This is a genomic window from Streptomyces sp. NPDC012888 (genome assembly GCF_042900645.1).
Taxonomy (GTDB): domain Bacteria; phylum Actinomycetota; class Actinomycetes; order Streptomycetales; family Streptomycetaceae; genus Streptomyces.
Genome location: NZ_JBIBBM010000011.1, coordinates 1 through 230686, shown reverse-complemented (window position 1 = coordinate 230686; position 230686 = coordinate 1). Strand labels below are relative to the sequence as shown.

The window sequence follows — 230686 nt, the reverse complement described above, 5'->3', positions numbered from 1 at the left end:
CCCCGTAGATGAAGAGCGGGTTGTAGGCCTTGGCGGGGGCCTCGGCGACGGCCACCGCGGCCGCGTGCGCGAAGCGGTTGGACGCGCCGATGACGAACGTGTCGAACAGGTACTTGGGGTTCAGGCGCGCGGTCGGCTCCACCGGGCCCGAGGAGGAGCCGCCGGAGGGCGCCGGGGGCGGCGCGGACCGCCCGGGGGCGGGCAGGACGGCCGCCTCGTAGGGGTTCTGGTCGTACGAAGCCTTGTCGTAGGGCGACTGCTCGTACGAGGGCTGCTCGTAGGAGGACTCGTACGGCGCCTCGGGCTGCTGGAGGTAGCCGGGCTGCGGCGAGGCGTACGGGTCGCGCTCGGGGAAACCGCCGAGCCGGGGCTGCTGCCAGCCGGGCCAGGCGCCGGGCTCGGAGCGCGGCTGCTGGTAGTCGGGGTAGGCCGGCCGGGCGGTGGGGGCCTCGTAGGACTCGCGGTCGCGCGGGGTGGGCGGCGCCGGGGGCGCGGGCTCGCCGGCGGAGTCGTCCACGGTGATCGCGATCCGGATCGGCCGGCCGCACTCACGGCTGAGGGTGTCGCTGATCAGGGGGGCGAGCCGGCCCTCCAGGACGCGCTTGCCCCATTCGTTGGGGACGGCGAGCAGGGCCGTGTCCGCGACGAGGGCCAGCGGCTGGCAGCGCTCGATCCACTGCTTGTCCTTGGGCTCGATGCCCTGCTGTCCCTCCGCGAGCAGATGCTCCAGCACGCGTGGCCACACTGCGGCAAGATCGGCAGGTACGTCAGCCACAGGGCACGCTCTCTCACAGGTCCCACGAATGTGTGGTTCTTTGGGACGGTCGGGACAAAAAATCGGGGGTCAGGCAACGGTAGTCAGCCTGACGGTCAGGGTTCAAGTCGTTGTCCACAGGCTGTGCACAGTGGAGCCCGTCGCGGGCTCGGTTTGACCGGATGGCGTAGCCGCGCGTACCGTAACCAGGTCGAGTTGTCGATGGCTGCTGCCGCCTGCCTACCGATGGGCGAAGATCACAGAACGTGATCATTTAGCGGTGTCCACTCGGGCGATCACGCGATAGTTCCTCGTGGGCGCACGGTGACAGCCAGGCGATGTACCGCCACAACGATTCATTCTCTGGAGCCCCCGAGTGAGCAAGCGCACCTTCCAGCCGAACAACCGTCGTCGCGCCAAGACGCACGGCTTCCGCCTGCGTATGCGTACCCGCGCCGGCCGCGCGATTCTCGCCGCCCGCCGTGGCAAGGGTCGCGACCGCCTGTCCGCCTGACCAGTCAGGTCATGACGTCGTGCTGTCTCCCGACCATCGGCTGAGGCGGCGCGAGGACTTCGCGAACGCGGTACGTCGAGGCCGCCGGGCAGGTCGCCCGCTCCTCGTCGTCCACCTACGTACCAGCGGTACAACGGACCCGCACGGGCCGGGGGAGATGCTTCCCCCGACACGTGCGGGTTTCGTCGTCAGCAAGGCCGTGGGCGGCGCCGTGGTCCGTAACCGGGTGAAGCGCAGACTGCGCCATCTGATGCGGGACCGCCTGTCCGGGCTGCCCGCAGGTAGCCTGGTGGTGGTGCGGGCCCTGCCCGGATCCGGTGACGCCGGTGCTGAGGACCTGGCCCGTGACCTGGACGCCGCTCTGGCGCGGCTGCTGGGAGGCGCGGCTCGATGAAGTACCCGCTGCTCGCTTTGATCAAGCTGTACCAGTGGACGATCAGTCCGCTGCTCGGGCCGGTGTGCCGCTACTACCCCTCGTGCTCGCACTACGGGTACACGGCCATCGACCGGCACGGTGCGGTGAAGGGAACGGTTCTTACCGCCTGGCGGATCCTGCGGTGCAATCCGTGGTCTCCGGGCGGTGTGGACCATGTCCCACCTCGTAAACGCCCGCGTTGGCATGAGCAGCTGCGCAGTGCGTTGCGTAGACCTCGCAATGCTCAAGGAGCCTGATTAGTGGACACGATTGCCAGTCTGTTCAGCTTTATCACCACACCCGTCTCGTGGATCATCGTCCAGTTCCACTCGCTGTACGGTGCGCTCTTCGGGCCGGACAGTGGGTGGGCCTGGGGCCTGTCCATCGTGTCCCTGGTGATCCTGATCCGCATCTGCCTGATCCCGCTGTTCGTGAAGCAGATCAAGGCGACGCGCGGCATGCAGGCGCTCCAGCCGAAGATGAAGGCGATCCAGGAGCGCTACAAGAACGACAAGCAGCGTCAGTCCGAAGAGATGATGAAGCTGTACAAGGAGACGGGCACCAACCCGCTCTCCTCGTGCCTTCCCATCCTGGCGCAGTCGCCGTTCTTCTTCGCCCTGTACCACGTGCTGGCGACCGTCGCCAACGGCAAGACCATCGGTGTGCTGGACCAGCAGCTGGTCGACAGCGCCCGGTCGGCCCGCATCTTCGGCGCCCCCATCGCGGCGAAGTTCATGGACAGCCCGGAGAAGGTCGAGGCGCTGGGCGCCTCGCTGACGGACGTCCGGATCGTGACCGCGGTCATGATCATCATGATGTCGCTGTCGCAGTTCTACACCCAGCGCCAGCTGATGCAGAAGAACGTGGACCTCACGGTCAAGACCCCGTTCATGCAGCAGCAGAAGATGCTGATGTACATCTTCCCCGTGATCTTCGCGGTCATGGGCATCAACTTCCCCGTCGGTGTCCTCGTCTACTGGCTGACCACCAACGTCTGGACCATGGGTCAGCAGATGTACGTGATCAACCAGAACCCGACGCCGGGCAGCAAGGCGCAGGACCAGTACCTGACGCGGCTGCTCAAGCACGTGACCTCGCACGGCGAGGTCAAGGGCCGGGGCAAGAAGAAGGTCGTCGCGGCGATCGTGGCCAAGGGCCCGGACCGCAACGACGTGGAGCGCAAGTTCATCACGGCGCTCAGCAAGCAGGGTCTGGCCGCGCAGGCGGACGGCTCTGTGATCAAGAGTGTCGAGGCGACGGCGGATGCGGATGCGGCGAGCGGCGGTGTCGCGAAGCGACAGCAGCCCAAGCGGCAGTCGAAGTCGCAGCGTCAGTCCCCCGGCAAGCCCTCGTCCAAGAAGTAAGAAGGAGTCCATCCCGTGACGGAAGGCACCACCTCCGCCGCTGCCGAGGGTGGCGACACCCTGACCCGCCTGGAGCAGGAGGGCGAGATCGCGGCCGACTACCTCGAGGGGCTGCTGGACATCGCCGATCTGGACGGCGACATCGACATGGACGTCGAGGCCGACCGGGCCTCGGTGTCGATCATCAGCGACTCGTCCAGCCGCGACCTGCAGAAGCTGGTGGGCCGCGACGGCGAGGTCCTGGAAGCCCTCCAGGAGCTGACCCGGCTCGCCGTGCACCGGGAGACCGGCGACCGGAGCCGGCTGATGCTGGACATCGCCGGGTTCCGTGCGAAGAAGCGCGAGGAACTGGCGTCGCTGGGCGCCGAGGCGGCCGCCGAGGTGAAGGCCTCGGGCGAGCCGAAGAAGCTGGCGCCGATGACGCCGTTCGAGCGCAAGGTCGTCCACGACGCGGTCGCGGCCGCGGGTCTGCGCAGCGAGTCCGAGGGCGAGGAGCCGCAGCGCTTCGTCGTTGTGCTCCCGGCCTGACCGGAAGCATGTGTGTTCGGCCCCGCCTGTCTCGCAGGCGGGGCCGAAGTTTGTCAGCCTGGTATTTCAGAGTGCGGTACGGAAGGACGGTTCCCCGTGACGGAGGCAGCGGAGCTTCCCCCGGCGCCGGAAGAGGCGCGTAGGGTCTTCGGCGAGCATTTCCCGCAGGCTGTCCGGTACGCGGAGCTGCTGGCGGACGCGGGTGTGAAGCGGGGGCTGATCGGCCCCCGCGAGGTTCCCCGCCTGTGGGAGCGGCACCTGCTGAACTGCGCGGTACTCGCGGAAGCGGTACCCGAGGGCGTCACCGTGTGCGACGTGGGCTCCGGGGCAGGGCTGCCGGGCATCCCGCTCGCCCTCGTGCGCCCGGACCTGAAGATCACGTTGCTGGAGCCGCTGCTGCGGCGGACCACCTTCCTCCAGGAAGCGGTGGAGCTGCTGGGCCTGGACCACGTGACGGTGGTGCGTGGCCGGGCCGAGGAGATGCTGGGCAAGCTACAGCCCGTCCATGTGGTGACGGCACGTGCGGTGGCCCCCCTGGACCGCCTGGCCGGCTGGGGCGTCCCGCTGCTGCGGCCCTACGGCGAGATGCTGGCGCTGAAGGGGGACACCGCGGAGGAGGAGCTGGTGAGCGCCAAGGCGGCCCTGACCAAGCTCGGTGTGGTGAAGACCTCGGTCCTGCACGTCGGCGAGGGCGTCGTGGAGCCGCTCTCCACGCTGGTTCGGGTCGAGGTCGGGGAGAGCCCGGGCGGGGTGCGGTTCGCGGCCAAGCGGGCGAAGGCCGCGCGCACGGGCCGGACCCGGCGGCGTCGCTGAGCCCGTGGCGGTGCTGGTTGATCCCTATAGGTATGGATTTCGGAGTGTCGTAGAGGGCTGAAGACGCCGTCCGGGCATCGTGTTTCACGTGAAACGTCGCTCTCTGCTGCACGGAATCATCAACCGCGGCCGAGCCGCTGCGTCCCCGCGTCCCCGGACGGAAGCGGGGGCCGCCGAACCGGTCACGGAAGTGTCCACATCGGTGGATTCATCCACAGGAGTACGGGCCCCGCTGGTTCACCACCCCGATGGCATGGCAGGCTCTGTCCATCGCGAGCCTGATGTCGAGGAGAGTGAAGCCGTGCGGTCAGACGCCAACCTCGCGGGGCCGATGGCCGATCCGGTCCCCGGCCCCCGCACCGAATCGGTGGCCGAAGATGTTTCACGTGAAACATCGCCGCCGTCGCTGGTGGACAACCACAGTGACACGCCGATCGGGCGTGCCGCCCAGCTGGCCGTGGAGGCCCTGGGACGGGCCGGCGCGGGTCTGCCCCGGCCGGCCGAAACCCGGATCATCGTGGTGGCGAACCAGAAGGGCGGCGTGGGCAAGACCACCACGACCGTGAACCTGGCGGCGTCGCTGGCCCTGCACGGGGCCCGAGTGCTGGTGGTGGACCTGGACCCGCAGGGCAACGCCTCGACGGCGCTGGGGATCGACCACCACGCCGAGGTGCCGTCGATTTACGACGTCCTCGTGGAGAGCCGGCCGCTGCTGGAGGTCGTCCAGCCGGTGGTGGATGTGGAAGGGCTGTTCTGTGCCCCGGCCACCATCGACCTGGCGGGTGCCGAGATCGAGCTGGTGTCGCTGGTGGCGAGGGAGAGCCGGCTGCAGCGGGCGATCCAGGCCTACGAGCAGCCTCTGGACTACATCCTCATCGACTGTCCCCCCTCGCTCGGGCTGCTGACGGTCAACGCCCTCGTGGCGGGCGCGGAGGTGCTGATCCCGATCCAGTGCGAGTACTACGCGCTGGAGGGCCTGGGGCAGCTGCTGCGCAACGTCGACCTGGTCCGGGCCCACCTGAACCCGGCGCTGCACGTGTCGACCATCCTGTTGACGATGTACGACGGCAGGACGCGACTGGCCTCCCAGGTGGCGGAGGAAGTGCGCAGCCACTTCGGCAGCGAGGTGCTGCGTACGAGCATCCCGAGGTCGGTGCGCATTTCGGAGGCGCCGAGCTACGGACAGACGGTTCTCACTTATGATCCGGGGTCCAGCGGGGCCCTCTCCTATCTGGAGGCGGCGCGCGAGATCGCGCTGCGGGGCGCGAACAGCATGCAGAGTACGGCGGAGGGGATCCAGTGAGCGAGCGACGTAGGGGTCTGGGGCGGGGGCTCGGCGCGCTGATTCCCGCTGCTCCCCAGGAGAAGGTGCCCCCGGTGGTGGGGTCGGGTTCGACCTCCCCGTCGGCGGTGCCGGTGCTGACGGCGGAACGCGGTGTGGCGGCGGCGAAGGTGGCTTCGCTGGCGCAGGCCGACGCGGCGGTCGTGGACCGGGCTGCGGGAACCGGCGGTGACAGTGGGCCGGCGGCCGGGAACACGGTGGCGGGAGCGACGTTCGCGGAGCTTCCGCTGGACGCCATCACGCCGAACCCGCGGCAGCCCCGAGAGGTGTTCGACGAGGACGCCCTGGCGGAGCTGGTGACCTCGATCCAGGAGGTGGGCCTGCTCCAGCCGGTGGTCGTACGGCAGACGGGCGCGGACCGGTACGAGCTCGTCATGGGCGAGCGGCGCTGGCGGGCCTGCCGCGAGGCCGGCCTGGAGCACATTCCGGCGATCATCCGCGCGACCGAGGACGAGAAGCTCCTCCTGGACGCGCTCCTGGAGAACCTCCACCGCGCGCAGCTGAACCCGCTGGAGGAGGCGGCCGCCTACGACCAGCTGCTGAAGGACTTCAACTGCACGCACGACCAGCTCGCGGACCGGATCGGGCGTTCGCGCCCGCAGGTCACGAACACGCTGCGGTTGCTGAACCTGTCGCCGCAGGTGCAGCGCCGCGTGGCGGCGGGTGTCCTGTCGGCGGGACACGCGCGGGCCCTGCTGTCGGTGAAGGACTCCGAGGAGCAGGACCGGCTGGCGCACCGGATCGTGGCCGAGGGGCTCTCGGTGCGGGCGGTCGAGGAGATCGTGACCCTGATGGGTTCGGAGCCGGCCGGCCCGGCGAAGCCGAAGCCGCGGGCGGGTGCCCGGGTGTCCCCCGCGCTGAGCGAGCTGGCTTCGCGCCTGTCGGACCGCTTCGAGACCCGCGTGAAGGTGGATCTCGGGCAGAAGAAGGGCAAGATCACCGTCGAGTTCGCGTCGATGGAGGACCTGGAGCGGATCCTGGGGACGCTGGCGCCGGGCGAGGGCCGGGTGCTGGAACAGGGGCTCGCCGGGGAGTAGCCGGCGGTCCCCGTGCGGGGCGGGTGGCACCGGCCGTCGGTCGGTGCCACCCGCCCCGTCCCCTTATACGATGCGTTCATGGGGCGTCGGCTGGTACCACTCACGCTGGACAACCTGCAGGACCTGCCCAAGCGTTGCCGGTCCTGCGTGTTCTGGGAGCTGGATCCCGTCACCGGTGAGGCGGCGGTCAAGGCCGGTACGTCGGAGACGGAGAAGGAAGCCTGGATCTCCGCGGTGCTCCTGGAATGGGGCTCGTGCGGCCGGGTGGTCTACGTCGACGAGGTCCCGGTGGGTTTCGTGCTCTACGCACCGCCCGCCTATGTGCCCCGGTCCACTGCTTTCCCGACCAGCCCGGTGTCCGGGGACGCGGTGCAGCTGATCACCGGATGGATCATGCCGGGCTATCAGGGGCAGGGGCTGGGCCGGGTCATGGTGCAGACCGTCGCCAAGGACCTGTTGCGCCGTGGCTTCCGGGCCGTCGAGGCGTTCGGCGACGGCCGCTGGGAGGGGCCCGGATGCCTGCTGCCGGCGGAGCACCTGCTGGCCGTGGGCTTCAAGACCGTGCGGCCCCATCCGGCGCACCCGCGGCTGAGGCTGGAGCTCCGTTCGACGCTGTCCTGGAAGGAGGACGTCGAGCTGGCGCTCGACCGGCTGCTCGGGGCGGCACGGAAGGAGCCGGTGCTGCGTCCGCTGTGAACCCGCCCGGATACGAAACGGGGCCGTCTCCATGAGGGGACGGCCCCGTTCGGGCTTCGGGGTGTCAGCCGACCGGCTTGAGCTCGACGAAGCCGTCGAGGTCGCGGAGGATGGCGGCCTTCGGCTTGGCACCGACGATGGTCTTCGCGACCTCGCCGTTCCGGTAGACGTTCAGGGTCGGGATGGACATGACCCCGTACTTGGCGGCGGTCTCCGGGTTCTCGTCGATGTTGAGCTTGACGATCTCGATCTGGTCGCCGTACTCCGCCGCGATGGCCTCCAGCGACGGCGCGATCTGGCGGCAGGGGCCGCACCAGGCCGCCCAGAAGTCCACCAGGACGGGCTTCTCGCTGGCCAGGACCTCGGTGTCGAAGTTGGCGTCGGTGACGTTCTTCAGGGTGCCGGCCACAGCGGCCTCCTCTTTCTTCCTGCGGGGTGGGGTGTGGGGTGGAGCGGTGGGTCAGACGTTCGCGGTCGCGTGCTCGGCGTCCGTGAGGGCGGCCAGGAAACGCTCGGCGTCGAGCGCGGCGGAGCAGCCGGTGCCCGCGGCGGTGATGGCCTGGCGGTAGGTGTGGTCGACCACGTCGCCGGCACCGAACACGCCGGTGACGTTGGTGCGGGTCGAGGGGGCGTCGACCTTGAGGTAGCCCTCGTCGTCCAGCTCCAGCTGGCCCTTGAAGAGCTCGGTCCGCGGGTCGTGGCCGACGGCGATGAAGAGGCCGGTCACGGGCAGCTCGGAGGTCTCACCGGTCTTGGTGTTGCGCAGGGTGAGGCCGGAGAGCTTGGTGTCGCCGTGGATCTCGGCGACCTCGCTGTCCCAGGCGAACTTGATCTTCGGGTCGGCGAAGGCGCGGTCCTGCATGGCCTTGGAGGCGCGCAGGCTGTCGCGGCGGTGGACGATGGTGACCGACTTGGCGAACCGCGAGAGGAAGGTGGCCTCCTCCATCGCGGTGTCGCCGCCGCCGACGACGGCGATGTCCTGGTCCTTGAAGAAGAAGCCGTCGCAGGTGGCGCACCAGGAGACGCCGCGGCCCGAGAGGGCGTCCTCGCGGGGCAGGCCCAGCTTGCGGTGCTGGGAGCCGGTGGTGACGATGACGGCCTTGGCGCGGTGCACGGTGCCGGCGGTGTCGGTGACGGTCTTGATCTCACCCGTCAGGTCCACGGAGACGATGTCGTCCGGGACCAGCTCGGCTCCGAAGCGCTCGGCCTGGGCGCGCATGTTGTCCATGAGGTCCGGGCCCATGATGCCGTCGCGGAAGCCGGGGAAGTTCTCGACCTCGGTGGTGTTCATCAGCGCGCCGCCGGCGGTGACGGCACCCTCGAAGACCAGGGGCTTGAGCGAAGCGCGTGCGGTGTACAGGGCGGCGGTGTAACCGGCCGGCCCGGAGCCGATGATGATCACGTTACGAACGTCGCTCACGGGTTGTTTCCTCGTCTCTGCGGACTGCCTGCTGTCTACCGGGGGCCGGTGCGGACTCTCACCCCACCCAACGGATCCTAAGGGGCCCGCATTCCCCGGAGGTCCGCTGACAGTGCGGAGTCCTCAGGGCCGTGAGTAGGTGGCGGTGAGCAGAGGGGCGCCGGCGGCGGTTCCGGGGATGGTCTCGCAGGTGCTGTCAATGAGGAAGGCGTCGACACGGCCGGCGTCGACGGGGTGCGGCAGGACGACGAGGTAGACGGGAGTGCCCTGGTAGGTGCCCCGTTCGCTGGCCAGGGGCTCCTGGGCGCGCCCCGTGGCGTCCTGCACGCAGGCGGGGATCCCTTCGGCCCGGCGGTCTTCGGACGGGGCCAGGCCGGGGCCGGTGTTCTCCATGCCGTACGGGGTGTTCTCACCCGGCTTGCGCTGGGGCGGGGGCCCGGTCAGGAGGACCCGGACGGAGCCCTCCAGACCCTGGGCGGTGAAGGCGGTCCCTTCGGGGCTCCCGGCGACCCGGGGCTCCGCGGCGGTGGCCGCGCCGGCGTCCTTCCGGGCGCTCTGCGAACCGTTCTCGGTAGTGGGGAGGGCGCCTGCCAGGAAGAGCCCGAGGACGCAGGCGGCCGCGGCGGCCAGCCCGGAGAGGGCGGCGATCCGCCGCCTCGCCCGCCGCCGGGTACGGCCGGGCCCCGTGGCGGCCGGGGCGTGCCCGGCCGGTGCCACGGGGACGGTGCGCGATGTTTCACGTGAAACATGGGCGGAGGCCGGTGCCGGCTCAGCCTCGGAAGGGGCGGCGGGTGGCGCCGTCCGGTCCAGGAGGGCTTCGGCGGCCAGGGCGGCGTCGATGCGGCCCGCGATGTCGACGGGCATCCGGACCGGTCCGGGCAGGGTGCCCAGAAGGCCGCGGATCTCCTCCAGTGAGGTGCGCACGTCCGCGCAGAGGGCGCAGTCGGTGAGGTGGCGGCGGATCTCCGCGGTGCGGGAGGGGGAGAGCAACCCCTCGGTGAGGTCGGAGATCTCCGAGACATCAGGGTGCCCGATCGTGCCGGTCGTGGAAGTCACGCGCGTCCACCTCCGCCCTTCACAGCATTCGGGTCCCTGGGTTCTGCTGCTGGTGGGACGGGAGTCCCCTGCGACCGGTTCCTTCCCCGCGGGGAGGCGGTGTTATCCCCGCCATCGGTGCGCAGATGAGTGAGCATCGGGACGAGTTTGGCGCGGCCACGGGCGCAGCGGCTCTTGACGGTCCCGGCGGGGACGTCGAGGATCCGGGCGGCCTCGGCCACGGGGTACCCCTGCATGTCGACGAGGACCAGGGCGGCCCGCTGGTCGGCCGGGAGGGTGGCCAGGGCGGCGAGGAGCTGGCGGTGCAGGTCATGGCGTTCGGCGGGGGCCTCGGCGGATTCGTGGGGCTCCAGCAGCCGTTCCAGGCGCTCGGTGTCGTCGAGGGGGGAGGTCCGGCGGGTGGCGGCCTTGCGGGCGCGGTCGAGGCAGGCGTTGACGGTGATGCGGTGCAGCCAGGTGGTGACGGCGGAGTCGCCGCGGAAGGTGTGGGCGGCGCGGTAGGCGGAGACGAGGGCGTCCTGCACGGCGTCCGCTGCCTCCTCGCGGTCCCCGCCCAGCGTCCGCAGTGCGACGGCCCACAGCCGGTCGCGGTGGCGCCGTACGAGCTCACCGAAGGCGTCGGGGTCCCCGGCGACATGGTGGGCCAGCAGCTCGTGGTCGTCGGCCTCGCCGGGTTTCGCGTCGGTCATCACACCTCCCCTCCCGGTGGGAGCGTACGGGGCGGGCAGGCCGAAGACGAGCGTCCGCCACGAGCTGGTGCGGCGGACCTCCGACCACGTGCGTTCCGGTCGGTCAGAGGTCGGCGCCGAGCACCTTGACGTCGAGGACGCCGCCCCGGTAGCCGTCCTCCGTCCGCGGCAGCTCGGTGATGTGGATGAGGACGTACCTGGTCTTCACCGGGGTGTCGAGGGTGGACTTGAGCCTCCGCTCGGCGGTGCCAGGCTTGCTGATCTGCTGTGGGAAACCGGACACGGACGTGGGCCGCGCGCCGGCGTCCGGACCCGCGGCGCGGAGTTCCGCCGTGTGGCCGGAGCCGTTGAACTCCACCTCGAGGCCGGTCACGTTCTTCACGCTGCCGAGATCGACCACGATGCCGCTGCCGTCCTCGTAGGCGGGGAGGTTCCCGAAGTTCGCGTGGCCGATGAACTTCAGCGTGATCCAGCCGGATTCGGGGTCTCCGTCGACGGCCTTGCCCGCGGCTTCCGGCTTGATCGGCTCCCTGCCGAACACGGTGGCCCGGCTGATGGGCAGCGGCTTCGCCTCGATCTTCTTCGGGAGCTCGTTGCCGTTGTTGGACGGCGGCTGGTTCTGGGAGGTGCCGGGGTTCTGGTTGCTCTTGTTCAGCAGGGTGTCGGCCAGCTGCCAGCTGCCCAGGCCGAGGGCGGCGATGAGCAGCGCGCCCACGCCCCACTTCAGGACCCGGCCGGTACGGCTCTGCAGCGGGGGCGGCGGCGCGACGATGGGCGCCGCGGGCGTGCCCGGCCGCGGGTTCGGCCGGCCGTAGGGCCCTTGCTGGTAGGTGCCCTGCTGGTAGGTGGTGTGCTGGTATTCCGGCGGGGCGGTGAAGGCGGGCTCCGGCGGCCGGATGCGCGGCATCGCGGCGACCGCCTTGGCCAGTTCCTCCGGGGTGGTGCAGGCGGGCTCCTGCCGGGAGGCCGTGGCGCCGTCGTTGGCGAGGGCCCGCATGGCGAGTTCGCCCAGGCCCCGGTGGACGCCTGCGCGGACCTGGTCCGGCGGCAGCAGGCCGACGCCCTTGGGCAGGCCGCTCAGGCCGTAGGCGTCGTTCTCGTACGGCCACCGCTGGGTGAGGGCGGCGTACAGGAGCGCGCCGATCGCCTCGGTGTCGGTGCGCTGCGGGCTGTCGCTGGTGATGCCGCGCAGGGCGGCGTTCACGGCCAGTCCGCGGATGCGGTACTGCCCGGTGGAGGTGCGCAGTATCGCCCCGGGGGTCAGCCGCAGGTGGGCCAGGCCCTCGCGGTGGGCCGCGGCCATGGCCTGGGAGACCTGGCTGACGAGCTGGTACGCCTCGTGGGGCTCCAGCGGGCCGGCGGCGAGCAGCGCGGTCAGCTCGGTGGCGTCCGGCAGCCACTCGTGGACCACGTAGACGAGGTCGTTCTCCTCGACGGCGTCGAGGACCTGCACGAAGCGGGGGTCGCCGAGGAGGGCGGAGGAGCGGGCCGCGGCCAGTACGGAGCGGGCCCGCGGATGGTCGGCCGGGAGGAGGTGGACGCCGACGGCACGGCGCAGCTTCTCGTCCACCGCACGCCAGCTGCTGAAACCGTCCAGACGGGTGACGCACTCTTCGAGCCGGTAGCGTCTGGCGAGTTTGTGGCCGCTGTGGAGGTCGGGAGTCGCGGTGCCCGCCGCGGTCCTTCGTTCGCCGTCGGGTTCGGTCGCGGGCTCGTCCGTGGAGAGTCGGGCGTTCTGGGTGTCCACCCCGTCGGCCGTGGCCTTGGCCGCTGTTGCGGCCAGCGGCTCGTCGCCGCTGTTGTCGGCCACGTCGACGGCAGCTGTGCTACGTTCCGCCACCGTCGTTCCTGCCTCCCCATCCGTTGCGCGCTGTCGGCCAGTCTGCGAAGCCAAGCCAATTGTGCCCACAGTCCGGTGCTATGCACGACACGCGATCTGTTCCGATGGTTGCGCGCATCAGCGTCCCAGGCGTCCGCGCACCATTCCCACCATGGCGTTGAGCTCCTCGATCCGCATGCGCTTGGCCGCGGCGAGGAATACGGCCGCGAGGGCGATGCCGCCGACCGCGAGCGAGGCGAGGGATCCGAGGACCCCGCTGCCCAGGTAGTGGGTGACGGCCCAGGCCGCGGCGCCGCCGACGAGGGCGGCGGGTACGCAGGCGCCGGTGAGGCGGGCGTAGGTGCGCATGACGTGCGCCCCGTCGAGGTCGCCGCCCAGACGGGTCTTCAGGCGGCGCCAGGCGACGCCCACACCGACGGCGTAGCCGAGACCGTAGGCGCCGGCCATGCCGACGACCGCCCAGCGGGCGGGCAGCACGAAGAACGCGGCGGTGGAGACGACGGCGTTGACCGCGGCGACGATCACCGTGTTGTAGAAGGGCGTCCGGGTGTCCTCGTAGGCGTAGAAGCCGCGCAGGACCACGTACTGCACGGAGTACGGGATCAGGCCCAGGCCGAAGGCCATCAGCACGTAGCCGATGTTCTGGGCGCCGGAGCCGGAGCCGGCGTAGAGCAGGGTGGCCATCGGCACGCCGAGCGCCAGGAACGCGAAGGCGCAGGGCACGATGGCGACGGCCGAGGTGCGCAGGCCGTAGGAGATGTCGTCGCGGACCGCTGCGGCGTCACCGTCGTGGGCCGAACGGGAGATGCGCGGCAGCACGGCCGTCATCACGGATACGGTGATGATCGCCTGCGGCATCTGCCAGAGCAGCAGCGCGTAGTTGTAGGCGGTGATACCGGTGCCGGGGTGGCCCTGCTTCTCGGCGACGGAACCGGCCCAGGTGGCCAGCTGGGTGACGACGACCAGGCCGACCTGGTTGGCCAGGACGAAGAAGAACGTCCACTTCGCGAGGCGGGCGGCCTTGCCGAGGCCGTGGCCCTTCCAGTCGAAGCGCAGCCTCGGCTTGAACCCGGCGTCGCGGAGGTAGGGCAGCATCGCCAGGGCCTGGACGACCAGACCCAGCAGGGTGCCCACGCCCAGCAGGCGCACCCCGTCGGCCGTGACGGTGGCGGCGCTGACACCGGAGGTGGTGAACCCGCCGAAGGCCCAGATGAACGCACCGAAGGTGGTGATGACCACGATGTTGTTGAGGACCGGGGTCCACATCATGGCACCGAACCGGCCGCGGGCGTTGAGGATCTGACCGAGGACCACGTGCACGCCCATGAAGAACATGGTGGGCAGGCAGTAGCGGGCGAACGCGACCGCGACCTCCATCTGCTGGGGGTCGGACGCGATCTTCGGCGACATCATCGTGATGAACAGCGGGGCCGCGAGCACGCAGACGGTGGTGACACCGGCCAGCAGGACCACGACCAGGGTCAGCAGCCGGTTGGCGTAGGCCTCGCCGCCGTCGCTGTCGTTCTTCATGGCCCGCACCAGCTGCGGGATGAACACCGCGTTCAGGGCTCCGCCCCCGACCAGGACGTAGATCATCGTCGGGAGGGTGTTGGCGATCTGGTACGTGTCGTTGAAGGTTCCGACGCCGATCGCCGCGGCGATCACCAGGGTCCGCAGGAAGCCGGTGATCCGGGAGACGATCGTGCCGGCGGCCATCAACGCGCTGGACTTCAGCAGGCCGCCCGCACGGCCGGCGGGCTTGGCGGGCGCCGGAGCGGCGACCGGGGCCTCCTCCGCCACGGGCCGCGGGGCCGCCTGCTGGTCGCGGTACAGGTGGGCGAACGCGTCGGGCTCGGGCTGCTCCTCTGCGGCCTCGGTCACCAGCGACTCCACCCCGACGAACTCGGTGGTGGCGGAGCGGTCGCCGTACGGCATGTGCCGGGAGAGGCCGTCCGGCTCCGGCGGCGGGGTCTGCGCCCACACCCGCGGGTCCGGGGCGTACGGGGGAGCGGCCGGGGAGCCGTACAGCGGTCCGGGCTCCTGGTAGGTGCCGGGTGGTGGCGGGGGGTGCGAGGCCCGGTCGTAGAGCGCCTCGGTGACCGGGTCCTGGGCGGACAGGTCCTGCGCCCGGTACGGGTCGCGGTCGTAGGCGTCCTGGACATACGGGTCGCGGTCCGGCCCGGGGGCGGGCGGAGGTACCTGCCCCGGCATCGGGGTGCCCGGGGCAACGCCCTGGCCGGGCGCGCCGGCGCCCTGCGCTCGGTCACCGTCGTACGGCGCGTTCATCGAAACCCCACCTCATCGTCCCCAGGCCGACCGGCCACGGCATCGCTCAACGGTCCACTGTCTCACCCGGGCCGGACGCGCTCGCGCTTTGCGGTCCGGTGTCCGTGCTCTCGTCACTCGGCTGCGTGCTCTCCTCGGCGGCGGCCCGCTCGGCGACGCGCTTGCGGCTGGCGTACATCTTGACGCCCGCCAGCACCAGGAGCAGCACCCCGCCGGCGATGACGAGCATCACGGTGGCGGTGATCTCGGTGGCCTCGACGGTGAACTTCTGCTCCTTGCCGTAGGGCACGCCGTCCTTGGTGAACAGCTGAGCGGTGACCTCGACGGGGCCGCTCGCGGTGGCGTTGGCGGTGAACTTCACGGTCTGGGTGTGGGCGCCCTGCACGGACACCTCCTGCCGGGCCTCGCCGCCGTCGTCGAACATCAGACGGGTCGGGTTGGCCGACTTCACCCGCAGCACCAGGCCCTGTACGTCCTGGACCAGGCTGTTCTGCACGGTGACCGGGATGGTGGCGCTGTGGCCCGACAGGGTGGCGTCGGTCTTGGGGATCAGCCGGACCTTCTCGGTGAGGCCGATCAGATACGCCTGGACCTCGTCGCGGTACTGCCGGGACTCCTGGGGACGGCCCCGCCAGGACGTGGACATCTCGCGGTTGGTGGTGTTCCCGAACGGGATGGTGACCCGGTCCGGGGCACTGAGGATGACCTTGAAGTGGTCCAGGGTGTTCTGGGTGGTGCGGATCTTCTCGAAGGCCGCCTGCGGGAGCTCCGTCTTCCGCAGCGCCTCCGGGTACTGCCCCGCCCCGGGGACCTGGGTGGTGGCACCCGGGTCGGGCTTGGCCCTGGCAGCCGCCTCCAGGTCCAGCGGCTGGGTCCAGCGGCCGGCCTGGAGGCCCCGCAGGGCCGCCGCCATGGTCTCGGCCTGGCTGACCGTGGGCATCCGCTGCGGCGCGACCACGAAGCTGCGCTGGGCGTCGGTGTCCTGCAGGTTCAGGGCGAGGCTCTGGGCGAGGAACTCCTGGACGGCGAGGGTGGCGTTCCCGGCGGGCAGCATGTCGCCCTCGAAGGCGGTCGACAGCCCCGCGTCGGCCACCACCGCGGTGGCCCCCGCTCCGATCGGGCGGGCCGCGGAGGGCGTGTAACCGAGACCGCCCGTCTCCTGGAGGCTGTCGCTGCGGGTCAGGACGTTGTGGGCGCCCGCCGAGGTGGCGACGTTGACGATCGAGGGGTCGATGGCACCGTCGACGGGCCAGGAGAAGTCGGTGGAGGGCGTGACGTGCAGCACGGTCTCCACCGCCTGGGCGGCCTTGTCGGTGGCCGGGCGCAGCTGGCCCAGGGTGCCGGAGACGTCCTTGCCACGGTGGGCGAGGGAGGCCAGGTCGGGGTCGGCGAAGGGAAGTGCGACCACCTTCTTGCCCTGGACGGCCTGCTCCAGGGAATTCAGCCACCGCTCGGCGACGGCCTTGCTCCGGCCCGGCACGGGCTTGCCGCCCGGGACGCGCACCCGGTAGCCCTTGGTCATCGCGTCGACCGTGTACAGCAGGTCCGGGTCGATGACCCAGGTGATCGGGAGCTCCTTGCCCAGGCTCACCATCTGGTCGAGCCGGCCGCCGGGTGCCAGCTCGGCCGCCAGGTCGTCGTTGAGGAAGACCGGTGTCTGGGTCTCGTCGGACATGGTCTCGGCGGTCAGGTGGGTGCTGGAGATCAGCGGCCAGACGAAGGTGAGCTGGGACTTCTTCGCCGCAGCCTCGGGCTGCCAGGGCAGGAAGGTCCGCTCGATGCCCAGGACCTGCTCGGAGGGACGGCTGCCCGTGCTGCCCGAGAGCGAGACGCCCAGCTGGTAGACCCCGTCCCCGTCGAGGGACAGCTTCTCCACCGGGACCTTCAGGGTGAAGGTCTGACCGGTCTTCGCGGGGAGCGAGGGGATCTTCACGGCGTAGGCGGAGTCGATCTCCGCCGGGTCGACCCCGGGCCGGAAGCGGGTCCGCTGGGAGACCTCCTCCATGGCGTCACGGCCGGGCAGGGCAGGGCCGAGCCGCAGCCCCACGTGCGCGTTGTTGATCGTCTCCTTGCCCGTGTTGGTCACGGTGCCGGAGACGGTGAGGGTGTCGCCCTTCACAGGCGCGCTGGGGGTCATCTCGGTCAGCTGGACGTCCACGCCGCCGGCATCGGCCGCCTGGGCCGTGGGTGCCGGAGAGTAGACCAGGGCCGCCAGTACCGGCGTCCCGGCCAGCAGGACCATCGTGCGCCGCAGCCAGCGGCGGCGGGCAGGAGCGGGGGCCGGCCCGTTGAGTTCTCCCGTGTCTGCCGGCTCGGCCACGCGTTCGCCCGTCCCTCGAAGTGTCAGTGGTCGCCTCAGTGCGTCCACGCATGGTAACGAGGCCCGCCGGGCCCGAGTGCCGCGCACTGCTCCACATGATCGGACCCCGGGAGCGGGGGCGAGCCCCGGGGTACCGGTAAACAGGGCGGTTCCGGCTGGGCGGGGCACGTACCCTTTTCTGTTGTGCCGAACGCCAACGAAGACAACCCCAGCGCCCTGAGCCAGGTGCAGCACCGCGCGGTCAGTGAACTGCTGCGGGTCGCGCCCGTCGCCGACGAGCTCGGCCGCCGCTTCCAGGAGGCGGGCTTCCGCCTCGCCCTGGTCGGTGGCTCCGTCCGCGACGCCCTGCTCGGGCGCCTCGGCAACGACCTGGACTTCACCACCGACGCCAGGCCCGAGGACGTCCTGAGGATCGTCCGGCCCTGGGCGGACACGGTGTGGGACGTGGGCATCGCCTTCGGCACCATCGGCTGCCAGAAGGGCGGCTTCCAGATCGAGGTCACCACCTACCGGTCGGAGGCGTACGACCGGTCCTCCCGCAAGCCCGAGGTCTCCTACGGCGACTCCATCGAGGAGGACCTGGTCCGGCGCGACTTCACGGTCAACGCCATGGCCCTGGCCCTGCCCGAGCAGGAGTTCATCGACCCCCACGGCGGCCTCGCCGACCTCCAGGCCAAGGTCCTGAGGACCCCCGGCACCCCGGAGGAGTCCTTCTCCGACGATCCGCTGCGGATGATGCGGGCCGCGCGGTTCGCCGCCCAGCTGGACTTCGAGGTGGCTCCCGAGGTGGTGGCTGCCATGAAGGAGATGTCCGACCGGATCGAGATCGTCTCCGCCGAGCGGGTCCAGACCGAGCTGAACAAGCTCCTGCTGTCCGGCCACCCCCGGAAGGGGCTGGGGCTGTTCGTGGACAGCGGGCTCGCCGACCGGGTCCTGCCCGAGCTGCCGGCCCTGCGGCTGGAGAGCGACGAGCACCACCGGCACAAGGACGTCTACGAGCACTCCCTGACCGTCCTCGAGCAGGCGATCGACCTGGAGGAGAACGGCCCCGACCTGGTGCTGCGGCTGGCCGCGCTGCTGCACGACATCGGCAAGCCCCGCACCCGCCGCTTCGAGCCCGACGGCCGGGTCTCCTTCCACCACCACGAGGTGGTGGGAGCGAAGATGACCAAGAAGCGCATGACCGCGCTGAAGTACTCCAACGACATGGTCAAGGACGTCTCCCGGCTGGTGGAGCTGCACCTGCGGTTCCACGGTTACGGCGCCGGCGAGTGGACCGACTCCGCGGTCCGGCGCTACGTCCGGGACGCGGGACCGCTGCTGGAGCGGCTGCACAAGCTGACCAGGTCCGACTGCACCACCCGCAACAAGCGCAAGGCCAACGCCCTCTCCAAGACCTACGACGGCCTGGAGGAGCGGATCGCCCAGCTCAAGCAGCAGGAGGAGCTGGACGCCATCCGCCCCGACCTGGACGGCAACGAGATCATGAAGGTGCTGGGCGTGGGACCCGGCCCGGTCATCGGCAAGGCCTACGCCTTCCTGCTCGACCTGCGCCTGGAGAACGGGCCCATGGGGCACGACGCCGCAGTCGCCGCCCTGAAGGACTGGTGGGCGGCCCAGGCCTGAGCCGCACCGCGCACTCCGGTCCGCGGCCGTGTTTCACGTGAAACGTCGGAGCGGACCGGAGCCGGCGGGGCGCGATGTTTCACGTGAAACGCCGGCCGTCGCGCTCCCTTCGTGCCATCCCGATCGCCGTGACGGCGTAGAGGACGGCCACGGAGAGGACCAGCACCACGGACTTCCCGTCGGGCGGCAGCATCAGCGAGGCCGTGCCCGCCGCGGCTACGAAGGCCACGTTGAAGAGGACGTCGTAGACGGAGAACACCCGGCCCCGGAAATCGTCGTCCACCTGTGACTGCACCACCGTGTCGGTGGAGATCTTCGCCCCTTGCGTGGCCAGCCCCAGGACGAAGGCGGCCGCCAGCATCGGGCCGGGGGCGAAGAAAAGGCCGAGCGCGGGAACGAGGACTGCGGATCCCGCCGCGCAGGCGGTGATCCAGCCCCGGGTCCCCAGCCGGTCCACCGCCCCCGGCGTGATCACCGCGGCCGTGAAGAAGCCGGCTCCGGACACCCCGACCGCCAGGCCCAGCCAGGCCAGGCCCTCCGCCTCGGTCCGCGACCAGGCGTACCGGCAGAGCATCAGCAGCATCACGAACAGGGCTCCGTAGCAGAAGCGCATCAGCGTCATGGCGGTCAGTGCACGGGCCGCGTCCCGCCGGCCGGACAGGTGCCGCAGCCCCTCGGCCATGCCCCGCACGGTCAGCGCCATGCCCTCCGGAACGGACGGGTGGCGGACGCCCGGCTCGTGGTCGGGGCCGAGGAGCCCGATGGCGAGCCGCAGCGAGATCAGCGCGGCGCCCAGGTACAGGACGGCCCCGAGCAGCACGACCAGCGCGTCCGAGTCCTCGGCCACCAGACGCAGCAGGAAGGCCAGGCCTCCGCCGGCCGTGGCGGCCAGGGTGCCGGCCGTGGGCGAGAGGGCGTTCGCGGTGACGAGCCGGTCGGGGCCCACCACCCTGGGAAGGGAGGCGGCCAGGCCCGCCAGAACGAACCGGTTGACGGCGGTGACCGACAGCGCGGAGGCGTAGAAGAGCCAGTCCGGCACCTGGGCGACGATGAGCACGCCGGTGCCGCAGGCGAGGGCGGCGCGGAGCAGGTTGCCGTAGAGGAAGACCTGGCGGCGGCGCCAGCGGTCCAGCAGTACTCCGGCGAAGGGACCGACGACGGAGTAGGGCAGCAGCAGGACCGCCATGGCCGAGGCGATGGAGGCGGCCGAGGTCTGCTTCTCCGGGGAGAACACCACGTAGGTGGCCAGGGCCACCTGGTAGACGCCGTCGGCCGCCTGGGAGAGCAGTCGTACGGTCAGCAGGCTCCGGAAGTCCCTCAGGCGCAGCAGCACGCGCAGATCCCGTACGACAGGCATGAGGGCTAGCGTCACATACGCGGAGGGTCCCCGGGCAGATTGCCCGGGGACCCTCCGCGGAAGAAACGAGCGGACCTTAGCGCTCGACCTCGCCCTTGATGAACTTCTCGACGTTCTCGCGGGCCTCGTCGTCGAAGTACTGGACCGGCGGGGACTTCATGAAGTACGAGGACGCCGAGAGGATCGGGCCTCCGATGCCGCGGTCCTTGGCGATCTTCGCGGCCCGCAGGGCGTCGATGATGACACCGGCGGAGTTCGGGGAGTCCCAGACCTCCAGCTTGTACTCCAGGTTCAGCGGGACGTCGCCGAAGGCGCGGCCTTCGAGGCGGACGTACGCCCACTTGCGGTCGTCGAGCCACGCGACGTAGTCGGACGGGCCGATGTGGACGTTCTTCTCGCCGAGGTCCCGGTCGGGGATCTGGGAGGTGACGGCCTGGGTCTTGGAGATCTTCTTGGACTCAAGACGCTCGCGCTCGAGCATGTTCTTGAAGTCCATGTTGCCGCCGACGTTCAGCTGCATGGTGCGGTCCAGGATGACACCGCGGTCCTCGAACAGCTTGGCCATGACGCGGTGCGTGATGGTCGCGCCGACCTGGGACTTGATGTCGTCGCCGACGATCGGGACCCCGGCCTCGGTGAACTTGTCCGCCCACTCCTTGGTGCCGGCGATGAAGACCGGGAGGGCGTTGACGAAGCCGACCTTGGCGTCGATGGCGCACTGGGCGTAGAACTTCGCCGCGTCCTCGGAGCCCACGGGCAGGTAGCAGACCAGGACGTCGACCTGCTTGTCCTTGAGGATCTGGACCACGTCGACCGGGGCCTCGGCGGACTCCTCGATGGTGGCGCGGTAGTACTTGCCCAGGCCGTCGAGGGTGTGGCCGCGCTGGACCGTCACACCGGTCTGCGGGACGTCGCAGATCTTGATGGTGTTGTTCTCGCTGGCGCCGATCGCGTCCGCCAGGTCGAGCCCGACCTTCTTCGCGTCCACGTCGAACGCGGCGACGAACTCCACGTCGCGCACGTGGTACTCGCCGAACTGGACGTGCATCAGTCCCGGGACCTTGCCCGCCGGGTCGGCGTCCTTGTAGTACTCGACGCCCTGCACCAGCGAGGCGGCGCAGTTGCCCACGCCGACGATGGCTACGCGAACCGAACCCATTCCGGTTGCTCCCTGTTTGTTCTCGGACGAGGCCTGCGAAGTGCAGGACCTCATGTTGCGGTTTCGTCGGGCGGCCCGGGACGTCTCTGGTCCCGTCCCGCCCGCTCGCTCTCGATGAGCTCGTTCAGCCAGCGCACTTCACGCTCCACGGATTCCATTCCGTGCCGCTGCAGCTCGAGCGTGTAGTCGTCGAGGCGCTCCCGGGTCCGGGCCAGGGAGGCGCGCATCTTCTCCAGACGCTCCTCCAGCCGGCTCCTGCGGCCCTCCAGCACCCGCATGCGCACCTCGCGTTCGGTCTGGCCGAAGAAGGCGAAGCGGGCGGCGAAGGACTCGTCCTCCCAGGTGTCGGGACCGGTGTGGGAGAGCAGCTCCTCGAAGTGCTCCTTCCCCGCCGCCGTCAACCGGTAGACGATCTTCGCTCGCCGCCCTGAGAGTGAAGCGGCGAGAGCGTCCTCCGGTGCACTGCCCGGTTCCTCGATCAACCAGCCGTTGGCGACCAGCGTCTTGAGGCAGGGGTAGAGCGTTCCGTAGCTGAAGGCCCGGAACACCCCCAGCGAGGTGTTGAGCCGCTTGCGCAGCTCGTAGCCGTGCATGGGGGATTCACGGAGCAGTCCGAGGACAGCGAACTCGAGGATGCCTGAGCGTCTGCTCACCCGCCCGCCTTCCCTCCTCCGCCCCTGAAGTCCTTTATGCCGAGCTGATGTATCGACTCGATACATCCAGAAGATAGAACGGGCGGCCCGACGCGACAAGCCCGGACATGGTGACCGGCGTCACATCACCAATTCGATGGAGTCGAGTTGCCTGATTTGGGGTGAACTTGGGCAGTGAGTGAGTTTTGAGCGTGCGTAGTCTGTGCGCCATGAGCGAGCACCGCCGCAAACCGCCGCAGCCGCAGGGCGGCGGCCGCGCAGCGTCCCGCCGGGCCGCCCAGCAGCGCCCCGGCCGAGGCACCGTGCCCGGACGCAACGTCCCGACCGCCTCGCCCAGCGGCCCCTACGGCGCCCCGTACGGAAGACCGCAGGCCCCCGGAGGCCGCGCCGACGCCCGGCGTGCCGCCCAGCAGCGCTCCGGCCGGGGCGGCGGCTCGGGCAGACGCGGCGGCCCCCAGGACAAGCGGTTCATCAACTACCCCCGCTCCGACAAGGACGGGTGGCAGCGCTTCCTGCCGTCCTGGAAGCTGGTCGGCGGTACGGCACTGGGCTTCTTCGCCATCGTGACGGTCGGTTCCGGCATCGGCATCGCGATGGTCGGCAAGCCCGACCCCCACAAGGCGGCCGAAGCGCAGAACAACGTCTACTACTGGGCCGACGGCACCCAGATGGCGGCGACCGGCGGCAGCACCAACCGCCAGATCGTCAGCATCGACAAGATCCCGAAGTCCATGCGTAACGCCGTGATCGCGGCCGAGAACGAGTCCTTCGAGACCGACAAGGGCGTCGACCCCATGGGCATCGGCCGGGCCGTGTACAACATGGCCACCGGCGGCTCCACCCAGGGCGGCTCGACGATCACCCAGCAGTACGTGAAGAACAGCTTCCTGAGCTCCGAGCAGACCCTCAAGCGCAAGGTCACCGAGCTCTTCATCTCGCTCAAGCTGGGGTTCACGGAGGAGAAGGACACGGTCCTCGCCGGCTACCTCAACACCGCTTACTACGGCCGCGACGCCTACGGGATCCAGGCCGCCTCGCGCGCCTACTTCGGCAAGGACTGCGAGCACCTCAACCCCTCCGAGGCCGCCTTCCTCGCCCAGGTCCTCAAGGGCCCCAACCTCTACAACCCGGACGGCGGCATCGGCGAGGCGGCCACCCCGGAGGCCAACCGGCAGCGCGCCGAGAAGCGCTGGAGCTGGGTCCTGGACCGCGAGGTCGAGGTCGGCCGCATGACCTCCGACGAGCGCGACCAGCTCAAGGTCGCGGGCTTCCCCAAGCTCATCGACTCCGAGCAGGCCCGCTCGCTGTCCGGCCAGACCGGCTACCTGGTCGAGACCGCCAAGCAGTACGTCATGAAGTCCAAGCAGCTGACCGTCGAACAGCTGGCCCTCGGCGGCTACCGGATCTACACCACCTTCAAGAAGGACAAGGTCGACGCCCTGACCAAGGCCGTGGACGACACCCGCAAGGACTTCCTCGACCCGGTCGCGCGACCCGAGTACGACACGCACGTGCAGTTCGGCGCGGCCTCGGTGGACGTGAAGACCGGCGCCATCGTCGCCCTGTACGGCGGCCCCGGCTGGGACCAGAAGTACTTCAACAACAACGCCAACACCACCGGCGTCCCCGTCGGCTCCACCTGGAAGCCGTACGTCCTGGCCGCGGCCATGGAGTACGGCACCAAGAACTCCGACGGCGAGGGCATCTCGGCCGACAGCAAGTACATGGCCAACGACCTCACGGTGATCAACAACCGCGAGGGCAAGCCGCTGCGCGACGCCAAGGGCAAGCCGTTCCGGCAGAAGAACGAGAGCACCACCCCCTACGGCTTCGTCACGCTGAACGAGTCGATGGAGAAGTCCATCAACGTGCCGTTCGCCCAGCTCGTCTTCGACGTCGGCCACGACAAGGTCCGCAAGGTCGCCGCGGCCACGGGCATCCTCGACGAGTCGATGAACCCCAACAACGACGCCTCCTTCGCCCTGGGCACCTCCACCCCGAGCGCCATCCGCATGGCCAACTCGTACGCCACCTTCGCCGCCTCCGGCACCCACCACGAGCCGTACTCGGTGACCAAGGTCATCCACAAGAGCCAGGAGCTCGACGGGTTCCAGGCACCCAAGGCGGAGCGCGCGATGAGCAACGGGATCGCCGACAACATCACCAAGGTGCTCGAGAACGTCGTCGAGAACGGCACCGGCAAGAAGGCCCAGAAGCTCGGCCGGCCCTCCGCCGGCAAGACCGGTACCACCGACGAGAACAAGTCGGCCTGGTACGTCGGCTACACCCCCGAGCTGTCGACCGCGGTGACCCTCTTCCGCACCGACCCCAACGCCAAGGAGAAGAAGCTCGAGTCCATGAAGAACGTCGGCGGGATCCCCTCCATCCACGGTGGTGACATCCCGGCCGAGATCTGGACCGAGTACATGAAGGCCGCACTCAAGGGCACCCCGGTCAAGGACTTCCCCGAGGCCGAGGACATCGGCGTCACCGCCGACGGCGACGGCGCTCCCAGCCCGACGCCGACGCCCACTCCGACGCCGACCACCTCGGCGACCAAGACGCCCGAGGTCACGCCCACGCCGACGCCGACCCCCAGCAAGGGCGGCAAGCCCACCTGCAGGCCCTGGCAGTGGGACTGCAACACCGACGCGGGCACCACCAACGGCGGGCCCACCTACCCGACGCCCACCGGCACCACCCGTCCGGGCCGCCCCGGCGGCACCACCAACGGCGGTACCACCACCGGCGGGACCAGTACGGGCACCACCACCGGCGGCACGAGTACGGGCACCACCACCGGCGGTACCACCGACGGCGGCACAAGTACCGGCACCACCTGGGGCTTCACCAGCGGCGGCGACTGACCCGCCACCGGAGGTACGGCAGGATGAACGCATGACCAAGGTGCACGAGGACCACCCCGTACCACCCACCCGGCAGGACGAGGTGGCGGCCGCCGGCAGCGGGATCATCGGCGGCCCCCTCGGCCGCCACGCGCTGCTCGGCGGCCACTGGCTCAACCCCGTCCGGGTCGTGGTCCTCGTCGCCCTCGGCATGTTCGCCCTGGGCATGGTGCAGAAGCTGCCCTGCTACGACTGGGCCTGGTTCAAGGGCGCCAGCTCCCAGTACACGCACGCCTGCTACTCCGACATCCCGCACCTGTACGTGGTCCGCGGCTTCGCCGACGACCTCACCCCGTACTTCGACCGGCTCCCCGGCGACATGGAGTACCTGGAGTACCCGGTCCTCACCGGCCTCTTCATGGAGGTCGCCTCCTGGCTCACCCCCGGCGGCGGCTCGATGCAGCACCGCGAGCAGATCTACTGGATGGTCAACGCCGGCATGCTGATGGCCTGCGCCGCCGTCATCGCCGTCTGCGTGGCCCGCACCCACCGCCGCCGCCCCTGGGACGCCCTGCTCTTCGCCCTGGCCCCGGCCTTCGCCCTCACCGCCACCATCAACTGGGACCTCCTCGCGATCGCCCTGACCGCCGCCGCGATGCTCATGTGGTCCCGCGGCCGGGCACTGGCCTTCGGCATCCTGATCGGCCTGGCCACCGCCGCGAAGCTCTACCCCGTCCTGCTGCTCGGACCGCTGTTCGTGCTGTGCTGGCGGGCCGGGAAATGGCGGGCCTGGGCCACCGCTTTCCTGGGCGCGGCCGGCTCCTGGCTGCTGGTGAACCTGCCCGTCATGCTCGGCGCCTGGGAGGGCTGGACGAAGTTCTACACCTTCAGCCAGGAACGCCCCGTGGACTTCGGCTCCGTCTGGCTGCTGATCTCCCAGCGCACCGGCAACCCCCTCGAAGGCGCCAACACCTACGCCACCGCGCTCACCCTGCTGCTGTGCGCCGGGATCGGCGTACTCACGCTGACCGCCCCGCGCCGGCCCCGGTTCGCCCAGCTCGCCTTCCTGGTCGTCGCCGTGTTCATCCTGACCAACAAGGTCTACTCACCGCAGTACGTGCTCTGGCTGATCCCGCTCGCCGCCCTCGCCCGCCCCCGCTGGCGCGACTTCCTGATCTGGCAGGCGGGCGAGGTCGTCTACTTCCTCGGGATCTGGACCTACCTCGCCTACACCACCAGCGGCGACAAGCACCAGGGTCTGCCCGTCGAGGGCTACCAGCTGGCCATCGCCGCCCACCTGCTGGCCACCCTCTACCTGTGCGCCGTGGTCGTACGCGACGTCCTGCTGCCCGAGAAGGACCCCGTACGCCGGGACGGATCGGACGACCCCTCCGGCGGGGTCCTCGACCGGGCCCCCGACGTGTTCGTGCTCCCGAACGCCGCGAGGGCGCCGCGGCAGGCGGCGCCCTCGGAGGGTCAGCGGGTCGAGTGGGGCGTCAGCGATCGATGACCCGGTCGAACTGGGTGGTGGTGTGCCGCAGGTGCGCCACCAGCTCGTCGCCCACCTTCGGCTCCGTCGAGTCAGAGGGAACGAACAGGATCGACACCTGCATGTGCGGCGGCTCCGCGAACCAGCGCTGCTTGCCCGCCCAGACGAACGGCGACAGGTTCCGGTTCACCGTCGCCAGACCGGCCCGGGCCACGCCCTTCGCCCGCGGCATCACGCCGTGCAGCGCCTTGGGCGCCTCCAGGCCCACCCCGTGCGAGGTACCGCCGGCCACGACCACCAGCCAGCCGTCCGACGCGGCCTTCTGCTGCCGGTAGCCGAAGCGGTCGCCCTTGGCCACCCGGGTCACGTCCAGCACCGCCCCCCGGTACTCGGTCGCGTCGTGGTCGCCCAGCCACAGCCGGGTGCCGATGCGGGCCCGGAAACGGGTCTGCGGGAACTGCTGCTGGAGCCGGACCAGCTCCTCCGCCCGCAGATGGCTGACGAACATCGTGTGCAGCGGCAGCCGGGCGGCCCGCAGCCGGTCCATCCAGCCGATGACCTCCTCGACGGCGTCCGAGCCGTCCGGGCGGTCCAGCGGCAGGTGCAGGGCGAAGCCCTCCAGGCGGACGTCCTCTATGGCCGACGGCAGCTGCGCCAGATCGGCCTCACTGACCCCGTGCCGCTTCATCGAGCTCATGCACTCGATGACCACCCGCGCGCCGTGCAGCCCGCGCAGCCCCTCCAGCGAGGCCACCGAGCGGATCACCCGGTCCGGCAGCGGCACCGGCTCCTCGCCCCGCCGGAACGGGGTGAGCACCAGCAGGTCGCCGCTGAACATGTCCTTGATCTTCGCGGCCTCGTACGTGGTGCCGACCGCCAGGACGTCCGTGCCCATCCGGGTCGCCTCCTCGGCGAGCCGTTCGTGCCCGAAGCCGTAGCCGTTGCCCTTGCAGACCGGAATCAGACCCGGGAACTGGTCGGACACCTGCTTCTGGTGCGCACGCCAGCGCGCGGTGTCGACGTAGAGCGTGAGCGCCATGTCCGTTCCGACCCTCTCTCTCAGCGGCGCGACATGTAGATGTCGAGCGCCTTGTGCAGCAGCTTGTTCAGCGGGAAGTCCCACTCGCCGACGTACTCGACGGCCTCGCCGCCGGTACCGACCTTGAACTGGATGAGACCGAACAGGTGGTCGTTCTCGTCCAGAGTGTCGCTGATGCCGCGCAGGTCGTACACGCCGGCACCGAGCGCGTAGGCGTCCCGCAGCATCCGCCACTGCATGGCGTTGGAGGGCCGCACCTCACGCTTGTGGTTGGCCGAGGCGCCGTACGAGTACCAGACGTGCTGGCCGACGGTCAGCATGGTGGCCGCGGCCAGCGGCTCCCCCTCGTGCTTGGCGATGTAGAGCCGCATCCGGTTGGGGTCCTCGGAGTTGAGGGCCGTCCACTGGCGCTGGAAGTAGCTGAGGGGACGCGGACGGAACTTGTCCCGCTCCGCGGTGATCTCGTAGAGGTGCTGCCAGGTCCCCAGGTCCTCGTAACCGCCCTGGACCACCTCGACGCCGGCCTTCTCGGCCTTCTTGATGTTGCGGCGCCACAGCTGGTTGAAGCCCTTGAGGACGTCGTCCAGGGAACGGTTCGCCAGCGGCACCTGGAAGACGTAGCGCGGCTGGACGTCACCGAAGCCGGCGCCGCCGTCCTCGCCCTGCTGCCAGCCCATGCGGCGCAGCTTGTCGGACACCTCGAAGGCGCGCGGCTCGATGTGCGAGGGCTCCACGTCCCGCAGGCGCTTGACCTCGGGGTCCTGGATGCCTGCCTTGATGGCGGCCGCGTTCCAGCGGCGGATGACCACCGGCGGGCCCATCTTCACGGTGAAGGCACCCTGCTGCTTCAGGTGCGCCAGCATCGGCTGGAGCCACTCGTCCAGATTGGGGGCGTACCAGTTGATGACCGGGCCCTCGGGCAGGTAGGCCAGGTAGCGCTTCACCTTCGGCAGCTGGCGGTACAACACCAGTGCGGCGCCCACCAGTTCACCGCTCTTGTCGAACCAACCGAGGTTCTCGGAACGCCACTCGTTCTTCACGTCGGCCCACGCCGGGACCTGGCAGTGGCTCGCCGAGGGCAGGCTCTGGAGATAGGCCAGATGCTGCTCTCGGCTGATGGTCCTCAGGGACAGGCTCATGCGGGGCGTCTCCTCCGGCGGCTTCGCTGGGTATGCCGCGAAGCCTACTGCGACAAGGGCGCCACCCATCCGGGGGACGGGCGGCACCCCCGCCGGAGGTGCCCCGGCTAGCCCAGCACGCCGCCGAACAGTCCGCCGTTCGCCATACCCAGGTAGAAGCCGATACCGGCGGCGCCCAGCCCGATGATCATGCCGAAGCGCTCGCGTGTGGTCTCGGAGACGAACTGTCCGTACGCCCCGGTGAGGATGCCGAACAGGCCGGCCCACGAGGTCAGCAGGTGCAGCTCGTGGAAGAACGCCGTGATGAACGCCACGGCGCCCAGCACCAGGGTCGCCGCGAGGAGGGCGTCCTGGAGCGGATGGGCCTTGTGGTCGGTGGACAGGAGGGAGATGGGGGACTGCTGCTGGGGTCGCATTGCCTGTGCCATGGCCGGCACCTCCTGGCTGAAGCGGGCATAGCACCGAGCAAGCCCGATGCCTACAGATTGTGTGCCTCCCCCGCCGGATTTCAACCGCAAGGACCCGACCGGGTACTCTGTACGGTCTGCACTGGTGTCTGCCCTCGTGGGCACCGACACCGTGCGGCACGCATCACGACCCTCCTGCCACGGAACGACCGTGGCCGCTGAGTCCAAAGGAGGTGGGTTCCACATGCGTCACTACGAGGTGATGGTCATCCTCGACCCCGATCTCGAGGAGCGCGCTGTCTCCCCGCTGATCGAGAACTTCCTCTCCGTCGTCCGTGAGGGCAACGGAAAGGTGGAGAAGGTCGACACCTGGGGCCGTCGTCGTCTCGCTTACGAGATCAAGAAGAAGCCCGAGGGCATCTACTCGGTCATCGACCTGCAGGCCGAGCCTGCGGTCGTCAAGGAGCTCGACCGCCAGATGAACCTGAACGAGTCGGTCCTCCGGACCAAGGTCCTCCGTCCCGAGACCCACTGAACCCCTTCGGTTCAGCGGTAATCGGGTCCGAGTAGCACAAGCAGCCAGAAGCAATCCCCGCCGAGAGGTTCATCCATGGCAGGCGAGACCGTCATCACGGTCGTCGGCAATCTCGTCGACGACCCCGAGCTGCGCTTCACCCCCTCGGGTGCGGCGGTCGCGAAGTTCCGCGTCGCGTCCACTCCCCGCACCTTCGACCGCCAGACCAACGAGTGGAAGGACGGCGAGAGCCTGTTCCTGACCTGCTCGGTGTGGCGGCAGGCGGCTGAGAACGTCGCCGAGTCGCTCCAGCGCGGCATGCGCGTCGTCGTACAGGGCCGGCTCCGCCAGCGCTCGTACGAGGACCGCGAGGGCGTCAAGCGCACGGTCTTCGAGCTGGACGTCGAGGAAGTCGGCCCCAGCTTGCGCAACGCCACGGCCAAGGTCACCAAGACCTCCGGTCGCGGTGGCCAGGGTGGATACGGCGGCGGCCAGCAGGGCGGCGGCGGTGGCGGCGGCTGGGGCGGTAGCTCCGGCGGCGGTCAGCAGGGCGGCGGAGCTCCCTCCGACGACCCCTGGGCGTCCAGCGCCCCGGCCGGCGGCCAGCAGGGCGGCGGAGGCGGCGGAGGCGGCTGGGGTGGAAACTCCGGCGGCTCCGGCGGCGGCTACTCGGACGAGCCGCCCTTCTAGGGCGGCCCGTACCCAAACTTCTTGATCACACAGGAGAAACACCATGGCGAAGCCGCCTGTGCGCAAGCCTAAGAAGAAGGTCTGCGCGTTCTGCAAGGACAAGACCGCGTACGTGGACTACAAGGACACGAACATGCTGCGGAAGTTCATTTCCGACCGCGGCAAGATCCGTGCCCGCCGCGTCACCGGCAACTGCACGCAGCACCAGCGTGACGTCGCCACGGCCGTGAAGAACAGCCGTGAGATGGCGCTGCTGCCCTACACGTCCACCGCGCGCTAAGGAAAGGGTGACCGACTGATGAAGATCATCCTGACCCACGAGGTGTCCGGCCTCGGTGCCGCCGGTGACGTCGTCGACGTCAAGGACGGCTACGCTCGCAACTACCTGGTCCCGCGTGGTTTCGCGATCCGCTGGACCAAGGGTGGCGAGAAGGACGTGGCGCAGATCCGCCGCGCCCGCAAGATCCACGAGATCGCGACCATCGAGCAGGCCAACGAGGTCAAGGCCAAGCTCGAGGGCACGAAGGTCCGTCTGGCCACCCGCTCGGGTGACGCCGGCCGTCTCTTCGGCTCCGTGACCCCGGCCGACATCGCCACGGCGATCGAGGCTTCCGGTGGTCCGAAGGTCGACAAGCGCCGCGTCGAGCTGGCGTCCCCGATCAAGACCCTGGGTTCGTACACCGTCTCCGTGCGTCTGCACACCGAGGTGGCCGCGAACGTGGGCATCGAGGTCGTCGCCGCCTAAGTGCTGCGAAGCGAAGGGCCGCACCCCTCGGGGTGCGGCCCTTCGTCGTGTTTCACGTGAAACACGACGCCTATCGCGTAGCGCCGGTGACCAGCCAGCGGCCCGAGCGGGCCCGCAGCTGGAGCGTGACCATCCGGACCAGCATCATCAGCGTCATCGCCCACCACAGGGCGGTCAGCCCTCCGCCGAGGGCCGGCACCAGCAGGGCCGCCGGGGTGAACACCGCCAGGGTCACCAGCATGGCCCCCGCCAGGTACGGGCCGTCCCCCGCGCCCATCAGGACCCCGTCCAGGACGAAGACGATCCCGGAGACCGGCTGGGAGACCGCGACGACCAGCAGGGCCGGCAGCAGGGCGGCCTCCACCGCCGGGTCCGAGGTGAACAGCGGGATGAACAGCGGCCGGGTGACGATCACCAGCAGTCCCAGCACGAGGCCGGAGACGATGCCCCACCGGACCATGCGACGGCCGACGGCCCTGGCTCCCTCGGTGTCCCCGGCGCCCAGGTAGCGGCCGATGATGGCCTGGCCCGCGATGGCGATGGCGTCCAGGGCGAAGGCAAGCAGGCTCCACAGGGAGAGCAGGATCTGGTGGGCGGCGATGTCCGCGTCGCCCAGCCGGGCCGCGACGGCCGTGGCGATCATCAGGACGGCGCGCAGCGAGAGGGTCCGCACCAGCAGCGGTACGCCGGCCTGGGCACAGGCCCGGATGCCGGCCGCGTCGGGCCGCAGGGAGGCGTCGTGCTTCCGGGCCCCGCGGACGACCACGAACAGGTAGGCGGCTGCCATGCCCCACTGGGCGGCCACGGTTCCCCAGGCGGATCCGGCGATGCCGAGTCCGGCGCCGTAGACGAGGGCGACGTTGAGGGCCGCGTTGGCGGCGAAGCCGCCGACCGCCACGTAGAGGGGGGTCCTGGTGTCCTGGAGGCCGCGCAGGACCCCGGTGGCCGCCAGGATCACGAGCATGGCGGGTACGCCGAGTGCGGAGATCCTGAGGTAGGTCAGTGCGTGCGGGGTGGCGGTGTCCGAGGTCCCGAAGGCGGCCACCAGCCAGGGGGCGGTGGCCAGGAGGAAGGCGACGACACCGGCGCCCAACAGCAGGGCCAGCCAGATGCCGTCCATGCCCTGGCGGATGGCGGCCTGGAGGTCGCCGGCCCCCACCCTGCGGGCCACCGCGGCGGTGGTGGCGTACGCGAGGAAGACGAAGACGCTGACGCCGGTGGTGAGGAGGGCGGCGGCGACGCCGAGCCCGGCCAGCTGGGGGGTGCCGAGGTGCCCCACGATGGCGCTGTCCACCATCACGAAGAGGGGCTCGGCGACGAGTGCGCCGAAGGCGGGGACGGCGAGCGCGAGGATCTCGCGGTCGTGCCGCCCCGGGCCGGTCTTCGGGGTGGGGGGAGCCTGTGTCATGCGCTCAATCTAATCTTCCACAGGTAATAAGTGCAATGACCTTTGGTCCCTTACCGTCGAGCTGGTGCGCGGGTTCCGGCGGCCGCTCGTGCGCGTGAGCGGGGCCGCCTCGGATTATTTTCTGCGCCCACAGCCCGTGGATGGAGAAATTGCAGGTCAGATGGGGTAACGGGGTGGCCCAGGTGATTTTGTCCACAGTGTCGTCCCCCGGTCCGTACACAGGACGGAGCGGGTTACCCACAGCTTCCGCCGCGTCATCCACATCTCATCCACACACCCTGTGGATAACAAGATTGGCTGACGCCGTCCGCGGCCCTACCGTTGTGCGTTGCCCGACCCGCCGAGAGCGGTTCCGGGCGCCCCATTTGTCAGAGCCGTGTCGTAGAAAGAGTGGCACGGCGAGGTCCGCGTGGCGGACGGGAGGAGGCGGCCCGGTGAGCATCTCCGAGCCCTTGGACGATCCCTGGGCCGACAGTGGTCCTGGTGACCGTCTGCCCGTCTCCCGTCAGCGCCGGGGCGAGGGCCGGGGTCGCGGCGACGAGCAGCACGAGCGCGGCCGCGAGGGCGGCTCCTGGGACGGCGGCGGCGCCTTCGAGCGGGTACCCCCGCAGGACCTGGACGCCGAGCAGTCGGTGCTCGGCGGCATGCTGCTGTCCAAGGACGCGATCGCGGACGTGGTCGAGGTCCTCAAGGGCCAGGACTTCTACCGGCCGTCCCACGAGACGATCTACCAGGCGATCCTCGACCTGTACGCCAAGGGCGAGCCGGCCGACCCGATCACCGTCGGCGCGGAGCTGACCCGGCGGGGCGAGATCGGCAAGGTCGGCGGCGCCTCGTACCTGCACACCCTGGTGCAGTCGGTGCCCACCGCGGCCAACGCCGAGTACTACGCGGAGATCGTCCACGAGCGGGCGGTGCTGCGGCGGCTGGTGGCAGCCGGTACGAAGATCACACAGATGGGTTACGCGGCCGACGGCGACGTCGACGAGATCGTGAACAAGGCCCAGGCCGAGATCTACGCCGTCACCGAGCAGCGGACCTCCGAGGACTACCTGCCGCTCGGCGACATCATGGAGGGCGCGCTCGACGAGATCGAGGCGATCGGCTCGCGCAGCGGGCAGATGTCCGGCGTGCCGACCGGGTTCACCGACCTGGACTCGCTGACCAACGGGCTGCACCCGGGCCAGATGATCGTCATCGCCGCCCGTCCCGCGATGGGCAAGTCGACGCTGGCCCTGGACTTCGCCCGGGCCTGCTCGATCAAGAGCAACCTGCCCAGCGTCATCTTCTCCCTCGAAATGGGCCGCAACGAGATCGCGATGCGTCTGCTGTCGGCCGAGGCGCGGGTGGCCCTGCACCACATGCGCTCGGGCACGATGACCGACGACGACTGGACGCGGCTGGCCCGGCGGATGCCGGACGTGTCGGCGGCGCCGCTGTTCATCGACGACTCGCCGAACCTGTCGATGATGGAGATCCGGGCCAAGTGCCGCCGGCTCAAGCAGCGCAACGACCTCCAGCTGGTGGTCATCGACTACCTCCAGCTGATGCAGTCCGGCGGCGCCCGCCGTCCCGAGAGCCGTCAGCAGGAGGTCTCGGACATGTCCCGGAACCTGAAGCTCCTGGCGAAGGAGCTGGAGGTGCCGGTGATCGCGCTGTCCCAGCTCAACCGTGGCCCGGAGCAGCGTACGGACAAGAAGCCGATGGTCTCGGACCTGCGTGAGTCGGGATCCATCGAGCAGGACGCCGACATGGTCATCCTGCTGCACCGCGAGGACGCGTACGAGAAGGAGTCGCCCCGCGCGGGCGAGGCGGACCTGATCGTCGCCAAGCACCGTAACGGTCCGACTGCCACCATCACCGTGGCGTTCCAGGGCCACTACTCGCGGTTCGTGGACATGGCCAACACGTAGTCCACGGCCCCACCGGCTGCCGGGTCGCTCAGCGCCTCGTCCCGTACCTGGTCAGGACCACGCCGCCGGGAAACGTCCGCGTCTCCACCAGGTCCAGGTCCACCCAGCCGTCCAGCGCGGTGAAGAACGGCGTGCCGCCGCCCACCAGGACCGGATGGGTGGCGATCACGTACTCGTCGATCAGCCCGGCGCGCACGGCCGCCCCGGCGAGCGTCGCACCGCCGATGTTCATCGGGCCGCCGTCCCCGGCCTTGAGCCGGGCGATCTCGGTGATCGCGTCGCCGGTGACCAGGCGGGTGTTCCAGCCGAGGGTGGTGTTCTCGTCGATCGTCGAGGAGAACACCACCTTCGGTGTGTCCCGCCAGTTCCGCGCGAACTCGATCTCCGCCGGGGTGGCACCCGGCTGCTGGTCGCCGGCCGGCCAGTAGGAGCTCATCGCCTCCCACAGCTTGCGCCCGTACAGCGACAGGCCACTCGCCCGCTCGTGGTCGAGCCACCACCGGAACAGCTCGGGGCTCGGCGGACCGCTCCAGCCGATGTCGTCGCCGGCCGCGGCGATGTAACCGTCCAGGGACTGGTTCATGCCGTAGATCAGTGTGCGCATGGCCAAGCCTGTCACGGATCAAATGGAGCTGCGGGTAGGCGGTGCCATGCTCTATGCAGGAGCCATGAGAACTCACACGGGCGTGACGGATGTGCCCGAAGACGTCGCGCTGTTGCCCACCACACGTCGTTCGCTGCTGCACCGGATCGCGGTGGCCCAGGCCGAGGGGAGGGCGCCCTCGCTGGTGGCCGCCGTGGGCCGCGGTGGGGAGGTCGTCTGGGAGGGGGCCCGGACGATGACGGAGGGGCACGGGCCGGACGGGTCCGTGCAGTACCGGATCGGTTCGATCAGCAAGACCTTCACCGCGGTCCTCGTCATGCGGCTGCGCGACGAGGGGCTGCTGGAGCTCGGGGACCCGCTGGAGAAGCACCTGCCGGGCACCGGCGTGGGTGAGGTGACGATCGCCCAGCTGCTGTCGCACACGGCCGGTCTGGCGGCCGAGACCCCGGGCGAGTGGTGGGAGCGGACCCCCGCCGGGCAGCGGCCCGAACTCGCGGACGTGCTGGGGGAGCAGCCGTTCAAGCACGTTCCCGGGAGCCTCTTCCACTACTCCAACCCCGGCTACACCCTGCTGGGTTCGCTGGTCGAGGCGGTGCGCGGGCGGCCGTGGGAGGAGGTGCTGCGGGCCGAGGTGCTGGAGCCGCTGGGCCTGGACCGGACGAGTGCGGAGCCCCGGCAGCCCCACGCGGGCGGCTGGGCGGTGCATCCCTGGGCGGACGTGATGATGCCCGAGCCGATGGAGGACCTGGGGCTGATGGCCGCGGCCGGTCAGCTGTGGTCGACCAGCCGCGACCTGGCCCGGTTCGCCATGTTCCTGACCCGGGGCGACGACCGGGTCCTGAGCGCGGAGTCGGTGCGCGAGATGCGTACGCCGGCCGCGCCGCCGGAGGCGGGCAACGCGCAGCTCGGCTACGGGCTGGGCCTCCAGCTGCTGCAGGTGGACGGGCGGTCGTGGGCCGGTCACGGGGGTTCGCTGCCGGGGTTCGTCGCGGGCCTGTGGTTCAGCGAGGCGGACGACGTGGCAGCGGTGGTGCTGGCCAACTGCACCTCAGGACTGCCCCCGATGACGGTGGCGGGCGACCTGCTGCGGATCGTGGCGGAGGCGGAGCCGCGCATCCCGGAGCCCTGGCGGCCGTTCCGGGAAGCCGATCCGGTGTCCCTTGAGGTCGTGGGCCCCTGGTACTGGGGGACCACCCCGTTCGGCCTGCGGCTGGGCGCGGACGGACTGCTGGAGCTCGGCCCGCTGGGAGTGACCGGCCGGGCCGCCCGGTTCCGTCCCGCCGGGGACGGCACCTGGGTCGGGCTCTCCGGCTACTACACGGGGGAGACCCTGCGCGTGGTCCGCGGACCGGACGGCTCGCTGAGCCACCTGGACCTCGGCTCGTTCGTGTTCACCCGGCTGCCGTACGACGCGGGGGCGCCGGTGCCCGGCGGGGTGGACCCGGCGGGCTGGCGGGGCATCGGCTGAGGCGGGCGCCGGCCGGCACCCGCCCGGGGGCCGGCCGGTCCGCTCAGAGCTCCAGCTTGAAGCCGACGTGCGAGGCGGTGAAACCGAGCCGCTCGTAGAAGCGGTGGGCGTCGGTGCGGCTGGCGTCGGACGTGAGCTGGACCAGCCGGCAGCCCTCGCGGCGGGACTCCTCGATGGCCCACTCCATGAAGAGGGTGCCGAGGCCGCTGCCCCGTTCGTCGGCGTGGACGCGGACCCCTTCCACGACCGAGCGGGTCGCTCCCCTGCGCGAGATGCCCGGGATCAGGGTGAGCTGGAGGGTGCCGACCACCCGGCCCTCGCGTTCGGCCACGACGACCCGCTGGTTGGGGTCCTCCGCGAGCCTCTTGAACGCCGCCGCGTAAGGCGCGAGGTCGTCCGGCGACTCGCGGGTGGCGCCGAGCGGATCGTCGGCGAGCATCGCGACGATGTCCGGCAGATCGGCTTCGGTGGCGGGCCGGATTCCGAGTCCGGTGGCCGGGGACGGGGTCATGGTGGTTCCTTCGGGTCAGGCGGCGACGGTGAGCGGTGCGAACCGGTGCGTCCAGCGGCCGGGCAGTTCGGGCAGCGAGCGGGTCATCACCGCGTTGCGGGCGACGGGTTCGAGGCCGCGGGCGGCGAGCCACTCGACGAACTCGGCGTGGCGTACGTCGACGTCCGTGCGCAGGGCCCGGTCGGTGCCCCGGGCGAGGGTGCTGACCAGGGCCTTGGCGGTCCGGGTGTCCGGGGCGACCAGGGGGCCGATCACGTCGCTGTCGGTGTTGGGCCAGGCCGCGGCGTAGCCGGTGAGGGCGCCGGCGGCGTCCTGGGCGACCAGCAGCCGGTCCGCGAAGGCCGGCAGACGGGTGATCAGGTGGGTCCGGTCGGTGCCCAGCACCTCGTGGTCCAGGTCCAGGATGCGCGGGAGGTCCGCGGCGGTCGCGGGCCGGACCCCGGAGGTGTCCACGCCCGGGTCGGGCCGGAAGGCGCCGCGCAGCATCTCGGCGTGGCCGACGGTGGTGAAGCCCAGTTCCTCGTAGAGGGGGCGCCCGTACGGGGTCGCGTGCAGGGTGAGCGGGACACCGCCCAGGACCTCGTCGCAGATGGTGGTCATGAACCGGCGTCCCAGGCCCTGGCGGGCGTAGCGCTTGGCGACGAGGACCATGCCGATGGCGGCGAGATCGGGGCCGGTGCCGTAGTGGGTGACGGTGCAGGCCGCGGCCAGGCCGTGTCCGTCCGGTGCGTCGATGCCGTATCCGGTGCCCGCGGTGAGCAGGAGCCCCCACTTGCGCTCCTCGCGGTGCCATTCACGGTCTTCCGAGAGGTCGGCGCAGCGGGTGCGATCGTCCACGGTCAGCGGCCGGATCGGCAGGTCGGTGAGGTGTGATGGTGTCACTGGGCCAGAGTGGATCACCGGGCGGAGGTCGTCCAGAGGATTTGGTGTTTCACGTGAAACAGACCGATTAGCCTCGACGCCTATGACGCGTCTTCACCTGTTCGACCTCGACGGGACCTTGATGTACGGCTCGGCGGCACCGGTGGAGATCTCCCGGCAGCTGGGGCTGTCGGCTGAGATCGCCGCGCTGGAGCGGTCCTTCAGCGCCCGCGAGATCGGCCCGGCCGGCTTCGCGGTGCGCCTGTGGGAGCTCTGGGCCGACCTGCGCCCCGAGCACGTCCGCGCCGCCTTCGACGGGTCGCCGTGGCTGGCGGGCATCCGGGAGGTGTGGCAGGAGATCCAGGAGCGCGGCGAGTACTGCGCGGTGATCTCCCTGTCCCCCTCCTTCTTCGTGGAGCTGCTCCTGGAGTGGGGCGCGCACGCCGCCCACGGGTCGGTCTTCCCCCGGGTTCCGTTCACGCAGCCGGTGGAGGAGGCGGGGATCCTCACCCCCGAGGGCAAGCTGACCGTCGCGGACCGGCTGTGCGAACGGTTCGGAGTGGGCCGGGCCGCCTGCGTGGCGTACGGGGACTCGATGACCGACTCCGTTCTGTTCGGGGCCGTCCCGGTCTCGGTGGCGGTGAACGCGCGGCCGTACCTGGCGGCGCGGGCCACCCACGTGTACGAGGGGCGGGACCTGAGGGAGGCCTACCAGCTCGCGGCCCTCCCACGCCCGGGAGTTGGGGCATCTTAGGAGGAAAGGGGGTTCGAAGCGCTGATTTCGCTCAATCGCCCGCGTACTTCCGGTGCGGCTGGCATGCTGCGAAGCCATGGAGCCCTCCCCCGATGCCGTGCTGATCCGCCGGACCCTCGACGAGATCGCACCCGTCGCCGACAAGGTGACCTCCTACTTCTACGCACTGGTCTTCACCGGCCACCCGGAAGTGCGCGAGATGTTCCCCGCGGCGATGGACGCCCAGCGCGACCGGCTGCTGAAGGCCCTGCTGACGGCCGCCGAGCACATCGACGACCCGGCCGTGCTCACCCCCTACCTGCGCCGGCTGGGCACCGGCCACCGCAAGTACGGGACCCGGTCCGGCCACTACCCGGTGGTCGGCGAAGCGCTGATCGGGGCGCTGGCCCGGTACGCGGAACGGACCTGGGGCCCGGCCGCGGAAGCGGCGTGGGTCCGGGCCTACACGGCGATGTCCCAGATCATGATCGACGCGGCCGCGGAGGACGAGCGGACGAGCCCGGCCTGGTGGGACGCCGAGGTGGTCTCCCACGAGCTGAGGACCCCCGACATCGCGGTGGTGACGGTGCGTCCGGACAAGCCGTACCCGTTCCTCGCCGGCCAGTACGCGGGTGTGGAGACCCGGTGGTGGCCCCGGGTGTGGCGGCACTACTCCTTCGCCTCGGCGCCGCGGGCCGACGGGCTCCTCTCCTTCCACATCAAGGCCGTCCCGGCGGGCTGGGTCTCCAACGCGCTGGTGCGCAACGCCCGCCCCGGGGACGTCCTGCGCCTCGGCCCGCCGGCCGGGTCGATGGTGGTGGACCACACCACCGACAACGGCATGCTGTGCCTGGGCGGTGGCACCGGCATCGCTCCGATCAAGGCGCTGATCGAGGACGTGGCCGAGCACGGCGCACGGCGCCCGGTGGAGGTGTTCTTCGGTGCGCGCAGCGACAGCGGGCTCTACGACAAGGACACGCTGCTGGGGCTCCAGCGCTCGCACCCCTGGCTGTCGGTGCGACCGGTGGTCGGTGACGGGCTGGCCGGCCAGCTGCCGCAGGCCATCGGCGAGTACGGCCCGTGGAACTCCTACGACGCGTTCATATCCGGGCCGCCGGGGCTGATCCGCAGCGGGGTGGACGCGCTGAAGCGGATCGGGATCCCCCGGGAGCGGATCCGGCACGACGCGCTGGACGAACTGGCGGCTGCCGGAGCCGGAGCCGGCGCGGGCGTGGGCGGCTGAGGGCCGCGATCGCCGGTCACCGGTCACCGGTCGCCGGCCGTCGCACCGGCCCCGGCCCCGACCCAGGCGCGGAGCCGGATCCGGACCGGACGGCCTCAGCCCAGGTCGGGGGCGTGCATCGCGCGGACGCCCTCGATGTTCCCGTCGAGGTAGTGCCGCAGGGCCAGCGGCACCAGATTGACCGCGGCGATGCCCACCCGGCTGAACGGCACCCGGACGATCTCGTACTCACCCTCCGGCTGCTCGACCTCCGGGCCGTGCCGCTGGCTCGGGTCCATCGATTCGAGCCGGCAGACGAAGAAGTGCTGCACCTTGCACCCCGTCGCACCGCCGCCGGCGATGTGCTCGACGGTGTCCACGAAGCACGGCACCACATCGGTGATCTTTGCGCCGAGTTCCTCGTGGACCTCGCGGTGCAGGGCGTCGACCACGGTGGGGTCCGTCGGCTCCACTCCCCCGCCGGGAGTGAGCCAGTACGGGGCCATGCCCGGCTTGGTGCGTTTGATCAGGATCAGGTCATCACCGTCGAGCAGGATCGCGCGGGCGGTGCGTTTGACCACGGGACGTTCGGTCATGGGGAAAGAGTGGCCCGCTATTCCGCTTCCGAAACGCCAGGAGCTCCGGCCGCCCCGTCCAGCGCCCGCAGTACGTCGGCCACCAGGTCCGCGGTGTCCTCCACACCGGCGGAGAACCGGATGAAGCCCTCCGGCACCGGGTCCCCGCCCCAGCGGCCGCGCCGCTCGGCGGTGGAACGCACCCCGCCGAAACTCGTGGCGTCCTCGACCAGCGTCAGGGAGGCCAGGAAACGCTCGGCGTGCGCGCGGTCGGGCAGGGTGAAGGAGACCACCGAGCCGAAACCGCGCATCTGCCGGGCAGCCGTCCCGTGCGAGGGGTCCGAGGACAGCCCCGGGTAGCGCAGGCCGGTCACCTCGGCACGCCCGGCGAGCGCCTCGGCCACGGCGAGGGCGTTCTCCCACTGCCGCCGGCCGCGCAGCTGGAGGGTGGCCAGGGAACGGTGGGCGAGCCAGGACTCCATGGGCCCCGGGATGGCCCCGATGATCTTCCGCCACTGCCGGACGCGAGCGGCGAGCTCCGGATCACGGCAGGTGACGTAGCCCAGGAGCAGGTCCGCGTGGCCACTGAGCCCCTTGGTGCCGCTCGCCACGGAGAAGTCAGCGCCGAGCTCCAGGGGCCGCTGGCCGAGCGGGGTGGCCAGGGTGTTGTCCACGGCCACGAGGGCGCCGCCGGAATGGGCGGCCTCCGCGAGCCGCCGGATGTCGCACACGTCCAGGCCGGGATTGGAGGGGCTCTCGATCCAGAGCAGCCGGGCCCCGTCCAGCGCGTTCAGCTGCGCGTCCCCGGCGGTCGGGGCGGTGCGGACCCGCACCCCGAACGCCTGGAGCTGGTCGCGGACCAGCGGCAGCGCCTGGTAGCCGTCGGAAGGCAGGACGACGGTCTCCCCGGCCCGTACCTGCGAGAACAGGACGGCGGAGACGGCGGCCATGCCGGAGCCGAAGACCACCGTCTCGGCGGACGCGTCGCCGGGTGCCTCCAGCTCGCCGATGGCACGCTCCAGCAGGGTCCAGGTCGGGTTGGTGTCGCGGGCGTAGGTGTAGGGGCCCTCGACGTCACCGGGGAGGTGGAAGTGGGACGCGAACACCGGTCCGGGGAGCGCGGGCTCGTTCTTGGCCGGCTCGGGGAGTCCGGCGCGCACCGCGCGCGTGCCGTCGCCGAGCCCGCGCCCCGCCCCGGATCCGGGGCCGCTCGCGTGCTCGTGCCGGTGTCCGTGGTCGTCGTGGTTCATGCCTGCCGCTCCTTCAGTGCCGCGCGTACCTCGTCCAGCAGACCCGTCGTCGCCGCCTCGATCAGTTCCAGGCACTCCTCGAACCCCTCCCGGCCGCCGTAGTAGGGATCGGGTACGTCCGTGTCCCCCGCCGTGGCGGCCGGGTCGTAGGAGCGCAGCAGCCGCACCTTGGCGGCGTCCCCGGGGCCGGGGGCGAGCCTGCGCAGGTCCCGCAGGTGCTCCGCGTCGAGCGCGACCACCAGGTCCAGCCGGGCGAACCAGGACGGCAGGAACCGCCGGGCGCGGTGGTCGTGCTCGTAGCCGTTCGCGTCGAGGACGGCCAGGGTACGGGGGTCGGCGCCGTCCCCTTCGTGCCAGCCACCGGTGCCGGCGCTGTCGACCGCCACCAGGCCGTCGAGGCCGGCCTCTGAGATCCGGGCCCGGAAGACGGACTCGGCCATGGGGGAGCGGCATATGTTGCCGGTGCAGACGAAGCAGACGCGGTACATGGACTCGGCTCAGTTCTTGTCGGGGAGGGCGAGGTTCACGGCCCAGGAGACGACAGCGATGATCAGACCGCCGAGTACCGCGGTCCAGAACCCGTCGACGTGGAAGGAGAGGCCGATCTTCTCGGAAAGCCACGAGGTGAGCAGCAGCATCAGGGCGTTCACCACGAGGGTGAACAGGCCGAGGGTGAGGATGAACAGCGGCAGCGAGAGCAGCTTCACCACCGGCTTGACGATGAGGTTGACCAGCCCGAAGACCAGCGCCACGAGGATCAGGGCGAGGGCCTGGCCGGCCGTCGAGTCGTCGCGGCCGTCCAGCGAGATGCCCTGGAGCACGGCGATGGCCACGGCCAGGGCGGCGGCGTTGGCGAGCGTTTTGACTACGAAGTGCGTCATGGGTCCGATCGTTGCAGACGAGAGATGAAGGGTCACGAGGAGAGATGAAGGCGTTCCGACTGGAAGACCTTGAGGCGGAGCGGATCGCGAACGAGGGCGCGTATCTGCAGTTCCTGCGCGAGCGGAACATGTCGGTGGGGCTGTACGCGCTGGACGCGGGCCAGACCGACCCGCAGTCGCCGCACCGCCAGGACGAGGTGTACTTCGTGGTCAGCGGGCGGGCAGCGATCACCGTGGGGGAGGAGACGACGACGGTGGCCCGGGGCAGCGTGGTGTACGTCCCGGCGGGCGTTCCGCACAAGTTCCACCACATCAGCGAGGACCTGAAGGTGCTGGTGGTGTTCTCCCCGCCGGAGGCCTGACGGCCCGGAGGCCGCCCCTCCCCTAGGGGGCGGATCAGGGGAGTTGGGGGGCCGGGAGGCCCCGAGTCCGGGATCCCGGCTCCTAGCATCGATGTCAGGAACCGGGGGAAGGACCCGGCGAAGAGGAAGAGGTCGAGGCGATGGACGGCATCCGAAAGACGTTCGCGGGCATGCCCTGGTGGGTGAAGTGGGTCGCCGTTCCGCTGCTGTTCCTGCTCGTCTTCGGCGGGGTGATCACCAGCGTTCTGACGGCGTTGATCGGCTTCGCCTTCAAGCTGGTGGTGTTCCTGGCCCTGGTCGGCGGACTGGTCTTCCTGGTCCGGAAGTTCTCCGGGTCCGGCAGCGCCGGGAAGTCACGCGCGGATTGGTAGCGGACCGGTAGCGGACTGCCGGGGGACACGGTGGGGCCCCTCGGGCGTTAACCCACCTGGGGGAACGCACTCTGCCGGACCCGTCCCGGCCCCGGTATCCGCGGATAGAGTCGCGATCTGTGCCGCCCCCTGGGCGCCGGGGCCTGTGACTCCGCTCTGACCTGCGGATACGTGAACCAGCTGTTCGAGCAGACCCCCAGGACGCCCGCCACGGGCGGGGGCGGCCCCCGCAGGACGGGCCCGCACCGGCCCGCCGCCACGCCTGGGGGTGTGCTGTGTCTTCGGTTCACAATGCCGCTGTGCCGACACTGATCGGTTCGGTGCAGCGGGCGCTGAGACTGCTCGAAGCCGTGGGTTCGCATCATGAGGGAGCCCCGGCCAAGCAACTCGCCCGTGAGGCCGGGCTCCCGCTCCCCACCGCGTACCACCTGCTGCGCACGCTCACCCACGAGGGCTACCTGCGCCGGGAGGACGGAGTGTTCGTCCTCGGCGACGCCGCCGGGAGGCTGGCGGGCGGCGGATTGCAGCAGAAACGTCGCAGCATGATCCTGGACTCCCTCGCGCACTTCCGTGAAGTGGTGGGGGCACCCGTGTACTTCGCGGTCTACCGCGAGGGGGAGATCGAGGTCGTCGGCGTCTCCGACACCCCCGCCATGCCGGCCTGCGAGGAGTGGGCCGACTTCCGCCGGACCGGCCACGCGCACGCCATTGGCCAGTGCCTGCTCGGGCAGCTCGACGAGGAGGCCCGTCAGGACCACTTCGACCGCCACCCGGTCGAGTCCGTCACTCCTTACACCGTGCGGGACATGAGGGCGATGGAGCAGCGGTTTTCCGCCATGCGCCGGACGCAGCCCGTCACGGAGAGTCAGGAGTACGTCCTGGGCACGGTATGCGCGGCCATCCCGATCACGGCCGGCGACACCGTCGCAACCATGGCGATTTCTCTACCCCTGCACCAGAAAGGCCGGTTGCCCTATGCAGTCGACCGACTACGGAGTGAAGTAGGCGCGCTGTTGAGCACGCTCTCGTTCTCTATCAGTATCTGAAAACTCACTCCTTGTGATCTGCTAGCGGGTCCACCACTCTTGTCAAGAGGGCTTGGGGGACCATTCCTGGCCACTTCCAACACTGCGGGGTAGGAAATGCGCGAGTCGGTACAGGCAGAGGTCATGATGAGCTTCCTCGTTTCCGAGGAGCTCGCGTTCCGGATCCCGGTGGAGCTCCGGTACGAGGCACGTGATCCCTACGCGGTACGCCTGACCTTCCACCTTCCCGGCGACGCTCCCGTCACCTGGGCGTTCGGCCGCGAGCTCCTCCTCGACGGCATCAACAAGCCGTGCGGTGACGGCGATGTGCACATCGCCCCCACCGACCCGGAGGAACTGTCCGACGTCCACATCAGGCTCCAGGTCGGCAGCGACCGGGCCCTGTTCCGGGCCGGCGCCGCGCCCCTGGTGGCGTTCCTCGACCGGACCGACCGGCTGGTGCCGCTCGGGCAGGAGCGAAGCCTCGGGAACTTCGAGGACAACCTCGACAACGCCCTGGACCGGATCCTCGCCGAGGCCCGGCAGAACGAGCAGAACGCCGGCTGACCGCTTGCCGGCTCAGCGCGCCTTGCGACGGCGCCCCCGCCCGCCGCGGACCGGGCCCGACCCGGCCGGCGCGGCGGCCGGGGATCCCGGGCGGTCGGCCGAGACCACCAGGGCGGCCAGGGCGGTGGTCACCGGCACCGAGGCGACCAGACCGATCGAGCCGATGAGGGTCCGTACGATCTCCACCGCCACCAGCTCGCTGTTGGCCACGGCGCCCATGCTGCTGTTGGCGATCGAGAACAGCAGGAGCAGCGGCAGGGCGGCGCCGGCGTAGGCCAGCACGAGGGTGTTGACCACCGAGGCGATGTGGTCGCGACCGATGCGGATGGCCGCCCGGTACACGGCGCGCGGCCCCATCGTCGGGTCCGCCTGGTGGAGTTCCCACACCGCGGAGGTCTGGGTGACCGTCACGTCGTCCAGAACCCCGAGGGATCCGATGATCACACCGGCCAGCAGCAGGCCGCTCATGTCGATGCCGGGGTAGAGCCCGTGGATCAGCCCGGTGTTGTCGTCGGTGTTGCCGGTCAGGAACGCCCAGTCGATGAACACCGTGCCCAACAGGCCGATCAGCAGCAGCGAGACCAGGGTGCCGAGGACGGCCACCGAGGTCCGCGCGTTCAGGCCGTGGCACATGTACAGCCCCATCAGCATGATGGCGCTCGCCCCGACCACCGCCACCACCAGCGGGTTCGAGCCCTGCAGGATGGCCGGCAGGATGAAGAGGGTCAGCACTCCGAAGCTCAGCACCAGCGCGATCAGCGCGAACAGGCCGCGCATCCGGCCCACCACGATCACCACCAGGGCGAACACGCCGGCGAGCAGCGCGAGCGGGAACTTCCGGTTCACGTCGATGACCGAGTACTGCAGGTCCCGCGGCGCGTCCGGCGCGTACGCGACCACCACCTCCTGCCCGTTCTCCAACTGCCGCGGCGCGCCCGGCTGGACGACCTCGACGAAGGTCCGCCCGCGGTCCGGGCCGGTGCCCACCTCGACGGTCGCCTTCTTGCAGGAGCCGTTCTGCGCGGCCTGGGCCTCGCGGCCCGAAGGGGTGGACGTGTCCCCGGTGGGCGGGACCTGGGCGGCGTTCACCGATTTGCAGTCGACCTCCTGCAAAGCGACCACCTTCGCCTGCTGGGTCTGGCGGTCGAAGCCCACGCCGGTCCGCTCGTGCGCGGGCGCGCCGCCCGGCCAGAGCACCACCAGCCCCACCAGGACGGCGGTGGCGAAGGGGATCAGCACGGCCGCGATGACCTTGCGCAGGTGCTTGGACACCGGGGCGGCGGGGCCGTGACTGTGCCCGTGCCCGTGCCCGTGACCATGTCCGTGCCCCGGCCCGCGGCCGGACGCGTGTCCGTGGCCGGGCGCGTTTCCGTGCTGCTGACCGGAGGCGTACGGGGGCTCGGCGGGGGGCTGCGGTGAGGACGTCACAGCCCGATCATCGCAAGAGATGAGGGGGCCCACTGTTCAGCACGCCATGGATGACGCTAGCGTGGGGGCACCTTTGCACAACGCGGGAGCTCGGAGCACCGGGCTGAGAGGGCGCTGATCACCGTACGCGCGTACGGGAGGAGGCTGCGTCGACCGCCGAACCTGTTACCGGGTAATGCCGGCGTAGGGAGATCAGGTCACATGACCATTCAGGACGCACGCACGCCTGCCGTCAGCCAGAACGAGGACGGGCAGGGAGAGCGCAAGCCGGGCTGGCACAAGGGGTACGTCGAGGGTTCGCGCCCCGACATCCGCGTGCCGGTCCGCCAGGTACACCTCACCAACGGCCAGGACGTCACGCTCTACGATACCTCCGGCCCGTACACCGACCCCAACGTCGACACCGACGTGCGGCGCGGCCTCCTCCCGCTGCGCGAGAACTGGATCATCGGCCGCGGGGACACCGAGGAGTACGCCGGCCGGCCCGTCCGCCCCGAGGACGACGGCATCAAGCACACCTCGCCGCGCGGTGGCCTCAAGAACCTCGACGCGGTCTTCCCCGGCCGACCCCGCCTGCCGCGCCGCGGCCGGGACGGCCAGGCCGTGACCCAGCTCGCGTACGCCCGCCGCGGTGAGATCACCCCGGAGATGGAGTACGTCGCGATCCGCGAGAACGTCTCCCCCGAGGTGGTCCGCGAGGAGATCGCGGCCGGTCGCGCCGTCCTCCCGGCGAACGTCAACCACCCGGAGATCGAGCCGATGATCATCGGCAAGAAGTTCCTGGTGAAGGTCAACGCCAACATCGGCAACTCCGCCGTCACCTCCTCCATCGAGGAGGAGGTGGAGAAGATGACCTGGGCCACCCGCTGGGGCGCCGACACGGTCATGGACCTCTCCACCGGCCGCAACATCCACACCACCCGCGAGTGGGTGCTGCGCAACTCCCCCGTCCCGATCGGCACCGTCCCCCTCTACCAGGCCCTGGAGAAGGTCGACGGCAAGGCCGAGGAGCTGACCTGGGAGATCTACAAGGACACGGTCATCGAGCAGGCCGAGCAGGGCGTGGACTACATGACCGTCCACGCCGGCGTGCTGCTGCCGTACGTGCCGCTGACCGCCCGCCGCAAGACGGGCATCGTCTCCCGCGGCGGATCGATCATGGCCGCGTGGTGCCTGGCGCACCACAAGGAGAACTTCCTCTACACCAACTTCGAGGAGCTCTGCGAGATCCTCGCGACGTACGACGTGACGTACTCGCTCGGTGACGGCCTGCGCCCCGGCTCCATCGCGGACGCCAACGACGCGGCGCAGTTCGCCGAGCTGAAGACGCTCGGCGAGCTGAACACCATCGCCAAGCGCCACAACGTCCAGACCATGATCGAGGGCCCCGGCCACGTCCCGATGCACAAGATCAAGGAGAACATCGACCTCCAGCAGGAGATCTGCGAGGAGGCCCCGTTCTACACGCTCGGCCCGCTGACCACGGACGTCGCCCCGGCGTACGACCACATCACCTCGGGCATCGGCGCCGCCATGATCGCCTGGTGGGGCACGGCCATGCTCTGCTACGTCACGCCCAAGGAGCACCTGGGCCTTCCCAACCGGGACGACGTGAAGACCGGCGTGATCACCTACAAGATCGCGGCGCACGCGGCCGACCTCGCCAAGGGCCACCCGGGCGCCCAGGAGTGGGACGACGCCCTCTCCGACGCCCGCTTCGAGTTCCGCTGGGAGGACCAGTTCAACCTGGCCCTCGACCCGGACACGGCCCGCGAGTTCCACGACGAGACCCTCCCGGCCGAGCCCGCCAAGACCGCGCACTTCTGCTCCATGTGCGGTCCCAAGTTCTGCTCGATGAAGATCTCCCAGGACATCCGCCGGGAGCACGGCGGCGACCTGAAGGCGGACGAGATCCAGGCGGGCATGGCCGAGAAGTCGGCCGAGTTCGCCGCCGCCGGCAACCGGGTGTACCTCCCGCTCGCCGACTGACCATGCCGGCCGGGCCCCGGGCCCGGCACGCCGTGGCGGGGCGGCCCGCGACCTCATGGGGGGAGTCGCGGGCCGCCCCGGTGTTCCCGGCCGCGGGCGCAGGCAAGGGTGTTGACCTGGAGCGCGCTCCAACTCCTAAGCTCCGCCGACATGACCATGCGCTACCGCCATCTGGGTGGGACCGGGATCGAAGTGAGCGTGCAGGCGCTCGGCACGATGATGTTCGGGGCCGTCGGCAACCCCGACCACGACGACTGCGTGCGGATCGTGCACGCGGCGCTCGACGAGGGCATCAACTTCGTGGACACCGCGGACATGTACTCCGCCGGCGAGTCCGAGACGATCGTCGGCAAGGCGCTCCGGGGCCGCCGCCGCGACGAGGTCGTGCTCGCCACCAAAGGGCACTTCCGGATGGGCGAGGGCCGCAACCGCAGCGGCAACTCCCGCCGCTGGCTCGTGCAGGCCGTGGAGGCGAGCCTGACCCGGCTCGGCACCGACTGGATCGACCTCTACCAGGTCCACCGGCCCGACCCGTACACCGACGTGGAGGAGACCCTCGCCGTCCTGGGCGACCTGGTCCGGGAGGGCAAGATCCGCGCCTTCGGCTGCTCCACCTTCCCCGCCGAGGAGATCGCGGAGGCCCACCACGTCGCGGAGCGGCGCGGGCTGCCGCGCATGCGCACCGAGCAGCCGCCGTACTCGCTCCTCGCGCGCGGCGTGGAGCGCGACGTGTTGCCGGTCGCCCGCCGGTACGGGATGGGCGTCCTGACCTGGAGCCCGCTCGCCTCCGGCTTCCTGAGCGGGAGGATCCGGCCGGGCCGGGACGTCGACATGACCCGCGGCCGCGCCGCCCTGACCCCGGCGCGGTTCGACCCGGCGGTGCCCGGCAATCTCGCCAAGCTGGAGGCCGCCGGGCGGCTGATCGAGGTGGCCGACGGGATCGGCCGTACGCTCCCCGAGCTGGCCGTCGCCTTCCCGCTGGCGCACCCCGCCGTCACCTCGGTGATCATCGGGCCGCGCACCATGGAGCAGCTGCGGGACCTGGTGAAGGGCGTCTCGCTGGTGCTGGACGACGAGACCCTCGACCGGATCGACGAGATCGTGCCGCCGGGCACCGACCTCTACCACCCGGACGGGGTCTGGCGGCCGCTCGCCCTGACCGACCTGGCGCAGCGCCGCCGGCCGCTCGCGGACCGGTAGCCCGCCGGGCGGCGCGGGCGGCGCGGGCGGCGCGGACGGCGCGCGGGAGGCGGCCGATCGGGTGTCCGGGATTGCGCCGATCCGCTGAAGGCCGGGCGGGGCTGCGAGCCGCTGGGGGCACCGGTCCCCAGGATGACCACCGGAAGTGCCTGCTCATTTCGTGAGCATCGTCCTATCGGGAGGTCCGGTTGTCCGGTTGTCCGATCATTTCGAGGAGTGGCGCATGAGTGCCGCGATGAAGACCGACAGAGCCACGCTCGGCCCGCTGCCCCGGCGGATGGGCCGGCTGACGGGTGGCGCGCTCGCCGTGTTCGCGCTGGCGTTCTCGGGGCTCGCCACCCAGACCGCGACCGCGGCCGCGCTTCCGGCGCCGGCGGTCGCGTCCGAGGCCGCCCCGGCAGGCGGCGGCAACGACGGCTGCATCACGCCGTCCAGGCCGAACGCCGGCAAGAAGAAGACCGCGAAGCCGGCCGACCGGGGCGGCAAGGACAAGGTGAAGTGCGTGGTCGGGCCGCCCGGGCCTCCCGGACCTCCCGGACCCCCCGGAGCGGCCACGTGCGTGGACGTCGACGCCGTACGGGACAACCAGGACCGCGAGTTCAAGGCGATCATCCCCGGCGACGGCAACACCTACGTCGGTGTCCGCGAGGTGCAGGGCGACACGGAGGGGGACTGGGACTGGACCGACCTGACCACGAACCCCGCGGGCAGGTACCCGGCGGACGCCTGCGCGGTGTCCATCGCCCACCAGGCCAACCGGCTGGTGATCGAGGTGGTCACCGAGGAGGGCGTGCTCTGGGAGACCAGCTGCCGACGGGTCAACGATCCCCCGCAGGATGAGACCCTCGCCTGCACCGGAGTCTGGGAGGAGGCCGAGCCGCAGCCCCAGCCCGGTGACAACGGGCCGCTGCCCACCCCCGACGACATCGCCGCCGGGCAGGCCCCGGCGGCTCCCGCCGCCCCGGCGAACCCGGACCGGACGGTTTCCACCCAGGGGTAGTGGGGAGCGGTACGCGCCGGCCGCTCAGCCGGGGTCGCGTTCGGGCCCCCCGAAGTCGGGGCTGGTGAAGTCCGGCGAGCTGTAGCCGGGCCGCGGGCCCTGCGACGGCGGGCCCGGGCTCGTGAAATCGGGCCGGGTGTATCCCAGATCGGGGATGCGCCCGGCCCCCGGCGTACGTGGCACCGGGTAGCCGTGGCCCGCGGTCGGGTCGGCCAGCGCGTCCCGCAGGAACGGCATGATGCCGCGCTCCAGCAGGGCGTGCCGCCAGGCCTCCCGGGCCCGCTGGACCTCGTCGGGCACGGCCTCGGCCACATCGGCAGCGACCTCGGTGGCCCGGTTGCGCACCGCGGTGACCAGCAGCGCGACCACCGCGAACAGCAGGGCGGCCACGGTCAGCGCGCCGAACAGCCAGCCGGTGGTGAGGATGGTCTCGGCGAAGGCCGGCTCGGGATCCACGAGCTTGAGGGCGTACCCCACCAGCAGGAAGATCACCATGGCCGTCAGGGCCAGTACCGGCGCCAGCACGGCGACGACGGCACTGAGCCCGGCGCCGGTCCCGGAGCCGTCGTCCAGCACGTCGCCGGCGGGGTCCGTCGAGGACGAGGCGGCCGAGGCGGCCGCGGCGGCCGCCTCGCGCAGGTCCCCGCGCACCTTCACGTAGTGGTCGTACTCGGCGGAAGCGGCCGTGGTCAGCAGCACGGTGGCGTTGAGCGCCATGGTGCGCAGCTGCTCGGCGTTGAGCCGTTCGCCGAGGGTGGAGAGTTCCGGACGTTCGTGCGCGGTGCGCAGCGCCTCGTCGAGGAGCCGATCGAACTCCGGGCGGTCTTCGTTCAGCAGGTGCCCAGCGCTGGTCATTGTGCACTCCCCCGCTACGGATGTAAGCGATGGTAGAGCGACTCCGGCACCCTCTGACAGGGGCTTGGGCGAATTGGCAACCGCTAGTCGGTCAACGGAAGTTGAACGACCAGGAGTTTCCCTTCCATGGTGACGCCGCCGTCCATGGCGATGGCGAGGCCGTCCGCGTACACGTGCGGGCCGTCCACCGCCTCCGGGCCGTGGGAGTCGTCGCCGTCCTCGGTGCCCACCTGGCCGAGCAGGTAGGGGATGGGGCTGTGGCCGTGGACCACGCGACCGCCGCCGTAGGTGTCGAGGAGTTCGCGGACCGCGTCCGGGCCGGTCTCCTGGTCACGGAAGGCGAACCGCTTGGTGAACTTGCGGAACAGGTCCCAGGTCTCCTCGGCGTCGTTGAGGTTGAGGAGTTCGTGGATCCGGTCGTTGACGTCCTCGATGGAGTCGCCGTAGTCGAGGTAGGCGGTGGTGTCGGAGTGCAGGAGGAGGTGACCGTCCTCCAGGGCGGCCGCGTCCAGCCGGGACATCCACTGGAGGTGGACGTCCTCCAGGCGCTCCATGTCGGTGCGCTGGCCGCCGTTGAGGAGCCAGGCGGCCTGGAAGGTGGCGGTGCCGGCGCCGGAGGAGACCGGGGTGTCGCCGAACCGCTTGGCGCCGATGAGCAGCAGTTCGTGGTTGCCCATCAGGGCCTTGCAGTAGCCGCCGGCGGCGGCGGCCTCGGCGGAGAGCCGCATGACGAGGTCGATGACGCCGATGCCGTCGGGGCCGCGGTCGGTGAAGTCGCCGAGGAACCAGAGCCGGGCGTTGCCGGCCGACCAGCGGCCGTCGGCGTCGATGAGGCCCTGGACGTGGAGTTCGGTGACCAGCTGGTCGAGGTAACCGTGGACGTCGCCGACGACGTAGAGCGGGCCGGGTCCGGAGCCCGGGCCGGTGGGCTGGGCGTCCTGGGGGACGTAGTGGACCTGGACGGTGTCGCCGGGGCCGCCGGCGGCGCCGCGGCCGATGACGGGGAGGTCGCGCTGGGTGGGGGTGTAGCCCTCGGGGTCCTCGTCGTCGGTGTCGTAGCCGTCGTACGACTTCTCGTACGGCGGCTCGTACGCCGGCTCCTGCCGCTGGTCGTGCCGGTGCTCGTGCGGCGGCTCGTACGGGGCGGGGTCGTGCCGGCCGTCGTGGGCGGGCTCCTGCGCCTGGCGCGCGGCCGGGACGGGGGCGGGTTCGTCGTAGTACGCGGGGTACTCGCCGTAGACGGGTGCCTCGGTGACGGCCGGGACGGCGGGGACCTGGAAGTCCCGCAGCGTGTCCGTCCGCATCACGGGTCCCTGACCGGCCCCCTGAGTCATCGACCCCTCCACCACCGTCGCGCTGCCGTACACCTGCGGACCCTCCTGCCCCTCCGGGGGGAGGGTCCGTGATGTCGTGCGCCCATCATAGGAATGCGGCTCGCGCTCTGTGACGCACCAGGGGTGGTGAATCCTGGGCGGAACCTGATCTTCCGCCTGCTTTGTCCTGAATTGCCTCAGTCGCGGGCGGGTGACCGGGGCGGGCTGACGGTGGTGCGGGGCTGCCTCCGCTGGGAGGAGGTCCTGACGATCAGTTCGGTCGGCACGACCTGTTCCACCGGGCGGCCGGTGTCCACGCCCTCGATGGCGTCGATGAGGAGCTGGACCACGGCGGTGCCGATCCTGCGCGGTTTGAGGGACAGGGTGGTGATGGGCGGCTCGGTGTTGGCGTACACGGTGGACTCGCTGCAGCAGACGAGCAGCAGGTCGTCGGGGACCCGGAGCCCGTACCGGCGGGCGGCGGCGAGCAGGTCCGTGCCGTTGGGGTCGAAGAGCCCGTAGACGGCGTCCGGCCGGTCGGGGCGGGCGAGCAGCCGGTCGGCGGCGACGGCTCCGGCGCACGGGTCGTGCGCGGGGTAGGACTCGTAGACGGGATCCTGCCCGACCCGGGCGCACCAGTTGAGGTAGGCGGTGGTGGACAGGTGGGTGTAGGTGTCGGTGCTGGTGCCGGTCAGGAGGCCGATGCGGCGGGCGCCGGCGGCGGCGAGGTGGTCGAGCAGGTTGAGTACGGCGGCCTCGTGGTCGTTGTCGACCCAGGCGGTGACGGGGAGCGAGCCGGCCGGACGGCCGTCGGAGACGACCGGCAGGCCCTGGCGGACCAGCTCGGTGACGACCGGGTCGTGGTCGGAGGGGTCGATGACCACGGTGCCGTCGAGGGCCACGTTGGACCAGACGTCGTGCCGTGAGGTGGCGGGCAGGATGACGAGGGCGTAGCCGCGGGCGAGCGCGGCGGAGGTCGCGGCCCGCGCCATCTCGGCGAAGTAGGCGAACTCGGTGAAGGTGAAAGGTTCATCCCCGTACGTCGTCACGGTCAGACCGATCAGACCGGACTTGCCGGTACGGAGGGTCCGGGCGGCGGCGGAGGGGCGGTAGCCCAGCCGGTCGGCCACCTCGCGGACGTGGCGGCGGGTGGCGTCGGGGAGCCGGCCCTTGCCATTGAGCGCGTCGGAGACGGTCGTGATCGAGACGCCCGCCGCGGCGGCCACGTCCCTGATGCCGGCCCGGCCCTGTCGGCCGGCGGCCCGCCGGGTGGTCTCGGTCCGGCTCACCTGATGCTTCCCTGCTGCTGTCATGGCGAGCCGATAGTAGGGCTCGGTGGGGTGGGTGGTCCGTATGCATATGCACGCGTTGACAGGAACGTTTCTGCATGGTTCGCCACCCCCAATGACCTTGGAAATGGAGGGAGTTCGTGGGGTTGAGGGGTGTGGTTGCCTGTCGGCGGGTACGAGCATGCCAAATCGGAAACATCTCGGACTGGTCTCAACTCACCTTCACGAGGGATGCGCGCCACGGCGCGGGCCACCGGCGCGTGCATATATGTGCGCGCTCCCCCCTATTCCCGGCGCCGACCATTTCCGGTCGGGCGGAATCCTCATAAGGTGAGCAGTATTGAGTTGTACGGGAAGGTCGAGGAGGACCTGCGGTGAGCGAGAAGAGCCCGAAGCTGCGCGCCGAGCTGGACGGCATCCCCACCTACAAGCCGGGCAAGCCGGCTGCCGCGGGCGGACCCGTGGCCTACAAGCTGTCCTCCAACGAGAACCCGTATCCGCCGCTGCCGGGTGTCCTGGAGAGCGCGGTCGCGGCCGCGTCCGCCTTCAACCGCTACCCGGACATGGCCTGCACGGGGCTGGTGAACGAGCTGGCCGAGCGGTTCGGGGTCCCGGTCGAGCACATCGCCACCGGCACCGGCTCGGTGGGCGTGGCCCAGTCGCTGATCCAGTCGACGGCCGGACCGGGCGACGAGGTGATCTACGCCTGGCGGTCCTTCGAGGCCTACCCGATCATCACGCAGATCTCGGGTGCGAAGTCGGTGCAGGTCCCGCTGACCGCGGGTGACGTGCACGACCTGGACGCCATGGCGGACGCGATCACCGACCGGACCCGCCTGATCTTCGTGTGCAACCCGAACAACCCCACCGGCACCGTGGTGCGCCGGGCGGAGCTGGAGCGGTTCCTGGACCGGGTCCCCTCCGACGTCCTGGTCGTGCTCGACGAGGCGTACAAGGAGTTCATCCGCGACGCCGAGGTGCCGGACGGCATCGAGCTGTACCGGAACCGGCCGAACGTGGCGGTGCTGCGCACCTTCTCCAAGGCGTACGGCCTGGCCGGCCTGCGGGTGGGCTTCGCGGTGGCGCACGAGCCGGTGGCCGCGGCGCTGCGCAAGACGGCGGTGCCGTTCGGCGTGAGCCAGCTGGCGCAGGACGCGGCGGTGGCCTCGCTGCGCGCGGAGGACGAGCTGCTCGGCCGGGTCGGCTCGCTGGTCTGCGAGCGGAACCGGGTCTACGAGGGTCTGCTGGCCCAGGGGTGGACGGTGGTCCCGGAGACCCAGGCCAACTTCGTGTGGATGCGGCTGGGAGAGCGGACCGCGGAGTTCGCGGCGGCCTGCGAGAAGGCCGGTGTGGTGGTCCGGCCCTTCCCGGGCGAGGGCCTTCGGGTCACGATCGGTGAGACCGAGGCGAACGACCTCTTCCTGCACACGGCGGAGGCCTTCTTCAAGGAGCTGTAGCCCCGGGACTGGGTCAGGCCAGTTCCACGCGGATGGGGTCGCCGTCGCGGACGGTGGCAAGCAGGCGGGGGTCGCCGTCGAAGGAGCCGAGCACGTTGCACGGGCTCGCCAGGCGGCTCTCGCCTCCGCGTGAGATGGGAGTGGGGCCGTAGGGGAGGGCCAGTGCGTCGCCCTCGGTCCAGAAGGCGACCGTGCCCGGGTCGACGACCTGCTGGGCGTCGTCCTCCAGGGCGACGGAGACGCCGGTGTCGAAGTAGACCTCCTCGCCCCAGGTGTTGGCGGTGGCCGCCAGGGGCAGCGCCTCGGCCAGGGCCTTGGCGGTGGGTGTCTCGTCGAGGGTCGCGGTGAGCTGGCCCGCGGGCCAGGAGATTCGAATCTGCATGCCCAAATTCAACATTATGTTGAATTCCCTGACTAGGGGTGTACCCCCCGGATGAATGAGCGAGGGGGGCATGCGTCATAATTGCTTGTGAATGTGAACGCGTTCACAAGCGTGTCCTGCTTCCGCCCATATGGGTGGAACCCGCCAGGCAGACAGCCCGCTGTGACCACGACGTAAGGAGAGGCGACGTGGACCTGGCTTTGGCGCCCGAGACATTGGCGCGCTGGCAGTTCGGCATCACCACCGTCTACCACTTCCTCTTCGTCCCCCTGACGATCTCGCTGGCCGCGCTGACCGCGGGCCTGCAGACCGCCTGGGTGCGGACGGAGAAGGAGAAGTACCTCAAGGCCACCAAGTTCTGGGGCAAGCTGTTCCTGATCAACATCGCGATGGGTGTCGTCACCGGCATCGTCCAGGAGTTCCAGTTCGGCATGAACTGGTCCGACTACTCGCGGTTCGTCGGTGACGTCTTCGGCGCCCCGCTGGCTTTCGAGGCGTTGATCGCCTTCTTCTTCGAGTCCACCTTCATCGGACTGTGGATCTTCGGCTGGGACAAGCTGCCGAAGAAGATCCACCTCGGCTGCATCTGGATGGTCTCCCTCGGGACCGTCCTCTCCGCCTACTTCATCCTGGCGGCGAACTCCTGGATGCAGCACCCCGTGGGCTACCGGATCAACGAAGCCACCGGCCGCGCCGAGCTCACCGACTTCTGGCTGGTCCTCACCCAGGACACCGCGCTCACCCAGTTCTTCCACACCATCACGGCCGCCTTCCTGGTCGGCGGCGCGTTCATGGTCGGCATCGCCGCCTTCCACCTGGCCCGCAGGAAGCACGTCACCGTGATGCGGACCTCGCTGCGGCTCGGTCTGATCACGCTGATCATCGCCGGCCTGTCCACCGCCATCAGCGGCGACCTGCTCGGCAAGGTGATGTTCAAGCAGCAGCCGATGAAGATGGCCGCCGCCGAGGCCCTCTGGGACGGCGAGGCGCCCGCGCCGTTCTCCGTCTTCGCGTACGGCGACGTGGACGAGGGCCACAACAAGGTGGTCATCGAGATACCGGGCGTGCTGTCCTTCCTGGCCAACGGCGACTTCGACTCCTTCGTCCCCGGCATCAACGACGTCAACAAGGCCGAGCAGGAGAAGTTCGGCCCCGGCGACTACCGTCCCAACATCCCGGTGGCCTACTGGGGCTTCCGCTGGATGATCGGCTTCGGCATGGCCTCGCTGGCCATCGGCATGCTCGGGCTGTGGCTGACCCGCAAGAAGTTCATGCTCCCGCCGGGTCTGCGGACCGGTGAGGACGAGGTGCCGAACCTGGTCCTCTTCAGGAACAAGGCCCTCAGCCCCCGCCTCGGCCGGTGGTACTGGACCTTCGCGCTCTGGACCATGGGCTTCCCCCTGATCGCCAGCTCCTGGGGCTGGATCTTCACCGAGATGGGCCGCCAGCCCTGGGTGGTCTACGGAGTCCTGCGCACCAGGGACGCGGTCTCCCCCGGCGTCTCGCAGGCCGAGGTGCTCACCTCGATGATCGTCTTCACCACGCTGTACGCCGTGCTGGCCGTGATCGAGGTCAAGCTGCTGGTCAAGTACGTCAAGGCCGGCCCGCCCGAGCTCACCGAGGCCGACCTGAACCCGCCCACCCGGATCGGCGGCGACCCCAAGGACGCCGACCGCCCGATGGCCTTCTCGTACTGAGGCTGGGGAGACCACATCATGCAACTCCACGACGTCTGGTTCGTAATCATCGCGGTCCTGTGGATCGGCTACTTCTTCCTGGAGGGCTTCGACTTCGGAGTCGGCGTCCTCACCAAGCTGCTGGCCCGTGACCGGGCCGAGAAGCGCGTCCTGATCAACACCATCGGGCCGGTCTGGGACGGCAACGAGGTCTGGCTGCTCAGCGCCGGCGGTGCCACCTTCGCCGCCTTCCCCGACTGGTACGCCACCCTCTTCTCCGGCTTCTACCTCCCGCTGCTGCTGATCCTGGTCTGTCTGATCGTCCGCGGCGTGGCCTTCGAGTACCGGGCCAAGCGCCCGGAGGAGAAGTGGCAGCGCAACTGGGAGCAGGCCATCTTCTGGACCTCGCTGATCCCCGCCTTCCTGTGGGGCGTGGCCTTCGCCAACATCGTGCGCGGCGTGAAGATCGACGCCCAGAAGGAGTACGTCGGCACCCTCTTCGACCTGCTCAACCCCTACGCGCTCCTCGGCGGCCTGGTCACGCTGACCCTGTTCACCTTCCACGGCGCGGTGTTCACCTCGCTCAAGACGGTGGGCGAGATCCGCGAGCGCTCGCGGACGACCGCCGTCCGGCTGGGTGCGGTGACCGCCGTCCTGGCCCTGGTCTTCCTGGTCTGGACCCAGGTGTCCAGGGGTGACGCCAAGAGCCTGGTGGCGCTGGTCGTCGCGGTGGCGGCCCTGGTGGGCGCGCTCGGGGCCGTCCGGGCGGGCCGGGAGGGCTGGTCGTTCGGCCTGTCCGGGGTCACCATCGCGGCCGCCGTCGCCATGCTGTTCCTGACGCTCTTCCCGAACGTCATGCCGTCCTCGCTGGACGCCGCCTGGAGCCTCACGGTCACCAACGCCTCGTCCAGCCCCTACACCCTGAAGATCATGACGTGGTGCGCGGCGATCGCGACCCCGCTGGTGCTGGTCTACCAGGGCTGGACGTACTGGGTGTTCCGGAAGCGGATCGGCACCCAGCACATCGCCGAAGCCCACTGACGCCTCGCGGCCAAGGAGGCATGTTTCACGTGAAACCGATCGACCCGCGCCTGCTCCGTTACGCCCGCTCCACCCGCCTGTTCCTCGGCGCGGTGGTGGCCCTCGGCCTGGCCGGGGCAGGGCTGGTCGTCGGTCAGGCGATGCTCCTCGCCGAAATCGTGGTCGGGGCCTTCGAGAAGGGCCTCGACGCCCAGGCGCTCCGGGTGCCGCTGCTGCTGCTCGCGGCGGTGGCGCTCGGGCGCGGCCTGGTGGCCTGGCTGACCGAACTGGCCGCCCACCGCGCCAGTGCGGCCGTGAAGTCGGAGCTGCGCGGCCGGTTGCTGGAGCGGGCCGCGGACCTGGGGCCGGGCTGGCTGAGCGGGCAGCGGACGGGCTCGCTGGTGGCGGTGGCCACCCGGGGCGTGGACGCTCTCGACGACTACTTCTCCCGCTACCTCCCCCAGCTGGGCCTGGCCGTGGTGGTCCCGGTGGCCGTGCTGGCCCGGGTCGTCACCGAGGACTGGGTCTCGGCGGCCATCATCGTGGGCACCCTGCCGCTGATCCCGGTGTTCATGGTGCTGATCGGCTGGGCCACCCAGGCGCGGATGGACCGGCAGTGGCGGATGCTGTCGCGTCTGTCCGGGCACTTCCTGGACGTGGTGGCGGGGCTGCCCACCCTGAAGGTGTTCGGCCGGGCCAAGGCCCAGGCCGAGTCCATCCGGAAGATCACCGCCGAGTACCGCCGGGCCACCCTGCGAACCCTGCGGATCGCCTTCCTCTCCTCGTTCGCCCTGGAGCTGCTCGCGACCCTGTCGGTGGCGCTGGTCGCGGTGACCATCGGCATGCGGCTGGTCCACGGCGAACTCGACCTGTACACCGGCCTGGTCATCCTGATCCTGGCGCCGGAGGCCTACCTGCCGCTGCGCCAGGTGGGCGCGCAGTACCACGCGGCCGCCGAGGGGCTGGCCGCGGCGGAGGAGATCTTCGAGGTCCTCGAAACCCCCGAGCCGCGGGCCGGCGGGTCCGCCGGACTTCCGGCCGGCCCGTCCCCGCTGACCTTCGACTCCGTTTCGGTCCGGTACGAGGGCAGGGCGGGGGCCTCCCCCGGCAACGTCTCGCTGACCGTACGGCCCGGGGAGTGCGTGGCCCTCACCGGACCCAGCGGGGTCGGCAAGTCCACCCTGCTGTCGGTGCTGCTGGGGTTCGTCCGGCCGACCGCGGGCCGGGTGCGGATCGGCGGGGTGGACCTCGCCGAGCTGTCGCCGCGGGCCCTGGAGGAATGGCGGTCGCGGATCGCCTGGGTGCCGCAGCGGCCGCACCTGTTCGCCGGCACCGTGGAGGAGAACGTCCGGCTGGCCCGCCCCGGGGCCACCGACGAAGAGGTCGAGGCCGCTCTCAGGTCGGCGGGGGCCTGGGAGTTCGTCGCGGCGCTGCCGCTCGGCCGGCGGACCGCGCTCGGCGAGGGCGGCCTCGGCCTCTCCGCCGGCCAGCGTCAGCGGCTGGCGCTCGCCCGGGCGTTCCTCGCGGACCGGCCGGTGCTGCTGCTGGACGAGCCGACGGCCGCGCTGGACGGCGCCACCGAGGCCGCTGTGGTCGACGCGGTACGGCGGCTCGCCGCCGGGCGCACCGTGCTGCTGGTGGTGCACCGGCCGGCGCTGCTCGCCGTCGCGGACCGGGTGGTCCGCCTGGAGCCGGCGGCGGATGCAGCGGCGGATGCGGCGGCGGCGGTCGGCGCGGGCGTGGGTGCGGGACCGGGTTCGGGTACCGGCACCGCCGCGATCACGGGTGCCGACGGTGCCGGCGACCCCGGGCAGTGGATCCTCGGTGCGGCGCCGGATCCCGAGCCGGTGTTCCCGGCCGGGCCCGGGACGGGGGACGGCGAGCGGGACGTACGGCCCGGCCCGGGTCCGGCGGAAGCCGGCTCCGGCGCGGAGGCCGGGGGAGGTGCCGGAGCAGACGCGCTGGCCCGGGTACGGGCGGCCGCCCGCGAGGCCCGTGGCCGGTTCGGGCTCGGGCTGCTGCTCGGCGCGCTGGCCGTCGGGTGCGGCGTCGGGCTCATGGCCGTCTCCGGGTGGCTGATCTCCCGGGCCTCCGAACAGCCCCCGGTGCTCTACCTGATGATGGCCGTCACGGCCACCCGCGCCTTCGGAATCGGCCGCGCCGTGTTCCGGTACGCCGAACGACTGGTCTCCCACGACGCCGTCCTGCGCATGCTCGCCGAGCTTCGGGTCTCCGTGTACCGGCGGCTGGAGCGGATCGCCCCGGCCGGGCTGCGCGAGCAGCGCCGCGGGGACCTGCTGGCCCGGCTCGTCGCCGACGCGGACGCCCTGCAGGACTACTGGCTGCGCTGGCTGCTCCCGGTCGGCACGGCCCTGGTCGTGGGCACGGGGTCGGTGGCCTTCACCACCTGGCTGCTGCCCGGCGCCGGAGCGGCCCTGGCGGTCGGGCTGCTCGCCGCGGGTGTCGGGGTCCCGCTGGTCACCGCCACCGTGGCCCGGCGGGCCGAGCGGAGGCTGGCCCCCGCCCGGGGCGAACTCGCCACCAGGGCGGCGGAGCTGCTGTCCGGCACCGCAGAGCTGACGGTCGCGGGTGCGCTGGCCCGGCGCAAGGCCGCCGTCCGGGAGAGCGACCGTACGCTGCGGGAGATCGCCGCGCGCGGGGCGGCGGCCGCGGGGATCGGCTCGGGGCTGGCCACCGTGGTGTGCGGGCTGACCGTGGTGTGCGCCGCCGCCCTGGGGGCCGCCGCCGTGCAGGGCGGGCGGCTCTCGGGCGTGGCCATGGCCGTGGTCGTGCTGACCCCGCTCGCCGCGTTCGAGGCGGTCACCGGGCTGCCGCTGGCGGTCCAGTACCGCCAGCGGGTCAAGCGCAGCGCCGAGCGCGTGTACGAGGTGCTCGACGCGCCCGTGCCGGTCGCCGAGCCGGAGCGGCCCGCCCCGGCACCGCAATCCCCGTTCCCGCTGCGGCTGACCGGACTGACCGCCCGCCACCCCGGGCAGGAGCGGCCGGCCGTCTGCGGCGTCGACCTCACCCTGGAGGCGGGCCGGCGGGTCGCGGTCGTCGGCCCGTCCGGGTCCGGCAAGACCACGCTCGCCCAGGTGATGCTCCGCTTCCTGGAGCCCGTCGAGGGCACGTACACCCTCGCCGGGACGGACGCGCGGACCCTGGACGGCGACGAGGTCCGCCGGCTGGTGGGGCTGTGCGCCCAGGACGCGCACCTGTTCGACAGCTCGGTGCGGGAGAACCTGCGGCTGGCCCGCCCCGGTGCGAGCGAGCCGGAGCTGCGCGGGGCGCTGGCCGCGGCCCGTTTGCTGGACTGGGCCGACGCGCTGCCGGACGGCCTGGACACGCTGGTCGGCGAACACGGCGAGCGGATCTCCGGCGGCCAGCGGCAGCGGCTGGCTCTGGCGCGGGCGCTGCTCGCGGACTTCCCCGTACTGGTCCTGGACGAGCCGGCCGAGCACCTGGACACGGAGACCGCGGACGCCCTGACGGCGGATCTGCTGGCCGCCACGGAGGGCCGGACCACGCTGCTGATCACCCACCGGCTGGCGGGCCTGGAGCGGGTCGACGAGGTGCTGGTGCTGGCCGGCGGCGAGGTCGTCCAGCGCGGCCCGTACCGGGAGCTCGCGGCGGCGCCGGGTCCGCTGCGGGAGCTGGTGGAGCGCGAGCGGGCCGCGGACCTGGCCGCGGACCCGGGGACGGGGCCGGCGACGGAGGCGGCCGACTTTCCTCGATAAAAGGGACTAATTAGTCTCAAGGGCATGTCAGTGCAGGAGTCGCCGCAGCCGCCCGAGCCCCCCGACCCGGCCCAGGCCGCCGCGGAGGCCACGCGCAGTCTGCAGGGGCTCTCCACCGAGCTCACCGCCCGGGTCCCGCAGCTGCTGGAGGCGATGCGCTCGGTCGGCACCGGGCTGGAGCTGCACTCCACCCTCGACCGGATCTGCGAGACCGCGGCCGAACTCGCCGGCGCCCGCTACGCGGCCATCGGCGTGGTCGACACCGAGGGCCGCGGGCTGTCCGATTTCGTGACCCACGGCATCGCGGAGGAGCAGGCCCGGAGGATCGGGCACCGGCCGGACGGCAAGCGCGGTCTGCTGGGCGCGCTGATCAGGCACCCGGACCCGGTCCGGCTCGGCGATCTGACGCAGGATCCGAGGTCTTCGGGGTTCCCCGCGCACCATCCGCCGATGAAGACCTTCCTCGGGGTGCCGATCCGCGTGCAGGGCGAGATCTTCGGCAACCTCTACCTGGCCGAGAAGCGGGGCGGTGAGGAGTTCAACGACTACGACGTCCACATGGTCCGGGTGCTGGCCACCGAAGCGGGGATCGCCATCGGCAACGCCCGCCTGTACGAGGCGGCCACCCAGCGGGAGCGCTGGATCGACGGCTCGGTGGCCGTGACCACGGCCCTGCTGTCCGGCGGGGACGCCGACGACGCACTGTCGGTGGTGGCCGAGCAGGCCCGCCGCCTCGCGGACTCGGCGGCCGGGATCGTGATGCTGCCCGCGGCCGCGGACGGCGGAGGCATGGAGATCGTCGCGGTCTCCTCGGAGAACCAGGCGACCTCGCTCGGCATGCTGATCCCCGCGGAGAGCCCGGTGGTGCGCCGGCTGATGGAGGGCGAGCCGCTGTTCGTGGACGACGCGGCCGCGGATCCGCGCATGGTCAGCCGCCTGACCAGCCCGTACGGGCCCTGCATGCTGCTTCCGCTGCAGAGTGGCGGGCGGGTGCTGGGTGCGCTGGTGACGCCGCGGGCCAGGGGCGACCGGCCCTTCAGCGAGGCGGAGCGGACCCTGGCGACGCAGTTCGCCTCCCAGGCGGCGCTGGCGCTGATGATGGCCGAGGCGCAGCGGGACCGGGAGCGGCTGGCGGTGTTCGAGGACCGCGACCGGATCGCCCGGGACCTGCACGACCTGGTCATCCAGCGGCTGTTCGCCACCGGGATGATGCTGGAGGGGGCGCAGCGCCGGTCCGTGGTGCCCGAGGTCCGGGACGGGGTCGGCAAGGCCGTGGACGAGCTGGACGTGACGATCCAGGAGATCCGTACGGCGATCTTCGCGCTCCAGCAGGGGCCGGCGGAGGCCCCGTCGGGGTTGCGCACGAGGGTGCTGCGGGAGATCAACATGGCAGCCGTGCCGCTGGGCTTCAAACCCTCGCACCGGTTCCTGGGGCCGGTGGACGCGATGGTCGGGGAGCTGGTCGGCAAGAACCTGATCGCCGCGTTGCGGGAGGCCCTGTCCAACGCGTTCCGGCATGCCGGGGCGACCCGGATCGAGGTGGTCCTGGACTGCACGGTCACCCTGCCCGACGGCCGTCCGGGGGTGCGGCTGGAGGTGGCCGACGACGGGGTGGGCATCCCGGAGGGCGGCCGGCGCAGCGGGCTGCGGAACCTGCGCCGGCGGGCCGAGTCGCTGGGCGGCTCCAGTTCGTACGGGCCGGGCATCGGCGAGGACGGCGGCGGCACGACCCTGGTGTGGGAGGCGCCGCTGTGACCCGGCCCCGCCGCGGTCGGCCGGGCCCACCGGGCCGACCCGGCAGACCGGGCCGACCCGGCAGACCGGGCCGACCCGGCAGACCGGGCCGACCCGGCAGACCGGGCCGCCCGGTCTGCCGGGTCGGCCTGGTTCGCTAGACGCCGTGGGCGGCCTGGTCGCGTTCGGCGAGGATGCGCTCGATCACCACGGCGACCCCGTCCTCCTCGTTGGCCACCGTGCGGCCCGACGCGGCGGCGATCACGGCCGGGTGGGCGTTGCCCATGGCGTAGGAGGTGCCGGCCCAGGTGAGCATCTCCACGTCGTTGGGCATGTCGCCGAAGGCGACCACCTCGGCCGCGGAGATGCCCCGCTCGGCGCAGGCGAGGGCGAGGGTGCTGGCCTTGGAGACGCCGGGGCCGCTGATCTCCAGCAGGGCGGTCGGGCTGGACCGGGTGATGGAGGCGAGGTCGCCGACGGCGGCGCGGGCCAGCGTGAGGAACTCGTCCGGGTCCAGCTCGGGGTGGTGGGCCAGCAGCTTCAGCACGGGGGCGGAGAGGCTGCCCTGTTCCTCCCGCTCCTCCCGCAGCAGCTTCTCGGCGGTGGCCACGGTCGCACCCGGGTCCTGGAAGAACGGAGGGTACGCCGGCTCGTAGTGGATGCCGGTGGTCAGCTCGACCGCGAAGGAGGTGCCGGGGGCGGCCTCCCGCAGCAGGTCGACCACGGCCCGCGCGGCCGGCCGGGCCAACGGGCGGACCTCGATGATCCGGCCGTCGGCGTGCAGGTCGACCACGGCCGCGCCGTTGGCGCAGATGGCCAGGCCGTGGCCGTGGACGTGGTCGCTGACCACGTCCATCCAGCGGGCGGGCCGGCCGGTGACGAAGAAGACCAGGATGCCGGCCTCCTCCGCCGCGGCGAGCGCGGCGACGGTCCGCGGGGACACGGACTTGTCATCACGCAGCAGCGTGCCGTCGAGGTCGGTGGCGATGAGCCGGGTCACGGGGCGCGGGGAAGCCGAGGTCACGGGACCATCTTCACCCATGGCGGGTCCGGCCGGACGCGCGCGGGGCAACCCGCGGGCATACCCGTCAGGTAGGTGCCCGGTGGCGGTGCCGGCCCGCCGGTGCGACCCGCGGGGCGGGCGGGACCGGCGGGGGGCGCCGTAGGCTCTGTGGCATGAGTCTGCGTCTGAGCACCGTGATCCTCCCGGTACGCCGCTGGCACGAGGGCGGCCGCGACCAGTGGCTGCGCGCCGAACGGCTCGGCTTCCACACCGCCTACACCTACGACCACCTCGCGTGGCGGAGCTTCCGCGAGGGCCCGTGGTTCGGGGCGGTCCCCACGCTCACCGCGGCCGCCGCCGCGACCGGGCGGATCCGCCTGGGCACCCTCGTCACCTCGCCGAACTTCCGGCACCCGGTGACCCTGGCCAAGGAACTGATCTCGCTGGACGACGTCTCCGGCGGCCGGATCACCCTCGGCATCGGCGCGGGCAGCAACGGCTTCGACGCGAGCACGCTCGGGCAGGAACCGTGGACCCCCCGGGAGCGCGCCGACCGCTTCGGCGAGTTCCTGCCGCTGCTGGACCGGCTCCTGACCGAGGGCGCGGTCAGCCACGACGGCCGGTTCTACTCGGCGGACGGCGCCCGCAACATCCCCGGCTGCGTGCAGCGGCCGCGGCTGCCGTTCGCGGTCGCCGCGACCGGCCCGCGCGGGATGAGGCTGACCGCGGCGCACGGGCAGGCGTGGGTGACCACCGGTGACCCGAAGCTGTACGAGGAGGGCACCCCCGAGCAGTCCCTCGAGGCCGTCCGGGGACAGCTGGAGAAGCTGGGCAAGGCGTGTGCGGAACTGGGCCGGGACGTCGGCGGACTGGACAAGGTCCTGCTGACCGGCTTCACGCCGGAGAAGAACTCCGTCCTGGACTCGCTGGACGCCTTCGTGGACTTCGCGGGGCCCTACCGCGAACTCGGCTTCACCGAGATCGTCGTCCACGCCCCGATCCCCGACTCCGACTTCGCCGCGGACGAGGCGGTCTTCGAGAAGATCGCGACCGAGGCCGCGGCCCAGCTGGGCTGACGGTCCGGCCGGGGCGACCCGGCCGGGGCAGGCCGGCCGGGCCCTCGAAGCCCGGCCGTCCGGCCCCGGCGGCTCAGTCGCGCAGGGCCTCGAGGATCCGCTCGGCGCGCCGCGGCACCCAGTCGGGGACGGCGTCGGCGGGGAGCGAGCGCACCTCCGCGACCAGCGCCTCCACCCGGGCCTCGGCCGCTCCGCGGCGTTCCAGCTCGTGCTCGGTCCACGCCGCGTTGTTCACGCACTGGAGCCGCTCCTGCCAGTGGTCCGCCCCCAGTTCCCGGTAGACCCCGGCCGCCCGGCCCCACAGGCGGACCTCCTCCTCGCGCAGCTGCCGGACCTCGTCCGCGTCCCCGTCGTCCGCCTCTGCGAGGTCGGTGACGCGCCGGTCGAGGACCTGGGCCAGCTGGTGCCAGGTCTGGGCCAGCTCCGCCCGCAGCCGGGGATCGCCCGGAGCCGGTTCCAGCGCTGCCCACAGCACGCGCTCCGCCGCCTCCATCCGGCCCCGGGCCTCCGCGAGCCCCTCCTCGGTGACCCCGTCCCGCAGGCCGAGCCAGACCAGCGAGCGCAGGATCCGCACCTCGGCCACGGGCTGCCCGCCGTGCCGGGAGTGCAGCTCCAGGGCCCGCTCGTACGCCGCGACGGACTCCTCCGGCAGCCCGGCGGAGGACAGTGCCTCGGCCGCCGAGTGCGCCAGGGACGCCTGCGGGCGCGGGTCCGGCCAGTCCTTCGCGATGTCCGCGGCCAGCAGGTACTGCTCCGCCGCCGCCCGGTGGTCGCCCAGCCCGCCCAGCAGGTCTCCGAGGAACTCGCGGGCGCCGACCGCAGCCTCCGGCCCCTGCTCCAGCACGTCCGGCAGGGCCGACTGGAGCACCTCCGCGGCCTCCGCGTTCCGGTCCTCCCGTGCGTAGGCGCGGGCCAGCAGCAGGCGCGCGCGGGCGCCCTCGACCGCCAGCCCCGCCCGGTCGAACCAATGGGCCGCGTCGAGTGCGTGCACCAGGGCCTCCGCGGACGCGCCGGTGTGCAGCAGTACGTTCGCCAGGGTCAGCCGGGCCGAGCCCTGGGTCTCCGGGCCGGTCCGCTCCGCGTGCTCCACGGCGGCGCGGGCCGACTCCTCCGCCTCGGCGACGCGGCCCATGGCGCCCAGCACGTCGGCGCGGAGCGTCAGCGGCTCCACCGCCAGCCAGGGCCTTCCCGCGGCGGGCCCCCGGGAGGCCGCCGAGGCCAGCAGCGCCTCGGCCCGCCCGGTGTCGCCCTGCTCCAGCGCGTACCGGGCGAGCTGTTCCTCCGCTTCGGCCAGCACGTCGGCGGCGCCCTCCCCGGCCGGGCCGGCCAGCGACCGGGCGAACGCGGCAAGCTCCCCCGCGAGTTCGGCGTCCGCCGCGGATCCCTCGTCCCGGCGCAGGTAGGCCTCCATGCGGAGCCGGGTCAGCTCGGTGTGCGCGATCCGGCGGGCCCGGTACGGGTCGTCCTGGGCCAGCGCCCGGGCCGAGCGGGCGGCGTCGTCCAACAGGGCGCGGACCTCCGCCGGCCCGGCGCCGACCTGGGCGGCGGCCATGGCGATGCGGCACTCCGCCAGCACGGCCCGGCCGGCCGCGCCGGCCGCCAGGTAGGCGTCGCGGACCCGGACGAACTGCTCGCGGGCGGTGTCCTCGCCGGCCAGGGCCGCTTCCACGGCCCGGTGTTCGAGCAGGTCGGCGGCGAGCAGCGGGTCCACGGTGTCCCCGGCGGTGTCCGGTCGCGCGGCGGCCCGGGCGGAGACGCGGGCCCACAGCTCCCGTGCGTCCGGCCGGAGCTGGGCCCGGGCCTCCCGCGCGGCGGCCAGCAGATCGGCGAACTCCTCGCGGGCGGCGGCCCCGGCCCGGCCCGTCTCCCCGGCGGTGGCCGCCTCCCGCCCGGGGGCCGGCGGCGCCGGCGCGGCGGCCCCGGTCGCCGGCCGGGGCAGGGCGGGGCTGCGTACGCCGAGCGGCAGCAGGTCGGTGAGCGGGGCCCGCGCGATCCGGGCGGCGAACCGCTCCGAGACCCGGGTGGTGCCGTTGCGGGCGTCGAAGCGCCGGGCGATGGCCAGCGATTCCGCGTGCAGGAACTCGTACAGCTCGGCGACGGTGCGCCGGCCGCCGTCATAGGCGGGGGCGGGCATGGTGCCGTGGCCCAGTTCCGTCAGGCGGCGGAGCAGGACCAGGACGCCGCCGTGGAAGGCGAGCTGGCTGTTGGCGTTGGCGAGCGGGCGGAGCTGGGCGGTGTGCTCGGCGAGGATCTCCAGGCCCCGGGACTCGTTCCCGGTGAGGGCGCAGAACTCCATGTGCCGGCCGATGGCGGGCAGCAGGCTCTCGTTGCCCCGGGACAGCCGGTACCCGTGCAGGTGGTGCGCGCGGGCCTCGTCCAGCCGGCCCAGGCGGAGCAGCGGGAGCAGGGCGCGGGCCATGACCCTGTGCGGCTCCTCGGCGCAGGTCCGCTGCCGCTCCAGGACCGGTGCCCAGACGTCGAGGGCACGGGTGTCGTCGCCGCGGAGCAGGGCGTACTGCCCCTGGCCGTTGATCTCGCAGGCGTGGCAGTCGCTCATCTCGTCGCGTTCGGCCTTCAGCCAGGCGCGGTGGGCGCGTTCGGCGCGGGCGTCGTCGCCGGTGGAGTCGGCGAGCCACATCTCGGCCTCACGGACCGGGCGTTCGCTGTGACCGGCCAGCCGGTAGCGGCGTTCCATCTCGTCGAGCCAGCCGGTGGCCGACTCCAGGGAGATGTCGGGGGAGTTGGTGAGCGCGTTGGCCACCCACTTGAACTGCCAGAAGAGCGTGTGGACCTCCCAGGAGCCGAACGCTCCCGGGTCGTTGTCGTACTCCTGGAGCAGACGGGCGAACGGCACCAGCATCTTCGGGGACTCGGCGCTGAACAGGTAGGCGCCGATCAGGTTGTCCAGGGTGCGGCGGAAGAGCGCGCGGTCGCCGGTGGCCTCGGCGGCGGCGACGAGGGCCTCCGCGTGGGCGTTGCGGGCCGGGCCGCCCGGGGCGGACGCGTTCTCCGCGAGGCCCTTGGCGATCTCTTCGGGGGTCATGGCGCTCACTTCTGCTCCTCCTGGGCCTCGGCGGAGTGGGTCGCCCATTCCAGCAGCCCGAGGAAGGCGCGGTTGAGCAGGGTGGAGTCGGCGGGGCGCAGGGGCCGCTGGGACATCAGGAGCGCCTGGCCGTAGAGGGATTCGACGGCGGTGCCGGCCAGGGCGGTGTCGGGCAGCGAGGCCACCTTCCGTACCAGCGGGTTGTTGTGGTTGAGCACGAGCCGGGCGCGCGGGCCGGAGCCGCGGAGGGCACCGAGGATGCCGGCCCACAGGGAGTCGGCGCCCTCCTCGGCGGCTGCCCGGTCGCGTTCCTGGCGGGCCTGGCGGTCGTCCAGGTAGAGGGCCGGAACGGACACCGGCTGGAAGGAGCGCAGCACCACGTCGCAGCTCTGGGCCTCCAGCCGGGTGCGGGCGGTGGCCAGGAAGGGGGCCAGGGCCAGCTCGGCGGAGGTCGGCACGGGATCGAGCCGGTCGGTGACGGCGCCGGCGTCGAGCTCGGTGACCTTGGTGCCGGGGCGGACGGCGGGCAGGAGGGCCAGCAGGTCCGCGTCGTAGGTGTAACCGGCGTTGATGACGCCGAGGCCGTGGGCCGCGGCGATCGGGGCGATCTGGCGGAACTCCTCGACCGTGCGGGTGAAGTGGATCTCGGGGTGGGCGGCGGCGAACTCCGCCAGGGCGACCGAGCCGTCGCTGGTCTCGAACGGCAGCCAGGGGAGCATCAGGCCGAGCAGCTCCGGGTCGTGCCGGGCGAGGGACTTCACCCCGAGGTGGTGGACGCTCAGGAAGGTGGCGAGGCGCTCAGGTTCGGCGGCGGCGAGTTCGGTGAGCCAGCCGCGGATCCGGCCGCCGAGGGCCTCGCGTACGGCGGCGAGGGTCTCGTCGTCGTAGAGGTTCTCGCGGGAGGCGGTGGGGCGCAGGGTGTCCGTGTCGAGGACGGCGCGGACGAAGAAGGCCCAGTCGGGGAGCAGGTTGTCGGCCCGGTCGGTGAGCAGCATGCCCTTGAGGTGGACGCGGTGTCCGGCGCGGTGGGCGGGGCTGGTCGGCTCGGGGAGGACGTAGGCGACTCCGCGGACGCCGGCGACGGGGAGGTCCAGGTCGATGGTGTCCAGCGGGGTGAAGCCGAAGAGGTCGGTGCAGTGCGCGGCGAGGGCGACGCGGCGGGCGGCGGGGCTGGGGAAGGGGCGGTCCCAGACGGCGGGCCGGTCGGTGACGGGGACGGGGCCGCGGCCGGTGGTGTCGTCGAACGTGATGTCGTACGGCAGCAGGGAGCCGAACTCGCGGGCGAGCTCTTCGACCCGGTCCGGGGCCAGCCATTCCTCGGCGCCGGGGCGGGCCTGGAGGTGGACGGTGGTGCCCGTTTCGGTGCGGGCCTCGTGGGGCAGCTCGCGGACGGTGTAGGAGCCGTCGTCGGTGGCGAGCCACTCGACGGGGGCGGCCTGCGGGTCGCGGGCGGAGCGGGTGACCACCCGGATCTGGCGGGCGACGACGAAGCAGGCGAGCAGGCCGATGCCGAACTGGCCCAGGAACTCCTTGCGGGTGGTCTCCAGGCCGTGGGCGTCCGCGCGTTTGGAGCTGCGGCCGATGGTGGCGAGGAGGGAGTGGGCCTCTTCCGCGGTCAGGCCGATGCCGCTGTCCTCGATGGAGACCAGGCCGTCGGCGGCGGTGAGGCGGATGCGGACCACGGCCTCCGGCTGGTGGGCGCGGCGGGCGGTGACGGCGTCGACCGCGTTCTGCAGGAGTTCGCGGACGTACACCCGCGGGCTGGAGTACAGGTGGTGGGAGAGCAGGTCGACCAGGCCGCGGAGATCGACCTGGAAGTTGTTCGCGGTGTTCGCGGTGGTGGTGTCGGTTCCGTCTGCGGACGTCATGGGTGGTCACCTCGGGTGCGCACGCGTGGGATGGGGCGACCGCGAGGACCCCCCCTCACTGATCGTGCTCACCAGCGTAGGGGGAGGGTATGACAACGCGTTACCCGATTTAGGGGGTGGGCGGCGCGGTGGAGCCCCGCCCGGGCAGGCGCAGGAACTCCGGGGGGACGGCGTCCACCAGCCATACGCCGTTGGCGCTGACGCGGAAGGTGTGGCCGGCCGCGCGCATCGCGGCGGCGTCCACGGAGAGCACCACGGGCCGGCCGCGGCGGGCGCCGACCCGGGTGGCGGTCTCCCGGTCGGGCGAGAGGTGGACGTGGTGCCGGCGCATGGGGCGCAGGCCCTCGGCGCGGATGGCGTCCAGGGCGGCGGGGACGGTGCCGTGGTAGAGGAACGCCGGGGGTTCGGCCTCCGGCAGGTCCAGGTCCACGCCGGTGACGGTGTGGCCCTGGTTGGCGCGGATCCGGGTGCCGTCGACGGCGAAGCGCTGCTTGTCGTTGGTGGCGACGACGTGGTCGAGCTCGGCGCGGCTGAAGGGGAAGCCGTGTGCTGCGGCCGCCCGGAGCAGGTCGTCGATCTCGACCCAGCCCTGCGGGTCGAGTACCAGTCCGATGCGTTCCGGCTGATGCCGGAGGTGTTTCGAGACGTATTTGGACACCTTCACGGTGCGTCTGTCGTCCATGACACCCCAGACTGCCTGGTCGGCGGCGGGCGGCGCAGTGGTTTTCCGCCCGCGGGGCGCGCCGGGGCGGCGTGGGACACCTCTACCGCACTTCCAAGATACGGAATACATTTTCCGTTATGACTTCCACCTCCTCTCTGCGGCGTCGTGCTGCCGCCGAACTGATCGGCACCGCCGGACTGCTGGTCGTGGTGATCGGCTCGGGCATCCAAGCCGCCTCCCTCAGCTCCGACACCGGGGTCGCCCTGGTCGCCAACTCGCTCGCCTCTGCCATCGGCCTCGGCCTGATCATCACCCTCCTGGGCCCGGTCTCCGGGGCCCACCTGAACCCGGTCGTCACCCTCACCGCCTGGTGGGCCCGGCGCACCGGCGACCCGGACGGGCTCACCACCCGGGAGACCCTCTTCTACATCGGCGCCCAGACGGCAGGGGCGGTCAGCGGCGCCCTGGTCGCCGAGGCCATGTTCGACCGCAGCCCCGGAACCCTCGCCACCCAGGTACGCGACGGCGGTCACCTGCTGGTCGGCGAGATCGTCGCCACCGCCGGACTGGTCCTGGTCATCCAGGGGCTGGGCCGGATCGGCCGCCCCCGGCTGATACCCGCGGCCGTCGCCGGCTACATCGCCGCCGCGATCTGGTTCACCTCCTCGGGCTCCTTCGCCAACCCGGCAGGCACCATCGGCCGGACCTTCACCGACTCCTTCACCGGCATCGCCCCCGGATCGCTGCCCGGCTTCGTCGCCGCCCAGCTGGTCGGCGGGGCCCTCGGCCTGTTCCTGGCCGCCGTCCTCTACGGCCGCCGTCCGGCCCGCCGCACCCGGACCACCGCCGTCCGCCTCAACCAGGTCTACGAAGCGGCCAGTTGAGCCGTCCACAGGCAGCAGGTCCTTGTCCACAGCCGATTCGGAGGGAATTGCTCGCAAACGAGTGATCCGCCCTGTGGAAAGAACCGACCGACCTGACTCCCTCCCCGGACCGGCGGGACGGCAGCTACTCCCCGCCCCGCCGCGCCAGGTCGTTCATGGCCCGGGCCTGGAGCTCCCGCTCCGTCGCGGCCCGTACGAACGCCGACACGTGCTCGGCGCCCACCAGCTCCTGTACCGCCCGGACCGTCCCGGCCGGCAGGGCCACCGTGGCCGGGCCGGCCGGATGCGCCGCCCCGCCCGCCCCCAGGTGCCGCTGCAGATGGCGGGTGGCGAAGAGCCGCATCGCCCGCGCAAGCTCCGCGTCCACCGTCTGCTGGGCCAGCGGCCGCAGCCGGCGCACCATGGCGGCCGCCTCCGTGGCCGCCGCGTCCGTCAGCGGCACCTCGGTGCCGCAGCCGTCCTCCGTGCCGTGGCCCAGGTACCGGGCGAAGACGTGCTCGGTGGTGAACTCCAGGAACCTCGACGCGATGTGCTCCACCTGCCCGCGCAACTCCCGCAGGTGCCCGGTGATCGCCGCCAGCGGCACCCCCGCGGCATGCAGCTCCGCCGCCACCGCCAGCTCCTGCGGGGAGGGCACGAGGAACTCGTCCTGGCAGCCCGGGACCCGCTCCAGCACGCCCAGTTCGCAGGCCTCCTCCACCGCCCGGTCGTCCGTGAGGCCGCCGAAGCGCTCGTTCAGGTCCTCACGGGAGATCCGGGCCGCCTCCTCGTCCGTCCACGGCCCGTGCACCTCCGCGACCAGACCCAGGACACCGCCCAGCCCGCGCCCGGCGTCCCAGGCCTCCAGCAGCTCCTTGATGGAGGCCAGGGTGTAGCCCCGGTCCAGGAGGTCGGCGATCTGCCGCAGCCGCGCCAGGTGCGTGTCCCGGTACACGTTGGAGCGTCCCCGCCGCTCGGGCTTGGGCAGCAACCCGCGGTCCTGGTACGCACGGATGGTGCGCACCGTCGCACCGCTGTGGTGCGCCAGGTCCTCGATCCGGTACTCGGCTACCGCCTGATCGGACAATCCCGCTCCCTACGACATGGCCTGCGAGGGATGGTACGACCGCCGGATGGAGCCGGGTATGGCCGTGCCGGGGTCTTCGCGGGCCGCCGGGCGCACACCGGTCCCCCGCCCGCTCACAGCTTGGGCTCCACCCTGGCCAGCCGGCGCAGCAGGCGGGGGGTGTACCGGGACATGAGCAGGGCTCCCTTGGACTCCGGGGTCACCGGCACCACGGCCCGGTTGCGCACCACCGCGTCCAGGATGGCGTCGGCCACCTTCTCCGGCGGGAAGTTGCGCAGCCCGTACAGCCGGGACGAGCGCTGCTGCCGGCGCTTCTCCTCCTCCGGGTCCACGCCGGCGAACCGGGCGGTGGAGGTGATGTTGGTGTTGACGATGCCGGGGCAGATCGCGGAGACCCCGATGGACTTGGACGCCAGCTCCGCCCGCAGGCACTCGGACAGCATCAGCACCGCCGCTTTGGAGGTCGAGTAGGCGGGCAGGGTCCGCGAGGGCAGGTAGGCGGCGGCCGACGCGGTGTTCACGATGTGCCCGCCCTGGCCGCGCTCGGCCATCTGCCGTCCGAAGATCCGGCAGCCGTGGACGACGCCCCACAGGTTGACGTCCAGGACCTTCTTCCAGTCCTCGGAGGTGGTGTCGAGGAACGACCCCGACAGCCCGATCCCGGCGTTGTTGACCAGGACGTCCACGATCCCGTACTCGGCGGCGACCTTCGCGGCGAGCTTCTCCATCGCCGCCTCGTTGCTCACGTCCACGCACTCGCCCCAGGCCGCGGGCGCACCGACGAGCCGCGCCATGTCGGCGGTCCGTGCGGCCCCCTCGGCGTCCCGGTCCACCACCACCACCCGCGCCCCCGCCTCGGCGAAGGCGAAGGCGGTGGCCCGGCCGATACCGCTGGCCGCCCCGGTGACCAGCACCAGTTGCCCGCCGAACCGGTCGGCGTACCTCCCCGGAGCCCGCCGCTCCGGCACCGGCCCGGGCGCCTCCTCCCGCTCGGTGACGAAGTCCGCGATCCACGCGGCCAGCTGGTCGGGCCGGGTGCGGGGCACCCAGTGCTTGGCCGGAAGGGTCCGGCGCACCAGGTCCGGGGCCCACAGCTCCAGGTCGTCGTAGAGGCGCTCGGAGAGGAAGGCGTCCCCGGTCGGAGTGATCAGCTGCACCGGTACGTGCGCGTACGCGTCGGTCCGGGGCCGGCGCAGCCGCGCGCGGACGTTGTCCCGGTACAGCCAGGCCCCGTGCGCCGCGTCCGAGGGCAGCGAGTCCGTCGGGTAGCCGCCGGCCGGCACCCCCTCGACCCGCTGGAGGATCCCGGGCCACCGCTTGCCCAGCGGCCCCCGCCAGGCCAGCTCCGGCAGCACCGGGGTGTGCAGCATGTACACGTACCAGGACTTGGCGCCCTGGCCGAGCAGCTGCGCCGCCCGGCGCGGGGTGGGCCGCAGCATCCGCTTCTTGATCCAGTGCCCGAAGTGGTCCAGCGAAGGGCCGGACATCGAGGTGAACGAGGCGATGCGCCCCTCCGTCCGCCGGACCGTGGCGAACTCCCAGCCCTGCACGGAGCCCCAGTCGTGCCCCACCAGGTGCACCGGCCGGTCCGGGCTGACCGCGTCCGCCACGGCCAGGAAGTCGTCGGTCAGCTTCTCCAGGGTGAACCCGCCCCGCAGCGGCCGCGGCGCCGTGGACCGGCCGTGCCCGCGCACGTCGTACAGCACCACGTGGAAACGCGTGGCGAGCCGCTCGGCGACCTCCGACCACACCTCCTTGCTGTCGGGGTAGCCGTGCACCAGCAGGACGGTCGGCCGTTCCGCGTCGCCGAGCTCGACGACGCACAACTCGACCCCGCCCGTGCTCACCCGGCGTTCGCGCGCCCCGTTGAGTCCCGCCCCGCTCATGCCACCCGCTCCTCGGTCTCGGCCCAGCGCCGCACGTGCGGCAGATCGTCGTCCAACCAGAACGCGCTCTCCTCGGGATCCCTGGAGTCGGTCACCACCAGGAGCTCCTCGAACTTCGCGCCGGTACCCCGGAAGCCCAGGTGCGGCTCCACCGCCCACAGGCCGGGCCGCGGCGGATGGTCGGAGAACCGGTACGGGCTCCACAGCGGGGACCAGCCCTCGCGGTGCCCGTGCAGGGCGTCCGAGAGCAGCCCCTTGAGGGACTGCGTCCCGAACCCGAACGCGGTCGGCGACCAGCGCCGCTCCCTGACCCGGCCCACCTTGTGCGCGATCACCCCGAACGGATAGGCGCGGTGCCGGTTGGCGTACCCCTGCCGCACCATCAGCCGTTCGACGTCCTCGTAGATCTCGCGGAGCGGGCGCCGCTCGCGCACCTCGGCCAGGATCAGCTCGCGGTGCTCCCGCAGGTCGTCCATCAGCCGGTCCTGTACCGGGTTCAGCCCCAGGCTGCCCGAGTAGCCGATGTCCGCCGCGTACCCGTTCAGGATCGGGGCGGCGTCCAGGATGAACGGCATCCCCGGCTCCAGCCGCCGGTTGGTCGGGAAGAACTGCAGCGGTATCCGGAAGTCCACGAACGCCGTCCGGTCCCCGAACCATGCGAACGGCAGGTGGAACCAGTCCCGCACCCCCCGCTCGCGCAGCCACTCGCGCTGCATCCGGGCCGCCTCACGCTCGGTGACACCGGCCTTCAACTGTGCCGCGACCGCCTCCGCGCACGCGTAGGCGAGCCGCTGTACCTCCCTGAACCCGCGAAGATCGTCCCCTGTCATGACCGCCGTCCGTCCCATTGCCGTACGCGCCCGTAAGTTGACACTGATGAATGTGACAATGCCCGAAGGCGACGTCAAGGGTTCTGCACCGAACCGCATCCCCTCGGGGCCCGAGTCGGCTCTCCGGAGCCACGCCGCATCAGCCTCCCGTACGGGCGCGTAGTCCTGAAGGCGGAGACCGGGCCCCTCCGGATCCAGCTCCAGGTCTGACGACCGGAAACGCTCCCCCCACTACCGTCGGAGCCGTGACTGTCATCGCGACCGAAAGCCTGAGCAAGCGGTACCCCCGAGTGACCGCCCTCGACCGGCTCTCCCTGGACATCGGGCCCGGCGTGACCGGCCTCGTGGGCGCCAACGGAGCCGGCAAGTCCACGCTGATCAAGATCCTGCTCGGACTGTCCCCCGCCACCGAGGGCCGCGCCGCCGTGCTCGGACTGGACGTCGCCACCCACGGCAGCGCCATCCGCGAGCGCGTCGGCTACATGCCCGAACACGACTGCCTGCCACCCGACGTCTCGGCCACCGAGTTCGTCGTCCACATGGCCCGCATGTCCGGACTGCCGCCCACGGCCGCCCGCGAACGCACCGCGGACACCCTGCGCCACGTCGGGCTCTACGAGGAGCGCTACCGCCCCATCGGCGGCTACTCCACCGGCATGAAGCAGCGGGTCAAGCTCGCCCAGGCCCTCGTCCACGACCCCCAGCTCGTCCTCCTCGACGAGCCCACCAACGGTCTGGACCCGGTCGGCCGCGACGAGATGCTCGACCTGATCCGCCGCGTGCACACCGAGTTCGGCATCTCCGTCCTCGTCACCTCCCACCTCCTCGGCGAACTGGAACGCACCTGCGACCACGTCGTCGTCGTCGACGGCGGCCGGCTCCTGCGCTCCAGCTCGACCAGCGACTTCACCAAGATCACCACCACCCTGGCGATCGAGGTCACCGACTCCGACGCCCACCCCGACGGCACCCGCGCCCTGCGCGAGGCGCTCGGCGCCGCGGGCATCGCCCCGCACGCCGGCGAGGAGCAGGGCCTGCCCGGCGCCGGCCACATCCTCCTCGTCGAGGCCACCGGTGAGGAGACCTACGACACGGTCCGCGACACCGTCGCCGCCCTCGGCCTCGGCCTGGTCCGCATGGAACAGCGCCGCCACCACATCGCGGAGGTCTTCCGCGACCAGGACCAGCAGCAGCTCGCGCGGAAGGGAGCCGGACCCGATGGCGCCTGACACCTCGACCCAGATCCACAACATCGGATACCGGTCGTACGACGGACCCCGGCTCGGCCGGGGCTACGCCCGCACCTCACTGTTCTCGCAGTCACTGCGGGGCGCCTACGGACTCGGCCGTTCCGCCAAGTCCAAGGTCCTGCCGATGATCCTGTTCGGCGTGATGTGCGTCCCCGCACTGATCATCGTCGCGGTGGCCATCGCAGTCCCCGGCTCCACCGAACTGCCTCTGAAGTACACCTCGTACGCCCTGACCACCCAGGTGGTCATCGGCCTCTACCTGGCCTCCCAGGCACCCCAGTCGGTCTCCCGGGACCTGCGCTTCAAGACCGTGCCCCTGTACTTCTCGCGGCCCATCGAGCGCGTCGACTACGTCCTCGCCAAGTTCGCGGCGATGGCCTCGGCGCTCTTCGTCCTCACCGCCACGCCGCTGCTGATCATGTACATCGGCTCGCTGCTGGCCAAATTCGACTTCGCGGACCAGACCAAGGGGTTCGCACAGGGACTGGTGTCCGTGCTGCTGCTCTCGGTCTTCCTCGCCGGCCTCGGCCTGGTCATGGCCGCCCTCACCCCCCGCCGCGGGTTCGGCGTCGCCGCCGTGATCTCCCTGCTGCTCATCCCCTACGGCGCCGTCTCCGTCGTCCAGGCCGTGGCCGTCGAAACCGGCAACAGCGGCGCCGTCGACATCATGGGCCTCTTCTCGCCCATCACCCTCATCGACGGCGTCCAGACCGCCTTCCTCGGCGCCGACTCCGCCTTCCCCGGCGGGGAGGGCCCCGGCACGGGCATGGGGATCGTCTATCTGCTGGTTGTCCTCGGCCTCATCGCCGGCTCCTACGCCGCCCTGATGGCCCGCTACCGGAAGGCCGGGCTGTGAGCACCATCGACATCGACCACACCTCCCGCTGGTTCGGGAACGTCGTCGCCGTCAACGACGTGACCATGCGCATCGGTCCCGGCGTCACCGGCCTCCTCGGCCCCAACGGAGCGGGCAAGTCCACCCTCATCAACATGATGGGCGGCTTCCTCGCCCCCTCCACCGGCACCGTCACCCTCGACGGCAACCCCATCTGGCGCAACGAGCAGGTCTACAAGCACATCGGCGTCGTGCCCGAGCGCGAGGCCATGTACGACTTCCTCACCGGCCGCGAGTTCGTCGTCGCCAACGCCGAGCTGCACGGGCTCGACGAAGCCGCCGCCCGGCGCGCGCTGGCCACCGTCGAGATGGAGTACGCCCAGGACCGCAAGATCGCCACCTACTCCAAGGGCATGCGCCAGCGCGTCAAGATGGCCTCCGCCCTGGTCCACGACCCGTCCGTGCTCCTCCTCGATGAGCCCTTCAACGGCATGGACCCCCGCCAGCGCATGCAGCTCATGGACCTGCTGCGCCGGATGGGCGCCGAGGGCCGCACCGTCCTGTTCTCCTCCCACATCCTCGAAGAGGTGGAACAGCTCGCCTCCCACATCGAGGTCATCGTCGCCGGCCGGCACGCCGCGTCGGGCGACTTCCGAAAGATCCGCCGACTGATGACGGACCGGCCGCACCGCTACCTGATCCGTTCCTCGGACGACCGGGCGCTGGCCGCGGCCCTGATCGCCGACCCCTCCACGGCCGGCATCGAGGTCGACGTCAAGGAAGGCGCGTTGCGCATCCAGGCCGTCGACTTCGGACGCTTCACCGAGCTGCTGCCCCGCGTGGCACGCGAGCACGGCATCCGGCTGCTCACGGTCTCCCCCTCCGACGAGTCCCTCGAGTCGGTCTTCTCCTACCTCGTAGCGGCCTGAAGGAGCTGGCACCGATGTACAACCCCACCGTCGCCCGGCTCACCTACCGGGCCCTGCTCGGCCGCCGCCGCGCGCTCATCCTGTTCGCGCTGCCCGCCCTGCTGCTGGCCATCTCGGTCGCCGTACGCGCCTTCACGGGTGTGGACGACAAGGTCGCCGCCGACCTCCTCGGCGGCTTCGCCCTGGCCACGATGGTCCCGCTCATCGGCGTCATCGCCGGTACCGGAGCCATCGGGCCGGAGATCGACGACGGCTCGATCGTCTACCTGCTCTCCAAGCCGGTGAAGCGCCCGACGATCATCATGACCAAGCTGATCGTCGCCATCGCCGTCACCATGGCCTTCTCCGCGATCCCCACGCTGATCGCCGGGTTCATCCTCAACGGGAACGGCCAGCAGATCGCCGTGGCCTACATGGTCGCCGCGCTCGTCGCCTCCGTCGCCTACAGCGCCCTGTTCCTGCTGCTGGGCACCGTCAGCCGCCACGCCGTCGTCTTCGGCCTGGTCTACGCCCTCATCTGGGAGTCCCTCTTCGGCAGCCTGGTCGAAGGGGCCAAGACCCTCAGCGTCCAGCAGTGGGCCCTCTCCCTCGCGGAGAAGGTGGCCGGACCCGGATACGTCGACTCCGCCGTCGGCCTGCCCACCGCCGCCGTCCTGCTCGCCCTGGTCACCGTCGGCGCGACCGTCTACGCCGGGCAGAAGCTCCGCCGCCTCACCCTCGCCGGCGAGGAGTGAGACACCGTGCCCCGCCCGGCCCAACGGCCCGGGCGGGGCACGGCCGTGCGCGCCATGATCAGGTCATGATGTCGCACACCGAACCGGAGCCGTCCAGGCCCGTCCGGTCCTGGATACGCACCTCGCCCGGTACGCACAGCTGCTCGGCGCCGTCGCCTTCTTCGGGATCCCCCTGCTCACCGGCGGCACCTTCACCGACCTCGGCCATGCCATCGCCCTGGGCGTCGGCCTGCTCGCCTGGCCGCTGACCCGCCAGGTTTCACGTGAAACATAGCGGGACGAAATTCGCTGGTACCGGACTTCCACCCGGGGCAGAGTGGATCTCGCGGGGAGCAACAAAGAAGGTCCGGGACAGCCGCTTCGAGCGCGCCTGACGGCGCGGGCTGCCCCGGACCTTCCCTCCCGGCAGGATCCCTCCCGGGAACCGACTCAGGCGGCGTTCAGCAGGCGTTCCAGGACGACCGCGATGCCGTCCTCCTCGTTGGAGGTCGTCACCTCGTCGGCCACCGCTTTCAGCTCCGCGTGTGCGTTGGCCATCGCCACGCCGTGCGCGGCCCAGCCGAACATCGGGATGTCGTTCGGCATGTCACCGAAGGCGATCGTCTCCGAGGCCTTCACCTTCAGCCGCCGGGCCGCGAGCGACAGACCCGTCGCCTTGCTCAGGCCCAGCGGCAGGATCTCCACCACACCGGGACCGGCCATCACGACGTCAACCAGGCTGCCCGCGGCCTGCCGCGCCATCCCGGTGAGGGTGTCGTCGTCCAGCTCCGGGTGCTGGATGTAGAGCTTGTTCAGCGGAGCCGCCCAGACCGTTGCCGTGTCGTCGAGGAGAACCGCCGGAAGGGAGCCCTCCAGCACCCGGTAGCCGGGGCCTATCAGCACCTCGCCGTCCACCCCGTCACGGCTGGCCGCCAGGGCCAGCGGGCCCACCTCGGCCTCGATCTTGGCCAGCGCCAGTCCGGCCAGCTGCCGGTCCAGCGTCACCGAGGTCAGCAGCCGGTGCGCCCCCGCGTCGTACACCTGTGCACCCTGCCCGCAGACCGCGATCCCGCGGTAGCCGAGGTCGTCCAGGACGTGGCGGGTCCACCCCACCGCGCGACCGGTCACGATGATGTGCGCCGCGCCCGCCGCGGTGGCCGCGACGAGCGCCTCACGGGTCCGTTCCGAGACCGTGCCGTCGCCACGCAGCAGCGTGCCGTCGAGATCGGTCGCCACGAGTTTGTAGGGGAACGGGGCGGAAGTCACTTGGTGATCGGCTCCAGCACCTCGCGGCCGCCCAGGTACGGACGGAGCGCCGCCGGCACCCGTACCGAACCGTCGGCCTGCTGGTGGTTCTCCAGCAGGGCCACGATGGTGCGCGGTACGGCGCACAGGGTGCCGTTGAGGGTGGACAGCGGCTGGATCTTCTTGCCGTCGCGGACCCGGACCGACAGGCGGCGGGCCTGGAAGCCGTCGCAGTTCGAGGCGGAGGTCAGCTCGCGGTACTTGCCCTGGGTCGGGATCCACGCCTCGCAGTCGAACTTGCGGGAGGCGGAGGCGCCGAGGTCACCGGTGGCGACGTCGATCACCTGGAAGGGCAGCTCGAGGCTGGTCAGCCACTGCTTCTCCCACTCCAGCAGCCGCTTGTGCTCGGCCTCGGCCTCCTCCGGAGCGACGTAGGAGAACATCTCGACCTTGTCGAACTGGTGCACCCGGAAGATGCCGCGGGTGTCCTTGCCGTAGGTCCCGGCCTCGCGGCGGAAGCAGGGGGAGAAGCCCGCGTACCGCAGGGGCAGCTTGTCGGCCTCGATGATCTCGTCCATGTGGTACGCGGCGAGCGGTACCTCGGAGGTGCCGACCAGGTAGAAGTCGTCCTTCTCCAGGTGGTACACGTTCTCCGCGGCCTGGCCGAGGAAGCCGGTGCCCTCCATCGCGCGCGGACGGACCAGCGCCGGCGTCAGCATCGGGATGAAGCCGGCCTCTGTGGCCTGGGCGATGGCGGCGTTGACCAGCGCCAGCTCCAGGAGGGCGCCCACACCGGTGAGGTAGTAGAAGCGCGAGCCGGATACCTTGGCGCCGCGCTCGACGTCGATCGCGCCGAGCGCCTCGCCCAGCTCCAGGTGGTCCTTGGGTTCGAAGCCCTCGGCGGCGAAGTCGCGGATGGTGCCGTGCGTCTCGAGGACGGCGAAGTCCTCCTCGCCGCCGACCGGTACGTCCGGGTGGACGAGGTTGCCGAGCTGCAGCAGCAGGGCGCGGGCGGCTTCGTCGGCCTCGTTCTGCTCGGCCTCGGCGGCCTTGACGTCGGCCTTGAGCTGCTCGGCCTTCTTCAGCAGTTCCGCCCGCTCCTCGGGAGAGGCCTTGGGGATCAGCTTGCCGAGGGACTTCTGCTCGTTGCGCAGTTCGTCGAACCGGACGCCGGAAGACCTGCGGCGCTCGTCGGCGGAGAGCAGGGCGTCGACGAGCCCGACGTCCTCTCCACGGGCGCGCTGCGAGGCGCGGACACGGTCAGGGTCTTCACGGAGCAGCCGAAGGTCAATCACCCCTCCAGGCTACCGGGCGGGGCTTCCGGGGATCACACCGATATCACGCTGCGTGTCGCTTTGTCCCAATTGACGGGAATCCAAATACTGGTACGGATGGCTGGAACCGAACGCGGCGGGTGCACCGATAAAACCGCCGGATTCCCTGAAAACGGGCACATCCTCCAGGTCGGGGCGGGGCTGAGCAGTCGACTTGTCCACAGGAATTGGCCCTGCGGCGGTCTTTGTCCACAGGCTGGGGGTGGAATCTGTGGATAGAAAAAGCTGCCGGGGAGGTCAAGGTTCAAACCACCCTCACACACTCATTCGGGTGGGAATGGCTCGCCCCAAAGAGTTGATCGCCGATAGACGGGTGACGCCGTTCACCTGCCGCTCGCCCATGCGAAACCCGGGCACGAGGACCGATTTGTCGACCTTGCGGCAGTCTCGGAGCGCGTAGTCCACAGGCTGCGGGTCCAACCTGTGGATAACTCTGAGGACAATCCTCAGGGACGCCCGTCGAGGCAGCGAGTCAGCCAGTCGGAGGCGGCGGTGAACTCACTGTCGGTGGTCCCCGGCCGGGCCGTGCGCACGTCACTCTGCGCGACCCCGGCCCTCGGATAGGAGCCGAGGAACCGGACCTGCGGACAGGTGCGCTTCAGACCCATCAGGGCCTCGCTCATCCGCCGGTCCTGGATGTGCCCCTCGGCGTCCACGGCGAAGCAGTAGTTGCCGATGCCCTCACCGGTGGGCCGCGACTGGATCAGCATCAGGTTCACCCCGCGGACCGCGAACTCCTGCAGGAGTTCCAGCAGCGCACCCGGGTGGTCGTCGCCGAGCCACAGGACCACCGAGGTCTTGTCCGCGCCGGTCGGTGCGGCCGGCCGGGCCGGCCGGCCGACCAGGACGAACCGGGTCTCGGCGTTCTCCGCGTCGTGGATCTCGGTGACCAGGGCCTCCAGCCCGTACGTGGCGGCGGCGAACTCGCCAGCGAACGCGGCGTCGAAGCGGCCCTCCTGCACCAGCCGGGCCCCGTCGGCGTTCGAGGCCGCCGACTCCCACACCGCGTCGGGCAGGTGACGGCGCAGCCAGTTGCGGACCTGGGGCTGGGCCACCGGATGCCCGGTGACCGTCTTGATGTCCGTCAGCTTGGTGCCGGGGCGGACCAGCAGCGCGAAGGCGATCGGGAGCAGCACCTCGCGGTAGATCATCAGCGGTTCGCCGGAGGCCAGCTCGTCGAGGGTCGCGGTGACCCCGCCCTCCACCGAGTTCTCGATCGGCACCAGGGCCGCGGCCGCCTCCCCGTTGCGGACGGCATCCAGGGCGGCCGGCACCGACACCATCGGGACGAGTTCTCTGGTGGCCGCTTCCGGCAGGGTGCGCAGGGCGGCTTCGGTGAAGGTGCCCTCGGGTCCGAGATAGGTGAAGCGCGTAGCCGACATGTGGTCAGCCTAATGCCGGTCCCGGGCCCGGAAGGGCGCCGTTCACCCTTCGAGCAGGCGCTGCCCCACGTACTCCCCGGCGGACCGGGGGGCGGCCGGGACGGCGTAGAGGCCACTGGCCTCGTGCCGGATGAACGGGGAGAGGGCGTCCCCCCGGTCGAGCTTCCGCTGGACCGGCACGAACCCGCGGAGCGGGTCGGCCTGCCAGCAGACGAAGAGCAGGCCCGCGTCCGGGCTTCCGTCGGCGCCGATCCCGTCGTGGTACGAGAAGGGACGCCGGAGCATGGCGGCACCGCCGTTCTGCTCGGGGGCGGAGATCCGGGCGTGGGCGTTGGCCGGGATGACCGGCTTGCCGTCCGGGCCGAGCTCGTCGAGGTCGGGCTCGGTGGTCTCGGTGCCGCCCGTCAGCGGGGACCCGTCGGCCTTGCGGCGGCCGATGACCTTCTCCTGCTTGTCCAGCGGCAACTGCTCCCAGCTGTCCAGGAGCATCCGGATGCGCCGCACCACCGCGTACGAGCCGCCGGCCATCCAGGCGTGCTCGGCCGGCCCGGGCCCCGCGTCGGGGACGAAGATCCGCTGGTCGAAGTCCGGCTCCGTGGGCTTGGGATTGCCCGTGCCGTCGACCTGGCCCATCAGGTTGCGGGCGGTCATGGGGGCGGCGGTGGCACCGGGAGAGCGGTTGAAGCCGTTCATCTGCCAGCGCACCCGGGCCGCGTCCCCGGCCTCCTTCTGCAGGGTGCGCAGGGCGTGGAAAGCGACCAGTCCGTCGTTGGCGCCGATCTGGATCCACAGGTCGCCGTTGCTGCGCCGCGGGTCGAGCTGGTCGGAGGAGAAGTCGGGCAGCGGATCGAGTGCGGCCGGCCGCCGAGCGGCCAGCTGGGTGCGGTCGAAGAAGGAGTGGCCGAAGCCGAAGGTGATGGTGAGGGAGCAGGGGCCGGCGTCGAGGGCGATACCGGTGTCCCCGCTGCCGGCCGGTTCCCCGGCCATCAGCCGGCGGGCGGTCTCGGACCAGCGGCGCAGCAGGGCGGCGGCCTCGGCGCGTCCGGCGCCGGGGGCGAGGTCCAGGGCGAGGAGGTGGCCCTTGGACTGCATGGGGGTGGTGATGCCGGCCTGGTGCGTGCCGTGGAAGGCGACCTCGGTGCTGCCGAGCGCGGCCAGGCCGCCTGCGGCGCCCGGGCTGCCGGCGTCGTCCGGTCCGGTGAGGGCGGCGTGCCCGAGGGCGCCGCCGGTGGCGCCCAGGGCGAGGCCGGCGGCTCCGGCGGCGCCCACCGTGCCGAGCAGGCGGCGGCGGGAGATCTCGATGTCCACGGTGCTGTCGGTCACGCTGGTCAGCCGATCTTCACGTTCTTCTTGACGGTCACTTGGTCGATGTCGGAGGTGCGCACGATGGTCTCGATGCGCCATTCGCCGGGGAGCGGCAACTGGACCCCGGAAGCGCTCCAGTGTCCCGGGGAGATGCGGTCGGGGGTCAGCGGCAGGGGGCCGATGTCCTGGGCGGGCAGGGTGAAGGCGACCTTGGCCTCGGGTACGTCGAGGGGCTTGCCGTCGGCGCCGTCGATCCAGAGGTGGAGCGTGTTGGCTCCGGTGCGGCCCGGGTCGAGCTCCAGGCGGACGGTGCCCTTGCCGTTCGGGCCTCCGGTGTCGAAGGGCAACGTGTACTTGACGGGACGGTCGGGCACGGCGGTGGAGGCGTTCGCGCCGGCCCGTCCCGCCTCCTGCTCCGCGGCCCGACCGGGTTCGGTGCTCGTCAGCAGGGTGGTGACGGCGAGCAGGACGACGGCGACGGCGGCCTCGGCCAGTACGGACCGGCGCAGCCCGGTGCGGCCGGGGTCGGCGTCGCGGACCTTCTGCTGACGGGCCTTGGTCCGGGCGGCCTGCTGGCGGGCGAGCTGGGCGGCCCGCTCGGGGTCGGCGGGCACGGTGACCCGCTCGGGCTCGGGTTCGTGCTCCGGTTCCGTTTCCGGCCGGGGTCCGGCCGCTGCGTCACCGGCCGTTGTCTCGCCGGCCGTTGTTTCACGTGAAACAGCGAGCCGGGCGGTCCACCGGCGGGAGATGGCGGCGGTGCCGACGAGGACGGCGACCAGACCGGCCTTGACCATCAGGAGCCGGCCGTACTCGGTGCCGGTGAGGGCGGACCAGCTGCCGACCTGGCGCCACGACTGGTAGAGGCCGGTGGCGGTCAGCACCAGGACGCTGACGAACGCGATCCTGGAGAAGCGGTGGACGGCCCCGGGCTCGATGCCGGGCGCCTTGTGCAGGGCGGTCAGCAGGGCGGCCAGGCCGCCGAGCCAGACGGCTACGGCGAGCAGGTGGGCGATGTCCACCGGCATGGCGATGCCGGTCTGGATGCCGGTGGAGGCGTGTTCGGACAGGGCCCAGGTGGCCGCGATCCCGGCGGCGACGACCGTGCCGCCGACGGCGAGTCCGAAGGTCAGGTCGCCGTTGCCCGGGTCGTCCGCCCCCGCCGGCCCGGTGTCCCCGTCGTCCTTCCGGCGGCGGGCCCAGGGGCCGAAGAGGACGGCGACGAACAGGGCGGCGGCGCCGAGCAGCAGCAGCCGGGAGACGAGTGACGCGCCGGTCTTGGTCTCGAGTACGGCCCTGAGCCCGGTGAGGTCCAGGGCGTCGGCGAACTTCCCGGAGCCGGTGTAGGGGTTGCGGAGCAGCAGCATGGCGAGGGTGGCGGCGGTGACGGCCACCCAGGCGCCCTGCACCAGCTTCTGCAGGGAGCGCTCGGCCGCTCCGCGGCGCCAGCACAGCATGACGAACGCGGCCGCGCCGACGAGGACGGCGAACCCGGCGTAGGCGGCGTAGCGGGCGATCCCGTAGGCCACGCCGACGGGTCCCCCGCCGGCCTGCCGGTCGGGGAGGGTGACGCTGGTGGCGGAGGGGGCGCCGATGGAGAACGTGAAGGCGCCCGCGATGGGGTGACTGTCGGCGGAGACCGCCTGCCAGGCCACGGTGTACGTGCCGTTGGGCAGTCCGCTGTGCAGGGCGGTGCCGTAGCGGATCTCCGATCCGCTGCACATGTCACGGAGTTCGCCGGTGTCGACCCGCCTGCCCTGGGGGTCCATGACGCGGATGGAGTCGTCGCCCATGGCGACCTTCTCGGAGAAGGAGAGGGTGACCTGGGTGGGGGCCGTGGCGACCACCGCCCCGTCCTTGGGATCGCTCGCGGTCAGTGCGGCGTGTGCCGTGGCCGGAGCGGCCGCGGTGAACAGGGTCGCCAGCAGGGCTGCGAGGACCAGCACGAGCCGCGGCAGCAGTGCCGTGGCGGGGGTGCGGGCCGCGGAGCGGGCGGGGGCGGTGGCCGTCATGGCGTGTCAGTCCCTCGGTCCGTCAGTGAGAGGTTTGGTTCTGCGGGTTGTGGGTGCGTTCCTTCACGTCGAGCTCGACCTTGACCGGCGCCGCCTTCTCGAAGCGCAGCTCCACGGTGATCTTGTCGCCGACCTTCGGCTTGTTCTTCAGGCCCATGAACATGATGTGGTCGCCGCCGCGCCGCAGTTCCAGCTCGCCGCCGGCGGGCAGGTCCATGGAGGGGACCTGCTGCATCTTCTGGTTCTTGGTCTCGTGGATCTGGACGTCGTCGGAGAGCGGGCTGGTGACGGCCGTGAGCTTGTCAGCGGTCCCGGAGCCGTTCTTGATGACCATGAAGCCGCCGGCCATCTTGTCGTTGACCGGCTCCGGCATGAAGGCGCCGCTGACCGTGATCGCGGGGCCGTCGGAGCCGGCCTCGCCGTCCTTGTCGGAGGAGCAGCCGGATATGGCGAGGGCGGCCGTCAGGGAGAGGGCGGCGGCCAGGGTGCGGGTGGTGCGGCGGTTCACGGGTTCTCTCCCTTGACGAGCTTCGGCAGGTCCTTCTTGTAGTCCTCGACGCTGGTGTTCTCCCCGTAGAGGACGTAACCCTCGTCGGTCTTGGGGGAGAAGGCGATGACCTGGGCGCCGTGCATGGAGACGACGCTGCCGTCGGCCTCCTTCTTGGCGGCCTCGATGCCGATGTGGAGGCTGCGGGCGCCGGCCTGGATGGCCTTGAAGTCGCCGGTGAGCCCGATGAAGGAGGGGTCCTGGGCCTTGAGCCACTTGCCGAGGGACTCGGGGGTGTCGCGTTCGGGGTCGGTGGTGACGAAGACGACCTGGAGGTTGTCCTGGTCGGCCTTGGGCAGGTCCTTCCTGGCCACCGCGATGTTGCCCATGGTCAGCGGGCAGACGTCCGGGCAGTTCGTGTACCCGAAGTAGATCAGCGTGGGCTTGCCCTTGGTCTGCTCGCGCAGGCTCCAGGGCTTGCCGTTGGTGTCGGTGAGGACCAGGTCCGGCTTCTCGTAGGGCCGGTCGAGGACGGTGGCCGCCGTCTTGGCCTTGGCCGGGGCGTCGACCTGGGCCACCGGCCCGTCGGTGGTCCCGCCTCCGCAGGCGGTGAGGGTGAGGGCGGCCGCCGCCGCGAGGGCGGCGGCCATCACACGTGGGGTGCGCATGGAGAGTTGTCCCTGGATCGGGTCGTGGATGTACGGATGGACTGCCGGAGCGGTCAGGAGGTCCGGCGGCGCGAGGCGACGCCGAAGGCGACACCGGCGAGCCCGACGACGATGCCGGTGACGGCGAGCACGCGGGCGGTGGTGTCCGAGCCGCCGGAGGCCTCGGCGTGCCCGTCCCCCGCGTGGCCGTCCTTGGCCGCGCCGGCGTTCTTCCCGGAGTCGGAGCCCTTGGCGGAGTCCTTGGCGGCGGTGCCGTGGTGGTCGTCGCCCTTCGCGGGGGTCAGCTGCAGGACCGGGGCCGGGTTCTGTGGCTCCTCCCCGCCTTCCTGCGGCTCCTCGATCCAGCGGACGACCTCGTTGTTGTCGTAGGTCTGGATGGCCTTGAAGACCAGCTCGTCCGAGTTCTCGGGGAGCTTGCCGAGGGCGACCGGGAACTGCTGGAACTTGCCGGGCTCGATCTTGCCGCCGGACCAGGTGATCTTGGAGACGGCTTCGTCGATCTGCTTGCCGTGGACCGAGAGCGGCTTGTCGAGCTTCGTCTTCTCGACGGTCACCGTCCAGCCCGGGACGTCCTGCGGCATGGCCGAGGAGAGGGGGTGCTCGGTCGGGAAGCTGATCTCCAGCTTGTTGGTGCTGGCGTTGTCGCGCTCGTTCGGCACCCGGAAGTTGACGGTGGCGTAGCCGCCCTGGGCGGCCTCCCCCACCGGCTGCACGCTGACGTGGGCGAAGGCGGTGCCGGAGAGCACCAGGACGGAGCCGGCGGCGAGTGCGGCGGCGAAGGAGGCACGCGGCAGGACACGTGAGGTCTTCATGGCGGAAAGCTCCACGGAGAAGTGGTGACGGTTGCTCCGGGCGCGGACGCGCGCGGAGTACGCGGCACCACTGCCGGGGACCCGGTCCGGGCCCGTGGGATGCCGCGTCAGGCTGCGAGGGCGTACGCCGCGGCGGGCGGGCCGCGCCTGATCACCGTGTGCTGGAGGGCCTCCCGGCCCGGACCGCCGTCCCGGTTACGGGAACCGCGCCGGGTCCGGGGGAGCGCCACCACTTCGCCGGGCAGCCCGGCGCACAGCGCCCGTACGAGGGCCAGCGCGCTGCGCAGGGCCCGTACGGGAACGGCTTCGGCCGACCGGCGCGAGAGCTGGACCAGCCGCACCAGCGCCGCGTCGCCACGGCCGAGCAGCCAGCCGGCCGCGACCGCGGCCAGCAGGTGCCCGAGCAGCATGGGCAGGCCGAGCAGCCCGGCCAGCGGTTCCGCCGCGGCCGGCGCGGCGGCGTGGACGTGTCCGCCGTGCGGGCCGGCGCCGGCGGCCGAGACGGCCGCGGTGGCCGGGTCGATGCCCGCGGCCCACAGGATCTCGCGGGCCCGGGCCGGGCTGAGCGGTATGGCGTTGCCGCCGCAGATCAGCTGGGCGGCCAGAGCGGCGATCGAGGTCTCGGAGGCGGCGCGGGCCGACTCCGCACCGGCCCGGGCGGCTTCGTGCTGCCCCAGGCCGAACACGGCGTGCAGGGCGACCTGGCCGCCGGCCAGCGCGGCGGTGATGCCGCGCAGCGAGCGGCGGCGTCCGGCGAGCGGGGCCGCGACCGCGAACACGGCGAGGAACGCGGCGCCGACGGCCCACCAGGGCACTCCGGCGCAGGACGCGATGGCGTGCCCGGCCGCGGACAGCACGACGCAGACCGCGGCGAACACCGCGGCCCGGATCAGCCGTGGTCCGGCTGAGGTGCGCACCGTCTGGGGGGCAGTCATGGCCGGGCCATCATCGCACTGCGCCCCCGGCGGGTGTACGGCAGGTCCGTAAGGTCCCTTGCGTCCCCCGCACGGTCTCGGCCGAATGAGGGCTGTGCCCGCGCCGGGGCTTACCGCCCGGTGCGGGCGGCAATAGGTACGGGTATGAGCATCTGGTGGTCGCTCCACTTGAGGCGTGAGGCCGCGAGCGTCCCGCTCGCCCGGCGGCTGCTGCTGGGGACGATGGAGACCGCGGGGGTGGACCCGGACATCTCCTTCGACCTGTCGGTGGCGCTGAGCGAGGCGTGCGCGAACGCGGTGGAGCACGGCGGCCGCGAACCGGGGGCGGAGTGCGGCGCGTACCGGGTCACCGCCTACCTGGACGGGGACCGGTGCCGGATCGAGGTGACCGACTCCGGCCCGGGTTTCCCGCCGCACACGGTGTCCCGGCACAGACCCGGGCCCGTCGCCGGGAGCGGGCACGGCGGGTGCGCGGGGGCGGCCGTCCCGTCCGGCCCGGTGCTGCGGGAGCACGGCCGGGGGCTGTGCCTGATCGAGGAGCTCGCCGACCACGTGCGGTTCCGGAACCGGCCCGGCCGGGGCGCGGTGGTCAGCTTCGACAAGATGCTGAAGTTCCGGGACGGGGCGCTGCTCACCGCCTCCTGACCCCCTACGACGTCGGTCCGGACCGGACGCGCAGGTCCGGACGCGCACTTCCGGACGCGCCGAGGGGCGGGTCCCCTGCGGGATCCCGCCCCTGCGGCCGGTGGCGACGCGGCGTGCGGTCGCCGCGGACCGGTCAGCCCTTGAGGCGGGCCATCCAGGCCTCGACCTCGTCGGACCGGCGGGGCAGTCCGGCGGACAGGTTCCGGTTGCCGTCCTCGGTGACCAGGATGTCGTCCTCAATGCGGACGCCGATGCCGCGGTACTCCTCCGGCACGGTCAGGTCGTCGGCCTGGAAGTAGAGACCCGGCTCGACGGTGAGGCACATGCCGGGCTCGAGGGTGCCGTCGACGTAGGCCTCGGTGCGCGCCGCGGCGCAGTCGTGGACGTCCATGCCGAGCATGTGGCCGGTGCCGTGCAGGGTCCACCGGCGCTGCAGGCCGAGTTCCAGGACGCGCTCCACCGGGCCCTCCAGCAGACCCCACTCGACGAGCTTCTCGGCGAGCACGTGCTGCGAGGCGTCGTGGAAGTCGCGGAACTTGGCGCCGGGCTTGACGGCCGCGATGCCCGCTTCCTGCGACTCGTAGACCGCGTCGTAGATCTTGCGCTGGATCTCGCTGTAGCGGCCGTTGACCGGCAGCGTGCGCGTGACGTCGGCGGTGTAGAGCGTGTGGGTCTCCACGCCGGCGTCCAGGAGCAGCAGCTCGCCGGAGCGGACCGGGCCGTCGTTGCGGACCCAGTGCAGGGTGCAGGCGTGCGGGCCGGCGGCGGCGATGGTGCCGTAGCCGACGTCGTTGCCCTCGACGCGGGCGCGCAGGAAGAACGTGCCCTCGATGTAGCGCTCGGAGGTGGCCTCGGCCTTGTCGAGGACCTTCACGACGTCCTCGAAGCCGCGGACGGTGGAGTCGACGGCCTTCTGCAGCTCGCCGATCTCGAACTCGTCCTTCACGGCGCGGGCCTCGGAGAGGTAGACGCGCAGCTCCTCGTCCCGCTCCTTGGTGACCTTGTCGGTCAGGGCGGCCTCGATGACGGAGTCGTGGCCGCGGACGGTGCGGACGGGGCCGGTGGCCTCGGCGAGCTCCTCGGGCAGCGTCCGTACGTCCTTGGCCGGGATGCCCAGCAGGTGCTCGGCCTCGGTCAGCGAGTGGCGGCGGCCCACCCACAGTTCGCCCTGGCCGGAGAGCCAGAACTCGCCGTTCTCGCGGTCGGACCGCGGCAGCAGGTAGACGGTCGCGGTGTGGCCGTCGGTGGTGGGTTCCAGGACCAGGACGCCGTTCTCGGTCTGGTCACCGGTGAGGTACGCGTACTCCGTGGAGGCGCGGAAGGGGTACTCGGTGTCGTTGGAGCGGATCTTGAGGCGGCCCGCGGGGACGACGAGGCGCTCACCGGGGAAGCGCGCGGACAGCGCGGCCCGGCGGGCGGCGGTGTGCGCGGCCTGGGCGATCGGCTCCAGGCCGTGGAGCTCGGTGTCGGCCCAGCCCGAGCGCATGTTCTCGGCGAGCTCGTCGCTGACACCCGGGTACAGGCCGTTCTTGCGCTGCTTGTGCGTCTTCTTGGGCTGCTCTTCTTCCGGGGTCTCCGGGGTGAGCTCGTCAGCCACGTCTTCTCCTCAGATGCGACGGCTAGGACCGGGTAGGGGCCCCATCCATCGTATGTGCGAGGAGCAAGCACCCGTCTAGGGTGTGACAAATCAGTCAAACCGGGCGGCCAGCAGGACGATGTCCTCGTCCGCGCGGCCGGGGCGCGTGCCGGCGCCGTCCGAGGCCCCTTCCGCGGCGTCCGGCAGCAGGGTGCGCAGGACGTGGTCGCACAGGGCCTCGGGATCGTCCCTGACCGACCGCGGCACTCCGGCCGCGGCGGCGTGCAGCCGCGCGTAGGCCCGGTCCATGGCGTCCCCGGTGCGCCGGAGCAGCCCGTCGGTGTACAGCAGCACCGTTTCTCCGGCCGCGGGCTCGATCTCCACGCTCGGCGCCTCCCAGCAGGACAGCATGCCGAGGGGGGCGGAGAGGGAGGTCTCCACGTACTCGGTGCGGCGGTCGCCGATCAGCAGCGGCGGCGCGTGCCCCGCCCCGGCGAGGACGATCTTGCGGCGGGCGGGCTCGCAGTAGGCGAACAACGCGGTGGCCGACCGGGCCGGCTCGGTGAGCCGGAGCAGCAGTTCGAGGTCGGAGAGGACGGCGACCGGATCCTCGCCCTCCATGACGGCGTAGGCCCGCAGGGAGGCGCGCAGCCGGCCCATGGCGGCGACGGCGCTGGGGCCGGAGCCGGTGACCGAGCCGACGGCCAGGCCCAGGGTCCCCTCGGGCAGCGGCAGGGCGTCGTACCAGTCGCCGCCGCCGGCCGGACCCGTCCGGTGGCGCGCCGCGAGCTGCACCCCGGGGACCCGGGGCAGCCGGCTGGGCAGGAGCTCCTCGGAGATGGTGACGAGCCGGGTGCGGGACCGTTCCACCTCCAGCATGCGGGCGAGGTGTTCGGCGCCGTTGCGGACGTAGAGGCCGACCAGGTCGCGCTGGCGGTCGTTCGGCTCGGCCGGTTCGTCGTACAGCCATACGGCGGCCCCGAGCCGGCCGACCGCCTCCGCGGTCAGCGGCAGGGCGTAGCTGGCTGCGTAGCCGAGGCGGGCGGCGACCTCGCGGTGGCGGGGGTCCACCGCCGGGGCGGGGCCGTCGTCTCCGGCGTCGGGCTCCGGCAGGACCTCGGAGCCGCCCTGGGCGTCGGGCAGCCCGTCGAGGATCCGGCCGTACGAGGTGGCACTGCGCGGCACGGTCTCGATGTGGCCGAGGTCGGCGTGGCCGAGGCCGAGGCCGATGGTGGTGCTCGGGCCGAGTCCGTCGGCCGGTTCCAGGACGACCAGGCCGCGGCGGGCGCCGACCAGCGCGGCTCCGGCACGCAGGAACTCCTGGAGGGACGCGGAGAGGTCGGTGGCGCGGGTGAGGCGTTCGGTCAGCTCGTGCAGGGTGGTGAGGTCGGAGACCATGCCCGCCAGCCGGTCCTGCACGACCGAGCTCGGGGCGGGGGCATGGGTGGGGGCGGTGCGAGCGGGCACTGGCGCCGCAGTGTGAGGGGTACTCGGAGTGGCCGGATCGATTCCAGCCACTTTCGGCAGATGCGGGGCGCTCATGGCATCCGCCTTTCCACCTGGTGCGATTCGCCATATAGCATCGCAAACCCCCAGATCATTCTGCGCCGCCGTCAAGGGATCCACATCTACACGCAACGGTGGATCGATGTCCAGCATTGCCCAGGTGGGAATCGTGGTGTCCGTGATGCGACAACTCCCCGTCCGATGAAGGCACAACGTTGGCCGGAAAAAGCCGGAAGCGGAGCTTTTTTGAGGTCGACTGGACGAGGTCCGAAGTGACTCCGGGTACGTAGTCGGTGTTGACAGGGGACAGTTGGCGCCACCCCGGGACCTCCCGGGCTCGACCCGGTGCGGGTGCGCGGCGCCCGTGCCGGACGTTCCATGGACCCGTAAGAAACTGCACGAACCGCGTGAACCTGCTTCAGGCGGGACAGTGACGCGAAACGTGTACGTGTGGTTAAACACCGCATACATGGTGTGATGTGGCCCTCGGCGTTCAACGGAAAGGAACGAGCGCACATGCGCGAGATCCTCGGAAGGCGTCTCCAGCGGCTCCGCAGCTCCCTGAAGTCCGTGCGCTCCCGCGCCGGCGCCCGCTCCCGGCCCGGCGGTCCGCCCGTACCGCTCGACGCCGCCCTGACCTGCGCCGCCGTCTGGCGGTGGCCGGTGCTGCCCGGGGTGGGACGGGCCGCTGACAGCGCCCGGTGCGCGTGCCCCGACCCGGACTGCACGGTCCCCGGGGCCCATCCCTTCGACCCGGGACTGCTCGCCGCGACCACCGACGCCCGGATGGTGCGGTGGTGGTGGACGAACCGCCCGGCCGCGCCGGTCGTCCTCGCCACCGGGGGCCGGGCCCCCTGCGCGGTGAGCCTGCCCGCGGGGGCCGCCGCGTCGGCGCTGCGCCGGCTGGACGCGCTGGGGGTGCGGCCGGGCCCGGTGATCGCCGCCCGGAACCGCTGGTCGCTGCTGGTGGCGCCGTACTCGCTGGAGCGGCTCGGTGAACTGCTCTACGCCAAGGACCACGTCCCCTCCACCGTGCGCTTCCACGGTGAGGGCGGATACCTGCTGCTGCCGCCCGGCGACGGGGGACTGCGCTGGGAGCGGGAGCCGGTGGTGAAGGCCGGCCGACCCGTACTGCCGGAGGTGGAAGAGGTGGTGCACGCCCTCGTCGAGGCCGCTTCACTCGAACGGGTGCCACCGGCGTGAGTTTCGGCGGGAATTGGGCGCGGGGCATCTTCCCGGCCATTCCCGCGTCGCTATCTTCGGCGAATGAATCTCCGCCTGACCGCTATCGGTGCCGGTGTACTGATCATCTTGTCGCTCCCGCTGGCAGGGGCGATTGCCGGGCCCGACTTCCGCGCTCAGGACGACGGCGGAAAGGGCGGGGGACTGTTCCGTTCGCTCGGTCTGCCGGAGGGTTCCGGCCAACATGACCGTTCCGGAAGCAGGGCGGATGGTTCCAGCGGGGAGGAAGGGACGGACGGCAGGGGCGCGTCTGACGGGGCCGCCGGGCCCGGCCTGATCGCTCCGGGCCCGCCCGGTCCGCCCGAGCAACCGCGTACGGAGAGCCGCTGCGGCCCCGAACTCTCCTCCCCGCAAGGGCTGAAGGCCCAGACCTGCGTGCTGTCCGGCGAAGGGGCGACCTGGGGGCGCAGCTACTACAGGAACACCAGCGGGCGGGAGTTGGGCGCCGTCCTGACCCTGATGGGTCCCGCGGGCCGCACCCTGCAGATCCATTGCGGAATCGGGGCAGGCGACGAGCCGGGGCTGTGCGAGACGCCGAAGGGGCCGACGGTCGGAGAGCCCGCCGACTACACGGCCGTGGCGGAATTCGCAGTTCCGGATGAGGGGGCGCCGCTGTTGCTCCGTTCCGGAAGCAACTCCTCCGGTATGGGCGAGGGTTGAGCCTTCCGGAAATGGAAGGGCCCGGTCGCTGGCGACGGGGGATGCACCAGCGACCGGGCTACAAGAACGGTAACAAGAGATCGCCTGTTCGCAAATTCGATCTCTGATATTCAGACACCGATTTGCAGGCGATTAGCGGGAGTTGTGACTCCGGTCACCGGTCCCGCGGGCGGGCGCCGGTCAGCTGAGAGTGACCTGCCGGTTGGTGAGCCCGCCGCGCGCCCGGCGCTCGTCTGAGGTCAGCGGCGCGTCCTCGGCGAGGGCCTTGGCGAGCCGCTCGGCGAGGGCGGCGGCCGGCTGCTCCACGTCCGCGGCGGTCATCCCGGTGGGCAGGTCCCAGACCGGGACCATCAGGCCGTGGGCCCGGAACGAGCCCACCAGACGGGTGCCTTCACCCAGCGAGGACTCGCCCGCGGCGTGCAGCCGGGCGAGGGCGTCGAGCAGCTTCTCCTCCGGGTGGGGCATGACCCAGCGCAGGTGGTTCTTCTCCGGGGTCTCGCACCAGTAGGCGGCGTCCACGCCGGTCAGCTTGACGGTCGGGATGGCCGCGGCGTTGGCGCGCTCCAGCGAGGCGGCGATCTCCGGGGAGGCGTCACGGGTGCTCTCCGCGTCCGGAATCCAGAATTCGAACCCGCTGTGCACAACCGGCTCGAAACCGCCGTCGGCGTCGAGGAGGTCCTGGAGCCGCGGGCCCTCGGCGGCGACCCGGTGGGCCGGCACCGGACGGCCCGGCTCGGTGGCGAAGGCCCGCTGGAGGGTGTCGGCCATGTCCCGCGCGAGGTCGCCGGAGGAGGAGTCGTTCTGCAGGCCGAGCAGGATCGAGCCGTCCTCGCGGCGCAGCGCCGGCCACGCCATGGGCAGTACGGTCGCCAGCGTGACGGAGGGGACGCCCTCGGGCAGGCCGCCCTTGAGGTGCAGCTCCACCGTGGCCGCGGGCACCAGTTCGCGCAGCGCCACCCAGTCGCACTCGCCGGGCAGTCCCTCGAACGGCCGCTGCGTCAGCTCGGTCGCCGCGTGTGCCGCCGCGCGGCCGTGGCAGGCCTTGTAGCGGCGCCCGGATCCGCAGGGGCAGGGCTCGCGCGCGCCCACCACCGGGATCTCCCCGTCCTTGAGCTGCGGCTTGGCAGTCGTTGCTGCGGGGCGCTTCTTGGCCATCGTGGGTGTCTCCCGGTTGCGGCGGTACGTGACGGCGCGAGCCTAGCCGCTCGCGCCGCGCGTACGGCCGCGACGGGGTCCGGTCCGGGGTCCTGCCGGAAGCACGGTCGGCGTGCACTCCCGGGCGGGCGCCCTCGGTCGGGCCGGTCGACCCCTGCGGGTCCCCGACGGTACGTCAGGGGATCCCGGGCGGATCGAGATCGTCGAAGGGTACGGAGAAGTCGATCGCCGGCGCCGCAACGCGCGTAGCGAAATCGTCGTGACGGGCCCCGGTCGCGACGATCACCCACACGGTGACCTCACCGCCCGCCCCGTCCCGCACTCCCCAGTCCTGGGCGAGGGCGCTGATGATGTTCAGCCCCCGGCCGCCTCGCGCCGTGACGGAGGGAGTGGCCGGAACCGGGCGGGTGGGTCCGCCGCCGTCCGTCACCTCCACCGTCAGCCGGCCCGCCGCGTCCACGCGCCACGCCGCCCGTACGTCCCCGTCGCCCACACCGCCGGTGCCCAGCGGTCTGCCGTGCCGGCAGGCATTGCTGAGCAGTTCGGAAAGGATCAGTACCGCGTCGTCGACGACCGGTTCGGAGACCCCGCTCATGCGCAACTGCTCACGCATGCGGTGTCTCGCCTCTCCCACGCCCGCAGGACCATGGGGTACGGCCATGCACGACGACGTGGGCACTTCCTGTGCCACCACCAACGCCACCCCCGGAACCTCCTTAGCCCCACGCCATGGTCTGGATGCCCCAATGGCCTGGACCGGAAACCGCCTGTGGAGCCGCCTCTGACGCATTCATGACCAGTGGATACGCAGTGGATGCGCCGGAGCACGCCGCGTGACCCCTGGTGGGCCTGGTGCGGGTGGGCAAAAGGGGACGTCAGCGCCCGAGCTGGGACAGAACCTGGCGCGGCCGGTTGGTGATGATCGCTTCCACACCCAGATCAGCGCAGAGCTGAACGTCCCCGGGTTCGTTCACGGTCCACACGTGCACCGGATACCCCGCGTCCTGGAGTTTCCGGATGAAACCAGGATGATTGCGCACGATCCGGATGCCCGGCCCCGCGATGCGGGTCCCGGCCGGCAGCCGCCCGTCCCGCATCCGCGGCGAGACGAACTGCATCAGGTAGACGGTGGGGATGGTGGGGGCGGCCGCGCGCACCCGGTGCAGGGACCGGGCCGAGAAGCTCATGATCCGGACCGGGTGCGGTCCGTCGGCGGGCGGGTCGTCCAGACCGAACCGCTTGAGGAGGGTGAGGAGCCGCTCCTCCACCTGTCCGGCCCAGCGGGTCGGGTGCTTCGTCTCGATGGCCAGTTCGACCGGCCGCCCCGCGTCCGCCACCAGCTCGAGCAGCCGCTCCAGGGTGAGCACCGAGGTCCGCTCGGAGGCCCGCTCGGGGTCGGTGTCCCAGTCCGGGGACTCGTCCCGGTCCTTCCAGGAGCCGAAGTCGAGCGCGGCCAGGTCGGCCAGCTCCAGGGCCGAGACCGCGCCGCGGCCGTTGGAGGTGCGGTTCACCCGCCGGTCGTGCACCAGCACCAGATGGCCGTCCGCGGTCAGCCGTACGTCGCATTCGAGCGCGTCGGCGCCGGCCTCGATGGCCGTGCGGTAGGCGGCCAGGGTGTGCTCGGGGGCCTCTTCCGAGGCCCCCCGGTGGGCTACGACCTGGATGGTGCGCGGCGTTGCTTGGGTCACCCGGTCATGGTGCCACCGCGGTGGGCGGGCGTGCCGGGCCGGGCGCGGACCCACAGGTCCGGCTTACAGTGCTCTGACAGTCCATGGGAAAGGCTTTGCCCAGGAACTTGTGCGGCCGGTCGATCGTTCAGTCGGACCGACCCGGCGTTGGCCGCCGGCGTCCCAGAAGCCGTATGTGACGAGGAGAGAGCGCTGTGAGCACCGAGAACGAGGGCAACGCGGCCCCTGCGACCCCCGCGGCCCCGTCCGCACCTCCCGTGCCGGTGGACGCGACCGCTCCCACGGCCGAGGCCGCGCCGCCCGCCACCCCTGCGCCGGCCCCCGCGCCCGCGCCGGCCGCCCCTGCCCAGGCGCACTCCCCGGCCGAGCCGCCGACGCAGCAGCTGCCGCCCACCCCGGCGCAGCCGCCCGCCGCGCCCACTCCCCCGCCCGGCGGGTACCAGCCGCCCGCGGCGCACGGTGCCGGGGCCGGCTGGCCCCCGCCCCCGCCGGTCGTCCCGGCGTACGGAGCGACCGGCGGACACCCGCACGGCGGCTGGGGCGCCCCGCTGACCACCAACGGCATGCCGCCCGCCAAGCCCAGGGGGCGCGGCGGCCTGATCGCCGGCGTGCTCGTGGCCGCGCTGCTCGCCGGCGGCCTCGGCGGAGGCATCGGTTACTGGGCCGCGGAGCGCGGTGACACCGGCATCGGCAGCACGACCGTCACCGCAGGGAACACCCCCAAGGACCTCAAGCGCGAGCCGGGCTCCGTCGCAGGGCTGGCCGCCCGGGCCCTGCCCAGCGTGGTGACCATCCAGGCCCAGGCGGGCGACGGCGAGGGCGGCACCGGCACCGGCTTCGTCTACGACCAGCAGGGCCACATCCTCACCAACAACCACGTGGTGGCCTCCGCGGCCGAGGGCGGAAAGCTTTCCGCGACCTTCTCCAACGGCAAGAAGTACGAGGCCGAGGTGATCGGCCGGGCCCAGGGCTACGACGTGGCCGTGCTCAAGCTGAAGAACCCGCCGGCCGGCCTGGCCCCGCTGCCGCTCGGCGACTCCGACAAGGTCGCCGTCGGCGACCCGACGATCGCGATCGGAGCCCCGTTCGGCCTGTCGAACACGGTCACCACCGGCATCGTCAGCGCCAAGAACCGACCGGTCGCCTCCGGCGACGGCTCCAGCAACAAGAACTCGTACATGAGCGCCCTCCAGACGGACGCCTCCATCAACCCCGGCAACTCCGGCGGCCCCCTGCTCGACGGCCGCGGCGCCGTCATCGGCATCAACTCGGCGATCCAGTCGGCGGGCAACGGAGGCTTCGGCGGTGGCCAGGCCGGCTCCATCGGCCTCGGCTTCGCCATCCCGGTCAACCAGGCCAAGACCGTCGCCGACCAGCTGATCAAGACCGGCAAGCCGGTCTACCCGGTGATCGGCGTCTCCGTGGACCTCCAGGCGCGCACCGACGGTGCCGTCATCTCCAACAAGGGCGGCACGCCGAGCGAGCTGGTCGACCCGAACGGGCCGGCCGGCAAGGCGGGTCTGCAGCCCGGCGACGTCATCACCCAGCTCGGCGGCAAGCCGATCGACAGCGGCCCCACCCTGATCAGCGAGATCTGGACGCACAAGCCGGGCGAGACCCTGAAGCTGACCTACCTGCGCGACGGAGCCCCGCACACCGTCGACATCACGCTCGGCTCGCGGGTCGGGGACAAGTAGCCCCCTGCCGGGCCCAGGTGGCCCGGTGGCGCGAGGCCATGGGCCATGGCTCGATGGCGAGGGACCGCAGGCGCGAATGCACCTACGGTCCCTCCCAACGTCCGCTTATGCTTCAGGGGTGTTCGATTCACGACACATACGGACGTTTCACGAGGTGGTCCTCACCGGGTCCTACTCGGCGGCCGCCCGCGTCCTCGGCTACACCCAGCCGGCGATCACGCAGCAGATGAAGGCGCTCGAACGCGCCGTGGGCACACCGTTGTTCACCCGCGTCGGCCGGCGGATGCAGCTTACCGAGGCGGGCGAGTCCCTGGCCCGGCACGCCGAGAGCATCCTCGGCACCCTCAGCGCCGCCCAGCAGCAGATGAAGGCGTACGCCAGGCTCCGCACCGGCCGGGTCCGCCTCTGCGGCTTCCCCAGCGCCAACGTCTCCCTGGTCCCGGAAGCACTCAGCGGCCTCGCCAAGGACCACCCGGGGGTGCAGGTCGAACTGCTGGAGGGCGAGCCACCGGACTCCCTGCACCGGCTCCAGCGCGGGGAGTGCGACATCACCCTCGCGTTCACCTATCCCGGGCTGCACGAGGAGATCCCCGAAGAGGTCGCCGAGGTCAGGCTGCTGGAGGACCAGCTGACGGTGCTGCTGCCCAACGGCCACCCGCTGGCGCGGCGCCGGGCGGTGAACCTGGCCGACCTCGCCGAGGAGCAGTGGATAGCCGGATGCCCGCGGTGCCGTGCGAACCTGCTGCACGAGTGCGCGGAGCTGGGCTTCGTCCCCGACATCCGGTTCGCGACGGACGACAACCTCGTGGTGCAGAGCCTGGTCGCCCAGGGCCTCGGGGTGGCGATGATGCCGGCCCTGGTCCTGCCCTCGCTGGCACTGAACCGGGTCTGCGGCCGGGCCCTGTTGCCGGCCGCCCGCCGCCACATCTCCGCGTACGTCTACCGGGACCATCTGCGGGTGCCGGCCACGGCCGTGGTGCTGGACGCGCTCAAGCGTGCGGCCGGCAACCGGGTCGGCTGCTGATCCACTTCCCCACCCATAAGCGGAGCTTGCGATTTTGGGTGAGAACTGTCGTTGGACGTGATGGATCGGCGCGCCGACGCTGCCCCTATGACCACCACGACGCCGGCCCGCACCACCACCTCGAGGATGGCCGCCCTCGTCCGTGACATCCGCAAGGCCGTCGACCGGGGTCTGGCCCCGGACATCACCGCGTACCTGGTCGGTGAACTGCTCGCCCCGCACCTGGGGGCGGAGGACCTGCTCACTCCGGAACAGCAGGAAGGCGACCCTGAGCACTACCGCCAGCACGTCCTGCACGCCGAGCCCGACGGCGGCTTCTCCGTCGTCGCCCTGGTGTGGCTGCCCGGGCAGGAGACCTGCATCCACGACCACGTCTCCTGGTGCGTGGCCGGGGTGCACCAGGGCGAGGAGAGCGAGCGCCGCTACCGGCTGGCTCCCGGCACCGGCGGTGCCGCCCGGCTGGTCCCCACCGAGGACGTGGTCAACGGACCGGGCGAGGTGTGCGGGTTCGCGCCGCCGGGAGACATCCACCGGGTCCGAAACTCCTGTACGGACAAGGCGATATCGATCCACGTCTACGGCGCGGACATATCCCGGCTGGGCACCAGCATCCGCCGCGTCTACACGCTGCCCACCGACTGATGGCGCTCCTCAACCGCCCGCGGATCAGGGACGACCGCGGTGTTTCACGTGAAACGCGGGCTCAAAAGCCCTCCACATGGCCGGGGTTGGGGTTGGCGGCGACGGGCGCGCTGGCCGCGTGGGGCGTCCACCGGCTGTTCCCCGCCGTGCCGATGCTCACCGCCGCGGTCGTCCTCGGCATCACCGCGGCCCATCTGCCCCGCCTGCGCTCCGTGGTGCGCGGCCCGGCCCGCCCCGGGCTGTCACTCGCCGGACGTCGGCTGATGCGCATCGGCATCGTCCTGCTGGGCCTCGGGCTCGGCCTGGACGAGGTGGTGCGCCTGGGCTGGGGAACGGTGGCCATGGTCTTCGCGGTGGTGGCCGCCACCTTCCTCGGCACGCTGTGGCTCGGACGCCGGCTCGGGCTGCGCGGTGACCAGCCGCTGCTGATCGCGACCGGCTACTCGATCTGCGGCGCCTCAGCCATCGGGGCCGTCAGTGAGGTGTCCGGCAGTGACGAGGAGGACGTGGCCTCGTCGGTGGCGCTGGTGACCCTGTGCGGCACCCTGGCCATGGCCGTCCTTCCGCTGCTCCAGGGCCCACTGGGCCTCGGCGAGCTCGGCTTCGGGCGCTGGGTGGGCGCGAGCGTCCACGACGTGGGCCAGGTGGTGGCCGCCGCGCAGACCGCCGGCCCGGTGGCGCTGGGCGAGGCGGTCCTGGTCAAGCTGATGCGGGTGGCGCTGCTGGCCCCGCTGGTGGCCGCCGTGGCCTTCGCGCTGCGGGCCCGTCGGCGCGGGGTACGCACCGCCTCCGGACGGCGGCCGGCACCCGTCCCGCTCTTCGTGGCGGGCTTCCTGCTCGCTGCCGGGGTGCGGGCGACGGGGCTGGTCCCGGACCTCGCCCTGGAATGGGCGCGCACCGCACAGGAGGGCCTGCTCGCGGCGGCCCTGTTCGGCCTGGGGAGCGCGGTGCACCTGCCGACCCTGGCCCGCACGGGCGGCCGGGCGGCCGCGCTGGGCCTGAGCGCCTGGGTGGTGGTGGCCGGGGTGTCGTACGCGGGCGTGCTGCTGACCGTATGAGGGGCCGGGCGGGGGTGCGCGTCCCGTCGGCCATTCCCGGTCCGGAACCCGCCATTCAATGACGAGTACCTGACAAGCAACGCCTCTCGTGCCACTCTGCCCCAGCAAGCCGATCCGCACCGACAGCTCTTCATCCCCCACCCTGCCCGGGCCCGACCGGCCCGGCGCACGGCAGAAGGAGTCTGCGTGAATCGCCTTTCCACGCCCGCCACCTCCGCCCTGCTCGCCGCGGGCGCCCTGATCGCGGGCGCCCTCACGGCCGCCACCCCCTCGGCCGCCGCCACCACCCCGGCGTCCTTCGAGCAACGGCACACCCAGGGGTTCTGGACCGCCGAGCGGATGCGCTCCGCCACGCCGCTGGACGTCACGGCCACCCCGGGCGCCAAGCGCCTGGAGGTCAGCACCTCCGCCACACCCACCCGCATCGCCCCGACCGCGGCCGCCTCTCCCACGGCGTTCCCGCAGGCCGGCGGCGCCTGGACGGGCGGGGGCGCGGTCGTGCGCACCTCGGGCCGGGTCTTCTTCACCATGGGCGGCCGGACCGCCTCCTGCTCCGGCGACTCGATCACCAGCGCCAACGGCAGCACGGTGATCACGGCCGGCCACTGCGTGAAGTACCAGGGCGCCTGGCACACCAACTGGGTCTTCGTGCCCGCGTACGACAACGGCAACGCGCCCTACGGCCAGTGGGCGGCCACCAAGACCCTCGCCACCGACCAGTGGGCGGCCAGCGAGGACATGAACCACGACGTCGGCTACGCGGTAGTGGCTCCACTGAACGGCCAGAAGCTCAGCCAGGCGGTCGGCGCCCAGGGCGTCCTCTTCAACGGCGGCTACAACAAGCGGATGTACTCCTTCGGCTTCCCGGCGGCCTCACCGTACGACGGCAGCAAGCTGGTCTACTGCAGCGGCAACAGCGGCAAGGACTTCCTGCTGACCAAGGACCACAGCCTGGCCTGCAACATGACGGGCGGTTCCAGCGGCGGTCCGTGGTTCCAGGACTTCAACGAGGCCACCGGTCTCGGCACCCAGGTCTCGGTCAACAGCTTCGGCTACACCTTCCTGCCGAACCGGATGTACGGCCCGTACCTCGGCAACGAGGCCAAGGCGGCCTACGACAAGGCCCAGACCTCCTGACCCGCCCCCGGCACCCGCCCGGCCCGGTACTCTGTACCGGCCAGGTGGGTTGCCCGAGCGGCCTAAGGGAACGGTCTTGAAAACCGTCGTGGCGGCGACGTCACCGTGGGTTCAAATCCCACACCCACCGCACCGAGGTCGCGAAGCCGACCGTACGCAGGGCGGGCCCCGAACTCCGGGGCCCGCCCTCCGTGTCGGATCAGTCGGATCAGTCGGATCCGGCCACGACCCGCCGGCGGCTCCGCCGGGTACGCCACTCCCACACCACGTGCGCCAGGACGGCCACGGCGGCGAGGACGGCGAGCGCGCGGACGCCGCTCCAGACGGGGGCGACACCGGGCCCGGCGGTGGCCGCTTCCACGTCCAGCCGCCAGGAGGTCTCGAAGAAGGCGATCAGCGGACCGAGCAGACGGAACGGAAAACCCGCGATACCGGGAATTCGCGCCAGGTTCCCGATGATTCCCAGCGGGGCGCCGAAAACGAAGGCGAGTACGCCCCAGACGACGACCTTCGACCAGTCGCCGCCGCCGCTCGGTGCGAATGATCCGTCCACGCCTATCGGAGTGACCGGGCTCAGGGCCTTGAGCAGGTAGTAGACGACCACTCCGAGGGCCAATGCCGAAGGGGCCAGCCAAGCCGCCTCGGATTTCGGGGGGCGCAGAAAGCCGACCAGGAGGCCGAAACAGGCCCAGGACCAGCCCGCGGAGAACACGATGCTCACGGCGTGAAAGAACGGGCCGTCGCATTTGCCCGCGAGTGCGCCCAGCGCGCCGAGCATCACGCCTGCCCCGAGGGTCACCAGCACGGACGCGACGCGGCCACCCGGAGAATTCACTTACGTTTCCTCATCCTGCGGACCACCGCTGAAAGGGAGAAGGGGAGCGTCCGTGTTCCCGAGCGGGAATCCGGGGCGCCCTGGCGTTCTGCTCGGTACTTGGCGTAGGAGGTGTGGCAGGTGTGGGCGAGGCCCGCCGTGTGAGCTCCGGGTCCCGCCGCCGACGGAGACGACGGCGGCCGGGGTGGGTCGGACCCGGCTTCGCCAGGCGGGGATCGTGACGCCCGGCGCGGCGGGCGCGCGGGTGCGGAGGATGCTCCTGGCGAAGTCTCTCGGGAGAGCCGAACAAGATCGTCTTCCGTCTTCCGGTCGCCTGTAAAGGGATTTTCATAGGATGGCTGGAACTTTTCTTGACGGTGTCCGGATCTCTGGAGAAATCACATGAGGAAGGGGCGTCCCGAACGGGACGCCCCTTCCTCATGTCGTGCAGGTTGATCAGGACCAGCCCGGCTCCAGCAGGGCCGCGGCGCGGGACCAGCCGGGCTCCTCGGTGGCGGCCGCGGTCACGTTCACGGAGTGCTCGGCAGGGGTTTCCGCGGCGGTGCCGAGAACGACGGCGAGGAGGGCGGCGGTGGTGGCGAGGAGAGCGGCGAACTTGCGGGGCATGGTGGCGAAACCCTGTCCGTGAGTGCGGGGAGTTGGCTGGCCGTCGCTCTGTGCTCCGGCTGATGCCATCGTGCCCAGCCAAAACCGGTCCTGTCCCCGGTTTTCGCTGGCACAAAGCGACCTGACATATGCGTGCCAGCGGCCCGCTGGGTGGACGGAAACGTCCGTGCTGTGGACCCCGGGTTGTGCTGAGGGGCCTGTGAGCTGCACAATTCGGCCTGCATGACCGTTCTCGGAGAGGCGTTGCGAAGCCCGGTAACCCGGTTGCTCCGCCGCCGCCGCCAGCGTTGCGGGTGCTCGTTCCGGATGCCGCTCCGACTGTGAGCTGGGGGGCTCCTGTTGCTGGTTTCTCTTGGGCTGACCGAGGGCTCGGACGCGGTGTACCGCCTCGTGCTCAAACGGCCGAACACCGCCGTCTCGGAGGTCGTGGCCGAACTCGCCCGTCCCGAGGCCGAGGTGGTGCAGGACCTGGAGGAGCTGACCCGCCTCTCCCTCCTCGCGGCCACCTGGCGCACCGACGGCCTGTTGCGGGTGGTGAACCCCCAGGCGGCGCTGGACTCGCTGCTCGCCCACCAGCAGGCCGAGATAGCCCAGCGGCACCGCGCCCTCGCCGAGAGCCAGGCCGCCGCCAGCGCGCTGTTGCAGCACTTCGCCGAACTCCACCCCGCCCAGCCGGCGCAGGCCGAGCGGTTCGAGGGGGTGGAGGCGGTCCGCGCCAAACTGGCCGTACTGAACGCGGGGATACGCAGGGAGTCGGTCAGTTTCCAGCCGGGCGGGCCGGTACCCGCCGCCCAGTTCAAGGCGAGCGAGCCTCTGACCGAGGACCTGATCGCGCGGGGCGTGCGGATCAGGACGATCTACCAGGACTCCATCCGCAACGACGCCGCCACCCTGGAGCACGCCCGCTGGCTGACCGAGCGCGGCGGCCAGGTCCGCACGGCGCCCGCGCTGCCGATGCGGCTGGTCATCGCCGACCGGGAGTCCGCGCTGCTGCCGATCGACCCGGCCGACAGCGCGCGGGGCGCCGTACTGCTGCGGGAGCCGGGGGCGGTCGCCGCGTTCTGCGCCCTGTTCGAGGCGGTGTGGGAGACGGCCACCCCGTTCGGGGAGCCGGCCCGGCGCAGCCTCGACGACCCCGGTTCCCAGCCGCGCGAACTGCTGCGCCTGCTGGCGCAGGGCTACACCGACGAGGCCGCCGCCCGCCGGCTGGGGATCTCCCTGCGCAGCGAACGGCGGCTGATCTCCGAGCTCATGGAGAAGCTCGACGCGCAGAGCCGGTTCCAGCTCGGCCAGCGCGCCGTCGAGCACGGCCTGATCTAGCGGCCGGGCCGGGCCGTCAGCAGGCGCAGGCGATGCCCGAGACGGGGGCGGTCAGCGGGTCCGGGGCGGACTGCCGCAGGCCGTTCGTGTCCTCGACCGGGAAGCCCTCGCGCGACCAGTACTCGAAGCCGCCCAGCATCTCCTTGACCTGGTAGCCGGCGGTGGCGAAGGCGTGCGCGGCGCGGGTCGCGCCGTTGCAGCCGGGGCCCCAGCAGTAGGTGACGACGATGCTGCCGGCCGGCACCAGCTCCGCGGCGCGGGCCGGGATCTCGTCGGTCGGCAGGTGCAGGGCGCCGGGGACGTGCCCCTGGTCCCAGGCCTCGGTGCTGCGCGTGTCCACCAGCACGAAGCCGGGGTCGCCCGCCTGCAGGTCGGCGTGCACGTCGGACACGTCGGCCTCGAAGGTGAACCGGCGGTGGAAGTGGGCGGCGGCGGTGGCCGGGTCAGCCGGCGGGACGCGCAGCACCTTCGAGGGGGCGGTCGGGGCGATGGTCATGGCGGGACTCCTCGGTACGGGGGCGGCGCAGGGCCGCGGAAACGGTGAACAGGAAGATGGCGGCGGTGGCGGTGCCGGGCCCGAGCAGCAGGGCGGCCACGCCGTGGTGGGACGGGAGCGCGACGAGTGCGCCCAGGGCGAGGACGGCGGCGGCCGGGACGCCGGTACCGCCGGGCAGCCCGGTGCAGGCGGCCCAGTACCCGCCGGCCGCTCGCAGGTTGGACACGCAGTACACCGAGCAGAGCGCGGCCGAGGCCAGGCCCAGCACGGCCACGGCGGCGGCCGGCGCGGCCGCCGGGTTCCCGGCGGGCCGGAGCAGCAGCCCGTACAGCGCGGCCGCGAGGCCAAGTCCGAGCAGGGTGCCGCCGAGGGCGGTACGCCGGCCCGGTACCGCCGACTCCAGGCCGACCCAGCCGAACAGCAGCGGGACGGCGAGCAGTGGCTGGGCCCAGTCGGCGGGGGCCGCCAGGGGCGCGCCGCCCAGCAGCCACCACGCCCCGGCCAGCCCCAGCGCGGCGGCCGGCCGGAGCCGGCGCGCGGCGGACGGCACACCCGCCGCCGGGGCCGGGCGTACGGTGGCGCGGGCCGCGGCCAGGACCAGTACGGCCGCACCGGCCGCCACGGTCCAGCCGGCCGCGACGGGGCTCCCGACGGCCGCACCGGGGCTCCCGACGGCCGGCACCGCGTCCCAGCCGCTGTCCCCGCCGAGCAGCCCCGGCAGCCCCGGCAGTCCCGCGGCGGCGAGGGCGGCCGCCAGGAACTGCCCGGCGGCCAGCGCGACGGCGGCCTGGCCGGTGGCGAACCCCGCGAAGTACAGGCCCCGCACCCCCCGGGCGGCGCCCGGCCCGAACCGGGCGCGGACGAACTCCGGCGGACCGCCGTACTCCGTACCGCCGGACTCCGTACCGCCGGCCGCGGCCACCAGCAGGCACCACAGCGCCAGCGCTCCGGCGAGGGCGGCCGCCGTCCACGGGTGCACGGCCGGGGCCAGGGCGGCGGGCAGCAGCAGCGTCCCCAGCCCCAGCACCGCGGCGAGCGTGCGCGCGGCCCGGGCGATCACGACAGTTCGTGGAAGAAGACCGGCAGGCCGGCCGGCAGCGCGGTGCCCTCGGGCAGCAGCCGGACCCCGGCGTCGACCCATCCGGGCATCCGGGTCCGGAGCTCCACCGGCAGGCCCAGCCGCTCCGCGAGGAACGCCGACCAGCCGGGGGTCACGGCGGCCGCGGCCACCGCGGTCGCGGCCAGCAGCTCCAGCTGGGCCACCAGCCGGCCCGCGTACTCCTCGCGGTGCTCCGCGCCGGCGCCGCGCAGGACGCTCAGCGCGTGCAGGTCGGCGGCGGCCCGGTCCACGGCGGTGGCGATGGCGGCGGCGGCCCGCTGCGGGGAGAAGGCCTCGGCGCCGAGGGCGGCGGCGACCTCCGCCGGGAGCGCGTCCCGCTCGGCGGCCAGCGGGCCGGCCGGGGCGGCGGCGGGCACCACGGAGCCGAAGTCCTGCGCGAACAGGTCGAGGACCGTGTCCGTCCACCGGTCGATGCCGCCGGCCAGCACCGTCGAGACGGTGTCGGCGAACTCCTTCATGGAGAAGTTGTTCTGCTCCCGCTCCGGGCCGGTGAGGCAGAGGTGGAATCGCAGCGCGTCGGCGTTGACCCGGCGCAGGAACTCCCCGCCCCAGATGGCGTGGCCGCGGCTGGTGGAGAACTTGTCGCCCTCCAGCCGGTAGAACTCGTTGATGACCACCTGGGAGGGCAGGGTCAGTTCACCCTGTGCCAGCAACAGCGCGGGCCAGAGCACGGCGTGCGAGAAGGAGCAGTCGAACCCGATGAAGTTGACGACCCGGGTGTCGGGGTCGGTCCACAGTCGCTGCCATTCGTCCGCGTCTCCGTTCGCTTCGGCCAGCCGCGCGGTGCCGGCCACGTAGCCCCAGATGCCGCTGAACCAGGTGTCGAGGATGTGGCCCTCCCAGCCGGGCAGCGGGACCGGAATGCCGTAGTCCGCCTCGCGGCTGATCGGGGTGTCGGGGAGTTCGCGCTCGAACAACCCCTCCAGGTACGAGATCAGCCGCGGCCGCCACTCGGCCTCGGCCTGCGCCTGCGCGTAGTACGCGCCGAGCCGCTCCCGGTACCGCTCCAGCGGGAAGACGATGCGCCGCAGGGTGCGGGTCTCCGGGGCGGTCCAGCAGGCGGTGCACTTGGGCGCGGCCAGGCCCGCCGGGTCCTGGGGCAGGCCGCACGCCTCGCAGTAGACGCCGTCGGAGGGGTCCCCGCAGAACTGGCACTCGCCGCGCACCTCGGCCTCGTACAGGTAGCGGTCGCAGGGCGCGCAGTGGAAGACGGGCAGCTCGCGCACCTCCAGCGCGCCGGACTCCCACAGCTCGAGGAAGAAGCGCTGGACGAAGGAGGTGTGGGCGTCGTCGGTCAGCGGGCGGGTGAACCAGTCGTGGTGCATGGCGCCCAGGGAGAGGGTCTCCTCCATGCGGTCGCCGAAGAGCCGGGCGGTCGGGTGGGCGGTGGAGCCGATCTCGGCCGCCCGCCGCGGGACGTAGCAGGAGTGCTCGTCGGAGTAGCCGACGTAGCGGACCTCGTGGCCGCGCTGGCGCAGGTGACGGCTGAGCACGTCGGCGCCGAGGAACGGGCCGGACAGGTGGCCCAGGTGCAGGTCGCCGTTCGGGTTCGGCGGGGCACTGGTGACGACGTAGGCGGTCATGACGTGTGGGTTCCTTCGCTGAAGATCAGGGGTGCGGGCGCCGGGGACGAAGCGGCGACGGCCAGCGGGGGGAGGGCGGCGGAGGCGGCGGCGACCACCCGGGTGCTGGGCGGCAGGTCGTCGAGGACGACCGAGTGGGCGCCGATCCGGGAGTCCTCGCCGATGGTGACGGGACCCAGGACGCTGGCCCCGGTGCCGATCACCACGCGGTCGCCGACGACCGGGTGGCGGCGGGAGCCGCTGGGCCGGCGCAGGTCCTTCCACCAGCCCACCGAGCCGAGGGTGACCTGGTGGTAGAGCATCACGTCGTCGCCGATGCGGACGGTCTCGCCGATGACCACCGCCGTGCCGTGGTCGATGAAGAAGCGGCGGCCGATCCGGGCGCCGGGGTGGATCTCGATGCCGGACACGGCGCGGGCCAGCAGCGACAGCGCCCGGGCGGTGGTGCGGCGGCCGCGCAGCCACAGCCAGTGCGCCGCCCGGTACGTCCACAGGGCGTGGATGTGCGGGTAGAGCAGCACCTCGGCGCGGGATGCGGCGGCCGGATCCTTGGCGAGGACGGTCTCGACGTCCTCGCGCAGCAGCGCCCACAGGCGCGGAGCCGGCTCCTCGCCGGCCGCGGACGTACCCGGCCGGGCCGGCCCGGCGGCACCGGCGGCACCGGCGGTACCGGCGGTACCGGCGAGCGCGCCGGCCGCGCCGACCGCGGCGGTCCCCGCGGTCGCCCCGGACGCCACGTTCCCCGGCTCCGGGCCGGTGCCCGCTGCCGTGCTGTCACATGTGGTCATAAGGCGCCTCCGGGCGGATCGGGCGGCCCGCGAGGAACCGCTGCGGCCGGTACGGCTCCAGCAGCTCCTGCACGGCCTTGCCGGGCACGGCGCCGCCCTCGGTGATCTCCTTCGCGGCGAGTTCGGCCACGGCCGGCGCCAGCTTGAAGCCGCCGCCGCTGAAGCCGAGCGCCAGGTACAGCCCGTCCGGGCCGGCCGCGCCGACCACGGGCCGCTTGTCCGGGGTGTAGCCGTCGAGCCCGGAGCGGGTGCCCGCGAGCGGGGCGGCGGCCGCCGCGGGAACCCGGCCGCTGATCGCGCGGATCGCGGACTCCAGCTCGGCCTCGGTCAGCGGTTCCACGTCCCGGCCGAGCTCGGTGTCGGGCTTGCTGGGCACGCCGAAGTAGAAGCGGTCCAGGCCGTCGGGCCGGAAGTAGCTGCCGGTGGTGTCGTCGATGCAGGTGGGGACGGAGGCCCCGGACCCGCGCCGGCCGGCGCCGGGCAGCTCGGCCTGGGCCAGGCCGATCCGGCGGGCCGTGACCGGGATGTGGATGCCGAGGTACTCGGCGGGCTTGGAGCCCCAGGCCCCGCCGGCCAGCACCACCAGCGGCGCGTCGATCCGGCCGATGGAGGTCAGCACGCCCGTCACCGTGCCGCCGCGTTCCAGCACCTTGACGGCGCGGATCCCCTCGGACGGGGAGACGCCGAGCCGGTAGGCGGCGGTGAGCAGGGCGGCGGACGCGGCCATCGGGTCGGCGTAGCCGCCGTCCGGCTCGTACGCGGCCACGGCGACGCCCTCGGTGCGCAGGCCGGGGTAGAGCTCCTTGAGCTCGGCCGGGTCGATGACCTCGACCCGGCGGTAGCCGGCCGCCTCGGAGGCGCGGGCGGCGTTCTCCCTGAGGTCCTCGGCGTGGTTCTCGCCGACGATCATCACGAAGCCGGTGCGCCGGTAGCCGCAGTCGCCGCCGATGACGTCGGACCACTGCTCGAACACGGGGAGGCTGCGGGCGGCGAGCCGGGTGTCGGCCGCGGCGGTGTGGTGCAGCCGCAGCAGTCCGCCCGAACGCGAGGTGGCGCCCTGCGCGTTGACCCGGCCCTGGTCGCAGAGGACGATCCGGCCGAGGCCGGCGAGGGCGAGCTGGTGGGCGATGGCCGCGCCGATCACCCCGCCGCCGACGACGACCGCGTCGGCGTGCGCGTGGACGATCGGACTCACCGGTGCACCGCCTCGCCGGCCAGCGGGGCCGAGTCGTCGATGCCGAAACGGGCGGCCCACCTGGCGCGTTCGCGGGAGGTGGCCTCGGCGCCGCCCCACCAGATGGTGACGAAGCGGAGGCGGGTGTCGCCGTCGTTGGTGAGGTCGTGGTCCTGGTCGGGGGTGATGAAGACGGTCTCGCCGGCGCCGACGCGGCGGGTCTCCTCGCCGATGCGCATCACTCCGCTGCCCTCGACGATGAAGAACATCTCGTTCTCGTCGTGCTGGTGCGGGGTGGAGGTCTGACCGGGCGCGACGTCGACCCAGGCGCCGCCCCAGCCGGGCTCGGCCACGGCCTCCGGCCAGGGGAAGATGCGTCGGCCGCTGACGTTGTAGGCCTCCTCGAAGACCATGTCGTCCTCGTGGGCGGTGAAAACGTGCATGTGGGTGGGTCCAATCAGGCGGCGACGGGACGGCGCAGGCGGGTGCGCAGGTCGCGGTGGATGGTGTCGGCCTTGGCGGCCATCTGGCTGAAGGAGGTGGCGCTGCCGATGCCGTGCCGCCACTCGGTGAGTCCGTCGAGGTAGACGCCCACCTGGCAGTCGTCGGTGGTCTCGGCCCGGTAGGCGCGGGTGACCTGGGGCCGGCCCCGGTCGTCGAGCCGCAGCCAGGGGGCGAGGGGGGTGAGCACCTTGGGGAAGGCGGACTCGCGGTAGCCGGTGCAGACGATCACCGCGTCGGCCTCGATGCTGCCGACCGAGCCGGTGAACACCTCTTCGGTGGCCAGCCGGATCCGGCCGTCGGGGAGTTCGTCGAGGCCGGTGATCTCGGTGCGGCGGTGCATGTGCAGGCGCCGGGTGCCGGTGAACCCGTCCTGGTACACGGCCTGGTAGAGGGCGGTGGACACGTCCGGGTCGACGGCGGCGTAGTTGGTGGCGCGGGCCTGGTCCAGGGCCCGTTCGCGCTGCTCGCCCTCCAGGGCGTAGAAGTAGTCGGTCTCGTCGGGGAAGTAGACCTCGTTGCTGAAGTGGCCGAGTTCGTACATCCGGAAGCCGGCGTGCCGGACCACCGAGTGGACCTGCGTCGCGGGGTCGCGGCCGGCCAGGTGGAGGACGATCTCGCCGGCGGTCTGGCCGGCGCCGATGACGGCCACGCTGCCCAGGGGACGCTCGCCGAGGGCCGCGAGGCGCGGCAGCAGCTGCGAGGCGTGGAAGACCCGCTCGCCCAGGTGGGGGCGGAAGGTGTCGGGCACGTAGGCCTCGTGGCCGGTGGCCAGGGCGAGGTTGCGGGTGCGGACCCGGTGCACCGACCCGTCGCGGGTGTCGCGGCTGACCACGTCGACGGTGTCGACGCGGCCGTCCGGGCCGAAGACCGGCTCCACGCAGGTGACCTCGCGGTCGTAGGACACCGGTCCGCGGACCTGGCGGGCGGCCCACTGGACGTAGTCCGACCACTCCAGCCGGCTGACGTAGCCGCCCATCAGGGTGAAGGGGTAGAAGCGGCCGCTCTGCTGGAGGTAGTTGGGGAAGGTGAAGCGGGAGCGCGGGTCGCGGGGGGTGGCGAAGTCGCGCAGGAAGTGGTGCTGGATGTCGGTGCCGGGCAGGACCAGGTTGGGCTGCCAGGCGGAGTCGGGGGCCTTCTCCAGGTAGTGGGCGGCCAGCGGGTCGCCGCCGGCGGCGTCGTCGTGGTCCTCGACGGCGGCGGCGAGGGCGATGCCCGACGGGCCGAAGCCCGCCACCACCAGGTCCTGGACGTCTCGGGGGGTCTCGTAGGGCATCAGAATCCCACCTCGGCGAAGGCGACGGGGTCGGGCGTGACGTCCGGGGCCGGGGCGGCGGCGTCCTCGGCGGTGGTCGCGGCCAGGGCCGCGACGAGGGCCTCGCGGAGGATCCGGCCGGCGTGGTCGATCTCCTCGGCGGTGCAGTTGAGCGGCGGGAGCATGCGCACCACGCAGTCGTCGCGGCCGCCGAGCTCGATGATCAGGCCGCGTTCCACGGCCTCCCGCTGGACCCGCTTGGCCAGTACGTCGGCGGGCCGGCCGGTCGCCGGGTCGGTGAGTTCGACGCCGGTCATCAGGCCGAGTCCGCGTACGTCGGCGACGTACGGGCTGAGCGCGCGCAGCCCCTGGAGGTGGACCATGAGCTGGTCCGCGCGGGCCCGGACGTTCTCCAGCACGCGCTCGCGCCGCACCACCTTCATGGTGGCCACGCCGGCTGCGAACGCGGGCTGGGTGCCGCGGAAGGTGCCGGTGTGGGCGCCGGGCTTCCACACGTCGAGCTTCTCGTCGTAGAGGATCACCGAGGCGGGCAGGCCGATGCCGCTGAGCGCCTTGGAGGCGCAGACCACGTCCGGCTCGATGCCGTACTGCTCGAAGGCGAACCAGGTGCCGGTGCGGCCACAGCCGCTCTGCACCTCGTCCACGATCATCGGGATGCCCAGCCGGCGGGTGACCTCGCGGACGCGCTGGACGAACTCCACGTCGGCCGGGATCACTCCGCCCTCGCCCTGCACCAGCTCCATGATCACCGCGGCGGGCGGGGTGAGGCCGCCGTTGACGTCGGTCAGCGCGTTCTCCAGGAACGTGGCGCAGTTGACCTGGCAGGAGTCGCGCTTGAGGCCGAGCGGGCAGTTGTGGCAGTTGGAGTAGGGGAAGAAGTGGACGCCGGGCATCCGGCCGCGGACCGGCTCCTTCTGCTCGACCAGGCCGGTCACGCTGAGCGTGGCGAGGGTGGCGCCGTGGAAGCCGCCCTGGAAGGTGACGACCTCCTCGCGGCCGGTCGCCGTCTTGCACAGCTTGAGTGCGGCCTCGACGGCGTTGGCCCCGGTCGGGCCGCAGAAGTGGATCCGGGTGCGGGCCCGCATCGGCTCCGGCAGCATCGAGATCGTCAGGTCGGTGAATTCGTCCTTGACCGGGGTCGGGAAGTCCAGGCCGTGCACGAACTCGTCGAGCTGGCGGTGGGCGGCGGCGAGCGGCTCGGGGTGGTTGTGGCCGAGCGAGAGCACGCCGGCTCCGCTGAGGAAGTCCAGGAAGACGTTTCCGTCGAGGTCCTCGACGTAGGAGCCCTTGCCGCGGCGGATCGCGATGGGGAGTTTGCGCGGATACGAGCGGGAGTTGGACTCCCGTTCGGCCTGGCGGCCGAGCAGCTCCGCGCTGCGCGGACCGGGCAGCGGCCCGCTGACGGCGGGGGCCCGGTAGACCGGCTCCACCGGCGCGTCGAGCGGGGTGTCGATCGTGGCAGTCATGGGTGGTCTTTCGCGTCAGGCGGCCGCGAGCGCGGCGCTGCGGTCGGTGCGGTCGGCGGCCAGCGTGGTGCTCAGGCGCTCGGTGAGCGCGTCGGTGAGGGTGGCGGCGCGGAGCGAGAGCAGGCTGAAGGAACCGGCGTCGCCGATGCCGTGGCTGGACTCGCACAGACCGTTGAGGAACAGCGGCGGGGTGCCGTCGGCCACCGGCTTGAGCGCGTAGTCGGCGCCGACCGCGAGGCGGCCGTCGGACTCGGTGGCGAAGCGGTCGGCGAGCGGGGCCATCAGCGGCGGGCACAGCTCCTCGTGCGGGCCGGGGCCCATGTTGCGGAAGCCGGTGGCCAGGACGGCGAAGTCCACGGCCTCGGTGGTGCGTTCGCCGGTGACCCGCTCCAGGAAGTCGATCTCGACGCGGTCGCCGGCCGTGCGCAGGCCGGTGGCCTCGTGGTTGCCGCGGAGGAACACCCGCTGGTCACCGTCGAGTTCCTGCTCGTACATGGTGAGGTAGAGCTCGCGCAGCACGTCGCCGTCGGCGGAGGAGTAGTTGGTGCCGTGCATGTAGCCGTCCAGGGCGCGCTTGCCCTCGCGGCTGGCCCGGAAGTAGTAGTCGGTGAACTCCGGGAAGTAGCCCTCCTCGCTGAAGGGGCTGGTGTCCTTCAGCTTGAGCGAGTGCGAGCGGGTGTACGTGGTGACCTTGGTGCGGGGGAAGCGGCGGCTGAGGTCGAGGGCGAGCTCGACGGCGCTCTGGCTGCCGCCGATGACGGCCACGGACTCCGGCTCGCGTCCCGGGCCGGTGAGCTCGGCCAGCCGCGGCAGGTACTGGGTGAGGTGGAAGACCCGCGGGGTGCGCACCTCGTCGTAGGGGGCGGGGACGTACGGGGTGCGGCCGGGGCCCATCACCAGGGTGCGGCCCAGGTACCGGCTGCCGGACATGGTGGTGACCTCGTACACGCGCTCCCCGGACTGCTCCACGACCTCGACGCGGGCGGCGCGCTGGTTGCAGTCGACGAGGTGGGAGAAGAAGCCGGCGGCCCAGCGGATGTAGCCGGCGTACTCCTTGCGGAGGGGGAACTCGGAGGGGACGTTGAGGTGGCGCAGCAGCCGGCCCTGCTCGTGCAGGTAGTTCAGGAAGCTGTAGCGGCTGCGCGGGTTGCGCAGGGTGACCAGGTCGCGGCTGGGGTGGTTCTGGATGTCGGAGCCGTCCAGGAGCATGCCCGGCTGCCACTCGGGCTGCGGGCGGGCCTCCAGGAAGCGCGCGGTGAGCGGGGAGTCGCGCTCCTCCAGGGCGATGGCCAGGGCCAGGTTCGCCGGTCCGAAACCGATGCCGAGGACGTCGTACACCGGGGCCGGGGCGGGGGTGGTCGGGCTCATCGTGCGGTGCTCCTTGCCGTGACAGTGGTGAGGGTCGGGTTTCCGTCGAAGTCGATGCGCAGGCCGGAGAACCGTCCGGCGGCGTACAGGCGCTGGTCGGTGCGGTACCAGAGCGGGATCAGGGCCAGGTCGGCCATGGCGGTGAGGTCGGCGCGCCGCCAGGCGTCGGCGCGCACCTCCGGGTCGGTGGAGGCGCGGGCCAGGGCCACCAGCTCGTCGAAGGCGGGGTTGACGTAGCGGCCCTCGTTGTCGCCGTGGGCGGTGCCGTGCTCGTCGGGTGCGGTGCAGGAGGAGTGCAGCAGCGGGAAGAGCATGTTGTCGGGGGTGGGGTAGTCGCAGGCCCAGCCGGCCCGGCAGAACCCGTGCGCCGCGATGGAGGTGCGGTGGTCGACCAGTCCGCGGGCGTCCAGGCGGATCAGCTCCACCCGCCAGCCCAGGACCTCCTCCAGGCCGCGGGCCAGGGCGTGCACCCAGTCGTCGTGGCCGGCGCCGGTGTTGTACGCGAAGGAGACCTCGGTGCCGGGCGGCAGGCCGGCCTGCAGGGCGGCCTCGCGGGCCCGCTCGGGGGCGTACGCGTGCCAGCCGGCCGGGTCGAGCTCGGCGAGCGGGGTGTGGGCCCTGCCGAACCAGGGGGAGAGCAGGGAGTGGGCCGCGGTGCGGGTGCCCTTGAAGTAGGTGTCGATCAGGCCCTGCCGGTCGATGGCGGCGGAGAGGGCGCGCCGGGCGTCGAGGGAGTCCATCGGCGCCTGGTGGCAGAAGGGGATCAGGTAGAACAGGCCGGCGCCCTCCTGCTCCAGGAAGCCGCGGTGGGCGGCCGCCTCGGCGGTGCGGGCGGGCGGGACGCGGGCGTAGTCGTAGGTGCCGGCCAGGAAGCGGTCGTACTCGTCGTCCAGGGCGGTGACCGGGTCCAGGATGTCGATGTGGACCTCGCGGATCTCCGGGGCGGTCCCGAACCACAGGCCGTTGCGGAGGAGCCTGATCGACTCGCCGTGCCGCCAGGGTTCGGCCATCAGGAACGGGCCGTTGCCGATGGGGCGGTCGTTGTACTCGGGGTTGAGGGCGGGGCCCGCGCAGGAGGGCACCGGGCTGAAGATCGGCTGGAGCGTCTTCAGGTCGAACTCGACGTCCGGCGAGCTGAGTTCGACGACGAGGGTGGCGTCGTCGACCGCGGTGAAGGAGGACACGCCCGCCAGGTGGTAGGCGGTCTCGGTGTTGGCGCGGGGGTCCAGGGCCCGGGTCCAGCCCCGGACGAAGGAGTGCGCCGTGACCGGTTCGCCGTTGCTGAACACCGTGTCGGTGCGCAGGTGGAAGGTCCAGGTGGTGGCCGCCGGGTCGCTCTCCCAGGAGACGGCGGTGGCCGGGCTCAGGGTGCCGTCCTCGCCGAGGGCGAGGAGGCCGGTGAACAGGGCCTTGCAGACCAGGATTCCCTCACCTTCCTGGGCCTTGTAGGGGTCGATGGCGGTGGGCTCCGTGATTCCCATCCGGAACACGGGGTCGTTGGCGTGCACGTGTGGCTCTTTCCGCGGTCGGTCGGAACGTCGGGTTCGGTGCGTGGGTGGGGGCGGGCGGGGCGGGCGGGCCCTCAGGCGGCCGAGGGCACGGCCGGGGCGGGCGGTACGACGACCACGTCCAGCTGCTCGTCCAGCTCGTCGGCGAGCCGCTCCACCCGGTCGATGTCCGCGACCGAGCGGTACGGCGCGGCCACGGCCAGCGAGCCGGCGATCTCGTACCAGCCCTCGGGGGCGCGCCGCAGCCGGTCACCGGGCGCCGAGGCCGGGATGTACGAGCGGAAGTACGGCGAGTGGTAGGCGTCGCCGGGGTTGTTGCGGACCAGCGTGCCGGTGCGGTACGCGAACTTGATGCAGGTCGCGGCCCGGGGCGTGGCCGACCGGGGCACCTCGCCGTCCAGCACCGCGGCGCGGGCGGCCGGGTCGTCCCCGGCGAGCACGGCCTTGGCGTACAGCCGGACCGGGTCGATGCCGTGGACCTCGCGCAGGTTGCGGTAGTTCTGGCCGCCGCTCATCCGGGTGGCGAACTCCACGACGCGGTAGCGGCCTGACGAGTCCTGCCGGAACTCGGCGTTGAACAGGCAGTTCTCCACCCCGAGGGCGGCGGTGATGCCCTCGGCCACCGCGACCAGCTCCGGCTCCTCGCCGGGGGTGCGGAACGGCAGGGTGTAGTAGTCCTCCTCGAAGTACGGACCGGGCATCTGCATCTTGTTGGTGACGCCGACCAGGTGGAAGGTGCCGTCGATGACGACCCCGTCGAGGGTGACCTCCTTGCCCGGCAGGAACTCCTCCAGCAGGGCGATCTCCGGGCCGTCGCTGGGGAAGTAGCCGCCCCATTCCTCGGCCAGCCGGGCCACGTCGGCGAGGGCCCGCTCCAGCTCGTCCCGGTCGCGCACCAGGCTCACGCCGATGCTGGCGGCCAGCGCGCTCGGCTTGACGATGAAGGGGTACGTGAACGACTCGGCGGCGGCCAGGCCGGCCTCGACGCCGGTCACGCTGGCGAAGCGGGGACCGGGCAGCCCGTGGCGGTGCAGGAAGTCCCGCTGGAGCTTCTTGTCGCGGGAGATCGCGTCGGCCTCGGGGCGCGGCCAGCGGTGCCCCAGCAGCAGGTTGACCTTGGAGGTGACGGCGATGTCGCTGTCGTAGAAGGTGATCGCCGAGGTGATCCCCAGCCGGCGGGCGGCGTCCGCGCAGTACTCGGCGAGGGCGGTCCCGGCGAGGTCGGCGGGGAGGGGGACGACGGAGGCGAAGCGGCCGTCGTCGGCGGCCTTGGTGACCCCGGTGGCGAGGTGGATCTCCAGCCCCATCCGCTCCAGCGTCTCGATGTGCTCGCGGTGCCACGCGTAGGTGTTCCGCATGATCAGGAGGATCTTCACGACCGGTCCTTCGGGGTCTGGGCGGGCGTACGGGTGACGACGGCGACCTTCTCGGTCAGCCGCTCGGCGGTGGCGACTGCGGCCTCGGTGTCGGGGCCGGTGGCCAGCACCTGGCCGACCCGGTCCCAGTTGCCGCGCAGCTCGCCGACGGTGTCGCCCGGCTTGACGGTGGTCTCCACGTCGATCACGCCGTCCAGGGCGCGCGCCTCGTCCGCGCCGGCGATCTCCACGACCTCGCCGGCGGCGGCCGACAGGAAGCGGGTGGCGGCGGCGCAGCGGGCGGCCGGCCGTTCGGTGAGCGCGGGGATCAGCCGGAACTGCCAGGCGACGATCCACTCTTCGAGGTCGATGCCGTAGGCGGCGTCGAGCAGGTCGAAGATCCGGTCCCCGCCCATCCGGTTGTGGCTCTCGATGATCTGCGGACCGGCCGGGGAAAGGCGCAGCTCGGTGTGGGCGGCACCGTCGGCCAGGCCCATAGCGTCCAGGAAGAGGGAGACGGCCTGCTCGACGCGGCGCTCGTCGGCCGGGTCCAGGCGGGCCGGCAGGGCGTGCCCGAGCTCGACGAAGCCGTCACCGGTGAGCTTCTCGGTGATCGACAGGACGATGTGGCGCCCCGCGAAGGAGAAGCTCTCGACGCTGTACTCGGGGCCTTCGATGTACTGCTCGGCCAGGTAGCGGCCGATGGTGAAGAAGGAGCCCCACTGGAGGTCGGTACGGGACCGCAGGGCCTCCACGCCCTCCCAGGCCGCGGCGGCCTGCTCCGGGCCGTCGATCCGTACGACGCCGAGGCTGGCGGTGGCGTCGACCGGCTTGAGGACGAACGGGTAGCCGTGCTCGGCGCCGAAGGCGAGCAGCGCCTCCGCGTCGCCGACCTCGGCGCAGGCCACGGAGAGGGCGCGGACCTCGGCGGAGTCGGAGGCGTTCAGGTGCCGGCGCATCGCGTGCTTGTCGCGGAGCAGCTCGGCCACCTCCTCCGTGGTGTTACCGAGTCCCAGGTGGTCGCTGATCCGGCCGGCCGGCACCAGGCCGGGCTCGGTGATCGAGACGACCCGGGTGAACCCGTACGCCCGGTGCGCCGCCTCGACCAGGGGGCGGGTGACGTCCCAGTCGGTGTAGTCGGCGATGAGGACGGCCTCGGCGAGTTCGGCCGCCTCCGGCACGAACTGGTCCTTGTGCTGGATGAGCACGAAGCGGATTCCGAGGGCCGCCGCTTTGCGCAGCGTCTGTATCCGACCGCCGACGACGAGAAGCTTGTGTTCGGTCATGGCCAGAACCCTGCCGGTTGAATTCCGGTCGCGGAACCCTTTACGGGTGGCACAACCGTGCCCGGCACGAATAGCGCGCCCGGGCCGTCTTCATGGCAGGAAAGTGCCCGGCTCATTCATGCCAGCCGTCCCCTCTTTCGGTGCGCCTGACCTGCGGGTTCCATGGACGGCGTCATCTCGCAGCCGTAACCCCCCATGCCCCCAGAAGGAGCTCCCCCATGGCCAGCGGAGAACCCATGCGCCAGAGATTGCGCGAACTGCCCAGAAGTGCCTGGGTCATCTTCGCCGGAATGTTCCTCATCAAATTCGGCAATTTCCTCAACGTTTTCCTGGTGCTCTTCCTGGTGGCCCAGGGATTCTCGGCTTTCGAGGCCGGTGTGGCGCTCGGCGTGGTCGGGGCCGGCACCTTCGTGGGCAACGCCCTGGGCGGCACGGTGGCCGACCGGTTCGGGCGGCGGGCCACCATCGCGGTGTCGATGTTCGGCAGCAGCGTGTTCACCGCCCTGGTGCCGCTGACGGACGGCCTGTTCACCACCACCGCCCTGGTGGGCCTGGTCGGCGTGTTCGCCCAGCTCTACCGCCCGGCCGCGGGCGCGCTCCTGGTCGACGTGGTGCCCGAGCAGAACCGGGTCACCGCGTTCGCCGTGCTGCGTCTGGCCATCAACGTGGGCATGGCCGTGGGTCCGCTCGTCGGCGGTCTGCTCAGCGGGATGTCCTACACGTACGTGTTCATCGGCGACGCGCTGTTCTCCTTCGCCTTCGGTGCGCTGGCCCTGTTCACCCTCCCGGCCGGGCGCCCGCCGCGCGCCGAGCCGGTGCCGGCCGACGCGGCCGCCGGGGGCAAGCCCAAGGGCGGCTACCGGGTGGTGCTCACCGACCGCCCGTACGTCCTGTTCCTGCTCTCCATGACCGCCGCGACCTTCGTGTACGGCCAGTCCACCGTCACCCTGCCGCTGCACGTCAAGGACGCCGGCTTCGACAACCACGTCTACGGCCTGCTGCTGGGCCTGAACGCGCTGCTCTGCGTGCTCATCGAGCTGCCGCTGACCAAGCACACCGAACGCCGCAACCCGCGCCGGGTCATCGCGGCCGGTCTGGCCCTGCTCGGTCTCGGCATGGCCCTGACCGGCGCCGGCAGCGCCATCTGGTTCCTGGCCCTGACGGTGGTGGTGTGGACCGTCGCCGAGACCGTTTACACCCCGATCGCCAACGCCTACCCGGCCGAGTTCTCCCCGGCGCACCTGCGCGGCCGCTACCAGGGTGCCGAAGGCATCGCCCACACCCTGGGCGGGGCCCTGGGCCCGGCCGTCGGCGGCCTGCTCTACGGCATCTCCGCGCCGCTGCACTGGGTGGTCTGCGCCGCCGTCGCGGGCCTCGGCGCCCTGCTGGTCCTGGGCGCCGACCCGGGGCAGCGCAACACCACCGACACCACCGACACCACCGACACCGCCGACAACACCGACGGCACCGACACCACCGGCACCGCCGAGGAGCAGCCCGCCGGGGCCGCCGCCGGCCCCAGGGCCGCTGCCGGGCAGCAGGCCGTACCGGCCGCCGCCACCGCTTCCTGACCACCCGACCACTGTCACCCGACAGCACGACCGAACGAACGAGAGGCACCCCGTCATGACCACGCAGACCGCGACCGCGGCCGCGGCCCAGGCCCTGGCCGACACCGAGGTCCCCCGCATCGACATCCCCTCGGCGACCGAGGACCCGGCCGCGTACGTCACCGCGCTGCTGGACGTGGCCGCGGGCCGCGACGTGTTCGACGTCCTGGCCAAGACCCCGGTCTGGGCCGCGCGGCTCTTCGCCGACCTGTCCACCGAGCTCGCCGAGACCGTCCCCGAGCCCGGCGAGTGGCCGGCCGCCTTCGTCGTGGGCCACCTCTTCGACGTGGACATCGTCTACGGCTTCCGCTGGCGCCTGGTGGCCACCGAGGACGACCCGGTCTACCCGGGCTACGACGAGACCCTGTGGGCGCCGCTGCCCCGGCTCCCCTTCCGGCAGATGCTCGACGCCTGGACCGGCCTGCGCGCCTCCAACGTCGCGCTGCTCACGGCGCTCTCCCCGGAGGACTGGCAGCGCACCGGCCGGCACGGCGAGCAGGGCGGCGAGACGATGGAGGTCATGATCCGCAAGGTGGTCGGCCACGACATCGCCCACGTCAACCAGATCTACCGGGCGATCCGCCTGGTCCGCCGGGCCGCCGGCCTGGACGTCGCGGAACTGGACGCCACGTACGCCTCGTTCGGCCTGCACTGACGGCCCGGCCCGGCCCCGGTGGGGGACTCCCGCCCGCGCACCACCGGCGCACGCCCGGTGGTGCGCGGGGGCGTGTGGTCCGGGTTGCCGGGGATTGCCGGGGATTGCCAGGGGTTGCCGGGGGTTGCCGGGGGTTGTGCCCAACCGGTGCGTCCGCCCGCGCGCCGCCGGGCCGGCCGTCGCGGTCACGTCCTCGCCGGGCCGGTCTGCCGGAACGCTTCACCCCTTGCGGGAGGCGGGTTTCGGCCGCCGCGGAGGCGCTGACCTGCGGCTCCGGGGGCGCGAATGAGGTTTATCCGATGTTGCTCATGCTTGCGGGGGAATCGCGCTCTCCGGGGTGGTTCGCCGGGGATTCGGTGGGCAACTCTGGTCTCGCGACCTCGTCACCACAGCGACCGAGGCGGTCGGCCAACTGCCTTGGAAACCAATCCCGTTCGGTATCCGGAGGATTCAGACATGGCAAGCATCCGTACCGCCCGCGTCATCGCCGCCGTCGCCGCGCTCCCCCTCGCCGCCGCACTCTTCGGCGGGGTCGCCCAGGCCGACAACGGGGCGCTCGGGAACGACGGATCGAATGCGAGCGTCGCCGGCATCATCGGCAGCGGTGTCGGAGGGAACAACAACGGCAACTCCGCGACCACGCAGCAGGTGGCCACCGGCTCCGGCGCGTCCAACCAGAACAACACCGCCCAGGTCGACGGCTCCGCCTTCACGGCGATCGGCCAGTCGAACTCCAATGTGGCGGTGAACTTCCACCCCTGGTGGTAGACCTCCTCCTCGTGCTCGGGGCGCCTGTACGACCGGACCGGCTGGGGTCCGGTAGTGCAGGCGCCCCTGCGCGTTCCCGGCGGGTGCCCGCCCTTGACATCCCGGGCGGATCTGACGGACAGTCAGATTCATTCGCCTACGCCCGGGAGGTCAGCGCCGTGCACCTCGCCCCGACCGAAGGCCAGTCACGGCTGCGCGCCGAACTGCGGGCCTACTTCCACGACCTGATGCCGCAGGGTCCGCCCGATCCCGCGGACGGTCCCCGCCAGCGCGAGCTGCTCCGCCGCATCGGTACCGACGGCATGCTGGGACTGGGCTGGCCCGTCGAGTACGGCGGCCAGGGCCGCGGCGCGGAGGAGCAGTTCGTCTTCTTCGACGAGGCCTACCGGGCCGGAGCCCCCGTCTCGATGGTCACCCTCAACACCGTCGGCCCGACCCTGATGAAGTACGGCACCGACGAGCAGAAGGACTACTTCCTGCCCCGCATCCTGCGCGGGGAGACCGTCTTCGCCATCGGCTACTCCGAGCCCGAGGCTGGCACCGACCTCGCCGCCCTGCGCACCCGGGCGGTCCGGGAGGGCCCCGACTGGGTGGTCGACGGACAGAAGGTCTTCACCTCGAACGCCCAGAACGCCGACTGGATCTGGCTGGCCTGCCGCACCGACCCCGGGGCACCCAAGCACCGCGGCATATCGATCATCCTGGTCCCCACCACTGCGCCCGGCTTCTCCTGGACCCCCATCGAGACCGTCGGCGGCCTCACCACCACCGCCACGTACTACGACTCCCTCCGGGTGCCCGCCGGCAACCTCGTCGGCCCCGAGAACGGCGGCTGGGGTCTCATCACCAACCAGCTCAACCACGAACGGGTCGCGCTCGCCGCCATCGGCATGCAGGCCGAGGACTTCTACGCCGCCGCCCTCGCCCACGCCCGCACCCCCGACCCGGACACCGGCGACCGCCCCGCCGACCAGCCCTGGGTGCGCTCCCGCCTCGCCGAGGCGCACGCCAGGCTGGCTGCCGTACGGCTGCTGAACTGGCGCCTCGTCCAGGACGTCGGAGCCGGCACCCTCGCCCCCGGCGATGCCAGCGGGGTCAAGTTCCTGGGCACCGAGACCACAGTCGACGTCTACCGGATCTGCCAGGAGGTGGCCGGCGAGGAAGCCCTGGTCCGCGGCCCCTCCGGCTTCGGCGGCGGCGCCCTGGAACGGATGAACCGGGCCGCCCAGATCAACACCTTCGGCGGCGGCGTCAGCGAGGTCCAGCGGGAGATCGTCGCCACGATGCGGCTCGGCATGAAGGGACGGAAGCGGTGACCGAGGACCGGCCGGACGCCCTGTACGAACGGCTCCGCACCTTCGAGGGGCGCCCCGCGGCCACCGGCGGCACCGGCAAGGACCCGGTCAACGCACCCATGATCCGCCACTGGTGCGAGGCCATGGGCGACACCAACCCCGCCTACACCGGCCCCGACGCCATCGCCCCGCCCACCATGCTCCAGTCCTGGACCATGGGCGGCCTCTCCGGCCACACCGACGGCACCGGCCGGTCCACCGCCTACGACGAACTCCTCGGCCTGCTCGACGACGCCGGCTTCCGCTCCGTGGTGGCCACCGACTGCGAGCAGGAGTACGCCCGGCCCCTGCGCCCCGGGGACACGGTCACCTTCGACGCCGTCATCGAGTCGGTCTCCCCCCGCAAGACCACCCGCCTCGGCACCGGCCACTTCGTCACCACCCGGATGGACGTCCGGACGGGCGGCGAGCTCGCCGGCACCCACCGCTTCCGGATCCTCAAGTACGCCCCGGCCCGCCGCCCCGCCACCCCGACCGGGCCCGCCGCGCCCGCGGCCCGCCGCCCCCGCCCCGTGGTCAACCGCGACAACCGGGGATTCTGGGACGGCGTCGCCGAGCACCGGCTCCTGATCCAGCGCTGCACCGGCTGCGGCATGCTCCGCTTCCCCTGGCTGCCCGGCTGCAACACCTGCGCGAGCCCCGACTGGGACACCGTCGAGGCCTGCGGCAGCGGCACCGTCTACTCGTACGTGGTCATGCACCACCCCCCGTTCCCGGCCTTCGACCCCCCGTACGCGGTCGCGCTCGTGGAACTCGCCGAGGGGGTCCGGATGATCAGCAACATCACCGGCGTCCCCTACGACAAGGTGCGCATCGGCATGCCCGTCCAGCTGGAGTTCCTGCGCTTCGACGACGAACTCGAACTCCCCGTCTTCCGCGCGAGCGAGGCCTGATGGACTTCCGCCCGACCGAGGAGCAGGCCGCCGCGGCGGACCTCGCCGCCCGGATCTTCCGCGACCTCTCCACCCACGAACGGCTCACCGCCGCCGGCACCGGCACCGACGCCGAACTGTGGAAGGCCCTGACCACCGCCCAGCTGGTCGCAGCCGTGACCGACGTCGGCCTGCTCGGCCTGGTCCTGCTGCTGGAGGAACAGGGCCGCACCACCGCGCAGGTCCCCCTCGCCGCCACCTGCGTGTACGGCCTGCTCGCCGTCACCGCGCACGGCACCCGGGAACAGCGGGACCGCCTGCTGCCCGCCCTCGCCGACGGAGCCGCCGTGGCCACCGGAGCCTTCCCGGACCGCGGCCGCATCCACGCCGACGCCGCCGGCCGGCTCAGCGGCGCGCTGCCCTCTGTCCCCTGGCTGCGCGACGCCACCCACGTCCTGGTGCCGGACGCCGGCCGGAGGCTGTGGCTGCTCAGGACCGACGACCCGGGCGTCACCACGGAGCCGGTGGAGACCACCGCACCCTGGTCCGCGGGCCGCCTCACCCTCGACGGGGCCGCCGCGGAACCCCTCGGGAACGGCCCCGACGCCTACGAACAGGTCCTCGACACCGCCCGGACCGCCTTCGCCGGACTCCAGGTCGGGGTCTGTGCCGGCTCCCTGGCCCGCGCCGTCTCCCACACCTCCACCCGCGAGCAGTTCGGCCGCCCGCTCTCCACGAACCAGGGCGTCCAGCTCCGCGCCGCCGACGCCTACATGGACACCGAGGCCATCCGCGTCACCGCCTACGAGGCCGCCTGGCGAGCCGACCAGCGACTGCCCGCCCGGGAACACGCCCTGACCGCCGCCTGGTGGGCCTCCGAAGCCGGCACCCGCGTGGTGCACGCCGGCCAGCACCTGCACGGCGGCACGGGCGCCGACCTCGACCACCCCGTGCACCGGCACTTCCTGTGGGGCCGCCAACTGGACGCCTACCTGGGCAGCGGGCCCGCCCTGCTGGCCGAGCTGGGCGCCGTACTCACCAAGGAGCAGCGATGAACGTCGGCGACACCCTGCCGCCGCTGGAGATCCCGGTGACCCGCACCCTGATCGTCGCCGGGGCCGTGGCCTCCCGCGACTACCAGGACGTGCACCACGACGCCGAACTCGCCCGCGAGAAGGGCTCCCCGGACATCTTCATGAACATCCTGACCACCAACGGCCTGGTCGGCCGGTACGTCACCGACCGGCTGGGCCCGCGCACCGTGCTCCGCCGGGTCGCCATCCGCCTCGGCGCGCCCAACCATCCCGGCGACACCATGACCCTCACCGGCACCGTCACGGCCGTGGACGGCGGCACCGTCGAGATCCGCGTGGTCGGCGCCAACGGCCTGGGCCACCACGTCACCGGCACGGTCACCGCGGAGGTTCCGGCATGAGCGTCCGCAACCGCGACTCCCTCGGCGGCCGGGCCGCCGTCGTGGGCATCGGCGCCACCGAGTTCTCCAAGGACTCCGGCCGCAGCGAACTCAAGCTGGCCGTCGAGGCCGTCCACGCCGCCCTCGACGACGCCGGCCTCGGGCCCGGGGACGTCGACGGCATGGTCACCTTCACCATGGACACCAGCCCGGAGATCACCGTCGCGCAGGCCGCCGGCATCGGGGAGCTGTCCTTCTTCTCCCGCATCCACTACGGCGGCGGCGCGGCCTGCGCCACCGTCCAGCAGGCCGCCCTCGCCGTCGCCACCGGGATCGCCGAGGTCGTCGTCTGCTACCGGGCCTTCAACGAGCGTTCCGGCCGCCGCTTCGGCTCCGGGGTCCAGCAGCGGGAACCCTCCGCAGAGGGCGCCGCCCTGGGCTGGTCCCTGCCCTGGGGACTGCTCACCCCCGCGTCGTGGGTGGCCATGACCGCCCAGCGCTACCTGCACGCGTACGGCCTGACCCCGGAGGCGTTCGGCCACGTCGCGGTCACCGGCCGCCGGTACGCCGCGACCAACCCGGCCGCCTGGTTCCACGGCAAGCCCATCACCCTCGCCGACCATGCCGCCTCGCGCTGGATCGTCGAACCGCTCCGTCTCCTGGACTGCTGCCAGGAGACCGACGGCGGCCAGGCCCTGGTCGTCACCTCAGCCGAACGGGCCCGCGACCTCCGGCACCCGCCCGCCGTGATCGCGGCCGCGGCACAGGGAGCCGGCCGGCGCCAGGAGGGCATGACCTCCTTCTACCGCGACGACCTGACCGGACTCGCCGAGATGGGCGTCGTCGCCCGGCAGCTGTGGCGCAGCTCCGGCCTCACCCCCGCCGACATCGACGTGGCGATCCTCTACGACCACTTCACCCCCTTCGTGCTGATGCAACTGGAGGAGTTCGGCTTCTGCCGGCCCGGGGAGGCCGCCGATTTCGTCGCCGCCGGCGCACTGCCGCTCAACACCCACGGCGGTCAGCTGGGCGAGGCCTACCTCCACGGCATGAACGGCATCGCCGAAGCCGTCCGCCAGCTCCGCGGCAGCTCCGTCAACCAGGTGACCGGGGCCTCGCGGGCCCTGGTCACGGCCGGTACCGGGGTTCCGACCTCCGGCCTGGTCCTGACCGGCGGTTAGCCGCCCCGCAGTCGACTTCCGTCGACCCGCGCGCCCCGCCTCCTCCACCTGAAGGAGGTGGGGAAGGCCCCACCCCTACAACCTGAGGGGGACCCCGCTGCGGCACCTGGGGGCGATCCCCCGGAGCCCCCCGGCTCCTAGCGTGGAGTGCATGACCTCGCTCGTGTGCACGGACGCCTCGCTCCCCTCGACGTACTCGGCCTACCCGTCGTTCTCGTCGTTCGTGAAGGCCCGCGGCACCGCCCTGATGCGCACCGCACGCTCCCTCACCGCCAACCCGTGCGACGCCGAGGACCTCCTCCAGACGGCCCTCACCAAGACCTACCTGGCCTGGGACCGCATCGAGGACCACCGCGCCCTCGACGGCTACGTGCGCCGGGCCCTGGTCAACACCCGCACCTCGCAGTGGCGCAAGCGCAAGGTCGACGAGTTCGCCTGCGCCGAACTCCCCGAGGCCGATGCCCCGCCCGCCGCCGACCCGGCGGAGGCGCAGGCCCTCCGCGACGCCATGTGGCGGGCGGTGACCCGGCTGCCCGACCGGCAGCGGGCCATGGTCGTGCTCCGCTATTACGAGGACCTCAGCGAGGCCCAGACCGCCGAACTGCTCGGCGTCTCCGTCGGTACGGTCAAGAGCGCCGTCTCCCGGGCCCTGGGCCGGCTCCGCGAGGACCCCGAGCTCACCCTGTGTTTCACGTGAAACAGCGGGTGACGCCCCCTCACCCTCAGGGGCCTCCCCACGGGACCCACCCAGCTCACCTGTAGCCGCCGAACAGGGTCGGGGTCCACCGTTTGTACTCCCGGGTAGTGACATGCCGACCGGTATGCCCGCAGAATCGGCATCGACCAGGCCGACCCGCCGCAGAGCCGCAGCGCCCCCGGGAGGACGCTTTGCTGAGCACCATGCAGGACGTACCACTGCTCGTCAGCCGCATACTGCAGCACGGCATGACGATCCACGGGACCTCCCAGGTCACCACCTGGACAGGGGAGGCCGAGCCGCAGCGCCGCAGCTTCGCCGAGGTCGGCGCCCGTACGCACCGGCTCGCCCACGCCCTGCGCGACGAGCTCGGCGTCCAGCAGGACGACCGCGTCGCCACCCTGATGTGGAACAACGCCGAACACGTCGAGGCGTACTTCGCGATCCCCTCCATGGGCGCCGTCCTGCACACGCTGAACCTGCGGCTCCCCCCGGAGCAGCTGGTCTGGATCGTCAACCACGCGGCCGACCGGGTGGTCCTGGTCAACGGCAGCCTCCTGCCCCTGCTGGTGCCGCTGCTGCCGCACCTGCCGACCGTCGAGCACGTGGTCGTCTCCGGCCCCGGCGACCGTTCGGGTCTGGACGCCCTGCCGGTCCGGGTCCACGACTACGAGGAACTGATCGCCGACCGCCCGGCCGTCTACGACTGGCCCCTGCTGGACGAGCGGCAGGCCGCCGCCATGTGCTACACGTCCGGCACCACCGGCGACCCCAAGGGCGTCGTCTACTCGCACCGCTCGATCTACCTGCACTCCATGCAGGTCAACATGACCGAGTCGATGGGCCTGACGGACCGCGACACCACCCTGGTCGTGGTCCCCCAGTTCCACGTGAACGCCTGGGGCCTGCCGCACGCCACCTTCATGACCGGCATCAACATGCTGATGCCCGACCGCTTCCTCCAGCCCGCCCCGCTGGCCGAGATGATCGAGCGGGAGAAGCCCTCGCACGCCGCCGCCGTCCCCACCATCTGGCAGGGGCTGCTCGCCGAGGTCACCGCCAACCCGCGCGACCTCTCCTCCATGAAGCAGGTCACCATCGGCGGCTCCGCCTGCCCGCCCGCCCTGATGGAGGCGTACGACGCGCTCGGCGTCCGGCTCTGCCACGCCTGGGGAATGACCGAGACCTCCCCGCTCGGCACGATGGCCCACCCGCCGGCCGGCCTCACCGCCGAGGAGGAGTGGCCGTACCGCGTCACCCAGGGCCGGTTCCCCGCGGGCGTCGAGGCCCGACTGATCGGCCCGGGCGGCGGCGCGCTGCCCTGGGACGGCACCTCCGCGGGCGAGCTGGAGGTCCGCGGCACCTGGATCGCCGGCGCCTACTACGGCGGCGCCACCGGCGAACCCTTCCGCCCCGAGGACAAGTTCAGCGAGGACGGCTGGCTCAAGACCGGGGACGTCGGCGTCATCAGCCCGGACGGCTTCCTGACCCTCACCGACCGGGCCAAGGACGTCATCAAGTCCGGCGGCGAGTGGATCTCCAGCGTGGAACTGGAGAACGCGCTCATGGCCCACCCGGAGGTCGCCGAGGCCGCGGTCGTCGCCGTCCCGGACGAGAAGTGGGGCGAGCGCCCGCTGGCGACGGTGGTCCTCAAGGAGGGCTCGACCGCGGACTACCACGACCTCAAGGCCTTCCTCGGCCAGTCGATCGCCAAGTGGCAGCTCCCCGAGCGCTGGACGGTCATCCCCTCCGTCCCGAAGACCAGCGTCGGCAAGTTCGACAAGAAGGTGATCCGCAAGCAGTACGCGGAAGGCGAGCTCCAGGTCACCCGCGTCGACTAGGCAGTCAGGCAGCACGCCGGGCGCCCGCCCGGTGGCGGTGATCAGTCGCTGGTGAGCCAGCCGCGCAGCAGCCGGCTCACCAGCGGCATCGCCACGTAGGTCATCAGGGTGCTGAAGACGCCCGCGAACACGGCGGTCCTCAGCACCAGGTGCAGGTCCACCAGGACCGGCCCGAGCAGCGCGTTGCCCACCAGCGAGATCGGGAAGATGGCCAGCCCCGAGGCGACCGCCATCTTCCAGCGCGGCGGCGCGGGCCGGGTCGTCCCCGGCTTGGCGAACCAGGTCTCCATGCCGTGCAGTTCCCGGCGGGCGATCTCCGTGTGGTGGTGCCCCTCGCAGTTGGCGAACCACTCGGCCCGCTCGGCCGACGCCTGCCAGGCCGCGAACGCCTCGTGGTTGCGGAACCGGTGCACCAGGAACCAGGGCCCGCCCTCCGTGGCCGGGCGGAACAGCCCGTACCCCAGATGGTCCGGGAAGCGGGCCGCGGTCTCCAGGATCCCGCGGGCCCAGTCCTCGAACGTCTCCTCGTAGCCCGGCTCCACCTGCCGGGCTATCAGCAGGTTGACCTCGCCGTTGTCGGCGGGCACGGACTGCTCGGACCTGTCGTCCCTGTTGGTGATGGCCATCGGAACAGAGTGGCTAGTTCGTGCCGATCTTGGCCAGGAGGTCCACGATGCGGCCCTGGACCTCCGGCGTGGTGGAGCGTTCGGCGAGGAACAGCACGCTCTCCCCGGAGGCCAGCCGCGGCAGGTCGGCCGGCTCGATGCCGGCCGCCGTGTAGACGACCAGCGGGGTCCGGTTCAACTGCCCGTGCGCCCTCAGCCAGTCCACGATGCCGGCCCGGCGGCGCCGCACCTGCATCAGGTCCATCACCACCAGGTTCGGGCGCATCCTGGCCGCCGGCTCCACCGCGTCGGTGTCGGCGCCCGCACGGGCCACCTGCATGCCGCGCCGCTCCAGGGCCTTGGTGAGCGCCCCGGCGATCTCGTCCCGCTCCTCGATCAGCAGCACCCGGGACGGGTGCTGCTCGCTGTCCCGCGGAGCGAGCGCCTTGAGCAGCACGGCCGGGTCCGCGCCGTACGCCGCCTCCCGGCTGGCCTGGCCCAGTCCGGCGGTCACCAGTACGGGCACCTCGGCGGCCACGGCGGCCTGCCGCAGCGACTGCAGGGCGGTCCGGGTGATCGGCCCGGTCAGCGGGTCGACGAACAGCGCGGCGGGGAACGCGGCGATCTGCGCGTCCACCTCCTCGCGGGAGTGCACGATCACGGGCCGGTAGCCACGGTCGCTGAGCGCCTGTGTGGTGGCGACGTCCGGGGCCGGCCAGACCAGCAGCCGGCGCGGGTTGTCCAGCGGCTCCGGCGGCAGTTCGTCGTCGACCGGCTGCGGCACGGGACGGTTGACGACCTCCACGGCGCCACCGGGACCGTCCAGCGGCTCGGGGCCCTCGGCCGCCCCGGCCTCGGGGGCCCCTATGGCGAAGGCACGGCCCTGCGGGGCCGGGTCGGCGAGCTTGCGGCGCCGCCCGGAACCCGAGGCGGGGGCCGCCGCACCCGGCGCGGCCGGGTCGATGGTGATGCCCTGGCCCAGCGTCCGCACGCTGATGGGCTGCGCGGGGTTGTCCTGCGGCTGCCGGGCCGAGGGCACGGCGACCGCCGGGCCGGCGTCCTCCTCGGGCGCGGTACGCGCTGCGGGTACGGGCCACGCGGCCGCGTCCGGCCCGGGCAGCCCGCGCCGCCGTCCTGTCGGGTGCGGCTGGGCCGGGGTGTGGTCGCCGCGGCCGGTGTCGTCGGCGACTCCGGCGTGCGCCTCCTCGCCCTCCGGGGCGGCGAGGGCGCGACGGCCGCGCCTTCCGCCCGGCGCCCCACCGGGCGGGACCACCGTCCCGGACGGGGGCACGGGACCGGTCGCCCCCGGGCCCTCACCCCCGGCGCCCCGCGCCCCGGGCTCGGCGACGGTGCTCACCCCGACCCCGCCGGGCCGCTCCGGGCCTGCCGGGGGCATGGCGAAACCGCCGGGCGGCGCGACCGGAGCCGGGGCCACCGGCGGCACGGGCGGCACGGGCGGCACGGGCGGCACGGGCGGCACGGGCGGTACGGGCGGCACACCGGCCCCGCCCGGCGGGACCACCGGCGGCACGGGCGAGGCCCCGGGAGCGGCGGCCGCGCCGGGACGGGAAGGACCGGAGGCGTCCGCAGGGCCGGAGGGCCGGGCAACACCCGCTCCACCGGGGCCGGCCGGAGCACCGGGAGGCAGGGCGAAACCACCCGGCGGCACCGGCCCGGCCGCGGACCCGGCCGGGACGCCGCCGGGGTGGACCGGCACCGGCCCCGTGGGCACCGGCTGCGGGCCGGCCGGCAGCGCGAAGCCGCCGGGCGGCGCGACGGGCGCCGGGTCCGGGCCGGGCCGGCCGGCGGGCGGCACGGGGGGAGGTGCGGTGGGGGCCAGCGCCCGGCGGCGGCCCGCCGGAGCGGCCGGCTGCTGCGGGGGGACCGGCGCCAGCGCGGGCAGCGCACGATCGTCGGCGGCACCCGCACCGGCACCCGCACGGTCCGCGGCTCCGCCGTCCCCGTCCCGGCCGCGTCGGCGGCCGGTGCCGAGACCCGCCGGGTTCACCGGGGACTGCGCCAGCTCCGGACCCTGCGGCGGGGCCGCCGCCCGGCGCCGCCCCGAGGGCAGCGCCAGCGCGGCACCGCCCGACTCCGCGGGCTCCGGGCGCGGCTCGTCATCGTCGAGGAACGCGTCGACCCCGCGCCGGGCCCGGCGACCGGAGCCCGGCCGGGGCCCCGGCCCCGCCTGCGGTCCGGTCCCGGCCTCCGCCGCCGGCGCGGGCGCGGGCTCCGGCTCCGGCTCCGGTTCGGGCAGCGTCACCGTGCCCGCCCCGGCGCCCAGCGGCAGCTCCAGCACGTACGCCCCGCCGGGCGCGCCGGGCACGTCGACCGTCTGCAGCACCCCGCCGTGCGCGGCCACCACACCCCGCACGATCGGCCCGTGCACCGGGTTCCCGCCGTCGTACGGCCCGCGCACCTCGATCCGGACGACGTCGCCGCGCTGCGCGGCCGCCACCACGATCGTGGAGTCCGTGTACCCGCTGCCCTGCGGGGTCTTGCCGGTGGCGTCGACCCCGGCCACGTCGGCGACGAGGTGGGCCAGAGCGGTCGCGATCCGGTCGGGATCCACCTCGGCCTCGATGGTGGGCGCGTGCACCGCGAACTGGGCGCGGCCCGGGCCGATCAGCTCGACGGCGCCGTCCACACCGGCCGCCACCACCTCGTTGATCAGCACCTTCTTCTTGGCGAGCTTCTCGGTGCCGGCGTCCAGCCGCTGGAAGCCGAGGACGTTGTCGACGAGGGTGGTCATCCGCGAGTAGCCGGCCGCAAGATGGTGCAGCAGCGCGTTGGCCTCGGGCCACAGCTGGCCCGCGTCGTCGGCGGCCAGCGTCGACAGCTCCCGCCGCAGCTCGTCCAGCGGGCCGCGCAGCGCGTCGTCCAGGACCGCCAGCAGCTGGGCGTGGCGCGCGGCCAGCGCGTCGTACGGCCGCCGGTCGGTGAAGGTCATGACGGCCCCGACCAGCTGGTCGCCGTCGCGCACCGGGGAGGTCGTCAGGTCCACGGCGACGGGCTGGCCCGCCTTGGTCCACAGCACCTGTCCGCGCACCCGGTGCTTGCGCCCGCTCCGCAGCGTGTCGGCGAGCGGGGACTCCTCGAAGGGGAACGGGGAGCCGTCCGCCCGGGAGTGCTGGATCAGTCCGTGCAGCTCGCGGTTGCCGAGGTCGGTGGCCCGGTACCCGAGGATCTGGGCCGCGGCCGGGTTCACCAGGACGACGCGTCCGTCGGTGTCGGTGCCGACCACGCCTTCGGCGGCGGCCCGCAGGATCATCTCGGTCTGCCGCTGGGAGCGGGCGAGCTCCGCCTCGGTGTCCACGGCGCCGGAGAGGTCGCGCAGGACGAGCATCAGCAGCTCGTCGCCGGTGTAGCCCTGGTGCGGCTCCCGGTAGGCGTCCCGGCCGTCGAGGCTGGCGCTGGTCACCTCGCAGGGGAACTCGCTGCCGTCGGTCCGGCGGGCCGTCATCCGGGTCGGCTTGCGGCGCAGGACCTCGTCGTCGCCGGGCCGTCGCATGGAGCCGGGGATCAGCTTGGAGTCGAACTCGGGCAGCAGGTCCAGCAGACCGCGTCCCACGAGCCCGGTGCCCGGGCTCTCCATGACGTCCAGCGCGATCGAATTGGCGTTGACCACCGTGCCGTTGGCGTTGACGAGCAGCAGCGCGTCAGGCAGGGCGTCGAGTATTGCTGCGAGGCGAGCAGCGCCTCGGGATGGCCTGCTGCTCACGACGAGCTTCCTCCCTGACCACGTCTACCGGCATGTCACGGGAGGAGTCTAAGGCCACGTGCCCCGCCCGGGACGGCGGATGCGGGGCCCGCGGGGGCGCCCCGGACATCGCCGCTGGTCAGGACCGCGGGCTCGGAAGCACGGGTTCCAAATCCCGCCAGCGGCTGATCTCGCAGCCGTTCCTCCTCCGGAAGGTGGCGTCCACTTCCTCGCCCTGCCAGGTGCCGGTGATCCGGGCGACGGCCGGTCCGCCGTCCTGGTGCGTGCAGGTCTCGCCCCTCGGGGCGGGGTCGAACGGGTTCCGGCCGGCCCTGGCGAACTCGTCGAGCCGGGCGCAGGCCCGGCGGGCCTCCGGGTGGGTGCCGCCGACCCGGTCGCACTCCAGGCTGTACGTCCCGTTGGCCGCCCGCGAAGCCCCGTTGCGCTCCACGGAGACGGTGAGCCGGTCGGGAGGCGGCGGAGGGGAGAGCAGCTCGCCGAGCGGGAGCGGCGGCAGGGGTCCGGCGGCCGCGGCGGCGAGCGCCGAGGTGACGGCGAAGGCGGCGAGACGCATCGAGATCTCCAGGCAGCGTCGGGAAGGTACGTGTGACCAACGACGGCCGGGGCCCGACGTTCCGGGGCGCGACGTTCCGGTGGCCCGGCGTCCGGTGGCCGGCGTGCCGGTGTCGGCGGCCAAAGCCTTTGCCCTGGCGGCACCGCGCCTAGTACCGTGGGACCGGATTGGTGACAGGGCCTGGGCCTGTGTCATCATCTGCACGCACCCTCGTACGCGGGGGTGTGCTGGAGGCGTCGCCTAGTCCGGTCTATGGCGCCGCACTGCTAATGCGGTTTGGGGCTTACACCCCATCGAGGGTTCAAATCCCTCCGCCTCCGCTCCCACCGAAGCCCCGGTCCTGACGGACCGGGGCTTCGGCCGTTTCGCGTCCTTGGGCCGCCCGCTCCCCGCCATACGGGGCCCTGGAGGGCGTTTCCGCAGGTCAGATGGGGTTTGGGCAATGGATTTCGCGTCCCGGCGAGGTCCATGTATTGTTGTTCTCGCAAGGCCAACGGGGCGAAAAACCCCGGGAAGCACAAGCACTCGTAGCTTAACGGATAGAGCATCTGACTACGGATCAGAAGGTTGCAGGTTCGAATCCTGCCGAGTGCACAGTCGAAGAGCCCCTCCGGGAAACCGGAGGGGCTCTTTCGTCGTCGGGCCCGCCGACCGCGCGTACGCGGGCCGGAAACGTGTTCGCACGGTCGCCGAATGTGGTTTGGCCCGCCCCGCGGGGCGCCGGATTGGATACGGTCGGCACCGGGAAGATCCGGAGCGCCGAGGGAGTGGCACATGGACGGCATCGACCGGGCGATCGTCGAGCGGCTCCAGCAGGACGCCGGGCAGTCGTACGCGGCCCTCGGCGCCGCCGTCGGGCTGTCGGCCGGAGCCGCGCACGAGCGCGTGCGCAAGCTCCGCGAGCGCGGGGTGATCAGACGGACCACCGTGGAGGTGGACCCGGCCGCCGTCGGCAGCGGGGTACTGGCCTTCGTCACGGTGGACGCATGCGCCTGGATGGGGGACTCCGCCGAGGCGTTCGCGGCCATCCCCGAGATCCAGGAAGCGCACATCATCGCCGGGAGCGCGGCCGTGCTGGTCAAGGTGCGGACCGCGACCACCGAGCAGCTCCAGGACGTACTGCGCCGCCTCTACGCGATCGACGGGGTCAGCGGCACCCAGGCGACGCTGGCCCTGGAGACCTTCTTCGAGCGGCCGCTGCCGCTGTGACCGCGGGCGCGCCCGGCCCGGCGGTCTGGCGGTGCACCGGCGTGCGTTGGGGCGGGAACGGCCCGCCCGCCGTCGGCTGGCTCGCCGGGGCGGGGGACGAACGCAGCGGCCCCCTCGCGTACGGGCAGCGGCTCGCCTTCACCGGGCTCGGCGGCCGCACCTGCCTCGGGGTGCGGCGGGCCGGCTGGCGGACCCCGTGCCCGGCCGCGGCCCCGCTGCCCGGCCGGACCGCCGGAGCCCAGTGCCCGGACTGCGCCCGCCTGGACCGCTCCTTCTCCGTGGCCGCCGACACCAACGCCGCCGACCCCCGCCCCTACCGGGTGTACCTGGCCTGGTTCGGGCCCGGCCTGGTCAAGGTGGGGATCACCGCCGAGGAGCGGGGCCCGGCCCGGCTCCTGGAACAGGGCGCCGTCACCTGGAGCTGGCTGGGGCGGGGCCCGCTGATGGCGGCCCGGCGTACCGAGGAGCTGCTCCGTGCCGCGCTCGGCGTGCCCGACCGGATCGCCTACGCGCGCAAACGGGGCGTACGGCACCGCCTGCCGCCGGCCGCCGAACGGGCCGGCGAGGTGGCCGGCCTGCACGCCCGCGCGACCGCGCTGCCCGGGCGGCCCGACTCCCTGCTCCCACTGCCCTGCGAAGTGGTCGACCACGCGGGGGTGTTCGGTCTGGAGGCGCTGGAGCGTGCCCGGCCCGCGCGGGTGCTGGAGCGGCTGACCGAGGGCGGGACGGTCGCCGGCGTGCTGGTCGCGGCGGCCGGGCCGGACCTCCACCTCGCGGACGGACTCGTGGTGGACACCCGTCTGCTGGCCGGCTGGGGCCTGACCGCGGCGGGCCCCGGAGCCGTGACCACGGTGCCGACCGCCGTCCTCGCCGTTCCGGAACCGCCCCAGGAAGGCCTCTTCTGAAGGCCGCTCCCAAGAGGGGGCGAAGGTCAAATCTTGGATCCCTTCCTGCTCCGGGGCCGCTTTTCGGTGGACAGCGCCAGGCCTGGTTGCGGAGGGTGGGCCCATGAGCATCCAGCCCGTTCCCGCGTTCGAACCGCCTTACGTGATGACCGTGTTCACCTCCGTGCGCACCCCCGAGGACGAGGGGTACGGCGAGGTCTCGGCCCGCATGACCGCCCTCGTCAAGGACGTACCCGGCTACCTCGGCCACGAGAACGCCCACACCCCCGGCGGCCTCAGCATCACCGTCGCGTACTTCCGCGACGAGGAGTCCGTCGCCGCCTGGCGGGCCGACCTCGAACACCAGGCGGCCCAGGCCCGGGGCCGCAAGGAGTGGTACGAGAGCTACACCCTGCACGTCGGCACGGTGCACCGGAGCCACGGGTTTGTCCGGGAACGCTGAGACCGCCCTGGCCGTACGCCGGTTCCTGGACCGGCTCGGCCTGCCCGGACTCGTCGACGTCCACACCCACTTCATGCCCGGACGGGTCATGGAGAAGGTGTGGGACTACTTCGACGCGGTGGGCCCGCTCACCGGCACCGAGTGGCCCATCACCTACCGGCACGAGGAGGACGAACGGGTCGCGCTGCTGCGCGCCTTCGGGGTCCGGGCGTTCACCTCCATGCTCTACCCGCACAAACCGGCCATGGCGGCCTGGCTCAACTCCTGGGCCGCGGACTTCGCCGCCCGCACACCCGACTGCCTGCACACCGCGACCTTCTTCCCCGAGGTCGGCGCCGCCCGGTACGTCCGGCGGGCCGTCGACGGCGGGGCGCGGGTGTTCAAGGCCCACGTCCAGGTCGGCGGCTACGACCCCAACGACGACCGGCTGGAACCGGTCTGGGGGCTGCTGGCCGAGGCGGCGGTCCCCGTCGTGGTGCACTGCGGCTCCGGCCCCGCGCCGGGCGAGCACACCGGCCCGGCCCCCATCGCCCGGCTGCTCGCCCGTCACCCACGGCTCCCGCTGGTCGTCGCCCACATGGGCATGCCCGAGTACACCGACTTCCTCGACCTCGCCGAGCGGTACCCGGAGGTCCGGCTCGACACCACCATGGTCTTCACCGACTTCGCCGAGCGGCTCAGCGGCTTCCCGGCCGGTGCCCTGGGCCGGCTGGCCGCCCTGCGGGACCGGATCCTGCTGGGCACGGACTTCCCGAACATCCCCTACCCGTACGAGCACCAGCTCCGGGCCCTGGAACGGCTCGGGCTGGGCGACGACTGGCTGCGCGCCGTCTGTCACGACAACGCGGCGCGGCTCTTCCGGCTGCCGCCCCCGGCCACCGTCTGAACCGTTTTCTCAGGAGATTCACAGGAACCGGAAAGACCGGTCTCACGGCCGACGGGGAGCGTGGTCCCCATGACCGCGACGACCATCTCCCCCGCGTCCCCGTCCCCGTCCCCGTCCCCGTCCGCAACCCCGTCCGCGACCGGCGCCGGGGCCCTGGTCCGTCCCGACGGCAGCCCCTGCCGGGTGCTGGTCGTCGACGACGAGGCCTCGCTCTCCGAGCTGCTGTCCATGGCCCTGCGCTACGAGGGCTGCCAGGTGCGCAGCGCGGGGGACGGCGCGGCCGCCGTGCGGGCGGCCCGCGAGTTCCGGCCGGACGTGGTGCTCCTCGACATGATGCTGCCGGACATGGACGGGCTGGCGGTCCTGGGCCGGCTGCGCCGGGAGCTCCCGCAGGTGCCGGTGCTGTTCCTGACCGCCAAGGACGCCGTCGAGGACCGTATCGCCGGGCTGACGGCCGGCGGCGACGACTACGTCACCAAGCCGTTCAGCCTGGAGGAGGTCGTGGCCAGGCTGCGCGGGCTGGTCCGGCGCTCGGGTGCAGCCCGTGCGGCCAGGGCCGACTCGGTGCTGGTCGTCGGCGACCTCCGGCTGGACGAGGACAGCCACGAGGTCAGCCGGGCCGGCCGGGACATCCACCTGACCGCCACCGAGTTCGAGCTGCTGCGCTACCTGATGCGCAACCCGCGCCGGGTGCTCAGCAAGGCGCAGATCCTCGACCGGGTCTGGTCCTACGACTTCGGCGGACAGGCCAACGTGGTCGAGCTCTACATCTCCTACCTGCGGCGCAAGCTGGAGAGCGGCCCCGGCCTCAGCCCGATGATCCACACGCGGCGCGGCGCCGGCTACCTGATCAAGCCGGGCGAGTAGTGCGCCGCCCGGCCGGGCGCAGGCCCTGGTCGCTGCGCACCCGGCTGGTGGTGTCGGCGGTGGCGCTGATCGCGGTCGTGGGGGCCGCGATCGGCACCGTGACCACCCTCGCACTGCACTCGTACCTGATGGACAGGCTCGACGAACAGCTGCGGACCGCGGTGACCATGGCGGCCAAGGGGGCCCTGTCCAAGGGCGACCGGCCGGCGCCGCCCACCGCCGTGCCGATCCCTCCCGGCAGCCCGCTGGGCACCGCCGGGATCCGGCTGGACGCCGCGGGCAGGACCGCCGCCGCCGAGCGGACCGTGCCCACCGACGGACCCGCCTACGACCACCGTGAACCCCTCGACCGGGCGCAGAGCGAGGCCCTGGCGGCGGCCGCCCGGACGCGGACGGGCGGGGGCCCCGCCGAGGCGGACCTCCCCGGGCTGGGCCGCTACCGGGTACTGGCCGACGCCGAGGGGCTCACCGTGCTGGGCTTCCCGCTGGGCGGCGTGCACTCCACCGTCCGCACCCTGGTCGTCGTCGAGGTCTGCGTGACCCTCGCCGGCCTCGTCGCGGCCGGTCTGGCCGGCCAGGCCCTGGTCTCGGTGGCCCTGCGCCCGCTGCGCCGGGTCGCGGCGACCGCCACCAGGGTCTCCGAACTTCCGCTGCACTGCGGCGAGGTGGCCCTGCACGAGCGGGTTCCGGAGGCCGAGGCCGACCCGCGCACCGAGGTGGGCCAGGTCGGCGCCGCCCTCAACCGGATGCTGGGCCACGTGGCTTCGGCCCTGGCGGCCCGTCAGGACAGCGAGACGCGGGTCCGGCAGTTCGTCGCCGATGCCAGCCACGAGCTACGCACCCCGCTGGCCTCCATCCGCGGGTACGCGGAACTCACCCGGCGGGGACGGGAGGAGCCGGGGCCCGACACCCGGCACGCCCTGGGCCGGATCGAGTCCGAGGCCACCCGGATGACAGGGTTGGTCGAGGACCTGCTGCTGCTGGCCCGGCTGGACGCCGGCCGCCCCCTGTCCCGCCACGAGGTCGACCTGGTACCGCTGCTGGTGGACGCGGTGAGCGACGCGGGGGTGTCCGGCCCGGGTCACCGTTGGCGTCTGGACCTCCCCGCCGAACCCGTCCAGGTCCGTGCGGATCCGGCGCGGATCCAGCAGGTTCTCGTCAACCTGCTCGCCAACGCACGCAGCCACACCCCACCCGGCACCACGGTCACGGCCGGTGTTTCACGTGAAACAACGGCCGTGCGGATCGTGGTCGAGGACGACGGGCCGGGCGTTCCCGAGGCCTTGCGGCCGCACGTCTTCGAGCGGTTCGCCCGCGGGGACGCCTCCCGGTCCCGGCACGCGGGCTCCACCGGCCTCGGCCTGGCCATCGTCCAGGCGGTGGTCACGGCCCACGGGGGCACGGTCGCCGTGGACAGCCGGCCCGGGCGCACCCGGTTCACGGTCGAGCTCCCTCCGGCGGGGGCCGGACACCCACAGGCGGAGCACAGGCTCGGCACACCGGCGTGACAGCCCGGCCGGACAGGGTCGGGGCATGCCCACCGACACCTCTCCGGCCTCCGGATCCCTCCCGGCCCGGGCACCGCTCGCCGCCCCGCCCGGGCAGCCCGTACTCGACGTGGTCATCCCGGTCTTCAACGAGGAGAAGGACCTCGGCCCCTGCGTCCACCGGCTGCACGACCACCTGACCCGCACCTTCCCCTACCCCTTCCGGATCACCATCGCCGACAACGCGAGCACCGACCGGACCCCGGAGGTCGCGGCCGGGCTGGCCGCGGCCGTCGGCGGGGTGCACAGCACCCGCCTGGAGGAGAAGGGTCGCGGCCGGGCCCTGCGGACCGCATGGAGCCGTTCCGAGGCGCCCGTACTCGCCTATATGGACGTGGACCTCTCCACCGACCTCAACGCCCTGCTGCCGCTGGTCGCCCCGCTCGTCTCCGGCCACTCCGACCTCGCCATCGGCACCCGCCTCGCCCGCACCTCCCGGGTGGTGCGGGGGACCAGGCGCGAGTTCGTCTCCCGCGCCTACAACCTGCTGCTGCGGTCCTCCCTGGCCGCCGGGTTCAGCGACGCCCAGTGCGGCTTCAAGGCCGTACGCCGGGACGTCGCCGAACGGCTGCTGCCGCTGGTCGAGGACTCCGGCTGGTTCTTCGACACGGAGATGCTGGTACTGGCCGAGCGGGCGGGCCTGCGGATCCACGAGGTACCGGTGGACTGGGTCGACGACCCGGACTCCAGCGTGCACATCCTCCGGACGGCCGCCGAGGACCTCAAGGGCATCTGGCGGCTCGGCCGGGCCCTGGCCGTCGGCGGCCTGCCCCTCGACCGGCTCGCCCGCCCGTTCGCGGACGTCCCCTCCGGCCCCGGGCGCCCCGGCCGCACCCTGCCCGGGGTTCCGGCGGGACTGGCGCGCCAGCTCCTCGCGTTCTGCGCGGTCGGGCTGCTCTCCACCCTCTGCTGCCTCGGCCTGTACTCGCTCTTCTGCGCCGGGGTGTTCCCCGAGCGCCGCACCGACCACCCGAAGGACCCCCGATGACCACGGAACGCCCCCGCTGGGAGCGCCCGGCCCTGACGGCACTGCTGCTGGGCACCGCCGTACTGCTGTTGTGGAACCTGAGCTCCTCCGGGTTCGCCAACTCCTTCTACTCCGCGGCCGCGCAGGCGGGTGGGGAGAGCTGGAAGGCCTTCTTCTTCGGCTCCTCCGACGCGGGCAACTCCATCACCGTCGACAAGCCGCCGGCCGCCCTGTGGCCGATGGCCCTGTCGGTCCGGATGTTCGGCCTCGGCTCCTGGCAGATCCTCGTCCCCCAGGCGCTGATGGGCGTGGCCACCACCGCCGTGCTGTACGCCTCGGTCCGGCGCCGGTTCGGGCCCGCGGCGGCGCTGCTGTCCGGCACGGTGTTCGCGCTGACCCCGGTGGCCGCGCTGATGTTCCGCTTCAACAACCCTGACGCGCTGCTGACCCTGCTGCTGACCGTCACGGTGTACTGCGTGCTGCGGGCGCTGGAGGGCGCCCGGACCGGGTGGCTGGTGTGGGCGGGCGCGGCCCTGGGCCTCGCCTTCCTGACCAAGACGCTCCAGGCCTTCCTGGTGCTCCCGCCCCTGGCGCTGCTGTACGCCGTCTGCGCGCCGACCCGGCTGCGGCGGCGGCTGGGCCAGCTGGCGCTGGCCGGGCTGGCGACGGTGGCGGCCGGCGGATGGTGGGTGGCCGTGGTCGAGCTGTGGCCCGCGTCCTTGCGCCCGTACGTCGGCGGATCGCAGAACAACTCCTTCCTGGAACTGACCTTCGGCTACAACGGGCTCGGCCGGATCAACGGCGACGAGCCCGGCAGCGTGGGAGGCGGCCGGAACCTCACGGCCGGAGAGCTGCCCTACGGCTCGACACCGCCCGTGGGCCGGGGCGGCGGTGGCGGTGGCTGGGGGGAGACCGGCATCGACCGGCTGTTCTCGGCCGGAGTCGGCGGCCAGATCTCCTGGCTGCTGCCCGCCGCGCTCATCATGCTGGTCGCGGGTCTGGTGGTGACCTGGCGGGCCGGCCGGGCCGCCGACTCCCTCGAGGGCGCGGCCCGTGCCGCGTTCCTCGCCTGGGGCGGTTCCCTGCTGGTCACCTTCGCGGTGTTCAGCTGGATGCAGGGCATCTTCCACGAGTACTACACCGTCGCGCTGGCGCCCTACGTCGCCGCGCTGGTCGGAATGGGCGTGGCCGTGCTGTGGGAGGAACGCCACTCGGCCGCCGCCGCCCTGACGCTGTCCGGCACCACCGCCCTGACCGGCTGGTGGTCGTACGTACTGCTGTCGCGCTCGCCGGACCACCTGCCGTGGCTGCGCTGGGCGGTGCTCACCGCAGGCGTGGCCGCGGCCGCTGGACTGCTCGCCGGAGGCCGGCTCGGGCGCAGGTTCGCCCTGGGCACGGCCGCGCTGGGGCTGGCGGCGGCGCTGGCCGGCCCGCTGGCGTACTGCCTGAACACCATCGGCACTCCGCACACCGGCTCCATCGTGACCGCCGGGCCGGCGGTGTCCGGTGCCCGCGGCCCTCAGGGCGGCCCGGACGCAGGCCTGCGCTTGTTCCCCGGCCCGGGCGGCGGCCCGGGCGGCGACGGCCGGCCCCCGGGCGGCGGTGGCCCGGGCGGCGGATCGGCCGGGGCCGGTGGCCCCCGTACACCCGGCGCGCCCGGGGGCCCCGCCGCAGGCCCGCAGGGCAGCGGGCGGCCGGCGGGTGGAGCCACGGGCGGCCTGCTGGGCGGAGCCCGGGTCCCCGACCAGGTCGAGGCGCTGCTCCGCGCGGACGCGGACCGCTACACCTGGGCCGCCGCGGCGGTGGGCGCGCAGAACGCGGCCAGCTACCAGCTGGCGACCGAGCGGCCCGTGATGCCGATCGGCGGGTTCAACGGCAGCGACCCCTCCCCGACACTGGCCCGCTTCCAGGAGTACGTCCAGGCCGGGCAGATCCACTACTACGTGGGCGGCGGCTCCGGCATGCGCGGCGGCGGCCCGGGCGGCTCCACGAGCACGGCCATCGACGAGTGGGTCCGGGCCAACTTCACCGCCGTGACCGTCTCCGGCACCACGCTGTACGACCTGACCGCACCGAGGGCCTGACGGCGCACGTCCGCGTCGCGGGCGGCGCGCCTAGGACGAGGTCGCCGAGGAGTCGGCGGACGTGCGGGACTTCAGCGGCACTTCGCGGATGAACAGCACCAGCGCGAGGGCCAGGAGCGCGGTGGGCGCCGCGTACAGGAAGACGTCGCCCACCCCGTGCCCGTACGCCGACTCGACGACCTCGCGGAACGGCGCCGGGAGCCGGTCCAGGTCCGGGATGCCGCCCCCGCCGGTGCCCCCGTGGCCCAGAGCCGCCGCCTTCGGCCCGAGCGCGGCCAGACCGTCCCTGACGTACCCGGTGACCTGGTGGGCCATCAGCGCGCCCAGCGCCGACACGCCCATGGCGCCGCCCAGCGAGCGGAAGAAGGTGACCACCGAGCTGGCCGCGCCCAGGTCCTCGGGCGCCACCTGGTTCTGCGTGGCGAGGACCAGGTTCTGCATCATCATGCCGAGGCCGAGCCCGGTCAGCGCCATGAAGACCGCGGTGTGCCAGTACGCGGTGTCGTACCGGAGGGTGCCCAGCAGGCCCAGTCCCGCCGAGAGCAGCACACCGCCGGAAACCAGCCAGGCCTTCCACTTGCCGGTGCGGGTGATGACCTGGCCGGAGACGGTGGAGGAGACGAAGAGTCCGCCGATCATCGGGATGGTGAGGATCCCGGACATGGTCGGGGACTCGTTCCGGGCGAGCTGGAAGTACTGGCTGAAGAACACCGTCCCGGAGAACATCGCCACGCCTACGAAGAGCGAGGCCGCCGAGGCCAGGGTGATGGTGGGGTTGCGGAACAGCCGGAGCGGGATGATCGGGTCCGAGGCCTTCGACTCGACGAGGACGAAGAGCAGGCCGAGGACCAGCGCGCCGGCCGTCATCACGTACGTCTGCCAGGACAGCCAGGCGTAGGAGTCGCCGGCCTGGGTGACCCAGACCAGCAGCAGGGAGACCGCCGCGCTGATCAGGACGGCGCCCGTCCAGTCGACCTTGACCTCGCGCCGGACCACCGGCAGCCGCAGGGTCCGCTGGAGCACGACCAGCGCGATCACGGCGAACGGCACGCCCACGTAGAAGCACCAGCGCCAGCCCAGCCAGGCGGTGTCGGTGATCACGCCGCCGAGCAGCGGGCCGCCGACGGTGGCCACGGCGAAGACGGCGCCGAGGTAGCCGCTGTAGCGGCCGCGCTCGCGCGGGGAGATCATCGCCGCCATCACGATCTGGGCCAGGGCGGACAGGCCGCCGACGCCGATGCCCTGGACCACCCGGCAGGCGATCAGCATGCCGGTGTTCTGGGACATGCCGGCCACCACCGAGCCGAGCACGTAGATCACCAGGGATATCTGCACCAGCAGCTTCTTGCTGAAGAGGTCGGCCAGCTTGCCCCACAGGGGGGTGGCGGCGGTCATCGACAGCAGGGCGGCGGTGACGACCCAGGTGTAGGAGGACTGGGTGCCGCCCAGTTCCGTGATGATCTGCGGCAGGGCGTTGGAGACGATCGTGGAGGACAGGATCGCCACGAACATGCCGAGCATCAGCCCGGACAGCGCCCTCATGATCTGCCGATGGGTCATGGGGGCGGTGGCGGTGTCGTCGGACGCGGTCTCCGTCCGGCTGTCCGTCCGCACACCGGTGGGCGTGGTCGAAGCCATGGGTTTCCTTCGGTTCAGAAGCTCGAACGGAGTCGGGCCAGCAGGGTGTTCAGTACGGCGAGGTCCTCGTCGGCCCAGTCGGCCAGCGCCCGTTCGAGCGCGGCCGTGTAGCGGCCGGCGATCTCGGCGAGGAGCCGGCGGCCGGCCGGGGTGAGCCGGAGGATGCGGCACCGTCCGTCGCCGGGGTCGGTCTCGCGGACGATCCAGCCGCGTTCGGCGACGTGGGCCACGTGCCGGCTGGTGACCGAGATGTCGACGGCGAGCAGCTCGGACAGCCGGCCGAGCCGCATCTCGCCGTGCCGGTCGAGCACGGTGAGGACGGCGGCGGGTCCGGGCGGGCAGTCGGCGGGGAGGTTGCGGGCGAGGTCCCGTCTGACCGCGCCGATCCCGGTGAGCCGGCGGGCCAGCTCCTCGTAGTGGTTCGGCAACGGTCACCCTCCCCATCTTGTTGCTTAGGGCAACGATAGAAGAAGATGGTTGTTACAGGCAAATGAATCTGCGGGGGTCGGCGGTAAAGGAAACGGAAAACCCGCTAGGGTCCTGGGCCATGGCTGCACACGGCAACTCACAGGGCCCCGAGGGCGACTACGACCCCGCGGGCAGCACGCAGATGTTCCGGGCCTTCGTCGAGGAGGCGGACGCCGGCCCCGCCGGCGCTCCCGCCGCCCGCGGGCGCCGCAGGCAGTCCGGCTCCGGCGTCCCGCTCGGCCGGCTGGGCCTCGCCCTCGGTGTGGCGCTGCTGGTCGGCGCCGTGGCCTGGCTGGCCCTCCGCTAGCAGGTCCTCCGCCGGCCGGTCCTCCGCCAGGTCCCTCGAACCGGGCCGCCCGGCCCTCCGGCTACTTCCACGTCGCGGTGACCTCACGGGTCTCGATGTGCATGCCGAGCGGCACCCGCCAGGCCGCCACGCACACCGTGTAGGTGTGCGTGCGCGAGGTGCCGCCCGCGATCGGGGCGGGCAGCGGCTGGCTGCTGTCGATCGTGGCCCAGTCGATGCCGAGCGCGCCGATGACGTGGGTCGCGAACTCGACCGTGCCCGAACGGGCCGGGGTCGTACCGGTGTTGGTGAACCTCACGGTGACCTTCTCGCACCAGCGGTCCCCGGTGGCGGTGCGCACGGGCGTGCCGAGCACCAGTCGCGCGGGCGTGGCCGGCGCGGTACTGCCCGGGGGTTTCGCGGGCGGCGGCACGGCCACCGGCGGCTCCGGCGAGGGCGGGGTGGCCGGCGGCGCGGTCGGCCCCGGGGTGCCGGGACCGTCCGGGCCGGGCCCACCGGGGGCGTCCGGGCCGGGTGGCGCGGGGTCCGGGCCCGAGGGGCCGGAGCCGGGCGGGGTCCCGGGCGTGCCGGTACCGGAGCCCGGCCCCGACGGGCCGGGCACGGCGGACGCGGACGACGCGGACGGGCCGGAGGACCCCGCCGAGGGGCTCCGCCCGGCCGGGGAGGGGCCGTCGAGTGACTGGAACTCCACCCGGCCGCCGGGCGGCACGATCTGCCCTGGTGACCGCTCCGGACCCGCGCCCGCCGCGCCCACGGCCACGAAGCCGTCGTCCGCCGGGCCGCCGCAGCCGCCCAGTACGGCGACGACAGCAGCGACGGCGACCGCGACGACGACGCCGCGGGCGGTGCCGGCACGGGCGGTGGCGGCACGGGCGGTGGCGGCACCCGTGGCCGACCGGTCATGCGCTCCGCTTCGCATCGCGCCAGTGTTCCTGACGCGACGTCAATTATCCAGGGTTCATTCGCCGATGAGCCCCTGGCGGAGCTGTGCCAGGGTGCGGGTCAGCAGCCGTGAGACGTGCATCTGCGAGATGCCGACCTCCTCGCCGATCTGCGACTGCGTCATGTTGGCGAAGAACCGCAGCATGATGATCTGCCGTTCCCGGGGCGGGAGTTTGGCCAGGAGCGGCTTGAGTGACTCCCGGTACTCGACGCCCTCCAGCGCCGTGTCCTCGTACCCCAGGCGGTCCGCGAGCGAGCCCTCGCCGCCCTCGTCCTCCGGGGAGGGCGAGTCCAGGGACGAGGCGGTGTAGGCGTTGCCGACCGCGAGGCCGTCGACCACCTCCTCCTCGGACACGCCGAGAACGGCGGCGAGTTCGGGCACCGTCGGCGAGCGGTCCAGTTTCTGGGCCAGCTCGTCGCTCGCCTTGGTCAGTGCCAGGCGGAGCTCCTGGAGCCGGCGAGGGACCCGCACGGACCAGGAGGTGTCCCGAAAGAATCGTTTGATCTCGCCCACGACGGTCGGCATGGCGAATGTCGGGAACTCGACCCCGCGTTCGCAGTCGAACCGGTCGATCGCCTTGATCAGGCCGATCGTGCCGACCTGGACGATGTCCTCCATCGGCTCGTTGCGGCTGCGGAAGCGGGCGGCCGCGTAGCGGACCAGCGGCAGGTTCAGCTCGATCAGGGTGTCGCGGACGTAGGCCCGTTCCGGGCTGTCCGGGGCCAGGGCGGCGAGTCGCTGGAAGAGGGAGCGGGACAGGGTGCGGGTGTCGATGGCATCCGAGCGGTGGGCCGCTGCAGGCTCTTCGACTGCTGCAGGTGCCGCCGGGGCCTCGCTCTTGACGAGCGTGAGCACCTTGGAGCTGCCCTGGTCTACGGACATGCCACCCCCTTGAGGTCGCGGACGGTCGCGTCGGGCGCGCCCGTCGGAAGAACGCAGCCTCCACCTGAATACCGGAGGCGGGGCTGCGGCAAACGCGGTTCCAGCAGAATGTCACATGTCGGCAACACGCTGTAGCGCCAAGTCGACATATCAGTGCAGCGACAGACGGGAATGAGCCCGATCTGTCGGAAACGTATCGGTGATCTCCACCCGATCCGGTTAGGCCTCGATCCTGTTTGCGGATCTGAGCCGGGCGAAGCTCCGGGCCAGCAGCCGCGAGACGTGCATCTGGGAGACCCCGAGTTCCGCGCTGATCTGCGATTGCGTCAGGTTGCTGTAGTAGCGGAGCAGCAGGATCCGCTGTTCGCGCTCGGGCAGTTGTACGAGCAGGTGCCGGACCAGGTCGCGGTGTTCGACCCCCGCGAGCTCCGGGTCCTCGTACCCGAGCCGGTCGAGCAGGCCGGGCAGGCCGTCGCCCTCCTGGGCGGCCTCCAGGGAGGTCGCGTGGTAGGAGCGGCCGGCCTCGATGCAGGACAGCACCTCGTCCTCGGCGATGCGCAGCCGCTCGGCGATCTCCGCCGTGGTGGGGACCCTTCCGTGGAGCGTGGTGAGGTCCTCCGTGGCCGCGTTGACCTGCACCCACAGCTCGTGCAGCCGGCGCGGCACGTGCACCGTGCGCACGTTGTCCCGGAAGTAGCGCTTGATCTCGCCCACCACGGTCGGCATCGCGAAGGTGGGGAACTGCACCCCGCGGTCCGGGTCGAACCGGTCGATGGCGTTGATCAGGCCGATGGTGCCGACCTGGACCACGTCCTCCATCGGCTCGTTGCGGCTGCGGAAGCGGGCGGCCGCGTAGCGGACCAGCGGGAGGTTGGCCTCGATCAGGGCCCCGCGCACCCGGGTGTGCTCGCTGCTGCCCGGTTCGAGGCCCTTCAGGCGGGCGAACAGCACCTGGGTGAGGGCCCGGGTGTCGGCGCCCCGGCCCTGCGGCCTGGCGGCGGGCGGGGGCTCCTCGGGAGGTTCCTGCTGGGGTGGCACCTGAGGCGCAGTACTGGCCGGCACGGTCACGCCACCCCTTCGATGTCAACTAGACGCAAAAGCGGTCATAGCATCACAAGACATGTGCACTGTGCGCAAGCACCGTATATCGCCGTGTTGAGGGCAAGTTGGGCATTAAGGGAGGTATTCCGGCGCTGGTCGGGCGCCATTTCGCACGGTGGGGTGCGGGCCGCCCGCGTGGTTTCCGCGCGGGTTTCCGCCGGCTGTCCGCGCCGTACTCGCAAAAGACCCCCCATCCGTCGGAGTGGGGGGCTGGTACGTCCGTCCGGGAAACGGATCGGGCCGCTGGTCAGCTCACCAGTTCGGTCATGAATTCGCCGATGCCCTTGGCGGCGTCGGATATCCCCTGGAAGCCGAGTTCGACCATCTCGGCGGCCCGCTTCGGCTGGGTGATGATGACGAACAGGACGAACACGGTCAGGGCACCCGTGATGAGTTTCTTGGTGTCCACGAGCGGTTTCGGCCTCCCCTGCCGGTCCTGCGGATTCGGGTGAGTCTAACCGGTCGGCTTCGAACACTCACCCGGCCTTTAGGGACCAACGACCCGGCACGAGGGGCCCTTCGCCGCGCGCCCGGCGGCGGGCGGAGGCGCAGGATTGATACCGAGCCCGCCGGTTCTGGCAGGAAACCGGAGGGCTGTAGGGACGAGACCTCACTGCGGGGTCCGGGCCGCGCGCTTCCCCCTGAACGCGGCCCGGGCTGGCAGGTCCCGTCTCGCCGGGGGAAGCGGCTTGTCCCCCCGATGCCGCTTCCCCCGCTCCGGCGTACGAAGGCCCCGACCCAGGTCGGGGCCTTCGTCGCGTCCGGAGCAGCCGGAGCAGCATGAGCAGCATGAGCAGCCGGAGCGTCCGCAGCAGGCCCGGGGCGTCCTACTCCACGGCACCGAGCAGGCCGACCACCGGCGCGACGGGGGCGATCACCGGGGCCAGGTGGTTCGGCAGGTTGGCCAGCTCGTTCAGCTGGTTGAGCCCGCCGCTCACCCTGCCGCCGATCTCCTGGACGGAGGCGGGCTGGGCGCCGGCCGGCATGCCGGGGGCGGCCTGGGGCAGGTCGGGCAGGCTCAGGGGGGTGGTGCCCACCGGCAGGGCGGAGGCGGTGGGGGCGGCGAGGCCCGCGGCGGCCCCGGCGAGGGCGAAGGCGGCGAGCATGCGCTGGGTCTTGTTCATGCCGTGTCAACGGGCCCCGGGGCGCGGCGGTCACGGCGGGCATGCGCGAGAGCCCCGGTTCGTACGAACCGGGGCTCTCGGCGTGAGCGGTGGTGGAGGGATTTGAACCCCCGATGGGTTGCCCCATACTCGCTTTCGAGGCGAGCTCCTTCGGCCACTCGGACACACCACCGAGAGAGATCCTAGCCCACGCCGGGGCGTGCTTTGCAAATCGATGGCGTGGGGCGGTCGTCACAGCTGCCGGAAGAAGGCGGTGAGCGGGGCGGAGCACTCCTCCTCCAGCACTCCGGCGATCACCTCGGGCCGGTGGTTGAGCCGGCGGTCGCGCACGAGGTCCCAGAGCGAGCCGGCGGCGCCCGCCTTCTCGTCCCGCGCGCCGTACACGACCCGCGCGACCCGCGACTGCACCAGCGCTCCGGCGCACATGACGCACGGTTCAAGGGTCACCACCAGCGTGCAGCCGGGCAGCCGCCACTCGCCGAGCGCGGCGGCGGCCCGGCGGAGCGCGAGCACCTCGGCGTGGGCGGTGGGATCGCCGGTGGCCTCGCGTTCGTTGAACCCCGTGCCGAGGGTGCGGCCGTCGGGGCCGAGCAGGACGGCGCCGACCGGCACGTCACCGGCCGGCACCGCCCGCTCCGCCTCCGCCAGCGCCAGGCGCATGGCGTCCCGCCACGGGTCCCGTACGGGGTCGGGGTACTGCTGGGGGGTCACTAGCGGACGGCCTCCAGCACGTCGGTCGCGCCGAGGGCGTCCACGATCTCGGCGATCGCGTCCCCGTCGAGGGTCAGCAGCTGCTTGCGGTTCACCCCGAGGTCGGCCAGCAGGTCGGAGTCACCGAGCGGTCCTACCGGTGCCGGTTCGGCTCCGGCCCGGGCGTCGTCGTCGTCTTCCTCCTCCTCGTACGCGGCGACCGCCTCGTCCTCGCCGTCCTCGGTGCCGTCGAGGTCCAGCTCGTCGAGTTCGTTGTCGTCGTCCTGGTCGCGGCCCAGCAGCTCGTCGGTGAGCATCGAGCCGTAGGAGCTGCGGGCGGCCGACGCGGCGTTGGAGACGAAGATCCGGGGGTCGTCCTCACCGTCGAGGCGGACGACGCCGAACCAGCCGTCCTCCTGCTCGATGAAGGCGATCACCGTGTCGTCGTCGACCGCGGCGGCGCGGGCGAGATCGGTCAGATCCGTCAGCGACTCGACGTCGTCGAGTTCCATGTCGCTCGCTTCCCACCCGTCTTCGGTGCGCGCGAGCAGTGCGGCGAAGTACACCGTGACTCTCCCACTGGTCATAGGCGTGATGCCGGTCGGATGCCGGTTGGAGGTCCCCCCGGCCGGAGTCGGGGGGTGGAACAGCTTCCGTGCTTGCCGTTTCGAGCCCCGCCCCATCGGCATCGTGGCAGAAACAGCGGCAATGCGAGAGGTCTTCCGCGCTTGCGTCGTGCCGCGCCGTGTCCGGGGCGGCCCGTCGTGCGTGCTGTACGGGGGTGGTGTCCGGCCACGGGGAGGCCCTCCGCGGGGAGTGGCGCGGCGGCTGCCGGGGGGCGGCGGCGGGCGTGCGGGGCGGTGGTCCGCGGCGTACCGGCCAGCGGCGGGGCGGCAAGTGGCGTAGCTGCGGTACCCGGGGGCTCCGCGGGTCGGGGTCCGCGCCGGCCCGCGGCCCGTCACCAGCGGAACGTGCGCATGCGCATCTGCTGGCGCATCCGGGCGGCCCGGGCGCGCCGCGGCTGCACCCGGTCGCGGAGCTCGCGCGCCTCGTTCAGGTCGCGCAGGAACTGCGCCCGGCGGGCCCTGCGCTCGGCCGCCGTCTCCGGCTCTCCTTCTTCGGTGCTGAACTGGTGCTCATCGGGCATCGGCCACCGTCCCAGCTGGTCCGTCGTCCTCCTCCGCCGCGCGAAGCAGACCCCCCGCACCCACCTTCCCCCCGAGGGGCTGGTTGATGCCAGTGTCCCGCCGGGCCGGCCCGCCGCCGGGGCGGTCTCATCAGGCGGTCACCGCGGTTACTGTGGGGTCATGCGGATTCACGTCGTCGACCACCCGCTGGTGGCGCACAAACTCACCACCCTGCGCGACAAGCGCACGGACTCCCCGACCTTCCGGCGGCTCGCCGACGAGCTGGTGACCCTGCTCGCGTACGAGGCCACCCGGGACGTGCGCACCGAGCAGGCCGACATCGAGACCCCGGTCAGCCCGACCACGGGCGTGAAGATGTCCCACCCGCGCCCGCTGGTGGTGCCGATCCTGCGGGCCGGCCTGGGCATGCTGGACGGCATGGTCCGGCTGCTGCCGACGGCCGAGGTCGGTTTCATGGGCATGGTCCGCAACGAGGAGACCCTGGAGGCCTCCACGTACGCGACGCGCATGCCGGAGGACCTCTCGGGCCGCCAGGTGTACGTCGTGGACCCGATGCTCGCCACCGGCGGCACCCTGGTCGCGGCGATCCAGGAGCTGATCAAGCGCGGGGCCGACGACGTGACGGCCGTGGTGCTGCTGGCCGCTCCCGAGGGCATCCAGGTGATGGAGCGCGACCTGGCCGGTCAGCCGGTGACGGTGGTGACCGCCTCGATCGACGAGCGGCTCAACGAGCACGGTTACATCGTGCCGGGGCTGGGCGACGCGGGTGACCGCATGTACGGCGCGGCCGAGTAGCCGTCGGCCCCGGTCAGCACTTCCTGGCGGGCGCGGGCGGGGGACTGGCCAGGGCGGCCAGGGCCTTGTCGGCGTCCGCCTTCGTGCTGAGTTCCTTGAAGGCGCTGCCGAGGATCAGGTCGACGTCCGCGGTCTCGCGGGTGTCGGTCTGCTGGGTGGTGCCGGGCAGCTGGGTGCCGAGCACCGAGTAGACGGCCTTGTCGGTGCGGGGGGAGCCGAGCAGTATCCCGGCGCCTGGCACCTTCTTGTCGAAGTCGGCGGGCGCGTTGCCGACCTCGCCGACGGTGAACCCGCGCTTCTTCAGCTCGTCGCCGACGGCCTTGGCCAGGCCGGAGCGTGGGGTCGCGTTGTAGACGTTCACGGTGATGGAGCCGGGCGGGGGGAGCTTCACGGCGGCGGCCGGGGCGGCGGAGGCCGCGCCGGGCTTGCCCTTGCCGCAGTCCCCGGAGCCCTGGCCGGCCACCGTCTTCTTCCCGTCGTCTCCGAACACGCCGATGAGCTGGAGCGTTCCGTAGCCGAGCAGGCCGAGCGCCACGACGCCGCCCAGGACGGCGAGCACGATCCGGCGGCGGCGCCGGGGGCGGGACATACGGGGGTAAGCGGCTCCCGTTACGCGGTACTTTCCGCCCATGCCGGGGGGAGTGAGCATGCTCATGGGCGCAGCGTAGTGCGGCCCGGTGGCGATGCCCACCAAATGATCTGCTGATAGTGCAGACCAGACCCGAAAGGCGCAATCAGCCCAGTTCGAGGACGCGGGCGTGCAGGACCTGGCGCTGCTGGAGTGCCGCGCGGACGGCGCGGTGCAGGCCGTCCTCGAGGTAGAGGTCGCCCTGCCACTTCACGACGTGGGCGAAGAGGTCGCCGTAGAAGGTCGAGTCCTCGGCGAGCAGCGTCTCGAGGTCCAGCTGGCCCTTGGTGGTCACCAGCTGGTCGAGCCGGACCGGGCGCGGCGCGACGTCCGCCCACTGCCGGGTGCTTTCCCGGCCGTGGTCGGGGTACGGCCGCCCGTTTCCGATGCGCTTGAAGATCACACGGAAAGCCTACCGGGCCGGTGGCTGCGGGCGCAGCCTCGCGACGTTGATGGAAAGGTGGCAAACAGGGCTATTTCGGGAGTGAGAGGGGAGTGAGAGATGAGCGACAGCACCGCTTCGGCCGCCCCGGACTCACCGCGGGGCCCGGTGGAGGAGATCGCCGCCGGTTACGCGTTCACCGGGCCCGCGCTCGATCTGGGGGCGCTGGTCTGGGACGGCGAGTGCCTGCCGGAGCGGCAGGTCCGCATTCCGCTGGCGATGCTGAACCGGCACGGACTGGTGGCGGGGGCCACCGGAACGGGAAAGACGAAAACGCTCCAGCTGATCGCGGAACAACTGTCCGCGAACGGGGTTCCGGTCTTCCTGGCGGACGTGAAAGGGGACGTGTCTGGAATCTCGGCCCCCGGCGAGCCGGGCGGGAAGACCGCGGAACGGGCGCGGGAGGTGGCCCAGGATTGGACGCCGACCGGTTACCCCACGGAGTTCTACTCTCTGGGCGGGATCGGCCCGGGAATTCCGGTGCGGGCCACGGTGACCAGTTTCGGACCGGTCCTGCTGTCGAAGATCCTCCAGATCAACCGGACGCAGGAGCAGTCCCTGGGCCTGATCTTCCACTACGCCGACTCCAAAGGCCTGGAACTCGTCGACCTCAAGGACCTCCGGGCGGTAGTCGCATTCCTCGTCTCGGACCGGGGAAAGGCCGAGCTGAAGGGGATCGGCGGGCTGTCGACGGTCACCGCCGGCGTCATCCTCCGGGCCCTCACCGCATTCGAGCAGCAGGGCGCCACGGAATTCTTCGGCGAGCCGGAATTCGAGACGGGTGAATTCCTGCGGACGGCGGAGGGCGGGCGCGGACTGGTGTCCGTCATGGAACTCCCGGCGGTGCAGGACAAGCCGCGGCTGTTCTCGACGTTCCTGATGTGGCTGCTGGCCGACCTGTACCACGACCTGCCGGAGGCCGGGGACCTCGACCGGCCGAAGCTGGTGTTCTTCTTCGACGAGGCGCACCTGTTGTTCGACGGCGCGTCGCAGGCGTTCCTGGAAGCGATCACGCAGACGGTGCGGCTGATCCGGTCCAAGGGGGTCGGGGTCTTCTTCGTGACCCAGAACCCGAAGGACGTGCCGGGGGACGTCCTGGCGCAGCTGGGCAACCGCGTGCAGCACGCGCTGCGGGCGTTCACGCCGGACGACGCGAAGGCGCTGAAGGCCACGGTGCGGACGTTCCCCCGTTCGGAGTACGACCTGGAGGAGCTGCTCACCCGGCTGGGGACGGGCGAGGCGGTGGTCACGGTGCTCGACGAGCGCGGCGCGCCGACGCCGGTGGCCGCGACCCGGCTGCGGGCACCGCAGTCGCTGATGGCCCCGATCGAGCCGGCGGCCCTGGAGGGCGCGGTGCGGGCGTCGCCGCTGTACCCGCGGTACGCCGAGGCGGTGGACCGGGAGTCGGCGTACGAGCGGATCGGTGCGGAGCAGGCGGCGGCGGAGGCGGCGGCCACGGCGGCGGCGCAGGCCGAGGCCGAGGGCCAGACCCAGACCCAGACGCAGGCCCAGGGCCAGGGCCAGGCTCCGCGGGGCGCGGCGCCCGAACCCGAGCCGTCGCTGACCCAGCAGGTGCTCGGGAGCGGCCTGTTCCGCTCCCTGGCCCGATCCGTCGGCACCCAGCTGGGCCGCGAGATCTCCCGCTCCCTCTTCGGCACCACCCGCCGCCGCGGCTGACCCCACCGCCCGGGCCGACCGGCCCGGTCCGGCCCCGCCACGCGCCCCGGGGCTCCGCCCGGCCGCTCAATCGCCGCTCGGGCTGGATTGGCCCGGCGGGGGTGTGGCCGTGAGGGCCGGTTCCGGGGGCATGTCCAGCCCCTCCGGCGTTTGAGGAGCGGGGTGCGGGGCGGAGCCCCGGGGGCGGATCAGGGCCGCTTCGCGGACTTGGCCGCGGCTTTCGCCTCCTGTTTGTACGCGCGGACCTTCGCCAGCGACTCCGGCCCCGTGATGTCCGCCGCCGACCGGTACGTGCCCGCCGCCCCGTACGCCCCCGCCGCCTCGCGCCACCCCGCGGGCCGGACCCCGAGCTGCTTGCCCAGCAGGGCGAGGAAGATCTGCGCCTTCTGCTCGCCGAACCCCGGCAGCGCCTTCAGCCGCCCCAGCAGCTCCGCGCCACTGTCCGCGCCGGACCACACCGCCTCCGCGTCGCCCCCGTAGTGCTCCACCAGGTACCCGCACAGCTGCTGGATGCGCTTCGCCATCGACCCCGGGTACCGGTGCACCGCCGGTTTCTCCGAGAGCAGCGCGGCGAAGGCCTCCGGGTCGTACGCCGCGATGGCGTGCGCGTCCAGATCGTCGCCGCCCATCCGCCGGGCGATGGTCCAGGGACCGGAGAACGCCCACTCCATCGGCACCTGCTGGTCCAGCAGCATGCCGACCAGCGCCGCCAGTGGGCTGCGGCCCAGCAGTTCGTCGGCTTCCGGGTCCTGCGCGAGCCTGATCTGGATGTCCATGGCTCCAGCGTGCCCCGGCGGCCCGCTCCGCGCGCGGCCGTCACACCCCGGGCCTAGCGTGAGTACCGAGTGAGCGCACCCGCGTGACAGGAGTGGACCACCATGAAGGACTTCCCGGAAGGCGCCCCCTGCTGGGCGGACGCCATGTTCAGGGACGCGGCCGGAGCCAAGCGCTTCTACGGCGAGGTGCTGGGCTGGACCTTCGGCGGGGCCGCCACCGAGTACGGCAACTACACCCAGGCCTACTCGGACGGCAAGGCCGTGGCGGCCATCGTCCCGCCCATGCCCGGTGGCGACGACATGCCCTCCGCCTGGTGCCTGTACCTGGCGACCTCCGACGCCGCCGCCACCGCCGAGAAGATCAAGGCGGCGGGCGGCAACGTCCTGATGGAACCCATGCGGGTGGGCGAGTTCGGCACGATGCTGCTGGCGCAGGAGCCCAGCGGCGCCGTCTTCGGCTGCTGGCAGCCCGGCGAGCACCGCGGTTTCGAGAAGATGGGCGAGAACGGCGCGTACGCCTGGGCCGAGGTGTTCACCCGCGATCCCGACCGGGCCGACGCCTTCCTGCAGCAGGTCTTCCCGTACGCGGCGCAGCGGATGGAGCCCGGCGACGATCCGGCGGAGGCCGGGATGGACTTCAAGGTCTTCAGCGTGCCCGGGGCGGAGCAGCCCGTGCTGGGGCGGTTGAGGATGGGCGAGGACTTCCCGCCCGAGGTGCCCCCGTACATCCAGGTCTACTTCACCGTGCCCGACTGCGACGCCGCCGTGGCCAAGGCCAGGGAGCTGGGCGGCACCCTGTACTTCGGGCCCATGGACAGCCCGTTCGGCAGGTTCGCGGCGATCGCCGACCCGCAGGGCGCGGCCTTCGCGGTCATCGACATGTCCACCACGGCGGGTGAGATGCCGGAGATGAGCGAGGCCTGACCGGCCCAGGATGCCGGCCAGCACACGCACGGCGTCGGACCCGCACCGCGTCTCCCACAGGCGCCCGTCCCCCGTGCGGGGCAGGCACGTTGGGGCGGGTCGCGCGCAGCGATCCGGGTGTAGGCCCTGGACGGCAGGAGCGCGGTGGGCGTCAACACCAGCCCGCGCCCGCCCCGTTCCCGGCTGATGACGCAATGCCGACGCAGCAGGGTCAGCGTGCCGTCGTCCCAACTGGCCTGCTCCTGCGGCTCGTTGAGTACGTGCGCGGAGCCGTACTCGGCGACCTGTCGTGCCCGGTGGAAGACGTCGGCCTCCAGCACCCGGCGGGTCCGGCGACGCAGCCGGTTACGGCGTGGTGCTGCGCGACCGCCTGATGCTCGCCCTGCTGCCGCTCTTCGGTCCAGCTCTTCGTCCACTCCCTCACCGAGATCGCGCTGCCGCTGGCCGTCCACGACAGCGGGCTGTCGTCCGCCGTGTACGGGGCGATGGCGGCGGTCAACGCGGTCCTGGTGGTCCTGCTCCAGCCGCTGGCAGTGGCGCGGCCGGCCGGTCTGCCGCGGCTGACGATGCAGGGCGCGGGCACTGACCGGGGTCGCCGACCCCATCGCCGGTTACGCCGTCTCGGTGGTGGTGTGGTCGCTGGGCGAGGTGGTGGTGGCCGGGATCGCGGCGCCGGTGGTCGCCGACCTGGCGCCGGCGCACGCCCGCGGCCGCTACCAGGGGCGCGTTCAGCTGGCCGTGGGGTCTGGCCCGGTTCGGCGCGCTGAACCTAGGGGTGGCCGTCTACACCCCCGGCCCCGGACCACACCCCGGCACGCCCAGGACAGCCCCGGGCCCCGCCGCCGGAGGCCGGCCCCCCACCGCGCCGGGCAGCGGCACCACGCTCAACCCGTAGGGATCCGGTCGCCGGAGCCGCCGTGCGCCCGCGCCGGTGGAAGGTCCGCAGCGGGGCGCGGGGTGCCGTGGAAGACCTGGCTGGTGTGCCAGGAGCGGTGGTGCGGCGCGACGGGGCGGACCCCGGCTTGCGGGCCGATCAGGGGCCGGCCCGCCAGGGTCGTGACCTGTTCCCGGGCGCGTCGCCGCCTCCGCCGCACTGGGATGCCCGCCGTGGGAGATCGGGCCGTGCGCCGGCTGCGGCCAGCTCATGCGGTGCCACGGACGGAACGCAGCCGTGTTCTGCAACGTGTGCCGGTCCGTCCTCAACGACCGGTAGGCGGGAACTGCAACCACGCACGTCGAAGGGCCCCACCGCGAACGGTGGGGCCCTTCGACATCGTGCCCGGTGAGGCACTGGCGGAGGATACGAGATTCGAACTCGTGAGGGGTTGCCCCCAACACGCTTTCCAAGCGTGCGCCCTAGGCCTCTAGGCGAATCCTCCGCCGCAAACAATACAAGACGTTGAGGGGTGCTCGCGAACCTCGTCGGCGAGGTGGTCGACGGGCGGGGAGCGGGCTCGATTCCTGGGCCCGGGATCGGCTACGCTGGGGTCCAGCCCCTCACGTGGCGCTATCTCACCCAACTCCCCCAGGGCCGGAAGGCAGCAAGGGTAAGTGGGCTCTGGCGGGTGCGTGGGGGGCGCTTGCGTTCTCCGGCGGGCCGGAGGACGCCCGTTGTCGGCGGGCCCGGATAACCTCGTAAGCGTGTCGTCCCTTGCGCTGTACCGCCGCTACCGCCCCGAGTCGTTCGCCGAGGTCATCGGGCAGGAGCATGTCACTGCCCCGCTGATGCAGGCCCTGCGGAACAACCGGGTCAATCACGCGTACCTGTTCTCGGGCCCGCGCGGCTGCGGCAAGACGACCAGCGCCCGGATCCTGGCGCGGTGCCTCAACTGTGAGCAAGGTCCCACTCCGACCCCGTGCGGGGAGTGCCAGTCCTGCCGGGACCTCGCCCGGAACGGCCCCGGGTCGATCGACGTCATCGAGATCGACGCCGCTTCGCACGGTGGTGTGGACGACGCGCGTGACCTGCGCGAGAAGGCCTTCTTCGGTCCGGCGGGCAGCCGCTACAAGATCTACATCATCGACGAGGCCCACATGGTCACGTCGGCCGGCTTCAACGCCCTGCTGAAGGTGGTCGAGGAGCCGCCGGAGCACCTCAAGTTCATCTTCGCGACCACCGAGCCGGAGAAGGTCATCGGGACGATCCGGTCCCGCACCCACCACTACCCGTTCCGGCTGGTGCCGCCGGGCACGCTCAGGGAGTACCTGGGCGAGGTGTGCGGGCGGGAGGGCATCCCCGTCGAGGACGGGGTGCTGCCGCTGGTGGTGCGGGCCGGCGCCGGGTCCGTGCGTGACTCGATGTCCGTGATGGACCAGCTGCTGGCCGGCGCGGGCGAGGAGGGTGTGACGTACGCCATGGCCACCTCGCTGCTCGGTTACACGGACGGGTCGCTGCTCGACTCCGTCGTGGACGCCTTCGCCGCCGGGGACGGGGCCGCCGCCTTCGAGGTCGTGGACCGTGTCGTCGAAGGCGGCAACGACCCGCGCCGGTTCGTCGCGGACCTGCTGGAACGGCTGCGGGACCTGGTGATCCTCGCGGCGGTGCCGGACGCGGGCGAGAAGGGGCTGATCGACGCCCCCGCCGACGTGGTGGAGCGGATGCAGGCGCAGGCCTCCGTGTTCGGCGCGGCCGAGCTCTCCCGGGCGGCCGACCTGGTCAACGCGGGGCTGACGGAGATGCGCGGCGCGACCTCGCCGCGGCTCCAGCTGGAGCTGATCTGTGCGCGGGTGCTGCTGCCCGCCGCCTTCGACGACGAACAGTCCTTCCGGGCCCGGCTGGACCGGCTGGAGCGCGGTGCGGGCGGGCCGGGCCCGGCCATGACCGCCGCGCCTGGCGGTCCGGCGATGGGGTACGTCCCGGGGCCCGAGGCGCACGGCATGGCGCCCGCGGGTGCCGGGGCCGTGGGCGGCGCGGCCGCCGCCCGCGCCGCGGTCCGCGGCGGTCAGGGTGCCGCCCCGGCCGCCGCGCAGCCCGCCGCGTCCGCGTCCGCCGCCGTGCCGCCCACTGCGTCCACGTCCGCGTCTGCCGCCGTGCCGCCCGCCGCGTCCGTACCCGCCGCCCCGCCCGCCGAGGTCGCGCCGGCTGCGGCCCCGCCCGCCGCCGAACCGCCGGCCGGCCGGGCGCCCGGGGCCGGAGCCCCGCCCGTCGCCGCCGAGCCTCCCGCCGCCCCTGCTCCGGGGGCCTGGCCCGGGGTGACCAAGCCCGGGGCCGGTGCCCCCGCCGCGGCGTCCGGCGCCCCCGCGCCGGGGACCTGGCCCGGCGCCGCCCAGCCCGGGTCCGGGGCTCCCGGGGCCTGGCCGGGCGCCGCCCAGCCGGGGTCCCGGCCGGCCGCGCCCCCGCCCGCGCCGGCCTCCACCGCTCCCGAGCCCGCCGCCGCTCCGGCCGCTCCGGTGGGCGGCGGCATGGGCGGGACCGGGGCCGGTCAGGTGCACGCCATGTGGCCGAGCATCCTGGAGGCGGTCAAGAACCGGCGCCGCTTCACCTGGATCCTGCTCAGCCAGAACGCCCAGGTCACCGGCTTCGACGGGACCACCCTCCAGCTGGGCTTCCCCAACCCCGGCGCCCGGGACAACTTCTCCAGCAGCGGCAGCGAGGACGTCCTCAAGGCGGTGCTCGCCGAGCAGTTCCAGGTGCACTGGAAGATCGACGCCGTGGTCGGCGGCGGTGGCGCGGCCGCCCCCGCGGCCCCCTCGTACGCGGCCCCGTCCGCGCCCGCGTACACCCCGCCGCCCGCGCCGGCCCCGGGCCCCGCCCCGGCGGCGTCCGCCGCGCCCACCGCGGCCCCCGCCCACGTGCCGCCGCCGAACCCGCCGGCGGCTCCCGTACCGGACGCGCCGCCGCCGGTCGCCCCGGAGGACGACGTACCGGAGGACGACGACCCGGACCTGGTCGAGAGCGCGCTCAGCGGCCACGACCTCATCGTGCGGGAGCTCGGAGCCACGGTTGTGGAGGAATACACGAACGAGTAGGGGCCGGAAGTTGGGTGGCCGCACGAAGGGCACACCGCGGCGCGGGCTAGGCTGCATACCGTGAAGGTCCTCGTCATCGGCGGCGGCGCCCGCGAACACGCCCTGTGCCGCTCTCTGTCCCTCGACCCCGACGTCACCGCCCTCTACTGCGCCCCGGGGAACGCCGGCATCGCCGAGGTGGCCGAGCTGCGGCCGGTCGACGCCCTCGACGGCGACGCCGTCACCCGGCTCGCCACCGAGCTCGGCGCCGGACTGGTCGTCATCGGCCCCGAGGCGCCGCTCGTCGCCGGGGTCGCCGACAGCGTCCGGGCGGCCGGCATCCCCGTCTTCGGCCCGTCCCGCGAGGCGGCCCGGCTGGAGGGCTCCAAGGCCTTCGCCAAGGACGTGATGGCCGCGGCCGGCGTGCCCACCGCCCGCTCCTACGTGTGCGTCACCCCCGAGGAGGTCGACGCGGCCCTGGACGCCTTCGGCGCGCCGTACGTCGTCAAGGACGACGGGCTCGCCGCCGGCAAGGGCGTCGTCGTCACCGAGGACCGGGCCGCCGCCCGCGAGCACGCCCTCTCCTGCGAGCGCGTGGTCATCGAGGAGTTCCTGGACGGACCCGAGGTGTCCCTCTTCGCCATCACCGACGGCGTGACGGTGCTCCCCCTCCAGCCCGCCCAGGACTTCAAGCGGGCCCTCGACGGCGACCAGGGCCCCAACACCGGCGGCATGGGCGCGTACTCCCCGCTGCCCTGGGCCGACCCCAAGCTGGTGGCCGAGGTCATGGAGACGGTCCTCCAGCCCACGGTCGACGAACTCCGCCACCGGGGCACCCCGTTCTCCGGTCTCCTCTACGCGGGCCTCGCGATCACCTCGCGCGGCGTCCGGGTGATCGAGTTCAACGCCCGCTTCGGCGACCCCGAGACCCAGGTCGTACTGGCCCGGCTGCGCACCCCGCTGGCGAGCGTCCTGCTGAACGCCGCCAACGGCACCCTGGACGCGGAGCCGCCGCTGAACTGGCGCGAGGACGCGGCCGTCACCGTGGTGGTGGCCTCCCACAACTACCCCGGCACCCCGCGCACCGGCGACGCGATCGAGGGCCTGGACGAGGTCGCCGCCGAGGACGGCCCCGAGGCGTACGTGCTGCACGCCGGGACCCGCCGCGAGGGCGACGCCGTGGTCAGTGCGGGTGGTCGCGTGCTGTCCGTCACCGCGACCGGTTCCGATCTGGCGCAGGCCCGCGAGAGGGCGTATAAGGCGGTCGCGCGGATCAGGCTCGACGGCTCGCAGTACCGCACCGACATCGCCTCAAAGGCGGCCGAAGGCCGCTGACCGGCACGGATCCCCCCGGGCGGGCCCGACGCGCAGTCGCTGCGTGCGGGCCCGCCCGTGCGATTGCATCCAGCCGCCTTCGAACGCACCCAGCTTTACCCAAAGCCATTCCATCGGGTGATCGATGGCCCCTTCGCCTGACGGATCCCCGCGCCCCAACTAGGGTGCGGCGCAAGCATTCCGGAGCGCGTTCCGGGCTTGTTCCGGCACTTGGCCCTCCGGCATTGCGATGTCAGTGGCGAGTGTCACAGTGGGGGAGTGAGCAAAGCCGCCGCAGGGCAGAGGGGGTGAGGTCCGGCCGTGTCCGGAACCGGTTCGACCATGGAGTCGACGATCGAGGTGGGCGCGCTGACGGCGCGCCTCCGGGCCCTCGCCGTACTGCGCGTGCGCAGCCGGGCCCTGGCCGTGGTGCTGCTGCCGGCCGCCCTCGCGGTGGTGCTGGTGGCAGCCCGGGCGACGGGCCGGCTGGCCGGGGACCCCTGGCCGGCCGTGACCCTGGTGGTGTGCGGGGTGGCCGTGCTGGTGCTGCTGGCCGCGGCGGTGTTCGGTGCGGTGGTGCTGCGCGCGAGTCCGGCCGTGACCCCGACCGTGCCGCTGAGCGAGGCGGCCGCTCCCGACCTCTACCGGCTCGTCCGTGACCTGGCCGACCGGCTGGACGTGCCCGCACCCTCCGCCATAGCCCTGACCCCGGACTGCGACAGCTGGCTGGAGGACCGCACCCATGCGGCCCACCGCCGCCGCGGCATATCGCCGGACACCCCCGACGCCGCCCCCGTGCTGGTGATCGGCTCCCCCTTCCTGTGGTGGATGAGGGTCGGCGAGCTGCGGGCCGTGCTGGCCCCGGTCGTCGCCGGTACGGGACCCTCCGCGCAGCCCGACATAGCCGAGGCCCGGCGCTTCGTGCGCGGCCTGGACGCGGCCGTGGACGTGGGCGGCCGCCCCGGACTGGGCTGGATCGCCCACCCGGCCCGGCTGCTGCTGCGGCTGTGCCGCGCCGACGCCACCGAGATGGAGCGCGGCGTCGCCTCGGCCGCCTCCGAGCGGGCGCAGGGCGTGGACTACGGGCTGCGGATCGTCGCCCAGGAGCAGGTCGGCCTGGCCTACGCCGGCTGGGACCGGCTGCTGACCCGGGTGGCCCTGCCGGCCTGGCGGATGGGACGCTGGCCGGCCCGGCTGGACGCGGGCGTCGTGTCGGCGCTGACCGAGCTGTCCCGCCGGGACCGGCTCGCCGACGGCTTCGCCTCCCGGCTGGGCGAGCGTCCGGCCTGCGACCTGCTGGAGCAGCCCGGCGCGGTGGACGAGGCGGCCTCGCTGCTCGCGGCCCGGCTCTTCCACGGTGGCCCGCCCGAACCGGGGCCGGACTGGTCCCCGGTGGACTGGGCGGAGTACCCGGAGGAGGTCGTGGACCGCAAGTGGCGCACGGAGGCCGCCCGGCTGCACGCCGCGCTGGACGCCCTGGCAGTCCCGGCCGGCGGCGCCGCGCCCGCACCTACCGGCTCCGCCCCGGCGTCCGCATCCGCATCCGCGCCCGCCGCGGACGCCCTCGCCGGACCCACCCTGGAGCGGGTCCTTGCCTACCTCGGCGACGAGGACGGCTCGGCCGGAGAGGCACTGTCGGGACGTCTCAGCGGTGACGTGGCGCGCGAGGAGCGCTCCGCCGGAGCCCGGGCGGCCCGGGCGCGCGGCTCGGACGCCGTGCCGCTGTTCCCGCTGCAGCCGCCCCGTACCGGCCGCGACCTGCTGGCCGACCACGTCACCGCCATGGTCTGCTGCGCCGCCGTGGACTCGGCCGGCGCGGGCCCGGGCCTGGACTGGCTCGACGGGCCGGTGCTGCTGGTCGGCGGCGAGCGGCGGGCCGACCTGGCCCCGCGGGTCCTGTCGCTGGTCGAGGACGGCGACCCGGAGCCGCTGCGCGACTGGCTCGCGGAGCTCGGGATCCGCCCGGAGAAGCCGGTCCGACTGGTGTGAGAGGCCCGCCGGACCGGCCCGCCGCCCGCCGCTCCTCCCGCCCCCCAACCGGAAAATCCGGGTTCCACTCACGCCAATTCACGACGAACGGTGACGGAGTGAGTGCGTTATGTGATGTGCTGGGACCGGTCACGGCCGACCACGCGACCGCACGGGCCATGGACGACCGGGGGACGAGGGAGGGGAGCGGAATGGGTACGGACCAGATCCGCCGCTGGGAATCGGGTGCGCTGGCACACGCGGTGAACGACCCCTTCGGTCAGGGGCCGCTCCCCTGGTTCCGGGGCGGCGAGGTGTACTTCGGCGACACCGGCCAGATGGTGCCCTGGTACGTCGACCCGTCCGCCGCCCCCGGCCAGATCCCGGCGCCGCGCGACGGCGGCGGCTGCGGCCCCCGCAGCGCCGACGACGTGCACCGCCAGATCAAGGGGTTCGCGTCCACCGGGGCCGTCACCCCCGGCGAGGCCATCGACTTCCACATCACCGTGGACCCGCCGCAGCAGTTCTCGGTCGACATCTACCGCATCGGCCACTACGCGGGGGACGGGGCCTCCAAGATCCACTCGAGCCCCCGGCTCTCCGGCATCGTCCAGCCCGCCCCGCTCACCGCGGACCGCACGGTCTCCTGCCACCACTGGTGGCTGTCCTGGCGCCTCCAGGTCCCCGCCTACTGGAACGTCGGCGCCTACGTCGCCGTCCTCACCACCGTCGACGGCTACCGCTCGCACATCCCGTTCACCGTCCGCGACGACCACCCGGCCGACCTGCTCCTGCTGCTGCCCGACGTCACCTGGCAGGCCTACAACCTCTACCCCGAGGACGGCCGCACCGGCGCCAGCCTCTACCACGCCTGGGACGAGGAGGGCCGGCTGCTGGGCGAGGAGGACGCGGCCACCACCGTCTCCTTCGACCGCCCCTACGCCGGCGCCGGCCTGCCCCTGCACGTCGGGCACGCCTACGACTTCATCCGCTGGGCCGAGCGCTACGGCTACGACCTCGCCTACGCCGACACCCGGGACCTGCACGCCGGCCGCGTCGACCCCTCCCGCTACCGCGGCCTGGTCTTCCCCGGCCACGACGAGTACTGGTCGGTGCCGATGCGCCGCACCGCCGAACGCGCCCGCGACAACGGCACCTCGCTGGTCTTCCTGTCCGCCAACACCATGTACTGGCAGGTGGAGCTCAGCCCCTCGCCCTCCGGGGTGCCCGACCGGCTGCTCACCTGCCGAAAACGCCGCGGCCCCGGCCGGGCCGCCCTGTGGCGCGAGGTGGACCGCCCCGAGCAGCAGCTGCTCGGCATCCAGTACGCGGGCCGCGTCCCCGAGCCCGTCCCGCTGGTCGTCCGCAACGCCGGGCACTGGCTGTGGGAGTCCACCGGAGCCGGTGAGAACGACGAACTCCCCGGCCTGGTCGCGGGCGAGGCCGACCGCTACTTCCCCCGCACCCAGCTCCCCGAGCACCAGGACCGGATCCTGCTCGCCCACTCCCCGTACGAGGACGGCGACGGCCACCGGCGGCACCAGGAGACCTCCCTCTACCGCGCCCCCAGCGGGGCCCTGGTCTTCGCGTCCGGGACCTTCGCCTGGTCCCCGGCGCTCGACCGCCCAGGTCACGTCGACGAGCGCGTCCAGAAGGCCACCGCCAACCTCCTCGACCGGATCTGCAAACGCGACTGACCCCCGGGCCCGGTCCGGGACGGCGGTGCGGGAGAATCGGTGTGTCTCATACAGAACCACAGGGAGACCCCGTGTCCGGATTCGTCGAAAAGCCCGAGCCGGTTCAGGTTCCGGGCCTCATCCACCTCCACACCGGCAAGGTCCGTGACCTCTACCGCGACGGGGACGGCAACCTCGTCATGGTCGCCAGCGACCGCATCTCCGCCTACGACTGGGTCCTGCCGACCGAGATCCCCGACAAGGGCCGCGTCCTGACCCAGCTCTCCCTGTGGTGGTTCGACCAGCTCGCCGACCTCGTCCCCAACCACGTCATCGGCACCGACGCCCCGGCCGGCGCCCCCGCCGACTGGGCCGGCCGCACGCTGGTCTGCCGGAACCTCGACATGGTCCCCGTGGAGTGCGTGGCCCGCGGCTACCTCACCGGCTCCGGCCTCGCCGAGTACGAGCAGACCCGCACGGTCTGCGGACTGGCGCTGCCCGAGGGCCTGGTGGACGGTTCCGAGCTGCCCGCGCCGATCTTCACCCCGGCCGCCAAGGCCGAGGTCGGCGAGCACGACGAGAACGTCTCCTACGAGGAGGTCGCCCGTACGGTCGGTGCCGAGACCGCCGCCCTCCTCCGCCAGACCACCCTCGCCGTCTACGGCCGCGGCCGGGACGTCGCCCGCGAGCGCGGCATCCTCCTCGCCGACACCAAGTTCGAGTTCGGCTTCGCCGGCGAGGAGCTGGTGATCGCGGACGAGGTCCTCACCCCGGACTCCTCCCGCTTCTGGCCCGCCGACGAGTGGCAGCCGGGCCGCGCCCAGCCGTCGTACGACAAGCAGTTCGTCCGGGACTGGCTGACCTCGCCGGACTCCGGCTGGGACCGCCGGAGCGAGACACCGCCGCCCGCGCTGCCGCAGCAGATCGTCGACGCCACCCGCGCCAAGTACGTCGAGGCGTACGAGCGCCTCACCGGCCAGAGCTGGGCCTGACGTCCGCGGCGGCCCGGGGCCACCGGCTCCGGGCCGCCGCGACCCACGCGCGCAGCCGCCCCGCCCCCGCTCCCGCCAGGGTCGCCGGAACACGAAGAAGCCCCCGGTCACCAGGACCGGGGGCTTCTGAACCGAGCGGACGACGAGATTCGAACTCGCGACCCTCACCTTGGCAAGGTGATGCTCTACCAACTGAGCCACGTCCGCATGCGCCGTAGCGCGAGAACCACTATACCCAACCTCGCTCCCGTGCGAGACGCACTGCCGTGTGCCGGTTCTCCGCACCCAGCTTCGCGGCCGCCGCGGAGAGGTAGTTCCGCACCGTCCCCTGGGACAGCGAGGCCCGTTCGGCGATCTCCGCGATGGGCGCCCCGTCCGCCGCGAGTTCCAGCACCTCGGCCTCTCGCGCGGTCAGCGGGGAGTCCCCCGCGCTGATCGCGTCGGCCGCCAACTCCGGGTCCACGTAACGGCCTCCGGCGTGCACGGTGCGGATGATCTCCGCCAGCTTCTGCGCCGAGACCGTCTTCGGGGCGAACGCCCGCACCCCCGCCGACAGGGCCCGCTTCAGATGGCCCGGCCGCCCGTGACTGGTCACGATCATGGTCTTGCAGTCGGGCAGTTCGACCCGCAGGGATGTGGCGACACTCACACCGTCCGCACCCGGCATCTGCATGTCCAGCACCGCCACGTCCGGCCGGTGCGCCCGCGCCATCGCCAGCGCCTCCGGACCCGACGCGGCCTCCGCGACGACCAGCAGGTCGTCCTCCAGTGCCAGCAGTGCGGCGACCGCGCCCCGGATCAGGTGCTCGTCGTCGGCCAGCAGTACACGTACGGGGCTCACGCCCGCACCTCCCGTCCATGGATCTCCGCCTCTTCCGCCGGGCGGCACTCCCGGCCCGGCACGACCGCCCGCAACCGGAACCGGCCCCCCGCGACCGTCCCGGCGTCCAGCGTGCCCTCCAGCACCGCCAGCCGTTCCCGCAGGCCCGCCAGGCCCGAACCGGGAGTGCCCGCCGGCTCGGCCGGCGCGCCGTCGTTCTCCACGTCCAGCACCAGCCCGTCCTCCCCCTCGCCCTTCCCCGCGTAGAGGCGGATCACCACGTTGCGCGCGTCCCCGTGCCGCAGCACGTTCGTGGTGGCCTCGCGGACCACCCAGCCCAGCGCCGACTGCACCGCGGCGGGCAGCTCGCGCCGGTCCCGCAGCTCCACCCGGCAGTTGATGCCGGCGGCCGCGAGCACGCCCCGGGCGCCCTCCAGCTCCACCGCGAGGTCGGCCTCCCGGTAGCCGCGCACCACGTCGCGCACCTCGCGCTGCGACTCCCGGGCGATCCGCTGCACTTCGATCATCTGCTCCACGGCCTCGGGCCGGCCCCGGCGGGCCAGCTGCACGGCCAGCTCGCTCTTGAGCGCGATCACCGCCAGGTTGCGGCCCATCACGTCGTGCAGGTCCCGGCCGAACCGCAGGCGCTCCTCCGCGACCGCCAGCCGCGCCTGGAGTTCGCGGGCGCCGTCCAGCTCCCAGACGGTGGTCAGCAGCCACCGGGAGAACCCGAAGGTGAAGGTGAGCAGTCCGCCGCCGATCACGAGGCCCAGGCAGTACCCCAGGGCCTCGGCCGGCGGCCTGCCCAGGGCGAACACGGTCAGGGCGACCGCCGCCGCCGTGGCCGGGACCACGTAGACCATCCGCCGCATCCGGCGCATCACCAGGGTCAGCGAGCCGAGCCCGAAGCCGATCACCCCGCTGACGACGGTCGGGGCGAGGCTGTGCTCGTCCGGCCGGCGGGTGGTGTCCACCAGGAGCACCACCATCGTGGTGACCCAGCTCAGCAGGGCCAGGACCAGGGCCGGCCGGACCGGCCGCGCACGCCGCTGCAACGCCCAGTCCAGGGACCGGGAGGACACGAACCCGCACAGGAAGGCGTGGACGACGACCAGTACCACCGGGAGCAGGAACAGCGGTTCGGGACGGCCGGCCGAGGCCAGCGCGCCCAGGCCTATGGTCACGATCTCGATCAGCACGAAGCTGTGGAACGACCAGCGCGTGTAGATCTCGACCTTGGCCGCACTGCTGCGGCGGCTCCACCATCCCGTCAGCCTGGTCATGGCCGACACCCCCCGGTTCTAGCGACGCGGCTCCCAGCGGAACCACTTCCGGACAGCAAACACGGTGATCATCATCCAGGCCAGCGTGACGACCGCGGCGGTGGCCAGGTCCTCAGCCCCGCCGGTGCCCAGCCAGCCGGCCCGCACCAGGGTCATCACGCCGGTCAGCGGCAGCAGTTCGCAGACGGAGGCCGCCTTCTCCGGCAGGGTCTCCAGCGGCACGAACAGCCCCGACCCCATGGAGGTCACCAGGAACAGCGGCAGGGTGGTGATGCCGGCGCTCTCCACGTTCCGGGTGAAGGCGCTGGTCACCGCCGCCATGCCGGCCAGCAGCACGGTGCCGGCCAGGACCGCGGCCACGAGCAGCAGCGGGTTCTGGGGGACGCGCACGTCCAGCGCGGTCGCGCCGGCCACCGCGAGCACGATCACCTGGAGCAGGGCCAGGACCGCGGCCGGCAGGGCGCCCCCGGCCAGGATCTCCAGGTCGTTGGCCTCGCCGGTGCGCAGCCGCTTGAGGACGAGCTCCTCGCGCCTGGCCACGTAGGCCGACACCAGGTTCATGTAGACGACGAGGATCAGCACCATCCCGATGCCGCCGGTGAGCGTGGCCTCGCCGATCGCGGACGCGCCGCCCTCCAGGTCGAACTCGCCGAGGGTGGAGCGCAGTATGAAGACCATCAGCAGCGGCATCAGCAGCGCCACGGAGAGCGTGGCCCGGTTGCGGACGAGCAGGGTGAGCTCGGAGCGGCCCAGCGCGAACAGCCGGCCGGGGTTCAGGGTCAGGGTGTTCATCGGGTGCCCGCCATGGTGTCGTCGCTGCCGGTACGGTCGTCCTGCTCGGGGGTCCGGCCGAGTGTGCCGGTCCGGCGGTTCTGCGCGATCTCCAGGAACGCCTCCTCCAGGGAGGCGGACCGCGCGTCCAGCCCGGCCAGCTCCACGCCTTCCTGCTCCGCCCAGCGCAGCAGTTCCGCGAGGGCGGTCTGGAGCCGGTCGGTGCGGATCTCCACGCGCTGTCCCTCAGCGGCGGCGCGCAGGGACAGCGGAAGCTGCTCGGGTCCCGTTCCGTCGGGCAGGGTGAACCGGATCCGGGACGGGCGGGTGGCGGTGACCTCGGCCGGGGTGCCGGAGAGCACCAGCTCGCCCTCGTGGAGGATCGCCAGCCGGTCGGCGAGCTCCTCGGCTTCCTCCAGGTAGTGGGTGGTCAGCAGCACCGTCGTGCCCTGGGCGCGCAGGGCACGCACCAGGTCCCAGGTGTCCCGGCGGCCTTCCGGGTCCATGCCGGTGGTGGGTTCGTCGAGGAACAGCACCTCCGGCCGCCCGAGCAGCGCCAGCGCCAGGTCGAGCCGCCGCCGTTCGCCGCCTGACAGCTGCTTCACCCGTACGGAGGACCGCGCGGTCAGGCCGACCAGTTCCAGGACCTCCGCGGCGGGGCGGGGCCGGCTGGTGACGCCGGCCCACATGCGTACGGTCTCGGCCACCGACAGGTCCGAGGGGAAGCCGCCCTCCTGGAGCATCACGCCGGTGCGGGGCCGTACCCGGGCCCGGTCCCGGTAGGGGTCCAGGCCGAAGATCCGTACCCGGCCGTCGGTCGGCTCGGCCAGGCCTTCCAGCAGCTCGACGGTGGAGGTCTTGCCGGCGCCGTTGGTGCCGAGCAGGGCGAAGATCTCGCCGCGGGCGACGGAGAAGGAGATGCCGGAGACGGCTTCGAAGCCCCCCGAGTAGCTGCGGCGCAGCTCCTCGACTTCGATCACGGACTGGTCGGTGTCGGTCATGGATCCAGCCTCGGGCCGGCGGCCGGGCGTCGGCAGTGGGCGCTGTCATGTCCGGCGATGACAAATGTCATGGGTGCCCGTCGGGGGAAACGCAGAAGACCCCAGTCGTGATGACTGGGGTCTTCGCACTGAGCGGACGACGAGATTCGAACTCGCGACCCTCACCTTGGCAAGGTGATGCTCTACCAACTGAGCCACGTCCGCATGCATCCACTCGGCTTTCACCGGTGGTGCGTGCCCCACTCTACCCGATCCACCGGGGTGGATGGCAAAGCGGTGCGGAGCGGGTGACAGGAATCGCACACTGCGCCTTCCCCCTGGAAGGGGGATGTTCTGCTACTGAACTACACCCGCACGACCTCCGGGCTTCCGACCTGCGGTCTTGGCCCCTCGGCGTGATCCACACACTAGCGGATCGGGTGGGGTGGTTGGCAAATCCGGGTTCAGTGGGCCTCGTTGTAGGCCTCGTAGACCTTCTTGGGGATGCGGCCCCGCGGCGGCACGTCGAGCTGGTTGGACCGGGCCCAGGCGCGCACCACCGCCGGGTCGGGGGCGAGGGAGGTGTGCCGATAGGTCTTCCCGGAGCGGGCCTGGCGCCGGCCGGCGGCCACGTAAGGGGCGAGGCTCTTACGCAGTTTCTTTGCGTTGGCGGGATTGAGGTCGATCTCGTACGACTTACCGTCCAAACCGAACGCGACCGTTTCCGCCGCTTCTCCGCCATCGATGTCGTCGGAGATCGTGACTACTACGCGCTGCGCCACGGATATCGGCCCCTTCGTGCGACATCTCCCGCTCTGACGTGCGGTGATGTCGACTGTGTGGATGTTTCGTAACAATGCCGCTTTCCCGGGCAATGCCCGGGGATTCCTTTGTACCGCGATTTCCCGCGCAAGGCGAAGCTCAGTTAATTCGCTCCGCGTGTCCCGTCGCAATCCCGGACGGGTGGTTTTCTCGTGGATTTTGCGAACCGTTGGTGAAGCCCAGCATATCTACCCGCGTAGAAATTCTGGCCGGGTACGCTGATGGAACCGCCTTCGCACCAACCACCTCATCGGGAGTGCCAGTGGCACGCGTCGTAGTCGACGTCATGCTCAAGCCGGAGATCCTCGACCCCCAGGGCCAGGCGGTGCAGCGTGCACTGCCGCGCCTGGGCTTCGAGGGCATCGCCGACGTCCGCCAGGGGAAGCGCTTCGAGCTGGAAGTGGAGGGACCGGTCGACCAGGCCGCCCTCGACCGCATCCACAAGATGGCCGAAACGTTCCTCGCCAACACCGTCATCGAAGACTTCACCGTGAAGGTCGAGGCCTGACGGTGACCACTCGCATCGGGGTCGTCACCTTCCCAGGAACCCTCGACGACCGGGATTCGCTGCGCGCCGTCCGCCTCGCGGGCGCCGAGCCCGTCTCGCTGTGGCACCGCGACAAGGACCTCCACCAGGTCGACGCGGTCGTCCTCGCGGGCGGCTTCTCCTACGGGGACTACCTGCGGGCGGGAGCCATCTCCCGCTTCTCGCCGATCATGGAGACGATCGTCGAGCAGGCCAAGGCGGGCATGCCCGTCCTCGGCATCTGCAACGGCTTCCAGGTCCTCACCGAGGCCCACCTGCTGCCGGGCGCGATGCTGCGCAACAACCACCTCCACTTCATCTGCCGGGACCAGAAGCTGCGCGTCGAGAACGCGGGCACCTCCTGGACCGGCGACTACGAGCAGGGCGAGGAGATCTCCGTCCCGCTCAAGAACATGGACGGCCGCTACGTCGCCGACGAGCGCACGCTCGACGAACTGGAGGCCGAGGGCCGAGTGGCCTTCCGGTACCTGGACGTGAACCCGAACGGCTCGCTCCGCGACATCGCCGGCATCACCAACGAGGCGGGCAACGTCGTCGGCCTGATGCCGCACCCCGAGCACGCGGTCGAGCCGCTGATCGGGACGGGCCGCACCGACGGCCTCGGATTCTTCACCTCGGTCCTGAAGAAGCTGGTAGACGCACGATGACCCTGGACACCGTCAAGCACGCCACCCAGACCCCCGACGCGTCCCAGCCGTGGAAGGAGCTCGGCCTCAAGGAGGACGAGTACGCCCGGATCCGCGAGATCCTCGGCCGCCGCCCCACCGGCGCCGAGCTCGCCATGTACTCCGTCATGTGGTCCGAGCACTGCTCCTACAAGAGCAGCAAGGTCCACCTGCGGCAGTTCGGCGAGAAGGCCCCGGAGAACGACGCCATGCTCGTCGGCATCGGCGAGAACGCCGGCGTCGTCGACGTCGGCCAGGGCTACGCGGTCACCTTCAAGGTCGAGTCGCACAACCACCCCTCGTACATCGAGCCCTACCAGGGCGCGGCCACCGGCGTGGGCGGCATCGTCCGCGACATCCTCGCCATGGGTGCCCGCCCGGTCGCCGTGGTCGACCCGCTGCGCTTCGGCGCGGCCGACCACCCCGACACCAAGCGCGTCCTGCCGGGCGTGGTCGCCGGCATCGGCGGTTACGGCAACTGCCTGGGCCTGCCCAACATCGGCGGCGAGGTCGTCTTCGACTCCTGCTACCAGGGCAACCCGCTGGTCAACGCCGGCTGCATCGGTGTGATGAAGCACGAGGACATCCACCTGGCCAAGGCCTCCGGCCCCGGCAACAAGGTGATCCTCTACGGCGCCCGCACCGGCGGCGACGGCATCGGCGGCGTCTCGGTCCTCGCGTCCGAGACCTTCGACGACAGCAAGCCCACCAAGCGGCCCGCCGTCCAGGTCGGCGACCCCTTCCAGGAGAAGCTCCTCATCGAGTGCACCCTGGAGATCTTCAAGGAGAAGCTGGTCGCCGGCATCCAGGACCTCGGCGGCGCCGGCCTGTCCTGCGCCACCTCCGAGCTGGCCTCGGCCGGCTCCGGCGGCATGCGGGTCGAGCTGGACACCGTCCCGCTGCGCGACGCGACGCTCTCGCCCGAGGAGATCCTCATGAGCGAGTCGCAGGAGCGCATGTGCGCGATCGTCGAGCCGCAGCACGTCGACCGCTTCATGGAGATCTGCGAGAAGTGGGACGTCATCGCCACCGTCATCGGTGAGGTGACCGACGGCGACCGCCTGGAGATCTTCTGGCACGGCGAGCAGATCGTGGACGTGCCCCCGGGCACCGTCGCCCACGAGGGCCCCGTCTACCAGAGGCCGTTCGCCCGCCCGGAGTGGCAGGACGCGCTCCAGGCCGACGACGCGGGCGCGCTGCCCCGGCCGAAGGACTCCGCCGAGCTGCGCGAGCAGGTCCTGAAGCTGGTCGCCTCCCCGAACCAGGCCTCCAAGTCCTGGATCACCGACCAGTACGACCGGTTCGTGCAGGGCAACACCGTCCTGGCGCAGCCCGAGGACGCCGGCATCGTCCGCATCGACGAGGCGTCCAACCTCGGCGTGGCGATGGCGACCGACGGCAACGGCCGGTACGCCAAGCTCGACCCGTACGCCGGCGCCCAGCTGGCCCTGGCCGAGGCGTACCGCAACGTCGCCGCGACCGGTGCCAAGCCGCTGGCCGTCTCCGACTGCCTGAACTTCGGCTCCCCCGAGGACCCGGGCGTCATGTGGCAGTTCGCCGAGGCCTGCCGCGGTCTCGCGGACGCCTGCCTGGAGATGGGCACCCCGGTGACCGGCGGCAACGTCTCCCTCTACAACCAGACCGGCGACACCGCCATCCACCCGACCCCGGTCGTGGCGGTCCTGGGCGTGATCGACGACGTCAACCGGCGTACGCCGATGGCCTTCGCCGAGGCCGGGCAGCTGCTGTACCTGCTCGGCGACACGGCCGAGGAGTTCGGCGGTTCCGCCTGGTCCGAGGTGGTCCACGGCCACCTGGGCGGCCTGCCGCCCAAGGTGGACCTGGCCCGGGAGAAGCTGCTCGCCGAGATCCTGATCTCGGCCTCCCGCGACGGCATGGTCGACGCGGCGCACGACCTCTCGGACGGCGGCGTCATCCAGGCGCTCACGGAGTCCTGCCTGCGCGGCGGGAACGGCGCGCGGATCGTGGTCCCGGAGGGCCTGGACGCGTTCACCTTCCTCTTCTCCGAGTCCGCGGGCCGCGCCATCGTGGCCGTCCCGCGCAGCGAGGAGCTCCGCTTCACCGACATGTGCGGTGCGCGGGGCCTGCCGGCCACCCGGATCGGCGTGGTCGACGGTCAGGAGATCGAGGTCCAGGGCGAGTTCACCCTCCCGCTGGCCGAGCTCCGCGAGGCGCACGAGGCGACCATCCCGGCCCTGCTGGCCTGAGACCGGGCCCAAATGGACGGGCCCCGGACCCTGTTCGGGGTCCGGGGCCCGTCCACGCGCGGCGCCGACGGGGCGACTGCGCGTTCGGAGCGTTCGGAGCCTTCGGATACTGGCCCCGTGAACGACTTCGTGAAGTTCCTTCCCGCCGCCGCCCTGCCGGAGGGCGGCATCGCCGAGTGGAGCCCCGCCGACGCCGAGCGCTGGCGCCGGGCGGCCGTCGTGCGGTGGGCCGCGCCGGGTGCCGGTTCGTGGGCTCTGGTGCCGCTGGTCCTCACGGCTGCCGTGCTGCTGGGCTCCGGCGGCCCCGAACCGCCGCACTCCGGTACCGGCTGGGCCGGTTACCCGCAGGTGGTGCTGCTGCTCTCGCTGCCGCTGTGGTACCGGACGATGCCGGCCGCGACCGTGGTGGCCGGGCCGCTGCTGGCCCTCTATTCCGTGTTCCGGGCGGCCGGTCCGGCGTCCGCGGACCCCTCCGTACGCGCGGGCGGCTGGCTGACCGTCGCCGTGGCCCTGCTGGCCGCCACCGGCGCGGTGCTCCGCCTGCGGGCCCGGCGGCGGCAGCGCGCGCTGGCCCTCGCCGCCGCGGGCCCGGACCGCCGTCCGCTCCCCGCCGGCCTGCCCCGGGGACACGTGCGGCGCGGGCTGGTACCGCTGCTCGCCGGCGCCGCACTGTGCGCGGCCGCGGCCGCGCTGCTCGGCACGGGCCTGTTCCACGACCTCCGCGCGCACGGTACCGGCCGGCCCTACGACGCCGCCGGGCAGCAACTGGTGGCGCTGGCCCTGCTGGTACCCGGCGTCCCGCTGCTCGGCGGCGGTGCCGCGGCCCGGCGGACCGCGGGGCGCCTGCGCGGCGGCCCGCAGCCGGCCCTGCGGATCGGCGTACGGTCGCTCTCCCCGCGCCGCAACGTGCTCTACCCGGACGCCCGGACCACCGGGGCCCGGCCCGTCGCCGGGTACCGGCCCCGCGCCCGGAACCGGGTGCCGGAGGCCCGGGTCCTGCTCGGCGGGCCCGAGGAGCGGCTGCGCCGCGAGCACCGCGACGTCGACGCCACCCGGGAGCCGTTCGAGGCGGTCCTGTACGGGGTCCCGTGCGAGGGCGCCGAGGTCGTCCTGGAGTACGCCGTCCACACGGACTCCGGAACCTCCCTGTGCTCCTCCGTCACGGCCACCCCCCTGCTGCCCCTGTACGGTTCACGGCCGCGGCCGTGGTCCCCGGCCGAGCGTTCGTTCCGCCTCGGGGTCCGGGAAGGACGGGCACGGGCGCGGCAGCGGCCTCCGCGCAGCCGCCGCTCCGTCTCCGTGTCCTTCTCCTTCTCCGACGACAGCGGGGGTTGCGGCGGCGGCGGTGACTGATCGGGCAGACTCGCCGCATGCCACCCAAGACGCGCAGCTACGACCCCGCCAGGACCAGGGCGGCGGTGCTGGCCCAGTACCGGCACGTCGCCGACGCCGTACGCACCTTGACCGAGGAGCAGCTCGCGGCGGACGCCGGGCTCGGCACGTGGACCGTGCGGGACCTGGTGGAGCACATCGCCTGGGCGGTGGACTCGCTGGCCGGCGCCGCCGGCCGGCCCCCGGCCGGCAGGGCCGAAGTGACCGTGCGGACGTGGCCGTTCACCACCGAGACGATCGCGGACCGGATCGCCGGCGCGCACCGCGACGGTGAGGAGGCGGACCTGGCCGCCCGCTACGCCCGGATCGGGGACCGCTTCACCGAACTGCTCGGCGTACTGCCCGGCGACCGGCTGCTCGCGCTGTGGATCGGCGGGATGTCCGTCGCGGACTTCGTGGTGACCCGGACCGTCGAGCTGGTGGTGCACACGGACGACCTCAACCGGGCCCTGGGGCTGGAGGTCCCGCTGGACCGGCAGGCGCTCGCGGCCTGCGTACGGGTGCTCGCCGACGCGCTCGCGGCCAAGGCCCCGGGCGGTGCCGTGGAGGTGCGGATCCCGCCGTTCGCGGTGGTCCAGTGCGTGGAAGGACCCCGGCACACCCGGGGGACCCCGCCGAACGTGGTGGAGACCGATCCGCTGACCTGGATCCGGCTGGCGACCGGCCGCATCCGGTGGGCGGACGCCGAGGCCGGGGCCCTGGTCAGGGCGAGCGGGGAACGGGCCGGCCTGGGCGGGCTGCTGCCCCTGATGGGCTGACGGCGGAACCGGTCGGGAGCGCGGCGCGTCAGAGCGGCATGACTCCTTCCCGCAGCACCGGAAACAACGGAAGCAACGGAAGCACCGCAAACAACGCAAGCAACGCAAGCACCCGGAGCACCGGGAGCACCCGGGGCGGCGCCGCCGGCCGGGCGCCCCGCCGGGCCCGCCCCCGGCTCGTACCGGCAGCCCTCGGGACCGCCCTCGGAGCCGTCCTCGTCCTCACCGGCTGCGGCCAGACCCCGGCGGGCGACGGAGGACCGGGTTCCGGCTCGGGGGCCGTCACCGACGCCGCGCTGGGCGGGACCAGCTGGTCGGTGCGGAGCCTGACCGTCGGCGGCCGGGAGGTCCCGGCACCGCCGCAGGCCGAGCTGGTCTTCGAGCGGGACCTCCGCCGCGCCACCGGCAACTACGGCTGCAACCGGTTCGGTGCCGACCTGGCGGCCGACGGCACCGGCCTGACCGTCACCCCCGGCTCGACCACCGCGATGGCCTGCGAGGACATCGAGTTCGAGAGCGCCTACGCCAAGCTCCTCAAGGGCCGGCTGGAGGTCGACCGGCAGGGCGGCCGGCTGACCCTGACCGCCGCCGGCGGCGACCGGATCACCCTGTCCGACGAGCTCCCCGCCCCGGCCCTCCCGCTCAAGGGCACCAAGTGGCTGGTCGACTCCCTGGTGCAGGGGGAGACCGTGGCCTCCGTCCCGGCCGGGGCCGAGCGCCGGGCCGAGTTCACCATCGCCGCCGACGGGACGGTCAGCGGCAACCTCGGATGCAACCGGTTCACCACCACGGCTTCCGTGGAGGGCCCGCGGATCACGTTCGGGCCGGTCACGGCGACCCGGATGGCCTGCACCGGACCGGCCGGCGAGGTCGAGCGGGCCTTCTCCGAGCTGCTCCGCGGCCCCGTGGACCACAGGGTCGAGGACGGCAGGCTGACCCTCACCGCGGCGGGCGGCAAGGGCCTGCGCGCCACCGGCGAACGGGCCGTCGCTCAGCCCGGATAGGGCAGCAGCGTCGCGTTCGTACGCTCCCACGCCGCCCGCAGGTCGGCCAGCCGGGCCGGGTCAACCGCGGCCTTGTCCGCCTGCTCGCGGATGTCCCCGGCCAGGTCGAACAGCTGGTCGCGGCCGCTCCTGCCGCGGTAGTACTTCCAGTCGCCGCGGCGCAGCGCCCGCTCCCCGCGCACCCGCCAGAACAGGTCGCGTACCGGCGGCCGCTCGCCGCGCAGCAGGTAGCCGGCCAGGCTCACGCCGTCCAGCGGATAGGCCGGGTGGGGGCGGGTGCCCGCCAGCTCCAGCAGGGTGGCCGTCCAGTCCGGGGTGAACACGGGCACCCGGCTGACCTGCCCGCCGTCGATCCTGGCCGGCCACCGGACGATGTTGGGGACCCGGATGCCGCCTTCCTGGAGGGAGGCCTTGTTTCCGGCCAGCGGCCAGTTGTGGGAGAAGCGTTCGCCGCCGTTGTCGCTGGAGAAGAACACCAGGGTGTCCTGCTCCTGCCCGGACCGCCGCAACGCGTCGAGGACCTTGCCCACGGACCGGTCGAGGTCCTCGACCATCTGCCGGTACTTCTCGATCGAGCCGCCGTCCTCGTGCCACAGGGCGCGCCGGTCGCCGGCCTTGATCCGGCGGGTGATCTCGGCGCTCTGCTCCTCGTCGCCCTCGGCGATCCACGGCCAGTGCGGGGTGGTGAAGTTGAGGTTCAGCAGCCAGGGCCTGGCGTCGTGGCCGCGGCCGCGGTCGCGCAGCACGTACTCGCTCGCCCGCTCGGTCAGGATGCGGGTGTAGTAGCGCAGGTCCCGGTACTCGGCGTCGCCCTCGTAGAGGTCGTGACTGCCGTCGCCGGCGAGCTTGGAGTAGTACTCCAGGGCACCCCCGAAGTTGCCGAAGAACTCGTCCCAGCCGGAACGGGTCGGGCTGTAGTCGGGCAGGTAGCCGCAGTGCCACTTGCCGATCAGCGCGGTCTCGTAGCCGGACTCGCGCAGCAGCGAGGCCAGCGTGGGGTGGGTGGGCTCCAGGCCGGCGGACCTGTCGGCGATCGGCTCGGCCAGGCCGCCCCTGGTACGGCCCGGGTAGCGGCCGGTGTAGAGGCTGAAGCGGGTGGGGGAGCAGGTGGCGGAGCCGGAGTAGGCGTCGGTGAAGCGGACGCCCTGGCGCGCGAGGTGGTCCAGGTTCGGGGTCCTGATGTGGGGCGAGCCGTACGAGGAGAGGTCGGCCCAGCCGAGGTCGTCGGCCAGGACGAACAGGACGTTGGGCCGGCGGGAGCGGCGTCCGGTGGCGGCCCGGAAGTCCCGCTCGGGGGCGGGCTTGGCGGAGTCCGCGGCGGCGGGGGCGGCCGTACCGATGGCCGCGGCGGCGGCCGTGGCGCCCACGGCCCCGCCGAAGGCGCGGCGGGACAGGTCGTGCGTGCTGGTGCTGGACATGGGTGTGCGTGCTCCTGGGTGCAGGGGCGGGCGGTGGGACGTACGGGTCCGCTCGGCGGGGCGCGTCACCCCGTCCCGCGCACGGCGGCACGCCTCGTGGCCGGGCGGGGGCACGGCGGCACGGCGGCACGACCCCGTACGGGCCGGGCGTGACCCGGGCACGGGGAAGGGCGGGGTGGGGAGAACGGCCCTGCGGCAGGGCGGAGGGGGCCGCGCCCGGTCAGGGGCTGCGGCGCGCCGGGGTCAGCGGCTGCTGCGACAGATGGCGCTCGCTACACGGACCAGGTCGACGTGGCGGCGCTCCACGAGGGTGACGGCACGGTCACCGAGAGGCTGCATGGGGCGAGAGCCTGTACGAATGCGGCAAGGGCTGTCAACAATCCGTATCCGAATACCGAGACGACCCGGAGGCGGCCGGTCACCCTGCGTGCTGTGACATTTCCCGGGCCATCCCCAATTCGGACCAGTGGTCGACGTCGCCTAGACTCGGTGTCGTGCCTCGTGGTGATGGACGACTCAACCACGACCTGCTCCCCGGCGAAAAGGGCCCCCAGGACGCTTGCGGCGTCTTCGGTGTCTGGGCTCCGGGTGAAGAGGTCGCCAAGCTCACCTACTTCGGACTGTATGCGCTGCAGCACCGTGGACAGGAGTCCGCGGGAATCGCTGTGAGCAACGGTTCCCAGATCCTCGTCTTCAAGGACATGGGCCTCGTTTCCCAGGTCTTCGACGAAACCTCTCTCGGCTCCCTCCAAGGTCATATCGCGGTCGGTCACGCCCGCTACTCGACCACCGGAGCCTCCGTCTGGGAGAACGCCCAGCCGACCTTCCGGGCGACCGCCCACGGTTCGCTGGCCCTCGGCCACAACGGCAACCTGGTCAACACGGCCGAACTCGCCGGAATGGTCGCCGATCTCCCCCGACAGGACGGCCGCGCCACCCAGGTGGCCGCGACCAACGACACCGACCTCGTCACGGCCCTGCTGGCCGGGCAGGTCGACGCGGACGGCAAGCCGCTGACCGTCGAGGAAGCCGCCCGCGTGGTGCTCCCGCAGGTCCGGGGCGCCTTCTCCCTCGTCTTCATGGACGAGGGGACCCTCTACACCGCCCGTGACCCGCAGGGCATCCGCCCGCTGGTCCTCGGCCGCCTGGAGCGCGGCTGGGTGGTCGCGAGCGAGACCGCCGCCCTCGACATCGTCGGCGCCAGCTTCGTCCGCGAGGTCGAGCCCGGCGAGCTCATCGCGATCGACGAGAACGGTCTGCGCAGCTCCCGATTCGCGGATGCGAAGCCCAAGGGTTGCGTGTTCGAGTACGTGTACCTCGCGCGCCCGGACACCGACATCGCCGGCCGGAACGTCTACCTGTCCCGGGTGGAGATGGGCCGCCGCCTCGCCAAGGAGGCGCCGGCCGACGCCGACCTGGTGATAGCGACACCGGAGTCGGGTACTCCCGCCGCCGTCGGATACGCCGAGGCCAGTGGGATCCCGTACGGGTCCGGCCTTGTCAAGAACGCCTATGTCGGCCGGACCTTCATCCAGCCGTCGCAGACGATCCGCCAGCTCGGCATCCGCCTGAAGCTCAACCCCCTCAAGGAAGTCATCCGGGGCAAGCGCCTGGTGGTCGTCGACGACTCGATCGTCCGCGGCAACACCCAGCGCGCCCTGGTCCGGATGCTCCGCGAGGCCGGTGCGGCCGAGGTCCACATCCGGATCTCCTCCCCGCCCGTGAAGTGGCCCTGCTTCTTCGGCATCGACTTCGCCACCCGCGCGGAACTGATCGCCAACGGCATGACCGTCGAGGAGATCGGCAAGTCGCTCGGCGCGGACTCCCTCGCGTACATCTCCCTCGACGCCATGATCGAGGCGACCACCATCCAGAAGCCGAACCTCTGCCGTGCCTGCTTCGACGGCGAGTACCCGATGGAGCTGCCCGACCCGGAGCTCCTCGGCAAGCAGCTGCTGGAGACCGAGCTGGCCGGCGGTGCCGACGCGGCCGACGCGCTGCGCCGTCCGTGATCCCGGGCGCGCTCCGGCGCGCCCGGCCGGTCCCGGCCGCTCCGGGCCACGTCCCGGCGGCCGTACGCCCTCACACACCCCTCACTCCCCCGTAACACCCTGCAGTACACGACACGAAAGTTCTCTCCTCCCATGTCAGAGACCACCGGTGCCAGCTACGCGGCTGCAGGCGTCGACATCGAGGCGGGCGACCGCGCCGTCGAGCTGATGAAGGAGTGGGTGAAGAAGACCCAGCGCCCCGAGGTCCTCGGCGGCCTCGGCGGTTTCGCCGGACTCTTCGACGCCTCCGCACTTCTGCGCTACGAGCGGCCGCTCCTCGCCTCCGCCACCGACGGCGTCGGAACCAAGGTCGACATCGCCCGCCAGATGGGCGTGTACGACACCATCGGCCACGACCTCGTGGCCATGGTCATGGACGACATCGTCGTCTGCGGAGCCGAGCCGCTCTTCATGACCGACTACATCTGCGTCGGCAAGGTCCACCCCGAGCGGGTCGCCCAGATCGTCAAGGGCATCGCCGAGGGCTGCGTCCTGGCCGGTACCGCGCTGGTCGGCGGCGAGACCGCCGAGCACCCCGGCCTGCTGGGCCCGGACGAGTTCGACGTGGCCGGCGCCGGCACCGGCGTGGTCGAGTACGACCGGCTCCTCGGCGCCGATCGCATCCGGACGGGTGACGCGGTCATCGCGATGGCGTCCTCCGGCCTTCACTCGAACGGGTACTCGCTGGTCCGGCACGTCCTCTTCGACCGGGCCGGGCTGTCCCTGGACCGCGAGGTCCCGGAGTTCGGCCGGAGCCTCGGCGAGGAACTCCTCGAACCCACCAAGATCTACTCGCTGGACTGCCTGGCCCTCACCCGCACCACCGAGGTCCACGCCTTCTCGCACATCACCGGCGGCGGCCTCGCGGCCAACCTGGCCCGGGTCGTCCCGGACCACCTGCACGCCACGGTCGACCGTTCGACCTGGACCCCGGGCGCGGTCTTCGACCTGGTCGGCAAGGCCGGCCGGGTGGAGCGGGCGGAGCTGGAGAAGACCCTGAACATGGGCGTCGGCATGATGGCCGTGGTGCCCCAGGAGTCGGTAGAGGTGGCCCTGACCACCCTCGCGGACCGCGGCGTCGACGCCTGGGTCGCGGGCGAGGTCCTGGACCGCGGGACCCACACCGAGGGCGCGGCCCTGACCGGTTCCTACGCGAGCTGAGCAGCACGGAAACCCGGTCCGGGGCGCTGCCCCGGACCGGGTTTCCGTGTGTGTGCCTCTAGGCGCGAGGCGAAACGCGAGGTGCGCGCGTCAAGCGCCGCGACGCTGCTGCGACGGACCGGACTCCTCGTCCTCGTCGTCATCGTCGTCGTTGTACAGCTCCGCGTAGCGGGCGTACGGGTCGTCCTCGTCCTCGTCGTCCTCGAACGGCTCGCCATTCGGCGGCTGCTGCGAGAGCGGTGTCGAAGTCGATGCGCCCAGCTCGCTGGCCAGACGCGTCAGATCAGTCCCGCCGCTGCTGTACTTCAGCTGGCGGGCGACCTTCGTCTGCTTGGCCTTTGCCCGGCCGCGCCCCATGGCTCGACCCCCTCGGTGACGGGGCTCGACGGCCCCAGAGTCTTGACACGCGTTCATGGTTCGGAGCGGGCTCTCCGTGGAGAGACCGTCCTTAGGGCTTTAACGGTACCTGCTTCCGCGGCCATACGGTACGCCGCCCGCATGACGTGCCCCGGCGCAGTGACCATGAGACGCCCTGTACTCGCTGGTCAGCTGCGATTTTAACCCTTTATTGGCGGACGACCCGCCGAAGTGCAGTGAGTCTTGTCTCGCCGCACCCCGGCGGGCGCACCCGGTGCCCTAGGAGCGGCGGGCGGCGCGGGCGTCGGCCATGCGCTGCTCCGCGATCCGGTCGGCCGCGGCGGCCGGCGGAACACCATCGGCCTTTGCGCGAGCGAAGATCTCCAGGGTGGTGTCGAAGATCTTCGTGGCCTTGACCTTGCAGCGGTCGAAGTCGAAGCCGTGGAGCTCGTCGGCGACCTGGATGACGCCGCCCGCGTTGACCACGTAGTCCGGGGCGTAGAGGATCCCGCGGTCCGCGAGGTCCTTCTCCACACCGGGGTGGGCGAGCTGGTTGTTCGCCGCGCCGCAGACGACCTTGGCGGTGAGCACCGGCACGGTGTCGTCGTTGAGGGCGCCGCCCAGCGCACAGGGGGCGTAGATGTCGAGGCCCTCGGTGCGGATCAGGGTCTCGGTGTCGGCCACGGCGGTGACCTTGCCCGGGTGCTTGTCGAGGATGCGCTGCACGGACTCCTGGCGGACGTCCGTGATCACGACCTCCGCGCCGTCCTCCAGCAGGTGCTCGACCAGGTAGTGGCCGACCTTGCCGACGCCGACCACGCCGACCTTGCGGCCGCGCAGGGTGGGGTCGCCCCACAGGTGCTGGGCGCTGGCCCGCATGCCCTGGAACACGCCGAAGGCGGTGAGCACCGAGGAGTCGCCGGCGCCGCCGTTCTCGGGGGAGCGGCCGGTCGCCCAGCGGGTCTCCCGCGCCACCACGTCCATGTCCGCGACATAGGTGCCGACGTCGCAGGCGGTGACGTAGCGGCCGCCCAGGGACTCCACGAACCGGCCGTAGGCCAGCAGGAGTTCCTCGCTCTTGAGCACGTCCGGGTCGCCGATGATGACGGCCTTGCCGCCGCCGTGCTCGAGGCCGGCGAGGGCGTTCTTGTACGACATGCCGCGCGCGAGGTTCAGCGCGTCGAGCACCGCCTCCTCGTCGGAGGCGTACGCGTGGAAGCGCGTCCCGCCCAGGGCGGGGCCGAGCGCGGTCGAGTGGATGGCGATGACGGCCTTGAGGCCCGTGGCTCGGTCCTGGCACAGCACGACTTGCTCGTGGCCGCCCTGCTCCGTGCGGAACAGGGTGTGCAGGACGCCGTCGGTCATTTCGGTCACGGTGGTGACTCCCATGGATGAGATGCGGCGGGGGCCCTCCTGCGGGTGGGGAGGGCGTGTAGGAGCAGCGTAAGACCTGGGGCGGGCCGTGCGGGGCCGGGTGCGCCAGATCACCCTCCGGTGCGCTGGGCGGGGGCGGCGCGGAGTACCGCCCGGCGGTGCGGGGGAGGAGTCCGGCGTGAGTGAATCCCCGGATCCCCCGCTGCCCGCGGCGCGCTCGGCGCCGGTCGTCCCGTACGCCTCCTACCTGCGGGTCTACGAGCCGCTGGGGGCCTTCGCGGAGCCGGAGCGGACGCACTGGGCGGCGTACGCGCGGCGCGGCGAGCAGCCCACGGCGCAGGACGAACTCCGCCGCTCGCTGGCGGATCTGGTCGCCGTGCCGCCGGTCGGGGTGCCAGCGCGGGAGAGCTCGGACGCGTTCACCGCGGAGGTGGACGGGGTCCTGCTCGTCTGCCCGTGGCGGACGCGGCTGCGCGGCTGGCTGGCGCTCGGGGAACTGGTCGCCGATTTCCCCCGGCCGGTGCTGGACGCGGCGCTGCCGCCGGGCGTCCGGCGCCGGGCGGAGGAGGAGTACGAGCGGTGGCGGGAGCGGAACCCGGACGGCCGGCCCTGGATCCGTACGGCGGTGTGGCAGGTGCCGCTGCGCTGGTTCGTGCTGGTGGGGGACGAGGAGCGGGAGTACGTGCCCAGGGAGCGGCTGCGCTACCGGACCCCGATGGTGCAGGCCCGCCGGCGGCTCGCGCGGGGGCTGCGCACGCTGCGGGAGGCGGAAGGGTACGGAGGGCTGGCCGAGGGGCTGGTGGAGGTGGGCAGCTGGCTGGAGGAGTTCCACCCGCGGTCGATGGTGGAGTTGGACTACGGCGGTCTGGTGCACGTGCTGGGACCGGACCGGCTGGCGGCGGACCGTTCGGCGGCCGACCTGGCGGCCGGCTTCGCGGCGCTGCGGGAGGGGGATCCGGCGGCCGCGCGGAAGATCCACGGGGAGCTGGCGGAGCGGTGGCGGGCCGTCCGGGAGAGACTCTTCGCGAACTAGTGCCGGTCAGGGGCTTCCGCACCATCGGCCGAACGGTCAGAATCGGTGGATCATCGGCGGAATCTCGCATTCAGGCCGTAGTGCCGGGACCTACGTCCCGATACGGGCCATTGGCTCAAGCGTGACGGACCGCACTAACCACACCCTTGCGCCGTTCCCCTACCCTCGTGCCAAAATAGGACAAGGAGTCCGGGGAGGGTTCCATCCGTCCAAGTGTGGGCGGATTGCTCGGCATTGCGCTCTATGGGGGGTCTCGTGGCTCCTGATCGCTCTGTGACTGATCGTCACAGTGGGGTGACTGTCCGTTATGGACGGGTCCATCGGCTTCCGCCGTTGATGAACACCTCGGAGGGCAATTCCATCGGTTTGGCCGACGTGGCTGGACAGATGGTGTAGTTGTAGTGCCGAGGACAAGCCGTTCGTCCTATAACCGACTCGGCCCGCGTATGTCCATTTCGGGCAACGCGGGCCAAGGTGCAGAATTTAGAGGAAAGAACCGAGATGGTTCGGTTCTCCCGAGGAGGCCGCTCATGACCGCTCGCACCCCTGATGCCGAGCCGCTGCTGACCCCGGCTGAGGTCGCCACGATGTTCCGCGTGGACCCGAAGACGGTGACCCGCTGGGCCAAGGCCGGCAAGCTGACGTCCATCCGCACCCTGGGTGGGCACCGCCGTTACCGCGAGGCCGAGGTTCGTGCTCTGCTCGCGGGAATTCCGCAGCAGCGCAGCGAGGCCTGAGGTCCCGCAGCAATCAGCACCCCAGTTTTACCGGGTTCGAATCGGATCCCCCAATCCGATGAAACCCAGATAGCTTCATACGACTGAGCCTGCCCCAACAGGTTCCCCGGTCGTCGATCGCGCTGGACTCCGCCGGGTCCAGCGCGATCTTTTTTGTTCCCCTGTGGCACGGGTGCCATTGCACATATTAAATCGAGAGGGTGTATGTGCGTGATAAATGTGGGCGTCTCAGAAATTCATGAGGTGACACCCGTCACAGTCGATCACTCTTGAACACCCGACGGTGCACCCGTAAGGGGACGCTTCGCGTCAACCCGCATCATGCGGACGGGGGATTTCGCTCAGCCGTTCAGGGGGTTCCCCCGGAGGAGCGGCACAAGCAGCAAGGCCCGTGTCCGGGGACACGGGCCTTGCTGTTGTTGCGATCCTGACGGGACTTGAACCCGCGACCTCCACCTTGACAGGGTGGCGAGCTAACCAACTGCTCCACAGGACCTTGGTTGCGAGTCAGACTGTACAGCAGGTCGGGGCTTCCGGTCGAACCGGGCCGGGCGGCCTACGGGGCCGCCGCGTCCACCGCCTTCACGATCCGCTTGTCGGAGATCGGGTACGCCGTCCCGAGCGCGTGTGCGAAGTAACTGACCCGTAGCTCCTCGATCATCCAGCGGATCTCCGTGACCGCCTCGGGCACCGGCCGCCCCTTGGGCAGCTGTTCCAGCAACCAGGCGTACTCGTCCTGCATCTCGTGGACCTTCTGCATGCGCGTGGTGTCGCGCTGGACCGCCGTGGGCATCTGCTGGAGCCGCCGGTCGACCGCCACCAGGTAGCGCATCAGGTCCGGCAGCCGCTTCAGCCCGGTCAGGGTCACGAAGCCGGGCGGCATCAGGGCCGCCAGCTGCGTTCTGACGTCCTGGACGTTGGCGACCAGCGCCAGGCTCCCGGTGGCCTTCAGGCGGCGCTCACAGGCCTGCCAGGCGGCCAGGATCTGCTGCACCTGCGCGACCGTGCGCACGGTCGTGTCCACCAGGTCGGCCCGCACCGCGTCGAACAGCTTCCGGAAGCCCGCCTCGTCCCAGGCCGGCCCGCCGTGGTCGGCGATCAGCTTGTCCGCCGCCGCGGTCGCGCAGTCCTCGAACAGGGCCTGGACGTTCCCGTGCGGGTTCCGCGACAGCGCCAGCTTCTGCTGGTTGGTCAGCTTGTCCGAGGCGAACTTCGCAGGGTTGACCGGAATGTTGAGCATGATCAGCTTCCGGGTGCCCAGCCACATCGCCCGCGCCTGTTCGGCCTCGGTGTCGAAGAGCCGTACGGAAACGGTGTCGCCGGCGTCGACCAGCGCCGGGTACGCCTTCACCGGCTGCCCGGCACGCCGGGTCTCGAAGACCCGGGTGAGCGAGCCGATGGTCCAGTCGGTCAGGCCGGTGCGCTCCAGAGACTCCCCGCCCGACCGCTCGGCGGTTGCCGCGGCGGCCTTGGAGAGGGCCTGGCGGGCCTTGGGCTTCAGGGCCAGCCTGAGGGCCTCCAGGTCCTTGGCCTCCGCCAGCTTCCGGCGCCGCTCGTCGACGATCCGGAAGGTGATCTTCAGGTGGTCGGGGACGCGGGAGAGGTCGAAGTCCTCCGCCGAGACCGGCACGCCCACCATCCGCTGGAGCTCCCGCGCGAGCGTCACCGTCAGCGGCTCCTGCAGCGGCACCGCCGTCGCCAGGAAGCGGCCCGCGAAGTTCGGCGCGGGCACGTAGTGCCGGCGGACCGGCTTCGGCAGGGACCGGATCAGCTCGGTGACGACCTCCTCGCGCAGGCCCGGGATCTGCCAGTCGAAGCCCTCGTCGGTGACCTGGTTGAGCACCTGGAGCGGGACGTGCACGGTGACGCCGTCCGCGTCGGCGCCCGGCTCGAACTGGTACGTGACCTTGAACCGCAGGCGGCCCTGCTGCCAGGAGTCCGGGTAGTCGTCCTTGGTGACGCCGGCCGCCTTCTCGGTGAGCAGCATCTCCCGCTCGAAGTCGAGGAGTTCCGGCTCCTCGCGGCGCTTGTGCTTCCACCAGGAGTCGAAGTGCGCGCCGGACACCACGTGTTCGGGGATCCGCTGGTCGTAGAAGTCGAAGAGGGTCTCGTCGTCGACGACGATGTCCCGGCGCCGGGCCCGGTGTTCCAGCTCCTCGACCTCGGTGAGCAGCTTGCGGTTGTCCGCGTAGAACTTGTGGTGGGTCCGCCAGTCGCCCTCGACCAGGGCGTTGCGGATGAACAGCTCGCGGGAGACCTCCGGGTCGATCCGGCCGTAGTTGACCTTACGCTGGGCCACGATCGGGACGCCGTAGAGCGTGACGCGCTCGTACGCCATCACCGCCGCCTGGTCCTTCTCCCAGTGCGGCTCGCTGTACGTGCGCTTGATCAGGTGCTGGGCCAGCGGCTCCACCCACTCGGGCTCCACCTTGGCGTTGACCCGGGCCCACAGCCGCGAGGTCTCCACCAGCTCCGCCGACATCACGAACTTGGGCTGCTTCTTGAACAGCGCCGAACCCGGGAAGATCGCGAACTTCGCGGACCGGGCGCCCAGGTACTCGTTCTTGTCGGTGTCCTTCAGGCCGATGTGCGACAGCAGGCCGGCCAGCAGGGAGACGTGGACGCTCTGCTCCGGCGCGTCCTGCTCGTTGAGGTGGATCCCCATGGTCTTGGCGACCGTGCGCAGCTGGGCGTAGATGTCCTGCCATTCGCGGATGCGCAGGAAGTTCAGGTACTCCTGCTTGCACATCCGGCGGAAGGCGGAGGAGCCGCGTTCCTTCTGCTGCTCGCGGACGTACCGCCACAGGTTCAGGAAGGCGAGGAAGTCGGAGGTCTCGTCCTTGAACCGGGCGTGCTGCTGGTCGGCCTGGGTCTGCTTGTCCGAGGGCCGCTCGCGCGGGTCCTGGATGGACAGGGCGGCCGCGATGACCATGACCTCGCGGACGCAGCCGTTCTTGTCGGCCTCGATGACCATGCGGGCCAGGCGGGGGTCCACGGGCAGCTGGGACAGCTTCCGGCCGAGCGGGGTGAGCCGCTGCTTCGGGTCCTTCTGCGCCGGGTCCAGCGCGCCCAGCTCCTGCAGCAGCTGGACGCCGTCGCGGATGTTGCGGTGGTCCGGCGGGTCGATGAAGGGGAACTTCTCGATCTCGCCGAGGCCGGCGGCGGTCATCTGGAGGATGACCGAGGCCAGGTTGGTGCGGAGGATCTCGGCGTCGGTGAACTCCGGGCGGGCGTCGAAGTCGTCCTCGGAGTACAGCCGGATGCAGATGCCGTCCGAGGTACGGCCGCAGCGGCCCTTGCGCTGGTTGGCGCTGGCCTGGCTGATCCGCTCGATGGGCAGCCGCTGGACCTTGGTGCGGTGGCTGTAGCGGGAGATCCGGGCGGTGCCCGGGTCGATGACGTACTTGATGCCGGGGACGGTCAGGGAGGTCTCGGCGACGTTGGTGGCGAGGACGATCCGGCGGCCGGTGTGCGGCTGGAAGACCCGGTGCTGCTCGGCGTGCGAGAGCCGGGCGTAGAGCGGCAGCACCTCGGTGAAGCGGAGCTTCAGCTTGTTGAGGGCGTCGGCGGTGTCGCGGATCTCCCGCTCGCCGGAGAGGAAGACCAGGATGTCGCCGGGGCCCTCCTTCTGGAGCTCGGCGACGGCGTCGCAGATCGCGGTGATCTGGTCCCGGTCGGACTCCTCGCCGTCCTCTTCCAGCAGCGGCCGGTAGCGGACCTCCACCGGGTAGGTACGGCCGCTGACCTCGACGATCGGGGCGTCCCCGAAGTGCCGGGAGAACCGCTCGGGGTCGATGGTCGCGGAGGTGATGACGACCTTGAGGTCGGGGCGCTTGGGCAGCAGCTGGGCCAGGTAGCCGAGCAGGAAGTCGATGTTGAGGCTGCGCTCGTGGGCCTCGTCGATGATGATCGTGTCGTAGGCGCGCAGCTCGCGGTCCGTCTGGATCTCGGCGAGCAGGATGCCGTCCGTCATCAGCTTCACGAAGGTCTCGTCCGGGTCCACCTGGTCGGTGAACCGGACCTTCCAGCCGACGGTCCGGCCGATCTCGGACCCGAGCTCCTCGGCGATCCGCTCGGCGACCGTGCGGGCCGCGATCCGGCGGGGCTGGGTGTGCCCGATCATCCCCTTCACGCCCCGGCCGAGCTCCATGCAGATCTTGGGGATCTGGGTGGTCTTGCCGGAACCGGTCTCGCCCGCCACGATCACGACCTGGTGGTCGCGTATCGCCTCGGCGATCTCGTCCTTCTTCTGGCTGACGGGGAGCGCTTCGGGATACGTGACCCGCGGCATCCTGGAGGCGCGGCCGGCGAGCCGCTCGGCCGCCTTCGCGGCCTCCGCGGCGATCTCGTCGAGCACGCCCTGCCGGGCCTCGGGCTTGCGGATGCGGCGAGCGCCTTCGAGGCGACGGCCGAGCCGGTGAGCGTCGCGGAGCGAGATCTCACCGAGCAGCGTCTGCAGGGCGGCAAAGGAAGTAGACATACCTGATCGAGGATCTCACCCGGGCCCGCCGGCTGGCGAACGCATTTGCACCCCCTCCCCGTACCATTTCCGGACGAGACCCCCCGAAACGACCTGCCGTACGAGTGAGAGGCCCGTCATGCCCCGCCCCCGGACCCCCGCGTCCAAGAAGCCGCTGCTGATCTCCGCCGGGGTCGCGCTCGCCGCCGTCGTGATGGGCCTGGTCTCCTGGCAGGCCACCGCCCCGGCCGACGAGGACCACGGCTGGTCCGCCTACCAGCCGCTCCCGTCTTCCGCGCAGTCCTCCCCGGCGCCGGGGAGGACAGCCGCCGAGCCCCGTCCCGACCTGCTCGCGCTGGCCCGCCGGGACGCCGGCGACAAGCTGGCCCTCGGCCGGGCGGACGCACCCGTCGTCCTGATCGAGTACTCCGACTTCCGCTGCGGATACTGCGCCAAGTTCGCCCGGGACACCGAGCCCGAGCTGGTGCGCAAATACGTGGAGGACGGCACCCTGCGCATCGAGTGGCGGAACTTCCCGATCTTCGGCGCCGAGTCCGAGGCCGCCGCGAAGGCGGCCTGGGCCGCCGGCCGGCAGGACCGGTTCCGGCAGTTCCACGCGGCCGCCTACGCCGAGGGCGCCAAGGAGAAGGGCTTCGGCCCGGACCGGCTGCTGGAGCTGGCCAGGGAGGCCGGCGTACCGGACCTGGAGCGGTTCCGCGCGGACATGGACGGCGAGGCCGCCCGCAAGGCCCTGGCCGAGGACCAGGCCGAGGGCTACCGGATCGGCGTCAGCTCCACCCCCTCCTTCCTCGTCAACGGGCAGCCGATCGCAGGCGCCCAGCCCCTGGACGCCTTCACCCGGGCCGTGGAGAACGCCAGGGCGGCCCGCTAGTGGAGATCGGATACCTGGCCGCCCTGCTCGGCGGCCTGCTGGCGCTGCTGTCCCCGTGCAGCGCCCTGCTGCTGCCGGCCTTCTTCGCGTACTCCATCGACTCCACCTCCCGGCTGCTGGCCAGGACCGGGATCTTCTACGCCGGCCTCGCGAGCACCCTGGTGCCGCTGGGCGCGGCGTCCTCGACCGCCGGACGGTTCTTCCACGGCAACCGCGACCTGCTGGTCCTCACCGGCGGGTGGCTGATCATCGCGCTGGGCGCCGCCCAGGTCCTCGGCCTGGGCTTCGCCCCGCGCCGGCTGACCGAGCTGTCCGGGCGGATCCGGCCGGTCACGGCGCTGTCCGTGTTCGCCCTCGGCGCCGTCTACGGGCTGGCCGGCTTCTGCGCGGGCCCGATCCTGGGCAGCGTGCTCACGGTGGCGGCGGTCGGCGGGTCGCCGGTGTACGGGGGGTTGCTGCTGGCCGTGTACGCGCTGGGCATGGCCGTACCGCTGTTCCTGCTGGCGCTGCTGTGGGAGCGGTTCGACCTGGGCCGGCGGCGGTGGCTGCGGGGCCGCGTGCTGCGCCTGGGCCGGCTGGAGCTGCACACCACCTCGCTGCTGTCCGGGCTGTTCTTCGTGGCCCTGGGCGTGATGTTCCTGGTGTTCGACGGGGCGAGCGCGCTGCCGGGGCTGCTGGACGCGGAGGACTCGTTCGCGGTGGAGCAGTGGGTGCGGTCCTTCGCCGACGCGGTCCCGGACGGGGTGCTGCTCGGGCTGGTCGCGCTGGGCGCACCGGTGGTGGGGCTGGTGCAGTGGCGCCGCCGGGCGCGGTCGGCGCGGGCCCTGGAGGAGGAGGGCGGGTGACGCGGAAGGCCCCGTCCGATGGACGGGGCCTTCCTCTTGTGGCTGGGGCCGGGGTCGAACCGGCGACCTATCGCTTTTCAGGCGATCGCTCGTACCAACTGAGCTACCCAGCCACGAAGCTCTTCCGAGCCTCAGCGATCCTGACGGGACTTGAACCCGCGACCTCCACCTTGACAGGGTGGCGAGCTAACCAACTGCTCCACAGGACCATGGTGTGTGCGAGAACCAGTCTCGCACAGGGTGTTGCGTGCCCCCAACGGGATTCGAACCCGTGCTACCGCCTTGAAAGGGCGGCGTCCTGGGCCACTAGACGATGAGGGCTAAGGCCCACCTGGGCGCTTCTCAGCGCGTCGGGGACGTGAGAAGCATATGGGATGGGAGGAGGTATCGCCAAAACGGTTCCCGCTCACCCCCACCCGAGCTCGTGCAGGCGGTCGTCGTCGATGCCGAAGTGGTGGGCGATCTCGTGCACCACGGTCACGGCGACCTCGTGGACCACGTCCTCGGCCGTCTCGCAGTAGCGCAGGGTCGGGCCCATGTAGATCGAGATGCGGTCCGGGAGCACACCGGCGTACCACTCGCCGCGCTCGGTGAGCGGGGTGCCCTCGTAGAGGCCGAGCAGTTCGGGATCGTCGGCCGGGGGTTCGTCCTCGACGAAGACGGCCACGTTGTCCATCACCCGGGTGAGTTCGGGCGGGATCGTGTCCAGGGCCTCGGCCACCAGCTCTTCGAACGCGTCGCGCGTCATCTCCAGCACACCGCCATTGTCCGGGAGGGCGGGCCGGATGGGCCGAGGCGCGGGAGAATGCCCGTGTGATGCGCGCATGACCCGGCGGCCCTCCTCCGAAGAGTCCGAGGAGGCGGAGGCGGTCGACCCGGACGTCGACCTCCACGTGCCCGCCCAGCGGGCCGAGCCGCAGGGGCGGGTGCTGGCGGCGGTGTCGGCCGGCGGGGCCCTGGGTTCGGGTGCGCGGTACGGGCTGGCGCTGATGTGGCCGGCCGGCCCGGGGGACTTCCCGTGGGCGGTGTTCTGGACCAACGTGGCCGGCTGCGCGCTGATCGGCGTGCTGATGGCGCTGATCGGCGAGGGCGGGCGGAGCGGGCACCCGTTGCTGCGGCCCTTCCTGGGCGTGGGGGTGCTGGGCGGGTTCACCACCTTCTCGACGTACGCCGTGGACGTCTCGCGGCTGCTGGACGAGGGGCGCGCCCAGGTCGCGCTGGCGTACGGGGCGGGCACGGTCGCGGGGGCACTGGGAGCGGTGTGGGCGGCGGCTTCGGCGACCCGGCTGCTGCTGCGGGGGCGCCGGTGAACTGGCTGCTGGTGCTGGCGGGCGGTGCGGTGGGGGCGCCGCTGCGCTACCTGACGGACCGTGCGGTGCAGGCGCGGCACGACTCGGTGTTCCCCTGGGGGACCTTCCTGGTGAACGCGTCGGGATGCCTGCTGCTGGGGCTGCTGACCGGGGTGGTGACCGGGGCGGCGGCGGGCGGCGGGGCCTGGTGGGCGGGGCCACTGCTGGGGACCGGGCTGTGCGGGGCGCTGACCACGTACTCGACCTTCTCGTACGAGACCCTCCGGCTGGCCGAGCGGGGCCGCGGGTTCCTGGCGGCGGCGAACGTGGCGGCCTCGGTGCTCGTCGGACTGGGGGCGGTGCACCTGGGGCTGTGGCTCGGGGAGCGGGCGGCCGGGTCCTGAGCCCGGGTGCCGCGGCGAGGTGTCGGCCGCTGGGGCGTGTCCCTAACGGGGCAATGGGAGTTGGGCACATTGACCCGCCCGTCGCGGGCCCTCGCCGTCCCCCCGGGCTCCGTCCGGGCCCCCACGGAGGTGCCACCCGTGCGCCAGTTCTCCGCTTCCGTCCGGCTCGCCGTGACCGCGCTCGCGGTCGCGGCGACCGCGGGCTGCATGAGCGTCAGCGACGACTCGGCCAAGCCGGGCCCCTCGGCCTCCGCGGGGCGGCAGGACGGGGCCGCGGGGTCCGCCGGCGGCGGGACGGCCGGGGGCGGGGGCGGGAACAGCGGTTCCGGGCACGGCCGCAAGGACGGGGTGGTCGGCAAGGACGCCAAGCCGGGCGAGGAGGGCAAGGCGCGGCCGGGCGCCTCGCCGAGCCCGGGCGCCTCGCCCGGGCTGCCCGGGGGCGCTCCGTCCCCGTCGGCCGGAGCGGGCGGTTCCGGCGGCCAGGGGTCGGCCGGTGGTCCGGGGGGCGGCGGCCAGGTGCCCCCGGAGCCCCCGGCCGGAGGGGCCGATTCCGGCGGCAGCGGCGGCGGCAGCGGGGGCGGCGGGGGCGAGCCCGTTCCCCCGGTGGACCCGCCGGAGCCCGAGCCCCCTGTGAGCGAACCCACACCTCCCGCGTCGCCGGAGCCGGAGCCGAGCCCGACGGACGGCGGCCAGCCGCAGGCGGCCGGCTGAGGGGCGTACCCGCCGGTAGTGGCGGCTGACCGGCGGACTTGCCAAGGCGGGGGAGGGGTGCGTATGGTTATAGATCGTTTGATCCCATTGCCCGGCGCCGAACCGAAGAGCGCCGCGTGGCGCGTACTCTCCCTTGCCGTGGCTGACCGCATTGAGGCGGTCGATTTTGCGATTCACGGAGTTTGGGCGCGTGCCGAGACTCCGGAAGGTTTTCGCATTCGCATGTCCATTTCCAGTTCTGACCGTGCCGTCATGCCCGAGAACGACGCGATCGAGGCCGTCGAGACCCTTGCGGTCGACGAGACCCTCGCCGCTTTCGAGGCCGACGTGGCCGATGTGGCCGACGTCGAGTTCACCGGCACGGACGCCGACGCCGACGCCGCCGACGAGGCGGGCGACGACGAGCCCACCATGACCTTCGGCGACCTCGGCCTGCCCGAGGGCGTGGTCCGCAAGCTGGCGCAGAACGGCGTCACCACCCCCTTCCCGATCCAGGCCGCGACCATCCCGGACGCCCTGGCCGGCAAGGACATCCTCGGCCGCGGCCGCACCGGCTCCGGCAAGACCCTCTCCTTCGGCCTGCCGCTGCTGGCCACCCTGGCCGGCGGCCGCACCGACAGGAAGAAGCCCCGCGGCGTCATCCTCACCCCGACCCGCGAGCTCGCGATGCAGGTCGCGGACGCCCTCCAGCCCTACGGCGACGTGCTCGGCCTGAAGATGAAGGTCGTCTGCGGCGGTACGTCCATGGGCAACCAGATCTACGCCCTGGAGCGCGGCGTCGACATCCTCGTCGCCACCCCGGGCCGTCTGCGCGACATCATCAACCGCGGCGCCTGCTCCCTGGAGGAGGTCCAGGTCGCCGTCCTCGACGAGGCCGACCAGATGGCCGACCTGGGCTTCCTGCCCGAGGTCACCGAGCTCCTCGACCAGGTCCCCTCCGGCGGCCAGCGCCTGCTGTTCTCGGCCACCCTCGAGAACGAGATCGACAGCCTGGTCAAGCGCTACCTGGTCAACCCGGTCACGCACGAGGTCGACCCGTCGGCCGGCGCGGTCACCACCATGACCCACCACGTCCTGGTCGTGAAGCCGAAGGACAAGGCCCCGGTCACCGCCGCGATCGCCGCCCGCAAGGGCCGCACCATCATCTTCGTCCGCACCCAGCTGGGCGCCGACCGCGTCGCCGAGCAGCTGCGTGACGCCGGCGTGAAGGCGGACGCCCTGCACGGCGGCATGACCCAGGGCGCCCGCACCCGCACCCTGGCCGACTTCAAGGACGGCTACGTCAACGTCCTCGTCGCCACCGACGTCGCCGCCCGCGGCATCCACGTCGACGGCATCGACCTGGTCCTGAACGTGGACCCGGCCGGCGACCACAAGGACTACCTGCACCGCTCGGGCCGCACCGCCCGTGCCGGCCGCTCCGGTGTCGTGGTCTCCCTGGCCTTGCCGCACCAGCGCCGCCAGATCTTCCGCCTGATGGAGGACGCGGGCGTCGACGCCACGCGCCACATCGTCGGCGGGGCCGGTGCCTTCGACCCGGAGGTCGCCGAGATCACCGGCGCCCGTTCGCTGACCGAGGTCCAGGCCGACTCCGCGAGCAACGCCGCGAAGCAGGCCGGGCGCGAGGTCGCCGAGCTGACCAAGCAGCTGGAGCGCCTCACCAAGCGTGCCGGCGAGCTGCGCGAGGAGGCCGAGCGTCTGGTCGCCCGCGCCGCCCGCGAGCGGGGCGAGGACCCGGAGGCCGCCGTGGCCGAGGCCGCGGAGGTCGCCGAGGCGGAGGTGGCCGCGGCCGTCGCCGCCGCCGCGCCGGTGGCCGAGGAGCGCGCGGAGCGTTCGTACGAGCGCCGTGACGACCGGGGCAACTTCGAGCGCCGCAACGACCGCGGCGACCGGGGTGACCGTGGCGACCGTGGTGGTTTCCGCCGGGACGACCGTGGTGACCGTGGCTTCGAGCGTCGTGACGACAACCGTGGTGGCGGCTTCCGCCGCGACGACCGCCGTGACGACAACCGTGGTGGCGGCTTCCGCCGTGACGACAACCGTGGTGACCGTGGCTTCGAGCGTCGTGACGACAACCGTGGCGGTGGCTTCCGCCGCGACGACAACCGTGGTGGCGGCTTCCGCCGCGACGACCGCCGCGACGACAACCGCGGTGGCGGCTTCCGTCGCGACGACAACCGTGGTGACCGTGGCTTCGAGCGTCGTGACGACAACCGTGGCGGTGGCTTCCGCCGCGACGACAACCGCGGTGGCGGCTTCCGTCGCGACGACAACCGCGGCGACCGTGGCTTCGAGCGCCGCGACCACCGCGGTGCCGGTGACCGCCCGTTCAACCGCGACCGCCGCGACGACCGCCCCGCCGGCGGCTTCCGCTCCGGTGGCGGCGACCGCCCGTACGGCCGCCGCGACGACCACCGTCCGTCCGGCTCCGGCTCCGGCTCCGGTGCGTTCGGCCGCCGCGACGACAAGCCGCGCTGGAAGCGCAACGGCTGAGGCTGACTCAGGCTGACCCCCGAAGGGCCCCGCGTGACACCGTCACGCGGGGCCCTTCGCGTGCGCGTGGCGTACAACCATCGAAGGGCCCCGCGTGTCTCATCACGCGGGGCCCTCCGCGCGTGCACGCGGGTACCCCGCCTTTTCCAGAACAGGGGGAATTCTTGTCCCATCACAGGACAGTGGCCGCCATAGCCGTGGTCACCGCTCTCACCGCTCTCACCGCGCTCGCCGTCCCGCTGACGGCGGCCGCGGCCTTCGCCGCCGAGACCCCGGCCTCCGGGCCGGACCTCGTCCTGCCCGCACCGACCAACCGGGACGCCGGGGCCTCCACCGTGCAGGCGGCGACCTCCACCGGTGTCGTCCTCGGCAGGCCGGACGTCCGGAAGTTCGTGCCCTTCGAAGGCGAAGCCCGACTCTTCGACGCCCAGGGCGCCACGAAGGTCTACAACACCGGCACGGACACCATCGCCCTGTGGAACGAGACGACGTCCACGATGCTGCTGCGCACCGGTCCGGACGGCGCCGACGAGTCGTACGCACTCGGCAAGACCCTGAAGCCGCTCGGTGTGGTGGGCCGGACCGTGATCGCGACCGAACCCGTGGACGGCGGCAGCCGCGCGGCCGTCCACCTGATCGCACTCCAGGCGGGCGGGGTGGTGGACCGCACGGTCGCGACCGTGGACGCCAAGGCACCGCAGTTGCTCGGGTCCAACGCCCGTGGCGGGCTGCTCAGGTACACCGCGGGCACGCACGCCGAGCGCAAGGAGATGTGGATCGACGTGGCCGGGGGAGGCAACGTCGTGCACGTCGGAGCCGAGGCCCTCGCGCTGGACAACGTGCGCGTCACCGGTGACTGGATCATTCGCGGGGACTGGTACAACAAGGCCGCCTGGAAGGTGTACGACACCCGCGCTGACGTGAACGCCGCGGTCCGCAGCTTCCCGTACGTCGCCGGAGTGGACTACGCCTACGCCTACGTCGGTGACGAACTCGTGGTCGGGAACGGCATCGGGACCGTGCACGCCCTGCCCCTGAACGGCGGGCCCCTGCGCAAGCTGTTCGCCCTGGAAATGGACGCGACCGTGGAGGTGACGGCGTCCGGCAACCGCTTCTTCACCGTCTCGACCTCGAGCGGGGACTCGACCTTCGACGTGATCGAGCTCAAGGCGGACGAGGAGGGCCGGATCCAGCCGGTCAAGGTCGGCGTGGTCCCGGCAGTGCGGGGGCCGCTCGACTACGTGGCGCTCGAGAACGGCCGCGCGCACGTCTCCCGACGCGACCCGATCGGCCAGTCCACCGCCCGACACTTCCTCAGCCACACGGATCCGGTGGTGGAGGCCCGCGGGGCCGACAGGGCGATCCGGAACCACTGGAGCTCCTACCAGACCACGGGCGAGGTGGTGCCGACCGCTGACGGATCGCTGCTGCACTTCCGGAAGGAAGACGGCAGCCTCTGGCAGAGCAGAATGCTCCGGGCCTCGGGTCTGGAGGTGAACACGCTCCAGGCGGGCAGCCGGTATGCGGCGGCCCGGGTGGCAGGCAATCCGGGTCTGGTCCGTGCGTTCCACACGGGCACCTGGACGTTCAAGGACTTCGCCGTTCCCGGCGGCGCGTTCGCCCTGTCGGGTAAGGCGCTGTGGCGGAACACGGCGACGGCCGGGACGGTGGAGGCGCTGGACGCCCGTACCGGGTCCAAGCTGGCCACGGTCAAGGTCGCGGACTGCGCGGTCAAGGAGATGCAGGCGCTCACCAGCTCCCTGTACTGGAAGTGCGACGGCGGCCGGGCCGGTGTCTACGACACCGTCAGCAAGACCACCGCGCAACTGCCGGCGTTCAACGGCACGGCCCGGCTGGGTCAGGGCTTCGTCGCGTTCACCGATGGGGCCTCGCTGAAGGTCGCCGACGTCAAGGGCACCACCGGCGTCCGCGAGATCGCCAAGCCGCGGACCACCCAGGTCGGCATCGGCTGGACCGTGGACCGGTACACCAACCGGATCGCCTACCTGGACGCCGACCTCGACGTCCGGGTGACTCCGCTGGTGACGCCGACCCCGGCCCTCAGCACCTACGACACCGACGTCCCGGCCGGCGCCGACATGTCGCCCGGCGGGAGCTGGGCCCCGACCTGGTGGCTGTCCAAGCCGGGTGCCTCGTGGAGCGTTTCGCTGACCTCGAAGGCGACGGGCAAGTGGGTCCATGGCCTGTGGGGCGGCGAGGTCCGCGGGTCGGTCCGTCCGAAGTGGGACGGCAAGGACTCCACCGGCCGCAACGTCCCCAACGGTTCCTACACGTGGACGCTGAAGGTCAAGCCGGCCGACGGGCAGGGTCCCGAGCTGGTCCGCACGGGCACGGTCAACGTGACCGGCAAGGCCGTCCACCGGGACTTCACCGGTGAGAAGACGGGCGACCTGTTCACCACGGACGCCCAGGGCAGGCTGTCCCTGCGCCCGGGCAACGGTGCCGGTGGTGTCGGAGCGCAGATCCCCTCCGCGGAGGCGTGGCCGACCACGTCGAAGTTCGTGCCGGTCGGTGACATGAACGACGACCGGGTGAACGACGTCCTGGTCCGTGACGCGGCGGGCGTACTGCGCGCCTACCACTCCGCTCCCCTCAAGCCGGTGACGCCTTCGACGCCGTCGAAGTACATCGGTCCGGGTTGGGGCCAGTACGACGTGCTGACCTCGCCCGGTGACCTGACCGGCGACGGCCGGGCGGATCTGATCGCGCGCCAGGCGACCACGGGTGACATCTACTTCTACGCGCAGGACGGCACCGGGGTGTTCAAGCCGCGTGTGCGGATCATGCTGAACTGGAAGCTGTACAAGCACGTCTTCGGCGCGGGCGACCTGAACGGCGACGGGGTGGGCGACCTCCTGGCGGTCGACGGCAACGGCACGATGTGGCGCTACGACGGCATCAAGGGCGGCACCCTCAAGCCGCGCGTCCAGGTCGGTGCCGCCGCCTCGGCCGCCGGCCGGAGCGACTTCGTCGGCGTCGGCGACATCTCGGGCGACGGCAAGGCCGACATCCTCTCCCGGAGCGCGGCCGGCGAGCTCGTCCGCAACCTGGGCCTGGGCAACGGCACCTTCGCCGGAAGCCGCATCGTGACCGGCGGCTTCGGCGCGTACAAGAACCTGCTCTGACCTTCCCTGACCCGTACAACTCTTCGAAGGCCCCGCATGTCTCCTCCTGCGGGGTCTTCGCATATGCGCGGAAACCCGATCCTTTCGGTTTGAGGGGGAAACGTTGTTCCACCGCAGGACGTCGGCAGCCATCGCCGTGGCCGCCGCGCTCACCACACTCGCCGTCCCGCTGACGGCGAACACCGCCGTCGCCGCACCGGCCGCACCGGCCTCCGGGGCGGATCTCGTCCTGCCGGATCCGGGCCAGGCAGACGGGATTGCCCAGATCATCCATGCGACGACTTCGGCCGGCTTCGTCAGCGGCCTCGAGTCCGGCGCCTTGAAGTTCATTCCGTTCGAAGGGGAAGCCCGCCCCTTCGACCGCAAGGGAACCCCCGCCGTCTACGGCACCGGCACCGACAGCATCGCCCTGTGGGACTCGGGTGCGTCCACCATGGTGCTGCGCGACGGTCCCACCGGTTCCGAGGAGTCCTACACGCTCCCGAAGGACCTCCAGATCAAAGCCGTCGTGGGCCGGACCGTCCTCGCCACCGCGTACGGGCAGGAGGGCCGTGAGACCGTCCGCGCCATCACCCTGCAGCCCGGCGGCCTGATGGACGACCGTACGGTCACCACCGTCGGGAGGGGCTACGACAACTGGGTCGGATCCAACGCCCACGGTGCCCTGGTCCGTTACCGGGCCGACTCGAACAGCCCGCTCGAGGAGATGTGGATCGACGTCGCCGGCGGGGGCAAGGTCGTGCCCGTGGCGGCCGAGGACTTCGCCCTGCCGAACGTGCAGGTGTCCGGAGACTGGATCATCCGCGGCGACCGGAAGAGCGGCTGGAAGGCCTACGACACCCGCAAGGACGCCGGCACCGCGGCGAAGACCTTCTCCTCACCGACGGCCACCCTGTACGACGGGGTCGCCGTCCTCGGCGAGGAACTGGTGGTCCGCGACGCGGACTGGCTGTCGGCCGTGTCGGCGGACGGTGGACCGGCACGCCGTGTGGTCCAGGCGGACGTCTCCGGCGCCCCGCAGGTGAGCCCGGACGGCCGATTGATCGCTTTCGGACCCATGCAGGCCGGCCACGGCAACGACGTGTTCCAGCTGAAGGCGGACGGGGCGGGCAAGATCCAGTCGGCCAAGTTCGCCGTGATCCCGTACCGGCCGGTCCCGATCGACTTCCTCGCGATGGAGAACGGCCGCGTGCAGGTCTCCCGGGTGAGGGACGAGGGGCTACCCGACTACGGGATCGGCCGGTACACGCTGGGCCACACGGACCCCGTGGTGGAAGCCCGTGCCCGGGAAACCCGCCAAGTGGGCTGGTACTTCGACAAGAACGGCCGCACCGAGGGCGAGACGGTGGCGACCGGGGACGGGGGGCTTGCCTTCCACCTGGCGACCGGCGGCCTGAAGCTGTTCGGCCCGGCCATGGACAGCAGCATGGTGGGCCGGGCCCGCGGTCTGGTGCCCGGCACGCTCCAGGCCGGCGGCCGGTACCTGGCCGCCCACGTGACCGGCAGTACGAGCCCGGTCGTCCGCGTCCTCCCCATCGCGGGCTGGACGTCGAAGGACTTCCCGGCGCCGGGCGGTGCGTTCGCCCTGTCGGGTACCGCCATGTGGCGGAACACGACGACGGCCGGCACGGTCGAGGCGCTCGACCACCGCACCGGAGCCAAGCTGCGCGCCGACAAGGTCGCGGACTGCGCGGTCACGGAGATGCAGGCGGTCACCAGCTCGCTGTACTGGAAGTGCGACGGGGGCCGGTCCGGGGTCTACGACACCGTCGCCAAGACCACGTTCAAGCTGCCCGCGTACAACGGCACGGCCCGCCTCGGCCAGGGCTTCGTAGCGTTCACCGACGGCACGGCCCTGAAGGTCGCCGACGTCAAGGGCGGCACCGGCGTCCGCGAGATCGCCAAGCCGCTCACCACCCAGGTCGGCAAGGGCTGGACGGTGGACCGGTACACCAACCGGGTCGCGTGGGTGGACGACAAGCTGGGCATCCACGTCACACCGCTGGTGACGCCGAACCCGGCGCTCAGCACGTACGACACCGACGTCCCGGCCACCGTCGACCTCGCGACCGGCGCCCGGACCTGGACCCCCAGCTGGTGGATGTCGAAGCCGGCTGCCTCCTGGAGCATGTCGCTGACCTCGAAGGCGACGGGCAAGTGGGTGCGTACGCTCTGGGCCGGCGAGACGCGGGGCGCGGTCCGACCCGTGTGGGACGGCAAGGACTCCACCGGCCGGGAGCTGCAGAACGGCTCGTACACCTGGACGTTGAAGGTGAAGCCGGCCGACGGTCAGGGCGCGGAGTACGTGCGCACCGGCACTGTGACCGTCACCGGCAAGGCAGCCTTCCGCGACCACACCGGCGACGGGCAGGGTGACCTGTTCACCCTGGACACCAAGGGCGCCTTGGCCCTGCGTCCGGGCGGCGACAGCGGCGTCGGCTGGCCCGTCCGCTCCGCCGAGGCGTGGCCGACCACGTCGAAGCTCGTGCCGGTCGGTGACCTGAACGACGACCGGACGAACGACTTCCTCGTCCGGGACGCGGCCGGTGTGCTGCGGGCCTACCACGCCACGCTCGGCAAGCCGGTGACCCCGTCGACGCCGTCGAAGTACATCGGTCCGGGCTGGGGCCAGTACGACGTCCTGACCTCGCCGGGTGACCTGACCGGCGACGGCCGGGCCGACCTCATCGCCCGGCAGACCACCACCGGCGACGTCTACTTCTACGCGCAGGACGGCCTCGGCGGCTTCAAGCCCCGCGTGAAGATCATGTCGAACTGGAAGCTGTACAAGCAGGTCTTCGGCGCGGGCGACCTGAACGGTGACGGCGCGGGTGACCTGCTCGCCGTCGACGGCAACGGCACCATGTGGCGCTACGACGGCCTGAAGACCGGCACGGTCAAGCCGCGCGTCCAGGTCGGCGCCGCCAACTCCGCCGCCGGGCGGCGCGACTTCGTCGGCGTCGGCGACATCTCGGGCGACGGCAAGGCCGACCTGCTGTCCCGCAACGCGGCCGGTGAGCTGGTCCGCAACCTGGGCCAGGGCAACGGCACGTTCGCCGGACCGCGGGTCGTCACCGGTGGCTTCGGCGGCTACAAGAATCTCCTCTGACCCGTACAACCCCCTCGGGGCCCCGCGTGTCTCATCACGCGGGGCCCCTCGCGCATGCACGAGCCGGGCACCCGTCGCTTTCGTGACAGGGGGAAATCTTGTCTTATCGCAGGACGACTACCGCTATCGCCGTGGCTGCCGCACTCTCCACGCTCGCCGTGCCGCTGATGGCGACCACCGCCGTCGCCGCCCCGGCTGCGACGGCCCAGCAGCCGGAACTGGTGCTGCCCCCCATGGGGGAGGCGGCCAGGGGCACGGCCACGATCCGGGCGGTCACGTCCACCGGTGTGCTGCGGGGCGAGGGGGTCCCGACCGGCTACACCCTCTTCGGGGAGGACGTCAGCCGTCCGTTCGACGCCAAGGGCAGCTCCCGGGTCTTCGACACGGGCACCGACACCATCGCCCTTCTCGACGGGAGCGTCATGCGCCTCCGGCAGGGCTTCACGGGCGCCGAGGAGTCCCTGGCCATCCCCGCGGGCCTCAAGCCCGTAGCGGTCACCGGTCGGACCGTGGTGGCCCTGGAACACCTCGCCGACGGGGCCGAGCCGGGCGACCCGGAGAAGAAGGCCGTCCACCTGCTCACCCTGGAGAACGGCGCGGTCAAGGACCGCAGGCTCACCGAACTCCAGCTGCCGACCTTCGAGATCCACACGACCATGCTCGGCTCCAACGGCCACGGCGCGCTGTTCCGCTACCAGGCCGACGACGGCCAGCGGCAGATGTGGATCGACACGGCCGGCGAGGGGCGCGCCGTACCCCTCGCCTACAAGTTCAAGTACACCCAGGCCAGGGAAGGGGTCGAGCACGAGGCTCGCGTCATGGGCGACTTCCTGATCCGCCCCAACGCCGCGGGAACCCGCACCGAGGTCTACGACACCCGCGCGGACCTCCACGCCCCGTCCCGTGACTTCCCCGGTGGCGGATCGGTCACCGGGGTGATCGGCGTCGCCGGCGCGGAGCTGCTCGTACCGCGGGCTACCCAGGACGGCTTCGCGGGCCTCGACGCGCTCGACACCACCGGTGCCAAGCGCAAGGTCCTGGACGACGGCCTCCGCTTCGGCGACCTCTACGTCGACCCGCTTCCGGTGGCCCCCGGCAACCGCCCGCTCGCCGTCGTCCCCCGCGGCCTGACCGGCTCGTGGGACATCCACGAGCTCAAGGCGGACGCGCAGGGCAAGGCGCAGGCGGTCCGCGTCGGCGGCATCCCGTCGACGGGCTCCGCCACGGTCGCCGCGCTCGCCGCGGAGAGCGACCGCGTCCACTCGGTGCAGCGGTTCCCCAGCGGTGAGTTCCGCCGCTACCGGCACACCCTCGACCACGGTGACCCGGCGAAGGAGGCCGCGCCGGTCCAGGGGGAGGACCAGCGCTCCGTCCCCTCCGGCGAGATGGTCGCGGCCGGCGACGGCAAGCTGCTGTACGCCACGGGGCCCGAGAACCACCTGGCCGGCACCAGCGTCCAGGTCGTCCCCGGCACCCTGCAGGCCAGCGGCCGGTACGCCGCCTTCCGGGCCGCCGCCACGCCCGGGCAGCCGGTCCAGGTCTGGAACGTCCGCGCATGGACGCCGGGGCGCAGCTTCCCCGCGCCGGGCGGCGCGTTCGCCCTCTCCGGTACGGCGCTGTGGCGGAACACGGCCACGGCGGGGACGGTGGAGGCGCTGGACGTCCGCACCGGAGGCAAGCTGCTCACCCTCAAGGTCGCGGACTGCGCGATTACGGAGATGCAGGCCCTGACCAGCTCCCTGTACTGGAAGTGCGACGGCAGCCGGTCGGGCGTCCACGACGTGTCGACGAAGACCACGGTGAAGCTCCCGGCCCACAACGGCACCGCCCGCCTGGGCCAGGGCTTCGTCGCCTTCACCGACGGCCCGGTCCTGAAGGTCGCCGACGTCAAGGGCGGCACCGGCGTCCGCGAGATCGCCGAGCCGCGCACGACCGAGGTCGGCAAGGGCTGGACGGTGGACCGCTACGGCAGCCGGATCGTCCACGTCGACGCGGCCCACGCCACGCACGTGCTGTCCGCGGGAACGCCGGCCCCGGGCCTGGTGGCGTACGACACCGACGCCCCGACCACCGCCGACCTCACCCCGCAGCCGGGGAAGGCGCCCGCCTGGTCCCCGACCTGGTGGCTGTCGAAGCCGGCCGCGTCCTCCACCCTGACCCTGGTGTCGAAGGCCACGGGCGCGACGGTCCGCACGTACACCGGTGGCGCGGCGCGCGGCACCCTCACGCACACCTGGAACGGCAAGGACTCCGCCGGCCGGAACGCGCCCAACGGCGTGTACACCTGGACGCTGAAGGTGAAGCCGGCCGACGGCAAGGGCCCCGAGCTGACCCGCACGGGCACCGTCACGATCGGCGGCAGGGCGGTCTACCGCGACTACACCGGCAACACCGTCGGCGACCTGTTCGCGAAGGACGCCAAGGGCCTGCTCGCCCTGCACACGGGCAGCGGCAGGATGGAGCACCTCTCCTCCGCCACCTGGCCCGCGACCAGCACGTTCGCGCCGATCGGCGACATGGACGACGACCGCGCGAACGACGTCCTGGTCCGCGACGCCGCGGGCGTGCTGCGGGCGTACCTGGCCACCCCGGGCAAGGCGGTCACGCCGTCGACGCCGTCACGCGTGATCGGCCCGGGCTGGGGCCAGTACGACGTGCTGACCTCGGCGGGCGACATGAACCGCGACGGCCGGGCCGACCTCATCGCCCGTCAGGCCTCGACCGGGGACATCTACTTCTACGCCCAGGACGGCCTGGGCGGCTTCAAGCCGCGCGTCAAGATCATGTCGAACTGGAAGGTCTACAAGGAGGTCTTCGGCGCCGGCGATCTGAACCGCGACGGCATCGGCGACCTGCTGGCCATCGACGGAACGGGCGCCCTGTGGCGCTACACGGGAACCGGAACCGGAACCGTCACCGCCCGGGTCAAGCTGGGTGCGGCGGGCTGGGCCAAGGACCGTGTCAACACCGTCGGCATGGGCGACTACACCAACGACGGCCACGCCGACCTGGTGGGCCTCACCACCCAGGGCACCCTCCTCCGCAACCGCGGCAGCTACCAGGGCACCGACAAGCTCGGCCCGACCACGCCCATGGACTTCGACTTCAGGAAGTACACCGGCCTGCTGTAGCCGACCGTCGGGCGGGGCCGCGCTCGCGCAACACCCCCATTGGCCTGCCCACGAGCTGCGGGAACCCGACCGGTGCCGCGCGTGACACCGTCACGCGCGGCCCCTCGGCGTATCCACCCGGCTGCGTCCGGGCGGTCCGGGGGCTGCGGCTACGATCCCCCCGATCGCATCGTGCGGGGAGGGCGGGGCGATGGTCCCCGTCCCGCGTCTGGGGGAAGGGCACGAATGGCAGGTACGTGGAAGCGGCCGGCGAGAGCCGGAGCGCTGATGGGAGTGGCGACGGCGGTGGCAGCCGCCGCGGTGGCCCTGCCCGGACCGGCCGCGGCCGCGGCCCCGGCCCTGCCGGGCGCCGTCCCGGCCGCGGTGCGGAGCACCGGATCCGAAGTCGTCCTGCCCGCCGGAGAACGCCGCGTACCGCGGGCCACCCGGATCCTGAACGCCGGCTCCACCGGTCTCCTCCTGGTCCAGGAGGACGACGACCGCCTGCTGTGGGTCGACTACGCCACCGGCACGCAGACGCCGCTGGCGAAGCGGCTCGCCGCCAAGCCCGTGTACGACTTCGACCTCGGCCACTTCGAGAACCCGATCCCCTTCAGCCACACCACCGGCTGGTACGGCCGCGGATCGGACACGGTGGCGCTGTACGCCGACACGCCCAAGCCGCAGGTGACCCTCCAGAAGGGTGCCGGTCCCGTCTTCGCCACCGTGGCGCTGCCCATGGGCCGGTCGTACGCCGGCACCCTCGGGAACACGGTGCTCACCGTGACCGGCAGCCTCACCGAACCGACCGCCTACCACCTGCTCAAGCCCGCTCCCGGAGGCACGGTCACCGACACGCCGGTCACCGGCTTCCCGGCCGGTACGAAGCTCGCCCAGGTGGTGGACGGCGACGCACGGTCGGCCATCGTCCAGTACACCGTGCCCGGCTCCGCCGACACTTCACGCCACTGGGCCCTGGTCGACCTCGGCACCGGTAAGGCCAGGACCCTTCCGGACCGCCCCGACCCGGAGAATCCGTGGACGGTTTCCGGTTTCCGGCTGGCCGGCGACCGGCTGGTCCGGGTCAGTGCCGGCCGGTACCTCGCCGAGCTGCTCGACCGCAACGCGCCGGACGCGGCCCCGCTGATGACCGCGGATACCGGAGAGGTCTCGTACGACGCCGAGTACGCGGCGCTCGGCGACACCCTGTTGGCCGTCGGCCCTCCGCAGGTCGGCGCCGGAGGCAACCGCATCGGTCGCACCCTGTGGTCCGTGAGCGACGATAACCGGCGGTCCGTCCTCAGTACCGTGGACCAGCAGCTGGTCGTCGCGCCCGACGGCACCGTGCTCACGGTAGGCACGACCGCCCCCTCTGTGGCCCCCGAGCAGCCCGCCTACGGCACGTTCGAGTGGCTGGTGCTCCGCGTCGGGTCCGGACCGGGCGGGCTGCCCGAGACGAAGCGGGTCACGAAGATCCAGCCGATGCCCGCCTCGGTGTACGGCCTGGCGCTCGGCAGCGGCATCCTCAACACGGCCGACAACAGCACCATCTACGAGCCGGTCACCAACATCGGCGCCCACCGCACCACGCGGCTTGCCGTCTCCGGCGGTACACCGACCGCTGTCGGTTCCTCCACCGACGGGTTCGTCGGCGGCGGGGGAACCAACTGCATGTCGTACTTCGACGAGCGGTGCCTCCCGATGTTCTCCAGCGGCGACGGCAACCACGGCAGTGCCGACGCCACCGAACAGGGCATCACCCTCCTGTACCGCAGCGGCTCCACCGGATGGGGACCTCGGGTCACCACCGGTGCCGGCACGCCCCGCCTCACAGACCTGTCCGGGCGCTTCGGCGTTGTCGACAGCGCTGTCTCCGACAGCCAGTACATCGTCGAGTTCAAGGAGCCCGACAGCGGGGCCGTCCGGCTCAAGAGGAACCTCCTTGCCTCTGCCGTGTGGGGATCCACCCTGTGGAGCGGCTCCGCGACGGGCGGCACCGTCACACGGCAGACGCTGCCCACGGGCAGCCCGCAGCAGGTGTTCAAGACGCCCGGCGACTGCCTGTTCGATGAACTCCAGGCGGTCGGCCGGTACGTGTACTGGGCCTGCCAGGACCAGTGGGGCAAGCGGATCTCGGCCGGCCTCTACGACCAGGTGTCCGGGCGTACGGCGCCGGTCCCGACGGACCCGGCCCTGCTCGGTGACAACCAGCTGGTCCGCCGGTCGGCCTCCACAGGGCTGGAGGTGACGGACCTGAGTGGCGGACTCCCCGCCGCCGGGACCGAGCTGACCAGCCGCGTCCTCGTGGGGAAGGACCAGCTCGGCGGTTCCGTCGGGCGCCGGACCGGCTGGACCGTCGACCGGTTCGGCGGGCACCTCGCATACGTGGACGGCATCGAACGCGTGCATGTCGTCCCCACCGGGATCGCCGCGAGCCCGCTCGCCGTCATCGATTCCACCGCGCCCGCCCGGCTGGACCTCAAGGCGGCGCAGCCGGCCTGGAACGGCCGCTGGTGGCTCTCCAAGCCCGCCGCCTCCTGGAGCCTCACGGTGACCCGGAAGGCGGGCGGGCAGGTCCTGCGGACGTTCACGGGCGGAGAGGCGCGCGGTTCGCTGCAGGTCGCCTGGGACGGCAAGGACGCAGCCGGGAAGCCGCTGCCCAACGGTGACTACCTCTGGACGCTGACCGCCAGGCCCGCCGACGGCCAGGGGGCCGACCTGAAGGCGTCCGCACTGGTGAAGGTGACCGGCGGAGTGCCCCTGCCGCGTGACCTCTTCGGCGGTGACGGCCACGGCGACCTGCTCGGCCTCGCGGCGGACGGAACCCTGGCCATCCGGCCGGGCACGGGCAACGGCGGGTTCGGCACGGCGATCACGGCCACCGGGTGGACGGGTACGAACGCCATCACGGCCGCCGTGCCGCGAGGTGACGTGAACGGCGACGGCTGCACCGACGTGGTCGTGCGGCTGACCTCCGGCGAGATGCGGACGTACATGCCGGGCTGCGGAAAGCCGTTGACGCCCACCTCCCCGTACAAGCCGGCGGCCAGCGGCTGGAACATCTACGACCAGATCGTCTCGGCCGGTGACGTGACCGGCGACGCGCGTGCCGATCTGCTCGCCAAGACCCCCGCCGGCGACCTGTTCGTCTACGAGACGTACGGCACCGAGGGCAGGATGAAGGCCAGGGTCAGGATCGGCACCGGATTCAAGGACCATCTGCTCGTCGGCGGTCACCAGATGGGGTCCGCGTCCGGCAAGCCGGCTCTGGTCGTCCGCGACCCTTCCGGCACGATGTGGCGGCACGACCTCCTGGCAGCCGGCGCGCTGGCCCCCCGGGTGCGCATCGCCATCGGTGACTGGCGGATCTACGACCAGGTCGTCGGCGTCGGTGACATCACCGGGGACGGTCTCGGCGACCTCGTCGTCCGGGACGCCGCCGGCAAGCTGTGGCGCTACTCCGGCAAGCCGAACGGGTACATCTCCGGCCGCACCGAGATCGGTGCGGGCTGGAACGCGTACGCGCGGCTCTCCTGAGGCTCGCCCCGCCCGTCGGCCGATACCCAATCGGCTGACGGGCGGTGTCCCGCTATGCTCTGGGGAGAGCACTCCATGGGCCATTAGCTCAATTGGCAGAGCAGTGGACTTTTAATCCATTGGTTGTCGGTTCGAGTCCGACATGGCCTACCGCTCGTCAGGCGCCCCGACCGGTCTCCGGTCGGGGCTTTCTGCTGTCCGGAGCCCCGCCCGGGACGTAAGTGGCGACGACGGGCTCCCGGATGGCGTAAGGTGGTGTTTACCGACGCGGGGTGGAGCAGCTCGGTAGCTCGCTGGGCTCATAACCCAGAGGTCGCAGGTTCAAATCCTGTCCCCGCTACTGCAGACGAAGGCCCGGATCCATCAGGATCCGGGCCTTCGTCGTGTTCGCCGCGCCGCGCCCGCCCGCCGACCGTCACCAAGTGTGAGGGAGAGGGTGCGCTCCGCAGGGTGGGTGACGGGTCGTCATGGGGGCCGTGTGGCTGGAGTGGGACGGTTCGGCGGTGGGGTTTGCCCTGCTTGAGGGAGGGTCTGGGGGATAAGTTCCGGCCAAAGCCCTTCGTGGGGTGGCTGATTGGCGTGAACGATCAATCGCAACAGCTTGGAATCATGCGCCCGTGTCTATTACCGTTCGATAACGCAGTGCGGTCGTCCCAACCGTCGCAAGAGACGGCGCCGTGCGCGTGCGCGGCAGAAGGAGCACCCCGGTGGAAGGCAACGAAAACCTGGAAGCGGCCTCCGCCGGCGCCTGGGGCGAGTGGAACCCCACCGAGGACTCCGTCCGTCCGGCCCGCGGCCGACACCGCGTGACGAGGCCGCGCGGGGGACTCGCCCGCAGCTCCACCGTCCTCGGCGTCGGAGTCATCGCGGCCGTGGGGGCGGGCGGCATCGCCACCGCCCAGGACCGGCCGCAGGTCTCCATATCCCTCCCGTCCCTCGGCCTCGACGAGGACGGCCCGGACGCCGGCACCGGGACCGGCCCCGGCGCCGGAGCGGACGAGGACCGGGCCGCCGCCACCGGACAGCAGGCCGGCAAGACCCCCTTCATCCCCCGCCAGGCCGCCCCCGCCGAAGCCCGGGCCACCACCGGCTCCGACGCCGGCGAGGCACTGCGCAGCCGGATCCTCCAGCAGGCCGAGTCGCAGAACGACGCCGCCGCGGCCGCCGAACGCCTCGCCGCCGAACGGGCCGCGCAGGAAGCCGCCGCCCAGGAGGCCAAGGCGAAGCAGGAGGCCGCGCGGAAGGCCGCCGAGGAAGCCGCCGCGGCGGCCGCCCGGGCCGAGGCGGAAGCCAAGGCGAAGGCCGCGGCCGAAGCCGAACGGCGGGCGGACCTCGCCAAGAGCTACGCCCTCCCCACCTCCTCCTACACGCTCACCTCCCACTACGGCGACTCCGGCTCCATGTGGTCCTCCGGGCACCACACCGGCCTCGACTTCGCCGCCCCCACCGGCACCCCGGTCAAGGCCGTGCACGGCGGCAAGATCACCTCGGCCGGCTGGTCCGGGGCGTACGGCTACCGGATCGTGCTGGAGCTGGAGGACGGCACCGAGATCTGGTACTGCCACCTGTCCTCGATGTCCGTGACCTCCGGATCGGTCGGCACCGGCGACACCATCGGCCGGGTCGGCGCCACCGGTAACGTCACCGGCGCCCACCTCCACCTGGAGGTGCGCACGCCCGGCGGCTCCACCCTGGACCCGCTGGCCTGGCTGGAGTCCAAGGGCCTCAACGTCTGACCGCCTCACCGGACGGGCTCCCCGCACGCCCCTGGGTCCGGGCCCGCGCAGCCGGAACGTACGGCGGCTCGGCCGGCGGTTCGGCCGGCGGTTCGGCCGGCGGTTCGGCCGGCGGTTCGGCGGGTGGTCCGCCGAGCGCACCGGGCAGCGGCACCAGCTCCTCCACCACGGCGGCGCGCACCAGCGCCGGGCCCGCTGTGGTCCGCAGCCGCCACAGCCCGTCCAGCAACTCCCGCTCCCTGAGCGTGAACTCCGGCATCCGCGCGGGCCCGTCGCGGCGCGCCCGACTGCGCAGCAGCGCCAGCTCCGTCGCGTCCGCCGCGTAGCGCGCGACCGCCCGCCCCGCGGTCCGGCCACCGGCGTGCCGGGCCAGGGCGCGGGCCAGCGACCGCGCCGGCATCGACGCGAGGGCCGGCACCTCGGCCGGGCCCAGCCAGCCCGCGGCCGCGTACACCGCCAGCTCCGTGCCGACCGTGCGCAGCTGTCGCCGGCGGGTGCTCAGCGCCAGCCACAGCAGCAGCCCGAACGCCGGGACCATCACCGCGCCGTACACGACGTAGAAGCCGTACTCGCCCAGCTCCGAGGAGCTGTTCCACAGCGCGTGCACGCCCATCGCGGCCAGCAGGCCGAGCAGCGGCAGGCCGATCCGGCCCGAGCGGCGGGCGCAGAGGGCGGCCGCGCCGAAACCGAGCCCGGTCAGAACCGTGAACAGGGGGTGCGCGAACGGGGAGACCATCACCCGCACGAAGAAGGTGGCGGCGGTCAGCGAGTCCAGCGCGGCGGGCAGGCGTACCCCGCTGACGAGGTCCTCGTCGAAGGCGTTGCCCAGGTAGAGGATGTTCTCGGTGAAGGCGAACCCCGTCGCGGTGAACCCGGCCAGCACGAAACCGTCGGCCGGCCCGGTGAACCGGTGTCTTCGGAACACGAACACCAGCAGCAGCGCGGCGGCCTTGGCGCTCTCCTCGACCACCGGCGCGATCGCGACCGAACCGAGCTGGTCGGCCCCGGAGGGGTCGGCGGTGGCCGCCGCTATCCACTTGGTGGCGAAGCTGTTGGCCAGTATGGCGATCAGCGCCGCCGCGCAGGCCCCCCAGCCGAAGCAGTACAGCAGGTAGGGCCACGGCCCGGGGGAGACCCGGCCCAGCCAGCGGAAGGCCGCCATGAGCGCGGGCACCGGCAGCACCGCCAGGCCGAGCCCGACGAAGAACCCCGGGGTGCCGGTCTGTTCGCGGACCAGCTCCAGGATGGCGACCCCGCACGCCCCGAGCACACCGAGCAGCACGCACGTACGGACCCTGCCCGACGGGCGCGAGAGCACAGCACGGACGGCGCGGAGCGCTCCGGACACCACGTCATCACAGTAACGAGCCGCACTGACACGCGCGGTGACGTTCCGCCGGATTCATCGGTTCACGGTCAGTTCCCCGGGTTCACCACACGGCGGAAGAGGAGGTCGTGTACGACGTGGCCCTTGTCGAGGCCCTGCCCCTCGAAGCGGGTCAGCGGCCGGAACGGCGGACGCGGCGAGTAACCGCCGCCCTCCTGCGTGTTCTCGAAGTCGGGGTGGGCTTCGAGGACTTCGAGCATCTGCTCGGCGTACGGCTCCCAGTCCGTCGCGCAGTGCAGGACGGCACCCGGCGCGAGCCTCGTCGCCGCGAGGGTCAGGAACTCGGGCTGGATCAGCCGGCGCTTGTGGTGGCGCTTCTTGGGCCACGGGTCCGGGAAGTACACGCGCATCCCGGCGAGGGAGGCGGGCGGCAGCATCTCGCGGAGCAGGATGATCGCGTCGCCGTTGGCGACCCGGACGTTCGTCAGGCCGTTGCGCTCGGCGAGGGCCAGCAGGTTGCCCTGCCCCGGGGTGTGCACGTCCGCGGCGAGGATGCCGGTGCCGGGGTCGTCGGCCGCCATCTGCGCGGTGGCCTCGCCCATGCCGAAGCCGATCTCCAGCACCACCGGCAGGCCGTCGAACATGGCGACGAGGTCGAGGACCTGGCGGCCGTCGATGTCCAGGCCCCAGGTGCCCCAGAGCCGCCGCAGGGCGTCCTCCTGCCCGGTGGTCACCCGGCTGCGCCGTGGCTGGAAGCTGCGGATGCGCCGCTCGTGGTGGGAGCCGGCCGGGTCGGGGGCGGGCCCCTCGGGGCCGAACCGCGACTCGGTGCGCCAGCGGGGCGGGGTGTACGGGGGCACCTCCGGCGCCGCCTCGGAAAGCTCGGCGACGTCGACGTCGGGGACGTCGGGGAGGCTGGGCTGCGGGTTCAGGGACTCAGACACAATGCGTCGATTCTACGGTTCGCCTCGGGGCGGGGCGCGCCGATGGGCCCCGCGGTGGCCCCCGCCGGCCGGCTCCGTGGACGGCCGGGCCCTGCCTAGGCGCGCAGGTGTTCCAGGGCCCGGCGGGCCACCTCGCGGCCGATCGGCAGGGAGGCCGTGGCCGCGGGGGAAGGGGCGTTCAGCACGTGCACCGTGCGCGGGGCCTCGCGGATCAGGAAGTCGTCCACCAGGGTGCCGTCCCGCAGTACGGCCTGGGCGCGGACCCCGGCCGGGGCCGGCCGCAGGTCCCGCTCCGAGACCGCCGGCAGGAGCCGGCCCACCGCTTCGGTGAAGGCCCGCCGGGACAGCGAGCGGTGCATCTCCCCGGCGCCGTAGCGCCAGTGCCGGCGGGCCAGCGCCCAGGTGCCGGGCCAGGCCAGCTCCGTGGCGAGGTCGCGGGGGCGGACCACCGACCAGCGGTAGCCCTCGCGGGCCAGCGCCGGGACCGCGTTCGGTCCGACGTGGACGCCGCCGCCGATGCCGCGGGTGAGGTGTACGCCCAGGAAGGGGAAGGCCGGATCGGGGACCGGGTAGACCAGGCCGCGCACCAGCTCGGGCCGGGCCAGGTCGTAGTACTCGCCGCGGAACGGGATGATCCGCATGCCCGGGTCGTCGCCCGCCAGCCGGGCCACCCGGTCGCACTGCAGCCCCGCGCAGTTGACCAGGGCCTTCGCCCGCACCACCAGTCCCGACGACGTGCGCACCGCGACCGCGGAGGGGCGGCGCGAGATCAGCTCGACCCCCTCCCCGTACCGCACCTCGGCGCCGGAGGAGTCGGCCAGCCGCTCCGCGACCGTCGTGTAGTCGACGATGCCGGTGGTGCCGACGTGGATGGCGGCCAGGCCGCGGACCTCCGGCTCGTACTCGGCGATCTGCGCCGGACCCAGCTCCCGCACCGGGATGCCGTTCTCCCGGCCGCGCTGGACCAGGGCGTGCAGGCGGGGCAGCTCGGACCGGTCGGTGGCCACGATCAGCTTGCCGGTCACCTCGTGGGGGACGTCGTGCTCCGCGCAGAACTTGACCATCTCGGCCGCTCCGCGCACCGCGTACCGGGCCTTCAGGGAGCCGGGCCGGTAGTAGATCCCGCTGTGGATCACACCGCTGTTGCGGCCTGTCTGGTGCCGGGCGGGACCGGCTTCCTTCTCCAGTACGACCACCCGGGTGCCCGGGGCGAGCCGCGACAGCGCATGCGCGGTCGACAGGCCGACGATTCCGCCGCCGATCACCAGCACGTCGCAGTCCACGCGTCCACCTCCCACCCCAGATACTGCACCGTCGCACTGACAGCCAAGCCCCGGGGAGGCGGGAACACGGCCGGATCCCTTTTCCGGAGGGGGTCCGGGCGGTCCGGGCGTCGCTCAGGCCGGGGTGACCAGCAGCGGTCGGGCCCGTTCCCGGAGTTCCGCCACCCGGGGCTCGTCCCCGTACGGCTCCAGCCGGTGCAGCAGGTCCCGTACGTACTCGGTGGTCCGCACGGACGAGATGCGGCCCGCCACCTCCACGGCCCGCGTCCCGGCCGCGCAGGCCGCGTCCAGGTTGCCGGACTCCAGCTCGGCGACGGCGCTGACCACCAGCCGCAGTCCGTGCGAGCGGACGTACTCCTCGGTCGGCCGGGACAGGGCCTGCTCGGTGAACCGGCGTACCTGCCGCGGGAGTTTGAGGTCCCGGTAGCACTCGGCGGCGTCCGCCGCGAACCGGTCGTACGAGTAGAAGCCCAGCCAGCTGGGGTCGGGGTCGCCCTCCCGGGAGCGTTCCAGCCAGCTCTCGGCGGCCCGCAGTGCGGCGCCGGCGGCCTGGGAGTCGCCGGCCTTGGCGTGGGCCCGGGCCTCGACGAGCCGGAAGAAGCTCATGGTGCGGGCGGTGGCCAGGCCGCGGTTCCGCTCGACGGCCGCCTGGGCCAGGTCGACGCCCTCGTCGGCGAAGTCGCGGTAGGTGGCCTGGAGGGACATGGAGGCCAACACGTATCCGCCCAGCGGCACGTCCGCGGCGGCCCGGGCCAGCCGCAGGGCCTGGATGTAGTAGCGCTGAGCGGCCTCCTGCTGGCCGGTGTCGAAAGCCATCCACCCGGCCAGCCGGGTCAGTTCCGCCGTGGCGCCGAACAGGGCCCGGCCCACCTCGTCGGTGTAGGTGCCGAGCAGCAGCGGGGTGGCGTCCACCCGCAGGCATTCCGGCACCATCGACGAGCGCCAGTCCCCCCCGCCGTACTTGGAGTCCCAGCGGCGCGCGTCCTCGGCGGCCTCGCGCAGCTTGGCCACGTCGCTGTGGCCGACGCGCTGCGGTGCGGCGTCGGGTAGCGGCGTCACCGGCTCGCGTTGCGTTTCGGGACCGGGCAGCGAGGGCACAACCGAGGTCGGCGAAGACGTGGGCGTGGGCGACAGCGGTGGCGACGACAGTGGCGACGGCGGTGGCGATGTGGACACGGCAGCGGTAGCGGATCCGGTCCCCGGACCGGCCTGGGCGGTGGTGCCGGCCTGTGCGGCGGTACCTGCCCGGGTGGCGGTACCTGCCCGGGTGGCGGTACCTGCCTGGGAGGGCGGCGCTGACTGCTGCGCTCCGGGTTGCGTCTGTCCTGTCGGTTGCGCCTGCGCCGCCGGTTGCGCCTGCACCTGCGGCTGCGCCGCCGGCTCCCGGGCGACCGAGCCGTCGGCCGGGCATATCAGCCAGCGCGAGGCGGGCGTCGCGTACGCGGACACCGAGAAGGACCCCGCCAGCGACTGCCAGATCCCGCCGTTGCCGCGCCGCCCCGCCGAGTCCAGCCGGTACAGGTCGGTGGCCGAACGCACCGCCGCCCGGACGTCGCGCGGAAAGCTCAGACCCACCTCGGGCGCCGGGTCCGCGTCGGCCAGCCCGATCTCGTGCAGGGGCACCGGACGCCCCAGTTTCGCGCCGATCGCGGCGGCGATCAGGTGGGGGGCGGCCCCCTGCGGCACCATGCCCTTGGACACCCAGCGGGCCACCGAGGTCTTGTCGTAACGAAGCGTCAGACCGCGCTGGGCGCCCAGGTCGTTGACCCGCCTGGCCAGTCCGGCGTTGCTGATGCCGGCGAGGGCGAGGACGGCGCCGAGCTTCTCGTTGGGTTCGCGGAGCTCCCTGGACATGCGCCACCCCTCGTCACGCGGAACGCAGTACGAACAACAAGCGCAGACGTACGCAGACGTACAGCAGACGTACACACGGCATGCGGTAGTGCGGTCGGCCGCCGGGCATAGGCGCCCGGCATTCGTAAACCCAGCGTAGTTCCCCGCATCCCAAGCGTTAAGGCCCCGCCTTCCCTATGGCGGGATTGTTGTCCGTGCGCGCCGGCCGGGGCGGGGCGCACGGCGCCGTGCGTGCTCCGCCCGTGTGGCCGTGCGCCCGGCCGTGCGCTCTGCCCGGTCCGGGGGTCCGGCGATTCGATGTCCGGTGCGTGGGTCGGCCCGCTGCGCGGATCCGGCGGGTCGGGGGGACCGCCGCCTCAATCCCCGCGGGTGGCGGACCGGTCCGGGAGGTGGTCGCCGCCTCCCGGACCGCACCCCGGGCCGCCCACGCCCGCCGGTCGAAGAATGGCTGAAACCGGCCCATGCGGCGTCTGAGCGGCGCCGGGAACGGAACGTCGAATACCGCGTGACTGGGGCGCGTTCGTTTGCCCGCACGCCCCCCTTAACCCCTCCCGCGCGCCCTCCGCCGTGGCAGCATGTACCCCGACCCACAGGTGGCCACGATGCTGGTAGCGGGGAGGCGGCGATGCGCTGGTTGGTGGGGTGGAGCAGTATCGCCGCGAGTTTCGGTACCGCGGGGCGCGTGAGCGGCACGGGCGGTGCCGGGACCGGGCCCGGCGGCCGGCACGCCCCCGCCGGCGCCGGTGACCTCCACGGGGGTCTGGCCGACGCCGCACTCCCCCACCAGGAGCACGACCCCTCCGGGGACGCCGAGCGCACCGTCCACCCCGTCGGCGCCCAGCTGCTGTGGGGCGACCCCGACCCGCTGTGGGCCGTGGGCGACTGGCGGCCCGACGAGATCCGCACCGTCACCGCCGACCCGGCCGACCCCTTCACCCGCCTCGCCGTCCTCGGCTGCTGCGGCGCCGACGACGCGGAACTCCGCCGCGCCCTGTACGCCGCCCGCGGCGGGGCGCTCCGCCACCTCACCTCCTGGCCGGGCAGCTACACGGCGGTGGTCCAGGCCGGCCGCCGGATCACCGTGCTCGGCGACCTCGCCGGCGCCCGGCCCGTCTTCTACACCCCCTGGGCGGGAGGCACGGCGTACGCGACGGCCGCGCTGCCGCTCGCCGACCTCATCGAGGCCCAGCTCGACATCGGCCACCTCGCCGCCCTGCTCGCCTGCCCGGACAGCCCGGAGGCCCTGGGCGACGGCACGCCGTACGCCGGGGTCCGGCGGATCCCGCCCGGCCACGCGCTCATCCTCCGTGAGGGGTCCCGGGAGATCACCGGCTACGAACCGGTCGCCTCGCTCGCCGTGGCCGCGCCGGAGATCGAGGCGGGGCGCGCGGTGGAGGGCGTACGGGAGGCATTGGTCGACGCGGTGCGCGCCCGGCTCACGGCGCCCCGCCATGCTCCCGACGCCCCGCCGTACGATCCCGGGCCGGTTCCCGGCATGGGTCCGGCCGACCGGCGGGCCGCCCGCGGGGCCCCCGCGCCCGGTATCGGCGCCGACCTGTCCGGGGGCAGCGCCTCCGCGACCCTGGCCCTGCTGGCCGCCGGACTGCCCGGAGCCCCCGGGACCCTTCCGGGCCTGGGCGCCACCGCCGCGGGCGAGCGGCTGCTGGCCGTTACCTTCAACGACCTCGCCACCCCCCAGGGGCGGGAGGCCGAGCTGGAGCGGGCCCGGGTGATCGCGGGCGACCCGCGCCTGCACCACGTCGTGGTCGCCGCCTCCGACGAGGCCCTGCCGTACGCCGAGCTCGACGGCCCGCTCACCGACGAGCCCGGCCCGTCGCTGGTCGTCGCCGCCCGGGAACGCCACCGGCTCGCCGCCGGCTCCGCCGACCACCTGATCGGCCACGGTGCCCGGCAGGTCCTCGACGGGCACCCGGCGCGGCTGGCCGACCTGCTGATGGACCGGCGCCGCCGGCACCTGCTGCGGCCGGTCGCGGCGCTGGCCCGCTCCGCGCCGGCCGGCGGCTCCTCGCTGCTGGTCCCGCTGACCGTGTACAACGCCGCCCGCCGGCTGGCCCGTACGCCGTACCGGGCGGGCATGGAGGAGGCCGCGGAGCGGCTGCGCGAGGGGCGGCTCCCGCCGCCGCCCGGCGAGCAGGCCGGTCCCGTGCACGCCTCGCTCGCCGCCCTCACCTGGGCCCGCCCGGGACCGGCGGCCCGCTGGCTGACCGGGGAGGCGCTGGCGGAAGTATCGATCCGGCTGAGCACCGCGGCCGGCCGGCCCCCGCTGTCCCTGCGGCCCGGCGAGGCCCGGGCGCGGGCGGCACTGGCCCGGCACGCGGCCGACCACCGGGTCTTCGAGCAGGCGGTGGAGGTCCGCAGCCAGCGGCTGCACGCACCGTTCCTCGACAACCAGGTCGTACGGGCGGCCCGTGCGCTGCCGGAGTCCCTGCGCGTGCAGCCGGGCGCGCGGGCCGCCGTCCTCCGCGAGGTGCTCTCGGGCACCGGGGTCCGGGAGCTGCCGCCCGGCTGGGGCGCGTCCACGCACGCCCCCAACGAGACCGCCACCCGGCTGGGCCTGCGCGCCGCCCTGCCGGACCTGCTGCTGCTGTTCGCGTCGCCGCTGCTGGCGGACGCCGGGCTGGTGGACGCCCGGGTGGTGCAGCAGGCCCTGGTCGACGCGGCCGAGGGACGTCCGGGCTCGCTGGACGGTCTCGCCGAGCTCGTCTCGATGGAGCTCTGGCTGCGGCGGCTGCTGTCCCGGCGCGGCACCTGCTGGACCGGCACCTCCACGCCCCGCCGGCGTGCGGTCCCCTCGACGGGCACCCCGCTGGCGCGCCTCGGCTCCGCCGGCCCCCGCGGCCTGCGCCCCGCCCCGCCCCGCGTGCCCTAGCCGCCGCCGACGGCGCCGCAGGGCCGGTCAGCGGCAGCTGATCACGGCGTCGGCCCAGGCCGCGAGCGTCAGCGGGGCCCCCGGCCCGGCGGGTTCCACCACCAGGCGGAGGGTCTCGTCGCCGGACAGGCCGATCCGTACGGGCACGGGCCGGTCACCGGCACCGAGGGCGGGGGAGCGCCACAGCCGGCCGCGGTCGCCGTGGACGGAGAACCGCACCCGGCCCTGGGCGGGCAGCGACAGGTCGTCCACCCCGGCCCGGGCGGAGAAGGCGGTGCACTGGCGGTTCAGCCGGATCAGGACGGACGACCGGGCGTTCACGGTGATGCCGTGGCCGAAGCGTTCGCCGCCGACGCGCAGCCCCCAGCGCTGCCACACCCAGCTGCTGCGCCAGGTCTCCAGCTCGGGACCGGAGTGGTCGCCGAGGGGCGCGTGGCCGAGGGCGGCCAGCCGGTAGCCGGTGGGCGACTGGGGCGGGGGCGGCGGGCCCGGCTCGGCCGTGGGCCTGGGCGCGGGCCGCGGCGCCGGCTTCGCCGTGGGCGTCGGGTCCGGCGCCGGCGGGGCGGGCCGTACCGGCCGTACGGAGACCTCCGGAGCCGGCGGCCGGGACGGAGCCGGGGGCGCGGAGGCGGGCGGCCGGGGCGTTGCGGGAGCCTTGGCCACGGGCAGCCGGGGCGGCTGCGGTGCGGGCGGGCTCGGCTCCGGCGCGGGCCGCCGGGGGGCGTCCGGAACCACCGGGGAGGCGGCGCTGGGGGCGGGCTTCGCACCGGCCTGGGGTTCGGGCTCGTCCCCGGTCAGGGCGAAGACCACGCCCGCGGCGGCGGCCACCGCGATGCCGGCGGCCAGCGCGGCCTTCGCGGGCAGGCCCAGCCCCTCGGAGGCCGCGGCGGCCCCCGCGCCGGACCCGGCCCCGCCCGCGCCACCGGCACCCGCTCCGGCTCCGGCCGCTCCCGAGCCACCCGCCGCAGCACCAGCACCGGCAGCACCCGCACCCGCGGCCCCGGCACCAGAGCCCGCAGCCGCGCCGGACGTGGCCGTCGCACCCGTCGCACCCGTCGCCGCGGCGGCCGCACCGGCACCGCCCGCGGCCACCGCGCCGCCCGCCACGACCCCGGCGGCCTTCGCGGCGTACCCGGCGGCGAACCAGCCGATGACCGCGACCGGAAGCAGCGCCGGGATACCCGCGTTGACGTCCTTCAGCTCGCCGGCGGCAAGCCGGCACCGCGCGCACTCCTCCAGGTGCTTGCGCAGCCCGCGCTCCGCGCGCATCCGCAGTCCACCGCGGGCGTACGCACCGAGCCGGTCGGCGTACCGGGCGCAGTCCCCGCCGGCGGTCAGGGCCGAGCTGACGTGGGCCTGGAGGTAGGCCTGCTTGAGTCCCTCCCGGGCGCGACTGGCCAGCACCGCGGTCGCGTTGGCGCTCAGCCCGAACAGCGGCGCCACGGAGCTCGGCGAGGCCTCCTCCACGGTGGTGTGCCACAGCACCGCCTGCCACCGTTCCGGCAGGCTGCGGAAGGCCTGCACGGCCAGCGAGCGTTCGGCCTCGTGCATGGCGCGCACGTCCGCGCCCAGTTCCAGCGTGTCCTCGCCGGACGGTCCGGCACCGGTCTCCGGGGCCGCCGCTCCCGCGGCCGCCTGTTCGGCGAAGACCGCGAAGTCCTCGACCAGTTGTTCGCGCCTGGCCGTCTTGGTCCAGGCGGCCGCCACCCGGCGGACCGTGGTGAGCAGGTACGCGCGGACCGCCTGGTCCGGCCCGGCCCCGCCGCGTACGGCCTGCAGGGTCCGCGTGAACACCTCGCCGGTCAGGTCGTCGGCGGTGTGCCCGTCCCGGCAGCAGGTCCTGGCGTACCGCCGCACGGCCTCCGCGTGGCGGCGGAACAGCTCCGCGTACGCGGTGTCGTCCCCGGCCCGCATCCGGGCGATCAGCTCGCCGTCCGAAGGCGCGAGTTCGGCCTCGGTGGCTCCGCTGCCCGCCTCCCGCTGGGCCGGTACCTGCCGGCCCGGCAGGCTGCCGGCCCCGGCCTCGGCGCCCCTGGCGAGCGGCTCTTCCCGACCGTCAACGTCCATCGCGGAAGCCCCCGCACACCACGCTCAATCGGTACACGCGGTCCAGCGTGGCACAGACCGGACGCGCGCCGGACCGCACTCGGTGCCATCCACCCGTCCGGGCAGGGTCGGGCGGCGGCCGTTCGAGGAGCCGGCGCACGGGGGTCAGGGCACCCCGCGCCGCCGCCGGAACGACGGCGGGGCGGGGGCGGCTCGGGGGGCGGGCCGTCCGGCCCGCCCGTGGCCTCAGCGCGAACGCAGGCCTTCCAGCAGGATGTCGAGCAGCCGGGCCGAGGCGGCGGCCTGCTGCGCCGCGTCCGGCAGCGCGGGCGCGGCCGTGGCGATCACGAGCAGGACGTCGGCGACGGTGACGTCGGCGCGCAGCTCGCCGGCGGCACGGGCCCGGTCCACCAGCTTGCCGACGACCTCCAGGAGCGCGCCGGCCCCCGCGTCCGCCGAGGGGCCGTCGGAGGAGCCGGTCACGGCGGCCGCGTCACCGCGCGCGCCCACGACCCGCAGCTCCGGCTGCTGCCGCTGCTGCGGGACCCGGGCGTCGACGGCCTCCGCGCCGGGCGCGTTCTCCTCGGCGGCCGCGCCGACCCGCAGCACCTGCGGCGGAAGCAGCCGGCCCGCGCCGGAGGCCACGGAGGTGCGCAGGAAGCGGGAGAGCGCCTGCCAGGGCTCCTCCTCCTGCCCCAGGGCGGTCCGCGCCTGCTCGGTCAGCCGGGCGGTCTCCTCTTCCGCTATGCGCCGGACCAGGACGTCCTTGCTGGGGAAGCGCCGGTACACGGTGCCGACACCGACCCGGGCGCGGCGCGCCACGTCCTCCATGGGGGCCCCGTAGCCGAGCTCGCCGAAGACCTCGCGGGCCGCCCGCAGGACGTGCTCCAGGTTCCGCTGCGCGTCCACGCGCAGGGGGGTGGAGCGGCCCACGCCGTGGGTGGTGGCGCCGGACATCACGCGGCCGTGGCTCCCGTCCGAGAGCGCGGTCGCAGAAGCATGGAAATCGGAAATGTGCATATGTTTCCCCCGGTAATCTTCTGTCTCCCCCCGGAGACACTCCCCGCCTTCGTGTCGAGGGGGCCCAAGGTCGTGAGGGCCCGTACTACTCCTCGACGGGTAACGAACATAGTTGAGCCAGAGTCAATTCAGAAGAGGCAGCCCCCCTCCGAGCACCGCCCGATCGGAGCATTCACCCCCACTTTTCCGATTCCCACCCCCGGAATGATCGCTTCCGCACGTTCTGACCTGCGCACCTCTGCCCCCTCAGACCCCCTCAGACAGCCCCGCCCCACCCCTGCTGCCGGTCACACAATTTGACGGGCCTGTGGACAAACTCCCCGCCACGGTGCGTCATGGGATGGTGAAGGCTGCTAACTCCCGGGGCGCGGCCCCCGGCACCCCGCCCCGTGCACGCATCCTGATCGTCGGCGGCGGCTACGTCGGCATGTACACGGCACTGAGGCTCCAGCGGAAGCTCAGAGCCGGCGAAGCCGAGGTCACGGTGGTCACCCCCGAGCCCTACATGACGTACCAGCCCTTCCTCCCCGAGGCCGCCGCGGGCTCCATCTCGCCCCGCCACGTCGTCGTCCCGCTCCGCCGGGTCCTCGACAAGTGCAGGATCGTCATCGGCGAGGCCGAGCGCATCGACCACGCCAAACGGACCGCCACCGTCAACACCCTCGCCACCGAGGAAGAGGGCAGCGGCGCACTGGAGCTCGAATACGACGAGCTCGTCCTCGCCCCCGGTTCGGTCTCCCGCACCCTGCCGATCCCCGGCCTCGCCGACTACGGCATCGGCTTCAAGACCGTCGAGGAAGCCATCGGCCTGCGCAACCACGTCATCGAGCAGATGGACATCGCCTCCTCCACCCGCGACCCCGACATCCGCTCCGCCGCCCTCACCTTCGTCTTCGTCGGCGGCGGCTACGCCGGCGTCGAAGCCCTCGGCGAGCTGGAGGACATGGCCCGCTACGCCACCCGCTACTACCACAACGTCAAACCCGAGGACATGAAGTGGATCCTGGTCGAGGCCAGCGACCACATCCTCCCCGAGGTCGGGCCCGAACTGGGCAAGTACACCGTCAGCGAGCTCCGCCGCCGCAACATCGACGTCCGCCTGGAGACCCGCCTCGACTCCTGCGAGAACCGCGTCGCCGTCCTCAGCGACGGCACCCGGTTCCCCACCCGCACCGTCGTCTGGACCGCCGGCGTCAAACCCCACCCCGTCCTCGCCGCCACCGACCTGCCCCGCAACGAACGCGGCCGGCTCGTCTGCACCGCCTTCCTCACCGTCGACGGCGTCGAACACGCCTGGGCCGCCGGCGACGCCGCCGCCGTCCCCGACATCACCGCCGGGGAACCCGGCCGCGACTGCGCCCCCAACGCCCAGCACGCCGTCCGCCAGGCCAAGGCGCTCGCCGAGAACCTCGTCGCCTCCCTCCGCGGCGAACTCCTCACCGAGTACGCCCACAAGTACGCCGGCTCGGTCGCCTCCCTCGGCCTGCACAAGGGCGTCGCCCACGTCTACGGCCGCAAGCTCAAGCGCTACCCCGCCTGGCTCATGCACCGCGTCTACCACCTCAGCCGGGTCCCCACCTTCAACCGCAAGATGCGCGTGCTGGCCGAGTGGACCCTCGCCGGCCTCTTCAAACGCGAGATCGTCTCCCTCGGCTCCCTCGAACACCCCAGGGCCGAATTCGAGCTCGCCGCAGGCAAACGCCAGCACGGACCCCGGACCCACCTCCAGAAGCCGGGCCACGGCTGACGCCGCCAGTGCGGTCCGCCACACTGGACGTGTGACCATAGGTATGCCCGCCCCTGCGCAGAGTGACGGCGCAGGGCGCCGGGCCCCGCGCCACCACCGCCCAGCGACCGTCCCGGAACACCCCAGCGACCACGAGCGACACCACGAGGCTTGAACGCAGTGAACTTCACGCGCTGGAGCGCCCGGTTTCCCGGAACGCAGCGCCGCGCCGCCGCCCGTTCCGAACACGCCGCCGCACAGGCCAAGCGCGGAGCGGCGGCCCCGCCGGCCGCCACGGGCGGGTCCGTCCCCGCCGCCCGTGCCTCCGCGACCGACGGCCGCCCGGCCGACCCCACCGTCTCCGGGACCGGCACCGGCACGCCCCTGGCTGCCGTCCCCTCCCTCGACGACCTCCCCGTACGCGAGGTCCTGGGCCGGCTCCCGGCCCTCGTCGCCCTCGTCCACGGCCCCGACCACCGCGTCGCCTACGTCAACGAGGCCTACACCGCCGGCTTCGGGCCCCGCCCCCTCGGCGCCCCCGCCGGCGACACCCTCCCCGAACTCGGCGAGCTCGGCCTGCTCCCCCTCCTCGACCAGGTCCAGCGCAGCGGCAAGTCCCGCACCGCCAAGAACCGCACCGCGCCCGGCGGCGGCAGCTCGTACACCGTCACCTGCACGCCCGTCGCCTTCCCCGGCCCGGACTGCACCGGCGTCCTCATCCACCTCGCCGACGTCACCGACCACGCCGAAGCCGTCGACCGGCTCCGCGCCAGCGAACGCCGCCAGCGCGAAGCCGCCGTCACCCTCCAGCGCTCCCTGCTCCCCCAGGAACTCGAACAGCCCGACGACCTCCGGATCGCCGCCACCTACCAGCCCGGCGGCACCGAGGCCGCCGTCGGCGGCGACTGGTACGACGTCATCACCCTCGGCGCCGGCCGCACCGCCCTCGTCATCGGCGACGTCATGGGCCGCGGCGTCCGCGCCGCCGCCGTCATGGGCCAGCTCCGCACCGCCGTCCGCGCCTACGCCCGGCTCGACCTGCCCCCGCACGAGGTCCTGCAGCTCCTCGACGGCCTGGCCGCCGAGATCGACGCCAGCCAGATCGCCACCTGCGTCTACGCCGTCCACGACCCCAACGAGGGACTCCTCGCCTACGCCTCCGCCGGGCACCTCCCCATCCTGGTCCGCGACGCCGACGGAACCGTCCGCCGCGCCGCCGACCCCACCGGCCCCCCGCTCGGCACCGGCGGCTGGCTGCACTCCTCGGGCACCATCGCCCTGGGACCCGGCTCCACCGCCGTCCTCTATACGGACGGACTCGTGGAACGGCGCGGCGAGGACATCGACGAGGGCGTCGCCGCCCTCGCCCGCGCCCTCTCCGGCGCCCAGGGCACCCCCCAGGTCATCTGCGACCGGCTGATGCGGGCCCTCGGAGTGGACGCCGACCACGACGACGACGTCGCCGTGCTCGTCCTCCAGCACCCCGTCCGCACCGGCCCCGACGCGGAGCTGTTCCACAACGCCGCCCTGGAGCTCCTCGGAGGCGTCGAGGCCGCCCCGCGCGCCCGCGCCTTCGCCCAGGGCGTGCTCGCCTCCTGGCGCTTCCCGGTCGAGCTGTGCGACCTCGGCGTACTCGCGGCCAGCGAGCTCGTCGCCAACTCCCTCCAGCACGGCACCCCGCCCATGCGCCTGCGCCTGCGCCGCACCGACCGCCGCCTGATCGTCGAGGTCACCGACGGCGACGACCACCTGCCGCGGCGGCGGCGCGCGGAGCCCGGCGACGAGACCGGACGCGGCATCTCGATCATCGCCACCATCGCCTCTTCCTGGGGCTCCCGCCGGACCCCCGGCGGCGGCAAGGCCGTCTGGTGCGAGTTCGCCCTCCCGGACACCCCCTAGCACCCGGACACGCCGAAGGCCCCGCTCCGACAGGAGCGGGGCCTTCGGCAACCGTCACGCGGCGACCGGCTCCGTGGCCGCCACGGCCTGCTTCGCCGGGGCCGGGGCCGCGGCCGCCCGCGCCGGCACCGGGTTGTCCTGCACGGCCGTCAGCTGCCGGCCCAGCCGCAGCGCCAGCCAGGCGATGCCCAGCGACACCAGTACGAAGATCCCGATGTAGACCATCGGCAGCCCCGCCCCCACCGGCACGCCCAGCGGCCCGAGCGCCAGCGCCATCTGCTTCACCAGGGCGAAGGCGGAGTTGTACTGGCCCACCGAGCCCTCGGGCGCCAGGTCCGCGACCAGCGGCGCCAGCGTCGGCGACAGCATCGCCTCGCCGATGCCGAACAGCGCGTACGTCGTGATGAACGCGGCCGCGGCCATCACGGCGCTGACGTGACCGAGACCGGAGAACCCGGCGATCACCCAGGCGACCGTCCAGATCAGCCCGACCAGGGCGATCACCCGGGACCGGCGGCGCCCCTCGACCAGCTTCAGCACCACGAACTGCGCGACCACGATCGCGCCGGTGTTCGCGGCCAGGGCGAAACCGAGGGTGGACGGGGAGATCCCCGCAGCCTCCGTGCCGAACGCGGCCAGACCCGACTCGAACTGTCCGTAGCAGGCGAAGAAGAGGACGAAGCCCAGCACGCACAGCTGGACCATCGCCTTGTGGCGCAGCAGCCGCTTCCAGCCGCCACCCGCCTGCGCCGGGTCCTTGGGCCGGGCGTCGCTGAAGGTCTGCGCCTGGGGCATCCGCACCGAGGCGATGACACCGGCGAGGACCAGGAACATCACGGCCTCGATGCCGAAGAGCAGGGTGAAGCTGCCGGGATCGTGCTCGTCGACGATCTGCCCGCCGAGCAGACCGCCGATGCCCAGGCCCAGGTTCTGCATGAAGAACTGGAGCGCGAACGCCTTGGTCCGGGTGGTCGGCGTGGAGCACCACACGATCATCGTGGCCAGCGCCGGCTGCATGACGGCCTGGCCGGCACCCAGCGCGAGAGCGGACAGCAGCAGCGGAACGACGCCCGTGGACAGCCCGAGGGACATCGCACCCACGGACGCCAGGAACGCCGCACCGATGACCACCGGGGCCGGACCCCGGCGGTCGATGACCCGACCGGTGAAGGGCAAGGCGACGAGCGCACCGAGGGCGAACGCGATGAACGCGCACGTCGCCCACATGGAGCCCAGATCCCGCACCTGCGCCACGTAGATGTAGAGGAACGGAACCGTGAAGCCGATGCCGAACGCCGTCAGTGCGTTGCCGGCCTGGATCCGCCGCATCGCAGCGCCCATCACCTTGGTCACTTCTCACCTGCCCTTAGAGCTGAAGACTTCATACCTAAAGTTCGACGCTTAACACTACACACCGAAGGAGTTAGACGCCAGCGGAGTCGTGCGATACTCGGCGGCATGGGTGAGACCCCGGACGGCGCAGTGGCCGTCAACGAGCCGACCATCGACGAGCAGATCGCCGCCTACCAGCGCGAGTTCCAGGACCTCGACCCCCAGGTCGAAAAGGTCGTGTCGGGGCTGAGCCGCCTCAACCGCCGGATGAACGTCGCTTACGGCCGCCAGACCGCGGCCCTGGGCATCAGCAACGCCGAGTGGGAGGTCCTCAAGGCACTGGTCCTGTCGGGCGCCCCCTACCGGATGGGCCCCAGCGAGCTGGCCAAGCAGCTGGGCCTGACGCCGGCGGCGATGACGCACCGCATCGACCGGATGACCGCCGAGGGCCTGGTCACGCGGGAGCGGGACGAGTCCAACAGGGTCCGCGTGATCGTGGAGCTCACCGCGGACGGCCGGAGCAAGTGGCTGGACGCCATGCGCATGGCCACGGTCTTCGAGGAGGACCTCCTCCAGGACCTCTCACCGGCCGAGCGCGGCCTGCTCGGCGACATCCTGACCCGCCTGCTGGACCGCGTGGAGGGCCTCCAGACGCGGGGCTGACCGGGCCCGACCTGGGGGGTTGACACGGACCCGCCCGGGACGTAGAGTTCTTCGGGTTGCCAGGGAGACGTAACGGTTCTCCGGCAACCTTCCGCCGCCTCGTAGCGGCAACCCAACACAGCGCGAACTCCTCCGGGAACGAATTCGGCATCCCCGAATTCTTTTCCGAGGCTCCGATTAGGAGCCGCCCGGGAAATCCGCTAGAGTTCGGGAGTCGAAAGGGCCCAACAGCCCGGAAGACAAAACCCGCTGACTGGGAGTCAGGCCCGAAAGGATCTGATAGAGTCGGAACCGCCGGAAAGGGAAACGCGAGAGCGAAGACCTGGAAAGCACCGAGGAAATCGGATCGAAAAGATCTGATAGAGTCGGAAACGAAGAACGAAGGAAGCGCCCGGAGGGCCCGGAGACGGGAACGAAGGAAGCGTCCGCACCTTGAGAACTCAAC

Annotated in this window: 197 protein-coding genes, 14 tRNA genes, 1 other RNA gene, 1 pseudogene and 1 riboswitch (1 of these 214 cut by a window edge); of the genes and pseudogenes, 106 read left to right on the top strand and 107 right to left on the bottom strand. The window is 72.5% G+C overall.

Going from position 1 to position 230686, the window contains the following annotated elements; translation table 11 throughout:
- Positions 1–775, bottom strand: the start of a protein-coding gene (gene dnaA / locus ACFY61_RS21020; RefSeq protein WP_389473983.1) for a chromosomal replication initiator protein DnaA. Its footprint begins 902 nt before the window's first position; the window shows 775 of its 1677 coding nt (coding positions 1–775); the start codon lies at positions 773–775; its stop codon lies beyond the left edge, outside the window.
- A 355-nt stretch (positions 776–1130) separates the two neighbouring features.
- On the opposite strand from dnaA, the gene rpmH reads away from it, so the two are divergent.
- The 9 genes from rpmH to ACFY61_RS20975 all read left to right on the top strand — a co-directional run bounded on the left by rpmH (position 1131) and on the right by ACFY61_RS20975 (position 7463).
- Entirely contained in the window at positions 1131–1268 is a 138-nt protein-coding gene (gene rpmH / locus ACFY61_RS21015) for a 50S ribosomal protein L34 (protein ID WP_389473982.1), read from the top strand.
- 19 nt (positions 1269–1287) lie between these two features.
- Complete coding sequence (gene rnpA, locus ACFY61_RS21010; RefSeq protein ID WP_389473980.1) at positions 1288–1662, top strand: ribonuclease P protein component; 375 nt, start codon at positions 1288–1290, stop codon at positions 1660–1662.
- Positions 1659–1940: a membrane protein insertion efficiency factor YidD gene (yidD, locus tag ACFY61_RS21005; protein ID WP_219664616.1), complete on the top strand. Its 282-nt coding sequence runs from the start codon at positions 1659–1661 to the stop codon at positions 1938–1940. Before rnpA ends, yidD begins: the two co-directional genes overlap by 4 nt.
- Before the next feature lie 3 nt (positions 1941–1943).
- The gene (gene yidC, locus ACFY61_RS21000) at positions 1944–3047 is read left to right on the top strand and encodes a membrane protein insertase YidC (RefSeq protein WP_389473978.1); all 1104 of its coding nucleotides are present in this window, start codon (positions 1944–1946) and stop codon (positions 3045–3047) included.
- Positions 3048–3062: 15 nt separating this feature from the next.
- A complete protein-coding gene (locus ACFY61_RS20995; protein WP_389473976.1) occupies positions 3063–3575 on the top strand; it encodes a protein jag in 513 nt (170 codons plus the stop codon).
- 96 nt (positions 3576–3671) lie between these two features.
- Positions 3672–4388 (top strand): 16S rRNA (guanine(527)-N(7))-methyltransferase RsmG, encoded by a 717-nt coding sequence (gene rsmG / locus ACFY61_RS20990; protein WP_389473974.1) that lies wholly within the window; start codon positions 3672–3674, stop codon positions 4386–4388.
- 253 nt (positions 4389–4641) lie between these two features.
- Positions 4642–5691, top strand: a complete 1050-nt coding sequence (locus ACFY61_RS20985) for an AAA family ATPase (protein ID WP_389473972.1) — start codon at positions 4642–4644, stop codon at positions 5689–5691.
- Complete coding sequence (locus ACFY61_RS20980; protein ID WP_389473970.1) at positions 5688–6767, top strand: ParB/RepB/Spo0J family partition protein; 1080 nt, start codon at positions 5688–5690, stop codon at positions 6765–6767. Before ACFY61_RS20985 ends, ACFY61_RS20980 begins: the two co-directional genes overlap by 4 nt.
- A 78-nt stretch (positions 6768–6845) precedes the next feature.
- The gene (locus tag ACFY61_RS20975) at positions 6846–7463 is read left to right on the top strand and encodes a GNAT family N-acetyltransferase (protein WP_389473968.1); all 618 of its coding nucleotides are present in this window, start codon (positions 6846–6848) and stop codon (positions 7461–7463) included.
- Positions 7464–7527: 64 nt separating this feature from the next.
- Here the strand turns inward: ACFY61_RS20975 and trxA are convergent, their stop codons facing one another.
- The 7 genes from trxA to ACFY61_RS20940 form a co-directional block, all read right to left on the bottom strand.
- A complete protein-coding gene (gene trxA, locus ACFY61_RS20970; RefSeq protein ID WP_389473967.1) occupies positions 7528–7872 on the bottom strand; it encodes a thioredoxin in 345 nt (114 codons plus the stop codon).
- Positions 7873–7923: 51 nt separating this feature from the next.
- Positions 7924–8883 (bottom strand): thioredoxin-disulfide reductase, encoded by a 960-nt coding sequence (gene trxB / locus ACFY61_RS20965; protein WP_389473965.1) that lies wholly within the window; start codon positions 8881–8883, stop codon positions 7924–7926.
- A 123-nt stretch (positions 8884–9006) separates the two neighbouring features.
- Entirely contained in the window at positions 9007–9939 is a 933-nt protein-coding gene (locus ACFY61_RS20960) for a hypothetical protein (RefSeq protein WP_389473964.1), read from the bottom strand.
- Entirely contained in the window at positions 9936–10628 is a 693-nt protein-coding gene (sigM, locus tag ACFY61_RS20955; protein WP_389473962.1) for an RNA polymerase sigma factor SigM, read from the bottom strand. The genes ACFY61_RS20960 and sigM overlap by 4 nt, the downstream gene beginning before the upstream one ends.
- Positions 10629–10731: 103 nt before the next feature.
- Entirely contained in the window at positions 10732–12468 is a 1737-nt protein-coding gene (locus ACFY61_RS20950) for a protein kinase family protein (RefSeq protein WP_389473961.1), read from the bottom strand.
- Positions 12469–12585: 117 nt separating this feature from the next.
- Entirely contained in the window at positions 12586–14754 is a 2169-nt protein-coding gene (murJ, locus tag ACFY61_RS20945) for a murein biosynthesis integral membrane protein MurJ (protein ID WP_389473960.1), read from the bottom strand.
- 46 nt (positions 14755–14800) lie between these two features.
- Positions 14801–16996 (bottom strand): DUF6049 family protein, encoded by a 2196-nt coding sequence (locus ACFY61_RS20940; RefSeq protein ID WP_389474042.1) that lies wholly within the window; start codon positions 16994–16996, stop codon positions 14801–14803.
- Between the two features lie 261 nt (positions 16997–17257).
- Here ACFY61_RS20940 and ACFY61_RS20935 point away from each other — a divergent pair, with 261 nt between their 5' ends.
- Entirely contained in the window at positions 17258–18700 is a 1443-nt protein-coding gene (locus ACFY61_RS20935) for a CCA tRNA nucleotidyltransferase (RefSeq protein WP_389473958.1), read from the top strand.
- Positions 18701–18779: 79 nt separating this feature from the next.
- Here ACFY61_RS20935 and ACFY61_RS20930 read toward each other — a convergent pair whose 3' ends face one another.
- The 3 genes from ACFY61_RS20930 to ACFY61_RS20920 form a co-directional block, all read right to left on the bottom strand.
- Positions 18780–20057 (bottom strand): MFS transporter, encoded by a 1278-nt coding sequence (locus tag ACFY61_RS20930; protein ID WP_389473957.1) that lies wholly within the window; start codon positions 20055–20057, stop codon positions 18780–18782.
- Positions 20058–20133: 76 nt separating this feature from the next.
- A complete protein-coding gene (locus tag ACFY61_RS20925) occupies positions 20134–21216 on the bottom strand; it encodes an inositol-3-phosphate synthase (protein ID WP_389473956.1) in 1083 nt (360 codons plus the stop codon).
- A 50-nt stretch (positions 21217–21266) separates the two neighbouring features.
- Positions 21267–21869: a helix-turn-helix transcriptional regulator gene (locus ACFY61_RS20920; RefSeq protein WP_389473954.1), complete on the bottom strand. Its 603-nt coding sequence runs from the start codon at positions 21867–21869 to the stop codon at positions 21267–21269.
- Positions 21870–22078: 209 nt separating this feature from the next.
- On the opposite strand from ACFY61_RS20920, the gene ACFY61_RS20915 reads away from it, so the two are divergent.
- Both ACFY61_RS20915 and ACFY61_RS20910 read left to right on the top strand, forming a co-directional pair.
- Positions 22079–24736, top strand: a complete 2658-nt coding sequence (locus tag ACFY61_RS20915; protein WP_389473952.1) for a transglycosylase domain-containing protein — start codon at positions 22079–22081, stop codon at positions 24734–24736.
- Between the two features lie 31 nt (positions 24737–24767).
- A complete protein-coding gene (locus ACFY61_RS20910; protein WP_389473950.1) occupies positions 24768–26225 on the top strand; it encodes a glycosyltransferase family 87 protein in 1458 nt (485 codons plus the stop codon).
- Here the strand turns inward: ACFY61_RS20910 and ACFY61_RS20905 are convergent.
- The 3 genes from ACFY61_RS20905 to ACFY61_RS20895 all read right to left on the bottom strand — a co-directional run bounded on the left by ACFY61_RS20905 (position 26212) and on the right by ACFY61_RS20895 (position 28810).
- Positions 26212–27243: an alanine racemase gene (locus ACFY61_RS20905; RefSeq protein ID WP_389473949.1), complete on the bottom strand. Its 1032-nt coding sequence runs from the start codon at positions 27241–27243 to the stop codon at positions 26212–26214. The two genes, ACFY61_RS20910 and ACFY61_RS20905, sit on opposite strands and share 14 nt — an antisense overlap.
- A gap of 20 nt (positions 27244–27263) precedes the next feature.
- Positions 27264–28382, bottom strand: a complete 1119-nt coding sequence (locus ACFY61_RS20900) for a lipid II:glycine glycyltransferase FemX (protein WP_389473947.1) — start codon at positions 28380–28382, stop codon at positions 27264–27266.
- 107 nt (positions 28383–28489) lie between these two features.
- Positions 28490–28810: a hypothetical protein gene (locus ACFY61_RS20895; protein WP_389473945.1), complete on the bottom strand. Its 321-nt coding sequence runs from the start codon at positions 28808–28810 to the stop codon at positions 28490–28492.
- A 223-nt stretch (positions 28811–29033) separates the two neighbouring features.
- Here ACFY61_RS20895 and rpsF point away from each other — a divergent pair, with 223 nt between their 5' ends.
- From rpsF to rplI, 4 genes are all read left to right on the top strand, one after another.
- Positions 29034–29324, top strand: coding sequence for a 30S ribosomal protein S6 (rpsF, locus tag ACFY61_RS20890; protein WP_004950685.1), 291 nt, complete (start codon positions 29034–29036; stop codon positions 29322–29324).
- 75 nt (positions 29325–29399) lie between these two features.
- Positions 29400–29993 carry a single-stranded DNA-binding protein gene (locus ACFY61_RS20885; protein WP_389473943.1) on the top strand — a complete coding sequence of 198 codons (594 nt, stop codon included), beginning with the start codon at positions 29400–29402 and terminating at the stop codon, positions 29991–29993.
- Positions 29994–30036: 43 nt separating this feature from the next.
- The gene (gene rpsR, locus ACFY61_RS20880; RefSeq protein ID WP_005315025.1) at positions 30037–30273 is read left to right on the top strand and encodes a 30S ribosomal protein S18; all 237 of its coding nucleotides are present in this window, start codon (positions 30037–30039) and stop codon (positions 30271–30273) included.
- A gap of 18 nt (positions 30274–30291) precedes the next feature.
- A complete protein-coding gene (rplI, locus tag ACFY61_RS20875) occupies positions 30292–30738 on the top strand; it encodes a 50S ribosomal protein L9 (protein ID WP_389473941.1) in 447 nt (148 codons plus the stop codon).
- A 70-nt stretch (positions 30739–30808) separates the two neighbouring features.
- Here the strand turns inward: rplI and ACFY61_RS20870 are convergent, their stop codons facing one another.
- Positions 30809–32146, bottom strand: coding sequence for an MATE family efflux transporter (locus ACFY61_RS20870; RefSeq protein ID WP_389473939.1), 1338 nt, complete (start codon positions 32144–32146; stop codon positions 30809–30811).
- Between the two features lie 434 nt (positions 32147–32580).
- Between ACFY61_RS20870 and dnaB the strand changes: the two genes are divergently transcribed.
- Entirely contained in the window at positions 32581–34059 is a 1479-nt protein-coding gene (gene dnaB, locus ACFY61_RS20865) for a replicative DNA helicase (protein ID WP_389473938.1), read from the top strand.
- Positions 34060–34087: 28 nt separating this feature from the next.
- Here dnaB and ACFY61_RS20860 read toward each other — a convergent pair whose 3' ends face one another.
- Positions 34088–34663 (bottom strand): dihydrofolate reductase family protein, encoded by a 576-nt coding sequence (locus ACFY61_RS20860; protein ID WP_389473936.1) that lies wholly within the window; start codon positions 34661–34663, stop codon positions 34088–34090.
- 64 nt (positions 34664–34727) lie between these two features.
- Between ACFY61_RS20860 and ACFY61_RS20855 the strand changes: the two genes are divergently transcribed.
- Entirely contained in the window at positions 34728–36131 is a 1404-nt protein-coding gene (locus ACFY61_RS20855) for a serine hydrolase domain-containing protein (protein ID WP_389473934.1), read from the top strand.
- 43 nt (positions 36132–36174) lie between these two features.
- On the opposite strand, the gene ACFY61_RS20850 is transcribed toward ACFY61_RS20855, so the two are convergent.
- Positions 36175–36642 (bottom strand): GNAT family N-acetyltransferase, encoded by a 468-nt coding sequence (locus ACFY61_RS20850; RefSeq protein WP_389473932.1) that lies wholly within the window; start codon positions 36640–36642, stop codon positions 36175–36177.
- A gap of 15 nt (positions 36643–36657) precedes the next feature.
- Positions 36658–37524 (bottom strand): GNAT family N-acetyltransferase, encoded by an 867-nt coding sequence (locus ACFY61_RS20845; RefSeq protein WP_389473931.1) that lies wholly within the window; start codon positions 37522–37524, stop codon positions 36658–36660.
- An 82-nt stretch (positions 37525–37606) separates the two neighbouring features.
- On the opposite strand from ACFY61_RS20845, the gene ACFY61_RS20840 reads away from it, so the two are divergent.
- Positions 37607–38257, top strand: a complete 651-nt coding sequence (locus ACFY61_RS20840; protein WP_389473930.1) for an HAD family hydrolase — start codon at positions 37607–37609, stop codon at positions 38255–38257.
- 76 nt (positions 38258–38333) lie between these two features.
- Positions 38334–39479, top strand: coding sequence for a globin domain-containing protein (locus tag ACFY61_RS20835; protein WP_389473929.1), 1146 nt, complete (start codon positions 38334–38336; stop codon positions 39477–39479).
- 95 nt (positions 39480–39574) lie between these two features.
- Here the strand turns inward: ACFY61_RS20835 and ACFY61_RS20830 are convergent, their stop codons facing one another.
- From ACFY61_RS20830 to ACFY61_RS20815, 4 genes are read right to left on the bottom strand one after another with little or no spacing between them, the layout of a single operon-like run.
- The gene (locus ACFY61_RS20830; protein WP_389473928.1) at positions 39575–40054 is read right to left on the bottom strand and encodes an NUDIX domain-containing protein; all 480 of its coding nucleotides are present in this window, start codon (positions 40052–40054) and stop codon (positions 39575–39577) included.
- Positions 40055–40071: 17 nt separating this feature from the next.
- On the bottom strand, positions 40072–41283 hold the full coding sequence (locus tag ACFY61_RS20825) for a cystathionine gamma-lyase (protein ID WP_389473926.1): 1212 nt from the start codon (positions 41281–41283) through the stop codon (positions 40072–40074).
- Positions 41280–41771, bottom strand: coding sequence for a low molecular weight protein-tyrosine-phosphatase (locus ACFY61_RS20820; protein WP_389473924.1), 492 nt, complete (start codon positions 41769–41771; stop codon positions 41280–41282). The genes ACFY61_RS20825 and ACFY61_RS20820 overlap by 4 nt, the downstream gene beginning before the upstream one ends.
- Positions 41772–41780: 9 nt before the next feature.
- Complete coding sequence (locus ACFY61_RS20815; protein WP_389473922.1) at positions 41781–42164, bottom strand: phage holin family protein; 384 nt, start codon at positions 42162–42164, stop codon at positions 41781–41783.
- A 44-nt stretch (positions 42165–42208) separates the two neighbouring features.
- On the opposite strand from ACFY61_RS20815, the gene ACFY61_RS20810 reads away from it, so the two are divergent.
- The 4 genes from ACFY61_RS20810 to ACFY61_RS20795 all read left to right on the top strand — a co-directional run bounded on the left by ACFY61_RS20810 (position 42209) and on the right by ACFY61_RS20795 (position 44489).
- The gene (locus ACFY61_RS20810; protein WP_389473920.1) at positions 42209–42526 is read left to right on the top strand and encodes a cupin domain-containing protein; all 318 of its coding nucleotides are present in this window, start codon (positions 42209–42211) and stop codon (positions 42524–42526) included.
- Positions 42527–42675: 149 nt separating this feature from the next.
- Complete coding sequence (locus tag ACFY61_RS20805) at positions 42676–42897, top strand: DUF5326 family protein (RefSeq protein ID WP_389474041.1); 222 nt, start codon at positions 42676–42678, stop codon at positions 42895–42897.
- Between the two features lie 299 nt (positions 42898–43196).
- On the top strand, positions 43197–43943 hold the full coding sequence (locus ACFY61_RS20800) for an IclR family transcriptional regulator (RefSeq protein ID WP_389473918.1): 747 nt from the start codon (positions 43197–43199) through the stop codon (positions 43941–43943).
- A 96-nt stretch (positions 43944–44039) separates the two neighbouring features.
- Entirely contained in the window at positions 44040–44489 is a 450-nt protein-coding gene (locus ACFY61_RS20795) for an SsgA family sporulation/cell division regulator (protein WP_389473916.1), read from the top strand.
- Between the two features lie 12 nt (positions 44490–44501).
- Here the strand turns inward: ACFY61_RS20795 and ACFY61_RS20790 are convergent, their stop codons facing one another.
- Positions 44502–45950 carry a YibE/F family protein gene (locus ACFY61_RS20790; protein WP_389473914.1) on the bottom strand — a complete coding sequence of 483 codons (1449 nt, stop codon included), beginning with the start codon at positions 45948–45950 and terminating at the stop codon, positions 44502–44504.
- 39 nt (positions 45951–45989) lie between these two features.
- Positions 45990–46124, top strand: a riboswitch (TPP riboswitch).
- Here ACFY61_RS20790 and thiC point away from each other — a divergent pair.
- The 3 genes from thiC (at position 46119) to ACFY61_RS20775 (ending at position 50106) form a co-directional block, all read left to right on the top strand.
- Positions 46119–47906 carry a phosphomethylpyrimidine synthase ThiC gene (gene thiC / locus ACFY61_RS20785; RefSeq protein ID WP_389473913.1) on the top strand — a complete coding sequence of 596 codons (1788 nt, stop codon included), beginning with the start codon at positions 46119–46121 and terminating at the stop codon, positions 47904–47906. It overlaps the preceding riboswitch by 6 nt.
- 156 nt (positions 47907–48062) lie before the next feature.
- The gene (locus ACFY61_RS20780; protein ID WP_389474039.1) at positions 48063–49106 is read left to right on the top strand and encodes an aldo/keto reductase; all 1044 of its coding nucleotides are present in this window, start codon (positions 48063–48065) and stop codon (positions 49104–49106) included.
- Positions 49107–49329: 223 nt separating this feature from the next.
- The gene (locus tag ACFY61_RS20775) at positions 49330–50106 is read left to right on the top strand and encodes a hypothetical protein (RefSeq protein ID WP_389473911.1); all 777 of its coding nucleotides are present in this window, start codon (positions 49330–49332) and stop codon (positions 50104–50106) included.
- Positions 50107–50130: 24 nt separating this feature from the next.
- Here ACFY61_RS20775 and ACFY61_RS20770 read toward each other — a convergent pair whose 3' ends face one another.
- From ACFY61_RS20770 to ACFY61_RS20760, 3 genes are all read right to left on the bottom strand, one after another.
- Positions 50131–50961, bottom strand: a complete 831-nt coding sequence (locus ACFY61_RS20770) for a hypothetical protein (protein WP_389473909.1) — start codon at positions 50959–50961, stop codon at positions 50131–50133.
- Positions 50962–51044: 83 nt separating this feature from the next.
- A complete protein-coding gene (locus ACFY61_RS20765) occupies positions 51045–52295 on the bottom strand; it encodes a metallophosphoesterase (protein ID WP_389473907.1) in 1251 nt (416 codons plus the stop codon).
- Between the two features lie 176 nt (positions 52296–52471).
- Positions 52472–53587 carry a LacI family DNA-binding transcriptional regulator gene (locus ACFY61_RS20760; protein WP_389473905.1) on the bottom strand — a complete coding sequence of 372 codons (1116 nt, stop codon included), beginning with the start codon at positions 53585–53587 and terminating at the stop codon, positions 52472–52474.
- Between the two features lie 350 nt (positions 53588–53937).
- On the opposite strand from ACFY61_RS20760, the gene hisC reads away from it, so the two are divergent.
- Positions 53938–55020 (top strand): histidinol-phosphate transaminase, encoded by a 1083-nt coding sequence (gene hisC, locus ACFY61_RS20755; RefSeq protein ID WP_389473904.1) that lies wholly within the window; start codon positions 53938–53940, stop codon positions 55018–55020.
- 13 nt (positions 55021–55033) lie between these two features.
- Here hisC and ACFY61_RS20750 read toward each other — a convergent pair whose 3' ends face one another.
- On the bottom strand, positions 55034–55402 hold the full coding sequence (locus tag ACFY61_RS20750) for a cyclophilin-like fold protein (RefSeq protein WP_389473902.1): 369 nt from the start codon (positions 55400–55402) through the stop codon (positions 55034–55036).
- Positions 55403–55590: 188 nt separating this feature from the next.
- On the opposite strand from ACFY61_RS20750, the gene ACFY61_RS20745 reads away from it, so the two are divergent.
- From ACFY61_RS20745 to ACFY61_RS20730, 4 genes are read left to right on the top strand one after another with little or no spacing between them, the layout of a single operon-like run.
- Positions 55591–57099 carry a cytochrome ubiquinol oxidase subunit I gene (locus tag ACFY61_RS20745; RefSeq protein WP_389473900.1) on the top strand — a complete coding sequence of 503 codons (1509 nt, stop codon included), beginning with the start codon at positions 55591–55593 and terminating at the stop codon, positions 57097–57099.
- Between the two features lie 18 nt (positions 57100–57117).
- On the top strand, positions 57118–58119 hold the full coding sequence (gene cydB / locus ACFY61_RS20740) for a cytochrome d ubiquinol oxidase subunit II (protein ID WP_389473899.1): 1002 nt from the start codon (positions 57118–57120) through the stop codon (positions 58117–58119).
- A gap of 20 nt (positions 58120–58139) precedes the next feature.
- Positions 58140–61835 (top strand): thiol reductant ABC exporter subunit CydD, encoded by a 3696-nt coding sequence (cydD, locus tag ACFY61_RS20735; protein ID WP_389473897.1) that lies wholly within the window; start codon positions 58140–58142, stop codon positions 61833–61835.
- A gap of 24 nt (positions 61836–61859) precedes the next feature.
- The gene (locus ACFY61_RS20730) at positions 61860–63590 is read left to right on the top strand and encodes a GAF domain-containing protein (protein WP_389473896.1); all 1731 of its coding nucleotides are present in this window, start codon (positions 61860–61862) and stop codon (positions 63588–63590) included.
- 136 nt (positions 63591–63726) lie between these two features.
- Here the strand turns inward: ACFY61_RS20730 and ACFY61_RS20725 are convergent, their stop codons facing one another.
- Positions 63727–64611, bottom strand: a complete 885-nt coding sequence (locus ACFY61_RS20725; RefSeq protein WP_389473895.1) for a Cof-type HAD-IIB family hydrolase — start codon at positions 64609–64611, stop codon at positions 63727–63729.
- Between the two features lie 134 nt (positions 64612–64745).
- On the opposite strand from ACFY61_RS20725, the gene ACFY61_RS20720 reads away from it, so the two are divergent.
- Complete coding sequence (locus tag ACFY61_RS20720; RefSeq protein WP_389473894.1) at positions 64746–65648, top strand: LLM class flavin-dependent oxidoreductase; 903 nt, start codon at positions 64746–64748, stop codon at positions 65646–65648.
- Between the two features lie 73 nt (positions 65649–65721).
- On the opposite strand, the gene ACFY61_RS20715 is transcribed toward ACFY61_RS20720, so the two are convergent.
- From ACFY61_RS20715 to ACFY61_RS20705, 3 genes are all read right to left on the bottom strand, one after another.
- The gene (locus ACFY61_RS20715) at positions 65722–68700 is read right to left on the bottom strand and encodes a tetratricopeptide repeat protein (RefSeq protein ID WP_389473893.1); all 2979 of its coding nucleotides are present in this window, start codon (positions 68698–68700) and stop codon (positions 65722–65724) included.
- Positions 68697–70559, bottom strand: coding sequence for an HSP90 family protein (locus ACFY61_RS20710; RefSeq protein ID WP_389473892.1), 1863 nt, complete (start codon positions 70557–70559; stop codon positions 68697–68699). Before ACFY61_RS20710 ends, ACFY61_RS20715 begins: the two co-directional genes overlap by 4 nt.
- A gap of 109 nt (positions 70560–70668) precedes the next feature.
- Positions 70669–71241 (bottom strand): RNA 2'-phosphotransferase, encoded by a 573-nt coding sequence (locus ACFY61_RS20705; RefSeq protein WP_389473890.1) that lies wholly within the window; start codon positions 71239–71241, stop codon positions 70669–70671.
- Positions 71242–71360: 119 nt separating this feature from the next.
- Between ACFY61_RS20705 and ACFY61_RS20700 the strand changes: the two genes are divergently transcribed.
- On the top strand, positions 71361–72107 hold the full coding sequence (locus ACFY61_RS20700) for an aquaporin (RefSeq protein ID WP_389473888.1): 747 nt from the start codon (positions 71361–71363) through the stop codon (positions 72105–72107).
- Positions 72108–72231: 124 nt separating this feature from the next.
- On the opposite strand, the gene ACFY61_RS20695 is transcribed toward ACFY61_RS20700, so the two are convergent.
- From ACFY61_RS20695 to ACFY61_RS20685, 3 genes are all read right to left on the bottom strand, one after another.
- Complete coding sequence (locus ACFY61_RS20695) at positions 72232–73173, bottom strand: MerR family transcriptional regulator (RefSeq protein WP_389473887.1); 942 nt, start codon at positions 73171–73173, stop codon at positions 72232–72234.
- Between the two features lie 113 nt (positions 73174–73286).
- On the bottom strand, positions 73287–75059 hold the full coding sequence (locus ACFY61_RS20690) for an SDR family oxidoreductase (RefSeq protein ID WP_389473886.1): 1773 nt from the start codon (positions 75057–75059) through the stop codon (positions 73287–73289).
- A complete protein-coding gene (locus tag ACFY61_RS20685; RefSeq protein ID WP_389473884.1) occupies positions 75056–75889 on the bottom strand; it encodes a M24 family metallopeptidase in 834 nt (277 codons plus the stop codon). The genes ACFY61_RS20690 and ACFY61_RS20685 overlap by 4 nt, the downstream gene beginning before the upstream one ends.
- Before the next feature lie 245 nt (positions 75890–76134).
- Here ACFY61_RS20685 and ACFY61_RS20680 point away from each other — a divergent pair, with 245 nt between their 5' ends.
- From ACFY61_RS20680 to ACFY61_RS20665, 4 genes are read left to right on the top strand one after another with little or no spacing between them, the layout of a single operon-like run.
- Positions 76135–77118, top strand: coding sequence for an ABC transporter ATP-binding protein (locus tag ACFY61_RS20680; protein WP_389473883.1), 984 nt, complete (start codon positions 76135–76137; stop codon positions 77116–77118).
- A complete protein-coding gene (locus tag ACFY61_RS20675) occupies positions 77108–77995 on the top strand; it encodes an ABC transporter permease (RefSeq protein WP_389473881.1) in 888 nt (295 codons plus the stop codon). The genes ACFY61_RS20680 and ACFY61_RS20675 overlap by 11 nt, the downstream gene beginning before the upstream one ends.
- Entirely contained in the window at positions 77992–78903 is a 912-nt protein-coding gene (locus ACFY61_RS20670) for an ABC transporter ATP-binding protein (RefSeq protein WP_389473879.1), read from the top strand. The genes ACFY61_RS20675 and ACFY61_RS20670 overlap by 4 nt, the downstream gene beginning before the upstream one ends.
- Before the next feature lie 14 nt (positions 78904–78917).
- Positions 78918–79637: an ABC transporter permease subunit gene (locus ACFY61_RS20665; protein WP_389473877.1), complete on the top strand. Its 720-nt coding sequence runs from the start codon at positions 78918–78920 to the stop codon at positions 79635–79637.
- A 58-nt stretch (positions 79638–79695) separates the two neighbouring features.
- Here the strand turns inward: ACFY61_RS20665 and ACFY61_RS20660 are convergent, their stop codons facing one another.
- Positions 79696–79845 (bottom strand): hypothetical protein, encoded by a 150-nt coding sequence (locus ACFY61_RS20660; protein ID WP_389473875.1) that lies wholly within the window; start codon positions 79843–79845, stop codon positions 79696–79698.
- On the opposite strand from ACFY61_RS20660, the gene ACFY61_RS20655 reads away from it, so the two are divergent.
- Positions 79804–79911 carry a hypothetical protein gene (locus ACFY61_RS20655; RefSeq protein ID WP_389474038.1) on the top strand — a complete coding sequence of 36 codons (108 nt, stop codon included), beginning with the start codon at positions 79804–79806 and terminating at the stop codon, positions 79909–79911. The two genes, ACFY61_RS20660 and ACFY61_RS20655, sit on opposite strands and share 42 nt — an antisense overlap.
- 155 nt (positions 79912–80066) lie before the next feature.
- Here ACFY61_RS20655 and ACFY61_RS20650 read toward each other — a convergent pair whose 3' ends face one another.
- From ACFY61_RS20650 to ACFY61_RS20610, 9 genes are all read right to left on the bottom strand, one after another.
- Positions 80067–80882: an HAD family hydrolase gene (locus ACFY61_RS20650; protein WP_389473874.1), complete on the bottom strand. Its 816-nt coding sequence runs from the start codon at positions 80880–80882 to the stop codon at positions 80067–80069.
- The gene (gene serS, locus ACFY61_RS20645) at positions 80879–82156 is read right to left on the bottom strand and encodes a serine--tRNA ligase (RefSeq protein WP_389473872.1); all 1278 of its coding nucleotides are present in this window, start codon (positions 82154–82156) and stop codon (positions 80879–80881) included. The genes ACFY61_RS20650 and serS overlap by 4 nt, the downstream gene beginning before the upstream one ends.
- Positions 82157–82641: 485 nt before the next feature.
- The gene (gene pheA / locus ACFY61_RS20640) at positions 82642–83577 is read right to left on the bottom strand and encodes a prephenate dehydratase (protein WP_389473870.1); all 936 of its coding nucleotides are present in this window, start codon (positions 83575–83577) and stop codon (positions 82642–82644) included.
- 42 nt (positions 83578–83619) lie between these two features.
- On the bottom strand, positions 83620–84900 hold the full coding sequence (gene efeB, locus ACFY61_RS20635) for an iron uptake transporter deferrochelatase/peroxidase subunit (protein ID WP_389473868.1): 1281 nt from the start codon (positions 84898–84900) through the stop codon (positions 83620–83622).
- Between the two features lie 5 nt (positions 84901–84905).
- On the bottom strand, positions 84906–86891 hold the full coding sequence (locus ACFY61_RS20630) for a copper resistance protein CopC (protein WP_389473866.1): 1986 nt from the start codon (positions 86889–86891) through the stop codon (positions 84906–84908).
- 22 nt (positions 86892–86913) lie between these two features.
- Positions 86914–87399, bottom strand: a complete 486-nt coding sequence (locus ACFY61_RS20625) for a copper chaperone PCu(A)C (RefSeq protein ID WP_389473865.1) — start codon at positions 87397–87399, stop codon at positions 86914–86916.
- Positions 87396–88046: an SCO family protein gene (locus ACFY61_RS20620; RefSeq protein ID WP_389473863.1), complete on the bottom strand. Its 651-nt coding sequence runs from the start codon at positions 88044–88046 to the stop codon at positions 87396–87398. Before ACFY61_RS20620 ends, ACFY61_RS20625 begins: the two co-directional genes overlap by 4 nt.
- Positions 88047–88099: 53 nt before the next feature.
- Positions 88100–88858: a YcnI family protein gene (locus ACFY61_RS20615; RefSeq protein WP_389473861.1), complete on the bottom strand. Its 759-nt coding sequence runs from the start codon at positions 88856–88858 to the stop codon at positions 88100–88102.
- Positions 88859–88965: 107 nt separating this feature from the next.
- Complete coding sequence (locus ACFY61_RS20610) at positions 88966–89793, bottom strand: hypothetical protein (protein WP_389473859.1); 828 nt, start codon at positions 89791–89793, stop codon at positions 88966–88968.
- A 144-nt stretch (positions 89794–89937) separates the two neighbouring features.
- Here ACFY61_RS20610 and ACFY61_RS20605 point away from each other — a divergent pair, with 144 nt between their 5' ends.
- Positions 89938–90438 carry an ATP-binding protein gene (locus ACFY61_RS20605; RefSeq protein WP_389473857.1) on the top strand — a complete coding sequence of 167 codons (501 nt, stop codon included), beginning with the start codon at positions 89938–89940 and terminating at the stop codon, positions 90436–90438.
- A 133-nt stretch (positions 90439–90571) separates the two neighbouring features.
- Here ACFY61_RS20605 and ACFY61_RS20600 read toward each other — a convergent pair whose 3' ends face one another.
- A complete protein-coding gene (locus ACFY61_RS20600) occupies positions 90572–92035 on the bottom strand; it encodes an aminopeptidase P family protein (protein WP_389473855.1) in 1464 nt (487 codons plus the stop codon).
- A 90-nt stretch (positions 92036–92125) separates the two neighbouring features.
- Complete coding sequence (locus ACFY61_RS20595) at positions 92126–93673, bottom strand: PP2C family protein-serine/threonine phosphatase (RefSeq protein WP_389473853.1); 1548 nt, start codon at positions 93671–93673, stop codon at positions 92126–92128.
- A 363-nt stretch (positions 93674–94036) separates the two neighbouring features.
- Here ACFY61_RS20595 and ACFY61_RS20590 point away from each other — a divergent pair, with 363 nt between their 5' ends.
- Complete coding sequence (locus ACFY61_RS20590) at positions 94037–94723, top strand: bifunctional DNA primase/polymerase (protein WP_389473851.1); 687 nt, start codon at positions 94037–94039, stop codon at positions 94721–94723.
- A gap of 63 nt (positions 94724–94786) precedes the next feature.
- Entirely contained in the window at positions 94787–95422 is a 636-nt protein-coding gene (locus tag ACFY61_RS20585; RefSeq protein ID WP_389473849.1) for a hypothetical protein, read from the top strand.
- A gap of 180 nt (positions 95423–95602) precedes the next feature.
- Here ACFY61_RS20585 and ACFY61_RS20580 read toward each other — a convergent pair whose 3' ends face one another.
- The 3 genes from ACFY61_RS20580 to ACFY61_RS20570 all read right to left on the bottom strand — a co-directional run bounded on the left by ACFY61_RS20580 (position 95603) and on the right by ACFY61_RS20570 (position 98265).
- Positions 95603–96577, bottom strand: coding sequence for a DUF5926 family protein (locus ACFY61_RS20580; RefSeq protein ID WP_389473847.1), 975 nt, complete (start codon positions 96575–96577; stop codon positions 95603–95605).
- Positions 96578–96752: 175 nt separating this feature from the next.
- Entirely contained in the window at positions 96753–97367 is a 615-nt protein-coding gene (locus ACFY61_RS20575; RefSeq protein WP_389473845.1) for an ATP-binding protein, read from the bottom strand.
- Between the two features lie 85 nt (positions 97368–97452).
- Positions 97453–98265, bottom strand: coding sequence for a glycerophosphodiester phosphodiesterase (locus tag ACFY61_RS20570; RefSeq protein WP_389473843.1), 813 nt, complete (start codon positions 98263–98265; stop codon positions 97453–97455).
- A 194-nt stretch (positions 98266–98459) separates the two neighbouring features.
- Here ACFY61_RS20570 and ACFY61_RS20565 point away from each other — a divergent pair, with 194 nt between their 5' ends.
- The 6 genes from ACFY61_RS20565 (at position 98460) to ACFY61_RS20540 (ending at position 103953) form a co-directional block, all read left to right on the top strand.
- The gene (locus ACFY61_RS20565; protein ID WP_389473842.1) at positions 98460–99962 is read left to right on the top strand and encodes a S1C family serine protease; all 1503 of its coding nucleotides are present in this window, start codon (positions 98460–98462) and stop codon (positions 99960–99962) included.
- A 118-nt stretch (positions 99963–100080) separates the two neighbouring features.
- Entirely contained in the window at positions 100081–100986 is a 906-nt protein-coding gene (locus tag ACFY61_RS20560) for a LysR family transcriptional regulator (protein ID WP_389473840.1), read from the top strand.
- An 87-nt stretch (positions 100987–101073) separates the two neighbouring features.
- Positions 101074–101628 (top strand): cysteine dioxygenase, encoded by a 555-nt coding sequence (locus ACFY61_RS20555; protein WP_389473838.1) that lies wholly within the window; start codon positions 101074–101076, stop codon positions 101626–101628.
- Positions 101628–102686 (top strand): YeiH family protein, encoded by a 1059-nt coding sequence (locus ACFY61_RS20550; RefSeq protein WP_389473837.1) that lies wholly within the window; start codon positions 101628–101630, stop codon positions 102684–102686. Before ACFY61_RS20555 ends, ACFY61_RS20550 begins: the two co-directional genes overlap by 1 nt.
- A 186-nt stretch (positions 102687–102872) precedes the next feature.
- Complete coding sequence (locus tag ACFY61_RS20545; protein WP_389473836.1) at positions 102873–103823, top strand: trypsin-like serine peptidase; 951 nt, start codon at positions 102873–102875, stop codon at positions 103821–103823.
- 43 nt (positions 103824–103866) lie between these two features.
- Positions 103867–103953, top strand: a tRNA-Ser gene (locus ACFY61_RS20540).
- Between the two features lie 78 nt (positions 103954–104031).
- On the opposite strand, the gene ACFY61_RS20535 is transcribed toward ACFY61_RS20540, so the two are convergent.
- The gene (locus ACFY61_RS20535) at positions 104032–104628 is read right to left on the bottom strand and encodes a hypothetical protein (RefSeq protein WP_389473834.1); all 597 of its coding nucleotides are present in this window, start codon (positions 104626–104628) and stop codon (positions 104032–104034) included.
- A gap of 465 nt (positions 104629–105093) precedes the next feature.
- Entirely contained in the window at positions 105094–105264 is a 171-nt protein-coding gene (locus ACFY61_RS20530; RefSeq protein ID WP_389473833.1) for a hypothetical protein, read from the bottom strand.
- 339 nt (positions 105265–105603) lie between these two features.
- On the opposite strand from ACFY61_RS20530, the gene ACFY61_RS20525 reads away from it, so the two are divergent.
- Complete coding sequence (locus ACFY61_RS20525) at positions 105604–106584, top strand: DUF6879 family protein (protein WP_389473831.1); 981 nt, start codon at positions 105604–105606, stop codon at positions 106582–106584.
- Positions 106585–106600: 16 nt separating this feature from the next.
- Here the strand turns inward: ACFY61_RS20525 and ACFY61_RS20520 are convergent, their stop codons facing one another.
- From ACFY61_RS20520 to ACFY61_RS20465, 12 genes are all read right to left on the bottom strand, one after another.
- Entirely contained in the window at positions 106601–107080 is a 480-nt protein-coding gene (locus ACFY61_RS20520) for a rhodanese-like domain-containing protein (RefSeq protein WP_389473829.1), read from the bottom strand.
- Positions 107028–108140, bottom strand: coding sequence for a hypothetical protein (locus tag ACFY61_RS20515; protein WP_389473827.1), 1113 nt, complete (start codon positions 108138–108140; stop codon positions 107028–107030). Before ACFY61_RS20515 ends, ACFY61_RS20520 begins: the two co-directional genes overlap by 53 nt.
- The gene (locus tag ACFY61_RS20510) at positions 108137–109783 is read right to left on the bottom strand and encodes a class I tRNA ligase family protein (RefSeq protein ID WP_389473825.1); all 1647 of its coding nucleotides are present in this window, start codon (positions 109781–109783) and stop codon (positions 108137–108139) included. The genes ACFY61_RS20515 and ACFY61_RS20510 overlap by 4 nt, the downstream gene beginning before the upstream one ends.
- Positions 109780–110571, bottom strand: coding sequence for a serine O-acetyltransferase EpsC (gene epsC, locus ACFY61_RS20505; protein ID WP_389473823.1), 792 nt, complete (start codon positions 110569–110571; stop codon positions 109780–109782). Before epsC ends, ACFY61_RS20510 begins: the two co-directional genes overlap by 4 nt.
- Positions 110558–111766 (bottom strand): NAD(P)/FAD-dependent oxidoreductase, encoded by a 1209-nt coding sequence (locus ACFY61_RS20500; RefSeq protein ID WP_389473821.1) that lies wholly within the window; start codon positions 111764–111766, stop codon positions 110558–110560. The genes epsC and ACFY61_RS20500 overlap by 14 nt, the downstream gene beginning before the upstream one ends.
- Positions 111763–112188 (bottom strand): cupin domain-containing protein, encoded by a 426-nt coding sequence (locus tag ACFY61_RS20495; protein WP_389473819.1) that lies wholly within the window; start codon positions 112186–112188, stop codon positions 111763–111765. The genes ACFY61_RS20500 and ACFY61_RS20495 overlap by 4 nt, the downstream gene beginning before the upstream one ends.
- Positions 112189–112202: 14 nt before the next feature.
- Entirely contained in the window at positions 112203–113522 is a 1320-nt protein-coding gene (locus ACFY61_RS20490) for a SidA/IucD/PvdA family monooxygenase (RefSeq protein WP_389473818.1), read from the bottom strand.
- Positions 113522–114988, bottom strand: coding sequence for a diaminobutyrate--2-oxoglutarate transaminase family protein (locus ACFY61_RS20485; protein ID WP_389473817.1), 1467 nt, complete (start codon positions 114986–114988; stop codon positions 113522–113524). Before ACFY61_RS20485 ends, ACFY61_RS20490 begins: the two co-directional genes overlap by 1 nt.
- A 15-nt stretch (positions 114989–115003) precedes the next feature.
- The gene (locus ACFY61_RS20480; RefSeq protein ID WP_389473816.1) at positions 115004–116356 is read right to left on the bottom strand and encodes a lysine N(6)-hydroxylase/L-ornithine N(5)-oxygenase family protein; all 1353 of its coding nucleotides are present in this window, start codon (positions 116354–116356) and stop codon (positions 115004–115006) included.
- Positions 116353–117864, bottom strand: coding sequence for an ABC transporter substrate-binding protein (locus ACFY61_RS20475; RefSeq protein WP_389473814.1), 1512 nt, complete (start codon positions 117862–117864; stop codon positions 116353–116355). The genes ACFY61_RS20480 and ACFY61_RS20475 overlap by 4 nt, the downstream gene beginning before the upstream one ends.
- A 74-nt stretch (positions 117865–117938) precedes the next feature.
- Positions 117939–119240 carry an acetyl-CoA carboxylase biotin carboxylase subunit family protein gene (locus ACFY61_RS20470; RefSeq protein ID WP_389473813.1) on the bottom strand — a complete coding sequence of 434 codons (1302 nt, stop codon included), beginning with the start codon at positions 119238–119240 and terminating at the stop codon, positions 117939–117941.
- Entirely contained in the window at positions 119237–120505 is a 1269-nt protein-coding gene (locus tag ACFY61_RS20465) for an ATP-grasp domain-containing protein (RefSeq protein WP_389473811.1), read from the bottom strand. Before ACFY61_RS20465 ends, ACFY61_RS20470 begins: the two co-directional genes overlap by 4 nt.
- 218 nt (positions 120506–120723) lie before the next feature.
- Here ACFY61_RS20465 and ACFY61_RS20460 point away from each other — a divergent pair, with 218 nt between their 5' ends.
- The 10 genes from ACFY61_RS20460 (at position 120724) to ACFY61_RS20415 (ending at position 130898) form a co-directional block, all read left to right on the top strand.
- Positions 120724–122076, top strand: a complete 1353-nt coding sequence (locus ACFY61_RS20460) for an MDR family MFS transporter (RefSeq protein ID WP_389473809.1) — start codon at positions 120724–120726, stop codon at positions 122074–122076.
- Between the two features lie 55 nt (positions 122077–122131).
- Positions 122132–122770 carry a DinB family protein gene (locus ACFY61_RS20455; RefSeq protein WP_389473807.1) on the top strand — a complete coding sequence of 213 codons (639 nt, stop codon included), beginning with the start codon at positions 122132–122134 and terminating at the stop codon, positions 122768–122770.
- A gap of 456 nt (positions 122771–123226) precedes the next feature.
- Positions 123227–123538, top strand: a complete 312-nt coding sequence (locus ACFY61_RS20450) for a hypothetical protein (RefSeq protein ID WP_389473805.1) — start codon at positions 123227–123229, stop codon at positions 123536–123538.
- A gap of 158 nt (positions 123539–123696) precedes the next feature.
- Complete coding sequence (locus ACFY61_RS20445; protein WP_389473804.1) at positions 123697–124854, top strand: acyl-CoA dehydrogenase family protein; 1158 nt, start codon at positions 123697–123699, stop codon at positions 124852–124854.
- Positions 124851–125786, top strand: a complete 936-nt coding sequence (locus ACFY61_RS20440) for a bifunctional MaoC family dehydratase N-terminal/OB-fold nucleic acid binding domain-containing protein (RefSeq protein ID WP_389473802.1) — start codon at positions 124851–124853, stop codon at positions 125784–125786. The genes ACFY61_RS20445 and ACFY61_RS20440 overlap by 4 nt, the downstream gene beginning before the upstream one ends.
- The gene (locus ACFY61_RS20435; RefSeq protein WP_389473800.1) at positions 125786–126820 is read left to right on the top strand and encodes an acyl-CoA dehydrogenase family protein; all 1035 of its coding nucleotides are present in this window, start codon (positions 125786–125788) and stop codon (positions 126818–126820) included. The genes ACFY61_RS20440 and ACFY61_RS20435 overlap by 1 nt, the downstream gene beginning before the upstream one ends.
- Positions 126817–127200: a MaoC family dehydratase gene (locus ACFY61_RS20430; RefSeq protein ID WP_389473799.1), complete on the top strand. Its 384-nt coding sequence runs from the start codon at positions 126817–126819 to the stop codon at positions 127198–127200. Before ACFY61_RS20435 ends, ACFY61_RS20430 begins: the two co-directional genes overlap by 4 nt.
- Positions 127197–128360 carry a lipid-transfer protein gene (locus tag ACFY61_RS20425; protein WP_389473797.1) on the top strand — a complete coding sequence of 388 codons (1164 nt, stop codon included), beginning with the start codon at positions 127197–127199 and terminating at the stop codon, positions 128358–128360. Before ACFY61_RS20430 ends, ACFY61_RS20425 begins: the two co-directional genes overlap by 4 nt.
- Positions 128361–128511: 151 nt before the next feature.
- Positions 128512–129057, top strand: coding sequence for a SigE family RNA polymerase sigma factor (locus ACFY61_RS20420; RefSeq protein ID WP_389473795.1), 546 nt, complete (start codon positions 128512–128514; stop codon positions 129055–129057).
- A 191-nt stretch (positions 129058–129248) separates the two neighbouring features.
- A complete protein-coding gene (locus ACFY61_RS20415; RefSeq protein ID WP_389473793.1) occupies positions 129249–130898 on the top strand; it encodes a long-chain fatty acid--CoA ligase in 1650 nt (549 codons plus the stop codon).
- A 41-nt stretch (positions 130899–130939) separates the two neighbouring features.
- On the opposite strand, the gene ACFY61_RS20410 is transcribed toward ACFY61_RS20415, so the two are convergent.
- The 3 genes from ACFY61_RS20410 to ACFY61_RS20400 all read right to left on the bottom strand — a co-directional run bounded on the left by ACFY61_RS20410 (position 130940) and on the right by ACFY61_RS20400 (position 135777).
- Positions 130940–131524, bottom strand: coding sequence for an antibiotic biosynthesis monooxygenase (locus ACFY61_RS20410; protein ID WP_389473792.1), 585 nt, complete (start codon positions 131522–131524; stop codon positions 130940–130942).
- Between the two features lie 13 nt (positions 131525–131537).
- Positions 131538–135224, bottom strand: coding sequence for a PAS domain-containing protein (locus ACFY61_RS20405; RefSeq protein ID WP_389473791.1), 3687 nt, complete (start codon positions 135222–135224; stop codon positions 131538–131540).
- Positions 135225–135342: 118 nt separating this feature from the next.
- A complete protein-coding gene (locus ACFY61_RS20400) occupies positions 135343–135777 on the bottom strand; it encodes an SSI family serine proteinase inhibitor (RefSeq protein WP_389473789.1) in 435 nt (144 codons plus the stop codon).
- Between the two features lie 229 nt (positions 135778–136006).
- On the opposite strand from ACFY61_RS20400, the gene ACFY61_RS20395 reads away from it, so the two are divergent.
- The 10 genes from ACFY61_RS20395 to ACFY61_RS20350 all read left to right on the top strand — a co-directional run bounded on the left by ACFY61_RS20395 (position 136007) and on the right by ACFY61_RS20350 (position 144684).
- Positions 136007–136097 (top strand) — tRNA-Ser (locus ACFY61_RS20395).
- 201 nt (positions 136098–136298) lie between these two features.
- Positions 136299–136371, top strand: a tRNA-Arg gene (locus ACFY61_RS20390).
- Positions 136372–136551: 180 nt separating this feature from the next.
- Positions 136552–136986: an Lrp/AsnC family transcriptional regulator gene (locus ACFY61_RS20385; protein WP_389473787.1), complete on the top strand. Its 435-nt coding sequence runs from the start codon at positions 136552–136554 to the stop codon at positions 136984–136986.
- 41 nt (positions 136987–137027) lie between these two features.
- The gene (locus ACFY61_RS20380) at positions 137028–137891 is read left to right on the top strand and encodes a DUF2797 domain-containing protein (protein WP_389473785.1); all 864 of its coding nucleotides are present in this window, start codon (positions 137028–137030) and stop codon (positions 137889–137891) included.
- 103 nt (positions 137892–137994) lie between these two features.
- Positions 137995–138333 (top strand): antibiotic biosynthesis monooxygenase family protein, encoded by a 339-nt coding sequence (locus ACFY61_RS20375; protein ID WP_389473784.1) that lies wholly within the window; start codon positions 137995–137997, stop codon positions 138331–138333.
- Positions 138317–139219: an amidohydrolase family protein gene (locus ACFY61_RS20370; RefSeq protein WP_389473782.1), complete on the top strand. Its 903-nt coding sequence runs from the start codon at positions 138317–138319 to the stop codon at positions 139217–139219. The genes ACFY61_RS20375 and ACFY61_RS20370 overlap by 17 nt, the downstream gene beginning before the upstream one ends.
- Before the next feature lie 69 nt (positions 139220–139288).
- Positions 139289–140086, top strand: coding sequence for a response regulator transcription factor (locus tag ACFY61_RS20365; protein WP_389473781.1), 798 nt, complete (start codon positions 139289–139291; stop codon positions 140084–140086).
- Positions 140086–141594, top strand: coding sequence for an ATP-binding protein (locus ACFY61_RS20360; protein WP_389473779.1), 1509 nt, complete (start codon positions 140086–140088; stop codon positions 141592–141594). The genes ACFY61_RS20365 and ACFY61_RS20360 overlap by 1 nt, the downstream gene beginning before the upstream one ends.
- A 25-nt stretch (positions 141595–141619) precedes the next feature.
- Positions 141620–142621, top strand: coding sequence for a dolichyl-phosphate beta-glucosyltransferase (locus ACFY61_RS20355; RefSeq protein ID WP_389473777.1), 1002 nt, complete (start codon positions 141620–141622; stop codon positions 142619–142621).
- A complete protein-coding gene (locus ACFY61_RS20350) occupies positions 142618–144684 on the top strand; it encodes a glycosyltransferase family 39 protein (RefSeq protein WP_389473776.1) in 2067 nt (688 codons plus the stop codon). Before ACFY61_RS20355 ends, ACFY61_RS20350 begins: the two co-directional genes overlap by 4 nt.
- A gap of 30 nt (positions 144685–144714) precedes the next feature.
- Here ACFY61_RS20350 and ACFY61_RS20345 read toward each other — a convergent pair whose 3' ends face one another.
- Positions 144715–146322, bottom strand: a complete 1608-nt coding sequence (locus ACFY61_RS20345) for an MDR family MFS transporter (RefSeq protein ID WP_389473775.1) — start codon at positions 146320–146322, stop codon at positions 144715–144717.
- A 14-nt stretch (positions 146323–146336) separates the two neighbouring features.
- Positions 146337–146750 carry a MarR family winged helix-turn-helix transcriptional regulator gene (locus ACFY61_RS20340; RefSeq protein ID WP_389473773.1) on the bottom strand — a complete coding sequence of 138 codons (414 nt, stop codon included), beginning with the start codon at positions 146748–146750 and terminating at the stop codon, positions 146337–146339.
- A gap of 119 nt (positions 146751–146869) precedes the next feature.
- Here ACFY61_RS20340 and ACFY61_RS20335 point away from each other — a divergent pair, with 119 nt between their 5' ends.
- A complete protein-coding gene (locus tag ACFY61_RS20335) occupies positions 146870–147097 on the top strand; it encodes a hypothetical protein (protein WP_389473771.1) in 228 nt (75 codons plus the stop codon).
- 61 nt (positions 147098–147158) lie between these two features.
- Here ACFY61_RS20335 and ACFY61_RS20330 read toward each other — a convergent pair whose 3' ends face one another.
- The 9 genes from ACFY61_RS20330 to ACFY61_RS20290 all read right to left on the bottom strand — a co-directional run bounded on the left by ACFY61_RS20330 (position 147159) and on the right by ACFY61_RS20290 (position 152984).
- Positions 147159–148016: a hypothetical protein gene (locus tag ACFY61_RS20330; protein ID WP_389473769.1), complete on the bottom strand. Its 858-nt coding sequence runs from the start codon at positions 148014–148016 to the stop codon at positions 147159–147161.
- A gap of 39 nt (positions 148017–148055) precedes the next feature.
- The gene (locus ACFY61_RS20325) at positions 148056–148922 is read right to left on the bottom strand and encodes an RNA polymerase sigma factor SigF (RefSeq protein WP_389473767.1); all 867 of its coding nucleotides are present in this window, start codon (positions 148920–148922) and stop codon (positions 148056–148058) included.
- 219 nt (positions 148923–149141) lie between these two features.
- Positions 149142–149984: an RNA polymerase sigma factor SigF gene (locus ACFY61_RS20320; RefSeq protein ID WP_389473765.1), complete on the bottom strand. Its 843-nt coding sequence runs from the start codon at positions 149982–149984 to the stop codon at positions 149142–149144.
- Positions 149985–150270: 286 nt separating this feature from the next.
- Positions 150271–150432, bottom strand: coding sequence for a hypothetical protein (locus ACFY61_RS20315; protein WP_389473764.1), 162 nt, complete (start codon positions 150430–150432; stop codon positions 150271–150273).
- A gap of 418 nt (positions 150433–150850) precedes the next feature.
- Entirely contained in the window at positions 150851–151147 is a 297-nt protein-coding gene (locus ACFY61_RS20310) for a hypothetical protein (RefSeq protein WP_389473762.1), read from the bottom strand.
- An 87-nt stretch (positions 151148–151234) separates the two neighbouring features.
- Positions 151235–151319, bottom strand: a tRNA-Ser gene (locus ACFY61_RS20305).
- 59 nt (positions 151320–151378) lie between these two features.
- Positions 151379–151807, bottom strand: a complete 429-nt coding sequence (gene tadA, locus ACFY61_RS20300; protein ID WP_389474036.1) for a tRNA adenosine(34) deaminase TadA — start codon at positions 151805–151807, stop codon at positions 151379–151381.
- Positions 151808–151857: 50 nt separating this feature from the next.
- Entirely contained in the window at positions 151858–152403 is a 546-nt protein-coding gene (locus tag ACFY61_RS20295) for a hypothetical protein (protein WP_389474035.1), read from the bottom strand.
- 392 nt (positions 152404–152795) lie between these two features.
- Positions 152796–152984, bottom strand: coding sequence for a hypothetical protein (locus ACFY61_RS20290; protein ID WP_389473761.1), 189 nt, complete (start codon positions 152982–152984; stop codon positions 152796–152798).
- Positions 152985–153144: 160 nt separating this feature from the next.
- Between ACFY61_RS20290 and upp the strand changes: the two genes are divergently transcribed.
- The gene (gene upp, locus ACFY61_RS20285) at positions 153145–153780 is read left to right on the top strand and encodes a uracil phosphoribosyltransferase (protein WP_389473759.1); all 636 of its coding nucleotides are present in this window, start codon (positions 153145–153147) and stop codon (positions 153778–153780) included.
- Between the two features lie 13 nt (positions 153781–153793).
- Here upp and ACFY61_RS20280 read toward each other — a convergent pair whose 3' ends face one another.
- Both ACFY61_RS20280 and ACFY61_RS20275 read right to left on the bottom strand, forming a co-directional pair.
- On the bottom strand, positions 153794–154435 hold the full coding sequence (locus ACFY61_RS20280) for a LytR C-terminal domain-containing protein (RefSeq protein ID WP_389473757.1): 642 nt from the start codon (positions 154433–154435) through the stop codon (positions 153794–153796).
- A gap of 79 nt (positions 154436–154514) precedes the next feature.
- Positions 154515–154811: a type II toxin-antitoxin system VapB family antitoxin gene (locus ACFY61_RS20275; protein ID WP_003955420.1), complete on the bottom strand. Its 297-nt coding sequence runs from the start codon at positions 154809–154811 to the stop codon at positions 154515–154517.
- A gap of 99 nt (positions 154812–154910) precedes the next feature.
- Here ACFY61_RS20275 and ACFY61_RS20270 point away from each other — a divergent pair, with 99 nt between their 5' ends.
- Positions 154911–156527 carry a helicase HerA-like domain-containing protein gene (locus tag ACFY61_RS20270; protein ID WP_389473754.1) on the top strand — a complete coding sequence of 539 codons (1617 nt, stop codon included), beginning with the start codon at positions 154911–154913 and terminating at the stop codon, positions 156525–156527.
- Between the two features lie 188 nt (positions 156528–156715).
- Here the strand turns inward: ACFY61_RS20270 and ACFY61_RS20265 are convergent, their stop codons facing one another.
- Positions 156716–157303: an HhH-GPD-type base excision DNA repair protein gene (locus ACFY61_RS20265; RefSeq protein ID WP_389473752.1), complete on the bottom strand. Its 588-nt coding sequence runs from the start codon at positions 157301–157303 to the stop codon at positions 156716–156718.
- A 102-nt stretch (positions 157304–157405) separates the two neighbouring features.
- Here ACFY61_RS20265 and ACFY61_RS20260 point away from each other — a divergent pair, with 102 nt between their 5' ends.
- Positions 157406–158227: a VOC family protein gene (locus ACFY61_RS20260; RefSeq protein ID WP_389473751.1), complete on the top strand. Its 822-nt coding sequence runs from the start codon at positions 157406–157408 to the stop codon at positions 158225–158227.
- 884 nt (positions 158228–159111) lie between these two features.
- On the opposite strand, the pseudogene ACFY61_RS20255 reads toward ACFY61_RS20260, so the two are convergent.
- Both ACFY61_RS20255 and ACFY61_RS20250 read right to left on the bottom strand, forming a co-directional pair.
- A pseudogene (locus ACFY61_RS20255) lies at positions 159112–159306 on the bottom strand (restriction endonuclease); the annotation flags it as partial.
- 212 nt (positions 159307–159518) lie between these two features.
- A tRNA-Ser gene (locus ACFY61_RS20250) sits at positions 159519–159606 on the bottom strand.
- 109 nt (positions 159607–159715) lie between these two features.
- On the opposite strand from ACFY61_RS20250, the gene ffs reads away from it, so the two are divergent.
- The 6 genes from ffs (at position 159716) to ACFY61_RS20220 (ending at position 168125) form a co-directional block, all read left to right on the top strand.
- An RNA gene (gene ffs, locus ACFY61_RS20245) (signal recognition particle sRNA small type) lies at positions 159716–159814 on the top strand.
- A 54-nt stretch (positions 159815–159868) separates the two neighbouring features.
- Positions 159869–162196, top strand: a complete 2328-nt coding sequence (locus ACFY61_RS20240; protein WP_389473749.1) for a DNA polymerase III subunit gamma and tau — start codon at positions 159869–159871, stop codon at positions 162194–162196.
- A 60-nt stretch (positions 162197–162256) separates the two neighbouring features.
- Positions 162257–163510, top strand: a complete 1254-nt coding sequence (purD, locus tag ACFY61_RS20235; RefSeq protein ID WP_389473747.1) for a phosphoribosylamine--glycine ligase — start codon at positions 162257–162259, stop codon at positions 163508–163510.
- 321 nt (positions 163511–163831) lie between these two features.
- Complete coding sequence (locus tag ACFY61_RS20230; protein WP_389474033.1) at positions 163832–165478, top strand: hypothetical protein; 1647 nt, start codon at positions 163832–163834, stop codon at positions 165476–165478.
- A gap of 191 nt (positions 165479–165669) precedes the next feature.
- Complete coding sequence (locus ACFY61_RS20225; RefSeq protein ID WP_389473745.1) at positions 165670–167154, top strand: N,N-dimethylformamidase beta subunit family domain-containing protein; 1485 nt, start codon at positions 165670–165672, stop codon at positions 167152–167154.
- A 71-nt stretch (positions 167155–167225) separates the two neighbouring features.
- Positions 167226–168125 (top strand): phosphoribosylaminoimidazolesuccinocarboxamide synthase, encoded by a 900-nt coding sequence (locus ACFY61_RS20220; protein WP_389473744.1) that lies wholly within the window; start codon positions 167226–167228, stop codon positions 168123–168125.
- Positions 168126–168259: 134 nt separating this feature from the next.
- Here the strand turns inward: ACFY61_RS20220 and ACFY61_RS20215 are convergent.
- The 8 genes from ACFY61_RS20215 to ACFY61_RS20180 form a co-directional block, all read right to left on the bottom strand.
- Positions 168260–168332: transfer RNA gene (locus ACFY61_RS20215), tRNA-Gly, on the bottom strand.
- A 22-nt stretch (positions 168333–168354) separates the two neighbouring features.
- Positions 168355–168966 carry a response regulator gene (locus tag ACFY61_RS20210; protein WP_389473743.1) on the bottom strand — a complete coding sequence of 204 codons (612 nt, stop codon included), beginning with the start codon at positions 168964–168966 and terminating at the stop codon, positions 168355–168357.
- Positions 168963–170228, bottom strand: a complete 1266-nt coding sequence (locus tag ACFY61_RS20205) for a sensor histidine kinase (RefSeq protein ID WP_389473742.1) — start codon at positions 170226–170228, stop codon at positions 168963–168965. Before ACFY61_RS20205 ends, ACFY61_RS20210 begins: the two co-directional genes overlap by 4 nt.
- Positions 170229–170246: 18 nt before the next feature.
- Positions 170247–171020: an ABC transporter permease gene (locus ACFY61_RS20200; RefSeq protein ID WP_389473740.1), complete on the bottom strand. Its 774-nt coding sequence runs from the start codon at positions 171018–171020 to the stop codon at positions 170247–170249.
- A complete protein-coding gene (locus tag ACFY61_RS20195) occupies positions 171017–172000 on the bottom strand; it encodes an ABC transporter ATP-binding protein (RefSeq protein ID WP_389473739.1) in 984 nt (327 codons plus the stop codon). The genes ACFY61_RS20200 and ACFY61_RS20195 overlap by 4 nt, the downstream gene beginning before the upstream one ends.
- A gap of 131 nt (positions 172001–172131) precedes the next feature.
- A tRNA-Gly gene (locus ACFY61_RS20190) sits at positions 172132–172204 on the bottom strand.
- A 78-nt stretch (positions 172205–172282) separates the two neighbouring features.
- Positions 172283–172354: transfer RNA gene (locus ACFY61_RS20185), tRNA-Gly, on the bottom strand.
- Positions 172355–172443: 89 nt separating this feature from the next.
- The gene (locus ACFY61_RS20180) at positions 172444–172761 is read right to left on the bottom strand and encodes an Lsr2 family protein (RefSeq protein WP_389473737.1); all 318 of its coding nucleotides are present in this window, start codon (positions 172759–172761) and stop codon (positions 172444–172446) included.
- Between the two features lie 296 nt (positions 172762–173057).
- Here ACFY61_RS20180 and purS point away from each other — a divergent pair, with 296 nt between their 5' ends.
- The 6 genes from purS (at position 173058) to ACFY61_RS20150 (ending at position 179395) form a co-directional block, all read left to right on the top strand.
- Positions 173058–173309: a phosphoribosylformylglycinamidine synthase subunit PurS gene (gene purS, locus ACFY61_RS20175; RefSeq protein ID WP_008740952.1), complete on the top strand. Its 252-nt coding sequence runs from the start codon at positions 173058–173060 to the stop codon at positions 173307–173309.
- Between the two features lie 2 nt (positions 173310–173311).
- The gene (purQ, locus tag ACFY61_RS20170) at positions 173312–173995 is read left to right on the top strand and encodes a phosphoribosylformylglycinamidine synthase subunit PurQ (protein ID WP_389473735.1); all 684 of its coding nucleotides are present in this window, start codon (positions 173312–173314) and stop codon (positions 173993–173995) included.
- On the top strand, positions 173992–176241 hold the full coding sequence (gene purL, locus ACFY61_RS20165; protein ID WP_389473733.1) for a phosphoribosylformylglycinamidine synthase subunit PurL: 2250 nt from the start codon (positions 173992–173994) through the stop codon (positions 176239–176241). Before purQ ends, purL begins: the two co-directional genes overlap by 4 nt.
- Before the next feature lie 117 nt (positions 176242–176358).
- Positions 176359–177594: a hypothetical protein gene (locus tag ACFY61_RS20160; RefSeq protein WP_389473731.1), complete on the top strand. Its 1236-nt coding sequence runs from the start codon at positions 176359–176361 to the stop codon at positions 177592–177594.
- A gap of 17 nt (positions 177595–177611) precedes the next feature.
- Positions 177612–178391: a sterol carrier family protein gene (locus tag ACFY61_RS20155; protein WP_389473730.1), complete on the top strand. Its 780-nt coding sequence runs from the start codon at positions 177612–177614 to the stop codon at positions 178389–178391.
- Positions 178392–178429: 38 nt separating this feature from the next.
- Positions 178430–179395 carry an META domain-containing protein gene (locus ACFY61_RS20150; RefSeq protein ID WP_389473728.1) on the top strand — a complete coding sequence of 322 codons (966 nt, stop codon included), beginning with the start codon at positions 178430–178432 and terminating at the stop codon, positions 179393–179395.
- Here the strand turns inward: ACFY61_RS20150 and ACFY61_RS20145 are convergent.
- The gene (locus ACFY61_RS20145) at positions 179383–180813 is read right to left on the bottom strand and encodes a sulfatase (RefSeq protein WP_389473726.1); all 1431 of its coding nucleotides are present in this window, start codon (positions 180811–180813) and stop codon (positions 179383–179385) included. The two genes, ACFY61_RS20150 and ACFY61_RS20145, sit on opposite strands and share 13 nt — an antisense overlap.
- A 243-nt stretch (positions 180814–181056) precedes the next feature.
- On the bottom strand, positions 181057–181152 hold the full coding sequence (locus tag ACFY61_RS20140) for a putative leader peptide (RefSeq protein WP_389473724.1): 96 nt from the start codon (positions 181150–181152) through the stop codon (positions 181057–181059).
- A gap of 155 nt (positions 181153–181307) precedes the next feature.
- Here ACFY61_RS20140 and purF point away from each other — a divergent pair, with 155 nt between their 5' ends.
- A complete protein-coding gene (purF, locus tag ACFY61_RS20135) occupies positions 181308–182825 on the top strand; it encodes an amidophosphoribosyltransferase (RefSeq protein WP_389473723.1) in 1518 nt (505 codons plus the stop codon).
- 132 nt (positions 182826–182957) lie between these two features.
- The gene (purM, locus tag ACFY61_RS20130; protein ID WP_389473722.1) at positions 182958–184025 is read left to right on the top strand and encodes a phosphoribosylformylglycinamidine cyclo-ligase; all 1068 of its coding nucleotides are present in this window, start codon (positions 182958–182960) and stop codon (positions 184023–184025) included.
- 90 nt (positions 184026–184115) lie between these two features.
- Here purM and ACFY61_RS20125 read toward each other — a convergent pair whose 3' ends face one another.
- Together ACFY61_RS20125 and ACFY61_RS20120 are read right to left on the bottom strand one after the other, a co-directional pair.
- Positions 184116–184382 (bottom strand): DUF3073 domain-containing protein, encoded by a 267-nt coding sequence (locus ACFY61_RS20125; RefSeq protein WP_389473721.1) that lies wholly within the window; start codon positions 184380–184382, stop codon positions 184116–184118.
- Between the two features lie 279 nt (positions 184383–184661).
- A complete protein-coding gene (locus ACFY61_RS20120; protein WP_389473719.1) occupies positions 184662–185756 on the bottom strand; it encodes a Leu/Phe/Val dehydrogenase in 1095 nt (364 codons plus the stop codon).
- A 178-nt stretch (positions 185757–185934) separates the two neighbouring features.
- Between ACFY61_RS20120 and ACFY61_RS20115 the strand changes: the two genes are divergently transcribed.
- Entirely contained in the window at positions 185935–186789 is an 855-nt protein-coding gene (locus ACFY61_RS20115; RefSeq protein WP_389473718.1) for a hypothetical protein, read from the top strand.
- 530 nt (positions 186790–187319) lie between these two features.
- The gene (gene bldC, locus ACFY61_RS20110; RefSeq protein ID WP_003949541.1) at positions 187320–187526 is read left to right on the top strand and encodes a developmental transcriptional regulator BldC; all 207 of its coding nucleotides are present in this window, start codon (positions 187320–187322) and stop codon (positions 187524–187526) included.
- 422 nt (positions 187527–187948) lie between these two features.
- Here bldC and ACFY61_RS20105 read toward each other — a convergent pair.
- Together ACFY61_RS20105 and hrpA are read right to left on the bottom strand one after the other, a co-directional pair.
- Positions 187949–188022: transfer RNA gene (locus tag ACFY61_RS20105), tRNA-Asp, on the bottom strand.
- A 60-nt stretch (positions 188023–188082) separates the two neighbouring features.
- Complete coding sequence (gene hrpA / locus ACFY61_RS20100) at positions 188083–192006, bottom strand: ATP-dependent RNA helicase HrpA (RefSeq protein ID WP_389473716.1); 3924 nt, start codon at positions 192004–192006, stop codon at positions 188083–188085.
- Positions 192007–192124: 118 nt separating this feature from the next.
- Here hrpA and ACFY61_RS20095 point away from each other — a divergent pair, with 118 nt between their 5' ends.
- Together ACFY61_RS20095 and ACFY61_RS20090 are read left to right on the top strand one after the other, a co-directional pair.
- Positions 192125–192877, top strand: a complete 753-nt coding sequence (locus ACFY61_RS20095) for a DsbA family protein (RefSeq protein ID WP_389473714.1) — start codon at positions 192125–192127, stop codon at positions 192875–192877.
- On the top strand, positions 192877–193722 hold the full coding sequence (locus ACFY61_RS20090) for a cytochrome c biogenesis CcdA family protein (RefSeq protein ID WP_389473712.1): 846 nt from the start codon (positions 192877–192879) through the stop codon (positions 193720–193722). The genes ACFY61_RS20095 and ACFY61_RS20090 overlap by 1 nt, the downstream gene beginning before the upstream one ends.
- A gap of 39 nt (positions 193723–193761) precedes the next feature.
- On the opposite strand, the gene ACFY61_RS20085 is transcribed toward ACFY61_RS20090, so the two are convergent.
- The 4 genes from ACFY61_RS20085 to ACFY61_RS20070 form a co-directional block, all read right to left on the bottom strand.
- Positions 193762–193835, bottom strand: a tRNA-Phe gene (locus tag ACFY61_RS20085).
- Between the two features lie 22 nt (positions 193836–193857).
- A tRNA-Asp gene (locus tag ACFY61_RS20080) sits at positions 193858–193931 on the bottom strand.
- A 39-nt stretch (positions 193932–193970) separates the two neighbouring features.
- Positions 193971–194043 (bottom strand) — tRNA-Glu (locus ACFY61_RS20075).
- An 85-nt stretch (positions 194044–194128) separates the two neighbouring features.
- Positions 194129–194479, bottom strand: a complete 351-nt coding sequence (locus ACFY61_RS20070) for a metallopeptidase family protein (protein ID WP_389473710.1) — start codon at positions 194477–194479, stop codon at positions 194129–194131.
- Between the two features lie 67 nt (positions 194480–194546).
- Between ACFY61_RS20070 and ACFY61_RS20065 the strand changes: the two genes are divergently transcribed.
- The 11 genes from ACFY61_RS20065 (at position 194547) to ACFY61_RS20015 (ending at position 213257) form a co-directional block, all read left to right on the top strand.
- On the top strand, positions 194547–195032 hold the full coding sequence (locus tag ACFY61_RS20065) for a CrcB family protein (protein WP_389473708.1): 486 nt from the start codon (positions 194547–194549) through the stop codon (positions 195030–195032).
- Complete coding sequence (locus ACFY61_RS20060; protein WP_389473707.1) at positions 195029–195415, top strand: fluoride efflux transporter FluC; 387 nt, start codon at positions 195029–195031, stop codon at positions 195413–195415. The genes ACFY61_RS20065 and ACFY61_RS20060 overlap by 4 nt, the downstream gene beginning before the upstream one ends.
- A 138-nt stretch (positions 195416–195553) precedes the next feature.
- The gene (locus ACFY61_RS20055) at positions 195554–196126 is read left to right on the top strand and encodes a hypothetical protein (RefSeq protein WP_389473705.1); all 573 of its coding nucleotides are present in this window, start codon (positions 195554–195556) and stop codon (positions 196124–196126) included.
- Positions 196127–196348: 222 nt separating this feature from the next.
- Positions 196349–198619 (top strand): DEAD/DEAH box helicase, encoded by a 2271-nt coding sequence (locus tag ACFY61_RS20050; RefSeq protein WP_389473703.1) that lies wholly within the window; start codon positions 196349–196351, stop codon positions 198617–198619.
- Positions 198620–198801: 182 nt separating this feature from the next.
- Positions 198802–201765 carry an FG-GAP repeat domain-containing protein gene (locus tag ACFY61_RS20045; protein ID WP_389473702.1) on the top strand — a complete coding sequence of 988 codons (2964 nt, stop codon included), beginning with the start codon at positions 198802–198804 and terminating at the stop codon, positions 201763–201765.
- Positions 201766–201868: 103 nt separating this feature from the next.
- Positions 201869–204874 carry an FG-GAP-like repeat-containing protein gene (locus tag ACFY61_RS20040; RefSeq protein WP_389473700.1) on the top strand — a complete coding sequence of 1002 codons (3006 nt, stop codon included), beginning with the start codon at positions 201869–201871 and terminating at the stop codon, positions 204872–204874.
- A 131-nt stretch (positions 204875–205005) separates the two neighbouring features.
- Entirely contained in the window at positions 205006–208005 is a 3000-nt protein-coding gene (locus tag ACFY61_RS20035; protein WP_389473698.1) for an FG-GAP-like repeat-containing protein, read from the top strand.
- Between the two features lie 267 nt (positions 208006–208272).
- Complete coding sequence (locus tag ACFY61_RS20030; RefSeq protein WP_389473696.1) at positions 208273–211521, top strand: FlgD immunoglobulin-like domain containing protein; 3249 nt, start codon at positions 208273–208275, stop codon at positions 211519–211521.
- A gap of 77 nt (positions 211522–211598) precedes the next feature.
- Positions 211599–211671, top strand: a tRNA-Lys gene (locus ACFY61_RS20025).
- A gap of 116 nt (positions 211672–211787) precedes the next feature.
- Positions 211788–211861, top strand: a tRNA-Met gene (locus ACFY61_RS20020).
- A gap of 367 nt (positions 211862–212228) precedes the next feature.
- A complete protein-coding gene (locus ACFY61_RS20015) occupies positions 212229–213257 on the top strand; it encodes a M23 family metallopeptidase (RefSeq protein ID WP_389473694.1) in 1029 nt (342 codons plus the stop codon).
- On the opposite strand, the gene ACFY61_RS20010 is transcribed toward ACFY61_RS20015, so the two are convergent.
- The 4 genes from ACFY61_RS20010 to ACFY61_RS19995 form a co-directional block, all read right to left on the bottom strand.
- Positions 213247–214608, bottom strand: coding sequence for a PrsW family intramembrane metalloprotease (locus tag ACFY61_RS20010; protein WP_389473692.1), 1362 nt, complete (start codon positions 214606–214608; stop codon positions 213247–213249). The two genes, ACFY61_RS20015 and ACFY61_RS20010, sit on opposite strands and share 11 nt — an antisense overlap.
- Positions 214609–214673: 65 nt before the next feature.
- Positions 214674–215528 (bottom strand): tRNA (guanosine(46)-N7)-methyltransferase TrmB, encoded by an 855-nt coding sequence (gene trmB, locus ACFY61_RS20005; RefSeq protein ID WP_389473690.1) that lies wholly within the window; start codon positions 215526–215528, stop codon positions 214674–214676.
- A 95-nt stretch (positions 215529–215623) separates the two neighbouring features.
- Entirely contained in the window at positions 215624–216826 is a 1203-nt protein-coding gene (gene lhgO / locus ACFY61_RS20000) for an L-2-hydroxyglutarate oxidase (RefSeq protein ID WP_389473688.1), read from the bottom strand.
- A 99-nt stretch (positions 216827–216925) separates the two neighbouring features.
- The gene (locus ACFY61_RS19995; protein WP_389473687.1) at positions 216926–218665 is read right to left on the bottom strand and encodes a sporulation protein; all 1740 of its coding nucleotides are present in this window, start codon (positions 218663–218665) and stop codon (positions 216926–216928) included.
- Between the two features lie 625 nt (positions 218666–219290).
- Here ACFY61_RS19995 and ACFY61_RS19990 point away from each other — a divergent pair.
- A complete protein-coding gene (locus ACFY61_RS19990) occupies positions 219291–221555 on the top strand; it encodes an asparagine synthase-related protein (protein ID WP_389473685.1) in 2265 nt (754 codons plus the stop codon).
- A 27-nt stretch (positions 221556–221582) separates the two neighbouring features.
- Here the strand turns inward: ACFY61_RS19990 and ACFY61_RS19985 are convergent, their stop codons facing one another.
- Positions 221583–223622, bottom strand: a complete 2040-nt coding sequence (locus ACFY61_RS19985; RefSeq protein WP_389473683.1) for a sigma-70 family RNA polymerase sigma factor — start codon at positions 223620–223622, stop codon at positions 221583–221585.
- 225 nt (positions 223623–223847) lie between these two features.
- Positions 223848–224621 (bottom strand): TetR/AcrR family transcriptional regulator, encoded by a 774-nt coding sequence (locus ACFY61_RS19980; protein ID WP_389473681.1) that lies wholly within the window; start codon positions 224619–224621, stop codon positions 223848–223850.
- Between the two features lie 340 nt (positions 224622–224961).
- Between ACFY61_RS19980 and ACFY61_RS19975 the strand changes: the two genes are divergently transcribed.
- Complete coding sequence (locus ACFY61_RS19975) at positions 224962–226368, top strand: NAD(P)/FAD-dependent oxidoreductase (protein ID WP_389473680.1); 1407 nt, start codon at positions 224962–224964, stop codon at positions 226366–226368.
- Between the two features lie 159 nt (positions 226369–226527).
- On the top strand, positions 226528–228246 hold the full coding sequence (locus ACFY61_RS19970) for a SpoIIE family protein phosphatase (protein WP_389474031.1): 1719 nt from the start codon (positions 226528–226530) through the stop codon (positions 228244–228246).
- Positions 228247–228300: 54 nt separating this feature from the next.
- Here ACFY61_RS19970 and ACFY61_RS19965 read toward each other — a convergent pair whose 3' ends face one another.
- Positions 228301–229587, bottom strand: a complete 1287-nt coding sequence (locus ACFY61_RS19965) for an MFS transporter (RefSeq protein ID WP_389474029.1) — start codon at positions 229585–229587, stop codon at positions 228301–228303.
- Positions 229588–229704: 117 nt separating this feature from the next.
- Between ACFY61_RS19965 and ACFY61_RS19960 the strand changes: the two genes are divergently transcribed.
- The gene (locus ACFY61_RS19960) at positions 229705–230241 is read left to right on the top strand and encodes a MarR family winged helix-turn-helix transcriptional regulator (RefSeq protein ID WP_389473678.1); all 537 of its coding nucleotides are present in this window, start codon (positions 229705–229707) and stop codon (positions 230239–230241) included.
- Positions 230242–230686: the final 445 nt, after the last annotated feature.

Excerpts from the sequence above, each read along its gene's own strand:
- yidD (WP_219664616.1), top strand. The coding sequence starts at position 1,659 with ATGAAGTACCCGCTGCTCGCTTTGATCAAGCTGTACCAGTGGACGATC.
- ACFY61_RS20985 (WP_389473972.1), top strand. The coding sequence starts at position 4,642 with ATGGCAGGCTCTGTCCATCGCGAGCCTGATGTCGAGGAGAGTGAAGCC.
- ACFY61_RS20975 (WP_389473968.1), top strand. The coding sequence starts at position 6,846 with ATGGGGCGTCGGCTGGTACCACTCACGCTGGACAACCTGCAGGACCTG.
- sigM (WP_389473962.1), bottom strand. The coding sequence starts at position 10,628 with ATGACCGACGCGAAACCCGGCGAGGCCGACGACCACGAGCTGCTGGCC.
- murJ (WP_389473960.1), bottom strand. The coding sequence starts at position 14,754 with ATGAACGCGCCGTACGACGGTGACCGAGCGCAGGGCGCCGGCGCGCCC.
- ACFY61_RS20940 (WP_389474042.1), bottom strand. The coding sequence starts at position 16,996 with ATGGTCCTGCTGGCCGGGACGCCGGTACTGGCGGCCCTGGTCTACTCT.
- ACFY61_RS20930 (WP_389473957.1), bottom strand. The coding sequence starts at position 20,057 with ATGCCTGTCGTACGGGATCTGCGCGTGCTGCTGCGCCTGAGGGACTTC.
- ACFY61_RS20925 (WP_389473956.1), bottom strand. The coding sequence starts at position 21,216 with ATGGGTTCGGTTCGCGTAGCCATCGTCGGCGTGGGCAACTGCGCCGCC.
- ACFY61_RS20915 (WP_389473952.1), top strand. The coding sequence starts at position 22,079 with ATGAGCGAGCACCGCCGCAAACCGCCGCAGCCGCAGGGCGGCGGCCGC.
- ACFY61_RS20910 (WP_389473950.1), top strand. The coding sequence starts at position 24,768 with ATGACCAAGGTGCACGAGGACCACCCCGTACCACCCACCCGGCAGGAC.
- ACFY61_RS20905 (WP_389473949.1), bottom strand. The coding sequence starts at position 27,243 with ATGGCGCTCACGCTCTACGTCGACACCGCGCGCTGGCGTGCGCACCAG.
- ACFY61_RS20900 (WP_389473947.1), bottom strand. The coding sequence starts at position 28,382 with ATGAGCCTGTCCCTGAGGACCATCAGCCGAGAGCAGCATCTGGCCTAT.
- ACFY61_RS20895 (WP_389473945.1), bottom strand. The coding sequence starts at position 28,810 with ATGGCACAGGCAATGCGACCCCAGCAGCAGTCCCCCATCTCCCTCCTG.
- rpsF (WP_004950685.1), top strand. The coding sequence starts at position 29,034 with ATGCGTCACTACGAGGTGATGGTCATCCTCGACCCCGATCTCGAGGAG.
- ACFY61_RS20885 (WP_389473943.1), top strand. The coding sequence starts at position 29,400 with ATGGCAGGCGAGACCGTCATCACGGTCGTCGGCAATCTCGTCGACGAC.
- rpsR (WP_005315025.1), top strand. The coding sequence starts at position 30,037 with ATGGCGAAGCCGCCTGTGCGCAAGCCTAAGAAGAAGGTCTGCGCGTTC.
- rplI (WP_389473941.1), top strand. The coding sequence starts at position 30,292 with ATGAAGATCATCCTGACCCACGAGGTGTCCGGCCTCGGTGCCGCCGGT.
- ACFY61_RS20870 (WP_389473939.1), bottom strand. The coding sequence starts at position 32,146 with ATGACACAGGCTCCCCCCACCCCGAAGACCGGCCCGGGGCGGCACGAC.
- ACFY61_RS20860 (WP_389473936.1), bottom strand. The coding sequence starts at position 34,663 with ATGCGCACACTGATCTACGGCATGAACCAGTCCCTGGACGGTTACATC.
- ACFY61_RS20855 (WP_389473934.1), top strand. The coding sequence starts at position 34,728 with ATGAGAACTCACACGGGCGTGACGGATGTGCCCGAAGACGTCGCGCTG.
- ACFY61_RS20850 (WP_389473932.1), bottom strand. The coding sequence starts at position 36,642 with ATGACCCCGTCCCCGGCCACCGGACTCGGAATCCGGCCCGCCACCGAA.
- ACFY61_RS20840 (WP_389473930.1), top strand. The coding sequence starts at position 37,607 with ATGACGCGTCTTCACCTGTTCGACCTCGACGGGACCTTGATGTACGGC.
- ACFY61_RS20835 (WP_389473929.1), top strand. The coding sequence starts at position 38,334 with ATGGAGCCCTCCCCCGATGCCGTGCTGATCCGCCGGACCCTCGACGAG.
- ACFY61_RS20830 (WP_389473928.1), bottom strand. The coding sequence starts at position 40,054 with ATGACCGAACGTCCCGTGGTCAAACGCACCGCCCGCGCGATCCTGCTC.
- ACFY61_RS20825 (WP_389473926.1), bottom strand. The coding sequence starts at position 41,283 with ATGAACCACGACGACCACGGACACCGGCACGAGCACGCGAGCGGCCCC.
- ACFY61_RS20820 (WP_389473924.1), bottom strand. The coding sequence starts at position 41,771 with ATGTACCGCGTCTGCTTCGTCTGCACCGGCAACATATGCCGCTCCCCC.
- ACFY61_RS20815 (WP_389473922.1), bottom strand. The coding sequence starts at position 42,164 with ATGACGCACTTCGTAGTCAAAACGCTCGCCAACGCCGCCGCCCTGGCC.
- ACFY61_RS20810 (WP_389473920.1), top strand. The coding sequence starts at position 42,209 with ATGAAGGCGTTCCGACTGGAAGACCTTGAGGCGGAGCGGATCGCGAAC.
- ACFY61_RS20795 (WP_389473916.1), top strand. The coding sequence starts at position 44,040 with ATGCGCGAGTCGGTACAGGCAGAGGTCATGATGAGCTTCCTCGTTTCC.
- thiC (WP_389473913.1), top strand. The coding sequence starts at position 46,119 with ATGACCATTCAGGACGCACGCACGCCTGCCGTCAGCCAGAACGAGGAC.
- ACFY61_RS20780 (WP_389474039.1), top strand. The coding sequence starts at position 48,063 with ATGCGCTACCGCCATCTGGGTGGGACCGGGATCGAAGTGAGCGTGCAG.
- ACFY61_RS20775 (WP_389473911.1), top strand. The coding sequence starts at position 49,330 with ATGAGTGCCGCGATGAAGACCGACAGAGCCACGCTCGGCCCGCTGCCC.
- ACFY61_RS20770 (WP_389473909.1), bottom strand. The coding sequence starts at position 50,961 with ATGACCAGCGCTGGGCACCTGCTGAACGAAGACCGCCCGGAGTTCGAT.
- ACFY61_RS20765 (WP_389473907.1), bottom strand. The coding sequence starts at position 52,295 with ATGACTCAGGGGGCCGGTCAGGGACCCGTGATGCGGACGGACACGCTG.
- ACFY61_RS20760 (WP_389473905.1), bottom strand. The coding sequence starts at position 53,587 with ATGACAGCAGCAGGGAAGCATCAGGTGAGCCGGACCGAGACCACCCGG.
- ACFY61_RS20750 (WP_389473902.1), bottom strand. The coding sequence starts at position 55,402 with ATGCAGATTCGAATCTCCTGGCCCGCGGGCCAGCTCACCGCGACCCTC.
- cydB (WP_389473899.1), top strand. The coding sequence starts at position 57,118 with ATGCAACTCCACGACGTCTGGTTCGTAATCATCGCGGTCCTGTGGATC.
- cydD (WP_389473897.1), top strand. The coding sequence starts at position 58,140 with ATGTTTCACGTGAAACCGATCGACCCGCGCCTGCTCCGTTACGCCCGC.
- ACFY61_RS20730 (WP_389473896.1), top strand. The coding sequence starts at position 61,860 with ATGTCAGTGCAGGAGTCGCCGCAGCCGCCCGAGCCCCCCGACCCGGCC.
- ACFY61_RS20725 (WP_389473895.1), bottom strand. The coding sequence starts at position 64,611 with ATGGGTGAAGATGGTCCCGTGACCTCGGCTTCCCCGCGCCCCGTGACC.
- ACFY61_RS20720 (WP_389473894.1), top strand. The coding sequence starts at position 64,746 with ATGAGTCTGCGTCTGAGCACCGTGATCCTCCCGGTACGCCGCTGGCAC.
- ACFY61_RS20710 (WP_389473892.1), bottom strand. The coding sequence starts at position 70,559 with ATGACGTCCGCAGACGGAACCGACACCACCACCGCGAACACCGCGAAC.
- ACFY61_RS20705 (WP_389473890.1), bottom strand. The coding sequence starts at position 71,241 with ATGGACGACAGACGCACCGTGAAGGTGTCCAAATACGTCTCGAAACAC.
- ACFY61_RS20700 (WP_389473888.1), top strand. The coding sequence starts at position 71,361 with ATGACTTCCACCTCCTCTCTGCGGCGTCGTGCTGCCGCCGAACTGATC.
- ACFY61_RS20690 (WP_389473886.1), bottom strand. The coding sequence starts at position 75,059 with ATGAGCGGGGCGGGACTCAACGGGGCGCGCGAACGCCGGGTGAGCACG.
- ACFY61_RS20685 (WP_389473884.1), bottom strand. The coding sequence starts at position 75,889 with ATGACAGGGGACGATCTTCGCGGGTTCAGGGAGGTACAGCGGCTCGCC.
- ACFY61_RS20675 (WP_389473881.1), top strand. The coding sequence starts at position 77,108 with ATGGCGCCTGACACCTCGACCCAGATCCACAACATCGGATACCGGTCG.
- ACFY61_RS20665 (WP_389473877.1), top strand. The coding sequence starts at position 78,918 with ATGTACAACCCCACCGTCGCCCGGCTCACCTACCGGGCCCTGCTCGGC.
- ACFY61_RS20660 (WP_389473875.1), bottom strand. The coding sequence starts at position 79,845 with ATGGCCGAGGTCGGTGAAGGTGCCGCCGGTGAGCAGGGGGATCCCGAA.
- pheA (WP_389473870.1), bottom strand. The coding sequence starts at position 83,577 with ATGTCGGCTACGCGCTTCACCTATCTCGGACCCGAGGGCACCTTCACC.
- ACFY61_RS20630 (WP_389473866.1), bottom strand. The coding sequence starts at position 86,891 with ATGACGGCCACCGCCCCCGCCCGCTCCGCGGCCCGCACCCCCGCCACG.
- ACFY61_RS20620 (WP_389473863.1), bottom strand. The coding sequence starts at position 88,046 with ATGCGCACCCCACGTGTGATGGCCGCCGCCCTCGCGGCGGCGGCCGCC.
- ACFY61_RS20615 (WP_389473861.1), bottom strand. The coding sequence starts at position 88,858 with ATGAAGACCTCACGTGTCCTGCCGCGTGCCTCCTTCGCCGCCGCACTC.
- ACFY61_RS20610 (WP_389473859.1), bottom strand. The coding sequence starts at position 89,793 with ATGACTGCCCCCCAGACGGTGCGCACCTCAGCCGGACCACGGCTGATC.
- ACFY61_RS20605 (WP_389473857.1), top strand. The coding sequence starts at position 89,938 with ATGAGCATCTGGTGGTCGCTCCACTTGAGGCGTGAGGCCGCGAGCGTC.
- ACFY61_RS20595 (WP_389473853.1), bottom strand. The coding sequence starts at position 93,673 with ATGCTGGACATCGATCCACCGTTGCGTGTAGATGTGGATCCCTTGACG.
- ACFY61_RS20590 (WP_389473851.1), top strand. The coding sequence starts at position 94,037 with ATGCGCGAGATCCTCGGAAGGCGTCTCCAGCGGCTCCGCAGCTCCCTG.
- ACFY61_RS20585 (WP_389473849.1), top strand. The coding sequence starts at position 94,787 with ATGAATCTCCGCCTGACCGCTATCGGTGCCGGTGTACTGATCATCTTG.
- ACFY61_RS20580 (WP_389473847.1), bottom strand. The coding sequence starts at position 96,577 with ATGGCCAAGAAGCGCCCCGCAGCAACGACTGCCAAGCCGCAGCTCAAG.
- ACFY61_RS20575 (WP_389473845.1), bottom strand. The coding sequence starts at position 97,367 with ATGCGTCAGAGGCGGCTCCACAGGCGGTTTCCGGTCCAGGCCATTGGG.
- ACFY61_RS20555 (WP_389473838.1), top strand. The coding sequence starts at position 101,074 with ATGACCACCACGACGCCGGCCCGCACCACCACCTCGAGGATGGCCGCC.
- ACFY61_RS20550 (WP_389473837.1), top strand. The coding sequence starts at position 101,628 with ATGGCGCTCCTCAACCGCCCGCGGATCAGGGACGACCGCGGTGTTTCA.
- ACFY61_RS20530 (WP_389473833.1), bottom strand. The coding sequence starts at position 105,264 with ATGCCCCGCAAGTTCGCCGCTCTCCTCGCCACCACCGCCGCCCTCCTC.
- ACFY61_RS20520 (WP_389473829.1), bottom strand. The coding sequence starts at position 107,080 with ATGACCATCGCCCCGACCGCCCCCTCGAAGGTGCTGCGCGTCCCGCCG.
- ACFY61_RS20510 (WP_389473825.1), bottom strand. The coding sequence starts at position 109,783 with ATGACCGCCTACGTCGTCACCAGTGCCCCGCCGAACCCGAACGGCGAC.
- epsC (WP_389473823.1), bottom strand. The coding sequence starts at position 110,571 with ATGACCACATGTGACAGCACGGCAGCGGGCACCGGCCCGGAGCCGGGG.
- ACFY61_RS20495 (WP_389473819.1), bottom strand. The coding sequence starts at position 112,188 with ATGCACGTTTTCACCGCCCACGAGGACGACATGGTCTTCGAGGAGGCC.
- ACFY61_RS20490 (WP_389473818.1), bottom strand. The coding sequence starts at position 113,522 with ATGCCCTACGAGACCCCCCGAGACGTCCAGGACCTGGTGGTGGCGGGC.
- ACFY61_RS20485 (WP_389473817.1), bottom strand. The coding sequence starts at position 114,988 with ATGACTGCCACGATCGACACCCCGCTCGACGCGCCGGTGGAGCCGGTC.
- ACFY61_RS20480 (WP_389473816.1), bottom strand. The coding sequence starts at position 116,356 with ATGAGCCCGACCACCCCCGCCCCGGCCCCGGTGTACGACGTCCTCGGC.
- ACFY61_RS20465 (WP_389473811.1), bottom strand. The coding sequence starts at position 120,505 with ATGACCGAACACAAGCTTCTCGTCGTCGGCGGTCGGATACAGACGCTG.
- ACFY61_RS20460 (WP_389473809.1), top strand. The coding sequence starts at position 120,724 with ATGGCCAGCGGAGAACCCATGCGCCAGAGATTGCGCGAACTGCCCAGA.
- ACFY61_RS20455 (WP_389473807.1), top strand. The coding sequence starts at position 122,132 with ATGACCACGCAGACCGCGACCGCGGCCGCGGCCCAGGCCCTGGCCGAC.
- ACFY61_RS20450 (WP_389473805.1), top strand. The coding sequence starts at position 123,227 with ATGGCAAGCATCCGTACCGCCCGCGTCATCGCCGCCGTCGCCGCGCTC.
- ACFY61_RS20435 (WP_389473800.1), top strand. The coding sequence starts at position 125,786 with ATGGACTTCCGCCCGACCGAGGAGCAGGCCGCCGCGGCGGACCTCGCC.
- ACFY61_RS20430 (WP_389473799.1), top strand. The coding sequence starts at position 126,817 with ATGAACGTCGGCGACACCCTGCCGCCGCTGGAGATCCCGGTGACCCGC.
- ACFY61_RS20425 (WP_389473797.1), top strand. The coding sequence starts at position 127,197 with ATGAGCGTCCGCAACCGCGACTCCCTCGGCGGCCGGGCCGCCGTCGTG.
- ACFY61_RS20420 (WP_389473795.1), top strand. The coding sequence starts at position 128,512 with ATGACCTCGCTCGTGTGCACGGACGCCTCGCTCCCCTCGACGTACTCG.
- ACFY61_RS20410 (WP_389473792.1), bottom strand. The coding sequence starts at position 131,524 with ATGGCCATCACCAACAGGGACGACAGGTCCGAGCAGTCCGTGCCCGCC.
- ACFY61_RS20400 (WP_389473789.1), bottom strand. The coding sequence starts at position 135,777 with ATGCGTCTCGCCGCCTTCGCCGTCACCTCGGCGCTCGCCGCCGCGGCC.
- ACFY61_RS20385 (WP_389473787.1), top strand. The coding sequence starts at position 136,552 with ATGGACGGCATCGACCGGGCGATCGTCGAGCGGCTCCAGCAGGACGCC.
- ACFY61_RS20375 (WP_389473784.1), top strand. The coding sequence starts at position 137,995 with ATGAGCATCCAGCCCGTTCCCGCGTTCGAACCGCCTTACGTGATGACC.
- ACFY61_RS20365 (WP_389473781.1), top strand. The coding sequence starts at position 139,289 with ATGACCGCGACGACCATCTCCCCCGCGTCCCCGTCCCCGTCCCCGTCC.
- ACFY61_RS20355 (WP_389473777.1), top strand. The coding sequence starts at position 141,620 with ATGCCCACCGACACCTCTCCGGCCTCCGGATCCCTCCCGGCCCGGGCA.
- ACFY61_RS20350 (WP_389473776.1), top strand. The coding sequence starts at position 142,618 with ATGACCACGGAACGCCCCCGCTGGGAGCGCCCGGCCCTGACGGCACTG.
- ACFY61_RS20345 (WP_389473775.1), bottom strand. The coding sequence starts at position 146,322 with ATGGCTTCGACCACGCCCACCGGTGTGCGGACGGACAGCCGGACGGAG.
- ACFY61_RS20335 (WP_389473771.1), top strand. The coding sequence starts at position 146,870 with ATGGCTGCACACGGCAACTCACAGGGCCCCGAGGGCGACTACGACCCC.
- ACFY61_RS20330 (WP_389473769.1), bottom strand. The coding sequence starts at position 148,016 with ATGCGAAGCGGAGCGCATGACCGGTCGGCCACGGGTGCCGCCACCGCC.
- ACFY61_RS20325 (WP_389473767.1), bottom strand. The coding sequence starts at position 148,922 with ATGTCCGTAGACCAGGGCAGCTCCAAGGTGCTCACGCTCGTCAAGAGC.
- ACFY61_RS20310 (WP_389473762.1), bottom strand. The coding sequence starts at position 151,147 with ATGAACAAGACCCAGCGCATGCTCGCCGCCTTCGCCCTCGCCGGGGCC.
- tadA (WP_389474036.1), bottom strand. The coding sequence starts at position 151,807 with ATGCGCCTGGCGCTGGCGGAGGCGGAGCGGGCGGTGCCGGCCGGTGAC.
- ACFY61_RS20290 (WP_389473761.1), bottom strand. The coding sequence starts at position 152,984 with ATGCCCGATGAGCACCAGTTCAGCACCGAAGAAGGAGAGCCGGAGACG.
- upp (WP_389473759.1), top strand. The coding sequence starts at position 153,145 with ATGCGGATTCACGTCGTCGACCACCCGCTGGTGGCGCACAAACTCACC.
- ACFY61_RS20280 (WP_389473757.1), bottom strand. The coding sequence starts at position 154,435 with ATGAGCATGCTCACTCCCCCCGGCATGGGCGGAAAGTACCGCGTAACG.
- ACFY61_RS20270 (WP_389473754.1), top strand. The coding sequence starts at position 154,911 with ATGAGCGACAGCACCGCTTCGGCCGCCCCGGACTCACCGCGGGGCCCG.
- ACFY61_RS20265 (WP_389473752.1), bottom strand. The coding sequence starts at position 157,303 with ATGGACATCCAGATCAGGCTCGCGCAGGACCCGGAAGCCGACGAACTG.
- ACFY61_RS20260 (WP_389473751.1), top strand. The coding sequence starts at position 157,406 with ATGAAGGACTTCCCGGAAGGCGCCCCCTGCTGGGCGGACGCCATGTTC.
- ACFY61_RS20230 (WP_389474033.1), top strand. The coding sequence starts at position 163,832 with ATGGAGTCGACGATCGAGGTGGGCGCGCTGACGGCGCGCCTCCGGGCC.
- ACFY61_RS20225 (WP_389473745.1), top strand. The coding sequence starts at position 165,670 with ATGGGTACGGACCAGATCCGCCGCTGGGAATCGGGTGCGCTGGCACAC.
- ACFY61_RS20205 (WP_389473742.1), bottom strand. The coding sequence starts at position 170,228 with ATGACCAGGCTGACGGGATGGTGGAGCCGCCGCAGCAGTGCGGCCAAG.
- ACFY61_RS20200 (WP_389473740.1), bottom strand. The coding sequence starts at position 171,020 with ATGAACACCCTGACCCTGAACCCCGGCCGGCTGTTCGCGCTGGGCCGC.
- ACFY61_RS20195 (WP_389473739.1), bottom strand. The coding sequence starts at position 172,000 with ATGACCGACACCGACCAGTCCGTGATCGAAGTCGAGGAGCTGCGCCGC.
- purL (WP_389473733.1), top strand. The coding sequence starts at position 173,992 with ATGACCCTGGACACCGTCAAGCACGCCACCCAGACCCCCGACGCGTCC.
- ACFY61_RS20155 (WP_389473730.1), top strand. The coding sequence starts at position 177,612 with ATGCCACCCAAGACGCGCAGCTACGACCCCGCCAGGACCAGGGCGGCG.
- ACFY61_RS20150 (WP_389473728.1), top strand. The coding sequence starts at position 178,430 with ATGACTCCTTCCCGCAGCACCGGAAACAACGGAAGCAACGGAAGCACC.
- ACFY61_RS20145 (WP_389473726.1), bottom strand. The coding sequence starts at position 180,813 with ATGTCCAGCACCAGCACGCACGACCTGTCCCGCCGCGCCTTCGGCGGG.
- ACFY61_RS20140 (WP_389473724.1), bottom strand. The coding sequence starts at position 181,152 with ATGCAGCCTCTCGGTGACCGTGCCGTCACCCTCGTGGAGCGCCGCCAC.
- purM (WP_389473722.1), top strand. The coding sequence starts at position 182,958 with ATGTCAGAGACCACCGGTGCCAGCTACGCGGCTGCAGGCGTCGACATC.
- ACFY61_RS20125 (WP_389473721.1), bottom strand. The coding sequence starts at position 184,382 with ATGGGGCGCGGCCGGGCAAAGGCCAAGCAGACGAAGGTCGCCCGCCAG.
- bldC (WP_003949541.1), top strand. The coding sequence starts at position 187,320 with ATGACCGCTCGCACCCCTGATGCCGAGCCGCTGCTGACCCCGGCTGAG.
- hrpA (WP_389473716.1), bottom strand. The coding sequence starts at position 192,006 with ATGTCTACTTCCTTTGCCGCCCTGCAGACGCTGCTCGGTGAGATCTCG.
- ACFY61_RS20095 (WP_389473714.1), top strand. The coding sequence starts at position 192,125 with ATGCCCCGCCCCCGGACCCCCGCGTCCAAGAAGCCGCTGCTGATCTCC.
- ACFY61_RS20065 (WP_389473708.1), top strand. The coding sequence starts at position 194,547 with ATGACCCGGCGGCCCTCCTCCGAAGAGTCCGAGGAGGCGGAGGCGGTC.
- ACFY61_RS20050 (WP_389473703.1), top strand. The coding sequence starts at position 196,349 with ATGTCCATTTCCAGTTCTGACCGTGCCGTCATGCCCGAGAACGACGCG.
- ACFY61_RS20030 (WP_389473696.1), top strand. The coding sequence starts at position 208,273 with ATGGGAGTGGCGACGGCGGTGGCAGCCGCCGCGGTGGCCCTGCCCGGA.
- ACFY61_RS19995 (WP_389473687.1), bottom strand. The coding sequence starts at position 218,665 with ATGTCCAGGGAGCTCCGCGAACCCAACGAGAAGCTCGGCGCCGTCCTC.
- ACFY61_RS19990 (WP_389473685.1), top strand. The coding sequence starts at position 219,291 with ATGCGCTGGTTGGTGGGGTGGAGCAGTATCGCCGCGAGTTTCGGTACC.
- ACFY61_RS19985 (WP_389473683.1), bottom strand. The coding sequence starts at position 223,622 with ATGGACGTTGACGGTCGGGAAGAGCCGCTCGCCAGGGGCGCCGAGGCC.
- ACFY61_RS19980 (WP_389473681.1), bottom strand. The coding sequence starts at position 224,621 with ATGCACATTTCCGATTTCCATGCTTCTGCGACCGCGCTCTCGGACGGG.
- ACFY61_RS19975 (WP_389473680.1), top strand. The coding sequence starts at position 224,962 with ATGGTGAAGGCTGCTAACTCCCGGGGCGCGGCCCCCGGCACCCCGCCC.
- ACFY61_RS19965 (WP_389474029.1), bottom strand. The coding sequence starts at position 229,587 with ATGGGCGCTGCGATGCGGCGGATCCAGGCCGGCAACGCACTGACGGCG.
- ACFY61_RS19960 (WP_389473678.1), top strand. The coding sequence starts at position 229,705 with ATGGGTGAGACCCCGGACGGCGCAGTGGCCGTCAACGAGCCGACCATC.